At 73.1% G+C, this 223149-nt stretch carries 209 protein-coding genes, 1 tRNA gene, 1 pseudogene and 4 riboswitches (2 of these 215 cut by a window edge); of the genes and pseudogenes, 81 read left to right on the top strand and 130 right to left on the bottom strand.

Translation table 11 applies throughout. The annotated features are described in order from the left end of the window. On the bottom strand, window positions 1-89 hold the 5' end (the start) of the coding sequence (locus tag ACP7CD_RS12405; RefSeq protein ID WP_017831921.1) for a recombinase family protein. The gene continues 544 nt to the left of window position 1, outside the view; 89 of the gene's 633 nt are visible here — the first part of the coding sequence; its start codon is at window positions 87-89; its stop codon lies beyond the left edge, outside the window. A gap of 611 nt (window positions 90-700) precedes the next feature. Between ACP7CD_RS12405 and ACP7CD_RS12400 the strand changes: the two genes are divergently transcribed. Then, on the top strand, window positions 701-964 hold the full coding sequence (locus tag ACP7CD_RS12400; protein ID WP_017831920.1) for a hypothetical protein: 264 nt from the start codon (window positions 701-703) through the stop codon (window positions 962-964). Window positions 965-1544: 580 nt separating this feature from the next. Further along, entirely contained in the window at window positions 1545-2759 is a 1215-nt protein-coding gene (locus ACP7CD_RS12395) for an NAD(P)/FAD-dependent oxidoreductase (protein ID WP_095650728.1), read from the top strand. 379 nt (window positions 2760-3138) lie between these two features. Here ACP7CD_RS12395 and ACP7CD_RS12390 read toward each other — a convergent pair whose 3' ends face one another. The 7 genes from ACP7CD_RS12390 to ACP7CD_RS12360 all read right to left on the bottom strand — a co-directional run bounded on the left by ACP7CD_RS12390 (window position 3139) and on the right by ACP7CD_RS12360 (window position 11275). Further along, entirely contained in the window at window positions 3139-4509 is a 1371-nt protein-coding gene (locus tag ACP7CD_RS12390) for an LLM class flavin-dependent oxidoreductase (protein ID WP_426120295.1), read from the bottom strand. After that, window positions 4506-5921: an MFS transporter gene (locus tag ACP7CD_RS12385; protein ID WP_109222938.1), complete on the bottom strand. Its 1416-nt coding sequence runs from the start codon at window positions 5919-5921 to the stop codon at window positions 4506-4508. Before ACP7CD_RS12385 ends, ACP7CD_RS12390 begins: the two co-directional genes overlap by 4 nt. A 3-nt stretch (window positions 5922-5924) precedes the next feature. Next, window positions 5925-7298 (bottom strand): acyl-CoA dehydrogenase family protein, encoded by a 1374-nt coding sequence (locus ACP7CD_RS12380; protein ID WP_336650177.1) that lies wholly within the window; start codon window positions 7296-7298, stop codon window positions 5925-5927. 113 nt (window positions 7299-7411) lie between these two features. After that, window positions 7412-7506: riboswitch (SAM riboswitch) on the bottom strand. Window positions 7507-7637: 131 nt separating this feature from the next. Then, window positions 7638-8813, bottom strand: a complete 1176-nt coding sequence (gene moeB / locus ACP7CD_RS12375) for a molybdopterin-synthase adenylyltransferase MoeB (protein WP_426120294.1) — start codon at window positions 8811-8813, stop codon at window positions 7638-7640. Continuing rightward, the gene (locus ACP7CD_RS12370; protein ID WP_109222940.1) at window positions 8810-9682 is read right to left on the bottom strand and encodes a thiazole synthase; all 873 of its coding nucleotides are present in this window, start codon (window positions 9680-9682) and stop codon (window positions 8810-8812) included. The genes moeB and ACP7CD_RS12370 overlap by 4 nt, the downstream gene beginning before the upstream one ends. A 1-nt stretch (window position 9683) precedes the next feature. Next, window positions 9684-9923, bottom strand: a complete 240-nt coding sequence (gene thiS / locus ACP7CD_RS12365) for a sulfur carrier protein ThiS (protein WP_035929497.1) — start codon at window positions 9921-9923, stop codon at window positions 9684-9686. Continuing rightward, window positions 9920-11275, bottom strand: coding sequence for an FAD-dependent oxidoreductase (locus tag ACP7CD_RS12360; RefSeq protein WP_176337182.1), 1356 nt, complete (start codon window positions 11273-11275; stop codon window positions 9920-9922). The genes thiS and ACP7CD_RS12360 overlap by 4 nt, the downstream gene beginning before the upstream one ends. Beyond that, a riboswitch (TPP riboswitch) is annotated at window positions 11271-11374 on the bottom strand. (Overlaps the previous gene by 5 nt.) A 15-nt stretch (window positions 11375-11389) precedes the next feature. Between ACP7CD_RS12360 and thiE the strand changes: the two genes are divergently transcribed. From thiE to ACP7CD_RS12325, 7 genes are all read left to right on the top strand, one after another. Beyond that, on the top strand, window positions 11390-12109 hold the full coding sequence (thiE, locus tag ACP7CD_RS12355) for a thiamine phosphate synthase (RefSeq protein ID WP_419720437.1): 720 nt from the start codon (window positions 11390-11392) through the stop codon (window positions 12107-12109). Between the two features lie 98 nt (window positions 12110-12207). Continuing rightward, window positions 12208-13257: a hypothetical protein gene (locus tag ACP7CD_RS12350; RefSeq protein WP_426120293.1), complete on the top strand. Its 1050-nt coding sequence runs from the start codon at window positions 12208-12210 to the stop codon at window positions 13255-13257. A gap of 99 nt (window positions 13258-13356) precedes the next feature. Then, complete coding sequence (locus ACP7CD_RS12345; protein WP_426120292.1) at window positions 13357-14265, top strand: VOC family protein; 909 nt, start codon at window positions 13357-13359, stop codon at window positions 14263-14265. Between the two features lie 174 nt (window positions 14266-14439). Further along, window positions 14440-14769 (top strand): DUF3140 domain-containing protein, encoded by a 330-nt coding sequence (locus ACP7CD_RS12340; protein WP_035929510.1) that lies wholly within the window; start codon window positions 14440-14442, stop codon window positions 14767-14769. Between the two features lie 84 nt (window positions 14770-14853). Continuing rightward, window positions 14854-15480: a TetR family transcriptional regulator gene (locus tag ACP7CD_RS12335; RefSeq protein ID WP_426120291.1), complete on the top strand. Its 627-nt coding sequence runs from the start codon at window positions 14854-14856 to the stop codon at window positions 15478-15480. Then, the gene (locus ACP7CD_RS12330) at window positions 15477-17153 is read left to right on the top strand and encodes an MDR family MFS transporter (protein ID WP_426120290.1); all 1677 of its coding nucleotides are present in this window, start codon (window positions 15477-15479) and stop codon (window positions 17151-17153) included. Before ACP7CD_RS12335 ends, ACP7CD_RS12330 begins: the two co-directional genes overlap by 4 nt. Before the next feature lie 84 nt (window positions 17154-17237). Continuing rightward, on the top strand, window positions 17238-17441 hold the full coding sequence (locus tag ACP7CD_RS12325; protein ID WP_126346822.1) for a DUF2945 domain-containing protein: 204 nt from the start codon (window positions 17238-17240) through the stop codon (window positions 17439-17441). A 64-nt stretch (window positions 17442-17505) separates the two neighbouring features. On the opposite strand, the gene ACP7CD_RS12320 is transcribed toward ACP7CD_RS12325, so the two are convergent. Then, complete coding sequence (locus ACP7CD_RS12320; RefSeq protein ID WP_426120289.1) at window positions 17506-17853, bottom strand: hypothetical protein; 348 nt, start codon at window positions 17851-17853, stop codon at window positions 17506-17508. Window positions 17854-18203: 350 nt separating this feature from the next. Here ACP7CD_RS12320 and ACP7CD_RS12315 point away from each other — a divergent pair, with 350 nt between their 5' ends. Next, window positions 18204-18395 carry a hypothetical protein gene (locus tag ACP7CD_RS12315; RefSeq protein WP_229588601.1) on the top strand — a complete coding sequence of 64 codons (192 nt, stop codon included), beginning with the start codon at window positions 18204-18206 and terminating at the stop codon, window positions 18393-18395. Between the two features lie 15 nt (window positions 18396-18410). Here ACP7CD_RS12315 and ppgK read toward each other — a convergent pair whose 3' ends face one another. Further along, window positions 18411-19271, bottom strand: coding sequence for a polyphosphate--glucose phosphotransferase (gene ppgK / locus ACP7CD_RS12310; RefSeq protein WP_426120288.1), 861 nt, complete (start codon window positions 19269-19271; stop codon window positions 18411-18413). 230 nt (window positions 19272-19501) lie between these two features. On the opposite strand from ppgK, the gene ACP7CD_RS12305 reads away from it, so the two are divergent. Continuing rightward, window positions 19502-20881: an MFS transporter gene (locus ACP7CD_RS12305; RefSeq protein ID WP_144836592.1), complete on the top strand. Its 1380-nt coding sequence runs from the start codon at window positions 19502-19504 to the stop codon at window positions 20879-20881. Between the two features lie 53 nt (window positions 20882-20934). Here ACP7CD_RS12305 and ACP7CD_RS12300 read toward each other — a convergent pair whose 3' ends face one another. Then, a complete protein-coding gene (locus tag ACP7CD_RS12300; protein WP_426120287.1) occupies window positions 20935-21585 on the bottom strand; it encodes a helix-turn-helix domain-containing protein in 651 nt (216 codons plus the stop codon). Window positions 21586-21632: 47 nt separating this feature from the next. Between ACP7CD_RS12300 and ACP7CD_RS12295 the strand changes: the two genes are divergently transcribed. Further along, window positions 21633-22490 (top strand): methyltransferase domain-containing protein, encoded by an 858-nt coding sequence (locus tag ACP7CD_RS12295; protein ID WP_426120286.1) that lies wholly within the window; start codon window positions 21633-21635, stop codon window positions 22488-22490. Between the two features lie 26 nt (window positions 22491-22516). Then, the gene (locus ACP7CD_RS12290) at window positions 22517-23488 is read left to right on the top strand and encodes an NAD(P)/FAD-dependent oxidoreductase (RefSeq protein WP_426120285.1); all 972 of its coding nucleotides are present in this window, start codon (window positions 22517-22519) and stop codon (window positions 23486-23488) included. Between the two features lie 13 nt (window positions 23489-23501). Here the strand turns inward: ACP7CD_RS12290 and ACP7CD_RS12285 are convergent, their stop codons facing one another. Further along, entirely contained in the window at window positions 23502-24008 is a 507-nt protein-coding gene (locus tag ACP7CD_RS12285; protein ID WP_095650738.1) for an Lrp/AsnC family transcriptional regulator, read from the bottom strand. Between the two features lie 115 nt (window positions 24009-24123). On the opposite strand from ACP7CD_RS12285, the gene ald reads away from it, so the two are divergent. Further along, window positions 24124-25245: an alanine dehydrogenase gene (ald, locus tag ACP7CD_RS12280; RefSeq protein WP_095650705.1), complete on the top strand. Its 1122-nt coding sequence runs from the start codon at window positions 24124-24126 to the stop codon at window positions 25243-25245. Window positions 25246-25331: 86 nt separating this feature from the next. Continuing rightward, window positions 25332-26432 (top strand): alanine racemase, encoded by a 1101-nt coding sequence (locus ACP7CD_RS12275; RefSeq protein ID WP_426120284.1) that lies wholly within the window; start codon window positions 25332-25334, stop codon window positions 26430-26432. Between the two features lie 71 nt (window positions 26433-26503). Here ACP7CD_RS12275 and ACP7CD_RS12270 read toward each other — a convergent pair whose 3' ends face one another. Both ACP7CD_RS12270 and ACP7CD_RS12265 read right to left on the bottom strand, forming a co-directional pair. Next, the gene (locus tag ACP7CD_RS12270; protein WP_426120283.1) at window positions 26504-28051 is read right to left on the bottom strand and encodes a PTS ascorbate transporter subunit IIC; all 1548 of its coding nucleotides are present in this window, start codon (window positions 28049-28051) and stop codon (window positions 26504-26506) included. 14 nt (window positions 28052-28065) lie between these two features. Continuing rightward, on the bottom strand, window positions 28066-28905 hold the full coding sequence (locus ACP7CD_RS12265; protein ID WP_426120282.1) for a PTS sugar transporter subunit IIA: 840 nt from the start codon (window positions 28903-28905) through the stop codon (window positions 28066-28068). Between the two features lie 176 nt (window positions 28906-29081). Here ACP7CD_RS12265 and ACP7CD_RS12260 point away from each other — a divergent pair, with 176 nt between their 5' ends. After that, window positions 29082-30296, top strand: a complete 1215-nt coding sequence (locus ACP7CD_RS12260) for an MFS transporter (RefSeq protein ID WP_426120281.1) — start codon at window positions 29082-29084, stop codon at window positions 30294-30296. Between the two features lie 80 nt (window positions 30297-30376). On the opposite strand, the gene ACP7CD_RS12255 is transcribed toward ACP7CD_RS12260, so the two are convergent. The 4 genes from ACP7CD_RS12255 to ACP7CD_RS12240 form a co-directional block, all read right to left on the bottom strand. Then, the gene (locus ACP7CD_RS12255; RefSeq protein WP_017831890.1) at window positions 30377-30916 is read right to left on the bottom strand and encodes a hypothetical protein; all 540 of its coding nucleotides are present in this window, start codon (window positions 30914-30916) and stop codon (window positions 30377-30379) included. Between the two features lie 112 nt (window positions 30917-31028). Then, entirely contained in the window at window positions 31029-32063 is a 1035-nt protein-coding gene (locus ACP7CD_RS12250) for a CNNM domain-containing protein (RefSeq protein ID WP_426120280.1), read from the bottom strand. Continuing rightward, complete coding sequence (locus ACP7CD_RS12245) at window positions 32060-33478, bottom strand: hemolysin family protein (protein WP_426120278.1); 1419 nt, start codon at window positions 33476-33478, stop codon at window positions 32060-32062. The genes ACP7CD_RS12250 and ACP7CD_RS12245 overlap by 4 nt, the downstream gene beginning before the upstream one ends. 265 nt (window positions 33479-33743) lie before the next feature. Next, entirely contained in the window at window positions 33744-34118 is a 375-nt protein-coding gene (locus ACP7CD_RS12240) for a hypothetical protein (protein WP_426120277.1), read from the bottom strand. A gap of 218 nt (window positions 34119-34336) precedes the next feature. Here ACP7CD_RS12240 and ACP7CD_RS12235 point away from each other — a divergent pair. Both ACP7CD_RS12235 and ACP7CD_RS12230 read left to right on the top strand, forming a co-directional pair. After that, a pseudogene (locus tag ACP7CD_RS12235) lies at window positions 34337-35740 on the top strand (hemolysin family protein). Next, complete coding sequence (locus tag ACP7CD_RS12230; RefSeq protein ID WP_426120276.1) at window positions 35737-36783, top strand: hemolysin family protein; 1047 nt, start codon at window positions 35737-35739, stop codon at window positions 36781-36783. The pseudogene ACP7CD_RS12235 and the gene ACP7CD_RS12230 overlap by 4 nt, the downstream one beginning before the upstream one ends. A gap of 82 nt (window positions 36784-36865) precedes the next feature. On the opposite strand, the gene ACP7CD_RS12225 is transcribed toward ACP7CD_RS12230, so the two are convergent. The 10 genes from ACP7CD_RS12225 to ACP7CD_RS12180 form a co-directional block, all read right to left on the bottom strand. Further along, complete coding sequence (locus ACP7CD_RS12225; RefSeq protein WP_136341024.1) at window positions 36866-37945, bottom strand: sensor histidine kinase; 1080 nt, start codon at window positions 37943-37945, stop codon at window positions 36866-36868. A 53-nt stretch (window positions 37946-37998) separates the two neighbouring features. Further along, window positions 37999-38712 carry a response regulator transcription factor gene (locus ACP7CD_RS12220; protein WP_035924143.1) on the bottom strand — a complete coding sequence of 238 codons (714 nt, stop codon included), beginning with the start codon at window positions 38710-38712 and terminating at the stop codon, window positions 37999-38001. 222 nt (window positions 38713-38934) lie between these two features. Next, window positions 38935-39945 carry a metal ABC transporter substrate-binding protein gene (locus ACP7CD_RS12215; RefSeq protein ID WP_426120275.1) on the bottom strand — a complete coding sequence of 337 codons (1011 nt, stop codon included), beginning with the start codon at window positions 39943-39945 and terminating at the stop codon, window positions 38935-38937. Window positions 39946-40004: 59 nt separating this feature from the next. Next, a complete protein-coding gene (locus ACP7CD_RS12210) occupies window positions 40005-40400 on the bottom strand; it encodes a Fur family transcriptional regulator (RefSeq protein ID WP_017831881.1) in 396 nt (131 codons plus the stop codon). Then, window positions 40397-41308 carry a metal ABC transporter permease gene (locus ACP7CD_RS12205; RefSeq protein ID WP_035924571.1) on the bottom strand — a complete coding sequence of 304 codons (912 nt, stop codon included), beginning with the start codon at window positions 41306-41308 and terminating at the stop codon, window positions 40397-40399. Before ACP7CD_RS12205 ends, ACP7CD_RS12210 begins: the two co-directional genes overlap by 4 nt. A 2-nt stretch (window positions 41309-41310) precedes the next feature. After that, a complete protein-coding gene (locus ACP7CD_RS12200; RefSeq protein ID WP_052132750.1) occupies window positions 41311-42132 on the bottom strand; it encodes a metal ABC transporter ATP-binding protein in 822 nt (273 codons plus the stop codon). A 74-nt stretch (window positions 42133-42206) separates the two neighbouring features. Further along, complete coding sequence (locus tag ACP7CD_RS12195; protein ID WP_426120274.1) at window positions 42207-44057, bottom strand: ABC transporter permease subunit; 1851 nt, start codon at window positions 44055-44057, stop codon at window positions 42207-42209. 20 nt (window positions 44058-44077) lie between these two features. Next, window positions 44078-45628: an ABC transporter substrate-binding protein gene (locus ACP7CD_RS12190; RefSeq protein WP_426120273.1), complete on the bottom strand. Its 1551-nt coding sequence runs from the start codon at window positions 45626-45628 to the stop codon at window positions 44078-44080. A 61-nt stretch (window positions 45629-45689) separates the two neighbouring features. Further along, complete coding sequence (locus ACP7CD_RS12185) at window positions 45690-46463, bottom strand: ABC transporter ATP-binding protein (RefSeq protein ID WP_368826577.1); 774 nt, start codon at window positions 46461-46463, stop codon at window positions 45690-45692. Continuing rightward, on the bottom strand, window positions 46460-47275 hold the full coding sequence (locus tag ACP7CD_RS12180; RefSeq protein WP_368826578.1) for an ATP-binding cassette domain-containing protein: 816 nt from the start codon (window positions 47273-47275) through the stop codon (window positions 46460-46462). Before ACP7CD_RS12180 ends, ACP7CD_RS12185 begins: the two co-directional genes overlap by 4 nt. 133 nt (window positions 47276-47408) lie before the next feature. On the opposite strand from ACP7CD_RS12180, the gene ACP7CD_RS12175 reads away from it, so the two are divergent. Beyond that, entirely contained in the window at window positions 47409-47738 is a 330-nt protein-coding gene (locus tag ACP7CD_RS12175; RefSeq protein WP_426120272.1) for a hypothetical protein, read from the top strand. 356 nt (window positions 47739-48094) lie between these two features. After that, complete coding sequence (locus ACP7CD_RS12170) at window positions 48095-48502, top strand: four-helix bundle copper-binding protein (protein ID WP_426120271.1); 408 nt, start codon at window positions 48095-48097, stop codon at window positions 48500-48502. A gap of 78 nt (window positions 48503-48580) precedes the next feature. On the opposite strand, the gene ACP7CD_RS12165 is transcribed toward ACP7CD_RS12170, so the two are convergent. From ACP7CD_RS12165 to ACP7CD_RS12140, 6 genes are all read right to left on the bottom strand, one after another. Continuing rightward, window positions 48581-50083 (bottom strand): multicopper oxidase family protein, encoded by a 1503-nt coding sequence (locus ACP7CD_RS12165; RefSeq protein WP_426120270.1) that lies wholly within the window; start codon window positions 50081-50083, stop codon window positions 48581-48583. Beyond that, window positions 50080-50352 (bottom strand): SHOCT domain-containing protein, encoded by a 273-nt coding sequence (locus ACP7CD_RS12160; protein ID WP_017831871.1) that lies wholly within the window; start codon window positions 50350-50352, stop codon window positions 50080-50082. Before ACP7CD_RS12160 ends, ACP7CD_RS12165 begins: the two co-directional genes overlap by 4 nt. A 76-nt stretch (window positions 50353-50428) precedes the next feature. Then, window positions 50429-51100 (bottom strand): DUF305 domain-containing protein, encoded by a 672-nt coding sequence (locus ACP7CD_RS12155; RefSeq protein ID WP_109222971.1) that lies wholly within the window; start codon window positions 51098-51100, stop codon window positions 50429-50431. A 53-nt stretch (window positions 51101-51153) separates the two neighbouring features. After that, window positions 51154-53367, bottom strand: a complete 2214-nt coding sequence (locus ACP7CD_RS12150; protein WP_426120269.1) for a copper-translocating P-type ATPase — start codon at window positions 53365-53367, stop codon at window positions 51154-51156. Between the two features lie 98 nt (window positions 53368-53465). Continuing rightward, complete coding sequence (locus ACP7CD_RS12145; RefSeq protein WP_426120268.1) at window positions 53466-54611, bottom strand: sensor histidine kinase; 1146 nt, start codon at window positions 54609-54611, stop codon at window positions 53466-53468. Next, the gene (locus ACP7CD_RS12140; protein WP_017831867.1) at window positions 54608-55309 is read right to left on the bottom strand and encodes a response regulator transcription factor; all 702 of its coding nucleotides are present in this window, start codon (window positions 55307-55309) and stop codon (window positions 54608-54610) included. Before ACP7CD_RS12140 ends, ACP7CD_RS12145 begins: the two co-directional genes overlap by 4 nt. 198 nt (window positions 55310-55507) lie before the next feature. On the opposite strand from ACP7CD_RS12140, the gene ACP7CD_RS12135 reads away from it, so the two are divergent. Continuing rightward, entirely contained in the window at window positions 55508-56920 is a 1413-nt protein-coding gene (locus tag ACP7CD_RS12135; protein WP_323634171.1) for a phenylacetate--CoA ligase family protein, read from the top strand. 91 nt (window positions 56921-57011) lie between these two features. Here the strand turns inward: ACP7CD_RS12135 and ACP7CD_RS12130 are convergent, their stop codons facing one another. Next, window positions 57012-58193 (bottom strand): MFS transporter, encoded by a 1182-nt coding sequence (locus ACP7CD_RS12130; protein ID WP_035924158.1) that lies wholly within the window; start codon window positions 58191-58193, stop codon window positions 57012-57014. A 90-nt stretch (window positions 58194-58283) separates the two neighbouring features. Between ACP7CD_RS12130 and ACP7CD_RS12125 the strand changes: the two genes are divergently transcribed. After that, complete coding sequence (locus tag ACP7CD_RS12125) at window positions 58284-58865, top strand: TetR/AcrR family transcriptional regulator (RefSeq protein WP_426120267.1); 582 nt, start codon at window positions 58284-58286, stop codon at window positions 58863-58865. Between the two features lie 78 nt (window positions 58866-58943). Here the strand turns inward: ACP7CD_RS12125 and ACP7CD_RS12120 are convergent, their stop codons facing one another. The 4 genes from ACP7CD_RS12120 to ACP7CD_RS12105 all read right to left on the bottom strand — a co-directional run bounded on the left by ACP7CD_RS12120 (window position 58944) and on the right by ACP7CD_RS12105 (window position 61966). Continuing rightward, window positions 58944-59582: a YczE/YyaS/YitT family protein gene (locus ACP7CD_RS12120; protein WP_422386539.1), complete on the bottom strand. Its 639-nt coding sequence runs from the start codon at window positions 59580-59582 to the stop codon at window positions 58944-58946. Window positions 59583-59697: 115 nt separating this feature from the next. Continuing rightward, window positions 59698-60603, bottom strand: a complete 906-nt coding sequence (locus ACP7CD_RS12115) for an SDR family NAD(P)-dependent oxidoreductase (protein WP_426120266.1) — start codon at window positions 60601-60603, stop codon at window positions 59698-59700. Between the two features lie 50 nt (window positions 60604-60653). Continuing rightward, window positions 60654-61370 (bottom strand): HNH endonuclease family protein, encoded by a 717-nt coding sequence (locus tag ACP7CD_RS12110; protein ID WP_017831861.1) that lies wholly within the window; start codon window positions 61368-61370, stop codon window positions 60654-60656. 140 nt (window positions 61371-61510) lie between these two features. Beyond that, window positions 61511-61966 (bottom strand): Lrp/AsnC family transcriptional regulator, encoded by a 456-nt coding sequence (locus tag ACP7CD_RS12105; RefSeq protein ID WP_031282182.1) that lies wholly within the window; start codon window positions 61964-61966, stop codon window positions 61511-61513. 123 nt (window positions 61967-62089) lie between these two features. Between ACP7CD_RS12105 and ACP7CD_RS12100 the strand changes: the two genes are divergently transcribed. From ACP7CD_RS12100 to ACP7CD_RS12080, 5 genes are all read left to right on the top strand, one after another. Next, window positions 62090-63520 (top strand): DUF6421 family protein, encoded by a 1431-nt coding sequence (locus ACP7CD_RS12100; RefSeq protein WP_426120265.1) that lies wholly within the window; start codon window positions 62090-62092, stop codon window positions 63518-63520. Window positions 63521-63523: 3 nt separating this feature from the next. Continuing rightward, complete coding sequence (locus ACP7CD_RS12095; protein WP_426120264.1) at window positions 63524-64195, top strand: SDR family NAD(P)-dependent oxidoreductase; 672 nt, start codon at window positions 63524-63526, stop codon at window positions 64193-64195. 8 nt (window positions 64196-64203) lie between these two features. Then, the gene (locus tag ACP7CD_RS12090) at window positions 64204-65277 is read left to right on the top strand and encodes a threonine aldolase family protein (protein ID WP_426120263.1); all 1074 of its coding nucleotides are present in this window, start codon (window positions 64204-64206) and stop codon (window positions 65275-65277) included. Window positions 65278-65560: 283 nt separating this feature from the next. Continuing rightward, on the top strand, window positions 65561-66898 hold the full coding sequence (locus ACP7CD_RS12085) for an NAD-dependent succinate-semialdehyde dehydrogenase (RefSeq protein ID WP_426120305.1): 1338 nt from the start codon (window positions 65561-65563) through the stop codon (window positions 66896-66898). A gap of 75 nt (window positions 66899-66973) precedes the next feature. Beyond that, entirely contained in the window at window positions 66974-68476 is a 1503-nt protein-coding gene (locus ACP7CD_RS12080) for an amino acid permease (protein ID WP_426120262.1), read from the top strand. Window positions 68477-68539: 63 nt separating this feature from the next. Here ACP7CD_RS12080 and ACP7CD_RS12075 read toward each other — a convergent pair whose 3' ends face one another. From ACP7CD_RS12075 to ACP7CD_RS12060, 4 genes are all read right to left on the bottom strand, one after another. Further along, window positions 68540-69076 carry a ferritin gene (locus ACP7CD_RS12075; RefSeq protein ID WP_035924162.1) on the bottom strand — a complete coding sequence of 179 codons (537 nt, stop codon included), beginning with the start codon at window positions 69074-69076 and terminating at the stop codon, window positions 68540-68542. A gap of 192 nt (window positions 69077-69268) precedes the next feature. Further along, the gene (locus tag ACP7CD_RS12070) at window positions 69269-70111 is read right to left on the bottom strand and encodes a sucrase ferredoxin (protein ID WP_426120304.1); all 843 of its coding nucleotides are present in this window, start codon (window positions 70109-70111) and stop codon (window positions 69269-69271) included. A gap of 67 nt (window positions 70112-70178) precedes the next feature. Further along, entirely contained in the window at window positions 70179-71384 is a 1206-nt protein-coding gene (locus ACP7CD_RS12065; RefSeq protein WP_426120261.1) for a cupin domain-containing protein, read from the bottom strand. Between the two features lie 2 nt (window positions 71385-71386). Next, window positions 71387-71785, bottom strand: coding sequence for a BatC protein (locus ACP7CD_RS12060; protein WP_426120260.1), 399 nt, complete (start codon window positions 71783-71785; stop codon window positions 71387-71389). A 252-nt stretch (window positions 71786-72037) separates the two neighbouring features. Between ACP7CD_RS12060 and ACP7CD_RS12055 the strand changes: the two genes are divergently transcribed. Further along, window positions 72038-72751 (top strand): sulfite exporter TauE/SafE family protein, encoded by a 714-nt coding sequence (locus ACP7CD_RS12055; protein WP_426120259.1) that lies wholly within the window; start codon window positions 72038-72040, stop codon window positions 72749-72751. A 31-nt stretch (window positions 72752-72782) separates the two neighbouring features. Here the strand turns inward: ACP7CD_RS12055 and ACP7CD_RS12050 are convergent, their stop codons facing one another. From ACP7CD_RS12050 to ACP7CD_RS12035, 4 genes are all read right to left on the bottom strand, one after another. Further along, on the bottom strand, window positions 72783-73685 hold the full coding sequence (locus tag ACP7CD_RS12050; protein WP_426120258.1) for an AraC family transcriptional regulator: 903 nt from the start codon (window positions 73683-73685) through the stop codon (window positions 72783-72785). A gap of 2 nt (window positions 73686-73687) precedes the next feature. Next, complete coding sequence (locus tag ACP7CD_RS12045; RefSeq protein ID WP_426120257.1) at window positions 73688-74803, bottom strand: NAD(P)-dependent alcohol dehydrogenase; 1116 nt, start codon at window positions 74801-74803, stop codon at window positions 73688-73690. 14 nt (window positions 74804-74817) lie between these two features. Next, entirely contained in the window at window positions 74818-76098 is a 1281-nt protein-coding gene (locus ACP7CD_RS12040) for an MFS transporter (RefSeq protein WP_426120255.1), read from the bottom strand. A 656-nt stretch (window positions 76099-76754) separates the two neighbouring features. Further along, complete coding sequence (locus tag ACP7CD_RS12035; RefSeq protein ID WP_150110237.1) at window positions 76755-77069, bottom strand: hypothetical protein; 315 nt, start codon at window positions 77067-77069, stop codon at window positions 76755-76757. Here ACP7CD_RS12035 and ACP7CD_RS12030 point away from each other — a divergent pair. Next, window positions 77054-77127, top strand: a tRNA-Ala gene (locus tag ACP7CD_RS12030). The genes ACP7CD_RS12035 and ACP7CD_RS12030 overlap by 16 nt on opposite strands. A gap of 23 nt (window positions 77128-77150) precedes the next feature. Beyond that, entirely contained in the window at window positions 77151-79586 is a 2436-nt protein-coding gene (locus tag ACP7CD_RS12025; RefSeq protein WP_426120254.1) for a DUF3427 domain-containing protein, read from the top strand. 18 nt (window positions 79587-79604) lie between these two features. Here ACP7CD_RS12025 and ACP7CD_RS12020 read toward each other — a convergent pair whose 3' ends face one another. Further along, window positions 79605-80711, bottom strand: a complete 1107-nt coding sequence (locus ACP7CD_RS12020) for a zinc-binding dehydrogenase (protein WP_186374936.1) — start codon at window positions 80709-80711, stop codon at window positions 79605-79607. A gap of 305 nt (window positions 80712-81016) precedes the next feature. Between ACP7CD_RS12020 and ACP7CD_RS12015 the strand changes: the two genes are divergently transcribed. Further along, window positions 81017-82573, top strand: a complete 1557-nt coding sequence (locus ACP7CD_RS12015) for an LTA synthase family protein (protein ID WP_426120253.1) — start codon at window positions 81017-81019, stop codon at window positions 82571-82573. Window positions 82574-82696: 123 nt separating this feature from the next. After that, window positions 82697-82996: a hypothetical protein gene (locus ACP7CD_RS12010; RefSeq protein WP_109244500.1), complete on the top strand. Its 300-nt coding sequence runs from the start codon at window positions 82697-82699 to the stop codon at window positions 82994-82996. Between the two features lie 112 nt (window positions 82997-83108). On the opposite strand, the gene ACP7CD_RS12005 is transcribed toward ACP7CD_RS12010, so the two are convergent. From ACP7CD_RS12005 to ACP7CD_RS11975, 7 genes are all read right to left on the bottom strand, one after another. Beyond that, the gene (locus ACP7CD_RS12005; protein WP_426120252.1) at window positions 83109-85334 is read right to left on the bottom strand and encodes an ABC transporter permease; all 2226 of its coding nucleotides are present in this window, start codon (window positions 85332-85334) and stop codon (window positions 83109-83111) included. Further along, entirely contained in the window at window positions 85331-86083 is a 753-nt protein-coding gene (locus tag ACP7CD_RS12000) for an ABC transporter ATP-binding protein (RefSeq protein ID WP_109244498.1), read from the bottom strand. The genes ACP7CD_RS12005 and ACP7CD_RS12000 overlap by 4 nt, the downstream gene beginning before the upstream one ends. Continuing rightward, entirely contained in the window at window positions 86080-86607 is a 528-nt protein-coding gene (locus ACP7CD_RS11995; protein ID WP_109244497.1) for a PadR family transcriptional regulator, read from the bottom strand. The genes ACP7CD_RS12000 and ACP7CD_RS11995 overlap by 4 nt, the downstream gene beginning before the upstream one ends. A gap of 106 nt (window positions 86608-86713) precedes the next feature. Then, the gene (locus ACP7CD_RS11990; RefSeq protein ID WP_426120251.1) at window positions 86714-87715 is read right to left on the bottom strand and encodes a CPBP family intramembrane glutamic endopeptidase; all 1002 of its coding nucleotides are present in this window, start codon (window positions 87713-87715) and stop codon (window positions 86714-86716) included. A 61-nt stretch (window positions 87716-87776) separates the two neighbouring features. Continuing rightward, window positions 87777-88853 carry an aldo/keto reductase gene (locus tag ACP7CD_RS11985; protein WP_426120250.1) on the bottom strand — a complete coding sequence of 359 codons (1077 nt, stop codon included), beginning with the start codon at window positions 88851-88853 and terminating at the stop codon, window positions 87777-87779. Window positions 88854-88968: 115 nt separating this feature from the next. Beyond that, window positions 88969-89829 carry a class II fructose-bisphosphate aldolase gene (locus tag ACP7CD_RS11980; protein WP_426120249.1) on the bottom strand — a complete coding sequence of 287 codons (861 nt, stop codon included), beginning with the start codon at window positions 89827-89829 and terminating at the stop codon, window positions 88969-88971. Window positions 89830-89855: 26 nt separating this feature from the next. After that, window positions 89856-90575 carry a FadR/GntR family transcriptional regulator gene (locus ACP7CD_RS11975; protein ID WP_426120248.1) on the bottom strand — a complete coding sequence of 240 codons (720 nt, stop codon included), beginning with the start codon at window positions 90573-90575 and terminating at the stop codon, window positions 89856-89858. Between the two features lie 258 nt (window positions 90576-90833). Between ACP7CD_RS11975 and ACP7CD_RS11970 the strand changes: the two genes are divergently transcribed. Together ACP7CD_RS11970 and ACP7CD_RS11965 are read left to right on the top strand one after the other, a co-directional pair. Further along, window positions 90834-92222 carry a four-carbon acid sugar kinase family protein gene (locus ACP7CD_RS11970; protein WP_426120247.1) on the top strand — a complete coding sequence of 463 codons (1389 nt, stop codon included), beginning with the start codon at window positions 90834-90836 and terminating at the stop codon, window positions 92220-92222. Continuing rightward, window positions 92219-93100 carry an NAD(P)-dependent oxidoreductase gene (locus tag ACP7CD_RS11965; protein WP_426120246.1) on the top strand — a complete coding sequence of 294 codons (882 nt, stop codon included), beginning with the start codon at window positions 92219-92221 and terminating at the stop codon, window positions 93098-93100. Before ACP7CD_RS11970 ends, ACP7CD_RS11965 begins: the two co-directional genes overlap by 4 nt. Window positions 93101-93117: 17 nt before the next feature. Here ACP7CD_RS11965 and ACP7CD_RS11960 read toward each other — a convergent pair whose 3' ends face one another. Continuing rightward, on the bottom strand, window positions 93118-94047 hold the full coding sequence (locus ACP7CD_RS11960; protein WP_272026350.1) for a LysR family transcriptional regulator: 930 nt from the start codon (window positions 94045-94047) through the stop codon (window positions 93118-93120). Between the two features lie 177 nt (window positions 94048-94224). On the opposite strand from ACP7CD_RS11960, the gene ACP7CD_RS11955 reads away from it, so the two are divergent. From ACP7CD_RS11955 to ACP7CD_RS11945, 3 genes are all read left to right on the top strand, one after another. Next, window positions 94225-95622: an MFS transporter gene (locus ACP7CD_RS11955; RefSeq protein WP_017831831.1), complete on the top strand. Its 1398-nt coding sequence runs from the start codon at window positions 94225-94227 to the stop codon at window positions 95620-95622. 121 nt (window positions 95623-95743) lie between these two features. After that, window positions 95744-96664 carry a 3-hydroxyisobutyrate dehydrogenase gene (gene mmsB / locus ACP7CD_RS11950; protein ID WP_272026352.1) on the top strand — a complete coding sequence of 307 codons (921 nt, stop codon included), beginning with the start codon at window positions 95744-95746 and terminating at the stop codon, window positions 96662-96664. A 35-nt stretch (window positions 96665-96699) separates the two neighbouring features. After that, window positions 96700-98259, top strand: a complete 1560-nt coding sequence (locus ACP7CD_RS11945; RefSeq protein ID WP_241975644.1) for a CoA-acylating methylmalonate-semialdehyde dehydrogenase — start codon at window positions 96700-96702, stop codon at window positions 98257-98259. Window positions 98260-98379: 120 nt separating this feature from the next. Here ACP7CD_RS11945 and ACP7CD_RS11940 read toward each other — a convergent pair whose 3' ends face one another. Then, entirely contained in the window at window positions 98380-98931 is a 552-nt protein-coding gene (locus ACP7CD_RS11940; RefSeq protein WP_336650136.1) for a MarR family winged helix-turn-helix transcriptional regulator, read from the bottom strand. A gap of 148 nt (window positions 98932-99079) precedes the next feature. Between ACP7CD_RS11940 and ACP7CD_RS11935 the strand changes: the two genes are divergently transcribed. Continuing rightward, on the top strand, window positions 99080-99778 hold the full coding sequence (locus tag ACP7CD_RS11935) for a hypothetical protein (RefSeq protein ID WP_336650135.1): 699 nt from the start codon (window positions 99080-99082) through the stop codon (window positions 99776-99778). A gap of 75 nt (window positions 99779-99853) precedes the next feature. Continuing rightward, the gene (locus ACP7CD_RS11930; protein ID WP_017831825.1) at window positions 99854-100048 is read left to right on the top strand and encodes a hypothetical protein; all 195 of its coding nucleotides are present in this window, start codon (window positions 99854-99856) and stop codon (window positions 100046-100048) included. On the opposite strand, the gene ACP7CD_RS11925 is transcribed toward ACP7CD_RS11930, so the two are convergent. From ACP7CD_RS11925 to ACP7CD_RS11915, 3 genes are all read right to left on the bottom strand, one after another. Beyond that, a complete protein-coding gene (locus ACP7CD_RS11925) occupies window positions 100027-100485 on the bottom strand; it encodes a DoxX family protein (RefSeq protein WP_017831824.1) in 459 nt (152 codons plus the stop codon). The two genes, ACP7CD_RS11930 and ACP7CD_RS11925, sit on opposite strands and share 22 nt — an antisense overlap. A 43-nt stretch (window positions 100486-100528) precedes the next feature. Next, window positions 100529-101899, bottom strand: coding sequence for an acetamidase/formamidase family protein (locus ACP7CD_RS11920; RefSeq protein ID WP_109243584.1), 1371 nt, complete (start codon window positions 101897-101899; stop codon window positions 100529-100531). 331 nt (window positions 101900-102230) lie between these two features. Then, window positions 102231-103094: a hypothetical protein gene (locus ACP7CD_RS11915; RefSeq protein WP_109243583.1), complete on the bottom strand. Its 864-nt coding sequence runs from the start codon at window positions 103092-103094 to the stop codon at window positions 102231-102233. Window positions 103095-103299: 205 nt separating this feature from the next. On the opposite strand from ACP7CD_RS11915, the gene ACP7CD_RS11910 reads away from it, so the two are divergent. Beyond that, the gene (locus ACP7CD_RS11910) at window positions 103300-104229 is read left to right on the top strand and encodes a LysR family transcriptional regulator (RefSeq protein WP_176337142.1); all 930 of its coding nucleotides are present in this window, start codon (window positions 103300-103302) and stop codon (window positions 104227-104229) included. A gap of 28 nt (window positions 104230-104257) precedes the next feature. On the opposite strand, the gene ACP7CD_RS11905 is transcribed toward ACP7CD_RS11910, so the two are convergent. The 9 genes from ACP7CD_RS11905 to ACP7CD_RS11865 form a co-directional block, all read right to left on the bottom strand. Continuing rightward, entirely contained in the window at window positions 104258-105493 is a 1236-nt protein-coding gene (locus ACP7CD_RS11905) for an acyl-CoA dehydrogenase family protein (protein ID WP_197722648.1), read from the bottom strand. Then, window positions 105490-106947 carry an MFS transporter gene (locus ACP7CD_RS11900; RefSeq protein WP_426120245.1) on the bottom strand — a complete coding sequence of 486 codons (1458 nt, stop codon included), beginning with the start codon at window positions 106945-106947 and terminating at the stop codon, window positions 105490-105492. Before ACP7CD_RS11900 ends, ACP7CD_RS11905 begins: the two co-directional genes overlap by 4 nt. Then, on the bottom strand, window positions 106944-107384 hold the full coding sequence (locus tag ACP7CD_RS11895) for an acyl-CoA thioesterase (protein WP_426120244.1): 441 nt from the start codon (window positions 107382-107384) through the stop codon (window positions 106944-106946). The genes ACP7CD_RS11900 and ACP7CD_RS11895 overlap by 4 nt, the downstream gene beginning before the upstream one ends. Continuing rightward, window positions 107381-108595, bottom strand: coding sequence for a CaiB/BaiF CoA transferase family protein (locus tag ACP7CD_RS11890; protein ID WP_272026359.1), 1215 nt, complete (start codon window positions 108593-108595; stop codon window positions 107381-107383). The genes ACP7CD_RS11895 and ACP7CD_RS11890 overlap by 4 nt, the downstream gene beginning before the upstream one ends. Window positions 108596-108629: 34 nt before the next feature. After that, on the bottom strand, window positions 108630-109511 hold the full coding sequence (locus tag ACP7CD_RS11885; protein WP_272026360.1) for a 3-hydroxyacyl-CoA dehydrogenase family protein: 882 nt from the start codon (window positions 109509-109511) through the stop codon (window positions 108630-108632). Window positions 109512-109579: 68 nt separating this feature from the next. Continuing rightward, window positions 109580-110476 (bottom strand): enoyl-CoA hydratase/isomerase family protein, encoded by an 897-nt coding sequence (locus ACP7CD_RS11880; protein ID WP_284563061.1) that lies wholly within the window; start codon window positions 110474-110476, stop codon window positions 109580-109582. 15 nt (window positions 110477-110491) lie between these two features. Next, window positions 110492-112504 (bottom strand): TRAP transporter permease, encoded by a 2013-nt coding sequence (locus ACP7CD_RS11875; RefSeq protein WP_426120243.1) that lies wholly within the window; start codon window positions 112502-112504, stop codon window positions 110492-110494. Beyond that, a complete protein-coding gene (locus ACP7CD_RS11870; RefSeq protein ID WP_031282157.1) occupies window positions 112494-113651 on the bottom strand; it encodes a TAXI family TRAP transporter solute-binding subunit in 1158 nt (385 codons plus the stop codon). The genes ACP7CD_RS11875 and ACP7CD_RS11870 overlap by 11 nt, the downstream gene beginning before the upstream one ends. 29 nt (window positions 113652-113680) lie before the next feature. After that, a complete protein-coding gene (locus ACP7CD_RS11865) occupies window positions 113681-114484 on the bottom strand; it encodes an enoyl-CoA hydratase/isomerase family protein (protein ID WP_095650652.1) in 804 nt (267 codons plus the stop codon). Window positions 114485-114673: 189 nt separating this feature from the next. Between ACP7CD_RS11865 and ACP7CD_RS11860 the strand changes: the two genes are divergently transcribed. Beyond that, window positions 114674-115852: an acyl-CoA dehydrogenase family protein gene (locus ACP7CD_RS11860; RefSeq protein ID WP_017831811.1), complete on the top strand. Its 1179-nt coding sequence runs from the start codon at window positions 114674-114676 to the stop codon at window positions 115850-115852. Window positions 115853-116007: 155 nt separating this feature from the next. Beyond that, a complete protein-coding gene (locus tag ACP7CD_RS11855; protein WP_336650131.1) occupies window positions 116008-117225 on the top strand; it encodes an MFS transporter in 1218 nt (405 codons plus the stop codon). Between the two features lie 177 nt (window positions 117226-117402). Here ACP7CD_RS11855 and ACP7CD_RS11850 read toward each other — a convergent pair whose 3' ends face one another. Further along, on the bottom strand, window positions 117403-118755 hold the full coding sequence (locus tag ACP7CD_RS11850) for a heparan-alpha-glucosaminide N-acetyltransferase domain-containing protein (protein ID WP_290467715.1): 1353 nt from the start codon (window positions 118753-118755) through the stop codon (window positions 117403-117405). Window positions 118756-118937: 182 nt separating this feature from the next. Beyond that, a complete protein-coding gene (locus tag ACP7CD_RS11845; protein WP_251356248.1) occupies window positions 118938-119363 on the bottom strand; it encodes a hypothetical protein in 426 nt (141 codons plus the stop codon). 204 nt (window positions 119364-119567) lie between these two features. On the opposite strand from ACP7CD_RS11845, the gene ACP7CD_RS11840 reads away from it, so the two are divergent. Together ACP7CD_RS11840 and ACP7CD_RS11835 are read left to right on the top strand one after the other, a co-directional pair. Beyond that, window positions 119568-120317 (top strand): response regulator transcription factor, encoded by a 750-nt coding sequence (locus tag ACP7CD_RS11840; RefSeq protein WP_126346771.1) that lies wholly within the window; start codon window positions 119568-119570, stop codon window positions 120315-120317. Further along, a complete protein-coding gene (locus ACP7CD_RS11835; protein WP_109243575.1) occupies window positions 120317-121858 on the top strand; it encodes a sensor histidine kinase in 1542 nt (513 codons plus the stop codon). Before ACP7CD_RS11840 ends, ACP7CD_RS11835 begins: the two co-directional genes overlap by 1 nt. A gap of 18 nt (window positions 121859-121876) precedes the next feature. Here the strand turns inward: ACP7CD_RS11835 and mptB are convergent, their stop codons facing one another. Then, complete coding sequence (gene mptB / locus ACP7CD_RS11830) at window positions 121877-123463, bottom strand: polyprenol phosphomannose-dependent alpha 1,6 mannosyltransferase MptB (protein WP_284563055.1); 1587 nt, start codon at window positions 123461-123463, stop codon at window positions 121877-121879. A gap of 250 nt (window positions 123464-123713) precedes the next feature. Here mptB and ACP7CD_RS11825 point away from each other — a divergent pair, with 250 nt between their 5' ends. Continuing rightward, window positions 123714-125054 (top strand): glycosyltransferase 87 family protein, encoded by a 1341-nt coding sequence (locus ACP7CD_RS11825; protein ID WP_095649967.1) that lies wholly within the window; start codon window positions 123714-123716, stop codon window positions 125052-125054. 64 nt (window positions 125055-125118) lie between these two features. Then, window positions 125119-126342, top strand: a complete 1224-nt coding sequence (locus tag ACP7CD_RS11820; RefSeq protein ID WP_172604901.1) for a glycosyltransferase 87 family protein — start codon at window positions 125119-125121, stop codon at window positions 126340-126342. Between the two features lie 34 nt (window positions 126343-126376). Here the strand turns inward: ACP7CD_RS11820 and ACP7CD_RS11815 are convergent, their stop codons facing one another. The 3 genes from ACP7CD_RS11815 to ACP7CD_RS11805 all read right to left on the bottom strand — a co-directional run bounded on the left by ACP7CD_RS11815 (window position 126377) and on the right by ACP7CD_RS11805 (window position 129403). Then, window positions 126377-127621, bottom strand: coding sequence for a heparan-alpha-glucosaminide N-acetyltransferase domain-containing protein (locus tag ACP7CD_RS11815; RefSeq protein WP_109269036.1), 1245 nt, complete (start codon window positions 127619-127621; stop codon window positions 126377-126379). Between the two features lie 153 nt (window positions 127622-127774). Beyond that, on the bottom strand, window positions 127775-129040 hold the full coding sequence (locus ACP7CD_RS11810; RefSeq protein WP_109269037.1) for an MFS transporter: 1266 nt from the start codon (window positions 129038-129040) through the stop codon (window positions 127775-127777). 3 nt (window positions 129041-129043) lie between these two features. Further along, window positions 129044-129403: a universal stress protein gene (locus ACP7CD_RS11805; RefSeq protein WP_017831800.1), complete on the bottom strand. Its 360-nt coding sequence runs from the start codon at window positions 129401-129403 to the stop codon at window positions 129044-129046. 308 nt (window positions 129404-129711) lie between these two features. Between ACP7CD_RS11805 and ACP7CD_RS11800 the strand changes: the two genes are divergently transcribed. Genes ACP7CD_RS11800 through ACP7CD_RS11790 form a run of 3 tightly spaced genes read left to right on the top strand, consistent with a single transcriptional unit; the run spans window position 129712 to window position 132750 of the window. Beyond that, window positions 129712-130668 carry a tripartite tricarboxylate transporter substrate binding protein gene (locus ACP7CD_RS11800; RefSeq protein ID WP_109269038.1) on the top strand — a complete coding sequence of 319 codons (957 nt, stop codon included), beginning with the start codon at window positions 129712-129714 and terminating at the stop codon, window positions 130666-130668. Next, the gene (locus ACP7CD_RS11795; RefSeq protein WP_207307538.1) at window positions 130668-131243 is read left to right on the top strand and encodes a tripartite tricarboxylate transporter TctB family protein; all 576 of its coding nucleotides are present in this window, start codon (window positions 130668-130670) and stop codon (window positions 131241-131243) included. The genes ACP7CD_RS11800 and ACP7CD_RS11795 overlap by 1 nt, the downstream gene beginning before the upstream one ends. A gap of 1 nt (window position 131244) precedes the next feature. Beyond that, on the top strand, window positions 131245-132750 hold the full coding sequence (locus ACP7CD_RS11790) for a tripartite tricarboxylate transporter permease (protein ID WP_109243571.1): 1506 nt from the start codon (window positions 131245-131247) through the stop codon (window positions 132748-132750). A gap of 165 nt (window positions 132751-132915) precedes the next feature. Here ACP7CD_RS11790 and ACP7CD_RS11785 read toward each other — a convergent pair whose 3' ends face one another. From ACP7CD_RS11785 to ACP7CD_RS11775, 3 genes are read right to left on the bottom strand one after another with little or no spacing between them, the layout of a single operon-like run. Next, window positions 132916-133698, bottom strand: coding sequence for an SDR family oxidoreductase (locus tag ACP7CD_RS11785; RefSeq protein ID WP_272026371.1), 783 nt, complete (start codon window positions 133696-133698; stop codon window positions 132916-132918). Next, the gene (locus ACP7CD_RS11780) at window positions 133695-134777 is read right to left on the bottom strand and encodes a Gfo/Idh/MocA family protein (RefSeq protein WP_272026372.1); all 1083 of its coding nucleotides are present in this window, start codon (window positions 134775-134777) and stop codon (window positions 133695-133697) included. Before ACP7CD_RS11780 ends, ACP7CD_RS11785 begins: the two co-directional genes overlap by 4 nt. Then, a complete protein-coding gene (locus tag ACP7CD_RS11775) occupies window positions 134774-136081 on the bottom strand; it encodes a phytanoyl-CoA dioxygenase family protein (RefSeq protein WP_284563049.1) in 1308 nt (435 codons plus the stop codon). The genes ACP7CD_RS11780 and ACP7CD_RS11775 overlap by 4 nt, the downstream gene beginning before the upstream one ends. A 136-nt stretch (window positions 136082-136217) precedes the next feature. Between ACP7CD_RS11775 and ACP7CD_RS11770 the strand changes: the two genes are divergently transcribed. The 3 genes from ACP7CD_RS11770 (at window position 136218) to ACP7CD_RS11760 (ending at window position 138554) form a co-directional block, all read left to right on the top strand. Beyond that, window positions 136218-137243, top strand: a complete 1026-nt coding sequence (locus tag ACP7CD_RS11770; protein WP_284563048.1) for a LacI family DNA-binding transcriptional regulator — start codon at window positions 136218-136220, stop codon at window positions 137241-137243. Between the two features lie 88 nt (window positions 137244-137331). Then, entirely contained in the window at window positions 137332-137928 is a 597-nt protein-coding gene (locus ACP7CD_RS11765; RefSeq protein WP_284563047.1) for an RNA polymerase sigma factor, read from the top strand. Continuing rightward, on the top strand, window positions 137925-138554 hold the full coding sequence (locus ACP7CD_RS11760) for a methylated-DNA--[protein]-cysteine S-methyltransferase (protein ID WP_426120242.1): 630 nt from the start codon (window positions 137925-137927) through the stop codon (window positions 138552-138554). The genes ACP7CD_RS11765 and ACP7CD_RS11760 overlap by 4 nt, the downstream gene beginning before the upstream one ends. 46 nt (window positions 138555-138600) lie before the next feature. On the opposite strand, the gene ACP7CD_RS11755 is transcribed toward ACP7CD_RS11760, so the two are convergent. Next, complete coding sequence (locus ACP7CD_RS11755) at window positions 138601-140061, bottom strand: amidase (RefSeq protein WP_284563045.1); 1461 nt, start codon at window positions 140059-140061, stop codon at window positions 138601-138603. 134 nt (window positions 140062-140195) lie between these two features. Between ACP7CD_RS11755 and ACP7CD_RS11750 the strand changes: the two genes are divergently transcribed. Beyond that, window positions 140196-141980 (top strand): N-acetylglutaminylglutamine amidotransferase, encoded by a 1785-nt coding sequence (locus tag ACP7CD_RS11750; protein WP_284563044.1) that lies wholly within the window; start codon window positions 140196-140198, stop codon window positions 141978-141980. Between the two features lie 84 nt (window positions 141981-142064). Here ACP7CD_RS11750 and ACP7CD_RS11745 read toward each other — a convergent pair whose 3' ends face one another. Together ACP7CD_RS11745 and ACP7CD_RS11740 are read right to left on the bottom strand one after the other, a co-directional pair. Further along, the gene (locus tag ACP7CD_RS11745) at window positions 142065-144623 is read right to left on the bottom strand and encodes an MMPL family transporter (protein WP_426120241.1); all 2559 of its coding nucleotides are present in this window, start codon (window positions 144621-144623) and stop codon (window positions 142065-142067) included. 91 nt (window positions 144624-144714) lie between these two features. Then, window positions 144715-145389 (bottom strand): TetR/AcrR family transcriptional regulator, encoded by a 675-nt coding sequence (locus ACP7CD_RS11740; protein WP_426120240.1) that lies wholly within the window; start codon window positions 145387-145389, stop codon window positions 144715-144717. A 243-nt stretch (window positions 145390-145632) separates the two neighbouring features. On the opposite strand from ACP7CD_RS11740, the gene ACP7CD_RS11735 reads away from it, so the two are divergent. From ACP7CD_RS11735 to ACP7CD_RS11725, 3 genes are all read left to right on the top strand, one after another. Then, on the top strand, window positions 145633-146046 hold the full coding sequence (locus ACP7CD_RS11735) for a hypothetical protein (RefSeq protein WP_426120239.1): 414 nt from the start codon (window positions 145633-145635) through the stop codon (window positions 146044-146046). A 113-nt stretch (window positions 146047-146159) separates the two neighbouring features. Next, window positions 146160-146903 (top strand): hypothetical protein, encoded by a 744-nt coding sequence (locus ACP7CD_RS11730; RefSeq protein ID WP_426120238.1) that lies wholly within the window; start codon window positions 146160-146162, stop codon window positions 146901-146903. Between the two features lie 71 nt (window positions 146904-146974). Further along, entirely contained in the window at window positions 146975-148150 is a 1176-nt protein-coding gene (locus tag ACP7CD_RS11725) for a zinc-dependent alcohol dehydrogenase (RefSeq protein ID WP_272026379.1), read from the top strand. Between the two features lie 90 nt (window positions 148151-148240). Here ACP7CD_RS11725 and ACP7CD_RS11720 read toward each other — a convergent pair whose 3' ends face one another. After that, window positions 148241-149524: a saccharopine dehydrogenase NADP-binding domain-containing protein gene (locus ACP7CD_RS11720; protein ID WP_272026380.1), complete on the bottom strand. Its 1284-nt coding sequence runs from the start codon at window positions 149522-149524 to the stop codon at window positions 148241-148243. 205 nt (window positions 149525-149729) lie between these two features. On the opposite strand from ACP7CD_RS11720, the gene ACP7CD_RS11715 reads away from it, so the two are divergent. Beyond that, a complete protein-coding gene (locus tag ACP7CD_RS11715) occupies window positions 149730-150653 on the top strand; it encodes a tryptophan-rich sensory protein (protein WP_426120237.1) in 924 nt (307 codons plus the stop codon). A 37-nt stretch (window positions 150654-150690) separates the two neighbouring features. Here ACP7CD_RS11715 and ACP7CD_RS11710 read toward each other — a convergent pair whose 3' ends face one another. After that, complete coding sequence (locus tag ACP7CD_RS11710) at window positions 150691-151584, bottom strand: fructosamine kinase family protein (RefSeq protein WP_035924234.1); 894 nt, start codon at window positions 151582-151584, stop codon at window positions 150691-150693. A 102-nt stretch (window positions 151585-151686) separates the two neighbouring features. Continuing rightward, a complete protein-coding gene (locus ACP7CD_RS11705; protein WP_017831780.1) occupies window positions 151687-153642 on the bottom strand; it encodes a glycoside hydrolase family 15 protein in 1956 nt (651 codons plus the stop codon). 93 nt (window positions 153643-153735) lie between these two features. Here ACP7CD_RS11705 and ACP7CD_RS11700 point away from each other — a divergent pair, with 93 nt between their 5' ends. Continuing rightward, the gene (locus ACP7CD_RS11700; RefSeq protein WP_017831779.1) at window positions 153736-155091 is read left to right on the top strand and encodes a glucose-6-phosphate dehydrogenase; all 1356 of its coding nucleotides are present in this window, start codon (window positions 153736-153738) and stop codon (window positions 155089-155091) included. Window positions 155092-155167: 76 nt separating this feature from the next. On the opposite strand, the gene ACP7CD_RS11695 is transcribed toward ACP7CD_RS11700, so the two are convergent. Next, the gene (locus tag ACP7CD_RS11695; protein ID WP_017831778.1) at window positions 155168-156076 is read right to left on the bottom strand and encodes a PIG-L deacetylase family protein; all 909 of its coding nucleotides are present in this window, start codon (window positions 156074-156076) and stop codon (window positions 155168-155170) included. A 327-nt stretch (window positions 156077-156403) separates the two neighbouring features. Here ACP7CD_RS11695 and ACP7CD_RS11690 point away from each other — a divergent pair, with 327 nt between their 5' ends. Beyond that, window positions 156404-156625, top strand: coding sequence for a hypothetical protein (locus ACP7CD_RS11690; protein WP_017831777.1), 222 nt, complete (start codon window positions 156404-156406; stop codon window positions 156623-156625). Between the two features lie 84 nt (window positions 156626-156709). Here the strand turns inward: ACP7CD_RS11690 and ACP7CD_RS11685 are convergent, their stop codons facing one another. Further along, complete coding sequence (locus ACP7CD_RS11685) at window positions 156710-158209, bottom strand: FAD-dependent oxidoreductase (protein ID WP_095649985.1); 1500 nt, start codon at window positions 158207-158209, stop codon at window positions 156710-156712. Between the two features lie 170 nt (window positions 158210-158379). Between ACP7CD_RS11685 and ACP7CD_RS11680 the strand changes: the two genes are divergently transcribed. Next, on the top strand, window positions 158380-159429 hold the full coding sequence (locus ACP7CD_RS11680) for a spore photoproduct lyase family protein (protein ID WP_017831775.1): 1050 nt from the start codon (window positions 158380-158382) through the stop codon (window positions 159427-159429). Window positions 159430-159444: 15 nt separating this feature from the next. Here the strand turns inward: ACP7CD_RS11680 and ACP7CD_RS11675 are convergent, their stop codons facing one another. The 6 genes from ACP7CD_RS11675 to ACP7CD_RS11650 form a co-directional block, all read right to left on the bottom strand. Next, window positions 159445-159795 (bottom strand): hypothetical protein, encoded by a 351-nt coding sequence (locus tag ACP7CD_RS11675; RefSeq protein ID WP_017831774.1) that lies wholly within the window; start codon window positions 159793-159795, stop codon window positions 159445-159447. A 33-nt stretch (window positions 159796-159828) separates the two neighbouring features. Then, window positions 159829-160344, bottom strand: a complete 516-nt coding sequence (locus ACP7CD_RS11670; protein ID WP_109221616.1) for a methylated-DNA--[protein]-cysteine S-methyltransferase — start codon at window positions 160342-160344, stop codon at window positions 159829-159831. 9 nt (window positions 160345-160353) lie between these two features. Further along, window positions 160354-161082, bottom strand: coding sequence for a hypothetical protein (locus ACP7CD_RS11665; RefSeq protein ID WP_244915825.1), 729 nt, complete (start codon window positions 161080-161082; stop codon window positions 160354-160356). 33 nt (window positions 161083-161115) lie between these two features. Beyond that, window positions 161116-161367, bottom strand: coding sequence for a DUF3253 domain-containing protein (locus tag ACP7CD_RS11660; RefSeq protein WP_115163255.1), 252 nt, complete (start codon window positions 161365-161367; stop codon window positions 161116-161118). A gap of 61 nt (window positions 161368-161428) precedes the next feature. Further along, window positions 161429-163150, bottom strand: coding sequence for an HNH endonuclease signature motif containing protein (locus tag ACP7CD_RS11655; RefSeq protein WP_115163256.1), 1722 nt, complete (start codon window positions 163148-163150; stop codon window positions 161429-161431). 105 nt (window positions 163151-163255) lie between these two features. After that, window positions 163256-164356: an alkene reductase gene (locus tag ACP7CD_RS11650; RefSeq protein ID WP_115163257.1), complete on the bottom strand. Its 1101-nt coding sequence runs from the start codon at window positions 164354-164356 to the stop codon at window positions 163256-163258. 170 nt (window positions 164357-164526) lie between these two features. On the opposite strand from ACP7CD_RS11650, the gene ACP7CD_RS11645 reads away from it, so the two are divergent. Then, entirely contained in the window at window positions 164527-164889 is a 363-nt protein-coding gene (locus ACP7CD_RS11645) for a rhodanese-like domain-containing protein (RefSeq protein WP_115163258.1), read from the top strand. Window positions 164890-164914: 25 nt separating this feature from the next. On the opposite strand, the gene ACP7CD_RS11640 is transcribed toward ACP7CD_RS11645, so the two are convergent. Next, window positions 164915-165835: a helix-turn-helix domain-containing protein gene (locus ACP7CD_RS11640; protein WP_426120236.1), complete on the bottom strand. Its 921-nt coding sequence runs from the start codon at window positions 165833-165835 to the stop codon at window positions 164915-164917. A gap of 73 nt (window positions 165836-165908) precedes the next feature. Here ACP7CD_RS11640 and ACP7CD_RS11635 point away from each other — a divergent pair, with 73 nt between their 5' ends. Continuing rightward, on the top strand, window positions 165909-166433 hold the full coding sequence (locus tag ACP7CD_RS11635; protein WP_272026387.1) for a VOC family protein: 525 nt from the start codon (window positions 165909-165911) through the stop codon (window positions 166431-166433). A gap of 13 nt (window positions 166434-166446) precedes the next feature. Here ACP7CD_RS11635 and ACP7CD_RS11630 read toward each other — a convergent pair whose 3' ends face one another. From ACP7CD_RS11630 to ACP7CD_RS11600, 7 genes are all read right to left on the bottom strand, one after another. Next, window positions 166447-166887 (bottom strand): VOC family protein, encoded by a 441-nt coding sequence (locus ACP7CD_RS11630; RefSeq protein WP_272026388.1) that lies wholly within the window; start codon window positions 166885-166887, stop codon window positions 166447-166449. 363 nt (window positions 166888-167250) lie between these two features. Next, complete coding sequence (locus ACP7CD_RS11625; RefSeq protein ID WP_336650113.1) at window positions 167251-168960, bottom strand: aryl-sulfate sulfotransferase; 1710 nt, start codon at window positions 168958-168960, stop codon at window positions 167251-167253. Window positions 168961-169162: 202 nt separating this feature from the next. Continuing rightward, the gene (locus tag ACP7CD_RS11620; RefSeq protein ID WP_141246761.1) at window positions 169163-169495 is read right to left on the bottom strand and encodes a protealysin inhibitor emfourin; all 333 of its coding nucleotides are present in this window, start codon (window positions 169493-169495) and stop codon (window positions 169163-169165) included. 76 nt (window positions 169496-169571) lie between these two features. After that, a complete protein-coding gene (locus tag ACP7CD_RS11615) occupies window positions 169572-170942 on the bottom strand; it encodes a M4 family metallopeptidase (protein ID WP_284563028.1) in 1371 nt (456 codons plus the stop codon). Next, entirely contained in the window at window positions 170939-171382 is a 444-nt protein-coding gene (locus tag ACP7CD_RS11610; RefSeq protein WP_284563027.1) for a hypothetical protein, read from the bottom strand. The genes ACP7CD_RS11615 and ACP7CD_RS11610 overlap by 4 nt, the downstream gene beginning before the upstream one ends. Before the next feature lie 129 nt (window positions 171383-171511). Continuing rightward, on the bottom strand, window positions 171512-172402 hold the full coding sequence (locus ACP7CD_RS11605; RefSeq protein ID WP_284563026.1) for a PKD domain-containing protein: 891 nt from the start codon (window positions 172400-172402) through the stop codon (window positions 171512-171514). A gap of 176 nt (window positions 172403-172578) precedes the next feature. Further along, entirely contained in the window at window positions 172579-173226 is a 648-nt protein-coding gene (locus tag ACP7CD_RS11600) for a DUF6318 family protein (protein ID WP_426120235.1), read from the bottom strand. Between the two features lie 224 nt (window positions 173227-173450). Here ACP7CD_RS11600 and ACP7CD_RS11595 point away from each other — a divergent pair, with 224 nt between their 5' ends. Genes ACP7CD_RS11595 through ACP7CD_RS11575 form a run of 5 tightly spaced genes read left to right on the top strand, consistent with a single transcriptional unit; the run spans window position 173451 to window position 179335 of the window. Beyond that, window positions 173451-174155 carry an NUDIX hydrolase gene (locus ACP7CD_RS11595; protein WP_109221608.1) on the top strand — a complete coding sequence of 235 codons (705 nt, stop codon included), beginning with the start codon at window positions 173451-173453 and terminating at the stop codon, window positions 174153-174155. Beyond that, complete coding sequence (gene nadA / locus ACP7CD_RS11590) at window positions 174152-175447, top strand: quinolinate synthase NadA (RefSeq protein ID WP_426120234.1); 1296 nt, start codon at window positions 174152-174154, stop codon at window positions 175445-175447. The genes ACP7CD_RS11595 and nadA overlap by 4 nt, the downstream gene beginning before the upstream one ends. Then, on the top strand, window positions 175444-177246 hold the full coding sequence (locus ACP7CD_RS11585) for an L-aspartate oxidase (protein ID WP_284563023.1): 1803 nt from the start codon (window positions 175444-175446) through the stop codon (window positions 177244-177246). Before nadA ends, ACP7CD_RS11585 begins: the two co-directional genes overlap by 4 nt. Beyond that, the gene (gene nadC, locus ACP7CD_RS11580) at window positions 177240-178163 is read left to right on the top strand and encodes a carboxylating nicotinate-nucleotide diphosphorylase (RefSeq protein ID WP_035924268.1); all 924 of its coding nucleotides are present in this window, start codon (window positions 177240-177242) and stop codon (window positions 178161-178163) included. The genes ACP7CD_RS11585 and nadC overlap by 7 nt, the downstream gene beginning before the upstream one ends. Before the next feature lie 2 nt (window positions 178164-178165). Then, entirely contained in the window at window positions 178166-179335 is a 1170-nt protein-coding gene (locus tag ACP7CD_RS11575) for a cysteine desulfurase family protein (protein WP_426120303.1), read from the top strand. A gap of 6 nt (window positions 179336-179341) precedes the next feature. Here ACP7CD_RS11575 and ACP7CD_RS11570 read toward each other — a convergent pair whose 3' ends face one another. The 3 genes from ACP7CD_RS11570 to menE all read right to left on the bottom strand — a co-directional run bounded on the left by ACP7CD_RS11570 (window position 179342) and on the right by menE (window position 182266). Next, window positions 179342-179887 carry a hypothetical protein gene (locus ACP7CD_RS11570; RefSeq protein WP_017831755.1) on the bottom strand — a complete coding sequence of 182 codons (546 nt, stop codon included), beginning with the start codon at window positions 179885-179887 and terminating at the stop codon, window positions 179342-179344. A gap of 159 nt (window positions 179888-180046) precedes the next feature. Then, the gene (locus ACP7CD_RS11565) at window positions 180047-180613 is read right to left on the bottom strand and encodes a hypothetical protein (protein WP_126346754.1); all 567 of its coding nucleotides are present in this window, start codon (window positions 180611-180613) and stop codon (window positions 180047-180049) included. A gap of 120 nt (window positions 180614-180733) precedes the next feature. After that, the gene (gene menE, locus ACP7CD_RS11560) at window positions 180734-182266 is read right to left on the bottom strand and encodes an o-succinylbenzoate--CoA ligase (RefSeq protein WP_109221605.1); all 1533 of its coding nucleotides are present in this window, start codon (window positions 182264-182266) and stop codon (window positions 180734-180736) included. A gap of 307 nt (window positions 182267-182573) precedes the next feature. Here menE and ACP7CD_RS11555 point away from each other — a divergent pair, with 307 nt between their 5' ends. Then, entirely contained in the window at window positions 182574-183911 is a 1338-nt protein-coding gene (locus ACP7CD_RS11555) for an MFS transporter (RefSeq protein ID WP_035924272.1), read from the top strand. Window positions 183912-184033: 122 nt separating this feature from the next. On the opposite strand, the gene ACP7CD_RS11550 is transcribed toward ACP7CD_RS11555, so the two are convergent. Further along, window positions 184034-184492 carry a MarR family winged helix-turn-helix transcriptional regulator gene (locus ACP7CD_RS11550; protein WP_017831751.1) on the bottom strand — a complete coding sequence of 153 codons (459 nt, stop codon included), beginning with the start codon at window positions 184490-184492 and terminating at the stop codon, window positions 184034-184036. Window positions 184493-184689: 197 nt separating this feature from the next. On the opposite strand from ACP7CD_RS11550, the gene ACP7CD_RS11545 reads away from it, so the two are divergent. The 4 genes from ACP7CD_RS11545 to ACP7CD_RS11530 all read left to right on the top strand — a co-directional run bounded on the left by ACP7CD_RS11545 (window position 184690) and on the right by ACP7CD_RS11530 (window position 188295). Next, window positions 184690-185661: an SDR family NAD(P)-dependent oxidoreductase gene (locus tag ACP7CD_RS11545; protein ID WP_426120233.1), complete on the top strand. Its 972-nt coding sequence runs from the start codon at window positions 184690-184692 to the stop codon at window positions 185659-185661. Window positions 185662-185672: 11 nt separating this feature from the next. Beyond that, the gene (locus tag ACP7CD_RS11540; RefSeq protein ID WP_144835622.1) at window positions 185673-186566 is read left to right on the top strand and encodes an amidohydrolase family protein; all 894 of its coding nucleotides are present in this window, start codon (window positions 185673-185675) and stop codon (window positions 186564-186566) included. After that, the gene (locus ACP7CD_RS11535; protein WP_426120232.1) at window positions 186563-187753 is read left to right on the top strand and encodes an acyl-CoA dehydrogenase family protein; all 1191 of its coding nucleotides are present in this window, start codon (window positions 186563-186565) and stop codon (window positions 187751-187753) included. The genes ACP7CD_RS11540 and ACP7CD_RS11535 overlap by 4 nt, the downstream gene beginning before the upstream one ends. Before the next feature lie 65 nt (window positions 187754-187818). After that, on the top strand, window positions 187819-188295 hold the full coding sequence (locus ACP7CD_RS11530; protein WP_095650003.1) for a MaoC family dehydratase: 477 nt from the start codon (window positions 187819-187821) through the stop codon (window positions 188293-188295). An 89-nt stretch (window positions 188296-188384) separates the two neighbouring features. On the opposite strand, the gene ACP7CD_RS11525 is transcribed toward ACP7CD_RS11530, so the two are convergent. The 11 genes from ACP7CD_RS11525 to ACP7CD_RS11475 all read right to left on the bottom strand — a co-directional run bounded on the left by ACP7CD_RS11525 (window position 188385) and on the right by ACP7CD_RS11475 (window position 199369). Continuing rightward, a complete protein-coding gene (locus ACP7CD_RS11525) occupies window positions 188385-189566 on the bottom strand; it encodes an NAD(P)-dependent malic enzyme (protein WP_426120231.1) in 1182 nt (393 codons plus the stop codon). A gap of 206 nt (window positions 189567-189772) precedes the next feature. Continuing rightward, the gene (locus ACP7CD_RS11520; protein ID WP_017831745.1) at window positions 189773-190393 is read right to left on the bottom strand and encodes a superoxide dismutase; all 621 of its coding nucleotides are present in this window, start codon (window positions 190391-190393) and stop codon (window positions 189773-189775) included. 117 nt (window positions 190394-190510) lie between these two features. Further along, the gene (locus ACP7CD_RS11515) at window positions 190511-191041 is read right to left on the bottom strand and encodes an SRPBCC family protein (protein WP_126349582.1); all 531 of its coding nucleotides are present in this window, start codon (window positions 191039-191041) and stop codon (window positions 190511-190513) included. 457 nt (window positions 191042-191498) lie between these two features. Continuing rightward, a complete protein-coding gene (locus ACP7CD_RS11510; RefSeq protein WP_426120230.1) occupies window positions 191499-192875 on the bottom strand; it encodes an MFS transporter in 1377 nt (458 codons plus the stop codon). Next, complete coding sequence (locus ACP7CD_RS11505; protein ID WP_126349584.1) at window positions 192872-193258, bottom strand: DMT family transporter; 387 nt, start codon at window positions 193256-193258, stop codon at window positions 192872-192874. Before ACP7CD_RS11505 ends, ACP7CD_RS11510 begins: the two co-directional genes overlap by 4 nt. Further along, on the bottom strand, window positions 193248-193565 hold the full coding sequence (locus ACP7CD_RS11500) for a DMT family transporter (protein WP_095650008.1): 318 nt from the start codon (window positions 193563-193565) through the stop codon (window positions 193248-193250). The genes ACP7CD_RS11505 and ACP7CD_RS11500 overlap by 11 nt, the downstream gene beginning before the upstream one ends. A gap of 3 nt (window positions 193566-193568) precedes the next feature. After that, window positions 193569-195524, bottom strand: coding sequence for an amylosucrase (locus ACP7CD_RS11495; protein ID WP_426120229.1), 1956 nt, complete (start codon window positions 195522-195524; stop codon window positions 193569-193571). A 386-nt stretch (window positions 195525-195910) separates the two neighbouring features. Next, window positions 195911-196846, bottom strand: coding sequence for an ABC transporter substrate-binding protein (locus ACP7CD_RS11490; protein ID WP_035924285.1), 936 nt, complete (start codon window positions 196844-196846; stop codon window positions 195911-195913). Between the two features lie 74 nt (window positions 196847-196920). Next, window positions 196921-197592 (bottom strand): ABC transporter permease, encoded by a 672-nt coding sequence (locus tag ACP7CD_RS11485; RefSeq protein ID WP_095650011.1) that lies wholly within the window; start codon window positions 197590-197592, stop codon window positions 196921-196923. After that, complete coding sequence (locus ACP7CD_RS11480; protein ID WP_017831737.1) at window positions 197589-198263, bottom strand: ABC transporter permease; 675 nt, start codon at window positions 198261-198263, stop codon at window positions 197589-197591. The genes ACP7CD_RS11485 and ACP7CD_RS11480 overlap by 4 nt, the downstream gene beginning before the upstream one ends. Further along, entirely contained in the window at window positions 198260-199369 is a 1110-nt protein-coding gene (locus ACP7CD_RS11475) for an ABC transporter ATP-binding protein (protein WP_017831736.1), read from the bottom strand. Before ACP7CD_RS11475 ends, ACP7CD_RS11480 begins: the two co-directional genes overlap by 4 nt. Window positions 199370-199488: 119 nt before the next feature. Here ACP7CD_RS11475 and ACP7CD_RS11470 point away from each other — a divergent pair, with 119 nt between their 5' ends. The 7 genes from ACP7CD_RS11470 (at window position 199489) to ACP7CD_RS11440 (ending at window position 207873) form a co-directional block, all read left to right on the top strand. Further along, window positions 199489-200016 (top strand): 2'-5' RNA ligase family protein, encoded by a 528-nt coding sequence (locus ACP7CD_RS11470; protein ID WP_017831735.1) that lies wholly within the window; start codon window positions 199489-199491, stop codon window positions 200014-200016. 49 nt (window positions 200017-200065) lie between these two features. Further along, window positions 200066-200302, top strand: coding sequence for a DUF6953 family protein (locus ACP7CD_RS11465; protein WP_017831734.1), 237 nt, complete (start codon window positions 200066-200068; stop codon window positions 200300-200302). A 108-nt stretch (window positions 200303-200410) separates the two neighbouring features. Continuing rightward, a riboswitch (glycine riboswitch) is annotated at window positions 200411-200513 on the top strand. Continuing rightward, window positions 200514-200614: riboswitch (glycine riboswitch) on the top strand. Window positions 200615-200664: 50 nt separating this feature from the next. Then, window positions 200665-203535 (top strand): aminomethyl-transferring glycine dehydrogenase, encoded by a 2871-nt coding sequence (gcvP, locus tag ACP7CD_RS11460; RefSeq protein ID WP_017831733.1) that lies wholly within the window; start codon window positions 200665-200667, stop codon window positions 203533-203535. 31 nt (window positions 203536-203566) lie between these two features. Then, window positions 203567-204688: a glycine cleavage system aminomethyltransferase GcvT gene (gcvT, locus tag ACP7CD_RS11455; RefSeq protein ID WP_109221596.1), complete on the top strand. Its 1122-nt coding sequence runs from the start codon at window positions 203567-203569 to the stop codon at window positions 204686-204688. Window positions 204689-204755: 67 nt separating this feature from the next. Further along, complete coding sequence (gene gcvH, locus ACP7CD_RS11450; protein ID WP_272026398.1) at window positions 204756-205133, top strand: glycine cleavage system protein GcvH; 378 nt, start codon at window positions 204756-204758, stop codon at window positions 205131-205133. Window positions 205134-205256: 123 nt separating this feature from the next. Beyond that, window positions 205257-206687 (top strand): L-serine ammonia-lyase, encoded by a 1431-nt coding sequence (locus ACP7CD_RS11445; protein ID WP_272026399.1) that lies wholly within the window; start codon window positions 205257-205259, stop codon window positions 206685-206687. Between the two features lie 91 nt (window positions 206688-206778). Continuing rightward, window positions 206779-207873 carry an SDR family oxidoreductase gene (locus tag ACP7CD_RS11440; protein WP_426120228.1) on the top strand — a complete coding sequence of 365 codons (1095 nt, stop codon included), beginning with the start codon at window positions 206779-206781 and terminating at the stop codon, window positions 207871-207873. A gap of 25 nt (window positions 207874-207898) precedes the next feature. Here the strand turns inward: ACP7CD_RS11440 and ACP7CD_RS11435 are convergent, their stop codons facing one another. Genes ACP7CD_RS11435 through ACP7CD_RS11425 form a run of 3 tightly spaced genes read right to left on the bottom strand, consistent with a single transcriptional unit; the run spans window position 207899 to window position 210708 of the window. Further along, a complete protein-coding gene (locus ACP7CD_RS11435) occupies window positions 207899-209125 on the bottom strand; it encodes an amidohydrolase (protein WP_017831728.1) in 1227 nt (408 codons plus the stop codon). A 28-nt stretch (window positions 209126-209153) separates the two neighbouring features. Beyond that, complete coding sequence (locus tag ACP7CD_RS11430; RefSeq protein ID WP_426120227.1) at window positions 209154-209906, bottom strand: hypothetical protein; 753 nt, start codon at window positions 209904-209906, stop codon at window positions 209154-209156. A 46-nt stretch (window positions 209907-209952) separates the two neighbouring features. Next, a complete protein-coding gene (locus tag ACP7CD_RS11425) occupies window positions 209953-210708 on the bottom strand; it encodes a DUF5058 family protein (protein ID WP_017831726.1) in 756 nt (251 codons plus the stop codon). 162 nt (window positions 210709-210870) lie between these two features. Between ACP7CD_RS11425 and ACP7CD_RS11420 the strand changes: the two genes are divergently transcribed. Then, complete coding sequence (locus tag ACP7CD_RS11420) at window positions 210871-211878, top strand: AsnC family protein (RefSeq protein ID WP_126346753.1); 1008 nt, start codon at window positions 210871-210873, stop codon at window positions 211876-211878. 60 nt (window positions 211879-211938) lie between these two features. Here ACP7CD_RS11420 and ACP7CD_RS11415 read toward each other — a convergent pair whose 3' ends face one another. The 4 genes from ACP7CD_RS11415 to ACP7CD_RS11400 all read right to left on the bottom strand — a co-directional run bounded on the left by ACP7CD_RS11415 (window position 211939) and on the right by ACP7CD_RS11400 (window position 215643). After that, the gene (locus ACP7CD_RS11415; protein ID WP_126346752.1) at window positions 211939-212508 is read right to left on the bottom strand and encodes a DUF421 domain-containing protein; all 570 of its coding nucleotides are present in this window, start codon (window positions 212506-212508) and stop codon (window positions 211939-211941) included. A gap of 3 nt (window positions 212509-212511) precedes the next feature. Further along, on the bottom strand, window positions 212512-214359 hold the full coding sequence (locus ACP7CD_RS11410; RefSeq protein WP_051063693.1) for an ABC transporter ATP-binding protein: 1848 nt from the start codon (window positions 214357-214359) through the stop codon (window positions 212512-212514). Between the two features lie 242 nt (window positions 214360-214601). Beyond that, window positions 214602-215093 (bottom strand): DoxX family protein, encoded by a 492-nt coding sequence (locus ACP7CD_RS11405; RefSeq protein ID WP_081615660.1) that lies wholly within the window; start codon window positions 215091-215093, stop codon window positions 214602-214604. Window positions 215094-215154: 61 nt separating this feature from the next. Further along, a complete protein-coding gene (locus ACP7CD_RS11400) occupies window positions 215155-215643 on the bottom strand; it encodes a MarR family winged helix-turn-helix transcriptional regulator (RefSeq protein WP_017831721.1) in 489 nt (162 codons plus the stop codon). Window positions 215644-215716: 73 nt separating this feature from the next. Between ACP7CD_RS11400 and ACP7CD_RS11395 the strand changes: the two genes are divergently transcribed. Beyond that, window positions 215717-216409 (top strand): hypothetical protein, encoded by a 693-nt coding sequence (locus ACP7CD_RS11395; protein WP_017831720.1) that lies wholly within the window; start codon window positions 215717-215719, stop codon window positions 216407-216409. A gap of 10 nt (window positions 216410-216419) precedes the next feature. Here ACP7CD_RS11395 and ACP7CD_RS11390 read toward each other — a convergent pair whose 3' ends face one another. The 8 genes from ACP7CD_RS11390 to ACP7CD_RS11355 form a co-directional block, all read right to left on the bottom strand. Next, window positions 216420-217097 carry an MOSC domain-containing protein gene (locus ACP7CD_RS11390; protein ID WP_176337108.1) on the bottom strand — a complete coding sequence of 226 codons (678 nt, stop codon included), beginning with the start codon at window positions 217095-217097 and terminating at the stop codon, window positions 216420-216422. Beyond that, a complete protein-coding gene (gene mnhG / locus ACP7CD_RS11385) occupies window positions 217094-217489 on the bottom strand; it encodes a monovalent cation/H(+) antiporter subunit G (RefSeq protein ID WP_237740394.1) in 396 nt (131 codons plus the stop codon). Before mnhG ends, ACP7CD_RS11390 begins: the two co-directional genes overlap by 4 nt. Before the next feature lie 2 nt (window positions 217490-217491). Beyond that, on the bottom strand, window positions 217492-217749 hold the full coding sequence (locus tag ACP7CD_RS11380; RefSeq protein WP_017831717.1) for a monovalent cation/H+ antiporter complex subunit F: 258 nt from the start codon (window positions 217747-217749) through the stop codon (window positions 217492-217494). Next, the gene (locus ACP7CD_RS11375; RefSeq protein ID WP_017831716.1) at window positions 217746-218165 is read right to left on the bottom strand and encodes a Na+/H+ antiporter subunit E; all 420 of its coding nucleotides are present in this window, start codon (window positions 218163-218165) and stop codon (window positions 217746-217748) included. Before ACP7CD_RS11375 ends, ACP7CD_RS11380 begins: the two co-directional genes overlap by 4 nt. Further along, window positions 218162-219667 (bottom strand): monovalent cation/H+ antiporter subunit D family protein, encoded by a 1506-nt coding sequence (locus tag ACP7CD_RS11370; protein ID WP_017831715.1) that lies wholly within the window; start codon window positions 219665-219667, stop codon window positions 218162-218164. Before ACP7CD_RS11370 ends, ACP7CD_RS11375 begins: the two co-directional genes overlap by 4 nt. Continuing rightward, on the bottom strand, window positions 219664-220110 hold the full coding sequence (locus ACP7CD_RS11365) for a sodium:proton antiporter (protein WP_109243540.1): 447 nt from the start codon (window positions 220108-220110) through the stop codon (window positions 219664-219666). Before ACP7CD_RS11365 ends, ACP7CD_RS11370 begins: the two co-directional genes overlap by 4 nt. Further along, on the bottom strand, window positions 220110-223037 hold the full coding sequence (locus tag ACP7CD_RS11360; protein WP_426120226.1) for a DUF4040 family protein: 2928 nt from the start codon (window positions 223035-223037) through the stop codon (window positions 220110-220112). The genes ACP7CD_RS11365 and ACP7CD_RS11360 overlap by 1 nt, the downstream gene beginning before the upstream one ends. Before the next feature lie 91 nt (window positions 223038-223128). Further along, window positions 223129-223149: the 3' portion of a hypothetical protein gene (locus tag ACP7CD_RS11355; protein ID WP_154676753.1), read on the bottom strand. 132 nt of this gene lie beyond the right edge of the window; only the last 21 of its 153 coding nucleotides appear in the window; its start codon lies off the right edge, out of view; it ends in the stop codon at window positions 223129-223131.

The following is a 223149-nucleotide window of genomic DNA, read 5'->3' as shown; positions in this document are numbered from 1 at the left end:
TCCGCCGCGATCCCCACCTGTCGGAGGGCATCGATCTGCCGATCGAGGTCTTGTTTGGCCGTCGAGACCCGCGCATAACCCAAATCCATGACGACAGCGTACCGAAGGTCGGATCCGTACAGCTGAAACGGGACTGTACTTTTGACCCAACTTATGGAACAGGAATCGCCGATGCCAACCTCGATCTGACGCTCTTGCGACCAACCGTCCCACTACCAAGGAAGTGGGACGGTCGCCCGCGGCCGGTCAACCCGTTGATTACCTCGAGCTCGGCCGGTCCGACGACTCCGATCGAGAGGCAAGACCTCGATGCCGCCGTATAGCTCTGTCACAACACCACCACTTGTCGCCGCGGCTCACACCCGAATGGACGGTTTGGGCCGGTCGGCGAGTTTGTAGCAAAATCCTTCGTCTCAGTAGCACAGGTCGACCGCACTATCCACGTGATAACTGGCCCGAGAGTGCGGTCGGCTCCTGAAAGCGACACTCGGCGGCGTCGAGCGGCACCACTGACCGAGAATCGCTCATAAGAGACTGATGAATCGGCAGGTGTCGACGCGTCATCCGCGTCCTGCCCCGGACCCGGCTCGGTCGCCCCTTCCGGGGCGACCGAGCGGGGCGTAGCGTGGCACGTAGTCACCAGCGCCCTCCCACCATTGGGTCGGGCGCGCCCGTCAATCCAGTCCTCGGGGAGACCACTATGGCACTGCTCCTGATCCGGCACCGCGTGGCCGACTACGACGCCTGGCGAAAGGTCTACGACTCCGTCTCGGACGTACCGGCATTCAGCAACATCACAGGCGAGTCAGTGCACCGCATGGTCGATGATCCGGACAACGTGCTCGTGCTCCACTACTTCGATTCAGTCGACGAGGCCCGCGCCTTCACGGCACTGCCGGAACTGCAGGAGGCGATGCAACGCGCAGGCGTCCAGGGTGAGCCGCACTTCGAGTACTACGAATAGGACTCCCGAGGCGAGCTCAACCGCAGTACAGGTTCAACAGTCGCCAGCCCTGGGAAGCCGGCCACGCTGCTCGGTGAAGCCGGGCGTCTCCGGTGGCCGGTGGCCGTGCACGGCGAGGGACCGCACAGCCTTCAGGGAGGGTGCTTTCAGTTGAAGGGGCACGCTGAGACCGCTGCGTGGCGGTGCGGTGAGTTCTTCGGCCACCCCAACCGGAATGACGAACCCGCGGGGCACCGTCCGGAGCAGCTCAGTGACGATGAGACGGCCCGAGTGCTGCCCAACTTTGTCAGTGAGCGATGGTCCGAGAATCTATGCGCAGAATGCCTCCCCACCGGACAGGGTGCGCCGCCATTCATATTCGGCAGAAGGACGCCGCTTCATCCGGACGCTTGGCGGAACAGGCACCGACCTCGCTCCGGCGATCAGCCGCCCTGACCGGCAAGTTCCTCGACATCGACATCCAGGGAACCTCTCAATCCTCGGATGCCCACCGCCCGGGCGTGGGCGCCGCGGCTCGTGGTCGAATGGTCGGGCGGCCCCGATCGGGGCCGTGGAGCCATCCTCGTCCCACGGAGTCACGATGACCACTGCACCCTCGGATCACGCCGCTGACGTCCTCGTGATCGGCGGCGGCAATGCCGGGATCTCCCTGGCCGCACGACTGCGCCGCAAGGGCATCACGGACATCGTGATCGCAGAGCCGAAGTCCACGCACCACTACCGGCCGCTGCTCTCCTACGTGGGCGCCGGACTGAAGACCGTGCCCCAGATGTCCCGCGCCCAGCACCGCGTCATGCCTCGCGGCGTGCGATGGATCCAGGACCGTGTCCAGGCACTGGATCCGGCGGCACGGACGGCCACGCTGTCCTCCGGCGAGCACATCGGCTACCGGGACGTCGTGATCTGCGCGGGCTCCACCCCGGACTGGGACCGTGTCCCCGGCAGTGCCGAGGCGATGGCCGGCCCGCACGCCTCGACCAACTACACCGTGGAGCTGGCCCCCAGGACCTGGGAGCCGATCCGCGGGCTGCGCCGCGGCCGGGCGCTGTTCACGATCCCGGACGGCCCGGCGCCCACGCCGCAGATCGGGCAGAAGATCCTCTACCTGGCCTGCGACTACTGGCAGCGCCAGGGTGTTCTGCAGGACATCGAGGTGACCCTGCTGACGCCCACCGCCACCGTGTTCGGCCAGCCGGACGTGGACCGGGTGCTGATGCCCTGGGTCCGGCGCTACGGCATCACGGTCCTGACGAGCGCCCACGTGCAGTCGATCGAGGCCGGCTCCCGCCGACTGCGGGCCACGGTCGACGGGACGCCGCGGGATCTGTCCTACGACCTGCTGCACCACAGCCCCGCCCACCGGGCCCCGGCCTGGATCGCCGACGCGGGACTGGGCGTCGCGCCGGGCCCGGGCGCCGCTTGGGCCGGCTACGCGGACGTGGATGCGCAGACCCTGCGCCACCGCCGTGTGCCCACCGTGTGGGCCTGCGGGGACGCTGCCGCGCTGGGGACCGCCTCGTCCGGCGGGGCACTGCGCCACCAGACGAAGATCCTCACCGAGAACCTCCTGGCCGCCCGTGACGGCCGGGATCCCACGGCCTCCTACGACGGGTACACCGTGACCCCCGTGACGGTGCAGCGGGGCCGGGCCGTGTTAGCCGAGTTCGACCGGGACAACGAACTGGCGCCCAGCATCCCCGGCGTGCCGCTGCTGGCCCCGAAACGCGCCTCCTGGTTCTTCGACCTCGAGGTCCTCCCCCGGCACTACTGGAACGTGATCCTCCGGGGCTTCTAGTGGACCATGTGTGCACACATCCGTGGCGCCTCGTTCCCCGCTCCGATGGCACCTGATGGCCCGCGCCTCCAGTCGTCGCAGCATGAGCCGGGAGAAATGAGGGTCGGACGTCGGGAGGCGCCCCGAGGAACAAGATTCATGCATCTGCACAGGATTGTGCACCGCGATATTACCGTCTGGTACTTTTCGGGTAGCACCGGCCCCCACGCCGGTGCAGTGACCCCCATGATCCGTTCCCCGGCGGTCGGGGGTCGCCTTCTGCGCCTCGGCGCGGCGAAGCGCCCCTGCCCTCTCCCGGGCAGGGGCGCTTCGTGCCGGGGACTCGGGACGGCGGCCGACCACCGGATCCGTCGAGCGGGGTGCCCCGACGGCCCGGCGGTCACCGGCGGTAGGAGGCCCCGCGGTGGTCGTCGGCCAGCCTCGGCCCGGCGCCGGCCAGCGCCTCGCGCAGCGTTCTGCCGGCGGGGAGGGCCCCGGGCTCCGGCAGCAGGCCGCGGCGCCGCAGCTCCGGCGAAACCATCGTGGTGAACCGCTCCAGGTCCGCCGGCCGCACGGCCGCCGAGATGTTGAAGCCGTCCACGCCGGCCTCCTCGCGCCAGCGCTCGAGCTCGTCCGCCACGGTGCCGGGCGCCCCGGCGATGACGGGCCCGCGGCCGCCGATGGCCACGAACTCGGCCAGGTCCCGCACCGTCCAGGTCCGGTCCGGGGACAGCGACGTGAACGCCGCGAGCGCGGACTGGTTGGCGTCGGTGGCCACGTACTCGAGCGGCGCGTCGGGGTCCGCCCCGGCCAGATCGACGCCGGTCCAGCCGCCGAACAGGGACAGCGCTCCCTCGATGTCCACGTGCCGGCGGTATCCGTCGAGCCTGGCGTGGGCCTCGTCGTCGGTCTCGGCGACCACCACGGTGGCCATGGCGAAGGTCTTCACGGCGTCCTCGGCCCGTCCCTGCGCGGCCAGTTCGGCCCGGACGCCGTCGGTCCACCGGCGCACGAGCTGCGGGGTGTTGCCGATGAAGAAGATGGCCTCGGCGTGGTCCACGGCGAACTGCTGTCCGCGCTTCGAGGCGCCGGCCTGGAACAGGAACGGGGTGCCCTGGGGTCCGGGGTGGGTCAGCGCCTGGCCGGGCACGGAGAACCAGGTGCCCTCGTGGCCGATGGGGTGCACGAGCTCCGGGTCCACGAAGACCCCGGTGCCGGCGTCCGCCTTCACCGCCCCCGGCTCGAAGGAGCCCTCGAGGAGCTTGTACATGACCTCCATGTACTCGTCGGCGCGGTCGTAGCGCTCGTCGTGCGGGATCTGCCGGTCCATGCCCAGGTTGCGGGCGGCGGAGTCCTGGTAGGAGGTCACCACGTTCCACGCCACCCGCCCGCGGGTGAAGTGGTCGAGGGTCGCGAAGGTGCGGGCCAGCAGGTAGGGGGCCTCGTAGGTCACCGAGGCGGTCACCCCGAAGCCGAGCCGCTCGGTGGCCGCGGCCATCGCCGGCACCGCGACGAGCGGGTCGAGCACCGGGTACTGCACTCCCCCGCGGGCCGTGGCCTCTGCCCCGCCGCCGTACACGTCGTAGACGCCGGGGACGTCCGCCAGGAACAGCGCGGTGAAGCCGCCCTCCTCGAGGGTGCGGGCCAGCGACGTCCAGTACTCGAGCGTGTCGAAGCCGGCGACCCCGGCCTCCGGGTGGCGCCACAGTCCCGGTGACTGGTGCACGGGCACCATCATGTCGAAGGCGTTCAGCAGCAGGGGGCGGCTCATACGGTGGTCCTCTCGGGGGTGGTCCGGGTGGCGCTCGCGGCGGCGGGGGTCGCGAGGGCCGGGGCGGCCGCGGTCCGGCCGGCGTGCAGATCGGTGAGTTCGGTGCCGCGCTGGTCCCGGGCGGGATCCTTCGCGGCCAGGGCGGCGACGACGGAGAGCACGGCCAGCACGGAGAGGTAGCCGGCGATCAGCCACGGGGTGTCCCCGCCGGCGGCGAAGAGCAGGGCGGCGATCATCGGCATCAGCCCGCCGCCCAGGACGGTGCCGACCTGGTAGCCGAAGCTCACGCCCGAGTACCGCACGTGCACGGGGAACTGTTCGGCGAACCAGGCCGCCTGCGGTCCGTAGATCGCGTCGTGGACGAGGTTGATGCCGAGGATCACCACGAGCGGCAGCAGGGCGAGCGGGCCGACCTCGAGGAAGGCGAACAGCACCCAGCCGAAGACGCCGATCGCCGCGTAGGCGGTCACCGAGACGACCTTGCGGCCCACCCGGTCGGAGAGCCAGGCCCAGAACGGGGTGGAGAACAGGCCGATGGCCGAGGCGATCATCACCGCGGTCACGCCCGCGGCGCTGTCCCCGCGCACGTCCCGCAGGTAGGTCAGCATGTAGACCGTCACCAGGTAGTAGACGGCGTTCTGGGCCAGGCGCAGGCCGATCGTCACCAGCACCGGGCGGCGGTGGTGGACCAGCAGCTCCCGCAGGGGGGCCTTGGCCACGTTCCCCGAGGCCCGGTGCTCCAGGAACTCCGGGGCGTCGGCCACGCCGAGGCGGATCCACAGGCCCACCGCCACGAGCAGGGCCGAGAGCAGGAAGGGGATGCGCCAGCCGTAGGCGGCGAACTGCTCCTCGCTCATGACGTTCTGCACGATGAAGAACGCGCCGGTGGCCAGCAGCATGCCGGCGGAGGAGCCGATCTGGGTGAAGGACCCGAAGAACCCGCGGTGCCGGGCCGGTGAGTGCTCCACGCTCAGCAGCGCGGAGCCGCCCCACTCGGCACCCGCGGACAGGCCCTGGAGGATGCGCAGGACCACGAGCCCGACGACGGCCCACCAGCCGATCACCTCGTAGGTGGGCAGCAGGCCGATCAGGGTGGAGGCCACGCCCATGAGCAGCAGGGAGGCCACCAGCAGGGCCTTGCGGCCGATCCGGTCCCCCAGGTGCCCGGCGATGATCCCGCCCAGGGGCCGGGCGATCACCCCGACCGCGAGCGTGGCGAAGGACGCCACGATACCGCCGAGCTCGGTGGCCATGGGGAAGAACTGGACGTTGAAGACGAGTGCGGCGGCGGTGCCGTAGAGGTAGAAGTCGTACCACTCGATGGTGGTCCCGGCGAAGGCCGAGGCCAGGACGCGCTTCTTGCCGTGGACGATGCTGCTGCGGCCCGGGGCGGCCGTGGTCGTGGTGCTCATGCGTCAGGCTCCTGGGGTTCGGTCGGCGTCGGTCGTGGCATCGGTCGTGGCATCGGTCGCGGCGTCGGTCGTGGCGTCGGTCGTGGCGCCGGTCCTCGCGTCGCCGATGGCGTTCAGGCCCTCCGGCAGGGTGCCGTTGATGAGGTAGTCGCCGAGGGCTCGGGCGCGGAAGGCGATCGGGTTGTGGGTGGCCACGGTCTGGGCGTTGCGCCAGTGCCGGTCCAGGCCCTTGGCCGTGGACGTGGCGGAGGCGCCCACGGTGAGGAACAGGTCCTGGGCCGCGCCGAGCGCCAGCTCCGGCACGGTGACCTGGGCGTGCTCCACGGCGATCTCGGACTCGTGCAGCGCCGCCGGGAGGGCCCCGGTGAAGTCCGGCCGGTCGGCGCCGGCCGCTGCGGCGGCGGCGATCCCGGCGTCCAGGGCGCGGGCGGCGTGCAGGACGGTGGCCTCGGCGGCGAAGGCCTTGGCGGAGATCCGCCCGGTGGCCTCCTGGATCAGCGGGTCGTCGCGGAACGGCAGGCCGAGCCCGGTGTTGAAGGTCCGCCGGCGTCCGGCGATGGTCTCCACCGCGTCCCGCCGGGCCGCCCGGGCGATGCCGGCCAGCACGGCCAGCAGCACGAGCTGGAAGAAGGCGGCCTCGTGGACGGCCTCCGCGCTGCCGGCGGTGCGGTCCAGCACGGCGTCCTCCGGGACGCGCACCCGCTCGAAGACCGCGGTGCCGGTGCCGGTGAGCTTCTGCCCGAAGCCGTCCCAGTCGTCCTCGAGCGTCACGCCCTCGGCGTCCGTGGCGACGACGGCGAAGCGCCGCCCGTCGCGGCCGTCCAGGGCGGCCGAGACGCGGGTGTAGTCGCAGAAGACGGAGCCGGTGGCGTAGAACTTCCGGCCGGTGAGCTCCCAGCCCTCGGCGGTCCGGCTCAGCACGGTGTTCAGGGTGCCCAGCGCGTTGCCGCCCTTCTCCGTGGAGGCGTTGCCGACGGTGGCTCCGGCCAGCACCCGCGGGTACCAGACCTCCTGGAGCTCCCGGGGCAGGAAGCGCAGGGACTCCACGAAGCCGTGGTGGGAGCGGTAGAGGTGGGCGATGTTGGAGTCGGCCTCGGCCAGGTCGACCAGCAGCCGGGTGAAGTCCTCGAGGCTGACCCCGGGGCCGCCGTGGGCCGCCGGGACGCGCAGGGCACCGAACCCGGCCCGGTCCAGCCGGCCGACCTCCGCGTAGGGCAGCGCGCGCCGGAGGTCCCGGTCCAGGGCGCCGGCGGCGATCTCCGCGAACAGCGGCCGGAAGTGCTCCCGCAGCCCGGCGTAGTCCCCGGGCAGGCCGGCGGCGAGGTCCGTGCCGGCGCGGGGATGGGCGGTGGTCTCCTCGACCGTGCTCGGGGTCATGCGGGGGTCCTCTCGGTCGCACCGAGGATTGCCGGTCGGCCGGTCGCGCCGGGGGCGGGCCCGGTGGCGGCAGCGCCGGAGGCTGACGTCACGGACCGACTGCAGATCCGGGATCTCCATCGGTTCTGGCATTAGCACCCTGACCCCGGTGGAGGGCGGGTTGCTGCGGCGTCGTCGAGCCAGATCTCTCAGCCGCTCTGAATGGGGCGCTTGCCATGGCATCAGACCGCCCGGTCCGGGACCAACCGGATGACGGGCGCACGTCATGGAATGTCACGACGGCGTCACAGAAGGTCACGTCCTCCGCGGTGGTGTAGCGGTGTGCCGCAGGAGACCGGATCAGTAGACCGGCTGGTCCGGGTCCACCTGTGCCGCCCAGGCGAGCACCCCGCCCTCGAGGTGGCGGACCCGCTCCTCCCGCCCGGCGTAGAAGGAGCGCAGCGCGGCGAGCGCGGTCGCGGAGCGGGCCCCGGCCTTGCAGTGCAGCACGAGGTCCGTGCCACGGGCCTCCGGGGGCAGGGCGTCCGCGCCGCGGTCGAGGATCTCCTGCAGCGGGACGGGCACGGCGCCGTCGATGGCCACGAGCTCCCGCTCCCAGTCCTCGCGCACGTCCACCAGGGCGAAGGACGCCTCCCCGCGCTCCCGGCGCTCGAGCAGCCGGGCCAGCTCGGCCGACCCGACGGTCTCGGAGGCGTCCGCGCCGGGCAGCGCGCAGACCGCGGCGGGCTGGGCCACCGCGGTGACCGGGGCGGCGTCGGGATCCGGGGTGAGCCGCATCTCGCGCCAGGTCATCGCGAGCGCGTCGTGCAGCAGCACCCGCCCGAGCAGGGGCTCCCCGGTGCCGGTGACGAGCTTGACGGCCTCGGTGACCATGACCGCGCCGACGGTGGCGGGGAGCATGCCGAAGACCCCGCCCTCGGCGCAGCTGGGCACCTCGCCGTCCGGCGGGGCCTCGGGGTAGAGGTCCCGGTAGGTGGGCCCGTGCCCGGCCCAGAAGACGCTGACCTGCCCCTCGAAGCGCAGGATGGAGCCCCACACGCAAGGCGTGCCGGTCAGGGCGGCGGCGTCGCTGACCACGTAGCGGGTCGCGAAGTTGTCCGCGCCGTCCAGGACCAGGTCGTACCCGCCGAGGATGTCCACGGCGTTGTCCGCGTCCAGCCGGACGGGGTGGGTGCGGACCTCCACCAGCGGGTTGAGCGCGGTGACGGCCTCGGCGGCGGAGACGGACTTGGGACGGCCGACGTCGGCGGTCGTGTGCACCACCTGGCGCTGCAGGTTGGAGACCGCCACCACGTCGTCGTCGACGATCCCGAGGGTCCCGATCCCCGCCGCGGCGAGGTACTGCAGGGCCGGGGACCCGAGCCCCCCGGCGCCGACGACGAGCACGCGGGCGTTCCGCAGCCGCCGCTGGCCGCGGGTCCCGATCCCGGGCAGGGTCAGGTGCCGGGCGTAGCGCTCGAGCTCCTCGCGGGTCAGTTCGGGGCCGGGCTCCACGAGCGGGGGCAGCGGGCTCACGGCCGCTCCCCCACGGGCGCCCAGTCCCCGCGCGGCACGTCCGCCGGGCCGGCTGAGGGGCCGGCGGACGGCCCGGCACCGGCGGCGTCCGTGTCGATCCGCCCGGCCATCGGCGAGGACGCGTGGGCGTGGCGGCGGGCCGGGATGCGCCCGGCACCGGCGGCGAGCCGGCCGGCGAGCACGGCGTGGCGCATGGCGGTGGCCATCGCCACCGGGTCCTGGGCGCGGGTGACGGCGCTGGCCAGCAGCACGGCGTCGCAGCCCAGCTCCATGGCCAGGGCGGCCTCGGAGGCGGTGCCGATCCCGGCGTCGAGCACCACGGGCACGGACGCCCGGGAGGCGATGAGCTCGATGTTGTGCGGGTTGAGGATGCCCAGCCCGGTGCCGATGGGGGCGCCCAGGGGCATCACCGCGGCCGCGCCCAGATCCTCGAGGCGGCGTGCGACGGCCGGGTCGTCGGAGGTGTAGGCGAAGACCTTGAAGCCGCGGGCCACGAGCTGCTCGGTGGCGTCGAGGAGCTCCACCACGTCGGGCAGCAGCGTGTCCTCGTCCGCGATGACCTCGAGCTTGACCCAGTCGGTCTCGAGGGCCTCCCGGCCGAGCTCGGCGGTCAGCAGCGCGTCCCGGGCGGTGTAGCACCCGGCGGTGTTGGGCAGGATCCGGATGTCGTTGCGCTCGAGCAGCGCGAAGAGGGAGTCGCCCTGGCCGGGGGCGTAGCGGCGCAGGGCCACGGTGGTCAGCTCGGTGCCGGAGGCCAGCAGCGCCTGTTCCAGGGTGTGCAGCGAGCTCAGGCCGCCGGTGCCCATGATCAGCCGGGAGCTCAGCTCGATGCCGTCGAGCACGAGGGGGTCGGGGTGCGGGGCGGTCACGTCAGCCTCCCTGGACGGCGGTGATGATCTCGATGGACTGGCCCTCCGCCACGGGGGTCCGCCGCCAGCGGCTGCGGGGCACGACCGCGGCGTCCACGGCCACGGCCACGCCGAGGCGCCCGCCGTCCAGCGGGGCGCCGTCGGGGCCCAGGGGGCGGCCGACGGTCTCGGCGACGAGGTCGACGACGGTCGCCTCCGCCGCCACTTGGCGCGGGCGGCCGTTGAGGGTGATGGCGGTCATCGGGTGCTCCTGCTCCGGGGCCCGGGCCCGGCGGCGGCCGGCGCGGGATCCCCTGGACGGGCCTCGACGGGGCGGTCGAAGCGGTGCGGGTCGGTGGTGGCGAGGTGCTCGGCGTCGGCGGCCGGATCGGCTCCGGTCCCGCCGGCCACCAGCTGCGCGGCGAGCCGGGCGGCCAGCGGGGCGAGCAGGACGCCGTGGCGGAAGTAGCCGGTGGAGACCACGAGCCCCGGCACCGGCGAGCCGTCCGGGTCGCGGACCCGGCCGAGGTAGGGGATGTCGTCCGGGGTGCCGGGCCGGGCGCGGGCCAGCACCTCGACCAGCTCGAGGTCGGCGATGCCGGGCACGAGCGCCTGGGCGTCGCGCAGCAGCCGGAACACGCCGCCGGCGCTGGGACCGGTCAGGTCGTCCTCGCGGGAGGTCGCCCCGATCACCACGGTCCCGTCGGCGCGGGGCACCAGGTAGACGGGCACCCCGTGCACCAGACCGCGGACGGTGCGCCCGAGCAGCTCCGGCGCCCCGGCGGGGACCCGGGCGCGCAGGATGTCCCCGTGCACCGGCCGCAGCGGCGGGTGCCAGTCCTCCGGCAGCCCGTCGAGCTCGCCGAGCCCGGCGCCGGGAGCGAGGACCGTCCAGGTCGCGGAGACCATCCCGCCGCCGGCCAGGCGGACGCCGGTCGCCGCTCCCTCGGCGTTGCGGCGCAGCCCCGTGGCGAGGTCGTGGACGAGGCGGGCCGGTCCGCCGTCGCGCGCGGCCGGGAGCCCGGCGGGCTCCGGGAGGTCGGGGAGCTCCGGGGCGACGAGGGCCGCGAGCAGCCCGGCCACGAGGCGGCGCGGGTCCACCTGGTGGTCGTCGGGGATCCGGAACGCGGCGGACAGCCGCGGGCTCAGGGCCGGCTCGAGGGTGCGGGCGGCGCGCAGGGTCAGCGCCTCCACCGTCATGCCGTGGCGGCCCTGCAGCGCGCGGAGGTCCGTCAGGGCCTGCCGGTCGGCGGCGTCCACGCCGCACACGAGGGTCTCGGTGGCCCGGTGGCCCACCGTCCCGCCGGCGGCCTGCTCGAGGGCGGCCACGAACGCCGGGTACTCGGCGGCCGAGGCGGTCATGAGGGGGTACAGGGGCTCCTGCTGGTACTGGACCTCGCTCACCGGGGCGAGCATCCCGGCCGCGGCGCGGCTGGCGCCGGAGCCCGGCTCGGGGTCCACCACGACCACCGAGCGGCCGCGGCGGCGCAGCTCCCAGGCGGTGGCCAGGCCGATCACCCCGGCGCCGACGACGGCGACGTCGGCGCGGACGTGCTCGGGCCGGTCGACCAGCGGGTGGGGCGCGGTCGTGGGGGCGGGGTGCGCGGCAGTCACAGGGAACGTCCTTTCCTCCGGCGGCATGACCCGCATCAGGTGTGGCGGTCGGCGCTGGACGCCCTCTCAGCCCCCGGTGGGGCTCCCGCAGAACCGCTGACCTATCATCAGCGTGTGACCCAGCCTACCCGTGATGCCTCCGCCCCCGCCGAGTCCTCCCTGCGAGAGACCCGGACGGCCAGACTCCTCGCCGCCCGGCTGTACGTGTGCACGGACGCCCGCCGGGACCGGGGCGACCTCGAGGACTTCCTGCACGCCGTCTGTGCCGGCGGCGCTGACGTCGTCCAGTTGCGGGACAAGAGCATCGACGCGGACGAGGAGATCGCCGCGCTGGAGCTGCTGGGCCGGGTGGCCGCCGAGTACGACACCCTGTTCGCGGTCAACGACCGCGCCGACATCGCCGCGCTCGTGGGCGCCGACGTCTTCCACGTGGGCCAGCACGACCTCAGCCCCGCCCAGGCCCGGCGGCTCCTGGGCCCCGACGTGCTGATCGGGCGCTCCACCCACGACCTCGGACAGGCCACGGCGGCGCTGGAGGATTCGGACGTCGACTACTTCTGCACCGGCCCCGTCTGGGCCACGCCCACCAAGCCGGGGCGCCCGGCCACCGGGCTGGAGTTCGTCCGCGCGGTCGCCGAGCTGACGGAGGCCCGGCTGGACGCGGACCCGGAGGTCCTGCCCGTGCCGTGGTTCGCCATCGGCGGCATCGACGAGACGCGGCTCCCGCAGGTGCTGGAGGCCGGGGCGCGCGGCGTCGTCGTCGTCCGCGCCGTCACCGAGGCCCCCGATCCCCGCACCGCCGCCGGGCAGCTGCGCGGTCTGCTCCCCGCCTGAGCCCGGGGCGGCCCCCCGCCCGCCTCACCGTCGGCTCCCCGCCGCCGTCCAGCACGTTCTGAGAGCATGGACGCAGGACGACGACGGAGAGGTGGCCCATGGACCCCGAGCTCGACCCCCAGGTGCGGCACGCGGTGGAGCGCCCCGCGGAGACCGCCCGCGGCCCGGAGGACGCGCAGCTGCGCGTCCGGCTGGCCGGTGAGCCCGCCCGCCGCGCCCTCGGCACGCACTGGGAGCAGGGCCTCCCGGAGGACGCCGCCCCGAGCGACGACCGGCTCGCCGCCGCCGTGCTGCTCGCCACCCTCTTCGGCGACACCTTCTGGCTGGAGCGCGCCGCCCGGCTGCCCAGCGACGTGCCGGGGTGCCCGTCCGCGCCGCCGAGCGGGCTGCTGGAGCTGACCCGGGTGCCGGGCGCCCGGGCGGCCCTGACTGCCGTGCTCGAGCGCCCGCTGCTGACCGGGCTCCTGGAGTGGGGCACCAACCCCCTGCCGGAGCAGCCCCCGCTGGCCGTGGCGCGGGCCGCCCGGGACCTGGGCATCCCCGACGACGGGCGCGTCTACAAGGTGGTGCGCCGCCGCGCCGAGCGCTTCCTGGCCAGGGAGCACGACGGGTCCGAGCCGCTCGAGCAGTTCGTGACCCTGCTGAACGAGGCGGAGCGGGGCCACCGCGAGGACGGGCCCGTGCTCTCGGGCGAGACCCTGCCGCCGGCGGCTCCACCGGCGCCGGGTCCGACCGCGGGGTCCTCCTCCGCGGTCGGCCCGGCCGCGGACGGTGACGTCCGCCCTGCCACGCCCCCGCCCGGCGCCCCTCCGGCGGGCTCGCCCGAGAACCCCCAGTGGGGGGTGAGCCCCGCGAGCCCGGCCCCGCCGCCGCCAGGGCCGCTTCCGGGCCAGTACCCCGGACCCGGGGCACCCGGCCCGGGCGGTCCGGGATACGGCACCCCCGGGTACGGCCCCGGGGACCAGCAGCCCGGAGCACCGGGCGCCGGCGCCCATGGCGCCTCCGGGCCGGTGTTCGGGCCCGGCCCCGGCGGGTGGCCGCCGCGCCCGGCCGAACCCGTGGAGGACGACTCCGACAACCTCAAGGCGTGGGGGTTCGTCTTCCTGGGCATCCTGGCGGTGATCGCCGCTCTGATCTTCATCCTCTGAGCCCACCGCACCACCATTTACTTGCACAGGAAAGCTTCTGGGGCTATTCTTGGGGACATATCAACCAGTGCGCCGCCCCTGCCGACGGAGAACCCCGCGATGCCGATCTTTCCCCAGAACCCCGCTCCCCAGAGCCTGACGAAGCGCCCCGCCGAGGACCTGCTGTCCGCGGACACCCGGATGGGCGCGGTGGAGCTGCTGGTCTCCGACCTGGACACGATGGTCGCCTACTACTCGGACGCCGTCACCCTCGACGTGCTCACCCACGCCGGGGACACCGCGGTCCTGGGCCGGGACGGCCGGACGGTCGTGCGGCTGCGCCAGGTCAAGGAGCTCCCGCCGGCCCGCCGCGGGCAGGCCGGCCTGTTCCACACCGCGGTGGTCTTCGACGACGAGCCGGCCCTGGCCGCGGCGCTCGCGTCCGTGGCGACTGTGGCGCCCCGCTCCTTCACCGGCAGCGCCGACCACCTCTACAGCCAGGCCTTCTACTTCGACGACCCCGAGGGCAACGGGGTGGAGCTCTACACGGACCGTCCCCGCGAGACGTGGCGGCGGGAGCCCACCGGCCTGCTGACGCTGGCCTCCAACCCACTGGACCCGAACGGGTTCCTGCAGGAGCACCTGGCCGAGCAGGGCGGGCGGCCCCCGGCGCCGCCGGCCACCCTGGGACATGTGCACCTGCAGGTGGGTGACATCCCGCTGGGCCGGCAGTTCTACGTGGACGTCCTGGGCTTCGAGGTGATGAGCGACATCGGCTCCGCCCTGTTCATCGCCGCCGGCGGCTACCACCACCACATCGCGCTCAACACCTGGCAGAGCGCCGGGGCCGGCCCGCGTGCGGCGTCGCTGGGGCTCGGCCAGGTCAACATCGACCTGCCGGACGCCGACGACGTCGCGGCTCTGGCGTCCCGGCTCGCGGACCACCGGATCCCCACCCGGCACGACGGCGCCGTGCTGCGCTTCGAGGACCCCTGGAACACCCTGATCCAGGTGGGCGTCGCGGCGTAGCCCCGGCCCGGTGCGGCGTCCGCACCCGCCCGCCGGCGGCACCGCGCTCGACACCGGCGACTGCTCGCCGGCACCCCGGTCCGCCGGTAGGTTGGGCCTCGTGCCCGGGGTGCCCGGGCACCGAGGGCGCGCGGCGACACGGCGGCCGCCCGGTCCGAGAGCGAGGAGCAGGGCATGGGCGAGCAGGACGACACCACCGGCAAGGACTTCGACGAGGCCGTCAACATGACCGCAAAGCAGCTGTCGACGTGGCTGGACACCGACGAGTCCACCTCGGTGGGCCAGGGCGACGGCGGGGAGTCGGTGGGCCACCGCTCCGGGCGGCGGATCGTGGAGATCCTGCAGAAGCCGAAGGGCGAGCGCACCGAGGCCGACCACGAGCACATGCGCAAGGTGGTCGGCTACGTCCACCGCCACCTGGCCCAGCGCCCCGACGGGGACGTGCGCGAGACCCGGTGGCGCTACTCCCTGATGAACTGGGGCCACGACCCGCTGAAGGACTGAGCCGGAGGGCCCGCCCGGCGCCGCCGGGCGGGCCGGGCAGATATTGCAGTTGTGCAAAACTTGCAGAAGTGCAAAAATTTGGGCATGAATGCCGACCTCCCTCCCACCCTGCGCGCCCGCAAGAAGGCCGAGACCTGGTCCGCGATCCACGAGGCGGCCGCCGCCCTCGCGGTGCAGCACGGGGTCGAGGGCACCACGGTGGAGGCCGTGGCCGCGGCGGCCGGCGTCTCCCCGCGGACCTTCTTCAACTACTTCCCCGCCAAGGAGGACGCGGTCCTGGGCATGCGGGCCCCTTCGCTGGACCCGGAGCTGCTGGATGGCTTCGCCCTCGAGCACGACCTGCTGGGTCAGGTCTCGCGCCTGCTGCTGGCCGTCTCCCGCAGCGCCTACGCGGGACGGGACGCCGAGCGGCGCCGGAGGCTGCTGCTGGACCACCCGAGCCTGGGCCGCCGCCGGCACGAGCTGATGCTCGAGGCCGAGGCCCTGGTGCGCCACACCCTCGCGGAGCTGCTGGCCCGGGACCCCGCGTGGTCGGCCGGGATCGGGGAGCACCGCGTGGACGAGGTCGCCCGGATGCTGGTCCTGCTCGGCGGCGTCCCGCTGCGCTTCGCCATCACCGCCGAGAGCTACTCCCCGGCGCACGGCCTGCCGACCGAGGACCACGAGTCGGCGCTCTCCCTCCTCCACCGTCTCCAGGAGAAGCTCGCATGACCCGCGCTCCCGCCCACCGCGCCGAACCGGGCTCCGGCTCCCGGCACCTCGCGCTGCTCTTCGTCGGCCTGATGCTCTCCATGCTGCTGGCCGCGCTGAACCAGACCGTCCTCAGCACGGCGCTGCCCACGATCGTGGGCGAGCTCAACGGGGTCGACGAGATGCTGTGGGTGATCACGGCCTACATCCTGGCCTCGACGATCATGATGCCCGTGTACGGCAAGCTCGGGGACCTGATGGGTCGCAAGCCCCTGCTCCTGGGCGCGATCCTGGTGTTCATGGCCGGCTCCGTGGTCGGCGCGCTCGCCGGCACCATCGAGGTCCTCATCACGGCCCGCGCGATCCAGGGCCTCGGCGGCGGCGGGCTGATCATCCTCTCCCAGGCCGCGATCGCCGACGTGGTCCCGGCCCGGGAGCGCGGCAAGTACATGGGCGTCATGGGCGGGGTGTTCGCGGTGTCCTCGGTGGCCGGCCCGCTGCTCGGCGGCTTCTTCACCGAGGGCCCCGGCTGGCGCTGGGTCTTCTGGATCAACATCCCGCTCGGGCTGCTCGCACTGGCCGGGGCCGTCCTGTTCCTCAAGCTGCCCCGGCACAGCGGCCGGCCGCGCCTGGACATCGGCGGCATGGTGCTGCTGGCCGTGGCCACGACCTGCCTGGTCCTGTTCGCCACCTGGGGCGGCGGCAAGTACGCCTGGACCGACCCCGTGATCCTCGGGCTGATCGCCGGGACGCTCGTGGCCGCCGCGGCGTTCGTGGCCGTGGAGCGGCGCACCGCCGAGCCCATCATCCCGATGCACCTGTTCCGCGAGCGCAACTTCGTCCTCACCACCCTCGCCGGTCTGCTCACCGGCGTGGCGATGTTCGGGGCCCTCGGCTACCTGCCCACCTACCTGCAGATGGTCTTCGGCGTCGACGCCACCCGGTCCGGGCTGCTGATGGTGCCGATGATGGGCACGATGCTCGTCACCTCGGTGCTCGCCGGTCAGGCCGTGAGCCGGACCGGGCGCTACAAGTGGCTGCCGGTGGCCGGCAGCGTGATCGTGGCCGCCGCCATGGGGCTGCTCGCCACCCTGACCTCCGAGCAGGGGGTGTGGCACGTGTGCCTCTACATCGCGGTCCTCGGCCTGGGTCTGGGCCTGTCCATGCAGGTGCTCGTGCTGATCGTGCAGAACACCTTCCCCCTGCGCCAGGTCGGCACGGCCACCGCGGCGAACAACTTCTTCCGCCAGATCGGCGCCACCCTCGGCTCGGGAGTGGTCGGCAGCGTCTTCGCGAGCCGGCTGGCCGAGCTGATGGCCGAGCGCGTCCCGGCGGCCGCGCTCGAGGGCGGCGCCGGCGGGGCCAACTCGCTCACCCCCGCCGTGGTCGCGTCCCTGCCGCAGGCGCTGCAGGACCCGATCGTGACCTCCTACAACGACGCCCTGACGCCCATCTACCTGTGGATCATGCCCCTGGGCCTGCTGGCGGCCGCCGTGCTGTGCTTCGTCGCCGAGGAGCCGCTGGCCACCACGATCGAGCAGGACGTCGAGCCGGAGGCCCTCGCCGAGGGCCGCTTCGTGGTCACCGCCGACGAGCCCGCCGCGCCGCGCGTCGACGACGAGGAGGAGCGGGTTGCCGGCGACGACGCGCGGGACGCCCGCGGCGCGCTGGCCGGGGCGCGGAGCGCTCCGTAGGCTGGGCACCGTGCACGGCAGGCACCCTGGCCGGCGGCGCCCCCGGGGGCGCACACGCACCGGGGACGAGCAGAGGAGCAGCGGATGGGCCTGAGCAAGGGCACCAGGGTCACGTGGAACACTCCGCAGGGCAGGACCGAGGGGAAGATCGTCGAGAAGAAGACCGAGGACTTCGAGCTCGACGGACGCACGTACCGCGCGAGCACGGACGATCCGCACTACATCGTGGAGTCCGACAGCTCCGGGGCCCGCGCGACCCACAAGGCGGACGCCCTCACCGAGGCCTAGCCGGAGACCTGCCCCGCCGCGGGCCCGAGGACGGGCGCGGCGGCAGTCGGGCGGGACGCGACGTTCAGCCGCGGACGCCGGGAGTGCCCCAGACGAACGGGCCGAAGGACGGCCCGGCCGGTTCGAGGTACTCGACGTCGGACGCCGGGACCAGGGCGCCCGGGCTGTACCCGTCAGCCTCGCAGCGCACCAGGACGACCATGCCCAGCTCGACCGGGTCGTAGGGCGCGCACAGCACCATCTCGCCCGCCCGCAGGTTCAGCCCCGCGCGGTCGGTGCGCATCCGGTAGCGCGCCACGTGGGAGACGGTGATGGACGAGATCGGGTCGACCACCGGACCCACGCCGATGCCGGGGAGGACGTCGAGGGATCCCGTGTCGTCGGGAACAGGGGTCAGTTCGGAAAGGCTCATGGCGGGGATCTCCAGTCGTGCGAGCGCATCGGGAGCTGCAGAAGGTCCCGGTGCCGGGCGGGTGTGCTCGACCACGCTGTCCCTTCCCATGATAGAGAGCCACGTCACACAGGGGAAGAGTCCTTCGCATCGGTCCACGGCCCGCCGGCCGCGGTGCACGAACTTGCAGACTCCGGCGCCCCGGGCGTCGCCGGGCGTCACAGAGTCACAGTTCCCGAGCGCGTGACCCCCTTCTGACCTGGGCGGACAGACGGCACAGCCGAGTGTGACGCACGGAACGCCCCGATGTCTGCGGCGCGGCCCCGCCGCGCGCCTACATTCACTGACATGAGCTACGAGGGGTCGATGCCGTGATCACGATCAACATGAACAACGCCGCGCTCTGCCGGCTGGAGCAGCAGGACCGGGGGCGGCCCGGCGCGCTGCCGGAACGGCGGTCCACCGCCGCGGGCACCGGCCCGCTGGACGCCCGGAAAACCGCACGGGAGACCACCCGGCGGCCCGATGAGGCTCCCCCGATGCCGGAGCACACCAGGGGCTGATGCCCCCGATCCGGCTCAGCGGCTGCCGACGAGGCCGGACGCCCGCACGGCTCCGAGGTGGGCCTGGCGGCCGGCGCCGACGATGCCGGCGGCGTTGCGCAGCTGCGCGGGGGCCACGCGGGCGCGCAGCCGCAGGTGCGGCAGGAACTCCTGGTGCCGTTCGCTGATGCCTCCGCCGAGGACGATGAGATCCGGGGAGATCAGGCGCTCGAGGTGGGACAGGTAGCGCTGGAGCCGGTCCGTGTAGGTCGGCCAGTCCAGGGCCTCCTCCATCCGGGCGGAGGCGCCGGCCCAGCCGTCCACGTCCCGGCCGTCCAGCCACACGTGGCCGAACTCGCTGTTGGGGATCAGCTCCCCGTCCAGGAACAGCGCCGAGCCGATCCCGGTGCCCAGCGTGATCACCAGCACCGTCCCGGTCGCGCCCCGGGCGGCGCCGAAGCGCACCTCGGCCAGCCCGGCGGCGTCGGCGTCGTTGAGCACCGCGACCTCACGCCCCAGTCCGGCGGCGAGCAGCTCCCGGGCGTCCGTGCCGATCCAGGAGTCGTCGAGGTGGGCGGCGGAGCGGGCGATGCCGTGGTCGATGATCGCCGGGACGCCCACGCCGACCCCGGCCAGGGGCCCGCCCGGCCCGGGCGCGCGCTCCAGCTTCTCCAGGACCCCGCGCAGGACGGCCACCACCGCGGCCGGGGTGGCCGGCGCGGGCGTGGGCACCCGGCCCACCGGGCCCACGATGGTGCCGCGGACCGGGTCCACCACCGCGTACTTGATGGTCGTTCCGCCGATGTCCACCCCGAGGCAGCGGGCGTCGTCGTCGCCCCCGGCGGAGACGGGCGGGACGGTCGGGGGCGTCCGGACGGACGGCAGGGCACAGGTCATCTCACGGTCCTGGATCGAGGCGGGGACGGCGCGCCCTCGAGCGGGCGGCGCCTGTTCGACTGTACAACCGGGCGGGGACGGCAATTATTCGCACCGGCCCCGCCACCCGTCCGGCGCCACCGTCCCGCCCCGGGCGTTCCCTAGAATCGAGGGGTCCCGGTCACCCCGGCGAGCGCCCGCGCCCCGCCCGGCGCCCCGGCGTCCCGCCGCCTTTCGAAGGACTTCCCCGCATGACCAGTCCCACCACCGCCGCGTGGCCCGTCCCGCCGAGGACCACCAACCGGGTGCTGCTCGCCTGCTGGCTCGCGATCCTGGCCGAGGGGTACGACGTCGGCGTGCTCGGCGCCGTGCTGCCCGCCCTCGCGGAGCACCGGGAGTGGGACCTCACCCCGCTGGAGCTCGGCGGCCTCGGCTCCTACGCCCTCGTCGGCATGCTCATCGGGGCCATGGTCATCGGCACGCTCTCGGACCGGATCGGCCGGCGGAGGATGCTGCTGGTCTCGATGGCCATCTTCACCACCATGCAGCTGGGCGCCGCGCTGGCCCCCACTCCGGAGGTCTTCGGGCTCTTCCGGCTGCTCGGCGGCCTGGGCATGGGCGGGATCATCCCGGTGGCCGCGGCCCTGACCATCGAGTACTCGGCGCCGCGGCGCCGGTCCTTCAACTACGGCGTGATGTACTCCGGCTACTCCCTCGGCATCCTGGCCGCCGCGCTCGTGGCGATCGTCCTGCTGCCCACGCTGGGCTGGCGCTGGGTGGTCGGCGTCGGGTTCCTGCCCGTGGTCCTGCTGCCGCTGGTGGCCAGGCTGCTGCCCGAGTCCCTCGAGTACCTCATGGGCAAGGGCCGCCGCGAGGAGGCCGCCCGCCTGGCGGAGCGGCTGCACGTGGCCCCGTTCGTCGAGGGCGACTGGACGCCGGTGCGCTCCGAGGAGGCGAAGGCGCGGTCCGTGGGCTGGAAGCAGTCCCTGGCGGCGATGTTCTCCGGCGGCTACCTGACCGCCACGGTGTTCTTCTGGGTCTCCCTGTTCTGCGGCATGGTCCTGGTCTACGGCCTCAACACGTGGCTGCCCTCGATCATGCGCTCGGCCGGCTACGAGCTCGGCCCGGCCCTGACGTTCCTGGTGGTCTTCAGCCTCGCCTCCGCCGCCGGCGGCATCGCCCTGGGCCGCGCCGCGGACGCCTACGGCAAGAAGCTGATCCTGGTGGTCTTCTACCTGCTGGGCGGGGCGGGGATCCTGCTGCTGATGTTCCCCAACAGCATCGTGGTCAACTACGTGTTCGTGGCCCTGGCCGGCATCGGCTCGATCTCCACCTCGCTGGTGCTCACCGGCTGGGTGGCCGAGTACTACCCCGCCCACTCCCGGGCCACCGCCACCGGCTGGGCCCTGTCCTTCGCCCGGATCGGCGCGATCTCGGGCCCGCTCATCGGCGGCTGGATCGGCTCGATGGCCCTGCCGTTCCAGTGGAACTTCATCGTCTTCGCCGCCGTGGCCCTGGTCGCCGCGGGGTCCGTGGCGCTGATCCCGCAGTTCCCGGGCCCGGCCGGTCCGGCCGCGCGGCGCGGGCGGTCGGGGCGCGCCGAGACGGCGCCGGCGGCACCGGGCGCCTGAGCCGAGCGGCCCGCCGGCCGGGCGCCCCGGCCCGGCCCCGGCCCGGCCGCACCTCACCCGGCCGGGTCGAGTCCGCCCTGGCCGGGCGCCGGGCGATCGGCCGGCGCCGGCGCCCGCCGCTCGCCGGCAGGCTCGTCCGCGTGCAGGTGGGCGCGCTCGCCGTCGTGGTCGAGCACGGTGAGGATCTCCACCGGCCCGCCCTGCGCCACGATGGCGTGCGGGACCATCGTGGAGAACTGCGCCGCCTGACCGGCCTCGACCACCACGACCCGCTCGCCCAGGTGCAGACGGGCGGTCCCGGAGAGCACGGTGAACCAGTCCCGGCCCGGGTGCACCGCCAGCCGGTCCGGTGCGGGAGGCGGACCCGGCAGGATGCGCATCTTGGCCACGGTCATCCCGTGCAGGGCCCGCTCGGAGGACAGCAACCACATGGTCAGCCCCGGCGTGCTGCTGGGCTGCGGGCGGATCACCACGTCCTCGTCCTCGGGGGACTCGACGAGCTGGTCGAGCGAGGTGTCGAGCGCCCGGGCGATGGGCACCAGCTGGTCGAGAGCGATCCTGCGGTGCCCGGTCTCGAGCCGGCTCAGCGTGGACGGGCTGAGGTGGCACCGGGCCGCGAGCGCGTCCAGGGACCAGCCGCGCGCCAGCCGGAGACCGCGGATACGGCGGCGAATCACGGCGTCCAGGTCGAGTTCTTGCGTCATGGGCAAGAGTGTATGCCTCAAAGGCATTTTGCGCCTACCGTGGAGGCATGACACCGCACGACTCCCCGCACCCGACGGCGGGGCACCACACCCACCTCGCACAGCACGACGACGACGGACTGGCCGAGCTGCTCGAGCTGGACGCCGAGATCCTGGGCCCGCTGCTGGAGGAGGTCCTCGACTGGGTCGCCCAGCAGGTCCGCAGCGCGCCGGGCACGGTCGCGGACATCGGCGCGGGCACCGGGCCCGGCAGCCGGCTCCTGGCCCGCCGCTTCCCGTCGGCGCAGATCGTCGCGATCGACCGGTCGGCACCGAGGCTCGAGCGGCTCCGCGCCGCGGCCGGCGCACCGGGCCCGTCCGACCGGATCCGCACGGTGCAGGCCGATCTGGACACCGCCTGGCCCGAGGTCGGGGCGGTCGACCTCGCCTGGGCGGCCTCCTCGCTGCACGAGCTCGCCGCGCCGGACCGGCTGCTGCGCGAGCTCCATGCCGGGATGCGCCCCGGCGGTCTCCTGGCGGTCGTGGAGATGGACGCGCTGCCGCGGTTCCTGCCCGAGGACATCGGGATCGGCCGCCCGGGCCTGGAGCGCCGCTGCCACGAGGTCCTCTCCCGGGCCCACTGGAACGCCGTGCCCGACTGGGGACCCCGTCTGGAGAAGGCCGGCTTCCGGCCGGCGGGTCGGCGCCGGTTCGGCGTCGAGGCGCTGCCGGCCCCGCCCGGCACGGGGCGCTGGGCGGACCTCTGGCTGCGCCGCGCCCTCCCGGTCCTCGCCGGCCGGTTGGCCGCCGACGACCTGCTCGCCCTCGAGCACCTGCTCACCGAGGACTCCCCCGGCGCGGCCCTGCACCGGGAGGACCTGGTGCTGCGCGCCGGACGCATCGTCTGGGCGGCGCACCGGGCATGAACCACCAGCACGAGAGGACACGGACCATGAACAGCATTTCCGCGTACGACGTCGTCGTCGTCGGAGGCGGCGCGGCCGGCCTGAGCGCCGCCGTCGCCCTGGCGCGCTCCCTGCGCTCGGTGGTCGTGGTGGACGCGGGCGAACCCCGCAACGCCCCGGCCGGCGGCGCGCACAACCTCCTCGGCCGGGAGGGGATCCCGCCGCTCGAGCTGCTGGCCGCCGGCCGGCGGGAGGCGGAGCAGTACGGGGCGGAGATCGTCCGGGACCGCGCCGTCACCGCCCGGGCCGAGGAGGAGGGGTTCACGGTCGGTCTCGCCGGCGGCGGCGTGCTGCGCGCGCGGCGGCTGCTGCTCGCCTCCGGGCTGGTCGACGAGCTGCCCGACGTGCCCGGGGTGGCCGAGCTGTGGGGGCGGAGCGTGCTGCACTGCCCCTACTGCCACGGCTGGGAGGTCCGCGGCCGGCGCATCGGCGTGCTCGGCGCGGGACCCATGAGCATCCACCAGACGCTGCTGTTCCGGCAGCTCAGCGAGGACATCACCTTCTTCCCGCACCGGATGCCCGACCCCGGCGCCGAGGCCTGGGAGCAGCTCTCCGCCCTCGGGGTCCGGGTGGTCGAGGGGCCCGTGCAGCGGCTGCGCACCGACGGGGACGCGCTGCGCGCCGTGGTCCTCGACGACGGGCAGGAGGTCCCGGTGGACGCCCTGGTCGTGGCGCCCCGGTTCGCGGCCCGGGCCGAGCTGTACGAGCAGCTCGGCGGCACCCTGACCGACCACCCGGCCGGGGCGCTCATCGCCACGGGCCCGATGGGCGCCACCGGGATCCCCGGGGTGTGGGCGGCCGGCAACGCCGGCGACCTCTCGGCCATGGTCTCCTCCGCGGCGGGCGCGGGGGTCGGCGCGGCCGCGGCGATCAACGCGGACCTCGTCGCCGAGGAGGCGGCCGCCGCCGTGCGGGCCCGCGCGCAGGGCGCCGCGTCCGGGACGCCCCGGCGCGCCTGAGGGACGGGCCGGGTCAGATCTCCACGGACCCCTGGACGTGCTCGAACACCAGGCTGGTCTGCGTGGCCGCCACCGCCTGGTTGGAGGACAGGTGCTCGAGGACGAACTGGCGGATGTGGTCGGTGTCCCGCGCCGTGACGTGGATCAGGAAGTCGTCCGAGCCCGCCAGGAAGAAGAACTGGGACACCTCCGGCACCGACTTCAGCCCCTCACCGAACGCGGACATCAGGTGCCGGGCGCCGGGCCGCAGGCGCACGCTGATGAGAGCCTCGATGGTGCTCCCGAGCGCCCGGGGGTCCACCTCGACCGTGAACCGGCGGATCACGCCCGAGCGCTGCAGACCCTTCATCCGGGCCAGACAGGTGGACGGCGCCACCCCGAGGGCCTCGCTGAGCGCCTGGTTGGTCGCCCGGGAGTTCTCCCGCAGCAGCGCGAGCAGCCGCCGGTCGAGATCGTCCAGCTCGGGGGCCGGGCGCAGATCCTGCGACGGGCGCCGCGTGTCGTGGCTCACATTGTCCATCATTCCGCCACTTCTCGGTCGATTGCCGAAGGATCGGCGAAAAAGCCCACGGACACGGCCGCAAACCGTAGCTTGATTCCACCCAGTCTACGTTTCCTGCGGAAGAAGGACCCCGATGATCGTCTCCGTCCCCCGTGAAGTGAAGAACAACGAGCACCGCGTGGCCATCACCGCCTCCGGGGTCCACGAACTGGTCGCCCACGGCCACCGCGTTCTCGTGGAGGCCGGCGCCGGCACCGGCTCGGGCATCCCCGACGAGGACTACACCGCCGCCGGGGCCGAGCTCGTGGCCGACGCCGACGAGCTGTGGGCCCGCGCCGACCTGGTGCTGAAGGTCAAGGAGCCCGTGGCCTCCGAGTACCACCGGTTCCGGCGGGGCCTGGTGCTGTTCACCTACCTGCACCTGGCCGCCGAGCCCGAGCTCACCGCGGCGCTGCTGGAGTCCGGGGTGACCGCCATCGCCTACGAGACCGTCCAGACCGCCGACCGGCGGCTGCCCCTGCTGGCCCCCATGAGCGAGGTCGCCGGCCGGCTGTCCGTCCAGGCCGGGGCCGCCGCCCTGACCGCCCCCGCCGGGGGCAAGGGCGTGCTGTTGGGCGGGGTGCCGGGGGTGCGCCCGGCCAAGGTCACCGTGATCGGCGCCGGGGTGGCCGGCACCAACGCCGCGGCGATGGCTGTCGGCCTGGGCGCGGAGGTCACCGTCCTGGACGTGAACGTGGACCGCCTGCGCGAGCTCGACGACCGGTACGCCGGCCGGTTGCGCACGGTCGCCTCGAACAGGTTCGAGATCGAGCGCTCGGTGACCGAGGCGGACCTCGTCGTGGGCTCCGTGCTGATCCCCGGCGCCAAGGCCCCGAAGCTGGTCACCAACGAGATGGTCGCCCGGATGAAGCCGGGCAGCGTCCTGGTGGACATCGCCGTGGACCAGGGCGGGTGCTTCGAGGACAGCCGCCCCACCACCCACCAGGACCCGGTCTTCACGGTGCACGACACCGTCTTCTACTGCGTGGCGAACATGCCCGGCGCGGTGCCGAACACCTCGACCTACGCGCTGACCAACGTCACGCTGCGCTACGCCGTGGCCCTGGCCGACCAGGGTGTCACCGCGGCGCTGGCGGCCGACCCCGCCCTGGCCGCCGGGCTCAACACGATGGCCGGGCACGTGACGCACCGCTCGGTCGGCGAGGCCCACGGCCTAGAGGTCGTCGACCGGTCGGAGCTGCTGCCCGCCGCCTGAGCCGCACGCCCGCGCCGGGAGCGTGGGCCCGCAGGTCCTAGCATGGGCAGAGCGCAGCAGATCAGCATCCCGGCACGAGGAGCCCCATGCACCGCATCCCCGACGAGGTCGACACCCCGGACGTCCTGATCGACCGGGACGTGCTCGAGCGCAACATCGCGCGGATGGCCGCGGCCGTGCGCGAGCGGGGCCTGCTGCTGCGCCCGCACGCCAAGACGCACAAGGTCCCGGAGATCGCGGCGCTGCAGCTCGCCGCCGGCGCGGCCGGGCTGACCGTGGCCACGCTCGGGGAGGCCGAGGTCTTCGCCGCGCACGGGGCCGAGGACCTCTTCGTCGCGTACCCGCTGTGGGTCGGTCCGCGCCAGGCGGAGCGCCTGCGCCGGCTGAGCGCCGCGGCCCGGATCAGCGTGGGGGTGGACTCCGCCGAGGCCGCCGCCGTCATGGGCGGGCAGCTGGGGGACGCGGCGGGAGACGTCGCCGTGGTCGTGGAGATCGACAGCGGCCACCACCGCAGCGGGGTCCGCCCGGAGGCCGCCGCGGACGTCGCCCGGGCCGCGGCCCGGGCCGGGCTGCGGGTCGAGGGCGTCTTCACCTTCCCGGGCCACAGCTACGCCCCGGGCATGCCGGTCGAGGCGGCCGCGCAGGAGCAGCAGGCCCTGGACCGGGCGGCCGGGCAGCTGGCGGCCGCGGGCTTCGAGGTGCTGCGCCGCAGCGGCGGATCCACGCCCAGTGCGCTGCTGACCGACAGCGCCGCGGCCACGGAGGTGCGGCCGGGGGTCTACGTCTTCGGCGACGCCCAGCAGCTGGAGCTCGGCCGGTGCGCTGTCGAGGACATCGCCCTCACCGTGGCCGCGACCGTGGTCAGCCGGCACGAGGGCGGGCACGGGGTGCCGCGGCGGACCGTCCTGGACGCCGGCAGCAAGGTCCTCGGCAGCGACCGGCCCGCCTGGGCCACCGGCTGCGGGCGGCTGATGGACCACCCGGACGCCCGGATCACGGCGCTGTCCGAGCACCACGCCACCGTCGTCTGGCCCGAGGACGCCCCGCTGCCCGCCCTCGGCGAGCGCCTGCGCGTCATCCCCAACCACGTGTGCCTGACCATGAACCTCGTCGACGACGTGGCCGTGGTGCGCGACGGCGCCCTGCTGGAGCGCTGGACCGTGGCCGCGCGGGGCCGCAACTCCTGACCCCGTGGCGCGCCGGGCGGTCCGGGCACGGGCGGACCGGCGCGGGGCAGCGGCGGAGCCGGCCCGGCGGCTCAGCGCGGGGGCGGCGGCGGAGCGGGCGCGCCCTTGGGCGGCGCGATCTTGGGGAACGAGCGGGCGGCACCTGGGGCCGCCGCGTCCTCGGTCTCCGGGGCGCCCGCGGTCCCGGGCCAGGCGCGGCCGGCGGCCGGGTCCCAGCGGGTGTCGACCACCTTGCGCTGCACCGCGATCGCCAGCGCCAGCACGCCGAGCCCGACCAGGGAGATGACCACGATGCCGCCGATGGACCCGATCTTGGCGGCGGAGCCCACGGCGATCCCGAACCAGCCGAAGTCGGCGTCGCCGAAGGTGGTGTTCTCCTCACCGAAGGCGCCGAGGACGGAGAGCAGGAACGCGGGCAGGAACGTGATGATCAGGCCGTTGACGAAGCCGCCGGCGAGGGCTCCGCGGCGCCCTCCGGTCGCGTTGCCGTAGACGCCGGCCGCGCCGCCGGTGAAGAAGTGGGGCACCAGCCCCGGCAGGATCAGGGCGAGGCCGATGGCGGGGTTGAGCCAAACGGAGAGGATGAGCAGCCCGATCAGGCCGCCCACGAAGCTGGAGATGAAGCCGAGCAGCACGGCGTTCTGCGCGTACGGGAAGACGATGGGGGCGTCGAGGGCCGGGATGGCGCCGGGGACGACTTTGGCGGCGATGCCCTGGAAGGCCGGGACGAGCTCGCCCAGGATGGTGCGCACGCCGAAGAGGATGACCGCCACGGCCACGCCGAACTGCAGGCCCTGGGTGATCGACATCATGATGTAGTTGCCCACCCCGGTGGCGCCGCCCTCGAACGCGGTGAAGGCCTCCTCGGTCCCGGCCCGGGCGAGGAAGAGCACGGCGAGGACCACGTACATCAGGGCCATGGACAGGGCAGTGGCCACCATGGAGTCGCGGAGGAAGCGCAGCCCCTCCGGCAGCTTCGTGTCCTCGGTGGACCGGCTCCGCTTCCCCACGACCTGCCCCACGGCGCCGGCGGCGATGTAGCCGGCGGTGCCGAAGTGCCCGATGGCCACGCTGTCGTCGCCGGTGATCCTGCGGGTCCACGGGTGGGCGAGCGCCGGGAGGGAGACCATGAGGATGCCGAGGAGCGCGGCGCCGAGCAGCACGGTCACCCAGCTGCCGTACCCGGCGGTGGCGAGGATGATGGTCAGCATCGTGGCCATGAACAGGACGTGGTGGCCGGTGAGGAAGACGTAGCGCAGCGGGGTGAAGCGGGCGAGCAGCAGGCTCACGGCGAAGCCGAGGATCATCAGCCACGCGACCTGGGCCCCGTACTCGGCCTGGGCGATCCCGGCGATGGCCTCGTTGGTGGGGATCACGCCCTGGGCGCCGGTGGCGCCCAGGATCATGGCCCCCAGGGGTTCCAGGGAGGCGACGACGAGGGTGGCGCCGGCGCCGATCAGCAGGAAGCCGAGGGTCGCCTTGATGGCGCCGCCGATGATCTGGCCGGTGCTCTTGCGCAGGGCGGCCAGGCCCACGGCGGTGATGATGCCGATGAGGAACGCCGGGACGGCGAGGATCTCGCTGACCAGGAACTCGGGGATGCTGACGAGCCAGTTCACGGGAACACCTGCTTCTAGACGTCGTAGAGCTCGCGCAGGGTGGCGTCGAGCTCGGTGGTGCTGGTGAAGTTCTCGATCACCTTCACGGGGACGCCGACGTCCCCGAGGGTGCGGGCGATCTCCCCGGAGGTGAGGATCAGGTCGGCCTCCTTGGCCTTGCCGCGGGCCGAGATGGTGTCGGTCGCCTCGACCGTGAGGTACTTGCCCCACCCCCAGTGGTCGAGCACCTGCTCCAGGGTGTTCTTGAGGAACAGGCTGGTGCCGAGCCCGTTGCCGCAGACGGTGAGGATCTTGTTGCGGCTGTCCGCGGCCGCCTCCGCCGCTCTGGTCGCCGCCGGTTCCGCCGCCGGTTCCGCGGCCGGCGCCTCGTCCGTCGTCGACGGTCGCCGGGACGGCGCCTCCTCCGTCAGCACGGCGAGCACCTCCTCCGGGGTCCTCGCCTCGTCCAGGGCGGTCCGGGTCCTCGGCGAGCCCAGCAGCGTGGCCAGCGTCCGCATGGCCTGGAGGTGCTCCTTCTGGTCCTTCGCGGAGAGGGCGACGACGAGGGTCACGGGGTCGTTCGCCGCGTGCCCGAACTCCACCGGCCGGGCCAGCCGGACCCAGGACATCGCGGTGCGGTGGACCGCCTCCGAGGGCCGGGCGTGGGCGAAGGCGAAGCCCGGCGCCACCACGATGTACGGGCCGTTCTCCTCGACGCTGGTGATCATGGCCTGCGTGTACTCGCTGCTGATGGCGCCCTGGCGCTCGAGCAGCTCACCGGCGAGCGCGATGGCGGCCCGCCAGTCCTCCGCCGGTTCGTCCAGGCAGATCGATCCGAGGTCCAGCAGCCGGCTGAGGTGAGACATACCTGACATGGTATCCCATTCCCGTCCATTTATGTGATCCACATCACATTCATTTTGGCCGATGCATGCGGGAACAGGGGAACCCGTCCCGAGGCCGGGGCCGGATCTGGCAGGCTGACAGGAGCACCTGCCCCGCCGGCAGGAGATCACTGCACCAGATCACCGCACTGTCGGGGAGGACCGAGATGAGCCAGCGCTCCGTGCCCGCGCACGCCCTGCCGTGGGTCGTCGTCGGCATCGTGCTCGTCGCCCTGAGCCTGCGCGGGCCGATCATCGCCCCGACCCCCGTGATCACCCAGCTCCAGTCCGACCTCGGGCTCTCGGCGGCGACCGCGGGCCTGCTCACGGGGCTGCCGGTGCTGCTGTTCGCCCTGGCCACCCCGCTGGCCTCGAAGCTCATCGGACGCTTCGGCCCGGAGGCCGCGGTCCTGGTGTGCCTGAGCGGCGTGCTGGCCGGGACCGTGGTCCGTTCGGCCGGTCCCGCCCCGGTGGTCCTGGCCGGCACCGTGGTCATCGGTGCTGCGATCGCCGTCGGCAACATCGTGGTCCCGGTGATCATCCGCCGCGACGTCCCCTGGCGCCGGATCCCCACGGTCACCGCCGCCTACACCGCCGCCCTCAATCTCGGGTCGATGATCACCGCCCTGGGCACCGCCCCGCTCGCCGCGCTGGTCGGCTGGCGCTGGGCGCTGGCCTCCTGGGGCGTGCTGACGCTGGCGGCCCTGGTGTTCTGGCTGGTCGTGGCGCGCCGCCGGGCCGGCACGCCGCGCACCACCCCCGCCCCGGCCGAACCCGACACGGCCACCGGGGCGCTGCGGCAGGCCCGGGGCACCACGCAGATCCGGCGCATCGGCTGGTGGCTGACGCTGGCCTTCTGCGGGCAGGCCATCGCCTACTACTCCGTCACCGCCTGGCTGCCCACCCTGCTGGCCGACACCCGCGGGCTGAGCCTGGCGGCCTCCGGGGCCGGGGCCTCCCTGTTCCAGGTCGCCGCCATCGCCGGGGCCCTAGGGGTGCCCCTCCTGGCCGCCCGCGCCCCGGCGTGGGCGCCGGTGGCCGTCATCGGGGCGCTGTGGATCACTCTTCCCGTCGGGCTGCTGATCGCCCCCGAGTACTACCTGGTGTGGTCCGCCGTCGGCGGCGTCGCCCAGGGCGGGGGGTTCACCACGATCTTCTCGATCGTCGCGCGCATCGTCCGGACCGACGCCGAGGCCGCGGCGACCTCCGCCCGCATCCAGGGCAGCGGCTACCTCGCCGCGACGGCCGGCCCGCCGCTGATCGGGGCCCTCAACGCCGGCACCGGGGGGTGGACCGTCCCGCTGCTGGTCGTCCTCGCCGCCACCGTGGTGTTCCTGGTCGGAGGGCTTCTGGCCGTCGCGGAGACCCGCCGCCTCCGCTAGGGGCGACCTCCCCGGAGCCCGGCACGCGGGGTCCGAGGGCGCCTCCGAGGAGGCCGGTAGAGGGCCGGTCGAGGGGAGAGTCAGTCGAGCTCCACCACGGTGACCGGCAGGGGCAGGGACTCGGCGGTGAAGGTGGTCTGTTCGGAGAAGGGGACCCCCGCCTCGTCCCGGCCGAAGCACAGGGCGAGCACCTCCCCCGGCTCGGTGCCGGCCATGAGGGTCCAGTGCTGGCCGACCGCGTCCACGGCGTGGGCCTGGTGGTCGAGGTCCGCCTCGCCCTCGACGTCGGCGAAGCGGGCCCGGTAGGCCTCCAGCTCCTCGGGGGTCTGGAGCACCCCGGCGGAGACGACCGCCTCCTCGTCGCCGGTGACGGCCGGGGCCACCGGATAGGCGATGCGGAACGGCGGCTCGAGGACCTCCAGCAGCTCCCGGGCGGGCGTGGCGTCGTCGCCGCGCAGCCACAGCCGGCCCGTGCCGTCGACGAAGCCCGTGTACTCCTCGTCGTTGGGGTAGAAGCAGAGGAACCCCGAGCCCGGGATGCGCGCGGCCAGCCCGGTGAGGTCCGCGGCGTGCTCCACGGTCAGGAAGCGGGTGAGGGGCTCCAGCAGCAGGGGTTCCACGGGTGATGTCTCCTAGCGGGGCGGCGGGGCGGTGGGACGACGACGGGGCGGTCGCGCCCGGACGCTCTACGCTACGCCGCCGCCGCCCGGTCGTGGGACGGTCCCGTCCTCCTCACCGGCCCGTGGGCCTGTCGGCGGCGAGTTCCCGGGGCAGGACCCGCCGCAGGACGTCGGAGAGGGTGATCACTCCCACGAAGCGGCCCTCGTGCACGACAGCCGCGAACTGCTCCCCGGCCGCGCGGATCCGGGCCAGGGCCTCGTAGACCGGGGTGTCGGCGTCGAGCACGAACGCGGGGCGGGCAAGGTCCCGGACGGGCCGGTCCGGGGGCTCGAGCAGCGTGTCGCGCACGTGGACCACTCCGGGCGTGCCGGCGCCGGGGTCCTCCACGAGGATCCGCAGGTGCCCCGAGCGGGCGGCGGCCGCCTGCACGTCGGCCGCGGTGGCCCGGACCGGCACGGTGGTCGGCGTCGCGCCCGGTGCGACCAGCGCTTCGACGGTGAGCTGCTCGAGCTCGAGCACGCCGGAGAGCTGGGTGCGGAAGGACGGGTCGAGCGCGCCCACGGAGGCCGAGTGCTCGACGAGGTGCCGGATCGTGTCGACGTCCTGGCCGCCGACGGCCGCCCGGTCCACCGGGGTGACGCCGCTGGCCGCGACCAGCCGGTTGGCGATCGCGTTGACCCACACCAGCAGCGGCCGCACGACCCAGATGAAGCCGCGCGAGGGCACGCCGATGAGCTTGGCCGAGGTCTCCGGGTACGCGATCGCCCACGACTTGGGCGCCATCTCCCCCACCACGAGGTGGAGGAACGTCACGAACAGCAGGGAGAGACCGAAGGCGGCGCCGTCGGCCAGCCCCTCGGGCGCGCCCCAGGAAACGAACACGGGGCTGAGCCACGCGTCGACCGCCGGCTTGGTGACGGCGCCGAGGGCGAACGTGCACGCGGTGATGCCCAGCTGGGCACCGGCGAGCATGATGGTCAGCTCGTTGATGCCGCGCAGCGCGGCGCGGGCGGAGCGGTTGGTCGCCGCCTCGGCCTCGAGCCGGTGGCGGCGGGCGCCCAGCAGGGCGAACTCGACGATGACGAAGAACGCGCTGAGCACGATGAGCAGCACGGTCACGGCGGTGACGATCAGCGGATCGCTCATCGGTCCTCCTCCTTCTCGGCGCCGGTCCGGGCGGCGGTGTCCGCCACGTCGTCGGCACCCTCGGCGGTGGTCTCGACGAGCCGCACGAGCAGCTCGCTGGGCACGTGCCGGGAGAGCTCCAGCACCTCGACGTCGAGCACCCGGTGGACCGGCTCGTCCCGGACGAGGTCGCGAGGGTCGTCGGGCAGCTCGACCCGCACCACCTCCCCGGAGACCGGGAGCTCACCGCGCTGGGCGATGAGCAGGCCCGAGATGGTCTCGTAGTCGCCCTCCGGCAGCTCGTGGCCGACCGCGCGCTCGACCTCGTCGACGTGGATGTCGCCGGTCATCCGCCAGGTGTCCCCGTGCTCGGGCGTGATGGTGGCGGGCGGCTCGTCGTCGTGCTCGTCGGTGATCTCCCCGACCAGCTCCTCGGCCAGGTCCTCCACGGTCAGGATGCCGGCGAAGCCGCCGTACTCGTCGATGACGCAGGCGAGCTCGTTGCGCGACTCCGTCAGCTGCGCCAGTGCGTCCGGCAGCGACATGAGCGTGGGCAGCACCAGCGGGGGCGCCATCATGGTCGAGACCGCGGCGTCATCGGGCACGCCCCCGCGCAGCAGATCGGCCAGCTGGACGACGCCGAGGGGCTCCTCGGTCGCGGAGATCACCGGGTAGCGGGTGTGCTCCTGCGCCATGAGGACGCGCAGCTCGCCCACGGTGGTGTCCGGGGAGACCGTGCCGACCTGCGACCGCGGGATCATGGCGTGCTCCACGTCCTGGTCGGGGAAGTCGATGATGCGGTCGATGAGCACCGAGAGCTCCTCGGGCAGGTCTCCGCTCTCGCGGGAGTCGGCGACGATGCGCTCGAGGTCCTCCACGGTCGCGGTCGTGTCGACGTCGTGCACCGGCTCGATCCGGAACAGTCGGAGCAGCGCGTTGGCGGCGTGGTCGAACACGGTGATCAGCCACCCGAAGAGGCCGAGGTAGATCGTGGTGGAGCGGGCCAGCCCGCGGGCGAGCGGTTCGGCGTTGGCGATCGCCAGGTTCTTCGGGTACAGCTCCCCGAAGATCATCTGCACCACGGCGGCCACGACCAGCGCGCCCACCGTCCCCACCGAGATGCTCAGCGCGGCCGGCACCCCGGCGGCGCCGAGCAGCACGCCCACGGACTCCCCCACCATGGGCTCGGCCACGTAGCCGATGAGCAGACCGGTGACGGTGATGCCCAGCTGGGCGCCGGAGAGCATGAAGGAGGTGCGGCGGGTGACCTTCAGGGCGCGCTGGGCGGCCTTGTCGCCGGCCTCGGCGCGCGCGCCGAGCTTGACGCGGTCGACCGACATGTAGGCGAACTCCTGGGCCACGAAGTACCCGTTGGCGGCGATGATCGCCAGGATCACGACGATGCCGAGGAGCAGGGTGAGAATCGCACCGATCATCGGGAGCTCACCCCTGGATCGGGGGAGCCGGGCCGGAGCCTGCGGCGGGGGTCAGTCGTTGCGGGAGAAGGACAACTGTCGCCCGGGTCGTCGGACGACCCGGGTCTCGCAGGCAAGGGGCCCATCGGGCTGGTTCACGCTCTCCATGATCGGGGGTCTGGAACGTCCCACAGTCTATTTGCCGTCGGACGCCCCTACGTGACGACGCCCCACATTCCGGGCTGACGCACAGGTTCGACGGTGCACGGGGGGATCGGGCCGGGGCCTACTGGAACAGCGGCATCAGCAGTCCCAGGAGCACCAGGCCCGCCCCGCAGACCGCCAGCACCCAGACCGGGCGGTGCGGGGTGCTCAGTCTCCACTGCTCGGGGTGCCGGGAGTGGAACCAGACGACCACCTCGGCCCCGTGAGCAGGGACGGGCACCGGCGGGTGGTGCCAGGGCTCCTCGTGGATCTCGTAGCGCGTGGTGTGCCAGCGCAGGCAGTGCGCCCCGTCCCGGAGGATGTGGATCGCCTCGGTCCGGTGCCACCGGACGTGCAGGCAGCGGATGATCACGGCCGCCGCAACCAGGGCCAGACCGGCGTTGGTCGCGGCGGCGCCGAGCACCTCGAGCAGGGCCGCTCCACTGAGTCCGGTCACGGCCCGAGCCTACTGGCGGGCTGCGCCGGTTCTCATCCGCCTTTCATCTTTCCCAGCCTTCTCCCGGCTGGGATTGCTAGATTTCCTCGTTCCTGCGGCCTGATGCTGGGCCGCCCTGTGCACGAGTAAGATACGGAGATCATGAGCGCCCACTGCGACGCGCCCTGTGACAGACCCCGGCCTTCGGGCCGTGCAGATGTGACGAGGTGGTGGGGCTGATGGAAGTACTGTCGATCCTCCTCGGGGTGGCCCTGATCGCCGCCTGCGGGGCCTTCGTGGCCGCCGAGTTCTCGCTGATCACCGTCAACCGCAACGACGTCGAGGCCGCCGCGGCCACGGGTGACCGCCGTTCGGGCGGGGTGCTGCGGGCGATGAAGACCCTGTCCACGCAGCTCTCCGGAGCGCAGCTGGGCATCACCGTGACGAACCTGGGCATCGGCTTCCTGGCCGAGCCGGCCATCGCCGCCCTGATCGTGGGCGCGCTCACCGACGCCGGGCTGTCCCCGGTGGCGGCCCGCTCCACCTCCGTCGTGCTGGCGCTGGTGCTGGCGACCGGCCTGACCATGATCTTCGGGGAGCTGGTGCCCAAGAACCTGGCCATCTCCAAGCCGCTGGCCACCGCGCGTGCGGTGAGCGGGTTCCAGCGCGGTTTCACCAGAGCCCTGGCCTGGCCGATCCGGCTGTTCAACGGCAACGCCAACCGCATCGTGCGCGCCCTCGGGGTGGAGCCGCAGGAGGAGCTGGCTTCGACCCGCTCCCCCGAGGAGCTCGCCGGGCTGGTACGCCACTCCGCCGTGCGGGGGGCGCTGGCCGCGGCCACCGCCGAGCTGGTCGAGCGCTCCTTCGCCTTCGGCGACCGCCGCGCCCACGACGTGATGACCCCCCGGGGTCAGATGACCACCCTGGCCCCGGACGCGTCCGTGCACGAGCTGCTGGCCGCGGCCAAGGCCTCGGGGCACTCGCGCTTCCCCGTCCTCGACGCGGACGAGGGCGCGGTCCTGGGCCAGGTGCACGTGCGCCACGGCCTGGCCGTGCCCTACCGCGAGCGGAACGCCGTTACCGTGGGAACGGTCATGGACGAGGTGACCTTCGTCCCGGACACGGTGGAGCTGGACGAGCTGATGGACACCCTGCGCGCCGGGGGCCTGCAGATGGCGGTGCTGATCGACGAGTTCGGCGACACCGCCGGGCTGGTCACCCTGGAGGACCTGGTCGAGGAGCTCGTCGGAGAGGTGCGCGACGAGCACGACCCCGAGCCTGCGCCGGTCACGGTGGAGCCGGACGGGTCCTGAGACCTCTCCGCGGCGCTGCGCCCGGACGAGGCCGCCGAGCACCTCGGCGCGGCGGTCCCCGAGCACGAGGACTACGAGACGCTCGCCGGGCTCGTGACCCTGCACCTGGGCCGGCTGGCCGAGGTCGGGGACCGGGTCACGGTGGCGGCCGCCCCCGCGCCCGGTGCACCGGAGGCCACGATCACCTTCGAGGTCACCGCGCTGGACGTCCACCGCATCACCGCGGTGCACGCCCGCGTCCACCGCCCCGGTGACGGGACGGCACCCGAGGACGGCGCGGAGGACCGCGCCGTGGAAGTGCCCGCCCACCAGAAGGAGTCCGCCCGATGAGCGAGATCACCGGCCTGATCCTGACCGTGGTGCTCCTGGGCGCCAAAGCGTTCTTCGTCGGCGCGGAGTTCGCCCTGATCTCCGCCCGCCGCACCATCATCGAGCCCAGGGCGCTGTCCGGGTCCTGGGCCGCGAGGGTGACCCTGGGGGCCATGGAGAACGTCTCGCTGATGATGGCCGGCGCGCAGCTGGGCATCACCATCTGCTCCCTGGCCCTGGGCTACATCAGCGAACCGGCCATCGCCCACCTGCTGGAGGTGCCCTTCGCCGCGATCGGCGTCCCGGAGGCCTTCGTGCACCCGATCGCCTTCGCGATCGCGCTGTCGCTGGTGACCTACCTGCACGTGGTGTTCGGGGAGATGGTGCCCAAGAACATCGCCCTGGCCGGCCCGGAGCGCATGGCCGTGGTCCTGGCCCCCGTCCTGGTGGGCATCGTCACCGCCCTGCGCCCGCTGCTGTGGCTGCTCAACGGCGTCGCCAACGTGATCCTGCGGCTGCTGAAGGTGGAGCCCAAGGACGAGGTCACCTCGGTGTTCACCCGTGACGAGGTCGCGGCCCTGGTCGAGGAGTCCCGCCACGGCGGTCTGCTGGAGGCCAACGACGAGCGGCTGCTGCTGGGGGCCCTGACCTTCGAGCAGCGCAGCGTGACCGGGATCGTGATCCCGCTGGACGGGGTCACCACCCTGCCCGCCGGGGTCACCCCCGCCCAGGCCGAGACGGTGGCCGCCGGAGGGTTCTCCCGGTTCCCCATCTTCGACGTCTTCGGGGAACTCGCCGGGTACGTGCACATCAAGGACCTGATCGAGATCGACGAGGCCGCCCGGGACACCCCGATCGACCCGTCCCTGATCCGCGCGCTGCCCACGATCGACCGGGACATGCCCCTGCGCCGGGCCCTGGCCCTGATGCAGAACTCCGGGGCCCACCTCGGCCTCGTGCTCGACGAGCGCGGCAGGACCGAGGGCATCGTCACCCTGGAGGACATGCTGGAGGAGCTCGTCGGGCAGATCCGCGACGACAGCCGCACGCTCAGGACCGTCTGAGGCTGCGGACGGAGGCACCAGCCCCACGCGCGGTCCCCGAGAGGCCGGCGGCGGACCCGGAGGTCGCCGGCGTCCGGCGGGCTCAGCCGGCGGGGCGACGGCGGGGCAGGTGGATCCGGAAGCTGGCGCCGCGGCCGGGACCGTCACTGGTGGCCTCCAGCGTTCCGCCCTGGGCCTCGACCAGGGCCCTGCTGATCGCCAGGCCCAGCCCCGAGCCTCCGCGGTGGGCCTCCCGGCCGGTGTTCGCGCGGTAGAAGCGCTCGAAGACGTGCGGGAGGCTCTCCGCGCTGATGCCCTCCCCGGTGTCGGTGACGGTGTAGGTGACCGCCTCGGCGGTGTGGTCGGTGCGCAGGGCGATGGCGCCCCCGGCCGGGGTGTGGCGCAGGGCGTTCTCCAGCAGGTTGCTCAGCACCTGGCCCATCCGCTCCGGGTCCAGCGGCACCGGGGCGGTCTCCGGGCCGGTGCTCAGCGCGGTGATGGACACGCCCTTGCCGGCGGCGTCGGGCTCGATGGCCGCGACCGCCTGGCCCGCCAGGTGCTGAGGGTCCTGGAGCGTGAGCTGCGGCCGGGTCATGCCCTCTTCGGCAGCCGTGAGCTGGCGGATGTCGTGGGCCAGGCGCTCCAGGCGGGTGATCTGGGCGTTGAGGATCCCGGTGGTGTGCTCGTCCAGGGCGACCACCCCGTCCTCGACGCCTTCCAGATGGCCCTTGAGGCTGGCCAGCGGGGTGCGCATCTCGTGGGCCAGGTCGGCGAGCATCTGGCGCCGCGTGGTGTCCACCGCACTGAGCTTGGCGGCCATTCCGTTGAAGGAGCCGGCCAGGGCGTCGAACTCCGGCCCCAGCGCGGCGGAGGTCACGCGCACGTCGTAGTTGCCCGCGGCCACCTCTTCGGCCGCGGTGCTGAAGGACGCCAGGGACCGCCCGATGATGCGGTAGAGGTAGAAGCTGAGCAGCCCGGCGATGCAGAGGGCAGTGAGCCCGCCGATGGCCAGGGCCATCAGACTCACCGAGCGGAAGGCGTCCTCCAGATGATCCAGTCCGTCGGCCTCGTCGTAGTGACCGGCGTCGATGAGCTCTTCGTGGAACATGTCCGGCCCGACCAGGACCGCGGTGATCATCACGATCACCAGCCCGCTGAGCAGCACCGAGGTCTGTGCCAGCATCAACCGCACGGTCAGCGATCTCCATGACCGGGTCCGGGACGGGGCACTGGTGCTCACCGTCCGGCCCCCATCCGGTAACCGACGCCGCGGATGGTCTGAATGAACTTCGGGCCGGCGGCCTCGTCGCCGAGCTTCTTGCGGATCCGCCCGATGTGCACGTCCACCAGGTGTGCGTCACCGGTCCAGGCGGCGTCCCAGACCATCTCCACCAGCTGCCGGCGCGAGAGCACCACCTGCGGGTGGGCCGCCAGGGCGGCCAGCAGGTCGAACTCGATCCGGGTCAGCGCCACCGGCTCCCCGCCCACGCGGACCTCCCGGGCGGCCTCGTCCACCACCAGGTCCCCGACCACGAGCTCCCGGTCCGGCCGCGCCGGGGCGGGTGCGGGGCCGGTGCGGGCCCGGCGCAGCATGGCCTGGACCCGGGCCACGAGCTCGCGCGGGCTGAACGGCTTGGTCACGTAGTCGTCGGCTCCCACCGACAGGCCCACGATCTTGTCGATCTCGTCGTCGCGGGCGGTGAGCATCAGCACGTGGCAGTCGGAGAAGGTCCGCACCTGACGGCATACCTCGACCCCGTCGATTCCCGGCAGCCCCAGATCCAGCACGAGGACCTGTGGCGCGAAGTCCCGCACCGCGGCCACCGCGTCGGTGCCGTCGTGCCGTACTGCGACGTCGAGTCCGGCCTTGCGCAGATAGCCCGCGACCAGCTGCGCGAGGTCGGCCTCGTCGTCGACCACCAGCACACGACCCGCGGGAGGTGAGGACATCGTGGCTCCTTCGTCGGCGGCGCCCGCTCAGGAGCGGGCGGGGCCCGGGTCCACCGCGTCATGGTGCGGAGAGGCTGCGCCCACGGTGGTCCCCGTCGTCCTGTTCACGGTTCCCATTCTCCCCCACCGCGCCCGTGCGCGGTGGGGGACCGCCGGATCCGTCTCGGGACGGTCCGTCACCTCGCGGGCGTCCCCGGGCCCCGTGAAGGCGGCTGTGCAGCCCTAGGCACAGTCCAGCGCGGTGCGCAGCGCCTCGAGGTTGTTGCGCATGACCTGCTGGTAGTCGGCGCTCTCGTCGGACTGGTTCTCCACCGGGTCCAGGACCGCCGTCTCGATCCCGTGCTCGGCCGCCAGGGTCTCGGCGACCTTCGGGTTGACCAGGGACTCCGAGAACACCGTGGTGACGCCCTCGGCCTCGACCACCTTGCCGATCTCGGCCAGCCGGGCCGGGGAGGGCTCGGTGTCGGGGTCGAGCCCGGCGATGGCCACCTGCTCGAGGTCGTACTTGTCCGCCAGGTATCCGTAGGCGTCGTGGGACACCACGATGGTGTCCCGCTCACAGGTGGCCAGCCCCGCGGCGAACTCCTCGTCCAGGGCGGCCAGCTCCGTGGCCAGCTCCTCGGCGTTGGACTCGTAGGTCTCGGCGTTGTCCGGGTCGACCTCGGCCAGCTCGTGGGCGACCTCCGTGGCCACCGCGGCGAGCCGGTCGGGCTCCAGCCAGAAGTGCGGGTCCTCCCCGCCGTGGTCGTGCCCGTGGTCGTCCTCGGCGTGCGGCTCCTCGGCGGAGGCCTCGTCGCCGTGGGCCTCCTCGGTGTGGGACTCCTCCGCGGCCCCGTGCTCCTCGGCGGAGTGGGCCTCCTCGCCCTCCACCCCGGCGTGCACCGCGTCGAGGGCGTGCTCGGGGGCGGCCTGGGCCACGGCGTCGTCGACCGCCGGCTGGAAACCGGAGAGGTACACCACGGCGTCCGCGGTGCGCAGTCCGTCGACGGCGGCCGGGGACAGCTCCAGGTCGTGCGGCTCGGCCCCGGCGGGGGTCAACGAGTCCACCTGCACGAGGTCCCCGCCGACGCGCTCGGTGACGTACTGCAGCGGGTAGAAGGAGGCCTGCACGCTCAGGGTCCCGCTCGATCCCCCGCCGGCGGCCGACGGGTCGCCCGAGCCGGAGGCGCAGGAGGACAGGGCGAGAGCGGCGGTCAGGGACAGCGGGACGGCGAGGGCACGCGACAGGGTCATGAGAACAATTCTCAGTCAATCTGAGAATCATTGTCAAAACGGCCGCGATGGGCCGACCCTCAGACGTCGTGCCGGCACGCCTCGCAGGTCCCGTGGAGCTCGATGGCGTGGGAGACCTCGGTGAACCCGTGCCGGCGGGCGGTCTGGGCGGCCCACCGCTCGACGGCGGTCTCGGCCACCTCCACGGTGCGGCCGCAGCGGCGGCACACCAGGTGGTGGTGGTGCTCGGTGCGCCGGCACCGGCGGTACCGGGTCTCCCCGCCGGGGGCGGCGAGGGCGTCGACCTCCCCGGCCTCGGCCAGGGCGCCGAGGTTGCGGTAGACGGTGGCGAGGGAGACGGACTCCCCCTGCTCCCCCAGCAGGGCGTGGAGCTGCTGGGCGGAGCGGAACTCCGGGGTCCGTTCGAGCAGCTCGGCCAGGGCGGAGCGCTGCCGGGTGGTCCGGGACACGGTCACGCCCCTCGCAGCTGGAGGTCGTCCTCGACGTCGTGGAGGCGATCCGGCGCGCCGTGGCGCCGGGCGCGCCCCAGGAGGGGGCGGAGGAGCAGCGCCAGCACGTAGCAGGCGATGGCCAGCACCACGATCGTGGCCCCGGGGGACAGCGGGTGGAAGTAGGTGATGGACAGGCCGGTGACGCAGACCCCGACCCCGACGGCCATGGCCGTCCCCATGGTCCCGGCGAAGGAGCGGGTGACCAGCTGGGCCACGGCCACCGGGACGATCATCACGGCGGAGACCAGGAGGACGCCGACCACGCGCATCGACACGGAGACGGTCAGGGCGGCCATGACGGCCACCATGATGTTCAGCGCCCGCACCGGCAGACCGGTGGCGAGGGCGAACTCCTCGTCGTGGCACAGGGAGAACAGCGCCGGGCGCAGTCCGAGCCCGAGGCCGAGGACCACCGCGGCCAGCCCGGCGGTGAGCCAGACGTCCAGGGGGGTGACGGTGGCGATGGACCCGAAGAGGTAGCCGGTGAGGTTCGCCGACGTGCCGCCGGCCAGCCCGATCAGCAGCACGCCGCCGGCGATGCCGCCGTAGAACAGCAGGGCCAGCGCCACGTCGCCACTGGTGCGCCCCTTGGTGCGCATCACCTCGATGAGCACCGCGCCGATGACCGCGGCGACCACCGCCCCAGGCACGGCGAGGGCGTCGTGCGGGGTGAGTCCGGCCGCCGAGCCGGCCAGCCAGCCCATGGCCACCCCGGTCAGCGCGACGTGGCCGATGCCGTCGCCGAGCAGCGCCAGGCGCCGCTGGACCAGGTAGGTGCCGATCACCGGCGCGGAGACGCCCACGAGGGCGGCGATCAGCAGGCCGCGCTGCATCAGCGGACTGGCCAGCATGGCGGCGAGGGTCTCGATCATGGTCACTGGGGCTTTCCGTGGAGATCAGGGGCGGTCGGGACGGCGGAGTGCTCGTCCCCGTGGGGGTGCAGGTGCTCGTGATCGGGGGCGTCGTGCCCGGGGGCCGGCAGCGGAGGGCTGCCGTCGTGGACGATGCGCCCGTGGCGCAGCACCACGGCGCGGTCCAGCAGCGGGGCCAGCTCGCCCAGCTCGTGGAGCACCACCAGGAGCGTGGTGCCGTCGGCCTGCAGCTGCGCCAGGATGCGGGCCATGGCCTCCTTGGAGACCTGGTCCACCCCGGACAGGGGCTCGTCCAGCAGCAGCAGCCGGGGCCGCCGCACCAGTGCCCGGGCGATCAGCACCCGCTGCTGCTGGCCGCCGGAGAAGATCGCCACACTCTCGCGCGCCCGGTCGGCCAGTCCCACCTGCTCCAGGGCGTCGAGGCACGCGCGCCGGGCCCCGGGGCCGGGGCGGAGGCGCCGGTGTCCCGTCAGTCCCGAGGCCACGACCTCGAGCGCGGTGGCCGGCACCCCGGCGCCGACGCCGACGCGCTGGGGGACGTAGCCGATGCGCGACCACGGCACGGCCCGGCGCGCGCCGGTGACGTCGGCGCCGAACAGCCGGGCCTCGCCGGAGTCGACGGGCACGATCCCGAGCAGGGACTTGATGAGGGTCGACTTCCCGGAGCCGTTGCCGCCCATCAGGGCCACGGCCTCGCCCTCGGCCACAGCGAGGTCGACCCCGCGCAGCACCGGAGTGGCGCCGAGGACCACGGTGAGGTCCTCCGTGCGGATCGCCGAGCGGTCCGCGGGGGCCGGTGCCTCCGGCGTGGATCGAAGTTTCATGAGAGCCATTCTCAAGAAAATGAGAACGATGGTCAATTCGGCACCGGTTCCGCGGCGGACCGGTGCCGCCGGGATCAGCGCCGCGCCGGCTGCACGGCGGACCGCACGGCGTCCTCCACGCGGCGCGGAACGGACCGCGCGGCAGGAGACGCCGTGGCGGCAGGTCCCGTCTCGGCAGGCCCCCGCCCAGGACGGGCCGTCCGCCTCGCGACGTCGGCGCTGGAGAGTGAGACTGCCAGGACGGAGGCGAGCACCAGGGCACCCGCGGGCCCGAGCACGGTCCAGGGGGCGCGCTCGACGTAGCCGATGCCCTCGGCCAGCAGCAGCCCCCACTCCGGGGCCGGCGGCTGCTGCCCCAGGCCCAGGAAGCCGAGGCCGGCAATGGCCAGGGCGGTGCCGGGCAGGCGCAGGACCGCGTGCCGGGTCACCTCCGGCAGCAGGGTGGGCAGGACGGTCCCGGCCAGGATGCGGGTCCGGCCCACCCCGAGCAGGGGCAGCACCCGGACGTAGGGCCGGGCCGAGATCTCGGCCACGAGGGCGGCGGTGTGGGCGGCCAGCGGTGCCCAGCTCACCAGGGTGACGGCCAGGGCGGCTCCAGCCGCGGAGGGGCCGGCCACCGCCACGACGAGGATGCCGGCGATGATCGGCGGTGCCGCGTTGGTGACCTCGACCGGCCCGGTGGACCACGTCCCGGTCATCCCGACGGCCAGACCGATGACCAGGCAGGCGGCGACCACGACCAGGGCCAGGCCCAGGGTGTCCAGGGCGCCGTGGCCCACGCGCGCCAGCACGTCGCGGCCGGACGCGTCGGCCCCCAGCGGGAGCGCCCAGGAGGGCGCTTCGAGCCGCCCGTGGGCGGAGGCGTAGGGGTCCCGGAGCAGTCCGGCGACGACGAGCCACAGCAGCAGGGCCCCCGAGACGACCGGCACCGTCCACCACGCCCGGCGCCGCCCCGGGGGCGGCCCGGGGACGGGCAGGTCCCCGGAGCGGGCGGCCGGCCCCAGCAGCGCCCGGCGGGCCAGGGCGGCCAGGGCACCGCACAGCGCGGCGAGCACGAGCAGGAGCAGGAGCAGGATCCCCGCCTGCAGGGCGGGGATGTCCTGGGCCGCCGCGGCCCCGAGCAGGGTCCGGCCCAGGCCGGGGATCGCGAAGACCTCCTCGACCGGCACCGCCCCGCCGGTGAGCCCGACGACGACGAGAGCGATCTGCCCGATCACCCCGGGCAGGGCCCGGTGCAGCGCCGCGAGCGCGATCCGCGGCCGGGAGTGCCCGGCCACGGCCCAGGTGTGCACCCAGCGCTCGGTGAAGGCGCCGGCCAGGGCGGTCGAGAGCAGCCGGCCGATCAGCCCGCCCCCGGGCAGGCCGAGCGCCAGGGCCGGGAGCACCACGTGCTCGGGCCCCTGCCATCCGTAGGGCGGGAGCCAGCCCGCCCAGACGGCCACGACGATCAGCAGCACCGCCGCCAGCAGGAACTCCGGCAGCGCGGTCAGCGCGGCGGCCGCCGCCCCGGCCCCGCGGACGGGGCGCCCGGCGAGCCCGCTGCGGACGGTGGGCACACAGGTCACGGCGGCCACGAGCAGGGCGACGAGCAGGGCCGCGCCCATCAGCGTCAGGGACACCCCCATGGACTCCAGGACGCCGGGCAGGACCGGGCGCCCGCTGATCCAGGAGGTGCCGAGGTCCCCGGTGAGGACGCCGGACGCCCAGTCGGCGAAGACGGCCACCGGGCCGCCGTCCAGGCCCAGCTCGGTCCGGATCTGGGCCAGCACCTCCGGGGTGGCCGGCCGGTCCGCGTAGCGGGCGCGCAGCACCGTGTACTCCGGGCTGCTGCCCGAGAGCCACGGCAGGGCCCCGATCAGCAGGACGACGGCGGCGAAGGCCGCGGCGCGGGAGATCAGGGCCGCAGCCCCTCCCCGTCCCCTCACTCGGCCCGTCACTCGGCCCGTCACTCGGAGACGGCGGTCTCGGCCGTGATCAGCTCGCGCTCGCGCGGATCGCGGACCGCGCCCTCCACGCCGTCCTGCTCACCCTGGATGACGCGCTCGTGGAGCATCGGGATCGCCGCGTCCTCGGCCAGGATCGCCGCTTCGGCGGCCATGATCGCCTCCTGGCGCTCCTCGCCGGGAGCGGCCTGCTCCGCGGCGGTCAGGGCGTCGTCGACGGCCCCGGAGCAGAACCGGGAGAGGTTGAACGAGCCCTCGCAGCCGAAGTCGCTGACCATGTAGGCCACCGGGTCCCCCGAGTCGAGCACCGTGGCGCGGGAGAGGATGAAGGCGTCGAAGTCGCCGTCCAGGGCGTCGGCCTCGATGTACTGGTACTCGCGCACCTCGAGCTCCACCTCGAAGCCGGCGGTCTCGAGCTGCTGCTGGAGCTGGACGGCGACCTCGGGCAGCTCGGCCCGGTCGGTGAAGGTGCCGATGGTGATCTTCCGCCCGGCCGGGTCCCCGGCCTCGGCGCGGTCGGCCAGCGCCTCGCGGTAGGCGTCGGTGTCCCGGCCCTCCGCGGCGTAGGGGATCGCCGGGCCCAGCAGTCCCGCGGCCGCGTCGGCCCGGCCCTCGTAGACCCCGTCCACGATGCGCCGCGGGTCCAGGGCCTCCCGGGCGGCGGCGCGCAGGGCGGGGTCGGCGAACGGTCCGTCCTCGGTGTTGAGGTAGAGCGTGTTGGTGCGCGGCATCGGCACCTCCTCGAGGAGGTCCTCCTCGACCTGGGCGGCCTGGCCCACGGGCACGGCCTCGACGACGTCGGCCTCGCCGGTGCGCAGCGCGGCGGCCCGGGCAGTGCCGTCGGGCACGAAGGACACGTCGATGCCGGCCGCGACCGCGGCGCCAGCCCAGTGGTCGTCGTAGCGCTCCAGGGTGGCCCCGGAGGTGCCGTCCACGGCGGTGAGCTCGAACGGACCCGTGCCGTGGCCCACCGGGGTCACGGCGGCGCCCTCGTAGGCGGCCGGGGCCAGGATCGACAGCTGCGGGCTGGACAGCCGCTGCGGGACCAGCGGGTCGGTCTCGGCGGTGGTGACCCGCACGGTGTCGCCCTCGGCGTCCACGCTCATCTCCACCCCGTCCAGGATGCGCGGGGCCGGCTCCGCCTCCACCGCGTGGGCGAGTGAGGCGGCGGCGTTCTCCGCGGTGAGCGCGGTGCCGTCGTGGAAGGTGACGCCGTCCCGGATCGTGAAGGACCAGGTGGTGTCGTCGAGCTGCTCCCACTCGGTGGCCAGCATCGGCTGGGCGTCCCCGGCCTCGTCCAGCCGGACCAGGGTCTCGGCGGTGGACCAGCGGGAGAGCTTGAAGGCGTCGTCGCTCAGCGGGGACAGCCCCGAGCGCGGCGGCTGCAGCATGGCGAGCTCGATCCGGGCGCCGGTCGAGCCGCCGGCTCCCCCGGCGGAGGAGGTGCCGGAGCCCTCGGAGAAGCAGCCGGTGAGCAGCAGCAGGCTGACCGCGGCGAGGCCGAGCCCGGTGCGGCGCCGGGCGGGACGGGGAGCAGAGGGGCGAGGTGGCATCAGGAGGCCCTTTCGGTGGGGGTGAGCGGTGGTGGGTGACAGGGATGGTGCGGCCGACGGCTCAGGGGGCCAGGTGCGGAACCGCATCCACCAGCTCCTGCGTGGTCGGGTGGCGCGGCGTCTCGAGCAGCCGGTCGACGGGGCCCCCCTCCACCACCTGGCCGTGGTCGAGCACCAGCGCCCGGCGGCAGAGGAAGCGGACCGCAGTGAGGTCGTGGGAGACGAACAGCAGCCCCAGTCCCTCTTGGACGTGCTGCTCCCGGAGCAGGTCCAGCACCTGGTGGCGCAGCGGCAGGTCGAGGCCGCTGACCGCCTCGTCGGCCAGGAGGATCCGCGGCCGGGTCACCAGGGCCCGGGCGATCGCCACGCGCTGGGCCTGACCGCCGGAGAGCTCGTGGGCGCGCCGGCCCAGGTGCTCGGCGCCGAGGCCGACCCGCTCCAGGGCGTCCCGGACCAGGCGGGCGTGGTCGCCCGCGATGCGGAAGCGGCGCAGCGGTTCCCGCAGCTGGCGTTCGACGCTGCGCCGCGGGTCCAGGCTGGACGCGGGGTCCTGCGGGACGTACTGCACGGCCTGCCTGGCCCGCCGGATCTGCTGCCGGCCGGTCAGGGGGACGCCGTCGAAGCGGATCTCGCCCCGGTCCGGGCGCTCGACGCCCAGCAGCAGGGACAGCAGCGTGGACTTGCCCGATCCGGAGGGGCCGACCAGGCCCAGCGACTCCCCCTCGCGCACCGCGAGGTCGACATCGCGCACCGCGGCCACGGCGCCGGAGCGCGTGCCGTAGCTCCTGGTGAGCCCGAGACCGTGCAGTGCGGCGGGTTCCGCCGCCCGGCTCACGAGGCCACGCCCAGCGGGGCGGCAGCCGGCGGAGCCGCGGCGGACCGGAGACCGGTGCGGGCGGCCTCGACCAGGGCCGCCGTGAAGGGCGCCTGCGGCGATCCGACCACCTGCCGGATCGGACCGGACTCGACCACCCGTCCCCGGTCCAGGACCACGACGTCGTCGCACAGGTCGGCGGCGACCGCCAGGTCGTGGGTGACGAACAGCAGCCCGCCGCGGCCTGCGCCGGTGCACCGGCGCAGGGCCTCGACCACGTGGCGCTGGCTGATCATGTCCAGCGCCGTGGTCGGCTCGTCGGCCACCAGCAGGTCCGGGGCGGCGGCCATGGCGAGCGCCAGGCACACCCGCTGCCGCTGCCCGCCCGACAGCTGGGAGGGGTGGGCCCGCAGGATCCGCGCCGGGTCCTCGAAGCCGACCTCGTGGAGCAGGTCCGCCACGACCCGGCCGGCGGCCGCCGCACCGAGCCGGCGCCGGCGGGCCACGGCGGGCAGCAGCTGCCGGTCCAGGCGCACCACGGGGTTCAGCGCGGCCTGGGAGTCCTGGAAGACCGCGGCCATTCCCGGACGCCGCCCGGGAGCCTGCCGCCACGGCAGCTCACGGCCGGCGACCCGCAGGGAGCCCTGCACGCCGAAGCGGTGCCCGAGCAGACCCAGCAGGGCCAGCACCGTCAGGGACTTCCCCGATCCCGAGGCGCCGAGCAGGGCCACCCGCCGGCCGGGCGGCACCTGGAAACCCACACCCTGCAACAGCGGCCGTCCGGCCAGGGCCACGTCGAGCCCCCGCACGTCCACTCCGGTCGCACCGCGCATGCTTCCCCCTTGCCAAAACCGGCCTCAACAAGTTTTCATGGTAATGAGTTTCATTCTCAGCAACAAAACCGGCGGCACGGCGTTCAGGAGTCGCCGGTCCGCCACCTCGTTCGCCGACCCAGGAGGGCATCCCATGACCCGCAAGAGCGCCCCGCGCAGGACCAGCACCGACGCCAGCGGTCCCCTGGTCGCGGTCTGCCAGGGTCACCGGTGCGCCGGCCTGCGCCGGATGACCGGGACCGCCGAGCAGGCGGAGGACCTCCAGGAGGTGGTCAGGGGCACGGCCGGGGCCGTCCTGATCTCGTCCCCGTGCCTGGGGCGGTGCGAGATGGCCGCGCTGGTCGCCGTCGCACGGCGGGACGGGCTCAGCGGGCACGTGGGTCCCACCGTGTGGCTGAGCGGGCTCGAGGACGTGCAGCGGGCGGAGGCGCTGAACCGCTGGGTCACCTCCGGCGGTCCGTAGCGGATCCACCAGCCCGAGCACGGCGCGCCGCCGTCCTTGCGGGACGCCGTGCTCGGCTTCGGCCCGCCGCCCACGGTGTCCCGCCGCACCCGCTGAGCCGTCAGCGCAGCGGAGGCGGGACGCTCGGCTCGGCGAGGTCGGAGCGCGCGCCGGAGACCGGGAGACGGCCCCGGCGTGACCGGCAGCGGCGGCCGGCGCCGACCGGTTCGTCCGCCCCCTCCGTGGCCGGGGGTTTCTTCACGGAATCTTCAACGCCCAGGACTTCACGACGCCGGATCGGCAGTTTACTGTCGGTTGCACGGCGGTCCGGTTCCGGCCAGTCCGCACCACGGCAGGACGGACGAAGGAGCGAGACCATGACCCACGTGACCTCGATGCTCGAGACCTACCCGAAGGACCTGGGGAACATCGACCGGCAGAAGCTGGCCGAGTGCATCGCGGCGTGCTTCGAGTGCGCCCAGACCTGCACCGCCTGCGCCGACGCCTGTCTGGCCGAGGACATGGTCGCGGAGCTGACCGAGTGCATCCGCAAGAACCTGGACTGCGCGGACGTCTGCGCCGCCACCGGCAGGGCGCTCTCCCGTCAGACCGGCAACAACGCCGAGGTCGGCCGGGCCCTGCTCGAGGCGTGCCGCACCGCGTGCAAGGCCTGCGGGGACGAGTGCGAGCAGCACGCCGAGATGCACGAGCACTGCAAGGTCTGCGCCGAGGCCTGCCGCCGCTGCGAGCAGGCCTGCGCCGACCTCCTCGCCTCGCTGGGCTGAGCCCGGCGGAGCGCCGGTCCGGGCGCGGCGCGGATCCGCGCACCGGGCTTCCCCGCTCTCGCCGAGCCTCAGCGGACCTCAGCGGGCCTCGAGGGTGCCCATCATGCCGAGGTCCTCGTGGTCGAGGATGTGGCAGTGGTAGACGGTGCGGCCGGCGAAGTCGTCGAAGGCCACCCGGACCGTCACCTCCCCGAAGGCCGGGACGTTGACCACGTCCTGCCACCGCGGTCCGGAGACCTCGCGGCCCGCCTCGGCCACGACCTGCATGGGCCACACGTGCAGGTGCACCGGGTGGTCCATGGGGCTGGAGTTGGTGAGGGTCCACTCCTCCACGGTGCCCACCCGGACCCGCTGGTCGGTGCGCCCGGCGTCGAACTCCCGGCCGTCGATCGTGAAGGACATCATCTGCCCGGGGCCGCGCATGCCGCCCATCATCCCGCCCATGCCCATGCCCATCCCCATCCCCATGGCGAAGTCCAGGGTGCGCCGGGCCTCGACCGGCTCCTCGCGCAGGTCCCGCGGCGCCGGCCCCGCGGGCACGGGCCCGGCCGGCTCGACCGGGTCCCCGGCGACCTCCAGGGTGAGCAGCTCGACCGGACCGCCGGAGCCGGGACGCTCCCCGCCCGGGCCCGTCATGCCGTTCATCATCCCGTCCATGCTGCCGCGGTCCACCGGGGTGGCCACCAGGGTGGAGGTGCCCGCCCTGGTGGCCACCAGCAGCTCCACCCGGTTGCCCGGCGCCAGCGTCACGTCGGTGACCTCGAGCGCCTCGGGCAGCCGGCCGACGTCACGGCCGGAGAGCCGCAGGTCTTGCCCCTCCAGGCTCAGGCGCAGGAACCGGGCCGGGCAGGCGTTGACGACCCGCCACAGCTCCCGCTCCCCCGGTGCCGCGCTGGCCCCGGGACGGACCTGGCCGTTGACCAGCACGCTCTGCCCCTCCCGGCCCATCATCCGCTCGGGCGGGGAGACCTCGGCGAGGTTGCCGGAGGCGTCCAGGGTGAGGTCGGAGATCACCAGCACCCGCTCCCGGGCCACCGGGACGGGGTCGGGGTCCTCGACCACGATGGCCCCGTAGAGCCCGGCGGCGAGCTGGTCGGCCACGTGCCCGTGGTGGTGCGGGTGGTACCAGTAGGTGCCTGGCGGGTGGTCGTCCGGAAGGGCAAACTCGTAGTCGAAGGAGTCTCCGGGGGCGATGCTCACGAAGGGGTTGTCCCCGTTGCCCGCCGGGGAGACGTGCAGGCCGTGCACGTGCAGGTTCGTCGGGTCGTCCAGGCCGTTGGTCATCGCCACCCGGAGCGTGTCCCCGGGGCGGACCCGCAGGGTGGGCCCGGGCAGGGAGCCGTTGAACGCCTGCACGTGCGCGGTCCGCGCCCCGATCCGCACCCGGGCGGGGGCGGCCGCCAGGGCCAGGTCCAGGGCCCCGTCCCGGCTGGACAGCACCTCGGGCTGCAGCAGCTCCCGGCCGCCGCCGATGGCCTCACCCCCGCCGCCGGTCCACCACAGCCCGGCCCCGCCCACGGCCGCGGCGCCGGCGCCGGCCGCGCCCAGGGCCAGCAGCTGCCGGCGGGTCAGCGGGCTCACCGGTCGCCCTCCTCCAGGGTCCGCAGCCGCTCCCGGAACTCCTCGGTGCTGATCTCCCCGCGCGCGTAGCGCTCCTCGAGGATTTCCCGGGACCGGCGCGGGCCGGCACCCGTCGGCGGCGCGGAACCGCCCTGCCGGGTCCCGCCGCCCGAGTTCCCGGTGAGCAGCTTCACGAGCACGACGACCAGTACGACCGTGCCCACGACGAGCAGGAGCCAGAAGATCCACATCCAGCCCATGCCCCCTCCCATGCCGTCGCCCCACATCATCGCGGTCCTCCTTCGATCGGTCGGTCGGCTTTTGCCGGCGGCCGCCCGTGGGCGACGACGCCGGTCACCGGGGCGGTCAGGAACCGTCCGGCAGCTCCTGGAGCATCTGCTCCATCTCGGCGATCTCCGCCTCCTGGTCTGCGACCACCTGGCGGGCGAGCTCGACGGCCTGCGGGTTCTGCCCCTGCTCGATCTGCTCCTGGGCCATCTCGACCGCGCCCTCGTGGTGGACGGTCATCTGCTCCAGGTACAGCTGGGCGGCCCCGGTGCCCTGGGCGTCCTCGAGGGCGGACATGTCCTCCTCGCTCATCATCCCGCTCATGCCCGCCCCGGAGCCGTGGTCCATGCCGTCCATGTCCTCGGCGTCGGCCAGGGGCTCGGCCTCCCAGGCGGTGAGCATGTCGTTCATGCGCTCGATCTCCGGGCCCTGGGCGTCGATGACTCTCTGGGCGAACTCGGCGACCTCGGCCGGGACGTCGTCCTTGGCCAGCAACATCTCGCTCATCTCCACGGCCTGCTCGTGGTGCGGGAGCATCATCTGGGCGAACATCACGTCCGCGTCGTTGTGCTCGGCGGCGATCGGCTCGCCGGAGGCCGCACCGGTGCTGGTGGCCGCAGAGGCGGAGGCCGCGGGGGCAGCGGTCTCCGCGTCCGTGCCGGCGCCCTCCTGGGCGCCGCTGGTGCCGCAGCCGGCCAGGGCGAGGGCCGAGGCCAGGGCGAGGGTGGTGAGGGTGGTGGAACGCTTCACGGTGGGTGTCCTTCTCTTCGGTTCGGGGGTCGGGGGTCGGGGGTCGGGGTGGTTCAGCGGGCGGGGACGGTGCCGGCCTGCTCGGGGGCCCGGCGGTCCTCGGTGCCGACGGAGGCCAGATGGGCCGGGGCGAGGTCGAGGCGGCGCAGCAGCTGGGCGTTGAGCGCCACCACGATGGTGGACGCCGACATCAGCACCGCGCCCACGGCCGGGGACAGCACGATCCCGATCGGGGCGAGCACCCCGGCGGCCAGTGGCACGGCGACGACGTTGTAGCCGGCGGCCCAGACCAGGTTCTGGATCATCTTCCGGTAGCTGGCCCGCGACAGCTCGATCATCGACAGCACGGACCGGGGGTCGTTGCCGGCCAGGACCACCCCGGCCGACTCCATGGCCACGTCGGTGCCGGCGCCGATGGCGATGCCGACCTCGGCCCGGGCCAGGGCGGGGGCGTCGTTGACGCCGTCGCCGACCATCGCCACGGTCATCCCCCGGGACTGGAGCTCGACGACCTTGGTGTCCTTGTCCTGCGGGAGGACCTCCGCGAAGACCTCGTCGATGCCCAGCTCGGCGCCCACGGCCTCGGCGACCTGGCGGGCGTCGCCGGTGATCATCGCCACGCGCACCCCCCTGTCCTGCAGGGCGGCCACGGCGGCGCGGGACTCGGGACGGACCTTGTCCTCCAGCGCCAGGGCGCCGATGACCGCTCCGTCCCGGAGGACGTGGAGCACCCCGGCGCCGCGCGCCACCCACTCACGGGTGGTGCCGGCGATCGTCGCCGGCGTGGACAGGCCGAGCTCGCGCAGCATGTTGGGTCCGCCGACCGTGATCTCGGCGCCGTCGACCGTGGCGCGGACGCCGCGGCCGGTGGCCGATCGGAGGTCGGTGCCGCGCAGGCCCAGCCGCTGCGCCTCGGGGTCCTGGGCGGCCGCGGTGACGATGGCGCGGGCCACGGGGTGCTCGCTGTCGGCCTCGGCCGCCGCCGCGAGGGCCAGGAGCTCGCCCTTCGAGGTGCCGGGGACCGGGGCGGCGCCGGTGACCGCGTGGGCGCCCTCGGTGAGGGTGCCGGTCTTGTCGAAGAGCACCACGTCGATGGTGCGCATCCGCTCCAGGGCCAGCCTGTCCTTGATCAGCACCCCGGCCTTCGCCGCGCGCTCGGTGGAGATCGCGATGACCAGCGGGATCGCCAGGCCCAGGGCGTGCGGGCAGGCGATGACCAGCACGGTCACGGTGCGGATCACCGCGTCGTCCGGGCTGCCCAGCAGCGTCCAGGCGACGGCGGTGAGGATGCCGGCGGCCAGGGCGAACCAGAACAGCAGCGCGGCGGCACGGTCGGCCAGGGCCTGGGCCCGGGAGGAGGACTCCTGGGCGGCCGCGACCATCCGCTGGATCCCGGCCAGGGCGGTGTCGGCGCCGACGGCCTCCACCCGCACGCGCACGGTGGTGTCGGTGGCCACGGTCCCGGCGACCACCGTGTCGCCGGGTGCCCGGCTGACGGCCTTGGACTCACCGGTGATCATGGACTCGTCGAACTCGGCCGTCCCCGCGACGATCTCCCCGTCGGCCGGGACCCGGGCCCCGGGGCGGATCAGCACGACGTCGCCCACGGCCAGCTCGGCGACGGGCACGGTGACGGTGTCACCGTCGACGACCTTCTCGGCCTCGTCGGGCAGCAGCGCGGCCAGGGCGTCCAGGGCGGAGGACGCCGCCCCGAGGGCGCGCATCTCCATCCAGTGGCCCAGCAGCATGATGACCACCAGCAGGGCCAGCTCCCACCAGAAGTCGAGGTCGAACCCGCCGATCCCCAGGGTGGTGACCCAGGAGGCGACGAAGGCGACGGTGATGGCCATGGCGATCAGCAGCATCATCCCCGGCTGCCGGCTCTTCAGCTCGGTGAGTCCGCCCTTCAAGAACGGCGCCCCGCCGTAGACGAAGATGACGGTGCCCAGCACGGGAGGGACCCAGGTGGAGCCCGGGAACCCGGGGACGGAGTAGCCCAGCAGGTGCCCGACCATCGGGCTGAAGACCACCACGGGGACCGCCAGCACGAGACTGAGCCAGAACTTGTTCCGGAACATCGCCGTGGAGTGCCCGGCGTGCTCGCCGTGGGTGTGGACCTGGTGGTCCTCGTCCACCGCCGAGTGGGCGTGCTCGTGCGGCATGGCCTGTCCGTGGGTGCCGGCATCGGCGTGCTGCTCGTGGCCGTGGGCGTCCGCGGGCTGCTCCGGGGCGGCGGAGCGGCCGTGGTCCTGGTGCGGGGAGCTCATGATCTTCCTCCTGCGAGAACTGGTGTCCGCTCGGTGGGGACCGAGGTGGTCCTGCTCCTCCTAGGTATATACCCCTAGGGGGTATAAGGCAAGGGGGGTCATCGGCTGATCCCGGCCGGCGCCGGCCCCGCCCGCTGACGGGAGGGCAGCTCCACGGTGAAGGCCGTCCCGGCGCCGGGCCCGGGGGACGTGACGGTCAGCGTCCCGCCGTGGGCCTCGACCAGGGCCCGGGAGATGGTCAGGCCGATCCCGGAGCCGCCGTGGTCGCGGTCCCGGGCGCTGTCCCCGCGCCAGAAGCGCTCGAACACCCGGGGCAGGTGCTCGGCGGCGATGCCGTCGCCGGTGTCGGCGACGGTGACGGCCACCTGCCCCGAACCCCGCCGGGCGACGCCGAGGGCGACCTGCCCGCCGGGCGGCGTGTGGCGCAGGGCGTTGGTGAGCAGGTTGCCCAGCACCTGCCCCATCCGCTGCCGGTCCACGTCCACCACCCCGGCGTCGTCGTCGACGTCCAGGACGAGCCGCACGCCCTTGGCGGCGTACGCCTCCCGGTGGGCCTCCGCGGCGGAACGGACCAGGTCGCCGGCCGGCTGCGAGGCGCGGTCCAGGTCGATCCGGCCCTCCTCGGCCCGGGAGACGTCGTGGATGTCCTCGACCAGCCGGGTGAGGCGTCCGAGCTGGTCGGTCACGAGCTCGCCGGTGGCCTCGTCCCACTGCGCCACCTCGTCCTGCAGCGCCTCGCAGTAGACCGTGAGGACCGAGATCGGGGTGCGCATCTCGTGGGCCAGGTCCGAGAGCATCCGCCGCCGGAGCTCCTCGGTGCGCTCCAGCCGCTCGGCCATGGCGTTGAACGAGGCCGCCACCGCGTCCACCTCGACGCCGGCGCCGAGGGCCGGGACCCGGGTGTCGTGGCGGCCGTGGGACACGCCCCGGGCCGCCTCGGTGAGCGCGGCGAGGGGCCGCCGGAGGCGGCGGGTGAACAGCCAGGTCACCGCCGCGGCGCAGATCACGGCGGTGCCCAGGGCCACGCCCAGGACGATGAGACCGGCGTCCCGGTAGGCCCGCTCCACGTGGAGCAGCTCGGGGGAGTTCTCGGCGTGCCCGGCCATGATCAGGTGCTCGTGGAAGATCGGGGGCCCGGCCAGGGAGGCGACCGTCACGGCGGCGAGGATGCCGGCGGCCACCACGAGGGCCTGGGCCAGGAAGAACCGGGAGGCCAGGCCGCGGGGGCGCCGTCGCCGGGTCATCGCGCCACCATCCGGTAGCCGACCCCGCGCACGGTGTCGACGAAGGCGGCCTGGTCCTCCCCGAGCTTCCGGCGCAGGTGCCCGATGTGCACGTCCACGATCCGTTCGTCGCCCACCCAGGAGGGCCCCCACACGGTGTCGATGAGCCGGCGGCGGGTCAGCGCCTCGTGCGGCCGGGCCGTCAGGGCGGCCAGCAGCTCGAACTCGGTGCGGGTCAGCGCCACCGCCTCCCCGCCCACCCGCGCCTCGTGGGCCGCGAGGTCGACGGTCAGCTCGCCGAACTCCCGGGCGGGCTCGACCGGGGCCAGCGTGGTGCGGGGCCGGCGCAGCACCGCGGCCACCCGGGCGACGAGCTCGCGGACGCTGAAGGGCTTCGTGATGTAGTCGTCGGCCCCGGCCGCCAGCCCGGCCAGCTTGTCCTCCTCGTCCCCGCGGGCGGTGAGCATCAGCACGTAGCACTCAGAGAAGCCCCGGATCCTGCGGCACACCTCGATGCCGTCCAGCCCCGGCAGCCCCAGATCCAGCACCACCACGTCCGGGCTCCGGTCGCGGGCGGCGTCCACGGCGTCGGGGCCGGTGTGGACGGTGGCGACCTCGTAGCCGCCGCGGGCCAGGTAGGTGGCGACCATCTGCGCCAGCGGCTTCTCGTCATCCACCACCAGCACCCGCCCGGCCGCCGCGTCAGTGCCAGGATTCATGACTTCAGTGTCCTCCCCCGCCGCGGCGCGGCGGCACCCGGGGGCGGTCAGCGCGGGAATCTTCGCCAAACCTTCACGGACCACGCCGCGGGCCGGGGCGCCTTGGCCGACTGCCGTCCGTCCGGAGAACCGGTGACCGATTCCGTCACCTGCCCGGCGGCCCTGTCTCCCCCGGCGCCGGATTCCTAGAGTCGTGCCATGGGGACACGACGGAGCGCGGCGGCTGGCGCCCGGGGGGCCAGCGCGACCTGGGTGTGGTGGGACGCCCGCCGGGCCCACCGCAAGGGTCCGGAGGCGCTCCGCCGGCGGCAGCGGGAGCGGCTGGCCGAGCTCGTGGCCTTCGCGCGGGAGCACTCCGCCTACTACCGGCGGCTCTACCAGGGCCTGCCGGGGCGGGTCGAGGACGTCACCTCCCTGCCGGTGACGGACAAACGGCAGCTGATGGCCCACTTCGACGAGGTCGCCACGGACCCGGCTGTGACCCTGACGGCGGTCCAGGAGTTCGTGGCGGACCCGGCCAGGATCGGTGAGCGGTTCGCCGGGAGGTACCTGGTGGCCACCACCGCCGGCACCACCGGCACCCGGGGTCTCTTCGTGCTCGACGACCGGTACCGGGCGGTGACCTCGGGGATGATGGCCCGGCTGTCCGCGGGCTGGCTGTCCGGGCGGGACCTGGTGCGGCTCACGGTGCGCGGGGGCCGGTTCGCCGCGGTCGTGGCCACCGGCGGGCACTTCCTGGCCGTGGCCACCAGCACCCGGGAGATGCGGGAGCGACCGCGGCGCCACCGCCGGCTCAGGATCCTCTCGATCCACCGGCCGCTGCCCGAGCTGGTGGCCGAGCTCAACGCCTTCGGCCCGCTCATGCTCGGCGCCTACGCCAGTGTGCTGCGCCTGCTGGCCTCCGAGCAGGAGGCCGGGCGGCTGCGCCTGCGCCCGGTGCTGGTGCTCAGCACCGCCGAGGGTCTGCCGCCGGACGAGCGCACCCGGATCGAGCGGGCCTTCGGGGCGCCCGTGCGGGAGGTCTACGGGTGCACCGAGATCGGCTACGCGGCCTCGAGCTGCGCCCGGGGCTGGCTGCACCTGGTCGAGGACTGGGTCGTTCTCGAACCCGTCGACGCCGAGCACCGTCCCGTCCCGCCCGGGACCGTCTCGCACACGGTGCTGATGACGAACCTGGCCAACCGGGTCCAGCCGATCATCCGCTACGACGTCGGCGACCGGGTCCTGATGAAGCCGGAACCGTGCGGCTGCGGGAACCCGGCCCCGGCCCTGCGCGTGCAGGGCCGGGCCTCGGACGTCCTCGCCTTCCCCGACGACGACGGGCGGGGCCTGGTCGCGGTGCCCCCGCTCGCGCTGGGGACCGTCATCGACCGCGTCCCGGGCGTGGAGCTGTTCCAGGTCGTGCAGACCGCCCCTGCCGGCCTGCGGGTGCGGCTGCTCCCGGCGGCCGGCGAGGACCCCGAGCAGGTGTGGGCCGCCGCGCTGAGCGCCGTCACCGATCTGCTCGGCGACCTGGGCCTGGGGCACGTCGCCGTCGACCGGGCCCCGGAGGCACCGCAGCAGAGCACCGGCGGCAAGTACCGCACCGTCGTCCCGCTCCCCGCACCATGACGGGTCCGCCGGATGGTCGCCTGGCGGGCCTCGCCGGACGGACGGGGATCGAGCTGCCCGGTGCTCGTCCTCGTGGCCCGCGTGCGCCTGATCAGGCCCGCGGGCTGCCGGCCCCCTCGGGGTGCGGGGCCGGCGTGGTGCGGGAGGACCGCGCCCCGGACCGGCCGCTCAGGGCGGGCAGCACCGCGAGGATCCCGAGCGCACCGGCCACGGCGAAGGCCAGGACCGGGGCGGCGGGATCGAACAGGACGCCCAGGAGGACCGAGCCGGCCGCCTGACCGACGGCGAGGGCGATGAACAGCACGGCGGTGCCCTCGGACACGCGATCGGGAATCACCCGCGCGGCCCAGACGATGAGGACGCCGGACAGGGCGGTGTAGCCGGCCCCGAACACGGCCGCGGAGACGAACGCGGCGAGAGGCGCCCCCGGCGCCGCGCCCAGGACGACGGTCGCGCCGGCCATGGCCACCGCGGTCGAGACCCACGCCGTCCGCAGGCTCCAGACCTGGACGATCTTCCCGGCGGCGGCGCCCAGCACGCCGAACGCCCCCAGGACCATCCAGGCCGCAATGGAATAGGACTCCTCGCCCGTGCCGGACTCGGCCATGGCCGTGCGCCCGAAGGTCCAGATCGCAGCACTCGAGGCGCCGGCGAGCGCCGCCGCGGCGATGGGCAGGGCCAGCGACACCAGGTCACGGACCCGCACCCGTGCAGGCCCCTCCGCGGTCGGAGACCGGTGCGCGGACTGGTCCGCCCGGAGGGTGGCCACGGTGGCCGCTGCCACCAGGACGGCGATGGCCGCCCATCCCAGGCGCCACTGGTCGATCGTGAGGAGCATGAGGAGGCCTGCGACGACGATGCCCGCTCCGGTGCCGGCGTTGACGACCGTCTGGGCGCTCTCCTGGCGCTCCGGAGCGAGGTTGCGCTCGATGAGCGTGACCAGGCCCGGGGTGGCGAACCCGGCGCCGGCACCGGCGAGCACCACACTCACCGCGAGGACGACCGCGGTGGGCGAGGCCGCCACGCCTGCCGTGCCCAGCGTGGCCGTCGCCCCCGCGCACACCACGACCAGGCGCGGGCGGGCGGCCAGGCGCGAGGCGAGCACCGCGGCGAGGCAGAAGGAGAGGAAGCTCCCGGCCTGGATGAGCCCGGAGACGGCCGAGCCCATCTGGAAGGTCTCGGTGAACCGGGGCAGGAAGAGGCCGTAGCCGAAGCGCGCCAGCCCGTAGGTCGCCGCGATCAGTGCCATCCCGCTGATCACCAGAGCTCGCATGGAACTCCCTCTCGCACGTCGCTTACCAGAACGATCGTAACGCTACACCAAAACGCTCGTTCTGGAACGAGGGATCGATACAGTGGTGGGGTGACCACCGTCCCGCGACTCCCCGCGCGCACCCGGCTGCTGCAGGCGGCCGACCGCGTGCTGTTCGACCGCGGCATCCGGGCCACGCCCGTCGACGAGCTGCTGCGCGAGGCGGAGGTGTCGGCAGCCACCCTGTACACGCACTTCGGCAGCAAGGACGCCCTGGTGGCCGAGGCGCTGCGGGTCCGGCTGGCGGACTGGCGGTCGGTCTGGGACCAGCACGTGGTCGCGGCCGCCGACGACACGGCGCGGCTGCTCGCGGTGTTCGACGCCCTGGCCTCCTACCGGCGGGACCAGCCCCACCCGGCGCGCTGGTGCGCCTTCCTGGCCGCGGCCACCGAGCTTCCCGAGGCCGCGGACGAGATCGGCGCCGTCCTGGCCGCGGACACCGCCCTCCTCACCGAGCGACTCCTGCACCTCTCCCGGCCCCTCGCCGGGGGACGCGCCCAGGACCTGGCCGACGAGGTCCTCCTGGCCTACGGCGGGACCCTGGCCGCCTTCCTCCGCGGCACCCCGCGCTCACCGATCGAGGTCGGCCGCCGCCTGGCCTCCGCCGCGGTCCGAGCCCACCGCCGCGACTGAACCCCCAGCGGCGGGCGGCTCCGGGCCCCGATCCCAGTGAGGCCACCTCGGTGCGGGCGTGCAGATCGGGGCCTGGCGTCAGCGGTGGAGACGGACGCTCAGCCTGGGCAGCAGGACCTGGACCAGCGGCCCGATGGCCAGGGCGTAGAGCACCGTGCCCAGCCCCACGGTGCCGCCGAGCACCCACCCGGCGAGCACCACGACCACCTCGATCGAGGTGCGGACCACGCGCACCGATCCCCCGGTGCGCCGGACCAGGCCGGTCATCAGCCCGTCCCGCGGGCCGGCGCCCAGGTGCACCCCGATGTAGGCGGCGGTCGCCACGGCGTTGAGGAGCACGCCGGCGAGCACGAGCAGCACCCGCAGCGGCAAGGACTCGACCGGAGGCAGCACCGCCAGGGTCGCGTCGAGCACCAGCCCGACCACCACGGCGTTGCTGAGGGTGCCCAGCCCGGGCCGCTCGCGCAGCGGGATCCAGAGGAGGAGCAGCAGCACGCTGACCACGATGACCACCGTGCCCATGCTCAGCCCGAACTGCCGGGACAGCCCCTGGTGCAGCACGTCCCACGGGATGACACCGAGCTCCGCCCGCACGAGCATCCCCATGGTGATGCCGTAGAGCACCAGCCCGGCGAAGAGCTGCACGAGCCGCCGGGGCAGCCGGCGCGACCCCGGCCCGTCGATCGAGCGGGCGAGGGCGCGCGGACTCCAGTTCATGCGGATCATCTTCGCACCGGCGGGGCCCTCCCTGCGCACGAGCCGGAATCGCCGGCGAGGCCGCCGCCCGCCCGGCACGTCGTCGGCCCTCCGCGCGGCCGAGGACCGGCCGGCTTCAGATCCGCCGGGTGCTGGTGATGCCGCCGTCCACGTGGATCTCGGCGCCGTGGAGGTAGGCGGCGTCGTCGGAGACGATCCAGGCGACGGCGACGGCGGCGGCGATCTCCTCCGGGGTCCCGGGACGCCCGGCGGGAGTGGCGGCCGTGATCCGGGCGATCACGTCGTCGGCCGGGGCGTTGACCGGGGACCGCGTCGCTCCGGGAGAGACGGTGTTGACCCGCACACCGTGCGACCCGAACTCCGCCGCCCAACTGCGCGCGAGCTGGATCTGCGCCGCCTTCGTCGCCGAGTACAGCCCCACGACAGGGCTGCCGACGTGGGCCATCCACGAGCCGATGACGACGATTGCCCCGCTGCCGTTCTCGACCATCCCCGGCGCCAGGGCGGCCGTGAGCACGTGCGGGGCACGCACGTTGACGGCGAGCGCGGCCTCGAGATCCGCGTCGGTGAGGGAGAGGGTGTCCACGGCGGGGCACACGGCGGCGTTGTGGACCAGCGTGTCGACGTGACCGCCCAGGGTCTGCGCGGCCGCGCGGGCGAAGGCCCGGAGGTCGTCCGCGGGGGCGGTGAGCTCGGAGGCGATGAGGTCCGCCCGCCCTCCGCGGTCGCGGATCCCGGCCACCACGCCGTCCCCGCGGGCGCGGTCACGGCCCGTGACGCCGACGTACCACCCTCGAGCCGCCAGTGTCCGTGCGGTGGCGGCACCGATGCCGCTGGTGGAGCCGGTGACCAGAGCGGTGCGGGTTCGTCCCAGTGGTGTCATGACCCCATGCTCGCCGGGGCGAGCCCGGATGGCCACAGCCGGCTCGAGCAGGACGGGCAGCACGCCGTTCCCGACGACGTCGTCGTGGCGCTGCGGCGCCCGCTGCACCCGGGCAGGATCGAAGCAACCCCTCTGCACGACCCGGCCGCTCCTCCGCGCCGCGCCCGCCCGGGATCCGTCCGCCCGGCTCAGGCCTTCCTGACGGTGAGGGTGACGTTGGGGCAGGAGGCGGCGATCCGGGTCAGGGCGGCCTTCTCCGTGCTGTCGACCTTGAGACCCCAGCGGATCTTCACCGCCACCCACTCCCCGACGTAGCCGCAGCGGTTCCGCGGCGGCATCCAGGCCTCGGGGCCCCGGGCCTGCTTGGCCGAGTTCAGCGCGGAGGTCTGGGCGCTGAGCGTGCGGTGGTCGCCGAGGTCGTTGTAGAACGCCACGCGCTTGGCCTTCGTCCAGTACCGCGCCCCGGAGCCCCAGGCCTCGTGGACGGGCACCGTGTGGTCGATCTGCACCGTGGTGGCCGAGGTGTGCACCCTCCCGTCCCAGGTGGTGATCCAGCGCCCGCCCTTGACGGTGCAACGCTTGCTGGTGGTGAAGCTGATGCTCGCCCTGGACTCGTTCTGCAGCACCTCGGCGCGGGTGTTCTGGCAGTCGCGGTTGGCGTCGTTCCAGTCGCCGAACTGCCTGGCCCGGTCATAGCCGACGTTGTTCTCCCCGGCCACGGGCAGGGACTTCACTGCGGTGCGCAACGAGGCGCTGTAGGTCGTCGCCGCCTCGACGGGCATAGCACCACCGACGAGGACCAGACCGGCCACGACCACCGATGCCGCGGCAGTCCGGAGCGGGCCGCCGACAGTGGGCGAGCCGTCGCCGGAAGGGCGGGCACGGAAGAGCATGCTGAGGAACATCGGGGGCCTCCAGGAAGGGGGATGAGGCGCCGGCGCGGGCGTCACTCCATCCTGGCATCGCTATTGCAAATACATGCAACGTGTTGTGGTCACACTTTTGGGGACGACTCCCGGGACAGGGGGGACCTCTGAGAGCTGCGTCAGGCCTCGACAGGGGAGAGCATCGGCCGGTGCTCGTAGAAGGTTTGCAGCACCACGGTGGTGCGGGTGTTCACGGAGGCCACGTGGCGCACCTCGTTGACGAGGGCCTCGAGCGCCTTCGGCGAAGCCACCCGGACGAACAGCATGTAGGCGGAGTCCCCGGCCACCGAGTGGCAGGCCTCGATCGCCGTGATCGACTGCAGGAGCTCGGGGGCGTTGTCGGGCTGGCGGGGATCGAGGGGCGTGATCTCGATGAAGGCCGCGAGCGGCTTGCCGATGGCCTCGGGGTCGAGGATCGCTTGGTACCCGGCGATCACCCCGCTGCTCTCGAGCTTGCGCAGGCGCGCCTGCACGGCCGAGACCGAGAGGCCGACCCGCTCGGACAACTGGGCGAGGGTGGCGCGCGGGTCGTGGGACACCTCGGTTGCCAGTCGCACATCCATGGGGTCGTCCATGGGCCGAACGCTACCAGCTGATCCCGCCGAGAGGGTTGACAGCCTCACGACCACATGTGAATGTTCCTGTATGTGATCATCATCACCGGAAAATTTCCGCTGATCTACGACAGGAGGGTTTCAATGTCCACGTCTCTGCAGGCGGTGCAGGCCATCATCGGCGAACCTGAGGTCGTGGAGGATGCCCGCACCGTGGAGTCGAGCCCGGCCTGGCTCCGGCTCCGGTCGGCGGCCACCGCCCTGCAGGCCCTGCAGGTCAAGGACGGGTCGATCCCCGAGCTCGCCGACCACCCGACGGCGCGCGAGCACGTCGAGGTGATCATGGCGTCGATCGCCGAGCTCGCCCCGCTCTTCCCGCACGACGCGGCGTACCTGGCGGCCCTGCCCCGCGACTTCGCACGCTGGGCGGACGGCGGCTTCGGGGAGCCGGACTTCCTCGACTCGCTCGTCGAGTTCCAGCCGCAGCAGCACCGCGTGGACGGCATCCGGCACCTCGTCGTGTTCCCCATGCACACCCAGAACGGCTCGGCGAACCGGCATGTCGAGGCCCTGATCGTCGAGGCGATCTGGCCGGAGTTCATCGCCGAGCTCGAGGCCGGGCACTACGGCAACAAGCTGTTCGTGTCCCTGCGGCTGATCGACTTCACCCCGGGCTACGACTCGAACTCCGCGGTCCTCTTCCCCGAGACGGTCGCCGTGCGGGAGATTCCGACGTTCACCTGGGGCGCCATCTTCCAGGACCGTGAGGCGGCACGCTACCGCCGCGTGGTCACCGCGGCCGCCGGCATCACGAAGCTGGACCTGCCCGAGGACGCCGCGGCCCTGCTCGCCGATCAGGATCTCGCCGAGAAGACCTTCGTGATGTGGGACATCATCCACGACCGCACGCACATGCGCGGCGACCTGCCGTTCGACCCGTTCATGATCAAGCAGCGGATGCCGTTCTTCCTGTACTCCCTGGAGGAGCTGCGCTGCGACCTGACGGCGTTCCGGGAGTCGGTGACGATCGAGCGTGCGCTCACGGCGCGGCGAGCGGCCGGCGAGGAGCTCACCGAGATCGAGGAGCAGACCCGCCGGCACGGGAAGCTCGTGCAGTACGCGGTGATCTTCGACCGGATCTTCCGTTTCGCGATCACCGGTTCGCGGGTGCGCAACTACGACGGGCTGGGCGGGCAGCTGCTGTTCGCCTGGCTCCACCGGAAGCACGTCCTGCAGTGGCGTGACGTCGAGCTCAGCTTCGACTGGGACCGGGTCGCGGACGCGGTCGTCGAGCTCGGCGAGGCCATCGACCAGCTGTACTGGGAGTCGATCGACCGGCCGAAGACGGTGCACTGGATGAAGGCGTACGAGCTCATCGCCTCCGTGGTCCCTCCGAACCCCGCATCGGTGTGGGCGGAGGGGCTCCCCCGCGAGGTGCTGGCCGGGCCGCCGCGAGGCTACACGGACCTGGTGCTGGACGACGAGTTCCCGCTGTCGATGTTCTTCGAGGCGCTCGACAAGAAGATGAAGGGCGTCATCGCGTCGACGGCCGGCATCCGCGCCACGGACGCCTGAGCGATGACCGACCTGACCGGGCGCACCGTCCTGATCGCCGGCGCCACCAGTGCGTCCGGTCTGGCGGCGGCGCGGACCCTGACCTCGGCCGGGGCCCGCGTCGTCGCCACGGGGCGCCACGCGGAGAAGCTCGTCCCCCTCGCAGCACTGGGGGCGCACACGGAGACGGTGGACCTCGCCGACGAGCGCGCCGTGCTCGACCTCGCCCGCCGGCTGCACGACCGCGGCTGGTCGATCGACGGGCTCCTCCACCTCGTCGGAGGATGGCGCGGCGGCGGTGGGCTCGCCGGGCAGACGGAGGAGGACTATCGCGTGCTGGAGACCTCCTTCTCCGCGCTGCGCCACCTGAGCCGCGCCTTCGACGACGACCTCCGGGCCTCGCCGGCGGGCCGGCTGGCGATCGTGTCCTCGACCGCGGTGAACCGTCCGCTGGCGGGCGGCGCCAACTACGCCGCGGTGAAGGCCGCGAGCGAGGCGTGGACCCGGGCTGTGGCGCAGGGATATGCGAAGGGCGCCCGCGAGGCCGGCGAGCCGCTGCGCGTCGCCGCCGTGATCTTCCGGGTGAAGGCCCTGGCCGGTCTGGAGGACCGGCTCGCGAACGCCTACGCCGGGCTCTGGGACGCCGAGGCCCCGGAACTGAACGACTCGACCATCGAACTCCAGGAGAAAGGATGAGGCACCACATGAAGAGGTCCCACGACGCCGAACTGAGGGGTTTCGCCTCGGACAACTACTCCGGGGTCCACCCGGAGGTGCTGGACGCCCTGGTCGAGGCCAACGGCGGTCACCAGATCGCCTACGGCGAGGACGAGTACACGGCACGGCTGCAGGACGTGATCGTGCAGCACTTCGGCGAGGGCGCCTCGGTGTGGCCGATGTTCAACGGCACCGGCGCCAACGTCGTCGGACTCCAGTCGATGCTCCCGCGCTGGGGCGCGGTGATCTGCGCGGACACCGCGCACATCCACGTCGACGAGGGCGGCGCGCCCGAGAAGTCCGCCGGCATCAAGCTCCTTCCCGTCCCCACAGGAGACGGGAAGCTCACGCCCGAGCTGATCGCCGCGGAGGCCTGGGGCTGGGGGGACGAGCACCGCGCCCAGCCGCTCGTCGTCTACCTCACCCAGTCCACCGAGCTCGGCACCCTGTACACACCGGACGAGATCCGGGCTGTCGCGGACTACGCGCACGCCCACGGCATGTCCGTCTACCTGGACGGGGCCCGGCTCGCGAACGCGGCGGCCGCCCTGGGACTGCCCCTGCGCGCCTTCACCACCGACGTCGGCGTCGACGTGCTCGCCCTCGGCGGCACCAAGAACGGGGCCCTCGGCGCCGAGGCGCTGGTGGTCCTGAACGAGGCCGCGTCCCAGGGCCTGGTCTACCTGCGGAAGAACCAGATGCAGCTGGCCTCGAAGATGCGGTTCGTCTCGGCCCAGCTGCTCGCGCTCCTGGAGGGCGACCTGTACCTGCGCAACGCGGGCCGCGCGAACGCGATGGCCCGGCGGCTCCGCGACGGCATCGAGGCGGGCATCGCCGACGGGTCGATGCCCGGCGTCGCCTTCACGCAGGAGACCCAGGTGAATGCCGTCTTCGCCACCCTGCCCGCCGGCCTCGCGGACCGCCTGCGCCGGCGGTTCCGGTTCTACGACTGGGACGCCGCGACGGGCGAGGTCCGCTGGGTGTGCAGCTTCGACACCACGCCGGAGGACGTCGACGCCTTCCTGGCCGCCCTCCGCTCGGAGCTCGTCCCGGTCGGCTGACCCCGGCGGGCGCCCGCCCGCTCCTCGACACCGTGCCCGCGGGGGCAGGTTCCTGCCCCCGTCGGCCGAGCACACCCTCCTGCACCCGGCGAGCCCGCGCGCCCGCAGCCCGCGCTCTGCCCTGCCCTGCTCTGCTCTGCTCTGCAGCAGGAGCCTCCCACCCGTGCCCGCGCCCACCCCTGCCCGAAGGAGATCCACCGTGACTGCCACCTCCACCCTGCGCGCCCGCGCCGGCACCGACCGGCCCGCCTACCGCAGCATCGACCCCGCCACCGGTCAGCTCATGACCGAGGTCCCCGTCGCCACCGACACCGAGGTCGAGGAGGCGCTCACCGCTGCCGGGACCGCCTTCCGCGACTGGCGCTCCCGTCCGATCGCCGAGCGGGCCGCCGTGGCCGCCCGGGTCGGCGAGCTGTTCGCCGAGCGCGCCGACGAGCTGGCCGTCATCGCCACCCAGGAGATGGGCAAGCCGGTCTCCGAGGCCCGGGAGGAGGCGCAGTTCTGCGCCGAGATCTTCGGCTACTTCGCCGCCCAGGGCCCGGCCCTGGCCGCCGACCAGGCCCTGCCCACCCCGCACGGGACCGGACGGGCCGTGCTCCAGCGGCGCCCGGTCGGGGTGCTGCTGGGGATCATGCCGTGGAACTACCCCTACTACCAGGTGGCCCGCTTCGCCGCCCCCAACCTGGTGCTGGGCAACACGATCCTGCTCAAGCACGCCGAGTCCTGCCCACGGGCGGCCCTGGCCCTCCAGCAGCTCATGGACGACGCCGGGGTGCCCGCCGGGGTGTACACGAACCTCTTCGCCTCCCATGCCCAGATCGAGGACGTCATCGCCGACCCGCGGGTCCAGGGGGTGTCCCTGACCGGGTCCGAACGCGCCGGGGCGGCCGTGGCCGCGATCGCCGGGCGGAACCTGAAGAAGGTCGTCCTCGAGCTCGGCGGCTCCGACCCCTACGTGGTGCTGGACACCGACGACGTGCGCGAGTCCGCCCGCGCGGCCTTCGCCACCCGGATGGGCAACACGGGCCAGGCGTGCAACTCCAACAAGCGGATGATCGTCATGGCGGACCTCTACGACGAGTTCGTGGCCGAGCTCACCCGCCTGGCCGCCGCGCTGGTGCCCGGCGATCCGTCCGTGGAGGCCGACGGCACCTACGCCCCGATGGCCTCCCGCGCCGCCGCCGAGACCCTGGCCGCCCAGATCCGCGAGGCCGTGGAGGCCGGGGCCACACTGCACACCGGCGGGGCCCTCGCCGAGGGTCCCGGGGCGTATCTGGCCCCTGCCGTGCTCACCGGCGTCACCCCGGGAATGGCCGCCCACCACCAGGAGCTCTTCGGCCCCGTGGCCGTGGTCTACAGCGTGCACGACGACGACGAAGCGCTCGCCCTGGCCAACGACACCCCCTACGGGCTCGGCGGGGCGGTCTTCAGCACCGACCCCGAGCGGGCCCGGCGGCTCGCCGAGCAGCTCGAGTGCGGCATGGCCAATGTCAACGCCGCCGAGGCCGAGGGCGCCGGCATGCCCTTCGGCGGGGTCAAACGCTCCGGCTACGGCCGGGAGCTGGGCCCGCTGGGCATGGACGAGTTCGTCAACAAGCGCCTGCTCTACATCAACGACTGACCCGGGCCGGGGCGGTCGGACACCGCCCCGGCCTCCCCCGGCGTGCAGACCCGCCACCTCCGAGGAAAGGTTCCCGTGGACACCATCGCACCGCCCCAGACGACCGCCCCGACCGGACGGGGAGCACCGGCTCCCGCCGAGGCGCACGCACGGCTGCGCCGCAGCCTCAAACCCCGCCACCTGACCATGATCGCGATGGGCGGCGCCATCGGCACCGGCCTGTTCGTGGCCTCGGGCAACACCATCGCCACCGCCGGTCCCGGTGGGGCCCTGCTGGCCTACGTGGCCATCGGGTTCATGGTCTTCCTGCTCATGCAGTCCCTGGGCGAGATGGCCACCTACCTGCCCGTCTCCGGCGCCTTCGAGGAGTACTCGACCCGCTTCGTCAGTCCCTCCTTCGGCTTCGCCATCGGCTGGAACTACTGGTACAACTGGGCGATCACCGTGGCCGCCGAGCTCGTGGCCGCCGCGCTGATCATGCGCTACTGGCTCCCCGACGTGCCCTCGTGGATCTGGTCGGCCCTGTTCCTCGCGATCCTCTTCGGCCTCAACGCCCTGTCCACCCGCGCCTACGGCGAGAGCGAGTTCTGGTTCTCCCTCATCAAGGTGGTCACCATCGTGGTCTTCCTCGTCCTGGGCGTGCTCATGATCGTGGGGATCATCGGCGGCACCTCCCCCGGGTTCGACAACTGGACCACCGGGGACGCCCCCTTCGTCGGCGGCGGGGCCGGGATCCTGGCGATCTTCATGGTGGCCGGCTTCTCCTTCCAGGGCACCGAGCTCGTCGGCGTCGCCGCCGGCGAGGCCGAGAACCCGGAGAAGAACGTGCCCAGGGCCATCCGCACTGTCTTCGTGCGGATCCTGCTGTTCTACGTCGGGGCCATCGCCATCGTGGGCTTCCTCATCCCCTACACCAGCCCCTTCCTGCTGGGCAGCGGGGTCGAGGACATCTCCATCTCCCCGTTCACCCTGGTGTTCGAGAACGCCGGGGTGCTCGCGGCGGCCTCGGTGATGAACGCGGTGATCCTCACCGCGATCCTCTCCGCCGGCAACTCCGGGCTCTACGCCTCCACCCGCATGCTCTGGGCGCTGGCCGACAGCGGCAAGGCCCCCAGGTTCCTCGCGAAGGTCAACCGCCGCGGCGTGCCCATGAACGCCCTGCTCGCCACGACCGCCGTGGGAGCCGCCTGCTTCCTCACCACCCTGATCGGCGACGGCGCCGCGTACGTGTGGCTGGTCAGCGCCTCGGGGCTGGCCGGGTTCATCGTGTGGATGGGCATCGCCTGGAGCCACTACCGCTTCCGCAAGGCGTACACCGCCCAGGGCAAGGACCTCGCGGACCTGCCCTACCGGGCGCGGTTCTTCCCGCTGGGCCCCATGGTCGCCCTGGCCCTGTGCGCGGTGGTGATCCTCGGGCAGAACTACCAGGCCTTCGTGGGGGACATCGACCTGCTCGCCGCCCTGTCGGCCTACATCGGCCTGCCGCTGTTCCTGGCCCTGTGGCTGGGCCACCGCCTGGTGACGGGTTCCAGGATGGTCCGCTACGAGGACGCCGACCTCACCCGGGCCACCGACTGACCGCACCGCTCCAGGGTCCTCGTCACCCGCCGCCCGGGGCGGGTGACGGGGACTGCTGCCGGGTCAGGCGGCTCCGCCGGCGGCCGCCGGGGCCCCGGAGTCGTGGCCGTGCCCGCCGTCGCCCACGTGCTCCCGGGCCACGAAGTTCTCCAGGTCGAAGAGGTTCTCGGCCCGGCGGGCCACGTTCACCAGGGTGGTCATCGAGGCGACCTCCTCGACCTGCTCCTTCAGGAACCAGAGCATGAACTGCTCCCCCAGCGCGTCCCCCTCGGCCCGGGCGGCGGCGAACAGCGCCTTGATCTGCTCGGTGACCTCCTGCTCCTGGGACAGCGCCAGGGCCAGGGGTTCACGGACGTCGGTGAAGTCGTTGCGCACCTCCCCCACCCCGGGAATGGTCAGCGGCAGGTCCCGGTCCAGGATGTACTGGACGATCATCATGGCGTGGTTGCGCTCCTCCAGCGACTGCCGGTAGAAGTGCCGGGCCAGCTGCGGGAGGTCCTGGCTGTCGAACCAGACCGCCACGGCGATGTACTGGTGGGAGGCGGCGAACTCGTGGCCCACCTGGCGGGTGAGCAGCTCGTCGAAGGTCTCGGGGGCCATCAGGATCTCCTGACATCAGTGGGTCCCCAGGGCGGACGACGCCCCGGCCGCTCCACCGGTGCGAGCCCGGGGCGGGGCCGGCAGGAATCGTCGCTCGGGTCTGGAGTTCGAGCGTAGCGCGGTGGGACGGCCGGGTGTAGGCCGGTCACCGGAAACTTCCCCCCGACACGATGCTCCGGGTCGTCCCGTCCTTCAGACGACGCGCACCGCGGTGAGCTCGTAGACCCTGGCCGTGCTCGTGGCCGGTCCGTGGCAGGTCAGCTGATGCGGCGGGGCGGTGTGGGACCGCAGTTCGACGTCGACGAGGCCCGGCCGGGGCGGGCGGCCGGTGAGACGGATCCGCCAGCGGTCGCCGTCGCGAGCCGACTCGGTGACCGTCCAGTCGTGGCGGCCGGCCGGGCCGAAGCGTTCGAGCGCGGCCGCGACAGCGGCCTGCTGCGGTGGGAAGAGATCGGTGTACCCGCGCAGGTGCTCCGCGTGCACCCGGCCGGCGAGGTGCTCCTCGACCGTGGTGACGGAGGACTCCGCGTCGAGCCCTCCGTAGTAGACGCCGTCGGGGACGACGACGACATTGGCGGCGAACCGGTCACCGCCGACATGCGAGCACTCCCAGACCGAATCCGGCCAGCGCTCGCTCAGGGCACGTCCCACGGGCCGTCCGCGCACCGCGCAGCAGGGATCGTGCTGACCGTGGGCGCAGACCAGGAGGACCGGTGGGTGGCCGGTCTCACCCGGCACGCCGAGGGCCGTGGCGATTCCCGCGAGGTCCTCGTCGCGGCTCCACGTGCCCCAGTGCTGACGGCCGTCGCCGGAGTCGTCGTGGCGCAGCACGGCCCACCGGCTGGGGCTTTCCTCGTGCCGGCGGCGGCCGTGGCGCCTGATCAGGAGGATGCGAGCCCGCGCTGCCTGCGCGGCGGAGAACACGAGGGCCTTGGTCTCCGGCTCGAGCTCGAGACCGTCGAACCCGTTGACCGGCCATCCGCCGCGGTGCTCGATGAGGACCCAGACGAGCCCGCGCGGCGCGGTGCCCGCCATCGGGTCGCCGCGCCCCCGGGCTCCGTCGGCGCACCAGAAGCGGCACGAGGCATTCACGGCGGCGGGGTCACTGGTCACAGGGAACAAGAACCCCCGCCCGCAGCAGTCGTTCGGCGAGCTCGATCCCGAGCTCGCCGGCGGTGTGGACCTCGCCGTCGAGCAGGCACGAGACGGACGGCAGATCGGTCTCCGGGAAGTCGAGCCACCCCACACGTGTGCTCAGCCGCGGGCCCTCCAGCCGTGCCTCCAGGGCACCGCGCAGCCGCACGGGGGACCCGGGGCCCAGGTCCTGGACGGCCGAGAGCTGGGCCAGCGGCCCCAGCGGGGCCGGGCGCCCCTGCCCTCGCCGGGTGCGCTGGAACCGCGGTATGGGATCGGCCGCGGCCAGTGCGGCGACCAGGCGCTCCCGGACGGTGTCGAGCTCCCCGCCCGGTCCGTCGACGCCCAGGGGCAGGGACCCGCGCATCTGCGGGTCCTCGGCCAGCAGCGCCAGCGCCTCCTGGACGAGCTGCTCGGCCAGGCCGTGGCGGGTCCAGGTGTGGATCCCGAGCGTGAGGTGGATGGAGACCGCCCCCTGCGCCTGGGCCGCGTGCAGCCAGCCGCGCGGCAGGTAGAGGGCGTCGCCGGGTTCGAGCACCACGTCGAGATGGGCCTCGCCCTGCGCGGCCTCGGCCACGGCGGAGCGGCGGTCGGTCCAGGGCTGGTCCCGCAGCGGGTCCGGGTGCACCGGCTCGTGCAGGACCCAGCGCTTGGTTCCCTCGATCTGCAGGACGAAGACGTCGTGGACGTCGTAGTGGTCGTCGAACCCGCGGTTCTGCGGCGGGGTGATGTAGGCGTTGGCCTGCACCGGGTGCCCGAGCTCGCCGCTGAGGGCCGCGCTGAAGTCGGCGACCGGCTCCCAGGTGCGGTGCAGGGCCTGCAGCACCAGCGTGGCGCCGTCGGCGAACTTCCGCCACAGCGCGGTGTCGTCGAGCTGATCCGCAATGGTGGCGCCGACGCCGGCGGGCGAGGTGAAGGTGGAGTCGGGGAACGTCGACCCGTCCTTGGCGACGCGCAGGAAGGGCGTGCGCAGCCCGCGGCGCGAGATCAGCTCGTCGACGGCATCGGCGGAGAACAGGTCGGCGAAGCCGCCCGCCCGGCGTGTGAGCAGCGGCGCCCGGCCCCAGACGTCACGGGCGAACCGCTCCCGGCCGATGTCGATCAGGCGGGTCTCCAGGACCCCGGCGCCGCCAGAGGCGCCGGGGTCCTGCCCGTCAGCACGGACGGCGTCCACGCTCAGAGGCCTCGTGCTCCGGCTCCTCCGTCGGCGCCGCCATCGGCGCCGCCGTCAGCGCCACCGTCGTGCACCCCCGGAGTGCCGGCCGCTCCACCGTCAGCGGGGCCCTCGGCGCCGCCGTCCGCGCCGCCGTCGTGGACACCCGGAGTGCCGGCGGCTCCGCCGTCGGCCGGGCCCTCGGCCCCGTTGTCAGCACCGCCGTCGGCACCGCCGTCCGCGCCACCGTCGTGCACGCCCGGGGTGCCGGCGGCTCCGCCGTCGGCCGGGCCCTCGGCGCCGTTGTCAGCACCGCCGTCGGCGCCGCCATCGGCACCGCCGTCCTGAAGGCCCGGGGCACCGAAGGCTCCGCCGTCGGCGGGACCTTCCGTCTGGTTCGGATCCTGCTGTGCATCAGTCATGTTGACCTCCCAGTTTCGAGTGACCGGGCCGTCGCCGGCACCGGGTCACCAGGACAGGCGGTGCGTGAGCAGCACCGCCCACGTCGAGGCTATCGGGGCGGGGCAGGTGAGGGAACAGCCGGCCCTCAGGTGATCCGGACGAGCCGAGGGAGCCGCGGGACGCGGACCGTCGTCGCCGGGGGCACGATCTCGGGGCGGCTTCCGGAGGTGGAACAATTCACCCATCCCCTGCCCGCGACCGGGAGGTGCTGCATGACCGGCCTGGAGCTCGCCGTCGTCGCGCTCGTGGTGAGCATCGCGTCCTGTCTGCAGGGCGCGATCGGCTTCGGCGTGGCCCTGCTCTCCGCTCCCGTGATCGCCCTGTTCGACCCCACCTTGCTGCCCGGTTCCCTCATCCTGGTGGTCACCGGGCTCACCGCGCTCGGCGTGCTGCGGGACCGCGCCGCCGTGGACGTCAAGGACGCGGGCTGGGCCGTGGCGGGGCAGGTTCCCGGCACCGTGGCGGGAGCGCTGCTGGTGGCCGTCCTGTCCGCCCGGACGCTGGCCCTCGTCCTGGCGAGCACCGTGCTGCTGGCCGTGCTGCTCAGCGTGTGCGGTTGGCGGCCGCGGCCCCGACCCGCGGCCGTCGTCGTCGCGGGGGCGGCCTCCGGGCTCCTGGGGACGGCCACGTCCATCGGCGGTCCGCCCATGGCGCTCGTGTGGCACGGGTCCTCGCGGGCCCGGATGCGCGGCACCATGAGCGCCTGCTTCCTGGTCGGCGCCGTGATGGCCCTCGTGGCGCTGACCGTGGTGGGGTCGATCGACCGCCGGACCGTGCTCTTCGCGGCGGCTCTCCTGCCGGCCATGGTCCTGGGCTTCGCGGTGTCCGGAGCGGTCAACGCGCGGATCAATCGGCGCATCGTCCGCCGGGTGGGCCTCGGCGCCTCCGCGCTGGGCGCCGTGCTGGTCCTGCTGCAGGCGCTCTGAAGCACGTCCTGCTGAGCCCCTCCGGCCGGCCTCAGAGCTGGTCGATCCGCCGGTACCGGGACGGCGTGGTGCCGGTGGTGGCCCGGAAGTGCCGGTTGAAGTTGGAGAGGTTGGTGAAGCCCACCCGGTAGCAGATGTCCGAGACGGGCAGGTCGGTGCCGCGCAGCAGCCGGCAGGCCTCGGTGAGCCGCATCCGGGTGACCGTGCGATTGAAGCCCACGCCGGTGGCCTTGGCGAACAGCCGGGAGAACGCGTCCCGGCTCAGGCCCACGGCCTCGGCCACCTCGGGCACGAGCATCCGGCCGTCCAGGTGCTCGGTGATGTAGCCCAGCGCCCGGTTGAAGACCTCGGCCTCGGACACGTCCAGGCGGTAGGTGCCGCCGCGGCTGTCCAGGTAGCGGCGCTCGCTCTCCGGGGACTCGGCGAGGACAGCCAGCAGCTCGGCCACGGCGGCCAGCCGCCGGAGACCGAACGTGCCGTTCACCGCCTCCATCGCCGCCGCGCCCTTGACGGCGGTGCGGCCGGTGAACTCGATGCCCCGGGCCGCGGCCTCCAGCAGAGGGCGCAGGGCCTCGAGCTCGGGGAGCGTCCCGGCGGCGGCGAAGAACCGCTCCTGGTCGAACTGGAGCACGGCGTCCCGGTTGCGGACCACGGCGCTGTCGTCGCGGTGGGAGATCCAGTTGTGCGGCAGGAAGGAGCCCATGAGGCTGAGGTGGCCGGGGCCGAAGGGCCCGGCCCAGTCGCCGGCCATCACCGTCCCGGAGGACTCCCGGATCAGGTGCACCTCCACCTCGGGGTGGTAGTGCCAGCGGGCCAGCGGGTGGGGCCAGTCGTGCTCGTGCCACCGCACGGAGCTCGACGGGTCCGGGATCACCAGCTCCCGGACCGGGGAGGTGGCGTCCTCCGGCGTCGTGCTCCGTGCGGCGGCAGCCACGGTCAGGCTCCGGCCACGCGGATCTGGATCTTCGTGTCGGTGGGCCGGCCCTCGGCGCCGCGCTCGAACGCGGCCACGGCGTCCTCGAACGGATAGGTGGCGCTGATCAGGGCGCCCAGGTCCACGGCCGGGGACGCGGCGAGCTCGATGGCCCGCTGGTACGAGTTCGCGTAGCGGAACACCGTCTCGATCCGCAGCTCCCGGGCCTGGGCGGCGGCGACGTCCAGCGGCACGGGGTCCACGGGGATGCCGACCAGGACCACGGTCCCGCCGGGCGCGGGGAGCTCCCACAGGTTGCCGAAGACGTGCGGGCTGCCGCTGGCCTCGAAGACCACGTCCGCGCCCCAGCCGTCGGTGGCCTCCCGCACCGCCTCGCCGAGGCCCTGGCGGGAGACGTCCACGGGGTGGATGGTGGGATAGGCCTCGATCTTGGCGAACTTCTCCGGCGCCACGTCCGAGATGTACACCCGGGACGCCCCGCTCGCGGCGGCCGCGATGGCGGTGAGCACCCCGATGGTGCCGGCGCCCACCACCACCGCGACGTCGCCCGGCGCCAGACCGGCCTTGGTCACCGCGTGCACCGCCACGGCGAAGGGCTCGATCAGGGCGCCCTCCTCCAGCGAGAGCTGCTCGGGGAGCTTGTAGGTGAAGTCGGCGGGGTGGATGATCTCGGGCTGCAGGCAGCCGTCCACCGGGGGCGTGGCCCAGAACTGCACGTCCGGGTCCACGTTGTACATGCCCAGACGCGCGGCCCGGGAGCGCGGGTTGGGGATGCCCGGCTCCATGCAGACCCGGTCCCCCACAGCCAGGTGGCCCACGCCCTCCCCCACCTCCAGCACCGTGCCGGAGGCCTCGTGGCCGAGGACCATGGGGTTCTCGACGACGTAGGGGCCGATCCGCCCGTGCGTGAAGTAGTGGACGTCGCTGCCGCAGATGCCCACGGTGTGCACGCCGATGCGCACCTCACCGGGGCCCACCGGGCGCAGCCCCGGGACGGGCCGGACCTGGATCTCGTGCTGGCGTTCGAGGACGACGGCGTCCATGGTGCTCTCCTGGGTGCTCGGGGGCTTCGCGGCGGTGGTCGTGGGGTTCGGGGTGGTGAGCGTGGTGGGGTTCATGATCTCAGGTCCTTTCAGGCGGCCATGGCGAGGCGGTCGCGGCGCGGGAGCATCCGGCCGTCCTCGGTGGTGAGGCCGGGCTGGGGCGGGTGGATGAAGAAGGTGGTGAGGGTGCCGAGGAGCATCAGGGCGGCGAAGACCCAGCACACCCCGATCGGGCCGAGGACGGGCAGCAGCAGGGTGGCGATGCCGGGGCCGAGGAACGTGGTCAGCCCGGAGGCGAGGTTGTGGGCGGAGATCGCCGCGCCGCGGTGCTCGGGGGCCAGGGCCGGGAAGATGGCGCCCATCGGGACGAACGCGGTGACGGACAGGGCGAAGAGCACGGCGGCCCCGACCATGGCTGGGAAGCTCGGGCCGAACCACACCGGGACGTAGGCGAAGGCGAGGACCGCGAGGGCCATGCCGCCGAAGCCGAACCAGCGCATCTGCCGCATCCAGCCGTAGCGGTCGCCGAGCCGGCCCCACACGATGTTGGCGCCGATGGTGATGGTGTTCATGATCGCCCACAGCATCATCCACTCGGGCAGGGTGAACCAGGCCATGCCGCCGATCTCGCCGGTGGTCAGATACAGCGGCATCATCATCGGGAACGCGTAGAGCGTGAGGTTGCACAGCACCCGGATGACCACGGAGAGGGCGATCTGCCGGTTCTCCACCAGGATGGTCACCCCGCGCAGCAGCTCGCGGGTGCGCTCGGCGCCGTGCAGCTTCTGGGAGAGGTCGGTCTCCGGCGGAGCGCCGGGGACCAGGAAGGCGCACATCAGGGTGCCGGCCGCGACGAAGGGCAAGGACATCCACAGGGTGGCGTACTCGCCGATGACGGGGACCAGAAGACTGGGCACGTAGGCACCCATCACCCCGATGCCCAGCGAGAAGGACGCCCAGAACCACCCCATGGCCGAGGCCAGGCGGCTGGGGTGCACCGACTGCGCGATGAGCACCACGAAGGAGTACATGAACAGCGGGTAGGCGACCCCGCGCAGGGCATAGATCAGGATCGTGCCGACCACGCTCTCCAGCCCCACGGTGAGGAACAGGACGTGCAGCACCATCCAGAGAACGCCGCCGAGGACCATCAGGCGCTTGGCGCCGACGACCTCGGCGAGCACCCCGGTGGTCCACGCCGAGATGGCGACCACCAGGCCGTAGACGGTGAAGACGAGGCCGGCCTGGGTGGGCGTGAAGCCGTTCTCGACGAGGAAGCGGGACAGGAACGTGAGCTCAAAACCATCACCGGTCATGAAGATGGCGAGGGCGAGATAGCCGAAGAGCAGGCGGCGGGGCATGCCGAACATGCGGGTACTCCTTCGTGGACACCAAGCGGGAGGCACCTGGCGAGCAGAAGAGCGGGCAGCCGGTGCGCGATGTCCTCAACGCTACGGAGGTGTGACGCGGGCCACTAGTCGATTAATCCGGCGTACGCTGATACTTCTGTGCACATGTGGGCGCCGTTCCGTAGGACTCAAACGCCCTGCCCTGCCCTGCCCTGCCAAAGCTCCAAGCCACGCAACCTGGCAGGTCGACGCAACTTTCGGCGCGACGCGTCACGTCTACAGATGCGACGCTCATCGTTCCGTGATGTCGGCGACCTTAGGCTGCCACTATGGGTCAATCGCAAAATGCCAACGTCGACCGTCTTTCCCCCGGCTTATATGAGCTCCTGGAAGACTCCGTGTTGGCGATGGAACTTACGGAGTTGCCGGAAGGCAGTGCCGCTCTCGATACTGTGGACCCAGCTGACACCCCTCACGTTCTCGCGCGGTATCTCAACGACCACATCCTGTTCCACTTAGAGGCCGTACCCGCTGCTAACCGTGTGGACGAAGCCAATCGCATCTTGGCAGCCGTTAACGATGGAATGCGGAATCCGGCGTGCATCAGCGAAGGTCCGCGACAGCTCGTGGCGATTGCGCCGAGGGTTGGCGCTGCAGCACGAAAGCCAGCAACGCCACTATCTGACGCTGCTCTGCTCACCAATACACCGCATGAGCCGCAGGTCGGACGCGAGATCGCCAAGGAGCTCGAAAGCGCCGATCGTGTGGATCTTCTCATTGCTTTCGTCAAGTGGTCCGGTCTGCATGTCATGGACAAAGAGCTCCAGTCGTTGAAGGACCGCGGCATTCCGTTCCGCGTCCTGACCACCGTCTACATGGGTGCCAGCGATGCCAAGGCAATCAACGCGCTGGCGCGTAAGTACGGCGCGGAAGTTCGAGTCAGCTACGAAACCCGCAATACGCGCCTGCACGCCAAGGCGTGGATGTTCCACCGCAAGACCGGCTTTAGCACGGCCTATGTCGGCAGTTCGAATCTGTCGCACGCCGCCATGCTGGACGGGCTCGAGTGGAACGTGCGCCTGTCCTCCGTCGCGACGCCGGCGCTCCTCCAGAAGTTCGAGGCGACCTTCGAGAGCTACTGGGCGTCGGAGAGCTTTGAGTCCTACAACCCGGATGATGACGGCGAGCGCCTGGCGAGGGCGCTCGCCGAAGGAGGCGGACGGGTGTCTTCGGAGGTCTCCATTGCGCACCTAGATGTCCAGCCCTATCCCTACCAAGCTCAAATGCTCCAGGAGCTGGAGGCGGAGCGTGTTATTCACGACCGCCACCGGAATCTCGTGGTCGCCGCGACGGGCACTGGAAAAACCATCCTCGCGGCTTTGGACTATCGCAGGCTGCAGGCCGGTACCCCTGGTGAGCTATCACTGCTTTTTGTGGCCCACCGCCGAGAAATTCTCGAGCAAGCACGCCAGACCTATGCCACAGTTCTGCGTGACGGCGCCTTCGGTGAGCTCATGGTCGACGGCTATCAGCCAGTCAGAGGCAAACACGTTTTTGCGTCGATTCAATCTCTTAACGCCAAGAGCCTGGACCGCTTCGCCCCTGAGTCGTTTGACGTGGTAGTCATCGACGAGTTCCACCATGCCGATGCTCCGACCTACCGCACGATCATTGAGCACTTCCAGCCTCAGGAACTCCTCGGACTCACCGCCACTCCGGAGCGCGGCGACGGCGTCAACGTCGCAGAGAAGTTCTTTGGAGGCCGCATTGCGAGCGAACTGCGCCTGTGGGATGCCCTCGATCAGCAGTTGCTGACGCCGTTCCATTATTTCGGCGTCTCAGATGGCGTCGACCTGTCTTCACTTCAGTTCCGGCGGGGTCGGTACGAGGACAAAGAACTGGATGCCGTCTACACGGGCAATGACGCACGCACGGCCAAGGTGTTGCAGGCTCTCAACGACAAGGTGCTCGATCCGCATCGCATGAAAGCCATTGGCTTCTGCGTCTCCGTCAAACATGCGGAATATATGGCACGGAAGTTCACGGCGGCCGGGCTGCCGTCCGCGGCACTGTCCGGGGAGAGTTCCAGCGACGAGCGGCGGACTGCCCTCAAGTCGCTGCAGCTCGGAGAACTGCGTGCCGTCTTTGCCGTCGATCTGTTCAACGAAGGCCTTGATATTCCGCAGGTCGACACCATTCTCATGCTCCGGCCGACGCAGTCCTCCACGCTGTTTCTGCAACAACTGGGACGCGGCCTGCGGCTAGCTCCCGATAAACCCGTACTAACCGTTCTGGATTTCATCGGATTCCAGCACCGAGAGTTCCGGTTCGACCTGAAATACCGTGCCGTGACGGGATCGAGCCGGACGCGCCTGGCCAAGGACCTGGAGGAGGGTTTTTCCTTCCTCCCCTCCGGAACGCAGGTCGTCTTCGATACTGTCGCCCAATCCGTGGTGCTCGACAACGTGAAGCGTCAACTGCGCCTGACGACCCGGCAAGTGGTCGACGAGATTAGGGATTTGGCGGCGCAGCAGCCGTCGCCCGAGTCGTACACCCTGCGTCAGTACCTGACAGATTCCCTCTCAGAGGCATCAGACATCTACCGACGGAACAAGTTTGACGGTCGGCCGACGACCTGGAACACCTTGCGTCGTGCCGGTGGACTGGTCCCCGATGTTCTGTGGCCCGCCGAGGATCAGGAGACGGAGGTCCTCGTTTTGCTACAGCGCGCCAAGGCGTTTTTGAACGTGGATGACCCCGCCCGGCTACGGTGCTACGAGGATTTGCTTCGCCCGGATGCCCCGCCGGTGTCGTCTCTGCCGCTCAGAGAGCAGCGAATAGCGCGCATGCTCTACTACTCCTTCTGGCCACAGGGTCGGAAGAGCGGCGGTCCGGGCGAATTAGAGAGCGGCCTCCAGCTGCTCCGGTCGCACGCCATCCTGCGGAACGAGCTGACGCAGCTCATCGACGTCACCGCCGACGGCGCACGCAACCTGCCGCGTTCACTGGGACAGGACTACGCCGACATTCCCCTGCAGACACATGCGCACTACACCCGGGAGGAACTTCTGGCCGGTCTGGGCATGGGAGAAGAAGGGCAGCGCACTCCCGGCACAGTGCGCGAAGGCGTGTCCTGGATTCCGTCATCACGCTGCGAGGCGCTTCTCGTCACGCTCCATAAGTCGGAGAAGGACTTTTCGCCCAACACCATGTACAAGGACTACGCCGTCTCCGAGACGCTCTTCCACTGGGAGTCGCAGAACCAGACGACTCCGGAATCCGCAGCGGGACAGCGTTATCAACACCACACCGTACAGAACAGCCACATCATGCTGTTTGTCCGTGAGTCCCCGACTCAGGAGGCCGGCACCTCGCCGTACGTCTTTTTGGGACCTGTCGATTATGTGTCGCACGAAGGGTCCAAACCCATGTCGATTATTTGGAAATTGCGCCGTCCGATGCCGTCCCCCGTGTTCTCGGCCGCGAGCACGGTAGCGCCTCTCAGTTAGAGCCGCGGACGGCGGGGCTTAGAACTCGATCACCTGTCGCACCGCCCGGCCCGCATCCAGCTCGTCCATCGCCTCGTTGATCTGGTCCAGCGTGATGTGGGAGGTGATCAGCTTCTCCAGCGGCAGCGCGCCGTCGCGCCACATCTGCTCGTACTTGGGGATGTCCACCGCCGGCACGGCGGAGCCGAGGTAGCTGCCGATGATCTGGCGGGCCTCGGCGGTGATCTTCAGCGGCTCGATCTGGGACATCGCCCCCGGCGCGGGCAGGCCCACGGTGACGGTCACCCCGCCCACGGCGGTGGCGTTGAAGGCGGTCTCGAACGCCCGGGGGTGCCCGGCGGCCTCGATCACCACGCGCGGCTTGTCCTCGAGCACCACGAGCTCGTCCGGAGTGAGCGCCTCGTCCGCGCCGAACTCCTTGGCGAGCTCCAGCTTCTCGGCCAGCGCGTCCACGGCGATCACCCGGCGGCAGCCCACGGCCTTGGCGACCAGCACTGCGGCGAGCCCCACGCCGCCGAGGCCGACCACGGCCACGACGTCGTCGGGGGTGGCCTGCGCCGCGTTGATGACGGCCCCTCCCCCGGTGAGCACCGCGCAGCCCATCACGGCCGCGATCGCGGCCGGAACGTCCTCGCCCACGGGCACCACGGAGCGCCGGTCCACCACGGCATGGGTGGCGAAACCGGAGACCCCCAGGTGGTGGTAGACGTTCCCGCGGGTCTCGGAGCGCAGGTGCATCGAGCCCTCGATGAGGGTGCCGGAGGCGTTGGCCTTCGAGCCGACCGTGCACGGCAGCAGCCCCTCGGTCTTGCACGCGGCGCACTCGCCGCAGCGCGGCAGGAACGCCATCACCACGTGCTGGCCCACGGCCAGGTCGGTGACCTCGGCGCCCACGTGCTCCACGACGCCGGCCGCCTCGTGCCCCAGCAGCATCGGCAGGGGCCGTGGCCGGTTGCCGTTGACCACGGAGAGGTCGGAGTGGCACACCCCGGCGGCCGTGATCCGCACCCGCAGCTCGGTGGGCCCGGGCTCGCCGAGTTCGAGCTCCTCGACGCGCAGCGGCTGCGACTCGGCGTACGGGGCGGAGGCCTCCATGGTCTCCAGGACGGCTCCACGAATCTTCACGACGACCTCCGGAATCGGTGCACGGGTGTGACGCCGTTCACGGTACCTCCTGCTCCGCCGGATCTCCCCTCCGCGAAGGTGGTGCGACGCCCCGGTCACGCGCCGGGTGGCCGTCGGAATTCACCAGGTGCTCGGCCCCGTGTCGAGGGCCGTGCGGTGCATGCGGAGGTGAACTGTTCCGCATTCCCGGGTGAATCGCTGTTGAACAGGTTACGAATCGGTACTAGGGTTCTATGCACCCGAGAACGGTTTGATGTCAAGGGCGTTCGGCGACCACGCGCGCACCTGGAACGCGAGGTGGTGCCATGTCCGATCGAAATCTTCACGTGATCCGCCGGGTCGGCGCTGTCCTCGGGCACTTCCTGGTCTACGTCCTCATCTGGGCGGGGCTCGCGCTGCTCATCGCCGCCGCCGGCATCCGGTACTACTGGGGCGAGATCTCCGTGGGCCAGATGCTCCTGAACCTCGTCTCCGTGGAGATGGACGGCGGGGGCGGAGCCATCGTCTGGATGGGCATCCTGGGGATCGGCGTGGTGCCCCTGCTCCTCACCGCCGGGATCGCCCTGTGGCAGCACGTCCGGCGCCGCCGGCGCCGCCAGCACGGCCACGACCCGCGCCCTCGCCGCACCCGGTGGATCATGCGCACCCTCACCACCGCCCTGGTGGGCACGCTGGTGATCGGCGGCACCACGGCCTTCGCCACCACGGTGGGCGTGCGGGACTACATCAGGGCGGGGAACTCCGAGTACGACCTCGGCGACTACTACACGGCGCCGGCCGTCACCGGGGATCAGGACCGGCGCAACCTGGTGCTGATCTACCTCGAGTCCGGCGAGCAGACCCTCGCCAACGACGAGCACTTCGAGAAGGACGCCTTCGCCCCGCTCAAGGAGGTCACCGCGGCCTCTGACGGCTGGCAGAGCGTGGCGGACCTCCAGCAGTACCGGGGCGGGGGCTGGACCATGGCCGGTCTCACCGCCACGCAGTGCGGCATCCCGCTGAAGGGCATGGGCTCCGCCGCGGACAGCGGCGCCCTCAACGAGCTCGGCGGGGACGTGGAGACCTACCTGGGCGGCACCACCTGCCTGGGCGACGTCCTGGACGAGCACGGATACCGCAGCGTCTTCCTGGGCGGCGCCAACGCCTCCTTCGCCGCGAAGGACACCTTCCTGAGCAGCCACGGCTACGACGAGGTCAAGGACCTCTCCGACTGGCGCGCCGCCGGTGACCCGGAGGAGAGCTTCCGCGGCGACTGGGGCCTGAGCGACGGACGCCTCATGGCCCACGCCGCGGACGAGATCGACGAGCTGCACGCCGAGGCGGAGGAGACCGGCCGGCCGTTCAACCTCTCCGTGCTGACGCTGGACACCCACGAGCCGGTGCACATCTACGACTACTGCACCGTGGACACGCAGAACGAGGTCACCTCCGCGTTCTTCTGCTCCATGACCCAGGTGGCCGGCTTCGTCCAGCACATGGAGGAGCAGGGCTACCTCGAGGACACCGCCGTGGTGATCATGGGCGACCACCTCAAGCACATGAGCGCCGGCGACGCCTTCCACGAGCAGCTGGACCACCACGACAACCGCACCATCTTCAACCGGATCTGGGTCCCGGGCGCGGACGGGAGCAGCACGCCGCGCCCCGGCGTGGACCAGCTGAGCATGTACCCCACGCTCCTGGAGGCCGCCGGCCTGACCCTGCAGGACCGGGCGGCCGGGCTGGGCGTGTCCGCGTTCGCCCCGACGGTCCCGGAGGGCTCGGCACAGGCCATGCAGCCGGAGCTCTACGCCGAGCTGCTGGACTCGCGCTCCGCGCCGTTCTACGCGGAGGCCTGGGCCGGCGAGACCGGCGCCGAGTAGCGCTGCCCGGCCCCCTGCCCGGCGGCGGAGATCCGTTCCGTCATCTGCCCGCGGCCCTGGGTGGACCGCCCGCCCCGGCCTAGACTGGTGGCCCGGGGAGGGGTCGCATTCCAAGGAGCGTGCATGATGGCCTTCATCCAGCTGATCGAATACACCACCTCGAAGCCGGAGGAGGTGGCCGAGGTCGTCGCGGAGTGGGAGCGGGCCTCGCAGGGCAACCGCACGGCCCGCCGCGTCCTGCTGACGCAGGACCGCAAGGACCCGAGCCGCTACTACGAGATCGTCTCCTTCGACTCCTACGAGTCCGCCATGGAGAACTCCGAGCTCCCGCAGACCCAGGAGTACGCAGGGAAGATGCGCGAGCTCATGGACGGGGAGCCGACGTTCCGCGACCTCGACGTCGTGGAGGACCGCGAGCTCTAGTCCTCAGGGTCACGACCGGTGGGTCTCACCCACCGGTCGCGCCCGCCCCTCGCCCGGCGGAGCGGCCCGTCCCCTCGCCCGGCCGCCCCGCGGCCGCAAGGACCCGTGGTCTCTACTCGAAGCGGGTGGTGGTGATGGCGGTGTTCGTGCGGAGCATCCCGCAGGCGGCGGCGATCGCCACCAGCGCGAGCAGGAGGCTCGCGCCGAGGGCGGCGAGATAGGCCGGACCGGGCCAGCTGACGGTGCGGCTGTCGTCGAGACCGGTGACGAGCAGCCACGCCACGCAGAACCCCAGCCCGGCCGAGAGCAGCAGCACCGCGGCCAGGGGCACGGCGGCCTCGCGCACCACCACACCGCGCAGGGCGGACAGCGGCATGCCGATGAGGCGCATCAGCCCCAGCACCCGCCGGCGGTCGATGACGGCCGCGGCGGTGGCCACGGCCAGGGAGATCCCGGCGATGACCACCACCACGAACGCCGCGGCGTAGGCCAGCACGGACAGACTCCGGACCAGCTCCGCGCCGCCGGTGGCGGCGGCGTCGGCCCGGGAGACCGCCGCGGTGGTGCTGAGCCCCGACGCGGTGAGCACCGTCCGGGCCCGGTCGAGGGCCCCGGGGCTCCCGTCGGTGTCCACCACCAGAAGCGCCGGCACCAGCCCCTGCAGGTCCGTCACGGGGGCGGCGGTCAGCGGAAGGGGCTCCTCGGTGTGGGTCTCGAAGAAGGCGGCGTCCACGGCGACCACCGGGGCGGCCGAAACGTCCTCGAACCCCAGGACGGTGGCGTCGGCAGCGGTGAGCAGGATCTCGGCGCTGCCGCCGGGGTCCGCCGCGGGACGGGTCCAGCCCACCACGGTGTCCCGGACCCCGTCGAGGCCTTCGGCCCTCCCGGCGAGCCCGGTCACGTCCGCGAGCGCCCGGTCCGGCTCCAGCCAGGTGTGCACGCTCGCGGACGGGAGCATCCCGGGGCCGGCCGAGGGCGTCTCGTCCGGGCCCACGCTGCTGGAGGCGCCGGCGAAGACGGAGACCATGAACACCCCGACCACGAGTCCCGAGACAGAGCGGAAGGTGGCCCGGGGCGTGAGCCGGATGCGCCCGGCGGCGATCACGGCGGCCGCGCCGGAGGCGCGGGCCAGCCCGATCCGGGCGGCCAGCAGCGTCAGCCAGGGTCCGACGACGACGATGCCCACCGCGGTGAGACCGAACCCTCCGATCAGCAGCACCTCGAGCGCGCCGGGGTCGAGGCGCCCGGTGTCCGCGAGCAGGACGCCGGTGCCCATCGCCGCGAGCCCGGCCGCCAGGGGCACCGTCCGCCGTGCGGTGGGCGCCGGTTCGGCCTGGGCGCGGGCGGCACCCAGGGGGCCGATCCCGGCGCGGAGGGTGCGCAGGCCCGCCACGGCGGCGGAGGCGAGGACGACCACGGCGACCACCGCCGCGGTCGTGGCCGGCCCGACGGCCAGGTCGGCCGGGTGGAGTCTCGTGCCGTCGACGGGCAGCTGGGCGGCCAGGGGGCGTGCCGCGGCGGCGGCCACGACCCCCAGCACGGACCCGAGGAGACTGGTGGCGGCGATCTCGACCGCCGCGATGCCGGCCACCGTGCGCGGGCTCGCCCCGATGAGGCGCAGGGTCGCGAAGCGCTCCGCGCGCTGGGCCGCGCCCAGGCGCGTGCTGATGCTGATCAGCAGCAGCACGGGGAAGATCACGGCGATGCCGCCCACCACCATCAGGGTGCGGTAGTTGCCGGTGTTGTCCGCGAAGGAGTTGACCGAGAAGTCGGGGACGATCGCGGCGGCCGGCCGCTGCCGCAGCTCGGCCTCCTCGGCCCCCGTGACCGCCACCAGGGAGTCCGGTCCGGCCAGGGCCGTGTCCTCGATCGCGCCGGCGAGGGTCCCGAAGCGGTCCCCGAGCTGATCGGCCGGGGTGGACTCGATCAGGTCCTGCAGGGCCGGGGAGGCGTAGTACGTCCCCGGCTCCGGGGGCGCGCCGATCCCGGGGATCCGCACGGCGGAGTCCTCGGTGACGGCGACGTCGCGGCGCTGGACGAGCTGGTCCCGGAACACCTCGTCGGCGCGGTCCACCAGGGCCGTGTCCGCGGTGAGCGGCACCGGCCGGGCCTCCTCGGTCGCGGCGGAGCCCTCGGCACCGGCGACGGCGACCACCGCGGGCACGCGGTCCGCGTCCAGCCACAGGGCGCGCGCATCGCGCTGGATCATGCCCTGGCCCGCTCCCCACACCAGCAGCAGCAGGCACACCCCCACCGCCACCCCGCCCACGATCCCGGCCAGCCGGCCCAGCGAGGACCGGCTGCCCACCAGCGCGAGCCGCAGCACCGCCGGGTTCACGCCGCGACCCACTGGTCGGCGCCGATCATGCCGTCGCGCACGATGACCTCCCGGTCGGCGTAGGCCGCCGTGCGGGGGTCGTGGGTGATCATCACCACGGTGGTGCCGGCCTCCCGGACCAGCTCGAGCATCAGCTCCAGGACGGTCTCTGAGGCCAGGGAGTCCAGGGACCCGGTCGGCTCGTCGGCGAACAGCAGCGCCGGTTCGCCGACCATCGCCCGGGCGATGGCCACCCGCTGGGCCTGGCCGCCGGAGAGCTCCCCGGGCAGCCTGTCCTCCTGCCCGGACAGTCCCAGCCGTCCCAGCAGCTCGGCGGCCGAGCGCAGCGCCGCCCGGCGCCCGGTGCCGGCCAGCAGCAGCGGGACGGTGACGTTGTCCACCGCGCTCAGCTCGGGCAGCAGCTGCCCGTACTGGAAGACGAAGCCGAACTCGCGCAGCCGCAGGGCCGAGCGCGCCGCCTCGCCCAGCTCGCTGAGCACCACCGCCGGCTCGTGCCGGGCGGCGGGCCGGTCGGCGGATCGGTCGGCGGATCGGTCGAGGGGCCGGGCGTAGCTGACCGTGCCGCGGTCCGGGACCATGACCCCGGCCATGCAGTGCAGCAGGGTGGACTTGCCGGAGCCGGAGGGGCCCATCACGGCCAGCACCTCGCCGGGGAGCACCTCGAGGTCGACGCCGCGCAGCGCGGGGGTGGCGCCGAAGTCCTTGTGCACTCCGCGCACCGACAGCAGGGGAACAGGGGTGGGGGTCATGCGTTCGTCAGCTCCTTCTTGAGGTGGGTGAGGCGGGCGCCGGTCAGCTCGATCCAGCGCAGGTCGGCCTCGATGTGGAAGAGCCCGTGGTCGCACATCAGGACCTGCAGGAGGTCGCCCTCGCGCTTGAGCCGGGTCAGCTCCCGCATCCGGGCCATGTGCTCGGCGCGCTGGACGTCCAGCAGCCGCTGGGCGTCGTCGTCGACCAGCAGGGCGATCACGGTCTTGGCGAACAGCTCGCTCTGCAGGGTCGGGGACGGCACATCAGGGGTGTGCAGCCACTGCTCCACGCGCTGCTGCCCGGCCGGGGTGATCTCGTACTTCTTCCGGTCCGGGCCCGCCCCGGGCTCCTCGCCCAGCGCCCGGATCAGCTCGTCCCGGATCATCCGGGCCAGGGTCGAGTACACCTGCCCGAAGGCCAGCGGCTTCTGCGAGCCGAAGTAGCGGTCGTAGGCGTGCTTGAGGTCGTACCCGTAGCTGGGCTCCCGCCGCAGCAGCCCCAGGAGGGTCAGCGCATTGTTCATGCCCCCATCTATACACCCAGTGCATAGTGGAACGCGACAGGGTCCTGTGGCCGGTGCACGTCGTGTCGGCCGCGGGGTCCCATCAAGGTGCGGCCGCGGCGCGGCCTCAGGCGGTCGCCGGCGGCACGGCCCGGCGCTGCAGCCCCCGCCTCCGGCCGAGCAGGATCAGCACGGCCGCGACGGCGGCGATGACGAGCATCGGCGCCAGCATGAACGGGCCGCCCACGCCGGCGGAGCGGTCGACCGCCTCGCCCATCTGCCCCGTGAGCGTGGACACGAGGAACAGCACCACGTTGTTCGCCGCGTGCACGAGCGAGGCCGCCTCGAGCCCGCCCGTGAAGTGGGTCAGCAGCGACATCGCGACCCCGAAGACGAAGTAGTACGCGATGAGCCACCCGTCCGTGGCGAAGTGCGCGATCGAGAAGGCCGCCGCGCTCACGAGGGTGCCGAGCAGGAGGGACGGGACCGCCCCGGAGACCCACGAGCCCGCCGCGCGCTGGATCACCCCGCGGAACATGTACTCCTCGGCCGCCGCCTGCAGGGGCGTGGTCAGCAGGACGATCGCGAGGAAGGCCCACGCGGTCGCGTCCAGGGCCAGCGGCCCCGGGGCCTCGAGGAGCGCCACCACCGCCGCGTAGCCCACGAACAGGGGGACGACGACGACGGCCGCCCGCCCCAGCCAGCCCCACCGGAAGCGACCCTCCACCGCGTGCAGCGTGCCGACCGGCTGCCGGTGCAGGTACCGGTGCAGGACCACCGCGACGGCGGCCGAGGCGATCAGCGCCAGGTTGGTGGCCAGCAGCAGCACCGGGGTCATCCCGATCTGTCCGCTCGCGAGCTCCTCCGTGCTCATGGTGCCCCGCAGGAGCTCGATCGCCACGGCGCCGAAGGACACCACGACCGAGATCAGCAGGATCGCCGCGCTCACGGCCAGGATGCTGACCAGGCCCTTCCACCAGCGGTTGCGGGGCGTGCGGTAGAACTCCGAGTGGGTGAGCGGCGTCGTCGTCGGACCGCCGGACCGCGGAACCGGAGGCCCGCCGCCCGGGCGGGCGGACGGGGCACCGGTCTGCCAGGGCGCCGGCCGGGGCGGAGGGTGCGAGGTCATGTCCACAGGGTAGTTCTCGGGCCGTCCAGGGGAATCCACCCCGAGGTGGAGGCCGGTGGGATCAGGCCTGGTCCCCCCCGAAGACGTGGCCCCGCTGCTCGGCGTAGAACTCCGCCTCCGCGGGCTCGGGCCGGTCCTGGCCGTTGAGCAGCCGGTGCCAGAGCGGGTAGTAGGCGGGCAGCTGCGACGCCGTGGTGATGCGGTCCCGGGCCTCCTGCGGCAGCATCAGCTCGGCGGCGTCGAGGTCCTCCGTGAGGTGCTCGAACCTCCGCGCGGCGATCACGGTGCCGTCGATGCCCGGGCGGCCCAGGATCCAGGAGATCACCACCTGGGGGATCGTCCAGCCGAGCTCCCCGGCGATCACGTCGAAGAGCTCGATCAGGTCGTAGGCGCGGTCCCGGTCCACCACGTGGGGCTCCGGCCAGCCGGTGCCCTGACGGGTGTCAGCCGGGGTCTCGGCGCCGCGGCGGACCCTGCCGTTGAGCAGCCCCTCGCCCAGCGGGCTCCAGCCGAAGGTCGCGATCCCGAGGTCCCGGGCGGCCGGGACGATCTCGTACTCGATCTCCCGGGCCTCGGGCGTGTAGTACGCCTGGTGCGCGATCGGGCCCTGCAGCCCCGCCGCCCGGGCCTCGTAGACCGTCTTGGCCAGCTGCCACCCGTTGTAGTTGGACACGCCCCAGTACCGGATCTTCCCGGCCCGGATCAGCTCGTCGGCGGTGGCGATGGTCTCGGTGATCGGGGTCTGGCCGTCCCACTGGTGGATGTAGAGCAGGTCGAGGTGGTCGGTCCGCAGCCGCTCGAGGCTGTCCTCGACCGCGCGGGTGAGGTGGAGGCGGCTGGCGCCGCCGTCGTTCGGGCCGTCCCCGGTGGGGGTCCGCGCCTTGGAGGTGAGGACGACGTCGTCCCGCCGGCTCCCCAGGATCTCGCCCAGGACGCGCTCCGAGTCCCCGGCGGAGTACAGGTTGGCGGTGTCGATGAAGTTCACGCCGCGGTCCAGGGCCTCGTCGACCTGGCGGCGGGCCTCGTCCGGGCCGAGGCCCGCGATCTTCTCGAACCCTCCGCCGGAGCCGAAGGGGATGGTGCCCAGGGCCAGCCGGGAGACGTAGAGGCCGGAACTGCCGAGTCGGGTGTACTCCATGGGGAACTCCTCTGGTCGTGATCGGTGCTGGTGGTGCCTGCCGGTGCTCCGGAGGCGGCCGGCGGACCGGGCCCCGGGGCACGGGGCACGGTAGGCGACAACGACGGACCGGTGCTCAGGAATTCCTGGAGCGGGCCTCGGCGGTGGTGAGCGCGTGGGCCAGCGCGGTGAACTCGCGCACCGCCCCGGTCCAGTCGCCCAGCAGCGCCCAGAGGTCCAGGCCCTCGTGCTGGCGCTCCTCGAGCCGGTCCGCCAGGGCTGCGAGGACCGCCGAGCGCAGCTCGGTGTTGATGTTGATCTTGCCGATGCCCGCCAGGGGCGCGCGGACCAGCATGGTCTCGGGGATCCCGGAGGCGCCGTGCAGCACGAGGGGGGTGCGGTCGGCGGCCTCGCAGATCTGCTCGAGGCGGCTCCAGTGCAGGCGCGGGGTGCCCTGGTAGTGCCCGTGCACGTTGCCCACGTTCACGGCCAGCAGGTCCGCCCCGGACGCGGCCAGGAAGGAGGGGACCGCATCGGGATCGGTCATGCCGCCGGCCGCGGAGGTCCGGGCCGTGTCCTCGTCGCCGGGGAGGCCGCCGAGCTCCGCCTCGACCACCACGCCGGGGCCCGCCAGCTCGCGGGCGCGGGCGACGAACGCGGCGTTCTCGGCGTGGGGCAGGGCGGAGCCGTCGGCCAGGACGGCGTCGGCACCGGCCGCCACGGCCTGCTCGACGAGCCCCAGGTCGACGGCGTGGTCCAGCTGCACGCACACGGGGGTGGCGGCGTCGTCGGCCAGGTGGCGCAGGGCGGTGACGAGGCGCCGGCCGCCGGTCCCGGCGGCCGCCTTCGGCGGGACCAGGAGGATCACGGGGCGGTCCGCGCGCTCGCTGGCGGCCACCACGGCCTGGGCCGTGGTGAAGTCGTAGGTGCTCAGCGCCGGCACGGCGGTGCGGGCGTCGAGGGCGGAGGTGACGACGTCGAGCAGGTTGGCGCGCACGGGCACAGTCCTTCGTCAGGTGTCGTTCAGCGGTCGGCCGGGGAGAGGTCCCCGAGCACGTAGGTCTTCAGGTCGGCGAGCGTCTGCTGCATGTGCTCGTCCATGGCCTTCCGGGCCCGCACGGGGTCGGCGGAGTCCAGGGCGGCGACGATCCTGCGGTGCTCGGCGATGGCGTGGGCCTGGATCTCGGGCACCCGGGAGGTCTGGGCCCGCCGCTCCTCCAGCACCCGGTGCAGCGGTGCGAACAGGACGGCGATGAACACGTTGCCGGAGGCCTGCAGGATGCGCTCGTGGAAGCGCAGGTCGGCACGCACGAAGGCCGCCACGTCCTGGGCGCGGTGGGCGTCCTCCATGGCGTCGGCGTCCCGGGCCAGCCCGGCCAGCTCGGCGGCGGACAGCCGTCCGGCCGCCAGCTCGCAGGCGCCGGCCTCCAGGAAGCGGCGCAGCTCGATCAGCTGCACGGCGGCCGCCGCGTCGTCCTGCCCCTCGGAGACCGCCCGGATGACCGCGTCCAGGGACGCCCACTGGGCCACGGGGTTCACGAAGGTCCCGCGGCCGCGCTCCACGCGGAGGATGTGCTGGGCACCCAGGGTCCTGACCGCCTCCCGCACCGTCATGCGGCTGACCTGGTGCTCCGCGCTGAGGTCGATCTCGCCGGGCACCACCGAGCCCGGGGGGAGGTCCCCGGCGACGATCCGGTCGAGGAGGGCGTCGGCGACCTGGTCGACCAGGGACGGGCGGGCCATGGTGCTCCTCTGCGGTGAGGTGGACGGCGGAGGGCAGCTCCTGCGTGCTCCGCCCGTGACAGGGGATCCTATCAATCACGAAATGTCAGATGTCCGAGCTGTCGAGGGACGACTCCCCCGGCCGCGCGCGGCATTCCTGCCGTTGACCACGTGTCCCACGACACATAGCATGTCTGACATCTTACAGGTGGAGTGTCGGTTTGGAACCGACCGGGACCTGAGGACCGTCCTGACCGCTCTCCGAGAGGAAGTCCCCGCATGACCGCTCCCCGGACCCTGCTCGTGCTCGACGACGACCCGACCGGCTCCCAGTGCGTCCACGACGTCGACGTCGTCCTGGAGCTCGACCCCGCCCCTGTCCTCGACGTCGTCCGGCACCCCGGACGCACCTGCTTCGTGCTCACCAACAGCCGGGCCCGGCCCGAGGCCGAGGCCGTGGCGATCAACACCGAGCTCGTCTCCGCGGTGCTGGAGGCCCTCGCCGCCGAGCACCTGCCGCTGCCCCACCTCGTCTCCCGCAGCGACTCCACGCTGCGCGGGCACGTCATCGCCGAGCCCACGGCCCTCGCCGACGTCCTCGCCCGGCACGGGGTGGCCGTCGACGGGTTCCTCCTCGCCCCGGCCATGCTCGAGGCCGGCCGCTACACCGAGGACGACGTCCACTACGCGGTCCTGCAGGGCCGCCCCATGCCCGTGGGGGAGACCGACTTCGCCGCGGACGCCACCTTCGGCTACTCCTCCTCCGACCTCAAGGACTTCCTCGTGGAGCGCTCCGGCGGGACGCTGGACCGGGACGCGATCCTCTCCATCGGCCTGACGGACATCCGCTCCGGGGGCGTGGACGCGGTCGCCGGCATCCTGCGCCGGGCCCGGGACCGGGCCTGGGTGGTCGTCAACGCCACGGAGTACGCGGACCTCGACACCGTGGCGCAGGCCCTGGCCGTCCTCGAGGCCGAGGGCCGCACGTTCGTCACCCGGTGCGGCCCGTCCTTCGTGCGGCCCCTGGCCGGGCTGACCGGCTCGCGCGAGCTCGGCCCGGAGGACATCGTGGTGGGCCCCGGGCGGCTGCCGCACGGACTCGTGGCGGTCGGCTCCCACGTGGGGCTCACCAACCGCCAGCTCGCCGAGCTGCGGACCCGCCGCGACCTCTTCGAGGTCGAGCTCCACGTGCCCACCCTGCTCGACGACGACGCCCGCCCCGGCTACGTGGCCGACGCCGTCGCGCGGATCACCGAGGCGCTGCGGACCAGCGACGCGGTCGTGTGGACCAGCCGCGAGCTCGTGCGCACGGACGACCCCGACGAGTCGCTGGCCATCGCCCGGTCGGTCTCCGACGCGCTCGTGGAGGTCGTGCACGGGGTGGCGCAGGCCCGCCCGGCGTGGGTCGTGGCCAAGGGCGGGATCACCTCCCACGAGGTGGCCCACCGCGGTCTCGGCATCCGCCGGGCCACCGTGGCCGGCCAGTTCTTCCCCGGCCAGATCTCCATGTTCCAGCCCACCGACGCCCCGGATACCACCCGGGGCGGGCCCTATGTGGTCTTCCCCGGCAACGTGGGCACCGAGAGTGCCCTCGCCGACGTCGTGGAGGTCCTCGACCGGGCCGCCGCACACACCCGCACCACTGATCCCCAGGAGAACCCGTCATGAGCACACCCCTGTCCGTCGGCTTCCTGGGGCTGGGCGCCATGGGCGCCCCCATGGCCCTCACCCTGGCCCGCGCCGGCTTCCCCGTCCGCGGCTTCGACGTCTCCCCCCGCGCCGGGGAGGTCGTGGGCGCCGCCCTGGAGCTGCTGGTCGACCCCCGGGAGGCGGCGGCCGGCGCGGACGTCGTCGTCGTCATGGTCGCGACCGGGGCGCAGCTGCACGACGTCCTGTTCGGCGAGCGCGGCATCGCCGACGCCCTGGACCCGGACACGGTCCTGCTCGTGATGGCGACCGTCGGCCCCCAGGCCGTGGAGTCCGCCGTGCAGGGCCTCGAGGGCCGCGGCATCCGGCGGGTCGTCGACGCCCCGGTGTCCGGCGGCACGGCGCGCGCCGCCACCGGGGACCTGCTCGTGATGGTCGGCGGCGCGGCCCAGGACGTCGCCGCGGTCCGGCCGCTGCTGGACGCGATGGCCGCCAACGCCCCGCTCGTCGGCCCCCGGGTGGGCGACGGGCAGCGGTTCAAGGTGGTCAACCAGCTGCTGTGCGGGGTGCACATCGCCGTGGCGGGCGAGGCGCTGGCCCTGGCGGACTCCATGGGCCTGGACCCGGCGCAGTGCCTGGAGGTCCTCTCCACCGGGGCCGCCACGTCCTTCATGTTCGAGGACCGCGGGCCGCGGATGCTGCAGGGCGAGCAGGCCGAGGTCCGTTCCGCCCTGGACATCTTTGTCAAGGACATGGGCCTGGTCACCGACGCCGCCCGGGCGGTCGCCCAGCCGGTGCCGCTGGCCTCGGCGGCCGAGCAGCTCTACGTGCGCGGCCGCCGCGAGGGCCACGGCCGGCACGACGACTCCTCGGTCTTCGACATCCTCCGCTCCCGGTAGGGGCAGCCCGCACGCGGTCAGTCGCGGGAGCTCGCCGGGGACTGCGCCGCCGGGGCGGCGATGAGCTCGTCCTTCATGTCGGCCACGGCCGCGCGGATCGCGGTCATGACCGCCCGCACGGCGGGCCGGCGCAGCAGGTCGGCGCGGGAGACCACCCAGTACTCCACGGGGAACCACAGCTCCTGGGGGAAGAGCCGGACCAGGTCCCCGGCCCGCTCGGCGAGATAGCAGGGCAGCAGCCCGACCCCGGCGCCCGCCCGGGTGAGCTCCACGTGCACCACGGAGGACGTCGCGCCCACGCCCTGGCGCATCCGCGGGAACCGCCGGCGCGGGATGTCCAGCTCCGCGACGTCCTGCATGGAGTCCACGAAGTAGATGAGCGGGTGCTCCTGCACCTGGTCGGGCGTGCGGATGGCCGGGTGGGCGGCCAGGTAGTCCCGGGAGGCGTAGACGCCCAGGGAGTAGTCCGCCAGGTGGAAGGCCTCCTTGCGGGAGACCTCCGGGCGCCCGACGACCACCTCCAGGTCGATGCCCACCGGATTCGTCTGCGCCCGCCGTGCCGCGTTGATCATCTCCAGCCGCACCCCGGGGTGCTCCTCGATGAGCCGCCGCATGGCCGCGCCCATCACCACGCCGCCGAAGCCGTCCGGGGCCAGCGCCCGCACCACGCCGTTGACGGTGCTGCCGCGCCCGCCCGCGCCGAGCGGGAGGGAGCCCAGCGCCGCCTCGATCTCCTCGCCGGCGGCCACGAACTTCCGGCCCAGCTCGCTGGGCTCCCACATCTCCCCGGTGCGCACGAGCAGCCGGGCGCCCACGGTCTTCTCGAGCGCCGCCATCCGCCGCGACACGGTCGTGTGACTGAGCCCGAGGTCCGCGGCGGCGCCGGCGTAGGAGCCGTGGCGGACCACCGCGAGCAGCAGCAGGAGGTCGTCGGCACCGTGCGACAAGGGGCTTCTCCTCCCGGGGGCTGGACCGGCCCGGGGGAACGCACACGTCCGGGCGGCATGTGCATTTTTGCACAGGCGCCGCGAGCGCATGGTCATTGTGAAGCGCACCACATATCCGCACACTGTAGGCAAACATTGTGACCACCGTCACCGTTTCCCCAGCAGGAGGAGAACCACATGAGCACCGAGGACAGGGTCGCCGCGTCGGCGGACCCGAACGACTCCCCCGAGAACCGGGGCGGGCTGAAGAAGGTCGTGGCGGCCTCGATGGCCGGCACGGTCGTGGAGTGGTACGAGTTCTTCCTCTTCGCCACCGCGTCCACCCTGGTCTTCGGCCAGCTCTTCTTCGTGGACACCGGCAACCCGCTGGACGGCATCCTCAAGGCGTTCCTGATCTACGCGGTCGGCTTCATCGCCCGCCCGCTGGGCGGCATCGTCTTCGGCCACTTCGGCGACAAGTACGGGCGCAAGCACCTGCTGCAGATCTCGATCGTCATGGTCGGCGCCGCCACCTTCCTCATGGGCTGCCTGCCCGGCTTCGAGCAGGTCGGCTACTGGGCCCCCGCCATGCTGGTGGTCCTGCGCTTCGTGCAGGGCTTCGCGGTGGGCGGCGAGTGGGGCGGCGCGGTCCTGCTCGTGGCCGAGCACTCCCCCAACAAGGAGCGCGGCTTCTGGTCCAGCTGGCCGCAGGCCGCCGTGCCGCTGGGCAACCTGCTGGCCACCGTCGTGCTGCTCACCCTGTCCTTCACCCTCTCCGAGGAGGCCTTCCTCTCCTGGGGCTGGCGCGTGGGCTTCTGGCTCTCGATCGTCATCGTGGCCATCGGCTACTACATCCGCACCCACGTGACGGACGCCGCGATCTTCAAGGAGGCCCAGCAGGAGGTCCGCGAGGAGAAGTCCGCCGCCTACGGCGTGGGCGAGGTCTTCCGCCGCTACCCCCGCGGCGTCTTCGGCGCCATGGGCCTGCGCTTCGCCGAGAACATCCTCTACTACGTGGTGGTCACCTTCTCGATCACCTACCTGTCCACCCAGCGTGACGTGGACACCAGCCGGATCCTGCTCCTGCTGCTGATCGCCCACGTGATCCACGCGATCTGCGTGCCGCTCGTCGGCCGGGCCACCGACAGGGTGGGCCGCCGCCCGATGTACGCCGCGGGCGCCTTCCTCGGCATCTTCTGGGCGTTCATCGCCTTCCCGATGTTCAACACGGACAACAGCTTCATCATCCTGGCGGCCATCACCATCGGCCTGATGATCCACGCGCTCATGTACGCCGGGCAGCCGGCCATCATGGCCGAGATGTTCCCCACCCGGATGCGCTACTCGGGCGTCTCCCTGGGCTACCAGGTGACCTCGATCGTGGCCGGCTCGCTGGCCCCGATCATCGCCACCGCCCTGCTGCGCGAGTTCAACTCCTGGGTGCCGATCGCGATCTACATCGCCATCGCCTGCCTCATCACCCTCTTCGCGGTGTGGACGCTGCGCGAGACCAAGGGCATCTCCCTGCAGGACATCGACGCCGAGGACCGGCGCCGGCTCTCCGAGGAGAAGTCCGCCGAGGACCGGACCTCCTGATCCCCGACCTCCGCACCCACCCGCGCCCAGCGGCGGACCGGTCCCCCGGTCCGCCGCTGGGCGCGCTGTGCACGACCCCCAGCTCCCGACACCCTCGACACCTTGCAGAAGGGACTCCCCGATGACCACCATCACCTGGATCGGCCTCGGCCACATGGGCAACCCGATGTCCGCCAACCTCGCCAGGGCGGGCCACGACGTCCGCGGCCACGACGTCAGCGCCGACGCCATGGCGGCCGCCCGCGACCGCGGCGTGCAGACCTTCGACACGCTGGAGGAGGCCCTCCAGGGCGCCGACGTCGTGTTCACGATGCTGCCCAAGGGCGAGCACGCCCGCGCCGTCTACCTCGGCGACAGCGGCGTGATCGCGCTCGCCCCGAAGGACGCGCTGCTCATCGACAGCTCCACCATCGACGTGGAGACCGCGGAGGAGCTCCACCGGGCCGCCGAGGACGCCGGCTTCCGCTTCGTGGACGCGCCGGTCTCCGGCGGGATCAGCGGCGCGGCCGCGGCCACCCTGACCTTCATGGTCGGCGGGAAGCCCGACGTCGTGGAGCAGGCCCGGACGTTCATCGAGCCCATGGCCCGCAAGATCGTGGCCACGGGCCACGCCGGCACGGGCCAGGCCGCCAAGATCGTCAACAACATGATGCTGTTCATCTGCCTCGAGGCCTGCGCCGAGGGCTCCGTGCTCGCCGACCGGCTGGGCCTGGACCCGCAGGTGTTCTGGGACATCGCCTCGGTGTCCTCGGGCAACTCCTGGGCGCTGCAGACCTGGTACCCCGTGCCCGGCATCGTGGACTCCGCCGCGGCGAACAAGAACTTCGAGGCCACCTTCAGCGCCGCCCTCGCCGCCAAGGACGCCGGCCTGGCACTCATGGCGGGCGAGCAGACCGGCGTGGAGCTGCCCGCCGCCAAGCTCGTGGCCGAGAGGCTGCAGCAGCTCATCGACGAGGGGCTCGGGGACAAGGACTGCTCCCTCATCACCAAGTACGCCGCGCCGGACGGGAAGATCCCGGGCTGGGACCCGGACAAGGCCTGAACGGCGCCGAGACCACCACGACCGAGGAGGACACCATGCAGAACACCAAGCAGGACGCCGAGGCCCGCGCGCAGCAGGACGCCGAGCGGGGCGCCCAGGACCCCCGGACCACCGGCGCGGTCATCGAGCACTTCATCGACGGGAAGCGCCACGGCGGGCCCGGGCGCACCGCGGACGTCTACAACCCCGCGACCGGGCAGGTGGCCAAGCAGGTGCTGCTGGCCTCCGCCGAGGACGTCGCCACCGCGGTGGAGGCCGCCGAGCTCGCCCTGCCCGGATGGCGGGCCACCGGACTGTCGAAGCGCTCGGCGATCATGTTCAAGGTCGAGAACATCATCCGGGAGCGCACCCCGGAGCTGGCCGCCATCATCACCGCCGAGCACGGCAAGGTCCTCTCGGACGCGGCCGGCGAGGTCGCCCGCGGGCTGGAGAACGTGCAGTTCTGCGCGGGACTCATGCACCACATGAAGGGGGAGTTCCTCGAGCAGGCCGCCACCGGGGTGGACGTGCACCAGACCCGCCAGCCGGTGGGCGTGGTCGCCTGCATCACCCCGTTCAACTTCCCCGCCATGGTCCCGCTGTGGATGATCACCACCGCGATCGCCGCCGGGAACACCGTGATCCTCAAGCCCTCCGAGCGGGACCCCTCGGCGGCGGTGTGGATCGCCGAGGCCTTCGCCGAGGCCGGGCTGCCCCCGGGGGTGCTCAACGTGGTGCACGGGGACAAGGAGGCCGTGGACGAGCTGCTGACCAACCCGCTGGTCAAGGCCGTGTCCTTCGTGGGCTCCACCCCCATCGCCCGGTACATCTACGAGACCTCGGCGCAGCACGGCAAGCGCGTCCAGGCCCTGGGCGGGGCGAAGAACCACATGGTGGTCATGCCGGACGCCGACCTGGACGGGGCCGCCGACGCCGCGATCTCGGCCGCCTACGGCTCCGCCGGGGAGCGCTGCATGGCGGTCTCGGTGCTCGTCACCGTGGGGGACGTGGCCGACCCGCTGATCGAGCGGCTGAAGGAGCGGATCGCGAAGCTGACCATCGGGGACGGCACCGACCCGGCCTCCGAGATGGGCCCGCTCATCACGAGGGCGGCCCTGGACCGGGTCAACGGCTACGTGACCGGGGCGGAGGCCGAGGGTGCGACCGTCGTCGTCGACGGCACGCAGCAGGAGTTCGACGGCGAGGGGTTCTTCACCGGCGTCTCGCTGCTGGACCACGTGAGGCCCGGGATGAAGGCCTACGACGAGGAGATCTTCGGCCCGGTCCTGTCCGTGGTGCGGGTGGACACCTACGAGGAGGCCGTGCGGCTGATCAACACCAACCAGTTCGCCAACGGGGTGGCGGTGTTCACCCGCGACGGCAAGACGGCCCGGCAGTTCGAGTTCGAGATCGAGGTCGGCATGGTCGGGGTCAACGTCCCCATCCCGGTGCCGATCGGCGCGTTCTCGTTCGGCGGCTGGAAGAACTCCCTCTTCGGCGACACCCACATGTACGGGCCGGAGGCGTTCAACTTCTACACCCGCCGCAAGCTCGTGACCACGCGCTGGCCCGAGCCCTCGGAGTCCCAGATCAACCTGGGCTTCCCGACCCACTGACGGGTCCGCCGGGGTCCCGGCCATGACGACGCCGGTCCCCGCCCTCGGTTCGGAGGGCGGGGACCGGCGTGCGCGCCCCGGTCAGCTCTTGAGGCCGTCGCCGATGTTGCGGGCGCCGGCTCAGGCGGCCCCGGGTCCGGGGTGCCGGCAGTCCTCGACGTGCTCGTGGAGCTGCCGCTCGTCGACGGCCTCGACCGCCTCGGCCATCGCGTGCAGGAAGGCGGTCACGGTGGCGGCCTCCTCGGCGGACAGGTCCCGGGCGGCACGGAGCATCCGCTCGTGCATGGCGCCCAGGGTGGAGCGGACCTCGCAGTCGGCCTCCTGGGTGGCCACGATCACCAGCGCCCGCCGGTCCGTGGGGTGGGGGCGGCGGGCCACGTGGCCGCTGCGGGAGAGCCGGTCCAGCAGCGTGGTGGTGGAGGCCGAGGAGATGCCCAGCTTGCTCGCCAGGTCCCGGGGGCTCATGGGGGTCCCGGCGCGGTCGGCCTCCAGCAGGTAGCGCAGGGCCAGCACATCCTTCTCCCCCATGCCCATGGAGTCGCGGGTGCGCAGCCGCATGGCGGACTCGGCCGCCCGGTAGGCCCGCAGGGCCTCGAGCACCTGCACGGCCGGAGGACGGTCACCCTCGGCGGCGTACCAGTAGCCGGACGAGGTGCTGGGATGTGCGCTCATGCGTCCAGTGTAGGTGATCTACAAATCAGATGAACTGATAACTAGACAATCTAGTAATACTGCTGTTCGATGGGATCGTGTGGTCCTGTGAGGGAGCGCACGCCGTCGCAGAGGAACACCGCAGGGTACGTGAGGAAGAGGTCGGAAGATGAGCCAGCAGCTGCACCCCGGATCCACCGTCGAGACGACAGAGCACTCCCCCCTCCGGGCGGTCCGGAACGACCCCGGGGCGGTTCCCGCCGCCCCCGTGCACTGCGGCGAGCCCATGCCGGTGCGCACCCTCGACTTCGCCGGGGTGCAGGACCACGTCAACCACGCCGTGGCCCAGGCGGCGATCGACGGCCGGCGGGTGCACGCCTGCGCCTGCGGCTTCCTGCAGGAGACGCCGGTCCCCGGAGGCACGGTGCCCTCGATCGTCCCCGACGGCGAGGCGATGCTGTTCCGCCCGTTCTTCACCCGGCGCGTCCTCGCCGCGGCCGGACGGGTCGAGAACGCCGAGTGGTCCTTCGACCAGGCCCTGGCGGACGCCGGGCCTCTTGCCGCCCCGGACGCCCAGGACACCCAGGAGCAGGCCCGGCGCCTGTGCGCCTACGAGGCCGGCCTCGAGGTCGAGCGCTGGCGGCTGGACCAGGCCCTCGAGTCCCTGCGCGACGAGCTCCGCCTGGCCGTGCGCCACGGCGTGCCGATCACCCTCCTGGCCCGCGAGGCGGCCCTCGACGAGGCGGACGTGGTGGACCTGCTGCACCTGGGCGACATCCCCGCGACGTCCCCCGCGCACTCCTCCGCGAACTCTCCGGCGACCTCTCCCGCGGACGGGACCGGCCGCGCGCTCGCCGAGGCCTGCTGAGCCCCCCGGGCCGCGCGTGCCGGGCCGCTACGCTGGAAGGGCCCCGCAACGCCGCCGCGCCCCGGAAGGACGCCCGTGAAGTCGATCGTCGCGACCCTGCTCGTCCTGGCCCTGGTGCTGACCTCGGCCGGGGCGCTGCTGACCACCGTGGACGCCCAGGAGTGGCTGCCCGTCGTGGTGCTCGCGGCCCTCGCCTACCTCGGGACGTTCACCCTGTACCGGCGCGTGCGGGACCGCTGGGCCGAGCGCTACGCCGACCGCCGAGACTGATCCCGGCGCGAGCGGCGCCACGACCGCCACGCCCCGGTGGACCACAGGGCCCACAGCACGAGCAGCGGCTGGAACAGCAGCCGCACGGCCCGGGCGCGGTCGGTGTCCAGACCGAAGGCGTCCGTGCGCGTGAGGTACTGCGAGACGTTGCCCGGGAACACGGCCACGAAGAACGCCGCGGCGAGCCACCCGAGCAGCACCCGCCGCCGGGGCAGGACCACCAGCGCCGCGCCGAGGACGATCTCCACCACCCCGGAGCCCAGCACCACGGCGTCGTCGGGCACGGGCAGCCACTCGGGAACCTGGGCCGTGAACTCCTGGCGGGCCACCGTGAGGTGGCTGATCCCGGCGCCGAGCAGGACGAGCCCGAGGAGCACCCGGGCGATCGTGCGCGGCAGGGAGGCGGCCGGTGCTGCCGGCCGGGCGGACGAGGTCATGCCCGCAGACTAGAGGTCATGCCCGCAGATCGACAGCGCGGGCTCAGGAGCGGTCGAAGTCCGCCTTGCGGATCAGCCCGTGCACCCCCACGGTGCGGTCCACCACCTGGGAGATGGCGAAGTCCGCGGCGGCCGAGAGGTAGGCGTAGGCCACGGCGCGCTCCATGCCCTTGTCCTGCTCGAGGAAGTCGAGGGCGTTGAGCACGGCCCGGCGCATCGCCACGTCGAGATCGGAGTTCTGCTCCCCGCCGGCCGCGCCGTCCGGGTCGGAGAGCCCGATCGGGATCCAGTGCTCGTCCGTCTCCGCGAACGGATAGGAGTGGGCCACGGAGGGCGCGTCCCCCTCCCCGGCCTTGCAGACCGTGAGCCGGAACGTGCCGCGCAGCGAGCCCTCCATCGCGGTGAGCGCCACCTCGCCGTCGCCCATGGCCATGTGCGGGTCCCCCACGTAGAACAGGGCGCCGTCCGTCTGCACGGGCAGGTAGAAGGTGGAGCCCACGCCGAGGTGGCGGATGTCGATGTTGCCGCCGCCCAGCGTCGGCGGGATCGAGTTGAGCAGGTCGTCGGTGGGCCCGGAGCCCTGCTGGTATGCGACGCCCATCATGCCCATGAACGGGCGCAGCGGGAACCGCACGGCCCCGCCGGCCATGACGCCCTGACCGTGCTCCACCGGGGTGAACGTGGAGACGTTGCCGTACTCCTGCGGGTTGCCCGTGGACCGGCCGTCCGTGCCCACCGCCGGCAGCACGTCCTCGACGAGGATGTCGGCCACCGGCCCGCCGCGGGCGGGGCCCGGCAGCGCGCCCTTGCCGTGGCGGCTCGAGACCACCCCGTACGGCACGCGCAGGTCGGCGTGCAGGGTCTCGATCTTCAGGACGTCCCCGGGCCGCGCCTCCTCGACGAACACCGGGCCGGTCACCACGTGCGGGCCGTCCCGGTCGAAGTCCCGCTCGGTGCGGTCGTAGTCACGGGCGATCTCCACCGCGTCGTCCAGGACCCGGGCGCGGGAGACCCCCTGCGCGCCGAAGAACTCCACCGGGTCCCGACCCTGGTCCTCGAGGATCCCCTCGTGGGAGACGGCGTCGATGGTGACCGTGCGCCCCGAGCGCATGCGCAGCGAGGGCTCGGCATCCACGGACGGGACGTAGCCCCACAGCACGCTGTCCACGTCCGAGGGCAGGTAGTGGTCCCCGGGGATCCTGCCCTTCCCGGGCTGCAGGACGGAGCCCCGGAAGCCGGGGCGGCCGCCCTTCGGGTGCTGGGCGCCCATCGGGACGGCCGCGGAGGCCGCGCCGGCCCCGGTGCCGGTGACCGCGCCGGCGGCGGCCACGGCGGTGGCCGCCCGGAAGAAGGTGCGCCGCCCCAGACCCCGCTGGAGTTCGTCGGCGGCGCGGCGGGCGAAGTGCTCACTCATGGGTGTCTCCTGCGGTCAGGGGCGGCTTTCTCGAACGCCTACGACCATAGGGAGAGCGTGTTTCCGGTTCGGGGTCCCCGTGTTTCCGGGCCGTGACGGCGAGCGCCGAGGGCGGGAGCGGGGGTTGGACAGGTCACCGGGCGCCCCGGCCGTGGTGCTACCGGCGGCGACAGCCCGACCTCGTTGTCGGGACCGCGCACGGACGCCCGCGTGACCTGCGTCACCCACAGTAGGGGTCACCGGGGGGTCCGGCATGTCCCATGCGAAATATGACGGTTACGAATGCACATCGATCGGGGCGGGTCGGCGGAACCCGTGGCGAGGTGCTGATTCAGCGGAAGTCGGCCTTGCGGATCCGGCCGTGGGCGCCCGCGGAGCTGTCCTCCAGCCGGGTGACGGCGAACTCCGCGGCGCTGGAGAGATAGGCGTGGGCGATGGGCCGGTCCATGCCGCGGTCCCGGGCCAGGAAGTCCACCCCGGCCCGCACGGCCTGCTGCATGGCCGCGGTCAGGCAGAACGTCTGCTCGTCGGCGTCCTCCGTCCCGGAGCGCCCGACGACGATCCAGTGCTCGTCGGTCTCGGCGAACGGCTGCCGGTGCGCCACGGCGGGCACGTCCTGGGCGCCGGTCCGGCACACGGTCACCCGGAAGGTGCCGCGCAGGGGCTGCCCGGCCGCGCCGAGGGCCCGGTGGAGCTCCCGGGGGCAGAAGGCGGTCCCGTCCGCACGGACCGGCAGGTAGGCGGTGCACCCGGTTCCGAGCGGAGCGCCGGACGCGCCGGGGTCCGCGACCCGGAGCACCTCGACCTTGAGCGCGTCTCCGGAGCGGGCCGCCGGCAGGAGCACCGGGCCCGTGACCACGTGCGGGCCGAGCCCGTCGAGGGCGGGGACGTCGTGGGCGGGGACGTCGTGCCCCTCCTCCGCCGGGGGTGCCGCGGGGGTCTCGGCCGCCGGGCGTCCGTCCTGCGCGGGACCCCCCGGCTGCGGGCGCTGGAAGCCTGGGACGCCCAGGCCGGACGAGGGGTGGGCGGCCCGCGCGGCCGCGGCGCGGGCCCGGGCGGCGTCCTCGGGGTCCGGCTCGGCGCGGAGGGGCTCGGGGCGGGCGGGGGCGGCAGCGGTGCCGCCGACCACCCGGAGGACCGGCCGCCGGGCGTGCGGCACCACGGGCGCGGGTCCTGGTCCGGCGTGCTCGGTCATGGGCTGCTCCTTGGGGGCGGGGCGAGCGGTTCAGCTCCGACGGTAGGAAGTGCGTGTTACTGCATCGGGCACGTCGTGTTTCCGGAGCATGACGATCCTCATAACGAGACGAAGCATGCCACGGACGGGCGGGCAAGCCCCACAAATGACAATTGCGACGCCGGCACTCCCGTGCTGCCCCTCGCGCACGACCTAGTCTGGCCGGATGGAAGTCCACAAGGCCCAGGCGTTCCTCGCCGTCGCGGAGGAGCTGCACTTCGGCCGCGCGGCAAAGCGCCTGCACATGGCGCAGCCGCCCCTCAGCCGCCTGATCCGGCAGCTGGAGTCCGAGCTGGGCGCCACCCTGTTCGAGCGCAACACCCGCCACGTGACCCTGACGCCGCAGGGCGAGGCCCTGCTCGAGCCGGCCCGGGAGCTGGTGATGCTCGCGCAGCGCATGAAGGACGTGGTCCGGAAGTCCCAGGCGGGCGAGACCGGGCGGGTGCGGCTCGGCTTCGCCGGGGCCTCGGTGAACCAGGCGGTGGGCGAGCTGGCGCGCCAGGTCCGGCGCCGTCGCCCCGGGATCAGCCTGGAGCTCTACAGCTCGCAGTTCTCCTACCTGGGCCTGGAGAAGGTCCTGGACGACTCCCTCGACATCGTGATCGGCCGGTGGGACTTCCTGCCCGCGGAGATCAGCTCCCGGCTGGTCGCGCTCGAGGAGCTGCTCATCGCCCTCCCGGAGAGCCACCCGCTGGCCGTCCGCGAGACGGTCGACGTCGAGGACCTCGCCGGGGAGGCGTGGATCGTGCTGCCCGGCGGGGCGGGGGCCACGCTGCCCAACCGGCTCAACACCCTGGCGATGAACGCGGGGTTCGTCCCGCGCATCGTCCAGGTGGCCCCGGACTCCTGGACGCTCGTGGTCCTCGTGGGCGCCGGGATGGGCATCTCCCTCATCCTCTCCAGCGTCCGGGACAACGTGCCGTCCCGGGGCGTGGTCTACAAGCCGCTGACGCAGGAGCAGAAGCCGGTCGAGGTCCGCCTCCTGTGGCGCCGCGGGGACGCCAACCCGGCGCTGCAGTCCGTCATCGAGATCTCCGAGACGGTGTTCCCCGCGCCCGGGGGCCCGCTGCCCGCCCCGGCGACCGGCACTCCGTGACCCCCGCCCCCTCGCCGAAGGGGGGTGCTCAGCTGAAGGCCGAGATGCCGGTGATGTCCCGGCCCACGAGCAGCGCCTGGATGGAGTCGGTGCCCTCGTAGGTGGAGACGACCTCCATGTCCGTCATGTGCCGGACGACGTGGTTCTCGAGCAGCAGCCCGTTGCCGGCCAGGAGGTCCCGGGCCTCGTTGCAGATCCACTTGCCCTTCTGCGCCGTGGCCATCTTCACCATCGAGGCCTGCGCGTTGGACAGCTGACCGCGGTCGGCGAGCTCGGCCATGCGGTCGCAGAGCAGCTGCATGGTGGTGAGCTCGCTGAGCATGTTGGCCAGCCGCGACTGGACCAGCTGGTAGCCGCCGATGGCCCGGCCGAACTGCTGCCGTGTCGCGGCGTAGTCGGCGGCGATCTCGAAGGCCGCCATGCCGTGGCCGACCGCCTCCCACGCGGCGCCGCCGCGGGTGGCCTGCAGCACCCGGGAGACGTCCTTGAAGGACCGGCAGTTCTCGAGGCGATTGCCCGCCGGGACCCGCAGGCCCTCGAGCACGATGTCGGCCTGCTGGATCGCGCGCTTGCCGACCTTGCCGGTGATCACCTCGGGCCGGTACCCGGCCGGGTGGTTGCCCTCGGCGTCCTTCTCCACGACGAACGCGTTGACCTTCCCGTCCTCGGTGTTGCGCGCGAACAGGACGACGACGTCGGCCGCGTCCCCGTTGCCGATCCACCGCTTGTGCCCGTCGATCACCCACTCCTCGCCCTCGCGGCGGGCGGAGGTCTCCAGGGCCACCGAGTCCGAGCCGTGCTCCGGCTCCGTCAGCGCGAACGCGCCGGTCTTCTCCAGCCGCGCCATCGCCGGCAGCCAGCGCTGCTTCTGCTCCTCGGACCCCAACATGTTCAGCGCCCCCATGCACAGGTTGCCGTGCACGCCCAGGAACGTGTTGATGCTGCCGTCGGCCCTCGCCATCTCCCGGGCCACCATGCCCGCGGCCTTGCGGGACATCCCCGGGCAGCCGTAGCCCTGGATCGTGGTGCCGATGATGCCCAGCTCCGCCAGCCCGGGCACCAGCTCCCAGGGGAACTCGGCGCGCTCCCAGTAGTCGTTGATCACGGGCAGCACGCGCTGCTGGGCGAACTCGCGGACCCGGTCCCGGATCGCGATCTCCTCGGGCGTCAGGTCGTCGTCCAGCCGGAAGTAGTCGGAGGTCGCGGCGCCCGCGCGGACGGCGGCCGGGGCCTCGGTCGAGGGGGCGCTGGAGATGGTGGTCATGGTCGGTCCTTTCGTCGGCGGGTCCCAGGACCCGCGGTGGTCGGAGTGGTCGGTGCCGCCGGGCGTTCCCGGCGGGTGGCCCGCAGGATCGCGAGCAGTCCCAGCGCGGTCAGGGCGACCGCGGGGAAGACGAGGAGCGAGGCGCCGGTGGCCCACGCCAGGGAGACCCCGGAGTAGCCCACGGCCATCGCGAGGAAGCGGACCATGTTGTGGATGCCGATCGCGGTCCCGGAGCCCCCGGCGGGCGAGAGCAGGAGCTCCGTGGCCGCCGCGCTCTGGGCGAAGGCGATGCCGGTCCCGGCGAGCACGAGCCCCAGGACCACCAGGGACACGATCACCCAGCGGGCCACGCCCAGACCGGACGAGACCATGGCCAGCGTGACCACCGGGGCGGCGACCACGAGGATCAGGACGCCACGGCCGAGCTGGACGCCGCTGCCGTGCCGGCGGCCCACCCGCGCCGCGACGGGTCCCGCCGCCGTCATGGCGAGCGCCAGGGTGAAGACCACGGCGCCGATCCGGGCCGGGCCCAGGTCCAGGTCCGAGGCGAGGAACAGGGGCACGGCCACGATGGCCACCGCCATGGACCCCATCGCCAGCCCCGCTCCGGCCGCGGCCGTGAGGTAGGCGGGGTCCCGCAGCAGGGCCGGGTCCAGCAGGGGCCGCGGGGACGTCGCCCCGGACGCGGCCCGCCGGGCCCGGCGCCGGCAGAGGTGGGCGAACAGCCACCAGCCGAGCACCGCGCAGACCGCGCTCGCCGCCGCCCAGGACCAGGGGCCGGACTGCCCGGCCAGCACCACGGCCGCGGCCGTCGAGCCGCCGCCGAGGACGAGCCAGACCATCGCGGCCACGTGCATCGGCGGGCGCCGCCGCCCGATCCGGGGCATGAACGCCACCAGGAGGACCATCAGCACGAGCACCAGCCCGGCGTGCACCACGAAGACCCAGCGCCAGCTCAGCGCCTCGGTGAGGACGCCGCCGAAGGGCGGGCCCACGGCCTGGCCCACGCCGATGGCGGAGGCCCAGGCGCCCATGGTCTGCGCGGTCCGCTCCGGCCAGGTGGTGACCAGGGCCGCCTGCACGCAGGGCGGGATCGCGCTGCACGCCGCGCCCTGCACCATCCGGGCGAGCACGAGCGACTCCATGCCGGTCGCCGCGGCCGCCGTGAGCTCCGCGAGGACCATGACGCCCAGCGCCGAGATCAGGAAGGTCTTGACCCCGAGCCGGTCGCCGAGCCAGCCGGCGAGCGGGACGGCGGTGGCCATGGCCACCGTGAAGGCGCTCACGGCCAGCACCGACTGCTGGGCCGTCATGCCGAGGTCCGTCTGGATGACGTACAGCGGCGCGTTGATCACGTTCGAGGACATCGTGCCCATCGCCGTGGTGGCCAGCAGCGCCGGATAGGCGATCCGCCGCGCCCGCAGGGCGGGCCGGCCCCTCCGGAACACGGTCATGCACGCACGGTCACGGAGTCCGGCTCCGGCTCCGGGACGACGACGCCCTCCAGGGCGGCCCGCACCGGTGCCGGCAGCGGGGTGGAGCGGCCCGTGGCCGGGTCCTTCTGCACGAGCACCGTCCGGGCGCGGACCGCGACCTGCCCGTGCTGGACCAGCTCGTAGGCCACCGTGTAGGACGACCGGCCGAGGCGGCAGACCCAGACGCGGGCCGTGAGCTCGGGGCCGTGGTCGATGGAGCGCAGGTAGTCGAGCGTCAGGGAGACCACCACGCGCGGCCGGGCGGGGTCCGGGACGCCGTCCTCCCCCAGCCAGGAGGCGACCGCCGAGAGCCGCGCCTCCTCGATCAGGGTGACCACGCGGGCGTTGTTGACGTGCCGGTTCAGGTCCTGGTCGGACCAGCGCACGGGCAGCACGGTGGTGTGCACGGCGGTCACGACGCCTGCCGGACCGCGGGCTCGCCGCGCTCGAGCCACGCCAGGACGCGGTCCCGGTCGGCGTCGAGCAGCGGCGGGGCCTGCGTGTAGTCGACCGGGGTGCGGCTGAAGTCGACCGGGTGGCGGACCGTGGGGACCTCCCGGCCCCCCGTCCCGGCCAGCACCACCGGGTCCAGGCCGAGGTCCTCCGCGAACCGGACGCCCTCGTCCACCCCCAGGATCGGGGCACAGGGCACCTTGACCGCCTTGAGCAGCTCGAACCAGTCCTCGGCGTCCCGGGCGGCGAGCCGCTCGATCATCAGCCGGCGCAGCTCCACCCGGTTGGCGTTGCGCGCGGACACCGTGGCGAACCGCTCGTCCTCGGCGAGCTCGGGCGCGCCGAGGCACCGGCACAGCCGCGCGAACTGCCCGTTGTTGCCCACCGCGATGACCATGTCCTTGTCCCGGGTGGGGAAGGGCTCGTAGGGGTAGAGGCTCGGGTGCTCGTTGCCCATCCGGGTGGGGACGCTGCCGCCGGCCACGTAGGCGGCGGACTGGTTGACCAGCCCGGACAGCGCCGAGGTCAGCAGGTTCAGCTCCACGTGCTGGCCCGTCCCGGAGGACTGCCGCTCGTGGAACGCGCCCAGGATGCCGGTGGAGGCGTGCAGGCCCGTGATGACGTCGAAGAGGGCCACGCCGGCCCGGTACGGCTCGCCGTGCTGGCTGCCGGTGAGGCTCATCATCCCGGAGAGGGCCTGGGCCAGGAGGTCGTAGCCGGGCAGGTCGGCGCCGCCGGCGGTGCCGAAGCCGGTGATCGAGGCGTAGACGAGGTCCGGGCGCCAGGCGCTGACGCTCTCGTAGTCGAGGCCGTAGCGCACCAGGCCGCCGGGCTTGAAGTTCTCCACCAGGATGTCCGCCCGGGCGATGATCCGCTCCACGACCGCGAGCTGCTCGGGGTCCGAGAAGTCCAGGGCGATGGAGTGCTTGTTGCGGTTGACCGAGAGGAAGAACGTGCTCTCGCCGTCCCGGTGGGGCGGGACCCACGCGCGGGCGTCGTCCCCGGCGGTGCTCTCGATCTTGATGACGGTCGCGCCCATGTCCGCCAGCAGCATGGTGCAGTAGGGGCCGGCGAGCACGCGGCTGAGATCAGCCACCACCACCCCGGCGAGCGGGCCCGTGCCGGGGCGGCCGAAGATCTCCTGCAGGTCGTGGGCGTCCTCGAACTGGCTCATGTTCTCTCTTTTCGTCGTCGCGTCTCGTCCGGGCTCAGCCGGCGTACTCGTACCAGCCGCGGCCGGTCTTGCGGCCGTACCGGCCCTGCTCGTAGAGCTTCTCCACGGAGGGGTGCGGGAGGTCGTCGGGGTCCCCGCTCTGCTCGTGCTGGGCCAGCCGGATCAGGTAGGCCACGTCGATGCCGACCAGGTCCATGAGCTCGAACGGCCCCATGGGATGGCCCAGGGCCGTCCGCGCGGCCACGTCGATGTCCTCGAAGCTCGCCACGCCGTCGGCCTCGAGGCGCAGCGCCTCGTCTCGCAGGGCCCCGAGGAGGCGGTTGGCCACGAAGCCGGGGACCTCGTGGTGGAGCCGGACGGGCTGCTTGCCGAGCCGGCGGGCGAGCTCCGTGGTGGTCTCCGCGGTGGCGTCGGAGGTCTGCGGGTTGCGCACCACCTCGACGCAGGCCATGACCAGCGCCGGGTTGAAGAAGTGCATGTTGCACACCCGGTCCGGGCGGCCGGTCGCGTCCGTGAGCAGGGACGAGGGGATGGTCGAGGAGTTGGTCGCGAGGATCGCGTGCTCGGGGGCGGCCTCGTCCAGGTCCGCGAACAGCTGCCGCTTGATGTCGAGGCGCTCCACGGCGGCCTCGAGCACGAAGTCGGTGGTGCGGGCCGCCTCGAGGGAGTCGGTCGTGTACGCCATCCGGGCGAGGGCGGCGTCGACCTCCGCCCGGCTCCGGCTGCCCTTCTCGGCGAGCCGGCCGAGGCGGCGGCGCACCTCGCCCCGGGACCGCTCGAGGGCGGCGGGGTCGAGGTCGCTGGTGGTGACGGTGTAGCCGGCGAGGGCGAAGACCGCCCCGATCTGGGTGCCCATGGCACCGGATCCCACGACCAGGACGTCTCGGACGGCGTCGATGCTCGGCTGGGGGTTCATGTCTGCTCCTCGGAGGTTGTGGTGGGGCCCGTCGGCGGGGCCGCGGAGTTCGGGGCTGGGGCCGGTGGTCAGTCGTCGTCGCGGAAGCGGGCTGGGCGCTTCTCCAGGAAGGCGCTCGCGCCCTCGGCCTTCTCGTCGGAGGCGTAGAGCAGGGACTGGGCCAGCCGCTCGAGCAGCAGCCCGGTGCGCTGGTCCGTCTCGGCGCCGTTGCGCACCACGAGCTTGGCCAGCCGCACCGCCAGGGGGCCCTTGGCGAGGATCGAGTCCGCGGTGGCGAGCGCCGCGTCCATCAGCTCGTCCGCCGGGACCACGCTGGTCACCAGGCCGATGCGCAGGGCCTCCTCCGCGTCGATGATCCGGCCGGTGAGGATCATCTCCTGGGCCCGGCCGAGCCCGACGAGCCGGGACAGCCGCTGGGTGCCGCCGGCGCCGGGCAGGATGCCGAGGTTGGTCTCGGGCAGTCCGAACCGGGCGCCGGCGGCCGCCACGCGGATGTCGCAGGACATCGCCAGCTCGTTGCCCCCGCCCAGCGCGAAGCCGTTGACCGCGGCGATCGTGGGCAGCTCGAGGTCCTGGATCCGGTCCCAGAGGCGCTGCATCCGGGCCCGCAGGCCGTCCCGCAGCGTGTAGCCGACCAGCTGGGAGATGTCCGCCCCGGCCACGAAGGCCTTCTCCCCCGCGCCGGTGAAGACGACGGCGCCGGCGTCCTCGTGCCGCTCCAGCGCGTCGAGCGCCGCCTCGATCCCGTCCAGCACCCCGACGTTCAGGGCGTTGCGCACCTCGGGGCGGTTCACGGTGACGACGGCGACCCTGCCCCGCAGCTCGGCCGTGACGGTGCCGGTCCCGGTGTCGAGGCGGGTGCCCGCGCCGGTGTCGGCCGGAGGGGCGGTGGTGGTGCCGGCCGGAGCGCCGGTGGTGCTGCCGCTCGTGGCGGCGGTGGTGGTGTCCGTGGTGGTGTCGGTCATGGCGGGTCCTTCCGGTCAGACGGTGGCGGTGGCGGGCGCGGGGGCCGGGGCGGGAGCGGCGTCGTCGTCGTCCGTGGGTCCGGTCCGCACGGTGAGGAAGGTCAGCAGCACGCTCCCGGCCACGAGGACCAGGCCGGCGACGGCGCTGAGCGGCGTGGGCAGGAACAGCAGGAACCCGCCGACCGCGGCCGCGACCCGGAACAGGGCGGGCATCCGGCGGTCGAAGCCGACCGTCCAGCCCTCGATGGCCGAGGCCAGGGCGTAGACCCCCACGATGCTCAGGGCGAAGGCCAGCAGGATCCGGCCGGGCGAGTCCTGGGCGACCAGCGCGGGGTTGAGAGCGAAGCCGAACGGGACGATGTACTTCACCGCGCCGAGCTTCATGGCCGCCACGCTGGTGGCCATGGCGGGGGCCTTGGCCAGGCCCGCCGCGGCGAAGGCGGCCAGGCCCACCGGCGGGGTGATGTAGGAGACGGACGCCCAGTAGATGACGAACAGGTGCGCCGCGAGCGGGTTGACCCCGAGGTCGATGACCGCCGGGACCATGACGATCGCCAGGAACACGTAGGCCGCGGAGATCGTCATGCCCATGCCGAGGATGAAGCAGGTGACGGCGCCGGCGATGAGGATGAGGACCACGTTGTCACCGACCAGCGAGACCAGCTCGCGGGCCAGGGACAGGCTCACGCCCGTGGCGGTGAGGCCGCCGACGATCAGGCCCACGCCGGCGATGATGCCGATGATGTTGCCCAGCGTCCGGCCGGACTCCACGAGGAAGTCGGCGAACTCCCGCAGCCCGAACTTCTGGCCCGGGCGCAGCACGGCCACGACCAGCAGCACCAGGATCACCCAGTACGGCACCTGGGTCTCGGAGTTCGTGAGGAACAGCAGCCCGGTCAGCAGGGCCAGGGCCAGGACGTAGGGCCAGCCCCGGACGAGCGTGGCGAGGGCGCGGGGCAGCTGGGCCACGGGCACGCCCTGGAGCCCCTTGCGGGCGGCGTAGCCGTCCACCTGCAGGTAGATGCCGAGGAAGTAGAGGACCGCGGGGATGGTCGCGGCCACCAGGATCTCCGTGTAGGGCACGCCCACGAAGGAGACCATGAGGAACGCCGCGGTGCCCATGATCGGCGGGGTGATGGACCCGCCGGAGGACGCCGTGGCCTCGATGCCGCCCGCGTAGGTGGGGCTGAACCCGGAGCGCTTCATGGCCGGGATGGTCATGGGCCCGGTGGTCAGGACGTTGGAGACGGCGCTGCCGCTCATCATGCCCATCGCGGCGCTGCTGGCCACGGACACCTTCGCCGCGCCGCCGCGGTACCGGCCGAAGATCGACATGGAGAGGTTGTGGAAGAAGTCCGCGCCGCCGGTGTGCTGCAGGGCCACCCCGAAGACCAGGAAGCCGATCAGGATGGTCGCCGCGGTCTGGATGGGCAGGCCCAGCACGCCCTCGGCGCCCATGATGTGCACCTGCGCCAGGGTCGGCAGGTCGTAGGTGACGCCCTGCAGGACGCCGATCGGCAGGTTCTCGGCGACCAGCGGGTACAGGGAGAAGAGCAGCGCGATGACCGTCACCGTCAGCCCGCCGGTGCGGCGCAGGGCCTCGAGCACCACGAGCCACAGCACGAACGCGGCGACCGTGGCGGTGGTGGGCGCCATGTACTCCCAGCCGAAGTCCTTGATCCGCGTCCCGTTGACCGCGAAGTAGCCGCACACGGCCGCCGCGACGACCATGAGCAGGACGTCGAACCACTGGACCCGGCGCTCGCGGACCGGGGCGGTGCTGCCGCCGGATCCGTGCTCCTGCTGGGCCTCCACCTGCTGCGCGAGCGGGATCTTGCGCAGGGGGTTGACGATGAACACGACCGGCAGGAACACCGCCAGGATGAGGTACAGGTAGGAGTTGGTCAGCAGGGACAGCCCGCCCACGTTCCAGAAGAAGACCTGGTTCATGGCCAGCAGCACGCCCAGGACGGTCAGCGCGATCACCACCGTCCGCCAGAACGGTGTCACCCGGGTCTCAGTTCGCATCGTCGGTCTCCTCGCCGTCCAGCTCGTCGGTCTTCCAGTCCGTCCAGTTCTGCTCGAGCTCCTCCGCGGAGGAGGAGGACTCGACGACGCCGGGCCAGGCCTCGCGCATCCGCTCGCCGCGCTCGATCAGCTCGTCGTTCTTCCGCTCCAGCTCCTCGGTCCACACGCCGCGCTCCTCGAAGTAGCGGACGGTGCCCTCGTGGAAGGGGACCACCAGCGGCTCCTTGAGCACGGCGTCGAAGGCGAACTGCTTCGTGTCCGGGGTGGTGCCCTCGTAGTGCTCGTAGTTCTCGACCATCGACTTCACGAGGTGGTAGACCTCGTCCGCGTCGCGGGAACCCATCGTGGTCAGCGGGATCGTGTACTCGAGGACGCGGGCGCTCTCGCCCTCGTCCATCCCGGCGGCGTTCGTGACCTCGCCGACCGACACCATGGGCATGAGCTCCTCCCAGGTCTCGTAGCGGGCCGGGTCCGGGTCGTCGAAGCCCAGCCACTTGACGTCCGTGGAGGACGCGAGCTCGTCGATGTTGGAGCCGACCACGTTCTGGTACAGGGCGTCGATCTGGCCCGCCTCGAGACCGGCGATCTGCTCGCCGTAGGAGATGGGGACCTTCTGGACGTCCTCCCCGGTCAGGCCGCCGTAGTTGAGGAAGCCCTCCATCTTGTTGTTGATGGACGTGTTGGCGGTCAGCTCGGGGAACCGCTTGCCCTCGAGGTCCGCGAAGGAGTCGATGCCGCTGTCCTCGCGCACCAGCAGGCCGTAGTTGCCCAGCGGCGCCCACACCATGCGGATGTCCTGGGGGCCCCACTCCTCGCTGGCGTACTCGTAGTCGCCCTCGAAGGCGTAGTAGTACTCGTCCCCGGCCCGCGAGTAGTCCACGGTGCCGTTCACGAGGGGCGCCAGCCGGCCGATGCCGGTGTCGGCCGTCATCAGCCGCACCTGCACCCCCTCCTCGTTGGTGAGGGTGTTCGCGATGGCGGCGAGATCGTTGTAGGTGCCGGTGCCCACGTTGTAGGTGGACCACACCAGCTGCTGCGGCAGGCCGTTGGGGCCCACCGGCTCGTCCCCCTCGGCGCTCGCGCAGCCGGTCAGACCCAGCACCGCGACGGCGCCCAGAGCGGCGAGCCGTGACTTCGTTGTCCTCATGATGACCTTTCGACGTGCGGTGGGGGCGCTCAGCGCCCGGAGAAGGAGGGGACCCGCTTCTCGAAGAACGACTGCTTGCCCTCCAGGAAGTCGGCGGTGCCGAAGAGCGCGGGCTGGTGGTCCCGCTCGAAGTCCAGGGCCTCGCCGAGAGAGCCGGAGGCCTCGCGGATCCCCCGCTTCACGGCGGCGACGGCGAGCGGGGCCCGGCCGGCGAGCTCCGCGGCGCGGGCGACCGCGGCGCCGAGCACGTCCGGGTCCGGCAGCACGTGGTCGGCCAGCCCCGCGTCCAGGGCGGTGGCGGCGTCCACCGGGGCGGCCTCCAGCAGGATCCGCCGGGCGCGGGCCGCACCCGTGCGCTGGACCAGGGAGTGCACCAGCCCGCCGTCCGGGGCCAGGCCCAGGCGGGTGAACGGGAACAGGAACCGGGCGCTCTCGCCGGCCACCACCACGTCGCAGCAGCACACCAGGCCGACGGCCACGCCGGCGGCGGGCCCGGTCACCGCGGCCACGACCGGCTTCTCCAGCTGCGCGAGCTCCTGCACGAGCCCGGCCACCTCGGCCATCCGGGCGGCGGACTCGACCGGACCGGCGGGCGGCATGGAGGCGAGGTCGCCGCCGCCGCTGAAGCAGCCTCCCGCGCCGGTGAGCACCAGGGCGCCGATCCCGGGGTCCGCGGCGAGCTCCGCCAGGGCGGCCCGCAGCCGGGTGCGCAGCTCGGGGCCGAGCACGTTGCGGCGTCGTTCGTCGTCGAGCGTCAGCACGGCCACGGCACCGGTGCGCTCGATGCGCACCCGGGGCGGGACGTCGACGGCACGGGGGGACGATCGGGTCACAGGAGTCCTCCGAGGGGTGGATGGATGTCGTGCAGATCACATTCCCACGACCCACTGTGAAACTTCAAATACCTAATGTGCAGTTCAGTGATACCTAAAGCTCAAATATGTGGCGAACGGTGTTGCCCAGGTCACGCATGCGTCATCCTCGTCAGAGGCATCCGCGCACCCCGATCCCCAGGAGGACCCATGAACGCCGCCGCGACCGACCTGCTCGACGTCGAAGCAGACCTCAGCGCCGAGGAGCTCGAGACCCGGGACACCGTCCGCGAGTTCGTGGACCGGCGGATCCGGCCGAACATCGCCGGGTGGTTCGCCGACGCCGTCTTCCCGCAGGAGATCGTCCCGGAGATGGCGCAGCTCGGACTGCTCGGCATGCACATCCAGGGCTACGGGTGCGCCGGGAAGTCCGCGGTGCAGTACGGCATCGCGATGCAGGAGCTCGAGGCCGGGGACTCCGGCCTGCGCACGTTCGTCTCCGTGCAGGGCTCGCTGGCGATGTCCGCGATCGCCAAGCACGGCTCCGAGGAGCAGAAGCAGCGCTGGCTGCCCGGCATGGCCGCCGGCGAGATCATCGGGTGCTTCGGCCTCACCGAGCCCACCGCCGGCTCGGACCCCTCGACCATGGCGACCACCGCGGTGCGCGAGGGCGGCGAGTGGGTCCTCAACGGCGCCAAGCGCTGGATCGGGCTCGCCTCGATCGCCCACGTGGCCGTGATCTGGGCCAAGGCCGTCGACGAGAGCGGGCAGGAGCGCGTCCGCGGCTTCCTCGTGCCCACGGACACCCCCGGGTTCACCGCCACGCCGATCGAGCCGAAGCTGTCCATGCGCGCCTCCATCCAGTGCGACATCGCCCTCGAGGACGTCCGGCTGCCCGCCGACGCGATCCTGCCCGACAATCCCGGTCTGCGAGGACCGTTCTCGTGCCTCAACGAGGCCCGCTACGGGATCGTCTGGGGCGCCCTGGGCGCGGCCCGCGACAGCTTCGACGCCGCACTGGCCTACTCGCAGCAGCGCATCCAGTTCGACAAGCCGCTCGCCGCCTACCAGCTCTCGCAGGCGAAGCTGGTGAACATGGCCCTGGAGATCCAGAAGGGGCAGCTGCTGGCGCTGCGCATCGGGCGGCTCAAGGACGAGGGCCGCCTGGAGAACCACATGATCTCGGTGGGCAAGCTCAACAACTGCCGGATCGCGATCGAGGTGTGCCGGGAGGCGCGCACGATGCTCGGCGGCAACGGGGTCACCCTCGAGCACTCGCCGCTGCGCCACGCCAACAATCTGGAGTCCGTGCGCACCTACGAGGGCACCGACGAGGTGCACACCCTCATCCTGGGCCAGCAGCTGACCGGGCACTCCGCCTTCCGCTGAGCACGCGCCTGCCGGGCGGGCTGATGAAGATCACACCGGGAGGCATGGGAGACCGGGGCGAACGCGCGTAGCATCGAAAGCTGTCCCTCCCCTTTCCTTCGGGCTCGACGACGTGCTCGTTCCCCGTCCCTGCGCCCTTCCCGGAAGGACCCGCCGTGTCCGCACCCCGCACCGCCCTGCTCCAGGTGGTCAACGCCCCCGGTCCCGCCGGCACCCGCCTCGCCATCTTCGCCCTGGCGATGGGCGGCTTCGGGGTCGGCACCACCGAGTTCGCCTCGATGGGCCTGCTGCCGTTCATCGCCGAGGACTTCGGCGCCTCGATCCCCGCCGTCGGCCAGTCCATCTCCCTCTACGCCCTGGGCGTGGTGGTCGGGGCGCCGCTCATCACGTCCCTCGCCGCCCGGGTGGAGCGCAAGACCCTGCTGCTGACGCTGATGCTCACGTTCGTGGTGGGCAACGGGCTCTCCGCCGCCGCGCCCTCCCTCGAGTGGCTCTACGTGGCCCGGTTCCTCGCCGGCCTGCCCCACGGCGCCTACTTCGGGGTCGCCGCGGTGGTGGCCTCCTCCCTGGTGGCCCGCGAACGGCGCGGCACGGCCGTGGCCCGGGTGATGCTGGGGCTCACCATCGCGAACATCGTGGGCGTGCCCTTCGCCGCGGCCCTGGGCGGGGCCCTCGGCTGGCGCTCCGCCTATCTCCTGGTGGTGCTCCTGGGCGCCCTGACCATCGCCGCCCTGGCCCTGTGGGTGCCGCGCACCCGCAACGAGGGCATGGCCTCGGCCGCCCAGGAGATCCGCGCCCTGGCCCGGCCCCAGGTGGCCCTGACGCTGCTCGCCGGGGCGATCGGCTTCGGCGGCATGTTCGCGGTCTACACCTACATCTCCCCGACCCTCACCGAGCTCACCGGCCTCGACATCGGCACCGTGCCGTGGGTGCTGGCCGTGTTCGGCGTGGGCATGACCGTGGGCTCGCTGCTGGCCGGTCCGCTCATCGACCGCTCGATCGAGCGCACCGCCCTCGGCGCCGGCGCGGTGTCCGGTGTGGCCCTGGCGTTCTTCGCGCTGTTCGTCCACGTCCCCGTGGCTGCCGTCCTGGGCGCGCTGTGGATCGGCATCATGGGCTCGATCTTCACGACCTCGCTCCAGGTGCGCCTGCTGCGCGAGGCCAAGGACGCCCCGTCCCTGACCGCCGCGATGAACCACGCGGCGTTCAACCTGGCCAACGCCGTGGGCGCGTTCCTCGGCGGCGTGGTCATCTCCGCCGGCTGGGGCTACCGCTCCCCCGCCTGGGTGGGCGTCGGCCTGGCCGCGGCCGGACTGCTCATCCTGGGCTACGCCGCACTGCGGCGCCGCAGCGCCCCAGCCGGGACCCGGTAGCACCCGCCCGCCGGGCGGAGCGCTGGGCTCGGTCCGCACGGGCGCTGCTCGAGCCGCGTCGCCCAGCCCGGCGCTGCCCGGGCCGCACTGCCCTACCCGCGCGCTCCGCCCGGGTGCTGCTCGGGCCGCACTGCCCAGCCCGGCGCCGCCCGGCCGTGCGCCGCCCGGCCCGCGCGCTCAGCCCGGGCGCTGCTCGCGGGCGAGCACGCGCCGGCGGGTGGCGCGCACCAGGGCGGCCACCAGCCGCTCGAGGGGGCCCTGCCCCATGGCCTGGCGCCAGAGGAGGGCGAAGGCCATCGCCACGGCCACGTGGATCCAGAACCACAGCGGCTGGTCGTAGTGCAGCTCGGCGGCCAGCGCGAGCAGGTGCGCCGAGTACACGGTGAGGGTCATCGCGCCCATCGCGCTCAGCGGCAGCAGCCAGGAGGCCCAGCGGCGGGCCAGCAGGAGGAACACGCCCAGGGCGGCCACCGCGGAGCCGAGGCCCAGCAGCAGGGCCGGCGGGGTGTTCGTGTACGGGCCGCCGACCGTCAGCCACCACCACGTGGTCGTCGGCAGCGTCGGGTCGGGGCCGAACACGATGACCTCGGTGACGAGCTCCTCGTCGACGCCGGGGGTGCGGGTCACGAGCTGGTCGAGGCCGCCGGCCCGGTCGACGAGCACCCAGGAGGCCAGCGAGGCCCCGGCGGCCAGCAGTGCCCCGCCCAGCACCAGTCCGGTCTGGACCCGGATCCCGGCGAGGTCGAGCCGGCCGATGGCCAGGCCGGTCAGCAGGTAGGCCAGGTACGGCAGGGCGGGGAAGGTCCCGGTCAGCAGCAGCCGGGCCGCGGTGGCCCCGGGGTCCCCGACGAGATCGAGGTAGTCCGGGTTGTAGCGCTCCACGACCGGCAGGACGTCCCGCAGCAGGTGCACCAGCGCGGGACCGGCCAGGGCGAAGACCCCCGCCCAGACGAACAGGGCGCGGGCGGGCAGGCGCAGGAACGGGATCGCCAGCAGGAAGAAGGCCCCGTAGTAGACGAGGATGTTGACGGCCGGGACCTCGTCGATCGTGCTCCCGGGGAGCACGTGGTTGATCGCCAGCCCCAGGCCCGCGATCAGCAGCGCGCGGACGGCCACCCCCGCCCGGTCGGCGGTCATCGCCCGGCCGGTGTGCGGTGTCCGGCCACCGGTGCTGAAGGCCAGGCCCACGCCCGCCAGAAGGGCGAACAGCGCCGCGGAGCGGCCGGCGAAGACGGTCCACTGCGCGGTGGGCTCGAAGGTCTCCGGGTCCCACGAGGGCAGGATGTGGATCGCGATCATCCCGATCAGGGCCAGGCCGCGGGCGGCGTCCACCCCGACGAGGCGGCGCTTGGCGGGTGCGGCGGCCGGGCTCGCGGTGGAACTCGCGGTCGAGCTCGTGGCCGAGCCCGTGGCCGGGTCGGCCGTCGCGCGGCCGGTCGAGGCCTCGTCCGCGAGCGGAGTGCTCGCCGGCCGCGCGGGGACCGGCGCCCACGGCACGGTCCTCGGCGGGCGGCCCCGGGAATCGGTCATGACAGCGGCCCCCTCAGCGCGGCAGGACGGCGGACCCCCTGCCCGCCGGACCGGTCGGAGGACCGGTGCACACCCCACCTTTGCTGGCGCACATGTGGTGGGCTTTTCGGAATGCTGTGCTTCCGCTGTGACGCGGCACACGCGCCCGCCGGCGGGCGACCGGTCGCAGGACCGCCCGAGGCCTACACGGCCTCGGGGCGCCTCGACGAACGGAGGCCGCCGAGGACGGCGCGCACCCGCCGCGGCGCCGCAGCGGCGGCGGCGGGAGCGGTGACCGGGGCCGTGGCCGACGACGACGGCACCACGACGGGGCGCTGGGCCGCCGTGTGCCGGTAGGCCATGGCCTGCAGCTCCACCACGGGGTACTCGAGGCTGCGCCGGGCGGACTCGGCGGGGCGGGTGGTGGCGAAGGCGGTGGCCGCGTCCTGCAGGGACCGCGCGGCGATGAACGGGGCGGCCGCTTCGACGTGGGGCCGCACCGCGTGGCGGTAGACGGCGCGGTCGGACTCGGCGCAGTCCTCCCACCGGGGTGCTCCGGGGTGGGCGGCCCGCTCGTACTGGGCGCGGGCGGCGGCCTCGACGGCGTCGGTGATGGTGATGGTGCGCATGTCCGCTCCTGGGTGTCCGGTGGGTGGCTGGCTCGAGTGGTTCCACTGTCCGCCCGGAGTCTGTGCCGGAGCTGTGCCGACCGCCCTGGCCTGTCTGAGAATTCCGGCGGCACGGCACAGGCTGCGCACAGCTTCCACAGGACGTGCGCCTAATCTGGTGCGCAACAGTGGCAGTGTCACGTCCGCCCGGCACCGGGAGCTCCCATGTCCTACTCCTCCAGCTTCTCCGTCCTCACCGAGGTCCTGCCTCGCCTGACCCACCCTGACGGCTCGCCGATCCGGGTGCTGGTGGTGGACGACGAGCCGGCGCTGGCCGATCTCGTGGCCATGGGCACGGGCATGTGCGGGTGGGACGCCCGGATCTCCCACGAGGGGTTCGACGCCGTCGCCCAGGCGCGGGACTTCGCCCCCGACGTGCTGGTCCTGGACCGGATGCTGCCCGGCCTGGACGGGCTGGAGGTCCTGGCCCGGATCCGCCAGTCCTACCCCGAGGTGCCGGTGCTGTTCCTCACGGCCAAGGACACGGTCCAGGACCGGATCGAGGGGCTCGCCTCCGGCGGGGACGACTACGTGACCAAGCCGTTCTCGATCGAGGAGGTGCTCATCCGGCTGCACCGGCTCGTGCAGCGCTCCGGGGTCGCCGCCCAGGACAGCGCCACCCTGGTGGTCGGGGACCTGGTGCTCAACATCGACAGCCGCGAGGTCACCCGCGCCGGGGAGCCGGTCGAGCTGACCACCACGCAGTTCGAGCTGCTGCGCTACCTGATGGAGAACCCGCGCCGTGTCCTGTCCAAGGCCCAGATCCTGGACAACGTGTGGCACTACGACTTCTCGGGCCAGGCCAACATCGTGGAGCTCTACATCTCCTACCTCCGCAAGCGGATCGACGCGGGCCGCTCCCCCATGATCCACACCGTGCGCGGCGCCGGGTACGTCATCAAGCCCGCGTCCTGATGCCGCACGGCCCGCTCCCCCCGCGCCGCCTGCGCCTGGCCACCCGGCTCATCGCCGGCGTGCTCGTCCTCCTGGCGGTGGTCCTCCTCGTGCTGGGCGCCACGATCGTGGAGCTCACCCGCCAGGACCTCGTCGAGCGGCTCGACGGGTCGCTGCGCCAGGCCACCGGGCGGGCGCTGACCTTCACCCGGGGGGACCCCGCCCCGGAGCGGGACCCCCTCGACGCCCCCGGCCAGCCGGTGGGCGTCCTGGTGGCCGTGCTGCGGGAGGACGAGGTGGTCACGGCGTCCTACCGCACCGAGTCCGGGGAGCCCGCGCCGCTGCCCGAGGAGGACGTCACCGCCCTGCGGGAAGCGGGCGCCTTCGCGGCCGAGAGCCCGGACGAGCGCGGCTTCGGGGACCCTCGGCGCTCCACGGGCACGGAGCAGGGGCGGCTCTCCGACGTGGACCTGTCCGTGGGCGAGTACCGGGTCGAGTCGGTCGCCCGGGACGGGCGCAGCGGCAGCCAGGTGCTGGTGACCGGGCTGCCCACCGCGTCGGTCGACGACACCGTGGCGGAGCTCGTCACCACCATGACCGCGGGCAGCCTGCTCGCGCTGGTGACCACGGCGGTGGCCGGGACCGTCGTCGTGCGCCGTGCCCTGCGGCCGCTGGAACAGGTCTCGGCGGCGGCGTCCCGCGTCGCCCGCCTGCCGCTGGCCTCGGGCGAGGTCTCCCTGGCCGACCAGCACGTGCCCGCCGGGCTGGCTCGTCCCGGGACAGAGGTCGGGGAGGTGGGCCGCGCCCTGAACTCCCTGCTCGAGAACGTGGACTCGGCCCTGGCCGCGCGCCAGCACTCCGAGACCCGGCTGCGCGAGTTCGTGGCGGACGCCTCCCACGAGCTGCGCACCCCCCTGGCGGCCGTGCGCGGCTACACGGACATGCTGCAGCTCACCGAGCCGCTGACCGGCACCGGCCGCGCCTCGCTGGCCCGGGTGGAGCAGCAGACGCTGCGGATGACCGCCCTGGTCGAGGACCTGCTGCTGCTCGCCCGCCTGGACGAGGGCCGCCCCCCGGAGCTGCGGGACGCCGACCTCGGCGAGCTCGTGCTCGAGGCCCTCACCGACGCCTCGGCCGCGGGCCCCGACCACGACTGGGCCCTGGACGTGCCGGCGGAGCCGGTGCCCGTGCGGGCGGACGTCGCCCAGCTCCACCAGGTGCTGGCCAACCTGCTCTCCAACGCCCGCAAGCACACCCCGCCCGGCACCGCGGTGACCGCCGCCGTGCGGGCCACCCGGGACGGCTGGGCGGAGGCCTCCGTGCTCGACGCCGGCCCGGGCATCCCGCGGGAGTTCCAGGCCAGGCTCTTCGAGCGCTTCAGCCGCCTGGACACCTCCCGGCAGACCCGGGAGGGCAGCACCGGCCTGGGCCTGTCCATCGTCCGCTCGGTGGTGCAGGCGCACGGCGGCACGGTGGACGTGGAGTCCCGCCCGGGCCGCACGCTCTTCACCGTCCGGCTCCCGCTGGGCACCGGCGCAGCGGTGCCCGCCGCGCCCCGGTGACCGACGGCCGCGGGCGCCTCAGCTCCGACGACGACGGCGTCGTCGGCGGCCGAGCCAGCCCGCCGGGCCGCCGTGGACGAGCAGGTGCCGGGTGTGGGGATCCAGGAGCATCAGGTAGGCGGTGAACACCAGGGCGGTGACGAACGCGATCGTCGAGGCGTCCACCGTCAGCTCGATGAAGGGCCACACGGAGAGCTGGTCCTGGGCGCCGAAGATCACGAAGAAGGTGATCACGATGTACAGGGAGCGGATCTGCCAGTTGTCCCTGATCCCGGTCGCGGCGAGGAAGGGGAGGAACCACAGGATGTACCAGGGCTGGATGATCGGGGAGAGCAGCACCACGGCGGCGAACGCCAGGCCGAGCCTGCGGACCACCCGGTGGTCGTCGCCGCGGAACATCAGGAGCAGGACCAGGCCGATGGCGGCGTACTGCAGGACGTCGCGCAGCACGGAGGCCATGGCCGCGCCCGGCAGGCCCACCGCGTTCGCGAGGTCGCGGACCTGCTGGCCCAGGAAGCCGGAGGGCGAGTACCCGGTGTACCCCGGGGTGGGGTCGACCAGCGCCCAGACCCACCCGGTGCCCAGCTGGTAGGGGAGCCCGCTCAGCAGCAGCACCCCGAAGCTGATCGCCGCCGTGGCCGCCCACAGGGCGAACTTCCGCCGCCAGGACGCTCTCGGCCCCGCCCACAGGAGGCCGATGAACGGCAGCAGGAGGATGGTGATCGGCTTGATCCCGATCGAGGCGGTCACCAGGAGGACCCCGGTCACCGGGCGGCCCGTGGCCGCGAAGTACGTTCCCGCCACGGCCAGTCCGAGCATCAGCGCGTCGTTGTGCGCGCTGGCCACGAAGCTGATGAGGAACAGCGGGTTGGCCACCGCGATCCACAGCGCACGGGCCGGGTCGACCCCGTGCAGCCGCGCGAGCCGGGGCACGTACACGACGCAGAGGAGGACACCCGCGCAGGCCAGGATCCGGAAGAGCAGGACGGAGAGATCCGGCTGCGCGCCCGTGAGGGCCACGACCGCGCGCGCCAGCCACAGGAAGTACGGCCCGTAGGGCGTCCGGGCCTCGGCCCAGGTCGGGTCCGTGCCCAGCATGAACCAGTTCTCCAGGGCGGAGATGCCGGTCGTGTACGGGTTCTGCCCGGCCAGCATCAGACGGCCCTGGCCGACGTAGGCGTACACGTCCCGGGAGAAGATGGGCACGGCGAAGAACAGCGGCAGCGACCAGGCGCACACGGCCAGCACCACGGAGCGCTGGGCGCCCGCCGGCCCGTCCTGGAGCCGCTGCCCGAGCCGGAGCCAGGAGCGCACCAGCAGCATGGCGCCGACGGTCAGCAGCACGGTGCAGGCGTAGACGCCCCATCCCTCGACCCGCAGCGCGATGACGAGGGGGTGGCGGACCATGGGCGAGCCGTTGGCGATCCACCCGGTGCCGACCGAGCCGACGAGCATCATCAGGGAGCCGACGAACCCCTGCAGGACGGCGACGTGCGCTCGCGGGTCCGGGTGGGCGCCGGGCGTGTCCTGGCGGAAGGGGACGGTGCTGACGGCCCGGCCCCCGCGGCTCCGCGGCCCCTCCGGATGCGAACCCCCTGCCGTCATGACGTGCGCTGATCCCCTATGTGTGTCGCTGCCGGGCGGACAGGTGTGCTGAGCGCTCTCCAGGAGCGTGTTCCAGCCATGATGCCACCTCATCGCCCCGGCGTCCCGGGACGCCGCCGCGCCCTCCGGCCCGGGGTCGCTGCGCACGGATCATGACGCCCGGTTCCGGTCGGTCCGCGCCCGGCCACGTAGCATGGTGGGGCAGCGCCCTGTGGTCCTGCGGCCCCACCCCCTTGACGAGGATTGACCCATGTCCACGGACACGACCTTCAGCATGCTCACCCGGTTCCGGAACCGCCTCGCGACCCCGCGGTGGCACGCCTGGTCGAGATCCCCGCGCGGACTGCTCGCCGGCTTCGTCCTGGTGCACCTCGTGTTCCTGGGATTCGCCCTGTCCCTGTCCCTGTCCGGCGCCGCCTTCAGCGACACCTACATCTACCGCGCGTGGGCCGAGGCCGGCTTCGACGAGCAGAACCTGAACGGGGAGCCCACCCCCTGGGTCTATCCGGTGCTGGCGCTGGTGCCCGTCGCGCTGGCCGGCGCGGCCGGCCCGGGGCCGTTCTTCTTCCTGTGGGTCCTGATGATCACCGTGCTCAACGGCTGGGCCGTGGGGAAGCTGACGGACTGGGGACGCGCCCGGCACGCCGTCCCCGCCGCGTGGTGGTGGCTGGGCTTCGTCTTCCTCATGGGGTGGCTGGGCTTCGCCCGCGTCGATGGGCTCACGGCCCCCCTGGTGCTCGTCGCCCTGGTCTACGGCGTGGCGCACCCGGTGGCCGCCTCGGTCCTGCTCAGTGTCGCCACCTGGATGAAGGTCTGGCCGGCGGCGGTCGTGCTCGCCCTCGTCACCGTGGTGCGCCGGCGGGTGGCGGTCGTCGTCGCGGGCCTGCTGGTCAGCGCGGCCGCGGCCGGGGTCGCCGCCGCCATGGGTGCGCTGCCGAGGCTCTTCGACTTCCTCACCCAGCAGGGGGACCGGGGCATGCAGCTGGAGGCCACGTTCACCACCCCGTGGCTGTGGTCGTCCGTGCTGGGTGTGGGCGGGTCCCGGATGTACATGAACACGGAGATCAACTCCATGCAGGTCGACGGCCCCGGCACGGCCACGATGGCCGTGCTCATGCAGCCGCTGCTGCTGGTGGCCGCCGCCGCGGTGACCCTCCTGATCGCCCGGGGCCTGCGCAACGGCGAGCGGTCCGGCGAGACCGACCGGACCGAGCTGCTGCTGGCGGGGTCGCTGACCATGGTCACCGCCTTCATCGTGTTCAACAAGGTCGGCTCCCCGCAGTTCATGGTGTGGCTGGCGCCGGCCGTGGCCGTGGGGCTGACCCACCACTGGAAGGCGTGGCGGGTGCCGGCGGTCATGCTGATCGCCATCGCCGTGGCCACGTTCCTCGTCTACCCGATGTTCTACTACGAGCTGAGTCACAACGACCCGTGGATGGCCCTCGTGCTGACCCTGCGCAACGCCCTGCTGGTGGTGCTCCTGTGGTGGTCGGTGCGCCGCCTGTACCAGCTGGGCTCCCGGCGCCCCGCCAGCGCGCCCGCTACGGCACCCGCCCCCGCCGCGCCGGCGCCCGCCGCGAAGGAGGCCTGAGATCTCCGCCCCCTTCTTCGACCGGCTGACCCGCGTCCGCGACGCCGTCCTGCCCGCCCGCGCCGTGGCCTGGTTCGCCCGCCCGGCCGGCGTGTGGTGGGGCTTCGCCGTCGTCCACCTGTACTTCCTGGGCTGGATGATGTCCTTCGTCATCCACGGCGATGCCTTCAGCGACACCGAGCAGTACCGCCAGTGGGCCATGGCCGGGTACGACCCGGCCGATGCCGGGGACGGGATCAGCCCGTGGGTGTACCCGGTGCTGGCGCAGATCCCGATCCACCTGGCGGGGATCGCCGGCCACGGCCCCTACCTGCTGGTCTGGACGCTGATCGTCACCGTGCTCAACGCCGTCGCCCTGGTCTGCCTCACGCGGGGCCGGCGGGCCCGGCAGGGCATCGCCCCGGCCTGGTGGTGGCTGTTCTTCACCGTGTTCCTGGGCTACCTGAGCTTCGCCCGGGTGGAGGGCATCGCGGCCCCGATCGTGCTGATCGGACTCCTGTACGCGTCCGAGCGGCCCGTGCTCGGCTCCGTGCTCCTGAGCGTCGCCACGTGGATCAAGGTGTGGCCGGCCGCCGTCCTGCTCGCCCTGTTCATCGCCTGCCGGCAGCGCGTCCAGGTGGTGGCCGCCGGGGTGGGGGTCACCGCCGTGGTGGTGCTGGGCACGTACCTGACGGGCGGCCTGCCGCACATCGCGGACTTCCTGGTCAACCAGGGAGAGCGCGGCATGCAGCTGGAGGCCACCTTCTCCACCCCGTGGGTGTGGGCGAGCGTCTTCGACGTGGCCGGATCGCGGATGGCCGACAACGTGGCCATCAACTCCACCGAGGTCTACGGGCCCGGCACCGAGATCGTCGCGTTCCTGATGCAGCCGCTGCTCGTGCTCGCCGTCCTCGCAGGAGCCGTCCTGCTGGTCCGTGCGCTGAAGCGCGGGGCCGAGCGGGAGGAGCTCTTCTACGAGGGGGCGCTGATGATGACCGCGGTCTTCATCGTGTTCAACAAGGTGGGGTCCCCGCAGTTCATGATCTGGCTCGCCCCCGTCGTCGTGGCCGGGCTGGTGCACGACTGGCAGCGGTGGCGGACGCCGGCGGCGCTGCTGATGGGCATCGCGGTCACCACGTTCGTGATCTATCCGCTGTTCTACACCCCGCTCATCCACGCGCACCCGGCGATGGCGGCCGTGCTGACCACCCGCAACGTGCTGCTCGTCGTCCTGCTGTGCTGGTCCGTGCAGCGCGTGGCCCGGCTGCAGCAGGTCCCCGCCCGCCCCGCGGAGCTGGCCACCACCTGAGCCCGCGGCCCGTCTCCGCGGCCGGACGACGACGTCACCGGCCCGCCGCCGCGCGGGGACCGGCGCCCAGGGCCAGACCGCGGGCGGCGCCGGCGGCCCGGGCCAGGAGCCGCTCCAGCGGGCCCCGGCCGAAGGCGCGCTGCCAGGCCGCCGCGAACAGCGCCGCGACCGCCACGTGGATGAGGAACCACAGGAGCGGAACCTCGTAGTGGAGCATGGCGGCCAGGGCCAGCAGGTGCGCCGAGTAGAGCGTCAGGGTCATCGACCCCATCGCGCTCAGCGGCAGCAGCCAGCCACCGGCCCGCCGGGCCACGAGGAGGAGAAGACCCAGCACGGCGGCGCCGGAGCCGAGGTCCTGGAGGATCGCCACCGGGGTGTTGGTGTGCGGGCCGGGGATCAGCAGCCACCACCAGGAGGTGTCGGGCAGGACCGGGTCCGGCCCCCAGACGATGATCTCGTCGATCAGGTCCTCGCTCAGCCACGGGGTGGAGCTCATGAGCTGGTCGTAGCCCCCGGCCTGGAGGACCAGCACCCAGTACACCAGCCACGCCCCCACGGCCAGGGCGAGCCCCGCCACCAGCAGCCGGCCCTGGACGCGCACGGCCCGCAGGTTCAGCCGGCCGATGGCCATCCCGGCGAGCAGGTAGGCCAGGTACGGGACCGCGGGATAGGTGCCGGTGAACAGCACCTGGGCCAGGACGGTCCCCGGCTCGGCGAGCACGTCGGCGAAGGTCGGGTTGTACACCTCCAGCGCGGGCAGCGCTCCCCGGAGCGCCTGCATCAGCACCGGCCCCACCACTGCGGCCGCGGCGGCGAGACCGAACAGCGTCCGCGCCGGCAGGTGCAGGAAGGGGATCGCCAGCAGGAAGAACATGCCGTAGTAGACGAGGATGTCGTAGGCGGGCGGGTCCGCCGGCATGACCTGGTTGATCAGCAGCCCCAGCCCGGTGATCAGCACGGCCCGGACGAGCAGCCCCACGCGGTCCGCGGTCATCGTCCGGCCCCGGTGCGGGGTGCGCCCGCCGGAGGAGAAGGCCAGGCCCACCCCGGCCAGGAGCGCGAAGAGGGCCGCGGCGCGGCCCGCGAACAGCTCCCACTGCAGCGTGGGCCCGTAGGTCTCGGGGTTCCAGGCGGGCAGGATGTGGATCGACATCATCCCGACCAGGGCGAGGCCCCGGGCGGCGTCGACCCCCACGAGCCGGCGCCTGCGGACCAGCGGCAGGACCGGGTCCTCATCTGCTGACCGTGCACCGGGTGCAGGGTGGTGGACGTTGACCATGGCGGCGGGTTCCTTCTGTCGGACGTGCCGACGAGCTCCCGCCCGCCGGCCCGGACCTCTCGGTCCTTCTCGTCCTCCAGCTGACCAGCCGGGATTGTGCCGCCGTTGTGGCGTCCCTGTGCCGGGGCTGTCGAAGTGGTCCCCCGGTCCCGGCTACCGCCGCACGGTCTTCTCCAGCCCGCTGACCAGCAGCACCGCGCACGTGGACCAGATCGCCCCGGCCGGGCCGAGCGGCGCGGCCACCAGGCCGGCCAGCAGGGGCATGGCGACCTGCCCCGCCCGGTTCCCGACCAGCCGCACGGCGAGCGCCGAGCCCCGCCACGAGGTGGGCACGGCGGTGGAGACCAGGGTCATGGTGATCGGCTGGCCCAGGCCCAGGCAGAAGCCGCCCACGAACAGGAGCACCGCGGCGAGCCACGGCACCGTGATGACGGCCGGCGGGACGGCCAGGGTGATGCCGGCGCCGTAGAGGCTGACCAGCAGCAGCGCCCGGCGGGACATCCGGTGCGCGAGCCACGGCAGCAGGACGCGCGAGACGATCGAGGCGCCGCCGCGCACGGCCAGCAGGACGCCGATCCACGCCGGGGAGACCCCGGCCCGCTCCCCCACCAGCGGCAGGAAGGCCGTGAGGATGTCGAGCATCGCGAGCAGGGCCAGGGACGCCAGCATGTGGGACGGGATGCCGGGGACCTCGAGGATCCGCAGCATCGACGCCCGCGGCGCCGTGCCCGGGACCACCTCGAGCTCACCGGTGGCGGGAGCCGCCTGCGCCGCGGCAGCGGCGTCGTCGTTCCGGGCGGGCGCCCCGGCGGCCCCGGACGCCGGCCGGCGCAGGAGCATGACGGGCACCACGAGGACCGAGAGCCCGGCCCCGATCCACAGGGACAGGGTGATGTCGGCGACCCGCTCGGGCGAGGCGACGTCGCTGCCCGTGCCCAGGAGCACTCCGACCAGCAGCGGGCCCACCAGCTGCCCGGCGGAGAAGGCGGCGGTGAACCAGCCGAAGCCCTTGTCCAGCTGGTCCGGCGGGGAGAAGCGGGCGACCGCCGACTGCCCGGCGATGGTGAACACCAGGTGCCCCATGCCCAGCAGGGCGCTCGCCACGGCGACGAGCGCCACGCTGGGCGCCAGGGCCAGCGCCCCCGCGCCGAAGGCCAGGACCAGGGCGCCGACGACCACCATGGTCCGCAGGTCCCGCACCCGGTCGGTCATCCGGCCCAGCCACATGGCCGTGACGAGCGGGACCACGGCGTAGGCGGCCGTGACCAGGCCGACCGTCACGGAGTCGGCGTCCAGGGACAGCAGCTTGTAGGTGGTGACCGGGCGCACCAGGTTCAGGGCGGTCTGCGTGAGCAGGGCCCCGGCCACGAGGAACCACAGCCATGCTCCGGACCGGGCCCCCGGAGCGGTCGAGGCCATGCCTCAGGAGCGCCGGGGCTTGACCGCGATCACCGGGGCGTTGGCCTCGAGGAGCACCTGCTGGGCGGCGCTGCCGAGCAGCAGCTTGCCCACGGGGCTGCGGTGCTTCACGCCGATCACCACGGCGGAGGCGTTCACCTGCTCCGCGGCGTCGAGGAGCTCGCCCACGGCGTCCCGGTTGCGGGTGTCGGGGGTGCGGAAGGTGACGGGCACGCCGTTCAGCTCGCTCCCCTCGGGGTCGAGCTGGGCGCCCTCGAGGTTGAAGACCAGCAGGTCCTCCTGGCGGCGTCCGGCCTCCTCGACCGCGGCCGCGAGCGCGGCCTCGCCCTCGGGGGTGCTGGTTCGGGCAACGACGACGGTCATGGGAGCCTCCGCGGTGGGGTGGGGAAATCGGGTGGTGGGAAAGGGGCGTACAAAACGAGGTCCACCCTACGGCCGAACGTGTGAGGGACGTCTCTTCCGGCGTGAGCAGAATGCGCAGAACCAGCACAACGATCAGTACGCACGAAAGATGGATCAACGGCCGACGCGTGACCCGGGTCACTTATCGTCGTCGGGAGAGGCTCGGACCGAGCCATGCACCCGCACCCTCCGACCCAGGAAAGTGGATCCCCGTGAGTTCACCACCAGATCAGGCCCAGCAGGGCACGCGACGCCGGCACCCGGTCGCCATGACGGTCTACGGCGTCGTCACCGCCGCCGTGATCGGCCTGGCCGCCTTCTTCTCGTTCCAGTCCGCCACGGCCGGCTCGGACATCCGGGCCAACATGACCCTGATCGCCCCGGCCGGTGCCGGCGGCGGCTGGGACACGTTCATGCGGGAACAGCAGCAGGCCATGCGGGTCAACAGCCTGGTCAACAACACCCAGGTGGTGAACATCCCCGGTGCGGCCGGCACCATCGGGCTCGGCCAGCTCTCCACCATGGAGGGCCAGGCCAACACCCTGATGGTCACGGGTGCGGGGCTGGTCGCCGGTGTCGCGCAGCTGGACTCGGCCGTCACGCACGACGACGTGCGCCCGATCGCCCGGGTGGTCGAGGAGTACGACGTCGTCGTGGTCCCCGCCGACTCCCCCTACGAGACGATCGACGAGCTCGTCGAGGACTGGCGGGCGAACCCCGCCGAGGTCGCCTGGACCGGCGGCGGCACCTTCGACCAGCTCGTCATGACCGAGCTCGCCCTCGAGACCGGCATCGACCCGTCCGAGACCACCTACATCCCGAAGTCCGGCGGCGGCGAGGCCACCCAGGCCCTGATCACGGGCACCGCGGACGCGGCCACCTCCGGGTACATGGACGTGGCCGACCAGATCGAGGCCGGGCGCCTGAAGGCCCTGGGCATGGCCGCCCCGGAGCGGCTCGAGGGCGTCGACATCCCGACCCTCACCGAGCAGGGCTACGCCGTGGACCTGGCCAACTGGCGGGCCATCCTGGCCCCGCCCGGGATCACCGACGAGGAGTTCGCCGAGCTGCGGACCCTGGTCGAGGAGTCCATCGCCACCCCGGAGTGGCAGGAAGCCATCGAGCGCAACAAGTGGACCGAGGTGTACCTCGCGGGCGACGAGTTCGACGAGTTCATGGCCTCGGAGCAGGAGCGCATCGCCATGCTGGTAGAGGAGATCTCCTGATGAGCACCCCCACGTCCTCGCACACCGGCGCCGCCGGAGAGCACCTGACCGACGTCCGGCCCCCGGAGGCGCAGCGGCCGGACACCGAGAGCTCCTGGTGGAGCGGGCGCAGCGGCCTCGTGGTGCCCGCGGTGATGGCCGCCTTCAGCACCTACCTGCTGATCGGCGCCCTGACCATGGACATCCCGGAGGGCACCGACTTCCCCGGCCCCACGTTCTACCCGCTGATCCTCACCGTGGCCGGCTACGTCCTGGCCGCCCTGCTCACCCTGCACTACCTGCGCACCCCCGAGCACCCCGAGGAGCTCTCGGCGCGCACCTGGCGGAGCCACTCGGACTGGTCCGCGGTGCTCTGGTCCGCGGGCGGGTTCCTGGCGTTCGCGCTGACCCTCGAGGTGCTGGGCTGGATCCTGGCCGCCGCCCTGCTGTTCTGGGCCGTGGCCCGGGGCTTCGGCAGCCGCCGGCCCCTGTTCGACATCTCGCTCGCCCTGCTCGTGAGCAGCGCGATCTACCTGGCATTCACCGTCGGCCTGGGGCTCACCCTCCCGTCCGGCATCCTGGGAGGCGGTTTCTGACATGGACGCACTCAATCTGTTGATGGACGGGTTCGCCGGCGCGCTGACCCCCATGAACCTGCTGTGGGTGGTGGTGGGCTGTCTGCTCGGCACCGCCGTGGGCGTGCTGCCGGGCCTGGGCTCCTCCATGGCCGTGGCCCTCCTGCTCCCCATGACCTTCGCCCTGGACCCCACCGCGGCGTTCATCCTGTTCGCCGGCGTGTACTTCGGCGGCCTGTTCGGCGACTCGACGATGGCCATCCTGATGAACACCCCGGGACAGGGCTCCGCGATCGCCTCGACCTTCGAGGGCCACAAGATGGCCAAGGACGGCAGGGCCCCGCAGGCCCTGGCCACCGCGGCCATCGGCGCGTTCATCGGCGGCATGGTCGCCTCCGTGGTCGTGGTCTTCCTGGCGCCCAAGCTCGCCGACTTCTCCGCGAACTTCGGCCCAGCCGAGTACTTCGCCCTGGCCCTGTTCGCCTTCGTGGCCACGTCCTCGGTGGTCTCCGACTCCGCGGTCAAGGGCCTGGCCTCCCTGGTCCTCGGCCTGGGCATCGCCACCGTGGGCATCGACGCGATCTCCGGTTCGGAGCGCTTCACCTACGGCTCCGCCAACCTGTTCGACGGCATCTCGCTGGTCACCGTCTCGGTGGCGATCCTGGCCCTGGGCGAGGTCTTCCACGTGGCCTCCCGGATCCGCCGCGACCCGGCCGCCCACCAGATGAAGGTCACCGGGCGCCCCTTCCTCTCCCGCGCCGAGCTCAAGGAGGCCGCCCCGGCGTGGGCGCGCGGCACCGCGATCGGCCTGCCCTTCGGGGTCATCCCGGTCGGTGGCGCCGAGGTGCCGACGTTCATGTCCTACGACCTCGAGCGCCGGCTCGACCGCCGCCGCCCGAACCCGGTGTTCGGCAAGGGCGCGATCCGCGGCCTGGCCGCCCCCGAGGCCGCCGGCAACGCCACCACCGGCACCGCGATGGGTGCGCTGCTGGCCCTGGGACTGCCGGTCTCGGCGACCGCGGCGATCATGCTCGCGGCCTTCCAGCAGTACGGCCTGCAGCCGGGCCCGCTGCTGTTCGACCGGGCCCCCGAGCTCGTGTGGGCGCTGCTGGCCAGCTTCTTCATCGCGATGGTCGTGCTGCTGGTCATCAACCTGCCCTTCGCCCAGCTGTGGGCGAAGCTCCTGCTGATCCCCAGCCAGTACCTCTACGCCGGGATCACGGTCTTCTGCGGCCTGGGCATCTACGCGACCTCCGGGGCGATCTTCGACCTGCTGCTGCTGCTCGGGCTGGGCGTGCTGGGCTTCATCATGCGCCGCCACGGCGTGCCGGTGGCCCCGCTGCTGATCGGCATGGTGCTGGGCCCGCTGGCCGAGACCAACCTGCGCGACGGCCTGCTGTCCTCCAACGGCGACTACTCGATCTTCGTCACCGGGCCCATCCCGCTGGTGCTCTACGGCCTGCTGTTCATCGTGCTGGCGCTGACCGTCCGGTCCAAGATCGTCAACCGCGCCCGCCAGGACGTGTAGTCCCCCGCCCTGCCCGCACGCCGGACCCCGGCGTGCGGGTGCCCCCGATGCCCGCCCCTCACCACGCCTCCGTGTGGTCAGGGGCGGGCATCGTGGTCACCGGGCCGTACGGCGCGGATCGGCTCGGCCGGTGCGGAGAGCACCCGTGACGCCGCACCGTGGTGCTCAGTCGTAGCCGCCCACCACGGTCTGATCCCAGTCGATCACCGACCCGGTGACCACACCGCTGCGCGGGGAAAGCAGGTAGACGAGGAACTCCGCGATCTCGTCCGGGTCCCCGAGCCGGCCCATGGGCAGCCCCGCAGCGGCCCGCTCCTGCCAGTCGTCCCCGGCGCCGTGGGCTTCGCGCTGGATCCAGTCCTCGCCCTCGGTGGCCGTCCAGCCGATGTTCACGCCGTTGATCCGGATCCGGTCCCACCGGTGGGCGTGGGCGGCGTTGCGGGTGAGTCCGGCCAGCCCTGCCTTCGCCGCGACGTACGGCGCCAGGTAGGGCTGGCCGCCGTGGGCGGAGAGACTGATGACATTGACGATCGCGCCGGGGGCACCACGGCTCCGGAAGTGCCGGATCGCCTCGGACATGATGAGGAACGGCGCCCGCAGGTTGACCGCCACGTGCTGGTCGGAGAGCTCCGCGGTGGTGTCCAGCATGGTCCCGCGCGTGGTGAGCCCGGCCGCGTTGACCACGGCGTCGAGCCTGCCGAACCGCTCCACCGTGCGCGGCACCACGGACGCGGCCTGCCCGGTGTCTGCCAGGTCCGCGCCCACGAACTCGGCGTCCGCGCCCAGGTCCCTCAGCCGCGCCACGGTGTGGCGCCCGGCGTCCGCGTCCCGGCCGGTGACCGCGATCCCGGCGGCTCCCTCGAGGGCCGCCCGGCGGGCGGCGGCGGCACCCAGACCGCGTGTTCCTCCCGTCACGAGCGCCACGGCGTTCTCGAGCTGTCCGCTCATGCCTGTCGTCCCTCCCGGCTCGTTTTCGCGGCCGTCGGTTCCGCCCCGATCCTCGTCCTGATCTCCGCCACCTCGACCCGCCGCCCCTCCGCCGCCGACCGCGTCGCGGCCTCGGCGAGCACGCTCGCGGCCAGCCCGTCCTCCAGGCCCGGGGAGCCGGTCTCCTCCCCGCGGACGGCCCGGACGAACCGGTGCAGCTCCGCGGCATAGGCGTCCCGGTAGCGCTCCAGGAAGAACGGCTCGCAGGGGTCCGCCCGGCCGCAGCCCGCCGGCCCTGACGCTTGCACCGTCGTCGGCAGCGGGTTGCCCACGGTGAGCGTCCCGAGCGGCCCGGAGACCTCCAGCCGCTGGTCGTAGCCGTAGGAGCAGTGCCGCGAGTTCGTGATGACCACCTGCTCCCCGCGGGCGCCCTCGAGGACGGCCACGGCGGTATCGGCGTCGCCCAGCTCGGCGATCTCCCGGCTGAACACCGTGGAGCCGGAGGCCGTCACGCGCACGATATCGGGCACGAAGAACCGCGCCATGTCGAGGTCGTGGATCATCATGTCGCGGAAGATCCCGCCGGACCCGGCGAGGTAGCCCGCCGGAGGCGGGGCCGGGTCCCTGCTGGTGATCCCCAGCTGCTCCACCGGGCCGATCTCCCCGGCCCGCACGCGGGTCCAGCAGGCCGCGAAGTGGGGGTCGAAGCGTCGGTTGAACCCGATCATCGCCGGAGGCCTGTCGGCCGGCGGGTGCTCCCGCAGAAGGTCCGCCGCGCGGCGCACGTCCAGGTCGAGGGGCTTCTCGCACAGCACCGGGATTCCCAGGCGCAGGGCCGCGTCGACGAGTTCGGTGTGGGTGGGGGTCGGGGAGCAGACCACGCACGCGTCGATCTCCCCGGATGCCAGTGCCTCGAGCGCATCCGTGCCGTGCGCGGCGCCGTACCGGCCGGCCACCGCGGCGGCTGCGGCCTCCACGACGTCGACGACCCGCGTGAGGACCGTGTCCGGATGGACGGCGAGAGCGGCGGCGTGGACCTGGCCGATGCGTCCGGCGCCGACGAGGAGCACGGCCAGGGGCCGGGTGCCGGCCGTGCTCATTGCCGCACGCCGGAGCGCCGTCGCGCCATGGCGCGCAGGCCGTCCCCGACCTCGGCCGGCTCCGTGCCGGCCTCGAGGTGGTGCAGCACGAACTCGGCCTGGGTCCGGGGGGCGAGCCCGCCGACCGGCTGGTCGAGGTCGAGGTCCGCGGGGAACGCGTAGCCCTCGGCCGAGGCGGCGACGACGTTGCGCAGCCAGCGCTCCGGCGCGCCCTCGGCACGCCGCCGGAGCAGCACGGGGTACAGGGCCGTGGACATCGCCGTGCGGTCCACGGTCTCCATGGCGCGCCCGAAGCCGGAGGAGATCTGGAGCAGGTTGGCCATCCGGCGGATGTTGCGGGACCGGTTGTGCCCGGCACCGTGGAAGAGCGCGGGATTGAAGAACACGGCGTCGCCGGTGGACAGCGGCAGCTGCACGTGGTGCCGGTCGAAGTACTCGACGAACTCCTCCTGGTGGACGGCGAGGTAGCCGGGAGCGTACTTCTGCGAGTGCGGGAGGAACATGGTCGGTCCGGACTCCACCGGCATGTCCCCGTGGGCGACCGCGCCCTGCAGGGTCAGCGCCGGGGAGAGCAGGTGCACGTGCGCGGGGTACCGGGCGGCCTGCTCTGCGGACATGAAGCCCAGGTGGTAGTCCCGGTGCGCCGTCTGGGCGGCCCCGCCCGGATTGACCACGTTGATCTGGGAGGTCACCTGGTAGCCGGCGCCCAGCCACGCCTCGGAGACCAGGGCGATGAGATCGTTCGCGTAGTAGTCGGCGAAGGCCTCTGGGTCGGCCAGCGCGAACTTGTCGGCCGCGCCCCACACCCGGTCGTTGGCGCCGGGAGCGGCGAAGTGGTCCCCGGCGGCGGTCCCGGCCTCCTTCTGGGCCCGGATCAGCCCCTCGAACGCGGCGGTCGCCCGGTCCACGACGGCACCGTCCGGGAAGGCGCCCTGCAGCACCACCACGCCGGGCCCGCGCTCCAGGGCGTGCGCAAGCTCGGCCTGGACCTCCCGCCGCCGCGCGGGGTCCTGGACCACAGCCTGCAGCCCGGGCCCGTACAGCAGCACGTTCTGCTCGACGGCGGTGGCGTGGGGATACTCGGCGGGATCGGTGACGACCTCCACGTCCTCGCGGAAGTCCTCGAGCCGGCAGTCGGCGGGGGTGAACCAGCGGGCCGCGCGGCGGGCGGTGGCGGGGTCCAGGGTCATGGCAGTTCCTCTCTCCGGCAGCCCTCGGCGCAGGGCCTCGTGCAGGGCCTCGTGCAGGGCCTCGTGCAGGGCCTCGTGCAGGGCCAGCCTTCCGCTTGCCGCGGTGCCGGGCAATGCCCATTTCCCTCAGGAATCCCTCAGTCCTGTACTCCGCGAGCCCGGCAGGGATAGGCTCCGGAACGGCCCGGCTCGGGACTGCTCCGGGCCGGTCGGTTCCCGAATGCTCCCGCACGAGGTCAGGAGACCCGAAGTGCCCCACCGCTACCCGATCCGGGAGATCGCCCGCCAGGCGGGGGTCAGCGACGCCACGGTCGACCGCGTGCTGCACGGCCGAGCCGGTGTGCGGGCAGGAACCGCCGGGCTCGTGCACCAGGCGATCCGGGACCTGGACGCCCAGCGCACGCAGCTGGAGCTGACAGGGCGGCGGTTCATGGTCGACGTCGTCGTCGACGCCCCCACGCGGTTCACCGCAGCCGTCCGGCAGGGACTCGAAGCAGCCCTGCCCGGTCTGCGCCCGGCCGTCTTCCGGGCACGGTTCTCCTTCCAGGAGCGGTGGGACCCCGACGGCTGCGCGGAAGTGCTGCGGCGCATCGCCGACCGAGGCACCCAGGGCGTGATCCTCAAGGCCCCGGACGTACCCGTGGTCAGCACCGCGGTGGCCGAGCTCGAGGCGGCCGGCATCCCGGTGGTCACGCTGGTGACCGATCTGCCGGACAGCCCCCGCCGGGCCTACGTGGGCTTCGACAACCGAGCGGCCGGGGCGACCGCGGCCTACCTGGTGGAGCAGTGGATGCGCGACCGCCCCGGTTCCGTGGCCGTGGTCGTGAGCAACGACTGGTTCCACGGCGAGGAGCAGCGGGGCAACGGCTTCCGGAGCACCCTGCGCGCGCTGGACCCGGGGCGGGCGGTGCTGGACCTGCCCGGCGGCGACGGCCTCGACCGCACCACCCGGGACTTGTTCCGCAGGGCCCTGACCGAGCACCCGGAGCTCGACGCCGTCTACTCCGTGGGCGGCGGCAACCGCGGGATCATGGCCGCCTTCGACGACGCCGGGCGCGCCCCGCGGGTCGTCGTCGGCCACGACCTGGCTCCGGAGAACGTGGAGCTGCTGCGGGCCGGGCGGATCCACGCCGTGCTGCACCACGACCTCGAGCAGGACCTGCAGCGGTGCTGCAGGATCGTCATGGAGGCCCACGGCGCGATCCCTCCGGAGGAACGCCGCCACCACTCGATGATCGACGTCATCACGCCGTACAACGTGCCCGCGGGCCTGTGATCGGCCGCCGGACGGTGCCGGTCCCCGCAGCGGAGTGGCCGTCCGGCGCCGATCTCACGTTCCGTCCGGTGCGGACGTCTACGAGGTGATGGACACGAAAGAGCCTTTCGAGACGCAGGTGACCCGGCACGGCCCCGTGGTGTGGCGGGTCTGCCGGGCAGTGCTGAGCACGTCCGCGGACGCCGAGGACGCGTGGTCGGAGACGTTCCTGGCCGCGCTGCGGGCGTACCCGGACCTGCCGGCCACGGCGAACGTGCAGGCGTGGCTGGTGACGATCGCCCACCGCAAGGCGGTCGACGTCGTCCGGGCCCGGTCCCGGGCGGCGGTGCCCGTGGCCTCGCTCCCGGAGCCACCGGCCCACCGGGACGCGCCGCACGAGCACGACTCCCCGCTGTGGGCGGCGGTGGCCGCCCTGCCGCCCAAGCAGCGGCACGCCGTGGCCTACCGCTATCTGGGCGGACTGCCCTACCGGCAGATCGCCGAGCTGCTCGGCGGCACCCCGGAGGCCGCCCGCCGGGCCGCCTCGGACGGCGTGGCCGCCCTCCGCAAGGCCCTCATCACGACCGCCCCCGCGAACGGCACGGGAACCCGCACCGGGAACCGCGCCGAGGCTCTCCCGGGGAACCGCGCCGGGAACCGCACGGGGCACCGCACCCAGCTCGACCGGACAGGAGAGGACCGATGACCACGAACACCCTCGGCTCGACCCCGCGCTCCCCCCTGCGGAGCCTCCGCGCCGACCCTGTGCCGGAGACCGTGCTGCGCGGTCTGCACCGGCGCCTGGAGGAGGGGGCCGCCCGGGCGGGACTGCTCGACGTCGCGTACACGACCGTCGGCACCCCGGTGGGCGTGTTGCTGCTGGCCGCCACGGAGGAGGGGCTGGTGCGGGTGGCCTACGCGCGGGAGGACCACGAGGCGGTCCTGCAGGACCTGGCCCGCCGGATCAGCCCGCGGGTGCTGCACGCCCCGGTCCGCCTGGCACCGGCCGTCCGGCAGCTCGAGGAGTACTTCGCCGGGACGCGCACCGGCTTCGACCTCCCGCTGGACCGGTCGCTCTCGCACGGGTTCCGGCGCCTCGTCCAGGAGCACCTGCCCGAGATCGGCTACGGCCGCACGGAGAGCTACGGCGCGGTCGCCCGGTCGGTCGGGCGCCCGCAGGCCGTGCGGGCGGTGGGCACGGCCTGCGCCACGAACCCCCTGCCGGTGGTCGTCCCGTGCCACCGCGTGCTGCGCGGCGACGGCGGCCTGGGCGGGTATGTCGGCGGCCTGGAGGCCAAGGCGGCGCTACTCGAGCTGGAGGCGGCGGCCTGAGCAGGATCGGCCGCCCCGGTACGACGTGCCGGCTCCGCGCCGCACCTCAGAGGCGCGGCGCGGCGTCCGCGTGCCGGGTGGCGTGGTCGTAGGCGCGGGCGGTCCGGAGCAGCTCGACGTCGCGCCCGTGCGCGGCGACGAGCTGCAGCCCCACGGGCAGCCCGCCGGGGCTGAAGCCGCCCGGCACCGAGACGGCCGGGCACCCGGTGGCCGAGATCAGGCTCGCCGAGCGCATCCACTCGACATATGTCTGCATCGGCATACCCGCGACCGTGCGGGGCCAGCGCTCCGCCGACGGGAACGGCAGCACCTGGGAGGTGGGGGTCAGCAGCACGTCCCAGCGGCCGAAGAACGCGCGCACCGCCTCGTGCAGGCGCGTGCGCGCCAGGGCCGCGTCCATGAGCTGCTCGGCGGTCAGCGCCAGGCCCTTCTCCACGTTCCACACGATCTCCGGCTTCACGAGCTCCCGGTGCTCCGCGACCACCTCGCGCAGATTCACGGCCATGTCGAAGGCCCGGGTCACGTCGAACACCTCGTCGGCGTCGCGCAGGTCCGGGACGGCCTCCTCGACCACGGCACCGAGCTCCTCGAACACCCGCGCCTGGGCGACCAGCACCTCGACGATCTCCGGCTCCACCGGGACGCCGAGGCCGAAGTCCGCGCTCAGCCCGATCCGCACGCCGGCCAGGGGGCGGGCCCCCGGGTCGAGCGGGTCCTCCGCCGCGAGCGCCCGGAACCCGGTCCGCGGTGCCGGGCAGTCCAGGGGGATCCGCGGGTCGGGGCCGGCCAGCACGGACATGGCCAGGGCGAGGTCGTCCACGCTGCGGGCCAGCGGACCGGAGCGGCCCAGCCACGCCCAGGCGTTGCCGGCCGGGGCCGAGGGCACGACCCCGGCGGAGGGCCGGAAGCCGGCGATGCCGCAGAACGCGGCCGGGTTGCGCAGGGACCCGCCCATGTCGGAGCCGTCGCCCAGGGGCTGGATCCGGGACGCGATCGCCGCGGCCGCCCCGCCGCTGGACCCGCCCGCGCTGCGGTCGAGCGCCCAGGGGTTGTGCGTGGTCCCGAAGACCTCGTTGAAGCTGTGGGAGCCCGCGGCGAACTCGGGCACGTTGTTCTTCCCGGTGCTGATCACCCCGGCCGCCGTGAACCGGGCGACGATCAGGTCGTCGTGCTCCGGGACGTGCTCGGCGAACACCGGGGAGCCGGACGTGGTGCGGATCCCGGCGGTGGCGTGGGTGTCCTTGTGCGTCATCGGCACCCCGTGCAGGGGCGGCAGCTCGGCGGCGGGTGTGGCGGCGGTGAGCTCGTCGGCGCGGGCGGCGGCCGCGTACGCCTGCTCGCGGACCTGCGTGACCACGGCGTTCACGGCGGGGTTCACGGCGTCGATCCGGGCGAAGTGGGCGTCGAGCACCTCCCGCGCGGAGACCGTGCGGGCCCGGACGGCCGCGGCGAGCTCCCGCGCGGAGAGCCGGCAGGGGTCGGTGGGGTCGGTGGGGTCGGTGGTCATACAGGCACCGTACGCCGGGCTCCGGTCCCCGGAAGGGCGCCCGGCGGCGTGCCCCCGTAGCATTGGAGGATGCTCTCCCTCCACGGACCTTCTCTTCCGATCCCGTCCCGGCCCCGGAGCGGAGGTGAGCGCTGATGTGCGGCATCGCCGGTGAGGTCCGGTTCGACGGCGCCGGCGCGGACCCGGGCACGATCCACCGCATGACGTGCGCCCAGGCCGGCCGCGGCCCGGACGGGCAGGGCGCCTGGGCCCAGGGGCCGGTGGCCATGGGCCACTGCCGGCTGAAGATCGTCGACCTGAGCCCCTCGGGCGGGCAGCCGATGGTCGACTCCCGGCTGGGTCTGTCGATCGTGTTCAACGGGATGATCTACAACTACCGGCAGCTGCGCGAGGAGCTGCGCGGGATGGGCTACGAGTTCTTCTCCACCTCGGACACCGAGGTCGCCCTGAAGGCCTACCACCGCTGGGGCCGGGAGTGCGTCTACCACTTCCACGGCATGTTCGCCTTCGCCATCACCGAGCACACGAGCGGGCGCACCGTCCTGGCGCGGGACCGACTGGGCATCAAGCCGCTCTACGTCGACCACACGGGGGCGCGCCTGCGGTTCGCGTCCACGGTGCAGGCGCTGCTGGCGGCCGGGGACGTCGACACCTCGATCGACCGCACGGCCCTGTCCTACTACCTCACCTTCCACTCGGTGGTCCCGGCCCCGCGCACGATCCTCAAGGGCGTGCGGAAGATGCCGCCGGCGACCGTGCGCACGGTCGAGCCCGACGGCTCGGCCTCGGACCACGAGTACTGGAACCCCCAGTTCACCCGCGACGAGGACCGCTCGGGCTGGTCCGAGCAGGACTGGCAGGACGGGCTCGTCGAGAAGCTGCGCACCGCGGTGAAGCGGCGCATGGTGGCGGACGTCCCCGTGGGCGTGCTGCTCTCCGGCGGCATCGACTCGAGCCTCGTCGTCGCCCTGCTCGCGGAGAGCGGGCAGGAGGACCTGCAGACGTTCAGCATCGGCTTCGAGTCCCGGGGCGAGGAGTCCGGGGACGAGTTCGAGTTCTCGTCCCTCGTGGCCCGCCGCTTCGGCACCGACCACCACCAGATCGCGATCGACGACGCCCGCCTGGTCCCGGCGATCGACCGGACCGTCGCCGCGATGAGCGAGCCCATGATCAGCCACGACTGCGTGGCCTTCTACCTGCTCAGCGAGGAGGTCTCGAAGCACGTCAAGGTGGTGCAGTCGGGGCAGGGCGCCGACGAGGTGCTCGGCGGCTACCACTGGTACCCGCCGCTGGCCGACGTCGCGCGCGACGACGCCCGGAAGACCTACTCCCAGTCGTTCTTCGACCGGCCGTGGTCCCGGCTCGCGAAGGTGCTCTCCCCCGAGTGGATGGCGACCCACGACGCGCCGACCGCGTTCATCGAGCGCCACTTCGGCCGCCCCGGCGCGGAGACGGCCGTGGACGCCGCCCTGCGCACCGACTCCACGGTGATGCTCGTGGACGACCCCGTGAAGCGCGTGGACAACATGACCATGTCCTGGGGCCTCGAGGCGCGGGTGCCGTTCCTCGACCACGAGCTCGTGGAGTTCGCCGGGCGCATCCCCCCGGAGCTCAAGCTCGCCGAGGGCGGCAAGGGCGTGCTCAAGCGCGCGGCGCGCGGCATCGTCCCGGACGAGGTGATCGACCGGAAGAAGGGCTACTTCCCGGTCCCGGCGATCCGCACCCTCGAGGGCGGGACCCTGGACCGGGTCGAGGCCGCCCTGACCGACCCGGCGGCGGTGCGGCGCGGGCTCTACAACTCGGAGGTCGTGGAGACCCTGCTGGCCGACCCGAACCAGCACCACACGCCGCTGCGCTCGAACGTGCTGTGGCAGCTGGGCCTGCTGGAGATGTGGCTGCAGGAGAACGGCATCTCCTGACGGCACGGGACCGGACCGACGACGGCGCGCCCCGTCACCCGCTGCGGGTGACGGGGCGCGCCGTCCTCGCCGGGGACCTCCGCGTCAGTCGCGCCGGCCGGCGCCGACGAGCTCGCGCTCGGCGTCCGGGCCCGGCGCCGCGTCGCCCCAGCCGCTCGGGCCGGCCGCGGCGGCCGGGCCCTCGGGGTGGGGGGTGCGGTCGCGGCGCAGGGAGTCGCCCTCCACGTCCACGTTCGGCAGGATCCGGTCGAGCCAGCGGGGCAGCCACCAGGCCCGGTCGCCGAGCAGGTGCATGACCGCGGGGATCAGCGTCATGCGCACCACGAAGGCGTCGACGAGCACGCCGAAGGCGAGCCCGAAGCCCAGGGGCCGGATCATCGCCATGTGGGAGAACATGAAGCCGGCGAACACCGAGATCATGATGATCGCCGCGGCGGTGACCACGGCCCGGCCGGCCTGGAGCCCCTCCTGCACGGCGGCCCGCGCCGAGCGGCCGTGCACGAACGCCTCCCGCATCCCGGAGACGAGGAACAGCTGGTAGTCCATGGCCAGGCCGAACAGCACGCCCACGAGGATGGTGGGCAGGAAGCTCAGGACCGGGCCCGGCGCGTGCACGCCGAGCAGACCGCCCAGCCAGCCCCACTGGTAGATCGCCACCACCGCGCCGAACGCGGCGAAGAGGGAGAGCATGAACCCGGCGGTCGCCACGACCGGCACGAGGATCGAGCGGAAGACGAGCACCAGCAGCACCAGGGACAGCCCGATCACCACGGTGAGGTACAGCGGCAGCGCGTCGGCCAGCAGCTGGGAGACGTCGATGTTGCCGCCGGTCTGGCCGGTGACGCCGATGCTCACCCCGAGTTCGTCCTCCAGGGCGGGGGACAGGGCGCGCAGGTCGTTGACGAGCCGCTCGGTGGACTCGGCGGCCGGGCCGTCCACGGGCACGACCTGGAACGCGGCGGTCCGGCGGTCCTCCGACAGCCCCGCCGGGACCACCGAGACGACGTCGTCCTCCGTCATGAGCTCCTCGCCCACGGCGAGCTGCAGATCGGCGGCCCCGGACTCGTCCGTGCCCTCCGGCAGGTCGGCGACCACGAGCAGCGGGCCGTTGGCGCCGGCGCCGAACTTCTCGTCGAGGACCTGGTAGGTGCGGTACTGGGTGGAGTCCTCGGGCTCGGAGGAGGCGTCCGGCAGGCCCAGGCGCATCGAGGCCGCGGGGAGCGCGACGACGACGAGCGCGAGCACACCGGCCACGAGGGTCAGCACCGGGTGGCGGGTGGCCACCCCGGGGCGGGGCTCCCCGAGGTGGGCGGGCCGGCGGGCCGCGCGGGTCCGGGCGCGGGCGGAGAGCAGCCGCTCCCCCACCAGGGACAGCAGCGCCGGGGTGAGGGTCACGGCGACCAGCACGGCCACGGCCACGCAGACCGCCGCCGCAGTGCCCATGACGCCCAGGAACGGGATGCCGGTGACGTTGAGCGCGGCCAGGGCGATGATCACGGTCAGCCCGGCGAAGACCACCGCGTTGCCGGAGGTCCCGGTGGCCAGGCCGATGGACTCGTGCAGCTCCGTGCCGGCCAGCAGCTGCTGGCGGTGCCGGTTGAGGATGAACAGCGAGTAGTCGATGCCCACGGCCAGTCCGAGCATGACGCCCAGCATCGGGGTCACCGACATCATGTCCAGCACCCCGGAGAAGGACAGCACGCCGAGGGCGCCGACGGACACGCCGGTGAGTGCCATCAGGATGGGCAGGCCGGCGGCCACGAGGGTGCCGAGCATGACGAGCAGCACGATCCCGGCGATGACCACGCCGATCACCTCGGCGGGGCCGACGAGCTGGGAGATGTCCTGGGCGATCTCCAGGGAGTAGTCGACCTGCACGCCCTCGATCTCCGTGCCGTCCACGGCGGCCTGGAGGGACTCCTTCTCCTCGGCGGTGACCGCCTGCTGCTCGGCGGTGAAGGTCACCACGGCCATCGCGGTGGTGCCGTCCGCGGAGACCGTGCGGGTCTCCTCGGCCAGGGCCATCATCCGCTCGCCGCGGTCGAGCTCGGGCAGGCCGTCCGCGAGCTGCTCCCGGTTGCGCTCGAGCTCCGCGCGGCCGTCGTCGAGGGCCTCCTGGCGGTCGTCGAGCTCGTCGAGGACCTGGTCGGGGGCGTCGGCCCGCTCGGCCTGCTCCCGGGCGGCGTCGAGCTTCTCCTGGTTCTCGTCGAGCGTGTCCTCGGCGGCGTCGAGCTGCGCGCGGCCGTCGGCGGCCTGTTCGCGCCCGTCCGCGAGCTGCTGCTCCTGCGCCTCGCGCTCGTCCTGGGCGGCGAACGGGTCCAGGACGCCGTCGACGCCCGGGGACTCCTCCGCCTCGGTGAGCGCCTTCCCGATCTGCTCGCGCTGGTCCGCGGTGAACGGGTCGCCGTCCTCGGTCTGGAACACGATCCGGCCGGTGCCGTGGCCGGCGTCGGGCAGCTCGCTCTGCAGGCGGTCGGCCAGCCGCTGGGTCTCGGTGCCGGGAACGGTGATCGCGTTGGTCAGCTGCCCGCCGAAGGCGGCGAAGGCGCCGCCGGCGAGGAGCAGGACCACCGCCCAGGCAGCGACCACGGCCCAGGCGCGGCGGGCGGCGAAGCGCCCGAGTCGGTACAGCAGATGTGCCATGTCTCTTCTCTGTCGGTCGTGTTCCGTGGGTCGTGCTCTGCGGGTCGTGCTCTGCGGGTCGTGCTCTGGGGGTCGTGCTCTGTCGGTCGGGTCAGTCCGCGAAGCCGTGGCGCAGGCGCTCCACGGCGGTGCGCAGCAGCCGGCGCCAGGTCTCGCGGCTGTCCGGGGTGTCCACCGCGCCGGTCTCCTCGGCCCACCGCTCGAAGGACACGGCCAGGGCGTGGAGCAGCAGGCTCGCGAGCAGGTCCACGGTGAAGGAGGGCGCGCCGGGGACCCGGTCGGTGATCTCGGCGGCCAGCCGGGCGGTGAGGGTCTGGAACACCTCGTGCGCCCACATCGCGGTGATGGGGCTGTCCCCGCTCGCGCCCATCAGGTGGGCGATGTGGCACATGGCGGGGACGAGCTCGGTCCGCTCGATGACGTCGGCCAGCTGCTCGAGCACGGCGCCGGGGCTGGGGTTCGCGGGCGGCGGGGTGGCCTCCACGACGCGCGCGAAGTTGTCGACGAACACGCCGAGCAGCTCGCTGAAGCGCGCGTAGACGGCGTCGTCCGCGGAGGCGAAGTGGTTGAAGATGGTGCGCCGCGAGACCCCGGCCCGATCGGCGAGGTCGTTGACGGTGAAGCGCCCCAGGCCGCGCTCCGCGGCCAGGGCCGCGGCGGCGTCGATGATGGCGCGGCGGTTGTGGTACTTCACGGCCTCCCGCCGGTCCTCCGGGGGGTGGTGCCGGGCGGGCTCGGCGGGCAGGTTCGTCACGAGTGCTGACACTAGGTGCAACCATGCACTCCGTGCAACATTGCACTATGTGCAACGTGCCACACCGGACGCGGACCCCCCGGAACGCCGACCGCGGGAAATGGAGGGGGTCAAGGATCACGGCGGGGTCACGATCCGCGGCGAGAACCCTGCGGGAGGGCCCTCGGGGGTGGCCGCACAGTGATCCTCCCGCGTACGGTCGTCCCCGTCCTGCCGGAACGGCACCGAGCACAGCACGACGACGAGGAGACCACCATGCACCGCTTCCCCCGGACCGCAGCCTCCGCAGCGGCCGCGCTCCTCCTGGCCGGCACCGCCGCCGGCTGCGCCGAGGAGACCGAGCTGACCCGCGCCGACCAGTCGGGCGTGCCCACCGAGGAGCTCGTGGGCGAGGCCATGACGCTCACCGGCGAGGTGCAGGAGATCCTGGCCCACCAGGTGATCGCCATCGGCGCGGAGGACACGCTCGTGCTCGCAGACCAGCTGCCCGAGGGGCTGTCCGTGGGCGACGAGGTCGAGGCCACCGGCACGGTGGAGGAGCGGGACGTCTTCACGGTCGACGACTACGAGGCCCTGCAGACGGTCGCCGACGAGGAGACGGCGCAGCTCTACGTCGACCGCGGCGAGGAGCCCATCCTCGTCGACGCGACCGTGACGCGAACCGGCTGACCCTCCGCACCCTCCTGCTCGGACGGGCGAGGGCCCGCGCCCCGGGCAGGGTCCGCCGCGCCCGTGCCCTACCGTGGGCCCAGGAGCAGACCGGCGCGACCGAGAGGACAGCAGTGGCGAGGAACGACGGCACCCGGCACGAGCACCGGCGGCCGGTCGACGAGGCCGATCAGCTGGGCCTCGCGGAGGGGCTCGCGCGCCGGCTCGACCGGCCGATGGGCGTGCTGGGCGTCCTGTTCCTGTTCGTGGTGCTCGGGCAGCTGCTCGCCGAGGACCTGGGGCTCGTGGCCCTCCTCAACGTGGTCGGCTGGCTCTTCTGGGCCGTGTTCGTCGGCGAGTTCCTGCTCCGGGCCTACGTCGCCGGGTTCTCCGTGCGGTTCTGGAAGCGCAACTGGTGGCAGGTGCTGTTCCTGCTCCTGCCCTTCCTGCGCTTCGTCCGCGCGCTGCAGGCCGCCCGGCTGCTCCGGCTCACCCGGCTGACGCGGGCGGGGAGCGTGCTCTCGGCCGGGGTGCGCGGCTCCCGCTCCGCGGGGAGGCTGCTGTCCAGCAGGATCGGGTGGCTCGCGGCGGTCACCGGCGTCGTCGTGCTGGTCTCGAGCCAGCTGCTGTACGTCCTCGGCCACTACGCGGGATACGGACCGGCGCTGTCCGACGCGGCGATGTCCACCGTCACGGGCCGGGAGCTCGGGGCGCAGGGCGGCTTCCCCCGCGTGCTGGAGGTGGTGCTGGCGCTGTACTCGGTGGCCGTCTTCGCGACCCTGGCCGGTTCGGTGGGGGCGTACTTCCTCCGGGGCGAGACCGCTGCCGGGACCGCGGCGGACACCCCGCACTATGCGGGTCCGGACACCACCGAGTAGGCTGGGGCGGACCGAACAGATCAGCATGCTGTCCTTCCGCACCGGAGGGGCGGTTCTGAGAAGGAGGACCGATGAAGGCTCTGACATGGCAGGGAAAGCGCTCGGTGAGCGTCGAGGAGGTCCCGGATCCGCGGATCCAGGAGCCCACGGACGCGATCGTGCGGATCACCTCGAGCGGGATCTGCGGGTCCGACCTGCACCTGTACGAGGTGCTGGGCCCGTTCATGGACAAGGGCGACATCATCGGCCACGAGCCGATGGGCATCGTCGAGGAGGTCGGGCCGGCCGTCACCCACATCAAGGCCGGGGACCGCGTGGTCATCCCGTTCAACGTCTCCTGCGGGCACTGCTTCATGTGCAACCAGGGGCTGCAGTCGCAGTGCGAGACCACCCAGGTCCGGGAGTACAACAGCGGCGCGGCGTTCCTCGGCTACTCGCGGCTCTACGGCTCCGTGCCGGGCGGTCAGGCCGAGTACCTGCGGGTGCCGCACGCCGACTACGGGCCCATCAAGGTCCCCGACACCGGTGAGGACGAGCGCTACCTCTACCTGTCCGACGTGGTGCCCACCGCGTGGCAGGCCGTGAAGTACGCCGCTCCCCCGGAGGGCGGCTCCCTGGCCGTGCTCGGGCTGGGCCCGATCGGCCAGATGTCCGCCCGGATCGGCCGGCACCTGGGCTACCGGGTGCTCGCGGTGGACCCGGTCGCCGAGCGCCGGGCCATGGCCGAGCGCCACGGCATCGAGACGCTGGACTCCGCGGGCGACGTGGCGGAGCGGCTGAAGGACCTCACGGACGGCCGCGGCCCGGACTCCGTGGTGGACGCGGTCGGGATGGAGGCGCACGGCTCCCACGTGGCCGGAGTGGCCCACGCGGCGGTGGGACTGCTGCCGTCCCCGCTGGGCCGCAAGGCGATGGAGACCGTCGGGGTGGACAAGCTCGACGCGCTGTACACCGCCATCGACGCCGTCCGGCGCGGCGGCACGATCTCGATCAGCGGCGTGTACGGCGGCATGAAGGACCCCATGCCGATGCTCACGCTGTTCGACAAGCAGGTCCAGATGCGCATGGGCCAGTGCAACGTGAAGTTCTGGATCGACGAGCTCCTGCCGCTCGTGGACGACCCCTCGGACCCGCTGGGCGTCCTCGACCTGGCGACCCACCAGGTGCCGCTGTCGCAGGCGCCGGAGATGTACGAGAAGTTCCAGAAGAAGGAGGACGGCTGCATCAAGGTGGTGCTCAAGCCGTAGTCCCGCCCGCGGCGGTCGTGCCACCGGCCCCCGTCCCTCGCGAGGGACGGGGGCCGGTGCATGCCGTCCGCGGTGTCCGGTTCGCGGTGCTCAGCCGACCGTGATGCGCACCCGGGCCGGCAGCAGGGCGTCGAGGTCGCCGTCCAGGGCCAGGGCGGGCGTGCTCGAGCCGAGGGCGGCGGCGGGGACGCCGCGCACCGCCATGCGCAGGGCGAGCTCCGTGGTCAGCCACGGGGTGGTGCCGTAGCCGGGGTTGCCCTGCGCCTCCAGCACCGCGGGGAAGCTGCTGCCCTCGTGGGTGGTGAACACGCCGCGGGTGGTCCAGGACCAGCCGGTGAGCACGTCGCCGGCCGGGCCCGTCCCGACCTGGGGCAGGACCCCCGCCAGGACGTCGGCGAGCCGCGCGCGCACCGGGTGCGGCAGGCCGGCGGCGAGGCCGGCGAGCGCCTGGAAGACGGCCACCGCCGCGGCCGCGGCGCAGCGCCCGGCCCCGCGGAGCCCGCCCGCGCGGCCGACGTCCATGGCCTCGCGGAAGGCCAGGGGGTGCGCGGCGGCCCCCGGGACGGGGCTGAGGGCCTGGGTGCGGTGCACCACCGGGGGATTGATCGCCGCGAGCGGGCTCATGGCCGCGAGCACCCGGCCGCGGGCGGTCCGGGCGCGCAGCCGGAGCGGGCTGGAGGCGCGGACGGCGTCGGGGTCCGCGGCGGTCCCGCTGCCCGGCGCGGGGTCCGGGAGTCGGGCGGCGACGTCCCCGGTGCGGGCGGGGTCCGGGTCCCGCAGCACCTCGACGAGGCTCTGCACGGTCCCGCCCGAGACCGAGTCCGAGAACCCGGTCCCCGGCGGCGTGCGCACGGAGGTGACGAGGTCCGCGGAGCGCAGCGTCTCGCCCCGCGCGGCGGCGTGCCGGCGGGCGGCGTCGACGAGGACGTCGGCGGGCAGGGCCTCGAAGCCCGCGGTGTGCACGATCGCGATCCCGGCGGCCCGTGCGGCCTCGTGCAGGTCCCGGTCGGTGCGGTGGGCGAGCTGCGACTCGCCCGTCAGGTCCAGGTAGTGGGTGCCCTCCGCCACGCACGCGGCGAGCACCGGGGGCGCCAGCCGCGTGTAGGGCCCGGCGAGGTTCACCAGCACGTCGACCCGCCGGACGAACGCGCGCAGCGAGCCGGGCTCGGCGACGTCGGCGTGCAGGACCTCGGGGACGGGGAGGCCCCGGTCGGCGCACAGCGCTCGCACGCGCTCGGGGTCCCGGGCGCCGACGACGACGTCCACCCCCGCCTCGGGCGCCCGCGCCAGGAGATGGGCCAGCGCCACGCGCCCGGTGATGCCGGTGGCGCCGAGAAGGCCCACGACGGGCCGGGACGTCTGCTCGGGTTCCATCCGGCCACTCTAGGGGAACGGCCCGGGCGCCGGCCGGGAGCGGATGCCCCGGGCCCCGTCCCGCCCCTGGTGGCGGTCAGGTCCAGGGCCTACCGTGGCGGTCGAGGACCCGTGCACTCCGACCCGTGCACTCCGACCCCTGCATGCCACCCCGGGAGTCCCGACCCGCGACTCCCGAACCGCGCCACTCGAGAAAGGCCCCGCCGTGACCGCCTCCCCTGTCAGCACCGGCCGCACCGACCTCCGGCCGACCCGCGCGGACCGCGTCCGCCAGGTCCTGGTCACCGTCAGCGAGATCGCGTGCCTGCTGGGCACGCTCGTCGGCATCGGCGTCTTCGGCACCCGGGTCGAGGAGTCGTCCGGCGGCAGCCTCTCCGCGGACGCCACCCTGCTCGCCCCCGCCGGCACGGCGTTCTCGATCTGGTCGGTCATCTACCTGGGGCTGTTCGCCTACACCGTCTGGCAGTGGCTGCCCTCGCGGACGACGGACCCCCGGGCCCGCGCCACCGGCCGGCTCGCGGCGGCGTCCATGCTCCTCAACGCCGGCTGGCTGCTGGTCACCCAGCAGGGCTGGATCTGGGCCAGCGTCGGGGTCATCGTCGCCCTGGTCCTCGTCCTGGGCCTGCTGGTGGTGCGCCTGACCGAGGTCCCCGGCCGGCGCGGCCCGCTCGACCTGATCGTGGTCGACGGCACCTTCGGGCTGTACCTGGGCTGGGTGTCCGTCGCGACGGCGGCCAACGTGGCGGCCGCCCTCGTGTCCTCGGGCGTGTCGCAGGAGGGCCGGGGCGCCGAGTGGATCGGCGTCGTCGTCGTGCTCGTGCTCGCGGCGGTGGTCGCCGCCATCCAGCGGCGGGTCGGCGGGCGCTGGGCCGTGGCCGCCGCCTCCGTGTGGGGGCTGTCCTGGATCGCGGTCGGCCGGGCCACGGACGAGCCGCGGTCCGTGCTCCTGGCCTGGGGCGCGGCCGCGGCGGCGGTCCTGGTGGTGCTGGCCACGGCGTACCTCCGCCGCCGTGCCGGTGCCGGCACCGGCGCACAGGATGCCGACCAGCACGAGGCAGAGCGGCGCCGGGCCGAGCGGCGCCGGACCGGTCGGGCCGTGGACGACCGGGCGGTGGGCGAGCAGCGCTGAGGACCCTGCTCCCGCCGCCGCTTCCCGGCGCGGCCGGTCAGCCGCGCAGCTGCCGGAGCGCCCGCACGGCCGCGTCCCCGTAGCCGCCGCCGAACCGGACGGCGTGCACCAGCAGCGGCGGCAGCTGGTACCACGGCACCCGCTCCTGCCAGCCGGGCGCGAGCGGGTGCTCGGCGTCGTAGGCGGCCAGGCACTCCTCGCCGAAGCCGCCGAACAGCAGCATCATCGCGATGTCGACCTCGCGGTGGCCCCAGTGCGCCGACGGGTCGATCAGCCAGTTCCGGCCCCGGACGTCCACGAGCCGGTTCCCGGCCCACAGGTCGCCGTGCACCAGGGTGGGGGGCTCCGGCGGCCCCGCGAGCTCCTCGGCCCGCGGGGCGAGCTCCTCGAGCAGGTCCGCGGCGTGCGGGGCGATCCGGCCGGCCCCGAGCGCGTCCCGCAGGAGCGGGCGGATCCGCCGGTCGAGCAGGAACGCCGCCCAGTCCTGGGTCGGGGACAGGTCCACCGCGAAGGACCCGATCCGCCCGGGCAGCTCCGGGTCGAGCCCGCCGAAGGCCTTCCCCCGCACCCGGTGCAGCGCCGCGAGCCCGCGCCCGCACTCCACCTCGGTCCCGGACGGGCGCCGGCCCGGGGCCTCGTCGATCCACTCGAGGACGATGCCGTCGTCCGTCCACCGCACGACCTCCGGCACCCCGAGGAACTCCGGCACGTGCTCCCGCAGGGCGTGCAGTCCCGCGACCTCCGCCGCCATCATCCCGGCGGGCGGGTCCGCCATGGTCTTCGCGAACAGGGGCCCCCGCGCCGTCTCCAGGCGGAAGGCCGCCGCGGTGTCGCCGCCGCCCAGCGGGGTGGCCCGTTCCACCCCGAGGCCGTCGAGGAGCTCGTCGGTGAGGTCGTGCGGCAGATCGGCCGCCCGGTCGAAGGTGCTCATGCTGTCCGTCCTGGTCGATGCGTCCTGCTCCGTGCCCGTGCTCCGCGGGGAGACCCTGCCGGCGTCATGCCGGCGTCCGGCCGGTGCCTCGCCGCGTCCCGCCTACGTCTGGAGCCGATCCGTGAGGTCCACGCCGGCCCGTGCCCGCACCACGGCGTCGACGGCGCGGATGAACCCGAGGTGGCTGAACGCCTGGGGGAAGTTCCCGGCGAGCCGCCCGCTGACGGGGTCGAACTCCTCGGCGTAGAGGCCGAGGTCGTTGGCGTAGCCCGCGAGCTGCTCCAGGAGCTCACCGGCGTCCTCCACCCGGCCGCTGCGCGCGTACTGCTCCACGAGCCAGAACGTGCAGATGAGGAAGGGGTACTCGTCGCCCTCCAGACCGTCCAGGCCGGAGGCGGTCCGGTAGCGGTGCACCAGCCCGTGCGCCCCCCGCAGGTCCCGCTCGATCCGGGCCACGGTGCCGAGCATCCGCGGGTCGTCGTAGGCCACGAAGCCCGTGTGCGGCAGCTGCAGCAGCGAGGCGTCCACCTCGGTGTTGTCGTAGGTCTGCGTGAACGTGTTCAGCTCCGTGTCGAAGCCGTGCTCCAGGATCTCGGCGCACAGCCGGTCCCGCAGCTCACGCCACCGCTCCACCGGCCCGGAGAACCCGTGCTCCTCGACGGCGCGCACGCCCTGGTCGAAGGCCGCCCACATCATGGCGCGCCCGTGCACGAAGAACGCGGCGGACCCGCGCATCTCCCAGATCCCGTGGCCGGCCCGGTCGAAGTTGCGCTCGCAGAAGCGCAGCAGGTTCTTCTGCAGCCCCCAGGACCACCGGTCCTCCTCCACGCCGGCGTCCCGGAGGGCGGCGAGCGCGAGCATGACCTCCCCGACGACGTCCGACTGGAACTGGCCCACGGCGCCGTTGCCGATCCGCACCGGAGCCGAGCCCTCGTACCCGCCGAGGTGGCCCAGCTCGCTCTCGGGCAGCCGGCGCTCCCCCGCCAGGCCGTACATGATCTGGACCTGGTCGGGATCCCCGGCCACGGCCCGCAGCAGCCAGTTGCGCCAGAGCAGCGCGCCGTCGGTGAAGTCGTGGGCGACGAGCACCTCGATGGTCAGTGCCGCGTCCCGGAGCCACGTGTAGCGGTAGTCCCAGTTGCGGCTGCCCCCGAACTCCTCGGGCAGGGAGGTGGTGGGGGCCGCGACGATCCCGCCGGTCCCGCGGTGGGTGAGGGCCCGCAGCACGAGCAGCGAGCGCAGGACGGCCTGCTCGTGGCGCTTGTGGGTTCCCACGTGGGAGGACCACTCGGTCCAGAAGGACACCGCGCGGTCGAGGGCGTCGGCGGGGTCCACGGGGGTGGGCAGCCCGTGGTGGGACTCGTGCCAGGTCAGCACCCAGTCGAGGGACTCCCCGGCCGAGAGCCCGAAGCGCCCGCCGAGCCGGTCGGCCACGGCGCCCTCGTCCTCGTCGAGGTCCCCGGGCTGCTCCGGGGCGGCGGCTGGGGCCGCGTCCGGGGCGGCGTCCTCGAGCGGCTCGACGCGGGGGAAGTCCTCGGGGTGCAGCATCGGCCCGGTCAGGAGCAGGGCGTCGGGGCCGGCGATGGAGAGCTGCCCGCAGGTGCCGTTGCCGTCGATGTCGACCCGCCGCGTCCAGGGCACGGCGCGCCCGTAGTCGAAGCGGATCCTCAGGTCGTGCTCCACCTCGACCGTCCCCGAGACGCACTCGACCCGCCGCACGAGGTCGGCGTGGTCGGGGTGGTCGTCGCCGGCGGCCGCCGGGGGCAGGAAGTCGGTCACCACGACGGTCCCGGTGGGGGTGCGCCACGTCGTCTCCAGCACGAAGGTGCGGGGCAGGTAGCGGCGCGACGTGACCACGCCGTCGACGGCGGAGAGCTTCCAGCGTCCGTCCTCGGGCGTGCCCAGCAGGGCCGCGAAGACCGACGGGGAGTCGAAGCGGGGGAAGCACAGCCAGTCGACGCTGCCGTCCCGGGACACGAGCGGCCCCGTGTGCAGGTCGGACAGGAGCGCGTAGTCCTCCAGAGGGGTGGACCGGGGCCGGTTCGCGTCGTCGTTCATCCGCCCATTCAACCAGCCGCGGCCGGGCGTCCGGTCGGCGCAGGCCAGGGGCACGCGAGGCGTCCGCCTGGGACCCCGGGGTACCGTGCTGGCATGACAAGCATCAGGACCCTGATCATCTTCGGCGCCACCGGCGACCTCACGTCCCGCCTGCTCCTGCCGGGCCTGGGCACGCTCCTGAGCTCGGCCCCGGAGCTGCGCATCGACGTGGTCGGCTCCTCGCGGGAACCCGCGGAGGACTGGGCACAGGTCGTGGCCGAGGCCTTCGACTCCGTCGGCGCGAGCGGGCCCGCCGCCGCGCACACCCGGGAGACCGCCCGCTACGTGGCGGGCGACGTCACCGACGCCGGGGACCTCGAGCGGCTGCTCGACGACGTCGAGGGCCCCGTCTGCCTGTACTTCGCCCTGCCTCCCGCGGTGACCGCGCAGGCGTGCGAGGTCATGGCCGGGCTGGACCTGCCGGAGGACCTGGTGCTGGCCCTCGAGAAGCCGATCGGCTCCGACACGCGGACCGCGCGGGAGCTGAACCGGCTCGTGGGCCGGCTCGTCCCCGAGGAGCGGACCTTCCGGGTGGACCACTTCCTGGGCATGCCGGCGGTGCTCAACTTCGTGGGGCTGCGCTTCGCCAACCGGCTGCTGGAGCCGCTCATGAGCCGGGAGCACGTGGAGTCCGTGGAGATCGTCTTCGACGAGACCCTGGGCCTGGAGGGCCGCGCGGGCTTCTACGAGGCCACGGGGGCGCTGCGGGACATGATCCAGTCCCACCTGCTGCAGGTCATGGCCCTCGTCATGATGGAACCGCCCTCCTCCTTCGACCAGGTGGAGATCCCCACGCTGACCAGCCACGTGCTGCGGGCCACGAAGCTCTGGCAGGGCGACGCGGCGGGCGCCGCGACCCGGGGCCGCTACACCGCCGGCAGCGTGGACGGCCGTGAGCTGCCCGACTATGCGGCCGAGGACGGCGTGGACCCGGAGCGCGGGACGGAGACGTTCGCGCAGGTGGTCCTCGAGGTCGACACGTGGCGCTGGAACGGCGTGCCCGTCACCCTGCGCTCGGGCAAGGCGATCGGCAACCCCCGTCAGGAGATCGCCATCACGTTCCGCCGCCCGCCGCACGACTACGAGCAGCTGCCCCGCTCCGGGGACGTCGCGCCGGACGTCCTGCGCATGGGCCTCGAGGAGGAGCAGCTGACCCTGGAGCTGAACGTGGGCGGGCCCTTCGACTCCCGGGGCATGACCCGGGTGACGCTCTCGTCCGGGATGGCCAGGCCAGGCCTGACGGCCTACGGCAGCGTGCTGCGGGGCGTCCTCGAGGGCGACCACACCTTCGGCGTCCGCGGGGACGCGGCGGAGCAGGGGTGGCGCATCGTCGACGAGGTGCTGGCCGCCTTCGAGGACGGCCGGGTCCCGCTGCTCGAGTACCCGGCCGGCAGCTCCGGCCCCGTCTGAGTGGCGGCGCCGGCCGGACCGTGGCCGGGGCGTCCGCGGGAACGCCCCGGCCGCCCGGCCCCTGGCACCCCGGGGACTAGAGGTCGCCGATCGCGGAGCCGAGCAGGCGGACCGGCTCGAAGGCCTCCGCGTTGGTGTTCTTGGCCTGCGCCCCGCGGAAGGCGGCCATCCCGCGCACCCGCCCGGGGGTCATGTAGGGCTTGCCGGCCTGGTCCCGGTGGGAGAGCACGGCCTCGACCTTGACGTCGACGTAGCCGTCGATGTCCACGAACACGGACGGGTCGAAGTCGCGGGTCACCGACGGGGACTCGAAGCACAGGATCGAGTGGTGGGCCCGGGCGGCGCGCAAGGTGGCCTGGTGCACCGCGTAGTGGTCCTGGTGCTGGTCGTGGGCCGAGTGGGTGAAGATCACGTCCGGCTCGAACTCCCGGATCGCGGCCTCGATGGCCCGGACCATGTCGTTGGTGACCGTCTCCAGCTTCGTGTCCGGGAACTCGTGCACCCGCAGACCCGTCAGCCCCAGGAACGAGGCGCCGCGCTGGGCCTCGGCCGGGCGCAGCCCGGCGTTGCCGCCGACCTCCCCGGAGCTCATCACCAGGCCGCGGACCTCGTGGCCGGTGTCGACCAGCTTGGCCAGGGTCGCCCCGCAGGCGAGCTCGAGGTCGTCCGGGTGCGCCCCCACAGCCAGCACCTTCCGGCGCTCGACCACGGTGGTGGCGGGGATCCGCCGCTCGGCGATGACGAAGCCGAAGACCCCGGTGGCGACCAGGGTGGCCACCGCGATCGCGTCGCAGACCAGGGTCACGGGCATGATCGTGGCGCACCACAGGTTGAGCACCAGCAGCACCGCGTACACGGCGACGATGGCCTGGCGCAACGACCTGGCCCCGGCGATGAACCGCTTGTGCCGCGTGTAGGCGGCGTTCGACAGGACGTAGACGAGGACGACGGTGCTCAGCAGAGCACCCACGACGGATGGCAGCATTTTTCCCCCCAGGAATGATCGGCCCGGCCCGGAAGCTCCTTCGCTCCGGGTCGATGACGCCACCGGCCCCCCGACCGGTTCGACGTCCACCCCGCCGCGGTGGTCACCACCGGGTCGGGTATGGATCAGTTTGCATGAGGAAACAGTTTTTTGCATCCGTTAATGGCCGTTCGGACGACCCCACATCCGCCCACATCGGCCGGCGACGCACCTGGCCAACTTTATAGTCAGCCTGCTTTCGTATTGCTCCGTTTCGTGTGAGACTGGGCGGACACCGCTCGAGGAGTTCACCGTTCACGGTGACCACCACAGGAAAGAGGTACGTCCATGATCAGCACGATCCAGAACCTTGGTGTCCGCAGCGAGCACGCCTACGCGGCGGGCTTCGCCTCCATCGGCCTGTCCGTCCTCTCCTGGGCGGCCAGCCTCGGCAAGAGCAAGTCCAAGCCCCAGGCCGACCGCTGGGGCCTGTTCGTGGGCGAGTGGACGCCGACCTTCTTCGCGATCGGCGTCGCGCTGAAGCTCGAGGAGACCTCCTCCAAGAAGTAGGTCCCCGGGACAGCGCGTCCCCGGACGCCGCGGCGGCCCCCACCCCTCTGCGGGTGGGGGCCGCCGCCGTGTCCGGGACCGGGCTCAGCGCCCGGCCCGAGGCAGGTCCTTCACGGCAGGGCCCTCGAGCAGGGAGCCGTCGGCGGCGAAGCGGGAGCCGTGCAGGGGGCAGTCCCACGAGCGCTCGGCGTCGTTCCAGCGCAGCACGCCGCCGAGGTGCGTGCAGACGCCGGAGACCTTGCAGGTGGTGCCGTCGACGGTGGACACGCCCACGGGGCGGCCGTGCTCGCGTCCGACGACACCCTGCCCCTCCGCGGGCGTCCCGGCCGGCAGCTCCTTGAGCTCGGCCCTGAGCCAGTCCTTGGGCGCGTTGAGGCCCACCCCCGCGTTGACGCGCAGGGCGGTGAGGATGTCCGACGGCGAGGTCATGCGCCGGCCCAGCGTCTCGGCCCACGGCACGCTGCCGCCGAGGATCTCGGCGTTCAGCGCGATCGCGGCGGCGACGGCGTTGCTCATCCCCCACTTGTTGTAGCCGGTGGCGAGATAGATGTTGCCGCCGCCGCGGGGCAGGGTGCCGATGAAGGGGATGAGGTTGACCGACTCGTAGTCCTGGGCCGCCCACACGTGCGTGCGCTCGGCCCCCGGGAACCAGCGCTGCGTCCAGGACTCGAGGTCGTCCACGGCCGCCTGCGGGGAGGCGGACCGTCCCACCACGTGGTCGTTGCCGCCCACCAGGAGCAGCTCCTCCCCGCCGACCGGCACGGTGCGCAGCGTGCGGGTGGGGCTGTCCGCGGTGATGTACATGCCCTCCGGGACGGACCCCGGCGCCCCGGGGACCCGGTAGGTCAGGGCGTAGGAGCGGTTCGGGGAGAGCTTCGCGAAGTACCCGCCGCGGTCCAGGACCGGGGTGCCCGTGGCGAGCACGAGCCGGTCGGCCCGCACCGGGCCGTGCGAGGTCTGCACCGAGAGGGGTGAGCGGACACCGGCCCCGGTGATCCGGACCCCCTCCACGAGCGTGCCGCCGTGCTCCTTCAGCTCGGCGACGAGGGCGCCGAGCACCTCCATCGGGTGGAACTGGACCTGGTCCGGCATCGTGATGGCCCCGGAGACCTTGTAGGGGAGGCCGGTGTCCCGGGTCCAGTTCATGTGCAGCCCGGCGATGCGGGCGGCCTCGAGCTCCTTGCGCAGCGCGGAGGCGCCCTTCGAGGTCGTGGCGTAGGTGTAGGCGTCGCGGCGCTGGAACGGGACCCCGCGCTCCTCGAGGAACCGGACCAGCCAGTCCATCCCCTCGCGGTTCCCGTCCGCGTAGGCACGCAGCACCTCGTCCGACTGGTGCCGGTGGATCTGGGAGAGCGTGGTGCCCTGCAGCAGGGACAGCTTCGCCGTGGTGTTGCCCGTGGTGACGGCCCCGACGGAACGCGCCTCGAGCACGGCGACCCGCTGGCCCGCACGCGCCAGCAGCACCGCGGTGGTCAGCCCGGTCAGCCCGGCACCTGCGACCACCGTGTCGTAGTGCGCGCCGGGGACGAACCGGTCCGTCGCGGTGGACGGCACCTCGTACGTGTCGAGCCATACGGATCTCATGGAGGAACTCCCTCGTGGTCGCTGCTGCCGGAGTGGTCGTTGCGGTCGCACTTTGGTGCCATCCTGTCGGCCATCAGGTGTGAAGTCCACTGTCCATTCCCGGGGAGGACTCCGCGAGCCCGCTGTCGGTGGCGGTTCCTAGACTCGTCCGCATGCCCCCGGAACCGTCCATGGTCGACATCACCCGCATCTACTACGAACCGGCCGCCGCCGAGCTGCCCCGGGGGCGGCAGGTCCTCGAACGGTGGCCGGACGCCACCCTGGTGGAGGTCCCGAGCCACTGGCAGATCCCGGAGCTGCACGGGGACGAGACCAACGCGCGGCGGTGGGTGCGGATCAAGCGCGAGGCCCTGGTGCTGGGGGTCAAGAAGTCGCTGGCGGCGCGGCCCAACGGCCGGTCGGCGGACTTCATCGCGCCGTCCACGGCCAACGGGTGCGCCATGGCGTGCGCCTACTGCTACGTCCCGCGCCGGAAGGGCTACAGCAACCCGGTGACGGTCTTCGCCAACATCGAGCAGATCACCGGCTACCTGGACCGGCACATCGGCCGGCAGGGCACCAAGCCGGAGCCCAACCAGTGCGACCCGGACGCGTGGGTCTACGACCTCGGGGAGAACAGCGACTGCTCGGTGGACGCCCTGCTCAGCGACAACGTGCAGGACCTCGTGGACCTGTTCCGCCGCCACCCCACGGCCAAGGCGTCCTTCGCCACGAAGTACGTCAACCGGGAGCTGCTGGACTGGGACCCGCAGGGACGGACCCGGGTGCGGTTCTCGCTGATGCCGGCGCACCTGGCCAAGCTCACGGACATCCGGACCACGCCGGTGCCGGAGCGGATCGCCGCCATCGACGACTTCGTGGCGGCCGGCTACGAGGTGCACGTGAACTTCTCGCCGGTGATCGTCACGGACACGTGGCTGGAGGACTGGGCCGAGCTCTTCGAGCAGCTCGACGACGGTCTCAGCGCGGCGGCCAAGGACCAGCTGGCCTCGGAGGTCATCTTCCTGACCCACAACGCCCAGCTCCACGAGGTCAACACGCAGTGGCACCCCAAGGCCGAGGAGGTGCTGTGGCGCCCGGATCTCCAGGAGACCAAGCGCTCCCAGAACGGGGCCCTCAACGTGCGGTACCGGTTCCGGGACAAGCAGCGGTACCTGGAGCAGTTCCTGGACCTGCTCCACGAGAAGCTGCCGTACTGCGACGTCCGCTACGCGTTCTGAGCCGGAGCCCGCGGGTCACGCCACCCGGGGGTCGTAGCCGTCCGACGGCCGGGAGACGGTGGTCAGCAGGAACACCGAGTCCTCCAGCGCCTCCACCGAGTGGCGGGAGTCGGTGAGGGACAGCAGCTCCCCTGCCGTGAGCTCCTCGGCGAGCTGGCCGCGCTTGAGCACCCGGACCCGGCCGCGCAGCAGCTGGAGGGTGGCGGCGGGCGGGGAGACGTGCTCGGCGAGCTCCTTGCCGGCGCACAGCGCCATCATCGTCTGCCGCAGCACGCCGTCGTGGACCACGAGCTCCGCGCTGCGCCCGGCGCCGGAGGCACGCGCCTTGGTGAGATTGGCGGTGGCGAGGTCGTCGAGGCGGGTCATGGGTCCTCCTGGTGGCGCGTCAGCGGTGCGGGTTCAGAGCAGCGCGCCCTCGAGGCGCAGCAGGTACTCCTTGCGTTCCATGCCGCCGGCGTAGCCGGTGAGCCGCCCGTTGGCGCCGATGATCCGGTGGCACGGGACCAGCAGGCTGACGGGGTTGCGGCCGTTGGCCGCCCCGACCGCCTGGGCCGCCCGGGGTGCCCCGACGGCGCGGGCCACCTGCCCGTAGGTGCCGGTCGTGCCGTACGGGATCTGCGCGAGGGCGTTCCACACGCGCACCTGGAACGGCGTCCCGTGGAGGACGACGTCGGCGTCGAACTCCTGCAGCCGTCCCGCGAAGTACTCGCCCAGCTGCTCACGGACGTGCGGGAGGAGGCTGTCGTCGCGCGCCCCGAAGGAGGTGGGGACCGGTCCCTGGCGTGCGCCCTCGACGGAGAGCGCCACGAGCGCCCCCGCCTCCTCGACGAGAGCCAGCGGGCCGATGGGCGACTCCACCACGGCGTGACGCCGGACGGTCGCGGTGGTGGGCGCCGGGCTCAGTCTCAGTGCCATGGGCCGATTCTACGCCCGGCCCAGCGGCCTCCGCGGGGCGCGGGCCAGGGTGTAGGACGGTTCCCGCAGCCGGTAGGTCCACCCGTAGTTCTCGGCGCCCGTGGGGACGTTGAGCAGGGGGTCGAACCGTTCGTCGTCCCCGAACGGCGCGCCGGGACCGAGCTCGACCGTCCCGAAGCGCTGCCACGGCCCGAGCGGTGTGGCCCAGTGCAGACCGAGAACCCAGGGCTCGGCGGCGACCGACGCCCGGAAGAGGTCGGGGCGGGCCGGCAGGCGCTCCGTGCGCGGCTCGGGGTGGGCGGCGACCAGCACCGGACCGCCGAGACCCCGGTAGGGCATGAAGGAGGCGAACGCGCTGTCCGGCACGTGCCGGTGGAAGGTCGGGACGAAGCGGGAGAACCGCCCCCCGCCGGCGGTCGCGAGGAGGATGTCGGCCCGGCCGTCGCTGCGGCCCTCCATCTGCCCGGAGGGCGGGACGGGGCAGCGCAGGGCGAGGCCCAGGATGTCCGGCCACCCCTGCGGGAAGCCGATCGAGCGGGAGAAACGGGCCCGCACGGGATCCTCCCCGGCGTCGTCGATCCAGTGGATGCCACTGGTGCCGCCGCCCGTGCGGATCAGGACGCCCTCGAGCCCGACGCCCTCCGAGTGGATGGGCCGCTGGGGCCGGAACTGCTTGAGCAGGACGAACGGCGCCCGGGCCGCGGACCCGAGGAGGGCGCTGATGGGTGGGGACGTCATGACCCCCACGCTACCCGGGGGCGCGCGCCCGGCTCAGCGGAGTCGGACGCGGATCGGCCCGCGGGCCGTCCGGCCGTCGACCACGCGGCCCTGCTGGGTGATGTCCACGAGCCCGTCGTCGGCCATCCGGTACGCCTCCTGACGCACGTCCTCCATCAGGTCCCGCCAGCCCTCGGCGGCCAGAGCGCGGGCGGCCTCGGAAGGACACACGGTCTTCCCGGCCCCGCGGCGGCGGACCAGGTCGAGCAGCACCGAGCGCACCTCGCTGGGCGACGGGGTGGTCACGGGCAGCTCCTCCGTCTCACCGGGGTCCAGGGTCCAGGGGCCGGGCCCCGCCTCCAGGATGTCAGAACGGCGGTGGGTCGTCGGCCGGACCAGGCCGAGAAGCGGAGCGCGGGGCACCGTGCGGCGCGGGGACTGCGAGGAAGTACGGTGCGCGCTCCGGGACCGGATGGTGGTGCTCCTGCGGATAGGTCCGATGGATCTGCCCTGCAGGCGAGGTCCACTCCAGCACCCCGTGGTCGTGCAGCAGGCTCTCGTCCCCGGAGTCCTTGGGGGCAGGCCCTGCCGGCCAGAGCCGCGGGTGGCCGGACTCCAGGCACCCTGGCTCCAGCAGCTCGGGGACGAGGCGCTCGGGGGCCACGTGCTCCACCCGCCACCGGCCGAGCGGACCGTCCCGGTGCTTGAGCAGGTGGTGGTGCCGGCACAGGTGTGCGAGGTTGTCCGCCGAGGTCCGACCGCCGTCCGCCCAGGCGACGGTGTGGTCGAGGTCGCACCGCGACGCCCGGCGTCGACAGCCCGGGAAGCGGCACGTGCCGTCCCTGGCTCGCAGCCGGTGCTTGAGATCGGCGGGCACGGCATAGGTGCTGCGGTCCCGGTCCAGGACGGTCCCCGTGACGGGATGGGTGAGGATCCGTGACCAGGAGGGCGCGCGCGCCGCGATCCGCTCCGCCAGACCGACCGGGATGGGCCCGTAGCCCTCCAGCTCCGCACAGCGGGGAGTGCGCGGCAGGCCCTCGATGGAACCGGGGGGCAGCGTCCCGGCGTTCTCGAGGAGCGCGAGAGCGGGCACGGTGACCGTCACGTGCCCGCGGATGCCGCGAAGACGGTCGGGCAGGTCAGCGGGCTCGCCGTCGAGCAGGAGGTCCGCCAGCACGTCGGCGCGCAGCTGGAGCACCGTGCGGCGCTCCGGAGCCCCGACGGCGGGATCCGACGGTCCGCCGTCCGGGGCGCCCGCGGCGGACGACGCGGGCGATGCCGTGGCCAGGACCTGCGAGGGGAGGACCTCGGGCGGGACCGCGGTGACCGCCCGGTCGACCAGCGTGTCGAGGCGGTCCTGGATGGCGTGCGCGGTGGCCGCGTCCAGGAGGGCGCACAGCTGTGCCATGCCGTCCTCCCGGGGTTCGACCCACACGCGCCGGTCCCGCAGCGCCAGCCGGTGGCGCTGCTCCTCGGTCTCCCGCAGCAGACCTGCGCGGCGTCGGCGGGCGAGGGCGCGCAGCTGGGCCACGGTGCTGCCGGGGGCCCGGAGGAGCAGCTCGTCGACGATCCGCTGGACGGCCTGGACCGGCGCCCGCCGCTCCGGCGGGAGACCGGCGGCGTCCCACACCAGCTCGCGCCACAGCTCGACGAGCACTCCCGCCTGCCGGAAGCCCACCTGGCCCTGCTCGAGCGCCTCGAGGACCTCGGGCAGGGACTCCGCGAGCAGCACGGCGTCCTCGACACGGCGCAGCGCGGTGCCCGCGGGGAGCCGGAGGGCCGGACCGACCTCATCGGCCACGTCCCGCACCGTCTGCTCAGCGGGCTCGAGGGAGTGCGGGCCCAGCCGGTCCGCCTCGGGGCGCATCCAGAGCGCCTCCACCATCCAGCGCTGCTCCCGGGCCTCCTCCTGCAGCTGCCAGAGCCGGTGGAGCAGCCGGTACTGGCGCCCCGCGGCCCGGGCCTCCGCGCGGGACTCCTCGACCAGCGCCCGCACGCCGGCGGAGAACTCCTCGCCGATCTCGGCCAGGTCCGTCTCCTCCCGGAGGGCGTCCTCCAGGCTTCGCGGCGGAACGGCGGTGGCGGCCATGGTTCATGGTCCCAACCGGTTCCGACACGCTAAGACGTGATCCGGACCACCGTCGAGGGTCCCCGCGTCCCGCCCGGCAGGGCCGGGCGGGACGCGGGGAGTGGCTCAGGCCTGCGCGAACGGGTAGTCCGTGTAGCCCTCGGCGCTCTGCGTGTAGAAGGTCCGCGGGTCCGGCACGTTCTCCGGCAGACCCTCCGCCCAGCGCCGCGCCAGGTCCGGGTTCGCGATCGCCGGGCGCCCGACGACGACGCCGTCCGCCACGCCCTCCTCGATCAGCTGCACGCTCTCCTCACGGGTGGTCGGCACGTCGCTGAAGCCGCTGTTGGCCAGGAAGGCGCCGCCGAAGCGGGTGCGCAACCCCTGGACGAACTCCCCCGCCGGCTCCTTGTGCAGCACGGAGAGGTAGGCGAGGCCGAGGTCCTCGATGCCGTCGACGAGAGCGGCGTACGTGGCCCGGACGTCCTCGTGGTCCGTCTCCCAGGCGTCCTGGATGTTGTGCTCGGGCGAGATCCGCAGACCGACACGCTCCGCACCGACGGCCTCGGCCACGGCCCGGACCAGCTCGACCACGAAGCGGGCGCGGTTCTCGGGGGAGCCGCCGTACTCGTCGGTGCGCTGGTTGGCGCCCGGCGCGAGGAACTCGTGCAGCAGGTAGCCGTTCGCGCCGTGGATCTCCACACCGTCCAGGCCCGCCTCGATCGCGTTGCGCGAGGCCCGGACGAAGGACTCCACCACGCCCGGCAGCTCCTCGGCGGTCAGCGCGTGCGGCACGGGGTAGTCGGCCTTGCCCTGGTAGGTGTGCGTCTTCCCCTCGATCGCGAGAGCACTCGGGGCCACCGGCTGGGAGCCGCCGTTGATGTCCGGGTGCGTGACGCGCCCGGCGTGCATGACCTGCATGAACAGGCGACCGTCGGCGGCGTGCACGCTCTCGGCCACCCGGCGCCAGCCCTCGACCTGCTCGGGCGTCTCGATGCCGGGCTGGTAGGCGAAGCCCTGCCCCACCACATCGGGGTACGTTCCCTCGGTGACGATGAGGCCCATCGAGGCGCGCTGGGTGTAGTGCTCCACGTTGAGCTCGCCGGGAACACCGTCCCGGCCGGAGCGCATCCGGGTGAGCGGCGCCATGACCAGGCGGTTCGGCAGCTCGAGGGAGCCGAGGGTGACGGGGGTGGACAGGGTGGAGTGCGGCACGGGGAGGCCTTTCATCAGGGAACTGGTTCTTTCCGTGTCAACGGGAGATCCCCCGGAGTTATTTGCGCTCCGGCTGTCTCGTTCCTCACAGCTGGTGGGGGCTATACCCCCTGGGGTATAGTAGGCCCACGTGTCCCGCCCGGTGCGGCACGAACCTCTCGATCATCGCGAAGGAGAACTGAGCCATGGGCCTTCTCGGCCGACTCTTCGGCAGCACCTACGAGACCGTGGACGTGGCACGCGCCCGGGAGCTCCTGGACGGCGGGGCCGTGCTCGTCGACGTCCGCACCGCCCAGGAGTACCGCGCGGGTCACGCCCCGGCCGCCCGGCACATCCCCCTGGACGCCATCGGCACCCGGCAGCGCGAGCTGTCCAAGGACCGGCCGGTCGTGACGGTCTGCCGATCCGGCGCCCGCTCGGCGAACGCCGCCCGCCGGCTGGCCACGGCCGGCTACGAGGTGGCCAGCCTCCGCGGCGGCATGACGGCCTGGCAGCGCGCCGGCGAGCGCGTGGTGGCGAAGAACGGCCGGCCCGGCACGGTCGCCTGACCCACGCCCCGGGTCCCGGGATTCCTCATCCGCCCTCCCGGCCGGACCGGGCGCGCCCGTAGCCGCGCGGAGTGGCGCCCAGCACCGACCGGAACTCCCGGGTGAGGTGGGACTGGTCCGCGAAGCCCAGCTCCGCGGCGAGCGCCCCGAGGTCCGCGGCCGGGTCCGCGCGCATCCGCTCGGCCGCCTCCTGGAGCCGACGACGACGGAGCAGCAGCTGGGGCGGCATCCCCACGAACCGGGCCGCGAGCCGTTGCAGCGAGCGCTCGGAGACGTGCAGCTGCCGGGCCAGGCCCGCCGGGCTCCGCGCGACGGTCCCCGCCTCGAGGAGGTCGACCATGCGATTGGCCAGGGCACCGTCCCGCGCCGCGGACGGGGGCACCGCCGCCGCCAGCGCCCGGACGTGGTCCGCGAGCAGGGCCGCCGCCCGCAGATGCCGGCCGGCCGGATCGGCACCCGCCACAGCCCCCGCGGCGGCAGAGCGCAGCCCGGGCGCGCTGACGGACTCCGTTCCGCCGGGCGGATCCGCCGGACGTGCCCACCGCCCGGCCGGATCGGCCCCCGCCATGGCCTCCGCGACGGCGGAGCGCAGCCCGGGCGCACTGACGGGCACGGACCCGTCGAGCAGGTCCGCCGGGTGCTCCGTGAACAGCAGGACCCCCGCCGGGCGCAGCAGCGCGCCGACCGCCCAGCCCCGGCCCGTGAGCACCCGGGTGGACGCACGGCTCGTGGGCCCGTGCAGCGCCACCCCGTCCGGTTCGACCACCACGTTGCTCGCCGGATAGCCCAGCACCAGCTGCTCGGCCCGCTCCCCCGCCGGCAGGTCCCACTCGGGGATCCACAGCTGCCGGACGAGGTGGGCGACGTCGTCGGGCGCGGGCAGGCGCACGACCGTGGCGTGCGGTCCCGGGGTGAGGTGGCCCCGCGTGGTGGGCGGCTCGCTCATGGCACGAGCGTAACCACCCGGAGGTGGCGGGAATCTTCAAGACCGCCCGGCACCGGCTGCCTAGGCTCGGAGCATGAGCACAGAGCAGAACCTCCGTGGGGTCACCGGAGCGCACACCACCGACGGGACGCCCCGGGGGTTCACGTCCCTGACCCCGTTCATCGCGGTGGTCGACGCGGCCGCGGCGCTCGACTTCTACACCCGTACCTTCGGGGCCGCCCTCGTCGACCGCACCGACATGCCCGGGCCGGACGGGGCTCCCGTCGTCGTGCACGCGACCATCGATCTCGGCGACGGACGGCTCCAGCTGGGCGAGGTGAACCCCGACTTCCACCTCGTGGCGCCGCCCGCGGGCGACGACGCCTGCTATTCGCTGGGCCTCTACGTCCCGGACGTCGACGACGTGGTGGCGCGCGCCGTCGCCGCCGGCGCCACCGTGCGCGAACCCGTCAGCACGTTCGTCTCGGGCGACCGCTACGGCAGCCTCCGCGACCCGTTCGGCGTCCGCTGGTCGATCATGACCCGGGTCGAGGACCTCTCCGAGGAGCAGAGCAGCGCACGGGTCGCCGAGTGGGCGGAGTCCATGGGGCAGGGGTGAGGCGCCGCGCGGCTCAGGCGTCCTCGGGGCCGCAGGCCGGGGCGAGGAGCTCCAGGGCGATGTCGTCCGGGTCGCGGAACTCCAGGATGTGGCCCACCCCGATGTCCTTGATCCCCTCGTGGGCGATCCCCAGGTCGTCCAGGACGACGACGGCGTCCCGGAGGTCGGCCTGCGACGCCACGGTGAAGCACAGGTGGTCCAGGCCCACCCGGTCCTCGTCGTGCCGGTCCCCGTCCGGCGCCACCGGCCGGAGGCCCAGGAGTCCACCGCCGAACCGGTAGATCACGCCTCCGAAGAGGAAGGACAGCTGGTCCTTCGTCTCCTGGTCGGCGTCCGCCGGGGGAGCCTCGAAGGCGACCGGGAAGCCGAAGACGGCGTCGTAGAAGGCGCGGGAGCGGTCGATGTCGGTGACCGTGAGCCGGACGTGGGCGTAGTCGGTGGCGCTGATGGGCACGGTGTTCTCCGGTGTCGTCGGGTGGGGCTTCGAGCGGGACGTCCTGCACTGCGCACCGGGAGGCTGGGCCTGCTTCCGGTACCAGGATTCGCACTCTACGGGGCCCCGACCCTGCGGGCGAGGGTCCGGGCCCCGCGCGCGAACTCCTCGGACGCGCACGGGGTCCGGCCTCCGGGACGGGTCCCGGTCGCGGCTCTCCAACCCTCGACCGGGACCGTCAGCTTCTCCCTGTGTCCCGGGGATTCCCCCTCGCACCACTCAGCCAACCACCTCCTGCTGAACCCGAGCTGAAGCAGGTTTCCTGGGCGGTGGCCCCGGTGGCCCGGTGGTGCCGCCCGTGTCCGCCGGCGCGAGTGCGCCGGCTCAGGGCGCGGCGAACCAGAAGTCGTCGAACCCGTACTTCAGCACCCGGTAGGCGAAGTCGTCCTCGGTCGGCCCCTCGAGGGCGTAGTCGAAGCGGGCGATGACCTGGCGCTGGGCGTCGTGCTCGGCGAACGTCAGGGCCTGGCCGCTGTTGACCACGAGCGGACCGCCGAGGTCCTGCACGTTGCTGACGATCGCGGAGTAGGGCACGGCGACGGTCTCGACCTCGGTGTAGGTCCCCGCGTTCTCGTCGACGAGGTACTTCCGGTACTCCGAGCGGAGTGAGGGGTCCGCCGTGGCCACCGGGGAGGTCCCCGCGGGCACGGGACCGGTGTAGTCCGGACGGCTGCCCATGCTCCAGAACGAGTTGTCGAACATCGTGAGGTAGTACTGGCCGTCCGCCAGCGCCGCGTCGTCGTGGCGCACCACCGAGTGCTGTCCGCCGGTGTCGGGGAAGTCCCCCGCCTTCTCGAGGAGCAGGTCCTCGGCCTCGGTGCCGGCCCAGACCTCCCGCTGACCGATGATGTAGTCGACCGCGGGGTTCCCGTGGACGTCGTCGACCTTCAGGATCGCGGAGTTCTCGCGCGCGCTGACGATCACGGAGTCGCCGTCCGGGGACCAGTCGACCGAGTTCAGGTGCAGCCAGTCGTCCACCGTGTTCGGGCCGTAGGGCTGGGTGCGGGACTTGTAGCCGGCGAGCAGTTCCGTGAAGTCGACCGTCTTCTCGTAGGTGCCGGTCTCGAGGTCCAGGGACACCAGGACGTCCTCCACGCTGCCCTTGGCGGTCTCCGTCGCGAGGGTCACGACCTTGCCGTCGTCGGTGACGTCGAAGTCGTGGTGCATCTCGAAGCCCGCCAGGACGTGGGTGGCCACGACCCGGCCGAGGCCGTCGATCCGGGCGACCTCGTTCCTGCCGACGGTGGTCACCATGGTGTCGCCGTAGAACTCCAGCCGGTCCGTGCGGTAGCCGTCGAGGTCGAACTCGGCGCGCAGCACCCCCGCGTTGTCGTAGAGCAGGGTGTAGTCGAGGTGGCGCTTCAGGCCCATGACGGCGAACAGGCCCTCGGTGAGCTCCTCGGCGTTGCCCTCCACGGTGCGGTCGAGGGTCGTGCGGTCGCCCGAGGCGCTCGGTGGAGCGGTCATGGTGAACGAGAACTCCGTGGGTCCGCCGTCGTCGGGCTGCCAGGTGGTGGTCACGGTGTTCTCGGCGCCCGGGACCACCCCGATGAGCTGCCCCTCGAACGACGCGGCGCTCGGGTCGTGGTCCTTGGCGACGCGCGTGAAGTCCTCGGTGCCGGGAGAGCTGACGGTGTACGTCAGGGTGCCGCTGCCCTCGGTCTCGAACTGGGCGTGCACGCCGGTGGTGTTGGTGCCGAAGGGGTTGAGGACCAGCAGAGGGGCCTCGGGAGAAGAGCCCAGGGACTTCAGGTCGTCCAGCGCGGCGTCGACCACCTCCTGCACGTCCGGGGCGAAGCTGTCGCGCTCCTCGGGAGCTCCGTTGCGGGTGACCGAGACGGTGTAGACGTTCGTGTCCGCCTCCGGGTAGGTCTCGGCCGTGGCCGCCACCTGCTCGGCGGCAGGCACCACGGGAGGAGCACCGGGCTGCTGCAGCACCCGCGGAGGCCCGACCGCGAGGGCCGGGCTCCCCGACACGACCAGAGCGGCCGCCATGAGCAGGGTGACGGAACGAGCGCGCGATCGGTGGGACATCGGGGACTCCTGGCGGTGGGCGCGGCGGTGACGTCCGGCCGAGTGTAGCCACGCAAGAGCCCTCTGATAAGGGCCGATGTCTTTGCGGGGGCTAACGCCGCACCCCAGGAGCATCTTCAGTGGCGGGAATGACCCCGGATGACCTCCGGGTGGTCCGGCGATCCGGGCCGTGCCGTCCTGCGGGTGCCGCTGCGGGTCCGCCTCACTGATCCCCGCCGGGCTCGCACCGGTCGGCGCAGTCGCGCAGCCGCGCCACGAGCTCCTGCGCCGCCGGGTCCTGGTCGAACTCGCTCACCACGAGGCGCCGGACGCCGGAACTCTCCTGGACCTCGATCACGTAGGACTGCTGGTCGGCCGCTCCCTGGCGGGTCGTCGGGGCGGTCGATCCCAGCCGGTGCGCCAGGACGGTCTCGAAGAGGTCGAGGAGCGCGTCCTGCTGCGCCCGGGGCAGGGACTCGGTCTCGAAGCTCCGCTCCACGGCCAGCCCGGGGAAGTACGCGAGGCCTCCCTCGAGGCGGTAGCTGACTCTCGCCATGGACGGCACCGTCCCTCCGTCGTACGCGGACGGCCCGGACCGGGCCCGTGCGGGGACCGGCGGGGCCGGTGAGGAATCAGTTCCCGACTATACCCGCGGCGCCCTTCCGGGTCAGGCGCCAGCACCCGTCCGCTCCGTCGAACGTGGTCATGGCACCCGTGGCGACGTCGCCCACCAGCGTGCCGGCGTACCGGGCCGCACCGGCGTCGAAGGACAGGAGCAGGGTGCCGTCCTGCTGGTGCCACTGGCCGGACAGCTCTCCGGTGAACGAGCCGTTGTCGTGGAAGCTCAGATGCACCCGCGCGGAGGAGTCCGTGCAGCCCCAGCTGTACTGGAGCACCCACTCGTCCGCGAGGGCGCCCACGGGCCGGGCCGTCTCGGGCGCGACCCCCACCTGCTGCCAGGCGTCCGCCACCACGGCCTGCTCCGCGGGTCCGAACAGGGCGGCAGCGTGCTCGATCGTGAGGCCCGCGAAGTCCTTGAACTGCGCGACCCACCGCAGGCGCCGCAGCTCGGGGTCGCGCATCGCGGCGTACCAGATCCGGCCGGCCCTGTCCCAGCTGTGGCCGCCCAGTCCGGTCGCCGCGAGGCAGAACGCCCGGTTCGGGATGCCGGAGTTGATGTGCACCCCGCCGTTGTCGTCCAGGGTGTGCACGAAGCGGGACATGTGGTCCGGCTGCGGGTCCTTGCCGAGCACGTCGTCGTCGAACGCGGTGCCGGGTGCCTTCATCGAGCGGAGGCCCACCCCGTTGACGGCGCTCGTGAACAGGCCTGCACCGATGATCCAGTCGGCGTCCGCAGCCGTCTGGCGGGGAACGGCCACGTACTGCTTGACCATGGCCCCGATGACGTCGGAGAAGTGCTCGTTGAGCGCCCCGGACTGGTACATGTACAGCAGGTCGGACTCGTGCGTGGTGATGCCGTGCGCGAGCTCGTGCCCGATGACGTCCACGGCGGCGGTGAAGCGGTTGAAGTACTGGCCGTCGCCGTCCCCGAAGATCATCTGCCGGCCGTCCCACGCCGCGTTGTTGTACTTCTCCTGGTAGTGCACCGTGCCGAGCAGGGGCATGCCGGCGTCGTCGAGGGAGTTGCGCCCGAAGACCTCCTGCAGGAGGTCGAACGTGGAGCCCAGGCCGTCGTACGCCTCGTCCACGGCGGGGTCCCCGCTGGCGGGGGCTCCCTCCGAGCGCACGAGCGTCCCCGGGAGCTCCGCGGTGTTGCCGGCCGAGTGGACCTTCCGCTCCCTGTGGGCGGTCGCCTGCGCCGCGACGGACCGCGCAGTGAGGTCCGCGATCAGCCGTTCCGCCCGGACCGTGGTGTCCACGGCCAGCGCCGCCAGGGCGTTCCTGCGGGTCTGCTCATCCCCGTGCACCGCCATCTGCTCGTGCACGTACGGCGGGATCACCCCGCAGAACGCTCCGTGCCGGTGTCCGTGGTCCGTGGTCATCGCTTTCCCGCCCCTTCGCATCGGATCCTGTTGCCCGCGGCGTCCAGCTCACCGGGCGCCGTCCCCGGGCCGTCCGGCGCACCGGGTGCTGTCCCCGCGGAGTCCAGCCTCCGCCCGGCCACGTCCGCCGGCTGCCCGGCGCTGCTGTCCGCGGATCCCGGCCCACCGGCGGATCCCTGCCTGGCCAGGTACCAGCAGCCGCCCGGCGAGCCGTCGAAGGAGGACATCGCCCCTGCTCCCGCCGTGCCGGTGATCGTGCCGCCGTACTGCGCGGGGCCATCGGCGAAGCGGAGCAGCAGGGTGCCGTCCTGCTGCCGCCAGGCGCCGGAGAACCCGCCGCCCGAGAAGGTGCCGTCCGGCTCGAACACGAGGCCCACCCTGCCGTAGTCGTCGGTGCAGCCCCAGCTGAAGTGGAGCACCCACGGACCGGAGATCGTCACTGTTCCGCCCCTTTCCTCGCCCGGCGCACGAGCACCGGCGGGACCGCTGACCGGGTGCTCCGGGAACCGGAGAACCATGTGCAACGATCATCCCACCAGGATCCGACGGCGTACCGGCCGGCGCGGAAATCAGCAGCCGGTGCCCTGCGGGTTCTCGAGGCAGTCGTCCGCGTAGTTGCGCACCGTGGAGCGCCAGACGCTGATCGGCACCGGCGCGCTCGCGACGTCGTTGAGCCCCGCCACGGGCAGCCATGGTCCACCCGCCACGGAGTACTCGCCGGAGAACCAGGTGGTGAGCGAGACGGCGTAGTCACCCGTCTCCGTGTAGACGTGACTGGTGTCGGTCTCCACGTCCCACGCCCCCTCCGCGAGCGGGGCGCCGCTGAGCTCGGTCGGCCCGAGCGCGGTCCCGTCGCCGTAGTCCCATGCGTACTGGACCGGCATGGCGCGCACCTCGACCGGGAAACCACCCAGCTCGGTGCTGAACTGCTGGGGCCGGGCCTCCGCCCAGACGTTGGTGTGCATGCCCCGCAGCGTGTCGGGCGCGGGCTGGACGGCACTGGCCGCGGGCGCGACGGCGAGCGTCCTGAAGTCCTGCAGGGTGAAGGTCGGCAGCTCCACGACCTCCTCGCCGCCCTCCGCCTCGGCGACCGCCACGCACATCGGCTCGCCCCACGGCGTGCTGGGCCCCTCCGCCTGCCGGACGACGACGTTCATGTAGACGCCCTCCCCACCGTCGGCCGTGGTGCAGTCCCGCTCGGCCAGGCAGTCCTCGAGGATGTCGCCGGTCCGGTTGGTGCACGGGTTCTGCAGGCCGAACGTCTGCTGCTTCGACTGCGCGATGGTGTCCGGGTTGAACGGCCGGTCGATGCCCTGGTCGCTCAGGTACTGGCGGAGCGCCTTCTGAAAAGCGGGGTCCTCGTCCGGGTCGTAGTCGACCGGGGTTGCAGGCCCGGGCTTAACGACCTCAAAGTTTTCTGTATTCTTTTGATCACTCTCACGGCGTGCATCAATCGACAAATGCACTTCGTTACCTTCCGCGAAGGAATCAAAATTGTATGATCCGCTTTTCTGGATGTCGTTTTTCTTGAAGAGTGTCTGACCGGATCCCTCGTCGCCTTTTTCCGTCGCCTGACCCCCTATTGCGGGCAGGACGATCAGCGAGGCCGAGAGTATGGAGACGAATCGGAATGCATTCACTCTTGCTCACCCGCAATTGGAGCAAGAGTGATGTAGATCCAACCTTCCTCTGAAAAATCCATATAAAGCACGGATTTATCCCCCGGCTCTCCTGGCGCCTCAATCTCAATTTCGGCATCGCTTACCAGCTGCCCCGAATCTCGCTTGTAAACGACCATAGGCTTGTATACACCATCTGCGGCCCGAAGAAGTTCCGACTGATTGATGCGAATCGACTCTCGGCCGCCGATTGCCCACTTTCCCTCTCTATAGACGGCTTCCAAATCATCTAGTTCAGCTAGGCATACTTCACATGCATCACTAGTGATGTTCCGTGCATATGAGGTGTCGCCGGTCTGGTACGCGTACCACATGGCGTCGGACCAGTAGTCGAGGAAGGCCTGCGCCCCGTCCCGGGACTCCTCCTTCGCCAGGTCCGGCATGACGGGCTTCGGCACGTTCTGCGCGGGCCCGTCGAGCGAGGCCGGCACGTAGTCGGCGGGAGTGGCGTCCGGACCAGGCTCCGATGAGCTCGCCGCAGCCGATGAGGCAGTGCTGGAAGGGGACGCCGCGGCGCCGTCGTCGTCGGGACCGCATCCCGTGAGGAGCAGTGCCGCCAGGACGACACCCCCGACCACCGTGCCGACTGGGCTGGACCGCACCATGAAGTTCCCCGCTTCGCTCTGCCACGGCCGGACGGGCCGGCTGGATGGATCAGATGGTAAGCGCCCGCCACTGTGCGGCAGCAACCCCTGTGGACACGCTGAAACCCGCGTTTTCATGGGGCCTGGTCAGCGGCACCATGGTCACGACTTCGTTAATGTCACTCCGACTCGAACAATGTTATAGTCGCTGCAACCAGAAGGCACTGGACGTGAGGGAGGTGACGATGACCGCGCAGAACGTGGAACTGGCGGTGTCGACCGTCATCTTCGCCGCCCGCGACACCGGCCCCGACGGCGGCAAGGAACTCTGGCTGCCCCTCGTCCGCCGCATCCGCGACCCCTTCCGGGGGATGTGGGCCCTGCCCGGCGGACCGCTCCAGCCGCACGAGGACCTCGAGGCCTCCGCCGCCCGGTCCCTGCAGCTCACCACCGGTCTGCAGCCCGGCTACCTCGAGCAGCTCTACGCCTTCGGCGGCCTGACCCGCTCGGCGAACGCCGAGGAGCGCGTCGTCTCGATCGTCTACTGGGCCTCGATCCGCACCGACCAGACCTCCGACCTGCACGCCGACCTCAACGTCACGTGGATGCGCACCTCCGAGCTGCCGCCGCTGGCGTTCGACCACAGCGACATCGTGGACTACGCCCTCTACCGGCTGCGCAACAAGATCACCTACAGCCGCGTGGCCCACTCCTTCCTCGGCGAGACCTTTACCCTCGCCGCCCTGCGTGAGGTGCACGAGGCGATCCTCGGCACCCCCCTGGACCCGGCCAACTTCCGGCGCCAGGTGCTCGCGTCCGGCGCCGTCCTCGACACCGGCACCCGCCTGGAGGGCACGCGTCATCGCCCGCCCCGGCTCTACCGCTACAACCACGACCTCGACCTCGCCGACCGCACCCCGGCCGGCCGCAGCACCCAGGAGCAGACATGACCTCCGTCGCCACCCGCATCGACCTGCTGACCGGGAAGCCGGCCGGCCTGCCGGGAACCGCCCCGGCCCCGAGCACCTGCAGCACCGACCTCTCCGCGAACCCCTGGGACTTCGCACCCGCCGTCTCCGCCGGCTACGGCCCCGGGGCCTCCGAGGACGACGTGGTGCCCGCCGGCGCCCCCGCCCAGCCCGTGATCCCCGAGGAGTACCAGCACGCCTCCGCCGAGGAGCTCGACCGGCGGATCACCGCCGCCAAGCAGACCCTCGGCGAGCGCGTGGTGGTGCTCGGGCACTTCTACCAGCGGGACGAGATCGTCAAGCACGCCGACTTCCTCGGCGACTCGTTCCAGCTGGCCCGCGCCGCCAGGAGCAGGCCGGAGGCCGAGGCGATCGTGTTCTGCGGCGTGCACTTCATGGCCGAGACCGCCGACATCCTCTCCGGCGAGCACCAGTCCGTGATCCTGCCCAACCTCGCCGCCGGCTGCTCCATGGCGGACATGGCCGACGAGGACTCCGTCGAGGAGGCCTGGGAGCAGCTCATGGACGTCCTCGGGGAGACCGACGACGACGGCCGGCAGACCGTGGTCCCCGTGACGTACATGAACTCCTCCGCGGCGCTCAAGGCGTTCTGCGGCCGGCACGGCGGCATCGTGTGCACCTCCTCCAACGCCGCGACCGTCCTGGAGTGGGCCTTCGAGCGCGGTCGGCGGGTGCTGTTCTTCCCGGACCAGCACCTGGGCCGCAACACCGCCAAGGCCATGGGGATCCCGCTCGAGCGGATGCCGATGTGGAACCCCCACAAGGACCTCGGCGGGAACACCGCGCAGGACCTGCAGGATGCCGAGGTGATCCTCTGGCATGGCTTCTGCTCCGTGCACCGCCGCTTCACCGTGGCCCAGATCGACAAGGCCCGCGCCGAGCACCCCGGCGTGCGGGTGATCGTGCACCCCGAGTGCCCCATGCCCGTGGTCGACGCCGCCGACGAGAACGGCTCCACCGACTACATCCGCAAGGCGATCGACGCCGCCGAGCCCGGCAGCACCTTCGCGATCGGCACCGAGATCAACATGGTCAACCGGCTCGCCGACCAGCACCCCGAGCACACGATCTTCTGCCTGGACCCGGTGATCTGCCCGTGCTCCACGATGTACCGGATCCACCCCGGCTACCTCGCGTGGGTGCTCGAGGAGCTCGTGGCCGGGTGCGTGGTCAACCGGATCTCCGTGGACGCCGCGACCGCCCGGGACGCCGAGGTGGCGCTCGAGCGGATGCTGGCGGCGCTGCCGCGGTGAGCACGAACCCGGCACCGCGCGTGCTCGTGGTGGGCAGCGGCATCGCCGGCCTCACCGCGGCCCTGGGCGCCGCGGGCCACGGTCTCGACGTGACGCTGCTGAGCAAGGACGCCCTCGACGAGACCGGCACGGCCCGCGCGCAGGGCGGGATCGCGGCCATGACGGCCGCGCTCCCGGCCGGCCAGCCCCGCGACTCCGAGGAGCTGCACGTCCAGGACACCCTCGCCGCGGGGGCGGGGACGTGCGACGACGACGCCGTGCGCGTCCTCGTGCGCGACTCGGCGGCCGCGATCGACGAGCTCGTGGCGCGCGGTGTGGCCCTCGACCGCGCGGCCGGACCGGACTCCCCCTGGCTCGAGGGTCTCGAGGGCGCCCACTCCGTGCCCCGGATCCTGCACGCCGGCGGCGACGCGACCGGCCGCGAGATCCAGCGCGCCCTCCTCGCCGCCGCGCTGGCGGCCGAGACCGCCGGGCGCCTGACGGTCCTGCGGCACACCATGCTGGTCGACCTCGTGCTCGGCCCAGGCGGCCGCGCGGCCGGGGCCCTCGTCCTGGCGGGTCCCGGGGACCGGCTGCACGAGCTGCCTGCGGACGCCGTGGTGCTCGCGACCGGCGGCGCCGGACAGCTCTACCCCCACACCACCAATCCGGCCGTGGCCACCGGTGACGGCATCGCCGCGGCCCTGCGGGCGGGCGCCGCCGTGGCGGACCTGGAGTTCGTGCAGTTCCACCCGACCGCCCTCGCCGCTCCGGGCTGCTTCTTGGTCTCCGAGGCCGTCCGCGGGGAGGGCGCGGTGCTGCGGGACAGCACGGGCCGGCGCTACCTCGAGGACGTGCACCCGCGCGCGGAGCTCGCCCCCCGCGACGTGGTGGCCCGCGAGAACGTCCGCCGGTCCCTGGCCCAGGGCGGCCGGCCGGTCCTGCTCGACTGCACCGCGCTGAGGCCGTCCGGCCCGCACGGGGGCGGCACGACCGCCGAGTTCCTCGCCCGGCGCTTCCCCACGATCGACGCCGCCCTGCGGGCCCACGGCCTCGACTGGTCCCGCGAGCCGGTCCCGGTCACCCCGGCGGCCCACTACCTGATGGGCGGCGTGGCCACCGACGGCCTCGGCCGCACCACCGTCCCGGGGCTCTACGCCGTGGGCGAGTGCGCGGCCACGGGCGTGCACGGCGCCAACCGGCTGGCCTCCAACTCGCTGCTGGAGGGCGCCGTCTTCGGGGCCCGCGTGGCCGACGCACTGCAGGCGGACTCGCTGCGCACGGACGCGCCGGGAACCGGCCGAGCGGCCGACGACGCCCCGGCGCGCCTCGTCCTGCCCGACCGCGCCGAGATCCTGCCGGCGGCCGGTCGTTCCAGGATCGCGGCCGCCCGGTCCCGGAGCACTGCCCCGGTCGACGAAGAGGCTGTGCCGGTCGACAGGGACGCCGTGCCGTTCGACCGCGGGCAGTTCCAGGACGCCATGTGGGCGGCCGCCGGTGTCCTGCGCGACCGTTCCCGGCTCGAGACGCTGGCCCGGCGGCTGGCCGGCTTCCGCCCGTCCGCCGGTCTCTCCCGCCGTGCAGTGGAGGACCGGAACCTGCTGACCGTGGGACGCGCCGTGACCGCCGCTGCCCTGCACCGCACCGAGTCCCGGGGCGCCCACTTCCGGGAGGACTTCCCGGCACCCGATCCCGCCCGCGCGCGACGCACGTTCTGGCGCCTGGACTCCGCCCCGGATGAGGCCACTGTCCCGGCCCTGATCGGGACACATACTTCCATCGACATGTTCGACCTACCGGAGAGGATCCCCGCATGCTGACCCGAGCCGCCATCACCGAGGTCGTGGAGCGGGGGCTCGCCGAGGACGCGCCCTGGGGCGACATCACCTCCGAGCACCTCATCCCCGCCGGCACCACCGCCCGGGCCGAGCTCGTGGCGCGCGAGGCCGGCGTCTTCTCCGGCGGGCAGGTCTTCGCCGCGACGTTCGCCGCCGCGGACCCCGCGGTGGCCGTCGAGCTGGTCTCCGCCGAGGGCGACCGCTTCGAGGCCGGGGACACCCTGGCCGTGGTGACCGGTCCCGCCCGGGCCGTGCTGACCGGCGAGCGCGTGGCCCTGAACCTGACCCAGCGGATGTGCGGGATCGCCACCCTGACCGCCCGCTACGTCGCCGCCGTCGAGGAGACGGTCGCCCGCGTGGAGCAGGCCGCGAACCTCCCGTCCGGCACGATCACCCGCACCCGAGTGGCCGACACCCGCAAGACCACCCCCGGGCTGCGGGCGCTCGAGAAGCACGCCGTGCTCAGCGGGGGCGGGCACAACCACCGGCACTCCCTCTCGGACGCCGTGATGGCCAAGGACAACCACCTGGCCCTGCTCACGGCCGACGGCACCGACCTGACCGGCGCCCTGCGGCAGCTGCGCCGTCGTCTCCCCCACACGGTGCACCTCGAGGTGGAGGTGGACCGGCTCGACCAGATCGAGGCGGTCCTGGCCGGCGGCGCGGACACGATCCTGCTCGACAACTTCTCGCTGGACGACCTCGTGAGCGGCGTGGCGATCATCGACGGCCGGGCGACCGTCGAGGCCTCCGGCGGCGTGAGCCTGGAGACCGTCGGGGACATCGCGGCCACCGGGGTGGACGTCATCTCGGTGGGCGCGCTCACCCACTCCGCCCGCAACCTGGACCTGGGCCTCGACATCGGGCTCGGCAGCGGCCACGGCACCGGGACGGGATGACGGTGCTGTACCTCGACTCGGCCGCCACCACCCCCGTCCGGCGGGAGGTCCTGGAGGCCATGTGGCCCTATCTCACGCAGGAGTTCGGCAACGCCTCGAGCTACCACGAGGCGGGCCGGCGGGCGCTGGCCGGGCTGGACCGGGCCCGCGGGACGGTCGCGCAGGTGCTGAACTGCCGGCCCGCCGAGGTCGTGTTCACGTCCGGCGGGACCGAGGCCGACAACCTGGCCGTCAAGGGCATCGCCCTGGGCCGCCGGGACCGGGACCCCGCGCGCACGCACGTGGTGACGAGCGCCGTCGAGCACCACGCCGTGCTCGACTCCGCCCGGGACCTGGCCCGCTGGGACGGCTTCGACGTCACAGAGCTGGGCGTGTCCGCCGAGGGGTTCGTGGACCCCGCCGCCCTGGAGAGGGCTGTTCGTCCGGGCACCGCAGTGGTATCCGTGATGCATGCGAACAACGAGACGGGTACGGTCCAGGCGATCGCCGACCTGGCTGCGGTGGCTCGGGCGCGGGACGTCCCGTTCCATACGGATGCGGTCCAGACGGCCGGGTCGCTGGAACTGGACGTACAGGCGCTCGACGTGGCGGCGCTGAGCCTCGCCGGGCACAAGATCGGGGGGCCCAAGGGCGTGGGGGTGCTGTTCCTGCGCCGCGGGACCCCCCTGCGCCCGCTGCTGAGCGGCGGCGGGCACGAGCGCGGCCGGCGCTCCGGGACCTCGAACGTGGCCGGCGCCGTCGGCCTCGCCACGGCCCTGCGGCTGTCCGCCGAGGAGCGGGCGGCGAAGTCGGTGCGCCTGGCCGAGCTGCGGAACCGGCTGATCACCGGGATCCTGTCCGCGGTCCCGTCGGCCGTGCTGACCGGTCCGGACCCCCGGGAGCGGCCGGCGGCGCGGCTGCCCGGCAACGCCTCGTTCTGCTTCCCCGGCGTCAACGGCGAGACGGTCCTGGTGGATCTGGAGGCCCGCGGGCTGCTCGTCTCCTCGGGCTCGGCCTGCGCGGCCGGGGACACCGAGCCCTCCCACGTGCTGACCGCCATGGGCTTCCCCGCCGAGGTCGCCACCACCGCGGTCCGGTTCACGCTGTCCGCCGAGGTCACCCCGGAACAGGTGGACGGGATCGTGGCGGCGGCCCGGGACGTCGTCGAGCGGCTGGTCGCGGCGCGCGGCTGAACGCGCTCAGCCGACCGGGACCGGGAGCGCGACCGGCACCGGGTGCTGCACCCCGGCGTGCACGACAGCCAGGACCGGCTCGCCCTTCTGCTCTGCGCTCCGCGAGCTCTCCGACACCAGGACCCAGGAGGGGTCCGGGCAGGAGTGGGGCGCGGGGCCCTCGGGAACCGCGCTCGAGGCGCCCCGGCCGTCGAAGCCCTCCAGCCGGAAGCCGACGACCGTCCGCCACCACAGGGTGCTCGGCGTGCTCGCGATCCCCCGGGTCTCGGTGATCACCAGGTCCGTCCGCCGCGTCAGGACCTCGGCGGTCCCCGGCTTCACGCACTCCCACGAGATCTCGGTCACCGACTCGGTCTCCGCCACGAACTCGAGCGAGGCCGCGTTGGCCTGCAGCGTCTCGTCGTCCCAGCCGAGCGCGGCCCGGGCGTCGGCGGCGGTCACGAAGCCGGTGCCGTCCTCGTGGAGCTGCGTGGCCGCCCAGGCCGGCGCCGCCAGCCCGATCGACACCCCCGCCGCCGCGAGAGCCGCCAGTACCACGATGACCTTGTGCATGTGCTTCCCCAATCCCCTGTCCCCCGACACCGGGGACGCGCTCCCGGATCGTTTTTCCGAACGCTAATGCAGGCACGGGGGGCCGATCCAGCGGCGTGACCCATCTGTGACCCCCTGTCCGACCTGCGGCGACACATGCGGTGCCGCGCAGCGCGCCCCTCAGGCCGCTTCCTCCCGCTCGGTGGGCACCGGGTGCGCCACCCCGTCGTGGACGACCTCCAGGGCAGGCCCCTCGTGCGCCTGCGCCCGTTCGGTGGACCGGGGCACCCGGGACCACGCCCCGTCCTGGTCCCCGCCCCCGTTCCCCGGGCAGGCGTCGAGGTCGGGGCCCTCGACCACGGAGACGGACACGGCGTCCTCGGCGAAGCCCTGCAGCTCGAAGCCCGTGACGGCACCCGTCACCGAGCTCCGCTGCACGGTGGCGACCAGGTCCGCCCGGGCGGTCGTCGTCGTCCGCCGCTCCTGCACGGCCACGGCGCCGGTGAGTTCCTGGACGCACTCCCACGACGCGGTGGCCACGGTGACCGTCTCCGCGACGAGGTCCAGCTCCGCGGCGGAGGTCTGCAGCCGGTCGTTGGTCCAGCCCACGGCCCGCAGGACGTCCTCCCGGCCGACGGAGCCCGTGCCGTCCGGGCGCAGCGTCACGGCCGCCGCGGCCGGCACGGTCAGCGCGACGGACGCCGCCGTCACGGCCGCCACCACGCAGGTCAGCAGTCTCTTTCCCACTCGATCTCCCCCAGTCCCCCCTGTCCCCCGACAGGAGTCCGGCCATCGGGCCGTGCTGGGGAGGCTAATGAAAAGTCGTGGACGCGTCCAGCCCGGACGGCGCGCGACCGGTCCCGCGCCTCAGCCGGCGGCCTGCTCGCGCAGGACGTTCTTGCGGATCTTGCCGGACGCGGTGCGGGGCATCTCGTCCACGAGGCTCAGCGTCTTGGGGACCTTGTAGCGGGCCAGCCGGCCGGCCAGGTGCTCCTGGATCGTCCCCGCGGTGAGCTCCCGCCCCTCCCGGGGGACGACGACGGCGTGCGGCACCTCGCCCCACTTCTCGTCGGGCACGCCGATGACCGCCACAGCGGCCACCTCCGGCAGCTCGAGGATGGCCGCCTCGACCTCCGCCGGGTAGATGTTCTCCCCGCCGGAGATGATCATGTCCTTGATCCGGTCCGCGACGAACAGGTAGCCGTCCTCGTCCAGGTAGCCCAGGTCCCCGGAGTGGAACCACTCCCCCTCGAAGGACCCCGCCGCGTCGGGGCGGTTCCAGTACTCCCGGATGACGTTGGGCCCCGAGAGCAGGATCTCCCCCGCCTCGCCGGGAGCCGCGGGCTCCCCCGCCGCGTCCACGATCCGCACGTCGGAGAAGAAGTGCGGCAGCCCGGAGGAGCCCGCCTTCTCGCGGGACTTCGCGGCGGGGAGGTTGGTGGCGCCCGGGGAGGTCTCCGTCATGCCGTAGCTGGCGGTGAAGGCCAGTCCCCGGTTCTCGTAGGCGTCCAGGACCCGCATGGGCACCGCGGAGCCGCCGCAGGTGAGCTTGCGCAGGGAGGAGAGGTCCGTGGTGTCCCAGTCCGGGTGCTCGCACAGCATCTGGTAGGTGGTCGGCACCCCGGAGAGCCAGGTGACGCGGTGGCGCTCGATGAGCTCCAGCACCCGGCCGGGCACGAACTTGGACTCGAGCACCAGCGTGGCGCCCTTCAGCAGCGTCGGCAGCACCCCCATCCCGAGCGAGGCCACGTGGAACATCGGGGAGATCATGAGCGCGACGTCGTCGGCCGCCACGTCGTAGTCGACCAGGACGTTGAAGCAGTTCCAGGTGAAGTTCCCGTGGGTCAGACAGGCGCCCTTGGGCCGGCCGGTGGTCCCGGAGGTGTAGAGGATCACGGCGAGGTCGTCCAGGCCCACCGGGACGTCCTCCGTCCAGGGCTCGGCCGCCGCGATCACCGCCCCGAGGGCGGGGACCTCGTCCGCGCCCTCCCCGGCCGCGTCCTCCTCGGCCACGACCCAGCGGACCACGTCCGGCAGGTCCCGGGCGGCCGGTGCGGCCAGGCCCGTCAGGGCGGCGTCGTGGATCAGCACCGAGACGTCCGCGTCCTCGAGCTGGTAGCGGATCTCGGGGACGGCCAGGCGCGTGTTGAGGGGAACGAGGACCGCGCCGAGCGCTCCCGCGGCGAACATCGCCTCCAGGAAGGCCGGGCTGTTCTCCCCGAGGAACGCCACCCGGTCCCCGGGGCCCACGCCCCGGCCGGACAGGGCCGTCGCGAGGCGCCGGGACCGGTCGTGCAGCTCCCGGTACGTCAGCGTGCGCTCGCCGTGGATCACGGCCGTCCTGGGCCCGGACTTCTCGAGCCTCCGGACGAGCCAGGATCCCAGTCCCTGATTGCGCATGCGATCGCCTCCTCAAACAGTCGTCAAAGCCAATAGTTGAAAAGTTCCACTATTAGCCTCCAGCGTAGAGAGAGCTGGATCACATTGTCCAGGCCCCCGGGCGAACCCGACCCCGCGCGACTTTCCCACTTATGTCATCTTCTCAATGGTTGACATCTTCAATTGATTGCTGTTCCAATGGTCGCACTGTGAGTCGGCCCACACCACCGCCCGGACGCACCCGAGGACCGGGGCCGGCCCGTCCGCCGCACCGGAGCCCCGTCCCGGCGGCACACCCACTCTCTCCGCCCCAGAGCAAGGAATCGCCATGTCAGCAGCACCCGGCACCCTGGCGTCCCTGGACGCCCGCGCCAGGAACAAAGAGGCGCGCAAGGTCATCTTCTCCAGCTACCTCGGCTCCACCATCGAGTTCTACGACTTCCTGCTCTACGCCTCGGCCTCCGCCCTGGTCTTCCCCTACGTGTTCTTCACCGACCTCGACCCGCTGGCCGGCACGATCGCCGCGTACGGCACCTTCGCCGCCGGCTACCTGGCCCGCCCGCTGGGCGGGGCGGTCTTCGGCCACTTCGGCGACCGCCTGGGCCGCAAGAAGATGCTCATCATCTCGATGCTGATCATGGGCATCGCCTCGACGCTCATCGGCCTCATCCCCAGCGCCGCCGTCATCGGCTCCTGGGGGGCGGTCATCCTGATCCTCCTGCGGGTGTGCCAGGGCATCGCCGTGGGCGGCGAGTGGGGCGGGGCCGCACTGATGGCCCTGGAGCACTCCGCGAAGGGCAGGCGGGGGTTCGCCGCGTCCTTCACCAACGCCGGCGCCCCGACCGGTGCCGCGCTGGGCACCTTCGTCCTGGGCCTGTTCGCCGCCATGCCGGAGGAGCAGTTCCTCTCGTGGGGCTGGCGCGTCCCGTTCCTGCTGTCCGTCCTGCTGCTGGCCGTGGGCGTCTTCGTGCGCTCCCAGGTGTCCGAGAGCCCGATCTTCCAGGCCGCGCTGGCCAAGGAGGCCGCGGAGGGCCCCACCGCCAAGCGCAAGGTGCCCATCGTCGAGGTGCTGCGCCGCCCCCGCGCCCTGGTCTACACGATGCTGGCGGGGGCCTCCGGGTTCGCCCTCCAGGTCTTCCTGGCCACCTTCGCGGTCGCCTACGCGGTCGAGCGCGGCGCCGACCGGCAGCCGGTCCTCTACGCCTTCGCCCTCGCGTCCGTGCTCAGCGTGTTCTTCGTGGTCGGCATGGGCCGCCTGTCCGACCAGCTGGGCCGGCGCCCCGTCATGGTCGTGGGGCTGGTGCTGTTCATCGCCCTCATCCTCCCCATGTTCTCCTGGCTGGCCACCGGCAACGTGCTGCTGATCTTCGTGACCTTCACCATCGGGCTGGCCTGCCACGCCGCGATCTACGGACCGCTGGCGGCCTTCATCTCGGAGCAGTTCGGCACGTCGTCCCGCTACACCGGCGCGTCACTGGGCTACCAGTTCGCCACCCTGATCGGGGCGGGCTTCACCCCCACGATCCTCGCCTCGATCTACGCCTCCTCCGGGCAGGCCATCGCCCCCGTGGTCTGGTACCTGGCCGGGATGGCGGTGGTCAGCGCGGTGTTCATCCTGCTCACCCGTGAGTCCAAGGACTTCGACCTGGAGACCCACGAGCACTGACGCCGCCCGCTGCGGAGCACCTGCGGCACCGAGCCCCCGCCTCGTCACCGCCCTCCCCGTTCGACCGGGGAGAGGGGGCGGGGCGGGGGCTCGGCGTCGTCGAGGGCCGGGGGAGCGGTCCGTCAGAAGGCCACCTTCTTCAGCAGCCGGGACAGCTCCTCCCGCTCCGCCGGGGAGAGCGGGGAGAGCGACTCCGCGGTGGAGTTCTCCACCAGGACCCTGGCCCGGGCGTACAGCTCCCGGCCGGCGGCGGTGGGGGCGATGATCTTCGAGCGGCGGTCCCGCGGGTCGGTCCGGCGCTCCACCGCGCCGCGCCGCTCGAGGTCGTCGAGGATGGCCACGATCTGACTGGGGTCCAGCACCAGGAACTGGCTGAGCTCGCGCTGCGTCAGCTGCTCCTCGCCGCAGGCCAGCGCCAGGACCGAGTAGTGGCGCACCTTCAGCTCCAGCTCCGCCAGCCTCCGATTGGCCGCCGAGGAGCCCGTCGAGGCGGCGCGGGCCATCAGGAAGACCGGCTCCGCCGTCAGCTCCGCCTCGAGGAGGCGCTCGAGACCGGCGGACGGGTCGGTGGGCGTGGTCATAGCGTCTCTCCTGGGGCCGGGGACCCCAGTCTACGGAATCCGTGCCCCCAGCATAGATGGAGGTTCTTAACCATTGACATTCTCAACGAATAGCGGTGGAATGGGGACGAACCCGCAGCAGTGACGGGCGTCACCCCGTCCGCCGATCCACGAGCGCCGATCCGTCAGCGCCGATCCGTCAGCGAAGGAGCCACCCCATGGCACAGGACAGCACCGCATCCCCGAGCACCACCCCTCTCGCCGGCAAGGTCGCCGTCGTCACCGGCTCCGGCCAGGGTCTGGGCCTGGCCTACGCCCAGGAGCTCGCCCGCCAGGGCGCGGCCGTGGTCATCAACGACGTCGACCAGGCCATCGCCGAGAACGCCGTCGCCTCCATCACCGAGACCGGCGGGCGGGCCGTCGCCGTCGTCGCCCCCGTGGGCTCCACCGAAACCGCCACCGCCCTGGTGCAGGGTGCGGTGGAGGCCTTCGGCCGCCTCGACGTCCTCGTCACCAACGCCGGGGTGCTGCGCGACAAGTCCCTGCTGAAGATGACCGACGAGGACTTCGACCTCGTCATCCAGGTGCACCTGCGCGGCACCTTCACCTGCGCCCGCGAGGCCTACCGGTACTTCAAGGAGAACGGGGTGCCCGGGCGGATCATCACCATCGGCTCCCCCACCGGCCAGTACGGCAACTTCGGCCAGACCAACTACGCGGCGGCGAAGGCCGGGATCGTGGGCATGGTCCGCACCTGGGCCCTGGAGATGAAGAAGGCCGGCGTCACCGCCAACGCCGTCATCCCCGTGGCCGCCACCGCCATGACCGAGACCATCCCCTTCTTCCGCTCCGCCGTCGAGGCCGACCGCCGCGGCGAGCCGATGCCGGACTTCTTCCGCAAGGACCTCGGCTTCGGCAACGCCGCCGACGTCGCCGGGCTGATCGCCTGGCTCGCCTCCGACGACGCCGCGCAGGTCACCGGCCAGGCCATCGGCGCCGGCGGCGACCGCCTCCAGGTCTTCAGCCACCCCCGCCCCGTGGCCACCGAGTACCGCAACGGCGGCTGGACCTTCGAGGCGCTGCGCGAGCAGCTCCCCGCGATCCTCGAGGGCAGCCTGCAGCCGGTCGGCGAGACCCTGCCCCCACTGCCGGAGGAACTGAAGCCCGAGTCCGCGACCCAGCAGTCCTAGGAGGAGCCGGCATGCGCTACGAGTACGGTCTCGACCTCGCGTCGCTGAACGCGATCGACATGCACGTGCACATCGAGTGCTCCGACCACGGACACCCGTCCCTGCCCGCGGCCCTGACCGAGGCCTCGGCCAAGTACTTCAAGGCCGAGGACCGGTCCCCGTCCCTGGACACCATCGCCGAGCGCTACCGCGAGTGGCGGATGGCCGCCGTCGTCTTCACCGTCGACGCGACCACCGCCCTGGGCCACGAGCCGAACTCCATCGAGGAGATCGCCGAGGGCGCGGCCCGCAACAACGACGTGCTGATCCCCTTCGGCTCCGTGGACCCGCTCCAGGGCTCCGCCGCGGTGGAGCGGGCGAAGATGCTCGTCGAGGAGCACGGCGTCAAGGGCTTCAAGTTCCACCCCTCCCTGCAGGGCTTCGACCCCTCGGACGAGCGGTTCTACCCGCTCTACGCGGCGATCCAGGACCTGCGCGTGCCCGCCCTGTTCCACACCGGGCAGAACGGCATGGGCGCCGGGCTGCCCGGCGGGGGCGGGATCAAGCTGGGCTACTCCAACCCGCTGCTGCTGGACGCGGTGGCCGCGGACTTCCCCGAGCTCCAGGTCATCATGGCCCACCCCTCGGTGCCCTGGCAGGAGGAGGCCAACTCCATCGCCACCCACAAGGCCAACGTGTGGATCGACCTCTCCGGCTGGTCGCCCAAGTACTTCCCCGAGTCGCTGGTGAAGGCCTCCAACCGGATGCTCCAGGACAAGGTCCTCTTCGGCACCGACTACCCGCTGATCACCCCGCAGAAGTGGCTCGGGGCCTTCGAGCAGCAGTCCTTCACGGACGAGGTCCGCCCCAAGATCCTCAAGGACAACGCCGTGCGCCTGCTCGGCCTCGACGGGGCACGGGCATGAGCACGGACGCCGGGCGCCTCTACCCCGACTGCGACCCGTACGGGATCGCGGAGAGACTGACCGAGGCCGAGAAGGCCCCCCTGCGCAGGCTGCGCCGGGTGCTCGAGGACGAGGTGCGGCCGCTGCTGGCCGAGTACTGGGAGGCCGGGGAGTTCCCCTACCAGATCGCCCCCTCCCTGCACGCCCTCGACCTCATGACCCCGCCCGAGCTCACGGCCGACGGCGGGCAGCCCCGGTCCCTGTACCACGGGTTCCGGATCTTCGAGCTGGCCCGCACCGACGCCTCGGTCGCCACGTTCTACACCGCCCAGGCCGGGCTGTTCCGCACGGCCTGCCGCGTGGGCGGCACGCCGGAGCAGTTCGCCGCGTGGGACCCGAAGATCACGTCCTTCGAGATGACCGGGGTGTTCTGCCTGACCGAGCCCGAGCACGGCTCCGACATCGCCGGCGGGCTGGCCACCACGGCCCGGCGCGAGGGCAACGAGTGGGTGCTGACGGGCACCAAGCGCTGGATCGGCGGCGCCTTCACCGCCGACCTCCTCGCCGTCTTCGCCCGCGACGAGGCCGACGGGCCGGTCAAGGGCTTCCTCGTGGACCGGCAGGCCCCGGGCGTGCGGCTGGAGAAGATCCACGGCAAGACGTCCCTGCGGATGATGCAGAACGCCGACATCCACCTCGACGGGGCCCGGGTGCCGGAGGCACAACGGCTGGGGAACGTGAACTCGTTCAAGGACGTCGCCGCGATGCTGCGCGCCATGCGCTCCGACGTCGCCTGGATCGCCACCGGCATCCAGGCCGGCGCCTACGAGGCCGCGCTGCGCTACGTGCGGGAGCGCGAGCAGTTCGGCCGCCCGATCGGCGGCTTCCAGCTCGTCCAGGAGAAGCTGGCCCGGATGCTCGGCAACGTCACCGCGTCCCTGACCATGGTCGCCGGCCTCGCCGAGCGGCAGGAGGGCGGCGTCTACCGGGACGAGGACTCCGCCCTGGCGAAGATGTGGATCAGCCTGCACATGCGCGAGACCGTGGCGCTGGCCCGCGAACTGGTCGGCGGCAACGGCATCACCCTGGCCCACGACGTCGCCCGCTTCCACGCCGACGCCGAGGCCGTCTACTCCTACGAGGGCACCCACGAGATCAACGCGCTCGTGGTCGGCCGGTCGATCACCGGCCGGAGCGCGTTCGTCTGAGCCGCCCGCCCGACACCCCCCGATCCACCACCGACGCCACAGACGCCACCACGTAAGGACACGCCATGACCGAAGCACAGACCCAGCCCCAGACCGTCGTCGCCTTCGACGAGGTGAAGAACCTCGTCGGCAAGAGCCTCGGGCACTCCGCCTGGCGGGAGATCACCCAGGACCAGGTGAACACGTTCGCCGACGCCACCGACGACCACCAGTGGATCCACACCGATCCCGAGCGCGCCGCCGAAGGGCCCTTCGGCGCCCCGATCGCCCACGGCTTCCTGACCCTGTCCCTGCTCATCCCGATGTGGTCCGAGCTCTTCGACGTCACCGGCGTGAAGACCAAGGTCAACTACGGCCTCGACAAGGTCCGCTTCACCTCTCCCGTCAAGGTCGGCTCGCGGATCCGCATGACCGTGACCATCACCGACGTCCAGGAGGTCAAGGGCAACGGCCTGCACCTGGTGGCCGACGGCACGATCGAGATCGAGGGCGAGGAGCGGCCCGCCGTGGTCGCGACCTTCCTCAACCGCTTCTACGCCTGAACGCGCTGCCTCCTGACCCGCGACGGCCCGGGTGACCACGTTCTTCCGTGGTCGCCCGGGCCGCCGCGGGTCAGCGGGTGCGGAGCGGGTCAGACGGTCGCCTCGGCCCGCGCGCAGGCCGCCACGGCCTCCGCCACGGCCGGGGCGACCCGGGGATCCAGGGCGGAGGGCACGATGTGGTCCGCGGTCAGACCGTCGGCGGCGGCGATCGCCGCGATCGCCCGGGCGGCCTCGAGCTTCATGACCGGGGTGATCCGGGCCGCCCCGGCGTCCAGGGCGCCGCGGAAGATGCCCGGGAAGGCCAGCACGTTGTTGATCTGGTTCGGGAAGTCCGACCGGCCGGTGGCGACCACGGAGGCGTACTTCGCGGCGACCTCGGGCATGATCTCCGGGTCCGGGTTGGCCAGGGCGAACACGATCGCGTCCTCGGCGAGTTCGGTGAGGTACTCCTCGGGGACCGTCCCGCCCGACACACCCACGAACACGTCGGCGCCCTCGAGGGCGTCCTTGGGCCCGCCGATCAGCCCGCGCGGATTGGTGCGCGCCGCGTAGCCGGCCTTGATCGCGTTGAGGTCGTCGCGCTCCCTCGAGACGATGCCCCGGGAGTCCATCAGCACCACGTCATCGATGCCCTGGGCCAGCAGGATCTCGGTGATCGCGATGCCGGCCGCCCCGGCGCCGGCGATCACGACCTTCAAGCCCGCCAGGTCCTTGCCCACCAGGGTCGCGGCGTTGAGCAGGGCGGCCAGGACGACGACGGCGGTGCCGTGCTGGTCGTCGTGCATCACCGGGATGTCCAGCTCCTCGATCAGACGCTTCTCGATCTCGAAGCAGCGCGGGGCGGAGATGTCCTCGAGGTTCACCGCGCCGAAGGACGGGCGCAGCAGCTTGACGGTGGCCACGATCTCGTCGACGTCCTGGGTGTCGAGCACGATCGGGATCGAGTCCAGGTCCGCGAAGGTCTTGAACAGGGCGGCCTTGCCCTCCATCACCGGCAGGGACGCGGCCGGGCCGATGTCACCCAGGCCCAGCACGGCGGAGCCGTCGGAGATCACCGCCACGAGCCGGCCCGCCCAGGTGTGCGTGGCCGCCATGTCGGGATCCGCGGCCACCGCCCGGCTCACCTCGGCGACCCCGGGGGTGTAGGCGATGGACAGGTCCCGGCGGGTGGCCAGGGGGGACTTCGAGACCACGGAGAGCTTGCCGCCCTCGTGGGAGCGGAAGATCTCCTCGTGCGTGATGGGGCCGGGCTGCTGGTTCTCGTCGCTCATGCGGGGTCCTCGTGCTCTCGTCGTTGAGTGCGAACAGGGTCCCCGCCATTGTGCCCCACCGCCGGGACCCCTCCCCCGCCCGTGTGACGCTCCGGGACCTCCGCGGTGCTTCCGCCCCGGGCGGCACAGAGCCCCCGGACCGCGTGGTCCGGGGGCTCTGCTCGCGGGGTCGGGCGCGCGCGGCGCCCGACGGTGCGGACCGGGGATCAGATGATGGACCGGCCCCCGGTGCGCGCCTTCTCGAAGCGCTCCTGGACGTCCGCCCAGTTCACGATGTTCCAGAAGGCCTTGACGTAGTCCGCCTTGACGTTCTGGTAGTCGAGGTAGAACGCGTGCTCCCACATGTCCAGCTGGAGCAGCGGGATCGTGGCGACGGGCACGCCGTTCTGCTGGTCGTACATCTGCTCGATGACCAGGTTGCCGCCGACGGGCTCAAGGGCGAGGATCGCCCAGCCGGAGCCCTGGATCGTGGTGGCCGCGGCGGTGAAGTGGTCGCGGAAGGCGTCGAAGGACCCGAAGTGGTCCTCGATCGCCGCGGCGAGCTCACCGGTCGGCTTGTCGCCGCCCTCGGGGGAGAGGTTCTGCCAGAACACCGAGTGGTTCACGTGGCCACCGAGGTTGAACTGCAGGTCCTTGGACAGCTTGGCCGCGGCGGCGCCGTCACCGTTCGCGCGGGCCTCCGCCATCTTCTCCAGGGCGGTGTTGGCACCGGCCACGTAGGTGGCGTGGTGCTTGTCGTGGTGCAGCTCCATGATCTTCGCGGAGATGTGGGGCTCGAGCGCCGCGTAGTCGTAGGGGAGATCGGGAAGGGTGTACTTCTCGGCCATAGGAGAGTCCTTTCGAGTGCTGTCGTGTGGTTCCACCCTCGTCCCGCGCGCGAGCAGGGGTCAAGGAGGTTCCGCCACCAGCGTACGGCGCGCCCCCGGGCAGCCTCCGCCGGGGGCTCAGAAGAAGTCGGGCGGGCTCTCGAGCGGGCAGCGGGGCGGGTGGGGGGTCAGCTGGGACGGGACCGTGAACTCGTAGTCCCCCGTCTCGATCATCCGCCCGAGCGTCTCGAGGGCGTTCCGGGCGCTCCGGCGGGCGGCCGGTTCGAGCAGGCGCCACAGCCAGGCCTTGGACTCCGTGAACCGCCCGTCCACGGCCTTCTCGATCCGGGTGCCCCCCTCCACCGGTTCCCAGGTGATGGTCACCAGCAGATCCACCACGCCCTTGGTGGTGCGCATCCCCAGGCGCCGGCCCGGGACGTGGTCGGAGACGATGTTCACGAAGGAGAAGCGGAGGGGGCCCACGCGGACCGTGGACTCGATCGACGTGCCGAGCTGCAGCACGGCCGTGCTGACCTGGTAGTTCCGCTCCGGGATGGGGTTCCAGCGGCGCAGGCAGCCGGGGTCGAGCAGGAAGCGCTCCACCAGGGCCGGGTCGGCCCCGACCACGGCCGTGTCCACCAGCCGGAACGTCGTGGCGCCCTTCAGCATCGTGTCCTCCGGTCCCCGGTCGGATCCGCGCCCCGGGCAGGCACGCGCAGCGCACGGACGGGAGCAATTCGCATGTGCACACAACTACTCTAGTGATCGGCCCTCGCGGGGCCCGCCCGTCCGGGTGCACAGGGGGTGGAGAAAGTTGTCCACAGGTGTGGAGGAACGCGTGCACAGAGCGAGCACCGGTGCACCCAATCCCCGGCCGGCGGCGCCGTTGCAGGTCAGCGCGGGGTGGGCGGGACAGGGAGTCCCGTAATTCCACCGGTGGAAGTTATCCACGCTGTGGACAACACCTGTGGAGAAGCTGTTGAGAAGACCGTGCCAGGACGTCACGGAGCGTCGCACAGAGGCCGGCCGGTCCCCCTGAACGGGGGACAGCACCGGTCGGCGGGCGGGCGGGGACCCCGCCGAACGGGAGGCGGCAGCGGCCGGGAGCACTCCGGACGGCGGCGTCCTAGCGGTGTGCACGGGAGCGCACGAGGACGGCGAGCGCCGCGCAGGCCAGGTAGCAGACGAGCACCACGCCCCAGCCCACCGCGAAGGACCCCGTGAGCTGGAGCAGTCCGCCGAGGGCGAGCGGACCGGCGCAGAACCCCGCGTACAGGCCCATGGTCACCACGCCGGTGGACGCCCCCACCCGGTCGGCGGGCACGGCGCGCATCGCCGCGGACATCACCACCACGCTCACCGCGAGTGCCGCGCCCCCGTGCAGGACGGCCGCCGGCCACACCGCCCACGCGAGGCCGGGGTGCAGCGGCGCCAGGATCAGCAGCACGGCGCTCGCGGCCGCCCCCAGGGCCATGCCGGCCAGCAGCACGAAGCCGTCCGTGCCCGGCCGGTCCATCACGCGCGCCCACAGCACCCGGGAGGCGATGCCCACGAGCGCGGAGACGGACACGGTGGCCCCGGCGGCGACGACGTCGAGGCCCAGCTCCCGGTGGGCGTAGAGCGGCAGGTAGACGTTGGCGGCCTGCGCCCCCAGCCCGGTCAGTGCCGCGGCCGCGGCGTACGCCTTGACGGCACCGGGCATCGGCGGCCGTGCGGCGGCGCCCGCCGTCCGGGGCCGGCTCGTCGGTTCCGGCCGCCGGGTCCGGCGACCGGTCCACGACCGGAGGGCCGCCCAGGACCGGGACGGCAGCGTCGCCGGCGACGGAGACCCCGTCCCGGACCGGGACGCCGTCCGCGGCCCGGACGCTGTCCGCGGCCGTGATGCCGCCCCGGACGGAAACGTCGTCCGGGACGGGCGTGCCGCCGGGGTGCCGGGGTGGTTGTCCGGGACCGTCCACCAGCCGTGCACGAGCAGGAGCAGCACCGCGCCCACAGCCACCAGGACCGCGGTGCGCCAGCCGAGCAGCAGGCCGAGCGCGGGGAAGGTCAGGCCCGCCACGAGCTGCGAGGCCTGCACGCCGGCCTGCTTGATCCCGAGCCAGCCGGCGCGCCGCCCGGCGGGCACGTGCAGCCGGATGAGCCGGTTGGTCGCGGGGTTGGCCATGACCTGCCCGAGCCCCGAGAGCACCATGGCCGCGAGCAGGACCGCGTAGCCCGGCGCGGCGGCGGTCAGGAGCATCGCGAGCGCGGCGCCGCCGAACATCACGACCAGCAGGGTGCGGGCGGCCAGCCGGTCCGCCCAGCGGCCCGTGCGCACCGCGGTGACGGCCGCGACGAAGAAGGTGGTGGTGGCGAGCAGCCCGAACTGCGCCTCCGTGAGCTCCAGGTCCGCGATCACCAGGGGGCTCATCGCCGAGAGGCTGTGGGTCAGCAGCGGGCCCACGGCCATCGTGGCGGTGAGCACCAGCATGAGGTGCGCGCCCGGCCTGCGGTCCCGGGTCACCGGTCCTTCCCCGGGGTCGGCCGGTCGGCGGCGTGCAGGCCCACGACGCACGCCACGATCCCCGCCAGGAAGAGGGCCTTCGCCCACGAGATCTGCTCCTGCCCCGTGCCGGCCGCCCACGCGACCGTGAGCACGGCGCCGATGCCCGTCCACACGGCGTAGGCGGTGCCCATCGGCACCACCCGGGCGGCGCGTGCCAGGGTGAGCATGCTCAGCACCAGGGTCACGGCGAAGAGCAGACCGGGGCCCGGCCGCGAGAAGCCCTCGGACGCGCCCAGGGCGGTGGCCCAGACCGCCTCCAGGATCCCGCTGAGCACCAGCAGCGCCCAGGCACGGGCGCGCCGGTCCCGCTCGGCCCGCGCCGCGCCGGCCTCAGCCGACAACCTTGAGCCCGATCACACAGCCGACGAGTCCGAGCACCAGCAGGATCCTGAGGGGCGTGGCGGACTCGCGGCCCGTCAGCATGGACCAGGCCACGGTCAGGGCCGCGCCGATGCCCACCCAGACGGCGTACGCCGTGCCCGTGGGGAGGGTGGCCATGGCGTAGGACAGTCCGGCCAGGCTCACGGCGGCCGTCACCGCGAACACCACGGCCGGCACGGGACGGCGGAGACCGTCCGAGGCCGCGAGCGCGGACGCCCACACCGCCTCGAGGACGCCCGAGAGCACCAGCACCGTCCACGCACCCACGGGTCAGCGCTTCGGGAGCACGCGGATCCAGAGGAACCCGTGGGCGTCGAGCAGCAGACCGTGGCGCAGGTCGAGCTCGGTGTTGCCGTGCAGCTCGACGGCCTGGGGCAGGAACCCCGAGAGGGTCTCCCCCGTGACGAACTGGGACCAGTCGGAGAAGTTCGCCAGGCACAGCACCACCGTGTTGCCGCCCGGGCGCTGGTAGCCCAGCACGTGGGGGTTGCGCGCGTCGAACGGGAGGAGCGTGTTGCCGTCGAACTCCGGGGAGTTCCGGCGCAGCTCGACCATCCTCCGGATGCCCCCGAAGATCCGGCCCTGCACGGAGAACAACTCGTGACGGCGCTCGTAGTCCTGGACGGGCCGCGGCGGCCGGTGCACCCACCGGGCGTCGCCGGCGTGCGCGGGGTCCTCGTTCCAGGCGGGGTCGTTGAGCTGGCCGACCTCGTCACCCAGGTACAGCAGGGGGATGCCGCCGGTGCTCATCGCCACGGAGTGCGCGAGCAGGACCCGGTCCACCGCGGACGCCGGGTCCTCGGCGAGGCCCAGCAGGGACGCCGTGGTCCCGCACACGCGGCAGTCCCCCGTGCGGGGGTTCTCCTGGAACGGGACGCCGTCCGCGAAGCTGCCGGGGTGGCGCCCGGTGTAGAAGGCGTTGAGGAAGCGGCGGTGGTCGTGGCCGTGCACGCCCAGCCGGGCGGCGTCCTCGTCCGAGAACGTCCAGCCGATGTCGTCGTGGCCGCGCACGTAGTCCACCCACGCCGTGCCGGGCGGGAGGGCGTGGCGCTCCTCGAGGGCCTGCGCGAGCAGCTTCGGCTCCCGGGTGGCCATCGCCTCCCAGGTCAGGGCCATCTGGAGCGGGTTGTAGGACAGCTGGCACTGTCCGGGCTCGATGTACCGGGCGACCTCGTCCGGGTGGACGATCGCCTCGGACTTGAACAGCACGGCCGGCGCGGCGATCCGGCACAGCGCGTTGTACGCGCGCAGCAGCACGTGGGCCTGGGGCAGCGACTCGCAGGCGGTGCCCAGCTGCTTCCAGATGAACGCGACGGCGTCCATGCGCAGCACCTCGACGCCCTGGGCGGCCAGGAACAGCAGCTCCGCGGCCATCGCCCGGAAGACGGCGGGATTGGTGTAGTTGAGGTCCCACTGGAAGGAGTAGAAGGTGCTCCACACCCACCGGGGGTCCTCCTCGCCGGCGCCGATCCGCGTGAAGGAGCCGGGGTGGTCGTCCGGGAAGATCTCCCGCGTGGTGCGCTCGAACTGCTCCGGGACCGTGCGGTCCGGGAAGATCCAGTAGTAGTCCTCGTACTCCCGCTCCCCCGCGGCGGCCCGGCGCGCCCACTCGTGCTCGTTGGAGGTGTGGTTGAAGACGAAGTCGAGGACCAGGCTGATCCCGTTCCGGCGCAGCTCGCGGCTCAGCTCGGCGAGCTCCTCCATGGTCCCCAGCCTCGGCTCCACGCGGCGGTACGAGGACACCGCGTAGCCGCCGTCCGAGTTGCCCTCCGGCGCCTCGAACAGGGGCATGAGGTGGAGGTAGGTCAGGCCCAGTTCCCGGAAGTAGGGGATCTGCTCCCGGATGCCCCGCAGGTTCCCCGCGTACCGGTCCACGTAGCAGACCCCGCCGAGCATCTGCCGCGCGCCGAACCACGCGGGGTCCTGCTCGCGCCGGGCGTCCAGGTCCTTGAGGTCGTCGGGGCGCTCGGCCCAGGAGCGCGCCAGCTGCAGCCCGAGCTCGCTGAGCTGTTCGAGGAAGTCCTCGCGGTGGCCGTAGATCTCGGCGAAGAGCAGCGTCAGCCGGGGGAAGTGCTCGTCGAACCTGCGGTCGAAGTCCGTCCACCCCGTGCCCGGCAGGTCCGCCGGGCGGCCCTCCTGCACCCGCTGGCGGACGCACGCGGTGATCACGCGCGCCTGGTTCTCCGGCGACAGGCCCGGGATACCGGGCGTACTGGTGTTCGGCACACTGCTCCTTCGGTCGTCCGCCCCGGGGCGGGCAGTCTCCGAACTCGAGATCCTCCTTGACGACGAGCCCTCGGATGGTCGAGGACCAGCTGCCACCGGTGGGTGGGAGCGGTCCGCCCCTCAGCATACTGATGCGCTCCCAGCTTTTCAGCGGATGACCCGGGGCTTCCTCCACATGCCTGTGCACAGAGTTGTCCACAGGTGTGGACGAGTCCTGGGGACACTGTGGGGAAAGGCCCGCCGGCTCCCTCCGGGAGCGCCCCGGCGGGCGCGGAGGACCCCTGGAGACGACGCCGTGCGTGTGGAGAACCCTGTGCAGGGCGGACGCCGCGCCCCGGGATCGCGGACCCCGGGACGCGGCGCCCGTGCCGGTGCCGTGCGCGGGCTCAGTACCCGTTGGCGGACAGCCACTCCTGCGCGGCGTCGGCCGGGCTGACCTGGTCCTCGCCGCTGACCTGGCGGTTCAGGTCGATGAGGGCCTCCGTGGTGAGCTTGCCGGAGAGCTCGTTCAGCGCGTCCACCGCCTCCTGGGGCAGCCGGTCCGCCGCGGCCAGCGGCAGGACCTGCTGGGCGATGAAGTTGTTCTCCGGGTCCTCCAGCACCACGAGGTCGTTGTCGGCGATCGCCGGGGTGGTCGTGAAGATGTCGGCGACGTCCACGTCCCCGTCGAGGAGGGCCTGGACGGTGAGCGGGCCGCCGCCGTCGTTGATCGGCTCGAAGGACTCCGGCACGCAGCCGTACTTCTGCTCCAGGCCGTCGAGGCCGTAGGCGCGCTCGGCGAACTCGGGCGGACCCGCGATCACGAGCTCCCCGCACACCTCCGCCAGGTCCGCGATGCTCGTGAGCCCGTACTGCTCCGCGGTCCCGGAGGTGACCACCATGGCGTCCTTGTTCTCCGCCTCGGAGGCCTCGAGCACGGTCAGGCCCTCGGGCAGCGCGTCGGGCAGGGCCGCCATGATCTCGTCGGCCGAGCTCGCCGTGGCCTCGGGGTCCGCGAAGAGCAGCAGGTTGCCGGAGTAGTCCGGGACCACGTCCACGGACCCGTCCTGCACGGCCCCCACGTAGGCCTCGCGGGCACCGATGCCCAGGGACGTCTCCGTCTCGACCCCGGCGGACTTCAGCGCCCCGGCGTAGAGCTCGGCCACGATCTGGCTCTCCGGGAAGTCGGCGGAGCCCACGGTCACGGTCTCCGAGGACGTGGTCGCGGACCCGTCCTCCTCGGCGAGGGGGTCGCCGCCGCCGCAGGCGGTCAGGCCCAGCAGCAGGGCGGCGCCCAGGGCGGGCGCGGCGGCGCGGCGGCGGAGCGCGGGAGCGGTGGTCATGGTGGTTCTCCTGTCGGTCGGTGGCACGGAGGACGGTGGGGCTCGGGAGGACGGGGGTCAGGGGCAGCGGTGGGTCAGGGAGCGGCGAGGCGCAGCCCCGGCGAGGTGGACAGCCGCTGGGCCAGGGCCAGGACGGCGTCCACGACGAGCGCGAGGACCGCCACGAGCACCACGGAGCCGAGCATCCGGTCGTAGTCGCGCACGGCGAGGCCGTCGATGAGGTAGCGGCCGAGGCCGCCGAGGTTGATGTAGGCGACCACGGTCACGGTCGCCACGACCTGCAGGGCGGCGTTGCGGACCCCGCCCAGGATCACGGGCAGGGCGTTGGGCACCTCCACGCGGGTCAGCACCTGGCTCCCGGTCATCCCCATCGCCGCCCCGGCGTCCTTGAGGGCCGGGGACACGTTCGCGACCCCCGCGTAGGCCCCCGACAGGATCGGGGGGATCGCGAGCAGGACGAGCGCGATGATCGGCGGCACCAGTCCGAGCCCGAGCAGCAGGGTGAAGAGGGTGAGCAGGCCCAGCGTGGGCAGGGCGCGCAGCGCCCCGGCCAGGCCGACGACGACGCCGGAGCCGCGCCCCGTGTGCCCCACCCACAGGCCCAGGGGGACTGCCACGGCCAGGGCCACGGCCATCGTCACGCCGCTGTACGTCAGGTGCTCCAGCAGCCGGGCGGGGATGCCGCCGGGCCCGGACCAGTTCTCGGGATCGGTCAGCCACTCCAGGGCGCCGCCGGCGAGGCTCACGCGACCGCTCCTCTGCGCACGCGCGGGACCGGGGCCGTGCCCGCCCGCTGCCAGCGCGTCAGGGCGCGGCCGGCCCCCCGCAGCACGAGGTCCATGAGCACCGCCAGGACCACGGTCAGGACGATGCCCACCGCGATCTCCTCGAGGATGGACCGGCGCAGCCCGTCGGTGAACAGGGTGCCGAGGGACTGCACGCCGATCACGGCGCCCACGCTGACCATGGAGATGTTGCTGACGGAGGCGACCCGCAGCCCGGCGACCAGCACGGGCACCGCGAGCGGCAGCTCGACCGCGAAGAAGCGCCGCAGCGGGCGGTAGCCCATCGCGGTGGAGGCCTGCAGGATGTCGCGGTCCACGGACTCGAAGGCGTCCACGGAGGAGCGCACCAGGATGGCCACGACGTAGACGGTCAGCGCCACGACCACGTTCACCACCGAGGTGATCTGCGTGCCGAGGAGCAGGGGCAGCACCACGAACAGGGTCAGGGAGGGGATGGTGTAGAGCAGGGAGGAGCCCGTGACGAGCACCGGGCGCAGCGTGCGGTTGCGGGCGGCGAGCCGCGCCACCGGGACGGCGACGAGGGCGCCGAGCAGCAGGGGCAGCACCGACTGGACGAGGTGCGTGCCCGTGAGCTCCAGGACGTAGGGCCAGTTCCGGCTCGTCCAGTTCATCGGGGCGTCCGCCCGCCGAGCCGCGCGTCCTCGATGGCCGCGATGATCTCCCCCGGCTGCATGATCCCGACCGCCCGGCCGTCGTCGTCGACGACCACGGCGAGGCCCGACGGCGAGGACAGGGCCGCGTCCAGGGCGCTGCGCAGGGAGCTGCCGGGCCGGTGCAGGGTGCCGCCGACCACGGGGTCGTCCTCCGCGCCGGGCCGCACCCAGCCGCGGGGGGCGCCGTCGTCGTCGACCCGCAGCGTCCACCCGTCGGGGACGGGCCCGTCCCCGGTGCCGGCCACGCCCTGGGTGCCGTCCGGGCGCACGGTGGCCACCGGGTGCACGGGGATGTCGTGGGCCGAGTCGAAGGTCAGGGAGCGGAAGCCGCGGTCCCGGCCCACGAAGTCCGCCACGAAGTCGTCGGCGGGCGCGCGCAGCAGCTCCTCCGGGGTGGCGTACTGCGCCAGCCGCCCGCCGGTGGCGAAGACGGCCACCCGGTTGCCGAGCAGGATCGCCTCGTCGATGTCGTGGGTGACGAACACGATGGTGCGGTGCAGCCGGCGCTGGAGGTCCAGCAGCTCGCGCTGCAGGTCCTGGCGCACCACGGGGTCCACGGCGGAGAACGGCTCGTCCATGAGCAGGACCGGCGGGTCGGCGGCGAGCGCCCGGGCCACGCCCACGCGCTGCTGCTGACCGCCCGAGAGCTGGGAGGGGTAGCGGGAGCCCAGGGCCTCGGCGAGCCCCACGGTGCTCAGCAGCTCGCGGGCCCGCTCCCGCGCCTGCTTCCTCGGCACGCCGTTGAGCCGCGGGACGGTCGCGATGTTGTCCACCACGGTCCGGTGCGGCAGGAGGCCCGACTGCTGCATGACGTAGCCCATGGAGCGGCGCAGCTCGTGGGCGGGCACGGACGTGACGTCACGGCCCTCGACCGTGACGGAGCCGGAGGTGGGCTCCACCATGCGGTTGATCATCCGCAGGGAGGTGGTCTTGCCGCAGCCGGAGGGTCCCACGAACACGGTGAGGGACCCGCGGGGGATCTCGAGGTCGAGGGCCTCGACGGCCGTGGTCCCGTCCGGGTACGTCTTGCCGGCGCCCTCGAAACGGATCGCGATGTCGGTCATGGAGATCCTCCCGTTGCCGTCCGGCCAGTATAGGCAAGCACGGCGGACGCCCCGCTAGACTCGCGTCCACCGGAGCCGGATCCCGCGGGACCGCCGGCCGACGCGCGAGGAGGTGGACGGTGCACAGCCTGGAGCTGCTGCTCGGCGAGGACGCCGAGGCGGCCGTGCGCGCGGACTGGGACCGGCTGGCCGAGGCGGGACTGCCCAGCTCCGGCCGGCACCGCTCCGAGTCCAACCGCCCCCACATCACCCTGGTGGCCGCCCCGTCCCTGGCCCCGGAGACCGTGCCGGGGGTCGACGAGCGGGTCGCCGCGGCCGCCGGGTTCGTGGACCTGCCGCTGACCAGCGCGGGCGTGCTGCTGTTCGGTCCGGGCCGGGGCGGCTACGTGGTGGTCCGCCAGGTCGTGACCACCCCTGAGCTGCTCGAGCTGCACCGGCGGGTCTGCGACGCCGTGGGCTCGGTCCCGGGGCAGGCGCGCACCTCCTTCCCCGGGGCCTGGACGCCGCACATCACCCTGGCGCGCCGGATGCGCCCGGAGCAGGTGGCCGCCGCGCTCGACGTCCTGGCCCCGCACCCCGAGCCGCTTCGCGCCGTGGCGCTGCGCCGCTGGGACGCGGACGCCCGCACCGTGGTGCAGTTGGCCTGAGGTCCGGCCCCGTGCCGGCGACGGGTGCGGAGCCGCGTAGGCTCGGATCATGACGAGCGCACAGGACATCGCCACCTGGATGATCGACCGCATCCGGACCGAGGGACGACTGTCCCAGGACCAGGCCGTCCAGGACATCCCCGGGACCTTCGGCCCCGAGTGGGTCCGGACCCTGGAGAACGGGCACACCGGGATCAGCAAGGAGGTCCTCGCGGAGTTCCGCAAGGCCCACGGCGGCACGGTGCAGTGGGACCGCGACCGCCGCTTCTGGTCCCTCAAGAGCTGAGCCGCCGGGCCGATCCGCCGGGCGGCTCCCCCGGCACGGCCGGGGTTTTCCGCGTGACGGTGGACACCTCTTTCCGGCTCCGGCTATCCTAGGAGCAGAAGACGCCCATGAGCTGTGGTGGGAGAGTCCCGCCGGTGCACTCGGACCGGCGGGCGCCGTAGGAGCAATTCCTCCCCAGGAAACTCTCAGGCCCCCGTACCACCACGGATCGGCAACTCTGGAAAGCAGCCCGGCGCGCGTCGCCGGACTCACCGACGGTGCAAGCGGCTCCACGGCCGCGGAATCTCTCAGGTCCCAGACAGAGCGGGGAGGAACTCGAACCGATCCACGCCGCCCTGGCGTGCAGCACCCGGGAGTTCCTCATGACGATCCAGCTCGCCACCACGTCCCCGACCACCGTCTTCGCCGACCGGCACATCGGTGCCGGCTCCGACGCCGTCCGGACCATGCTCGCCCGCGTGGGCCGCACCAGCCTCGACGACCTGGCGGACGCCGCCGTGCCCGCCGACATCCGGCAGAACACCCCTCTGGACCTGCCCGCGGCGCTCAGCGAGCAGGAGGTGCTCGAGCAGCTGCGCGCCTTCGCGGACCGCAACACCACGGCCGTGCAGATGATCGGGCAGGGCTACTACGACACCCACACGCCCCCGGTGATCCTGCGCAACGTGCTGGAGTCCCCGGGCTGGTACACCGCCTACACCCCCTACCAGCCCGAGATCTCCCAGGGCCGCCTCGAGGCGCTGCTGAACTTCCAGACCATGGTCTCCGACCTCACGGGGCTGCCGGTGGCCAACGCCTCGCTGCTGGACGAGGCCACGGCGGTGGTCGAGGCCGTGCTCCTGATGCGCCGGGCCAACAAGGCCCGCGGCAACGGCGCGATCGTGGTCGACGCCGACATCCTGCCGCAGACCCTGGCCGTGGTGCTGGCCCGCGCCGAGGCGCTGGGCTTCGCCGTGCAGGTCGCCGATCTGACGGCGGGCCTGCCCGAGGGCGAGATCACCGGCGTGGTCCTGCAGCAGCCCGGGGTCTCCGGGCGGGTCGTCGACCACGCCGCGGTGATCGCCGAGGCCAAGGAGCGCGGGGCGATGGTCACGGTCGCGGCCGACCTGCTGGCCCTGACCCTGATCACCCCGCCCGGCGAGCAGGGCGCGGACATCGCGGTGGGCTCCTCCCAGCGCTTCGGGGTCCCCCTGTTCTTCGGCGGCCCGCACGCCGCCTACATGGCGGTGCGCTCCGGCCTGGAGCGCAACCTGCCCGGCCGCCTGGTGGGCGTCTCCAAGGACGCCACGGGACGGGCCGCCTACCGCCTGGCGCTGCAGACGCGCGAGCAGCACATCCGCCGGGAGAAGGCCACCTCCAACATCTGCACCGCCCAGGCGCTGCTGGCCGTCGTGGCCGGCATGTACGCCGTCTACCACGGCCCGGAGGGGCTGAAGGCCATCGCCCGGCGCGTGCACGGCCTCGCCCGCACCCTGGCCACCGTGCTGCAGGGCGCCGGCCACGAGCTCGTCGCGGAGCAGTTCTTCGACACCCTCACCGTGCGGGTCCCCGGCCGGGCGGAGCAGGTGGTCCGCGCGGCCGAGGGCCGCGGCGTGAACCTGCGGCTCGTCGACGCCGACCACGTGGGGATCTCCTGCGACGAGGCGACCACGGAGCAGCACCTCGTGCTCGTCGCCGAGGCCTTCGGCGTGGCGGACGCCGCCGCGGCGGTCGCCGCCGGGCCGCGCGGCCCGGAGCTGGACGCCGGGCTGCGGCGCACCACGGAGTTCCTCACCCACCCGGTGTTCTCCACCCACCGCTCCGAGACGCAGATGCTGCGCTACCTGCGGCGCCTGGAGAACCGGGACCTGGCCCTGGACCGGACGATGATCCCGCTGGGCTCCTGCACCATGAAGCTCAACGCCACCGCCGAGATGGCGGCCATGAGCTGGCCCGAGTTCGCCTCGATCCACCCGCTGGCCCCGGCCCACCAGACCACCGGCTGGCGCGAGCTGATCGCCGACCTGGAGGGCCGCCTGGAGGAGATCACCGGCTACGCGGCCGTGTCCCTCCAGCCCAACGCCGGTTCCCAGGGCGAGCTGGCGGGCCTGCTGGCCATCCGCGGCTACCACCGGTCCCGCGGCGAGGAGCAGCGCACCGTGTGCCTCATCCCCGCCTCGGCCCACGGCACCAACGCCGCCTCCGCGGTCCTGGCCGGCATGAAGGTCGTCGTGGTGAAGACGGCCACCGACGGCACGATCGACCACGCCGACCTCGAGGCGAAGATCGAGGCCCACCGCGACCAGCTGGCCGCCATCATGATCACGTACCCCTCCACCCACGGGGTCTACGACGCCGACGTGCGCCAGGTCTGCGACGCCGTCCACGCCGCCGGCGGGCAGGTGTACCTCGACGGGGCCAACCTCAACGCCCTGGTCGGGCTGGCCCAGCCGGGGAAGTTCGGCGGGGACGTCTCCCACCTGAACCTGCACAAGACCTTCTGCATCCCGCACGGCGGCGGCGGGCCCGGCGTGGGCCCCGTGGCGGTGGCCGCGCACCTGGCCCCCTTCCTGCCCGGCGACGCCACCCGCGCCGAGGCGGACGGGGAGTCCGGCGCGCCGATCTCCGCCACGATGTTCGGCTCGGCCGGCGTGCTGCCGATCTCCTGGGCCTACATCGCGATGATGGGCGGCGACGGCCTCACCCGGGCCACGCAGACCGCGCTCCTGACGGCGAACTACGTCGCCGCCGCGCTCGACGAGCACTACCCGGTGCTCTACACCGGCAACAACGGGCTGGTCGCCCACGAGTGCATCCTGGACCTGCGACCGCTCACGGCCCGCACCAAGGTGACCGCCGAGGACGTGGCCAAGCGGCTGATCGACTTCGGGTTCCACGCCCCGACCCTCTCCTTCCCGGTGGCCGGGACGCTGATGGTCGAGCCGACCGAGTCCGAGGACCTCGCCGAGATCGACCGGTTCATCACCGCGATGACCACCATCCGCGAGGAGATCGAGCAGGTCGCCCGCGGTGAGCTCAGCGCCGAGGACAGCCCCCTGCGCCACGCCCCGCACACCGCCGAGGTCGTGGCCGCGAGCGACTGGGACCGCCGCTATCCCCGCGAGCAGGGCGCCTTCCCCGTCCCGGAGCTGCGCCAGGACAAGTACTTCCCGCCGGTGGGCCGCATCGACGGCGCCGCCGGGGACCGCAACCTGATCTGCTCCTGCCCGGCCCCCGAGGCCTTCGAGAACTGATCCGGCACCGCACCGCCACGAAAGGCACGACATGAGCGTCAGCACCACCTCCCGCCACACCGCCCTGCACGACGAGCACGCCGCGCTGGGGGCGTCCTTCACCGACTTCGGCGGCTGGGACATGCCCCTGAAGTACGGCTCAGAGCTGGCCGAGCACCGCGCCGTGCGCACCGCCGCCGGTCTGTTCGACCTCTCCCACATGGGGGAGATCCGGGTGACCGGCCCGGACGCGGCGGCCTTCCTGAACACGGCCCTGGTGGGCAACCTCGCCGCCATCGCCGTGGGCCGGGCCAAGTACTCCCTCATCTGCACCCCCGAGGGCGGGATCATCGACGACCTGATCAGCTATCGGCTGGCCGAGCAGGAGTACCTGGTGGTGCCCAACGCCGGCAACGCGCCGACCGTGCTCGCCGCCCTCCAGGAGCGGGCCGCCGGCTTCGACGTCACCGTGGCCGACGAGTCCGCCGACACCTCGCTGGTCGCCGTCCAGGGCCCCGCCGCGCAGGCGATCCTGCAGGAGCTCGTCCCCGCCGAGCAGCAGGAGCTGGTCGCCGAGCTGAAGTACTACTCGGCCGCGCCGGTCACCGTCGCCGGGACCGACGTGCTGCTCGCCCGCACCGGCTACACCGGGGAGGACGGGTTCGAGCTCTACGTGCCCGACGCCCAGGCGGTGTCCCTGTGGCGGAAGCTCCTGGAGGCCGGGCAGGGCCACGGGCTCGTCCCCTGCGGCCTCGCCTGCCGCGACTCCCTGCGCCTGGAGGCCGGGATGCCGCTCTACGGCCAGGAGCTCACCCTGGACCTCACCCCCTACGAGGCCGGTCTCGGCCCGGTCGTCTCCTTCAAGAAGGAGGAGGACTTCGTGGGCCGCACGGCCCTGGAGGCCCGCAGGGGCGCCGGGACGGACCGCAAGCTGGTCGGTCTGCGGGGCGAGGGCCGGCGCGCGGCCCGCGGCCACTACCCGATCAGCGTGGACGGCGAGGTCGTCGGCGAGGTCACCTCGGGGGCGCTCAGCCCGACCCTGGGCTACCCCATCGCCATGGCCTACGTCGACAACGCGCACGCCGAGCCCGGCACCGAGGTGCAGGTCGACCTGCGCGGCAAGCCGGTCCCGTTCGAGGTCGTGTCCCTGCCGTTCTACCAGCGCGGGCAGTGACCCGGCCGGCTCCGGCAGCCCCTTCCACCACCAGTCGTCCTCCCCTCCTGCTGAAAGGTTCTCGATCATGAGCAACATCCCGTCCCACCTGCGCTACTCCGCCGAGCACGAGTGGGTGGACGAGTCCTCCCCCGTGAAGGTCGGCCTGTCCGCGGTCGCCGTCGACGCCCTCGGCGACGTCGTCTACCTCGACCTGCCCGAGGCCGGTTCCACCGTGACCGCCGGCGAGGTCTGCGGCGAGGTGGAGTCCACCAAGTCCGTCTCCGAGCTCTTCGCCCCGGTCTCCGGCACGGTGGTGGACGTCAACGCGGCCGTCGTCGACGAGCCCGGGCTGGTGAACTCCGACCCGTACGGGGACGGCTGGCTGTTCACCGTCGAGGTCACCGACGAGGGCGAGCTGCTCACCGCGGAGCAGTACGAGCAGGCCCAGGAAGAACAGGGCTGAGCACCGGCCGCGCCCGGGTACCGTCGAGGACCGTGGTGCGGGCTGGGTCCCGGCCCGCACCACGACCGTTCCACCCACCACCGCCCCGCACCGGGGCACCACCTCCTTTGGAGCATCACCCTCATGGCCATCAGCGTCTTCGAACTGTTCACCGTGGGCATCGGCCCCTCGAGCTCCCACACCGTCGGCCCCATGCGCGCCGCACGGCGCTTCGCCGAGACCCTGACCGGGAGCGGGCTGCTGGAGCGCACCGCGGACCTGCGCGTGGACGTCTACGGGTCGCTGGCCGCGACCGGCCGGGGCCACGGCACCTTCACCGCGATCCTGCTCGGCCTGGAGGGCTACGACCCCGAGACCGTGCTGCCCGCCGAGGTGGACGAGCGGCTCGCCGACCTCGCCGAGACCGGGACGCTGCGGCTGTGCGCGGCCCTCGGGCAGCGCAAGGACCTCCCCTACCGGGTCGAGGACATGGTGCAGCACCCGCTGACCGTCCTGGAGCGGCACACCAACGGCATGCGCTTCCAGGCCCTGGACGCCTCCGGCGCCGTGCTGGCCGACGAGACCTGGTTCTCCGTGGGCGGCGGCTTCATCGTCCGCGAGGGCCAGGAGGGCGCCGCCGCGGCCGAGCTGGACGCCGCCAGCGCCCAGGTGCCCCACCCCTTCCGCACCGCCGCACAGCTGCTGGCCCACTGCGAGCGCACCGGCCTGCCGATCAGCGGGGTGATGCTGGCCAACGAGCGGACCTGGCGCGACGAGGACGAGATCCGGCAGCAGCTGCTGCACATCTGGACCGTGATGGAGGAGTGCAAGGACTCCAGCCTCCGGCGCACCGGCCCGCTGCCGGGCGGGCTGAACGTGGCCCGCCGCGCCCCCGAGTGGCACCGGCGCCTGCGCACCGAGGACCCGGACCGGGACCCGGGCTTCTGGCCGGAGTGGGTGAACCTCGTGGCCCTGGCGGTCAACGAGGAGAACGCCTCCGGCGGACGCGTGGTCACCGCCCCCACCAACGGGGCGGCCGGCATCATCCCGGCGGTGCTGTTCTACGCCACCCACTACTCCCCCGCCGCCCGCGCCGCCGCCGCGGAGGGCCCCGAGGCGCTCGCGGCCGCCCGGCGGGACATCGTGGTCCGCTTCCTGCTCACGGCCGGGGCGGTCGGGGTGCTCTACAAGGAGCAGGCCTCGATCTCCGGGGCCGAGGTGGGGTGCCAGGGCGAGGTCGGCTCCGCCTCCTCGATGGCCGCCGCCGGCCTCGCCGAGGTCCTGGACGGGACCCCGGCCCAGGTGGAGAACGCCGCGGAGATCGCCATGGAGCACAACCTCGGGCTGACCTGCGACCCCATCGGCGGACTGGTGCAGATCCCCTGCATCGAGCGCAACGCGATCGCCGCGGCCAAGGCGATCAACGCCGCCAAGATGGCGATGTGGGGCGACGGCACCCACCGGGTCAGCCTCGACGAGGTCATCGTGACCATGCGCGAGACCGGCAGAGACATGAGCCACAAGTACAAGGAGACCGCCCTGGGCGGACTCGCCGTGAACGTCGTGGAGTGCTGACCGTGAGACGCTGAACCCGTCGGCCCGGACGGTCCTGTCCGTGCGGACCGGCGAGCAGCGTTGGCACCCACCGAGGAGACGAGACCGCACCGTGACAGCCCCCGCCCAGGACACCCGTTCCCCGCAGCGTCCCACCGCCCTGGTGGTGGGGGCCAGCGGCATCGCCGGTTCGGCGATCGTCGAGCAGCTGACCCGCACCGAGGACTGGGACGTGCTCGCCCTCTCCCGCAACCCCGTCCCCGGCAGCTCGGCCCGGCACCTCGGCGCCGACCTCCGCTCCCCGAAGAGCCTGGCCGCGGCCCTGGCCGGGGAGCGGCCCACGCACGTGTTCTTCACCGCCTGGTCCCGCCAGAACACCGAGAAGGAGAACATCGAGGTCAACGCCGGGATGGTCCGCAACCTCCTGGCCGCCCTGGCCCACGCCCCGGTGGAGCACGTGGCGCTGATGACCGGGCTCAAGCACTACCTGGGCCCCTTCGAGGCCTACGGCATGGGGGACATGCCCGACACCCCCTTTCTCGAGGAGGAGCCGCGCCTGCCGGTGGAGAACTTCTACTACGCCCAGGAGGACGAGCTCTGGGCGGCCGCCGGCCGCCAGGGCTTCCGCTGGTCCGTGCACCGGGCGCACACGGTCATCGGCCACGCGGTGGGCAACGCCATGAACATGGGGCTGACCCTGGCCGCGCAGGCGGCGATCTGCCGGGAGACGGGCCGCCCGTTCGTGTTCCCCGGCTCCGAGGTCCAGTGGAACAGCCTGACCGACATGACCGACGGGTCCCTGCTGGCCGAGCACATGGTCTGGGCCGCCACCGAGGAGGCCGCCGGCAACGAGGCCTACAACGTGGTCAACGGCGACGTCTTCCGCTGGCGCCGGATGTGGCCGGCGCTGGCCGCCTGGTTCGGGCTCGAGTGGGAGGGCTACCAGGACGCACCGCGGCCGCTGGAGCAGCAGATGCGCGGCGCCGAGGACGTCTGGGCCCGGATCGTCGCCGAGCACGGGCTCGCGGAGCCCGACCTCGCCCGCGTGGCCTCCTGGTGGCACACCGACGCCGACCTCGGCCGGCCCATCGAGGTGGTCGCCGACATGAGCAAGAGCCGGCTGGCCGGGTTCACCGGCTACCGCCGCACCCAGGACTGCTTCACCGGCCTCTTCGACCGCTACCGGACCGAGCACATCATCCCCTGACCCCCAGACAGGGACCCGGGAGGGGTCAGCCGCCCACGCGGGAGAGGATCGCGGTGAGGGCGGTCCGCACCCCGGTGGAGAGCGTCGGCTCGATCGCCGGGGCGAAGAACGGCGAGTGGTTCACCGGCACGGGTCCCTCCCCCTCGAGGACGGCTCCGTCGTGGCCGCCGAACATCCAGAACACCGAGGGCACCCCGATCGCCGCGCCGAGGGCCCCGAAGTCCTCCGAGCCCATCATCGGTTCGACCTCCACCACGTTGTCCTCCCCCAGCACCTCGCGGAAGCGCTCGACGAGAGCAGCGGTGGCCGCCGGGTCGTTGTAGTTGCGGGGGAAGGTCGAGAGCTCCTCGATGGTGGGCTCCGGGGCCCCCGAGGCCGCCGCCTCCGCGGCGATGATGCGCCGCAGCGCGCCCAGGACGTGGTCCCGGACGGCGGGGTCGAAGGTGCGCACGTTGAGCGTGAACTCGGCCGAGGCCGGGATGATGTTCTCCTTGAGCCCGCCGTGGAAGGTCGCCACGGTGACCACCGCGGCCCGGCGCGCGTCGATCTCGCGGGAGACGATGGTCTGGATCCGGGTGATCATGTGCGCCCCGAGCACGATCGGGTCGGTGGCGTCCTGCGGCTGGGACGCGTGGGCCCCCTTGCCGTGGACGGTGACCCGCCAGGAGTCGGCCATCGCCATGACGTCCCCCGCAGCCCAGCTGACCGTGCCGGCCCGGGAGGGCATCACGTGCTGGCCGAGGACGACCTCCGGCAGCGGCGCCCGCTCCCACAGCCCGTCCTCGAGCATCGCCCGGGCGCCGGCGGCGGTCTCCTCCCCGGGCTGGAAGATCAGCACCACGGTCCCGGCCCAGGCCTCCCGCGCGCCGGCCAGCAGCTCGGCGGCCGTCAGCAGGGCGGTCATGTGCGTGTCGTGGCCGCACCCGTGCATCACGGGGACCTCGGTGCCGTCCTCCAGCCGCCCGGTGGCGGTGCTGGCGTAGTCCAGACCGGTGTCCTCGGCCAGGGGCAGGCCGTCGGTGTCGGCGCGGAAGGCCACCGTGGGCCCGTCCCCGTTGCGCAGCACCCCGACCACCCCGGTGCCGCCGCAGCGGAAGTTCTCGATGCCCAGGGCGGTGAGCCGCTGCTCGAGCAGGGCCGCGGTGGCGTGCTCCTGCATGGACAGCTCCGGGTGGGCGTGCAGCTCGCGGTACAGCAGGTGCATCCGCCGGCGCAGGTCGTCGGTCAGCTGGAGGTCCGTGGTGGTGCTCATGGTGCGGGGTCCTTTCGGGAGAACGGTGCTAGCCGATGCGGAGGTCGTCGGAGGAGGCCTCCGGCTGGGGCGCGACGGGATCGGCCTCGGCCGACCTGTCGCGCAGGAACCATGCCAGCACAGCGGTGGCGATCACCGCGATGGCGGTGCCGAAGAACGCCAGGGTGGGCACGGTCGGCACCAGCAGGAACACGACGGCCGCGGCGACGACGCCGGCGATCACCGTCATCCGCAGGTTGCGGGTCGAGACGACGGCCTGCACGAGCACCGCGCCCAGCACCGAGGGCAGGATGTAGGTCTGGACCACGGCGACGACGTCGGCGGGCACGACGCTCACCAGCCAGGAGCCCAGGAGACCGACCATGACGAGCAGCGAGACCAGGTGCACCATGGCCGCTCCGCTGATGGCCATCACCGCCGCCAGCTCCCCGCGGCGGGTGCCGGGCTTCGCGCCGATGGCGGACTGGGCGATCAGCGCCGAGGGCAGCAACTTGTTGGAGATGTTGCCGATCATGAAGGCCTGGTACATCGAGGCCTGGCCCAGGATCGGGTAGTAGGTCAGCGGCTCCACGATCCAGAGCACCCCGAAGGTGCCGGCGATGGCCAGCAGGGCGGTCCAGATCCGGGCCTGGTCCACGTCCAGGCCGGAGAAGAGCACGAGGTAGGCGGGGCCGGCCAGGGCGAAGAGCAGCCCGGCGATCATCGTCAGCCGGCCCCAGCGGGCGGTGGTCGCGTCGAACTGCTCCAGGGCGGGGACGGCGGCGGGGTTCACGGTGGTCATGGCAGAAGTCCTTCGGTGGGTCTGACGCACGGGCTCGGGGACGGTCTCAGGCGGTCGGGAAGACACCGGCGCCGACGGTGGCGTAGGTGACGACCAGCGCGGTCAGGATGGCGATGCCCAGCGCCCACTCGCGGATCCACTGCGCCCGGAGGGCCTTGGCGATGCCCAGGCACACCGCCATCACGGCCGCGGAGGCGAGGAAGGCCACCACGTGGTTGCCCGACTTCGGCAGCTCCCCGAGCCCGAGGGCGAAGAACGCCCCGAGCAGGGCCGCCCCGGGGACCACGGTCATCACGGCGGGGTTGACCTTGCGCAGGCTGACGTCGCCGCGCTTGAGCAGCGGGGTGAGGACCAGCGTGGCGAGCATCCACATCGCCCCGCCCAGGCTCATCGCCATGAACGCCACGGCGAAGACGCCCTGCGTGTACGTCGGGCCGCCCAGGTCGGCCCCCATGGTTCCCGCGGCGATGCTGGCCGCACCGGTCTCGAAGGACACCGACCCGATCAGCCCGATCCGCACCAGCACGGCGGGAGCGCCGAAGACGGTCAGCAGCGCGACGGCCACCAGGGCCACGGCCAGGGACGGCCCGATCGCCGAGACCGCCCCGGCGCGGAAGGAGGTCCTCAGCTCCGCCGGGCTCACCCCGGCGGCGGGGGCCGCCACACGGGCGGCCCGGACGTAGATGACGGTCTGCACGACGATGACGGCGAAGACGCCGAGGGCGCAGATCCACAGCACGGGCAGGTTGGCCACGGACAGGATGTCGGTGGAGGCGCCGTCGACAGCGGTGCGCAGGTTCATGGGAACTCCCGGAGGTGGTCGGATCGGCGGGGAAGGAGAGGCGGGGCCACGAGGAGTCCGTCGCCGGCGGATCTCTGCTCCGAGCGTGACGTGACGCCGATCACTCTCATTGGAGATCTTCGATAAACTGCACCGAATGCACTCTCGACCGAAGGAATGAGCATGGAGCTGCCCCCGGAGGACCTCGAGCTCGTGCACGCCCTGCAGATCGCGCCGCGGGCGTCCTGGACCCAGCTGGGGGCCGCGCTCGGCCGCCACCCCACCACGCTGGCCGCCCGCTGGGACCGGCTCCGGGCCGACGGCCGCAGCTGGGTCACCGCCCACCTGGGCACCTCCGGCACGCAGGGCTGCGCCACCTTCATCGGCCTCGAGTGCCGCCCGGGCCGCCGGGCGGAGGTGCTGGAGCGGCTGTGCGCCGTCCCGGAGATCGGCACCGTGGAGGAGTCCGCGCGCGCCTGGGACGTCCGGCTCACCGTCCTCACCCGCAGCTGGGAGCAGATGACCCGGGACGTGCTGCCGCTGGTGCGCGCCGATCCGGCGATCCTGCGGGCCCAGCTCACGGTGGCCACCCGGCTCCACGCCATCGGCAGCAACTGGCGCCTGGACGTGCTGTCCCCGGAGCAGCAGCGCCGCGTGAGCGCACTGCGCTCGGAGGCGCACCGCCCGCACGGCGCCGTCCCCGCCCACCTCGAGGAGATGACGGCCGTGCTCCAGGCCGACGGGCGGGCCACCGCCGCGCAGATCGCCGCCGCGACCGGGACCCACCCGACGACGGCGGCCCGGCACCTGCGCCAGGCGCTCGAGACCGGCCTCGTGGCTCTCCGCTGCGAACTGGCCCAGCAGCACTCCGGCTACCCGGTGCCCTGCCAGTGGTACGTCCGGGTGCCGCCGGCGCAGCTCGAGGCGGCCGTGCGCTGCCTGCGCTCCCACCGGACGCTGCGCCTGTGCGCCTCGACCACGGGCGACACCAACCTCACCTTCCTGCTCTGGCTGCGCACCCCCGGGGACATCTTCGACGTGGAGGCGGAGCTGCAGGCCGCCGCGCCGGGGGTCCAGGTGGTCGAGTCCGACGTGGGGGTGCGGACCCACAAGCGCATGGGCTGGATGCTGCGCGACGACTCGACCGCGACCGGCGAGGTGGTGACCGAACTCGGTCCGGCCGCCCCGTGACGCCGTGCGCCGCCCCGGCCCCGCCGCGGTGCGATGCAGAGGACGGGACGCGGGCGGTCCTCAGCCCCGGCCCGGCTCCCGCAGCAGGTCCGCCGGGACCAGGTGGGCGTCCCGGACGCCCTCGAGCAGCCGGGGGTCGACCGGCGTGCCGCGCCGGAGGACGCTGATCGTGCCGGCGGCCTCGAAGACCACGCACGCGACCTCGTCGGGGCTGCGCACCCCGGCGCCCCGCAGCGCACCGAAGAGCTCGGACTCCACCACGTGGACCCGGCGGAGGTTGGCCTCCAGGACCCGCTCGCCGGCCATCAGCAGCACCGCCCGGTTGTTCATCAGCGCCGACACGCGGATCCCCGCGCGGAGCCGGCCGAAGCCCGCCTCGAGCGCGAACAGCGTGCCGAGCCCCAGCACGCCCGCGGCGAGCGTGGGCGTGTCCCCCAGGACCGCGCGCCCGGCCACGGCACCGAGCATGACCACTATGACCGCGTCGAAGGTCGACAGCCGGGACAGCACGCGCTGCCCCAGGACCCGCACCATGAGCAGGAACGCCAGATAGATCCCCACGGCCGAGGCCACCACCGCCAGCGCCCCCGGGGCGTCCACGCCGAGGCGCGCCACGGCGTCGTCGAGCACCGGTCAGACCTCCTGGTCCGCGAACTGGGTCTCGTAGAGCTCCGCGTAGCGCCCGCTCACGGCGAGGAGCTCGGCGTGCCGGCCCCGCTCCACGATCCGGCCGTCCTCGACCACCAGGATCTGGTCGGCGGAGCGGATGGTCGAGAGCCGGTGGGCGATGACCAGGGCGGTGCGCCCTTCCATCGCCTCGCCCAGTGCCGCCTGGACGTAGGCCTCGTTGGTGGAGTCCAGCGCCGAGGTGGCCTCGTCGAGGATCACCACGCGCGGGGCCGCGAGCAGCAGGCGGGCGATGGTCAGCCGCTGCCGCTCGCCGCCGGAGAGCCGGTAGCCGCGCTCGCCCACCACGGTGTCCAGCCCGTCCGGGAGGGAGCGGATCACGTGCTCCATGCGGGCCCGGGCCAGCGCGTCCCACAGCTGCTCGTCCGTGGCCTCCGGCTTCACCAGGGCGAGGTTGTCCCGGATCGACTCGTGGAACAGGTGCCCGTCCTGGGTGACCATCCCGATGGTCTCCCGCAGCGAGGCGAAGGTGGCGTCCCGCACGTCCGTGCCCCCGATCCGGACCGCTCCCGAGGTGACGTCGTAGAGCCGGGCCACGAGCTGGGCGATCGTCGACTTGCCCGCGCCGGAGGACCCCACGAGGGCCACCGTCTGCCCCGGCAGGACGGTGAAGCCCACGCCGTGCAGCACCTCCTCGCCGCCCCTGGTGTCGAGCACCGCGACGTCCTCGAGCGAGGCGAGCGAGACCTCCTCGGCGGAGGGGTAGGCGAACCGGACGTCGTCGAACTCCACCGACGCGGGCCCGGCGGGCAGCGACCGGGCCCCGGGCCGCTCCTGGATCAGGGGGACGAGGTCGAGGATCTCGAAGACCCGCTCGAAGCTCACCACGGCGCTCATGACGTCCATCCGGGCGTTCGCGAGCATGGTCAGCGGGGTGTACAGCCGGGTGAGGAGCAGGGCGAGGGTCACGACCGCGCCGGCGTCCAGGTTGCCGAGGATCGCCTGCGCGCCGCCGAGCCCGTAGACGAGCGCCAGGGCGAGCGCCGAGACCAGCGTCAGGGCCGTGACGAACACGGTCTGCAGCATCGCCACCCGCACGCCGATGTCCCGGACGCGGCCGGCACGACGGGCGAACTCGGCGGCCTCGGCGTCGGGCCGGCCGAAGAGCTTGACCAGGGTGGCGCCGCCCGCGGAGAACCGTTCGGTCATCTGCGTGGACATGGACGCGTTGTGCTGGGCCGCCTCCCGCTGAAGGTTCGCCAGGCGCCCGCCCATGGCCCGGGCCGGGACCAGGAAGATCGGCAGCAGCAGCACGGACAGCGCGGTGACCTGCCACGAGATCGAGACCATGACGACGACGGTCAGGATCAGGGAGACGATGTTGCTCACCACGCCGGAGAGCGTGTTGGAGAACGCCCGCTGGGCGCCGATGACGTCGTTGTTGAGCCGGGAGACCAGGGCCCCGGTGCGCGTGCGGGTGAAGAAGGCGATCGGCATCCGCTGCACGTGGTCGTAGACGGCGGTGCGCAGGTCCAGGATGAGCCCCTCGCCGATCAGGGAGGAGAGCCACCGGTTGAGGATGCTCAGCCCCGCGTCCACGACCGCCACGGCGGCGATGGCCACCGCGAGCCAGACCACCACGGAGACCGCGTCCCCGGCGTTGATCGCACGGACCACGTCGCCGGCCAGGATCGGGGTGACCACGCCGAGCAGCGCCGTGAGCACCGAGATCACCAGGAACACCGTGAGCCTGGTCTTGTGCGGGCGTGCGAAGACGACGATGCGCCGGAGCGTGCCCCGGTCGATCTTCCGGTCCTTGACGTCCTGGCCCTGGACGGTGCGCCACAGCACCATGTACGGCGAGTTCTGCATGCTCATGCGGCCAACCCCGATCTGCGGGGATCGCCCGCGCTGCACCAGACGCGGCACCGTGGTGGTCGTGCGCGCCGCGCCGCCACCGATTTTACGCGGCCGCGCCGACACGTCCGCGCCCGCCCGCCGCAGCCCGCCGGAGGAGCCCCGCACGCCGGACGACGACGGGCCCCCGCGCCGCAGGATGCTGCGGGCGGGGGCGGGTCGCTCCGGCGCGGGAGGGGTCAGGCCCGGGCGGACCCGCGGCGCCGCGCCGCGACCAGGTGGTCCAGCGACCAGCGGCCGGCACCGGCCAGGACGAAGAGGACGGACGCGGCGGCGAGGAGCAGGACGAGCTCGACCCCGCCGTCGGCGGCGAAGAAGCCCGCGGGAAGGTGCACCAGCACGAGGGCGCCCAGCATGGTCAGGGCGAGCAGGGCGGCGACCACGCGGGTGCCGAGACCCAGGAGGAGCATCAGCCCGCCCACGAGCTCGAGGACGGCCGCGACGGGCGCGGCGAGCTCGGCCGCCGGGACGCCCATCTGGGCGAAGGAGGCCTGGGTGCCGGCGACGGTCCACTCGGTGACCTTCTGCCAGCCGTGCAGGAGGAACGTGGTGCCGAGGACGACGCGCAGGACGGTCAGGCCGAGGGTCGCGGCCGAAGAGTCGGCGGTGGGGACGGTGGGGGCGGAGGAACGGGCGGAGGACGTGCGCTGCGGCACCTGTGTTGTGGACATGTCACCACAGTAGGGGGCAGATACTTTCCGTGTCAAGCTTCTTGGTGAAGGGGGCCCGGTGTCACGGCTGGTCCGAGGCCAGTCCCCGGGCCGTGGGGCCGGCCGCGGCGTCGTCGACCATGCGGCCGATCAGCGCGAGCTGCTGGACCTGCACCGGCGTCAGCCGGTCGATCACCGTCCGCCGGACGTGCTCCACGTGGCCCGGGGCCACCTGCTGGACCCGCTCCAGGCCGCGGTCGGTGATCTCCGCGAGCACCACCCGCTTGTCCTGCTCCCCACCGGCGCGCACCACCAGGCCGTCCCGCTCGAGACGCGCGACGATCCGGGACAACCGGGACTGGGAGGTGTTGGTGGCCGCCGCGAGGTCCGACATGCGCCGGCGCCGGTCGGGGGCCTCCGAGAGCATCGCGAGCACCAGGTACTCGGCCAGGCTGAGGTCCGCCTCCGCCTGCAGCTGGGACTCGATGCTGCCGGGCAGCGTGAACATGATGGAGACGAGCGCCAGCCAGGCCTCGCGCTCCTCGGGGGACAGCCATCGGGTCTCGGTCATGGCCCGATTCTACGAGCCGGTCCTTGACGCCTCATGGGAACGCGTCCGCCGAGCGCGCCCCATAATGGAACCCATGGACTCCCTCGGCACCTGGCCCCGGCCCGTACCCGCGGACGACCGCGACTTCGACGTCCAGGTCATGCGGCGGCTGCGCACCGCCCCCGGCGAGGACGGGGCGCCCGACCGCCCCTCCCTGGGCGAGCGCCTGGGCACGTCGCTGCTGCTGGTGGTCCCGGTGCTGACCGCGCTCGCCGTGGTCCTGCTGTGGCAGCAGTGGTCCCGGTCCGGCTCGGTGCTCTACCTCGCCCTCGTCGCCGTGGTGCTGGTGGCCACGGCCCTGTGGTGGACGGCCCGGCTCAAGCGCGCCTTCAGCACCGCGCAGGGCCGGCTGGGCGCCCGCCTGGCGAACGTCGTGGAGCACGGCGTGGGCGTCGTCCGGGAGGTCGCCCTCGAGCCGGTCGCCGAGGACGCGTCCGCCGCCGGGCGCACGGGCGGGAGCACGGGCGGGAGCACGGCGGCGGACGCGGCGACGGACGGCGGCCGGGTCCGTGCCCGGTTGGAGCTGTCCGTGACCCCGGTGCGGGGGGACCGCTTCAGCACCTCCGTGGAGGCCCTGTACGACGCCGACGCCGCGCTCCTCCTGGAGACCGGCTCGCACGGGCCCGTCCGCTTCCTGCGCGACGACCCGGAGGGCACCACCGTGATCGACACCCGGCTCTCCGAGGAGCAGGTCGCGCAGGTCTACCGGGGCGCAGCCCTCAACTGAGGGCGGCGGCTCACTCGTCGCGCCGGCCGGCCGCCCGCTGCTCCTTCTCGACCCGCAGCCGGAGCTGGTCGCACAGGTCCTCGCCCGCCCGGAGCAGCTCCGGCATCCGGTGCCGCTCCGTGGTCTGGGCGCGGAAGGCGTCCGCCACGCCCACCCCGTGCCCGGCGCGGCGGGTGAGCTCGACCGGCAGACCGGCCCGCAGCGTGCCCGGCTCCAGGACCTTGAGGTAGGCCCCGGAGCGGCCCCGCTCCGTGAAGCGGCGCAGCCAGCCGCGCACCTCCATGCTCGCGCGGAACGTGCCGCAGGGGATGCGGGCGTCCGTGACCTGCAGCAGCACCCCGCCGATGCGCCAGACGTCGCCCAGCCGCGCGTCGTCGACGTCGACGCCCGAGAGCGTGAGGTTCTCCCCGAAGGAGCCGTCGGGGATCTCCCGCCCCAGCTCCTGCGCCCAGAAGTCCAGCTCCTCGCGCGCGAACGCGTACACCGCCTGGTCCGTGCCGCCGTGGTACTTGCCGTCCCCGATGAAGTCCCCGGCCAGGCCAGAGCCGACACCACCCCTGCGGGGGCCCGGGTCGCGGACCTCCACCGGTCCGTCCACGGGGCGCTTGCGGATGCCGGTGGCGCGGTTCGGCCGGGCGGGGTTGACCCCGGACCGTCCCACGTTGACGCTGTGCACGCGTCCGGTCACGGCCGGACGTCCTCGCCGGGGCGGCCGGCCTCGTCCTCGGTGCGCTCCTCCAGCTCGTTGTGGTGGGTCGGGGAGTAGACCGCGGAGCCGATGAGGTACCCGGAGCGGGCCAGCGCCATGCTGCCCACGGCCGAGGTCACCAGTTGCAGGACCACCGCGACGATCAGCTTCACCGCGTTCTCCACGCCGGGCAGGAAGAAGAACGCCCCGGTGAGGACGAACGAGACGCCGAGGCCCGTGGCCGTGGCGACCGCCGAGGACCGGGTGTAGAGGTCGGGGAACCGGGTGATCCCCACCGTGGCGCTGAGGAAGATCAGCGAGCCCAGGACGATGAACGCCTGTCCCACCACGCTCATCCACAGGGTGTCGTGCATGATCGGGTCGAAGTCCACGGTCACCGCCTTCCCTTGGTCAGTGCGCGTGCCAGGGACAGGGTCGCCAGGAAGCCCACGAGAGTCGCGATGAGGACCAGGTCGAAGACCGGAGGGCTCATCGCCAGCACGCCGAACAGGGCGATGAGCCCCACCACGGAGGAGAACAGCAGGTCCGCGGCGATGGCCCGGTTGGCGTCGTTGGGGCCGCGGAACATCCGCACCCCCGCGACGAGGACGGAGGCGGCGAGCACCAGCACGCCGAAGAGGATGCCGATCATCGGGGTCCCCCTCCCGGTCGGATGCCGTTCAGCATGTGGGTCTCCATCTCTCGCAGGCCCGACCGGGCGTCCTGCGGTCCGTCCGAGTACATGGCGTGCACGAAGATGTCGTAGCCCTCCGTGCCCGGAGCCCCGTCGTCCCCCGTGCCCACGTCGACCGCGGGACCGTCCGCGCCGCCACGGGTCCGGGCCACGGTGGCCAGGGTCAGGGTCCCAGGGGTCAGGGTGATGAGCACGCTGAGCAGGACCGTCTCGAACTCGCTGCGGCACCGGGTCCGGTAGCGGACCACGATGGGCGAGGACCCCTGACCCGGGGTGAGCACGTCGCGGGTCACCGCGGCGTTGGAGAGGACCAGCTCCCAGGCGTACCAGAGCAGGAAGCCGATCAGGCGCAGCGGCCAGGTCAACCACTTCACGAGTTCACCACCGCCTCCACGAACGCGCTCGTGTCCACGAGCCCGTCCGCCGCCGTGGCGGCGACGCCCAGCAGCAGCTCACCGCCCACACCGAGGACGAGGGTGACGACCGCCAGGACGAGGGCCGGTGCGATGAGGCCCACCGGGATGCGGCGCTCCTTCGTGCCGTCCGCGGCGACGACCTCGCTCGACGAGTCCTCCGGATTCCCCAGGAACATCTTCCCCCAGATCTTGAGCAGGTACAGGAGCGTGAACAGGCTGACGCCGACCGCCACGAGGGCCACCACGACCTGCTGCTCCTCGAACGCGGCCAGGATCAGCGCCAGCTTGGCCACGAACCCCGAGAACGGCGGGATGCCGGTCAGGGACATGGCGGCGGCGAAGAACACCACGGCGGTGAGCGGCTCCCGCCGCAGCAGTCCCGTGACCTCGCCCAGCGGCTGCCGCCCGTAGGCGATCTCCACCGCGCCGGTGGACAGGAACAGGGACACCTTCACCACCGTGTGGTGCAGCAGGAAGAAGATGCCCGCGGTGAGTCCGGCGGCCCCGAACAGGGCGACGCCCAGCAGGATGTAGCCGATCTGGCTCACGGTGGAGTAGGCGAGGATCGCCCGCGCGTCCCGCTCCCCCACGGCGCCGAGCACACCGACCACCATCGAGACGGTGAAGACCACCAGCCCGATCCACAGGTACTGCTCCGCGCCGTCGAAGATCACGGCGTAGATCCGGTAGATCGCGTAGACCGCGATCTTCGTGTGCAGACCCGAGAACAGGGCGGTGACGGTGGGCGACATGAAGGGATAGGTGCGCGCCAGCCACCCGTGCACGGGGACCACCGCCGCTTTCACGGCCAGGGCGGTGAGAGCAACGGCGACCGACACGGCCACGGCGGTGGACTCCGCGGCCCGGCCCGCCAGCTCGGCGAGGTTCACGGTGCCGGCCGTGCCGTAGACGAGCCCCACCCCCGCGAGGAAGATCGTGGAGGCCAGCAGGTTGACGCTCACGTAGATCCGCGAGGACGTGACCTGCATCAGCCGTCCCCGGCCGCGGTGGGCCAGGATGATCAGCGCGTAGGACGGCACGAGCATGACCTCGATGAACACGAACAGGTTGAACAGGTCCGCCGTGAGCAGGGCTCCGTTGAAGCCGGCCGTGAGCACGAGCACCAGGGGGCCGAAGTAGCGCTTCTCCGCCTGCCCCGAGACCACCCCGAACCAGGAGCTGACCAGGGTCACGAAGCCGGTCGCGGTGAGCATGAGGGCGGTGAACAGATCGGCCGCGAAGGGGATGGCGATGCCGGCGGGCCAGCCGCTGATCCGGTGGGCCAGCACGGTGCCGCCGTCCAGGAGGGTGGCCACGAGCCACACGGCCCACACCACGTCCGCCCCGAGGACGGCGAGCAGCCCCGCCTTGCCGATCCGCCCGGAGCCGCCGGCGAGCACCAGCAGACCGGCGGCCAGCAGCGGGACGATGACGAAGAACGGGATCAGGTCCGCGCTCATGCGCGACCACCCCGCCCCGGGCGCCGCTCGGGGCGGGTGCCCACCGGATCCGGGTCCGCGGGGGCGGCGCCGTGCGTCCCGGTGCTGTCTGCGGGGTCGTCCATCAGGTCAGGGGTCTCCATCTCCCGGCCGGTGAGCTCGAGATCGGTGTCGTCGTCCTCGTCGCCGGTCACGGCGAGCACGAGCATGTACATGGTGATGGCGAACGCGATGACGATCGCCGTCAGCACGAAGGCCTGCGGCAGGGCGTCCGCCGTGGTCGCCGGGTCCGGGGAGGAACCGAGGGGCTCACCGCGGCGGTCGATGCCGCCGGTGGACATGATCAGCAGGTTCACCCCGTGGCTGAGGAGGGCGAAGCCGATGATCAGGCGGACCATGCCGCGCCGCAGCATCATGAAGACGCCGCCTCCGATGAGCACCCCCACGGTCAGTGCGAGTGCCATCAGGAATCGTCTCCTCGGGGTCGGTCGGGGTGCTCGGCGGACGCCCCGGAAGGCCGTCCGGAACTCCGGTCGAGAACCCGGATGCTGCTGAGGTCCATGGGCGCCGTGCTGGGGTGGTGCGGCTCGTCCGTGGTGGGGGTCGGGCGGGGGGCGGGACCGTCCACCGCGGTGGAGCCCACCCGCCGCAGGGGCGGTGGTTCCTTCTCCTCCACGCCGAGACGGCTGACCGCGGCCAGGATCACGCCGACCACCGCGAGGTACACGCCGACGTCGAAGAACAGCGCCGTGGTGATCGCGACCCCGAACACGTCGAAGTGCAGGGCGCGCAGGAACGAGCCCTCGGCCAGGCCCAGGAGGCCCACGACCACCGCCACGGCGACCCCGGCGCCGATGAGCTTCACGTAGGGCACACCGAGCCGGCTGACCCGGTCGTCCTGCGCCGAGAGATAGACCAGGGAGATGCCCGCGGCACCGATGAGGGCGGCGATGAAGCCGCCGCCGGGCTGGTAGTGCCCGCGGAGCAGGAAGAAGAGGGACAGGACCACGATGACCGGCCCGAGCAGGCGCTCGGTGACCCGCAGGACCATGGTGTTGTCCCGGGCGTCGCTGATCGGCGACCCGGGCGGCTCCGTGATGGGGCTGTGCAGCTTGGGCAGCAGCCCCCGCGACTCCAGGGCCACGACGATCGCGATGCCGGCCACGCCCAGGACGGTGAGCTCACCGAGGGTGTCCAGGGCGCGGAAGTCCACGAGGATCGTGTTCACCACGTTCGACCCGCCGGTCTCCGTCTTGGCCTCCGCGAGGAAGTACTGGCCCGCGTCGGAGAGCCCGCGCCGGCCGGTGAGCGCCCACGTGGCCACGGCGGCGGAGGTGCCCGCGAGGACCGCGACGACGGCCGCCGTGGTCGACCGCCGCTTCCCGGTCCGGTGGAAGGTGGAGGGCAGTCGGTTGAGCAGCAGGACGATCACCACCACGGTGAGGATCTCGACCAGCAGCTGGGTCAGCGCCACGTCCGCGGCGCCGAGCTCGTAGAACCACAGCGCGACCGCGAAGCCCACCACGCCGATGATCGTCACGAGGGCGATCCGGCTGCGCACGCCCAGGGCCAGGAGCACCCCGACCAGGACCACGCCGAGCAGGACCCAGTCCAGGGGGCGCGTCACGTCCCCGTGCAGCGGCGGGACGTCGACCGTGAACACGCCGACGACCGTCAGCGCCACCAGCACGACCACGGGCGGGACCAGGTGCCGGTAGGGGGCGTCGGCGCGGGTGAGGCCGCCGATCCACGCGCCCAGGGAAACGGAGCCGCCGCGCAGCGCCTCGACCGTGCCCACCCCGGTGATGGGCGACAGCTCCCGGTCCAGGAGCCGGTCCACGCTCCTCCGGGCGAGCACCAGGATCGTGCCCAGGGTGAAGACCGCCAAGGACATGTACAGCTCGGGGGCGAGGCCGTGCCACAGCCCCAGGTGGGGCTCGGCGTCGGGCCCGGCCACGGCGGCGGAGGCGGCACCGAGCAGCGGCTCGGCCAGCACGCCCCCCAGTCCCAGCACCAGACCGGCCACGGAGACCAGGGCCACGGGCGCCAGGAAGGCCGCGGAGGCCTCCTTCGGCGGGTCCTGGGCGGGGCGGCCGGGGAAGATCGTGATGATCATCCGTGCCGAGTAGGCGAAGGTGAAGGACGCGGCCAGGACCGCCACGGCGCCCACGAGCCACACCGCCGCGGTGGGCGCCGGGCTCTCCGCCATGGCCTTGAACATGGCCTCCTTGGAGACGAACCCGAACAGCGGGACGACCCCGGCCATGGAGACCGCCGCCAGCGTCATCACGACGGCCGTGACGGGCATCGTCCGCGCCAGCCCGGAGAGCTTGCGGATGTCTCGGCTGCCGGCCTGGTGGTCGACGACCCCCAGGGACATGAACAGCGCCGACTTGAACAGCGCGTGGGCCGCCACGTGCACCACGGCCCCCACCACCGCGTAGGAGGTGCCGATGCCGATGGTCGCCGTCAGGAAGCCCAGCTGGCTCACGGTGGAGTAGGCGAGCAGCTCCTTGAGGTCGTTGCGCTGCAGCGCGAACACCGCCCCCATCAGGGCGGTGAACAGGCCCACGGAGATCAGCAGGACGTTCCACACCGGCACCTCGCTGAGGGCCGTGGAGAAGCGCAGCATGAGGTAGATGCCGGCCTTCACCATGGCCGCCGCGTGCAGGTAGGCGCTCACGGGGGTGATCGCGACCATGGCGTCGGGCAGCCAGGCGTGGAAGGGGAACTGCGCGGACTTGGTGAAGGCCGCGAGGGCGATCAGCACCGCGACGAACGCGGCGAACCCGGGGGACGTGGACCACACGTCGTCGACGAGGATGTCGCTGAGGCGCGTGGTGCCGGTGGCCACCCACATCGCGACCACCGCGGCGAGCAGGCACAGCCCGCCGGCCATGGTCACCAGGAAGGTCCGGATCGCCGGGTCCTTGGCGTGCGGGCCGGAGCGGGCGATGAGCAGGAAGGAGCACAGCGTGGTGAACTCCCACATCACGAACAGCAGGACCACGTCGTCGGCCAGGACCAGCCCGAGCATCGCCGCGGCGAAGAACGTCATCAGGGTGTAGAAGGCGCTGTGCGAGCCCTTGGCGAGGTAGCGGGCCGAGTAGCCGATGACCACCGCGCCGATGACCAGCACGATGAGGCCGAAGAACAGCCCGAGCCCGTCGAGCCGCAGGTGGAAGGTCACGCCCAGGGTCGGCATCCACGGGATCTGCTGGGAGACCGCGTCGGCGTCCCCCCGGCCGTTCCACACCGCGACCAGCGCACCGGCGAGCACGAGGAGGCCCGCGGCGAGCGGCCAGCCGGCGTCACGGCCCGCCCGGCGGCCCAGGACGGCCGCCGCAGGGCACAGCAGGGTGGTGAGAGCAAGAATGATCAGGAGGGACACGCCTGGCAACCGTCCGGTCGGTGGGATGGGAACGAGGTGGACTCGGCCGTCGACTGACCGGCCGCGCCGGCCGGTGTCCCGGCCGGAGTGCTCAGGCGTCCCGGGGGCATCC

The sequence above is a fragment of the Kocuria sp. LHG3120 genome (assembly GCF_049897445.1).
Classification (GTDB): domain Bacteria; phylum Actinomycetota; class Actinomycetes; order Actinomycetales; family Micrococcaceae; genus Kocuria; species Kocuria rosea.
Note: the sequence above shows the minus strand (reverse complement) of the source record. Positions and strands in the feature narration are given on the sequence as shown.

What these genes read in the sequence shown, in the direction of transcription:
- ACP7CD_RS12400 (WP_017831920.1), top strand. Translation starts at nt 701, where the DNA reads ATGGCACTGCTCCTGATCCGGCACCGCGTGGCCGACTACGACGCCTGG.
- ACP7CD_RS12395 (WP_095650728.1), top strand. Translation starts at nt 1,545, where the DNA reads ATGACCACTGCACCCTCGGATCACGCCGCTGACGTCCTCGTGATCGGC.
- ACP7CD_RS12390 (WP_426120295.1), bottom strand. Translation starts at nt 4,509, where the DNA reads ATGAGCCGCCCCCTGCTGCTGAACGCCTTCGACATGATGGTGCCCGTG.
- ACP7CD_RS12385 (WP_109222938.1), bottom strand. Translation starts at nt 5,921, where the DNA reads ATGAGCACCACGACCACGGCCGCCCCGGGCCGCAGCAGCATCGTCCAC.
- ACP7CD_RS12380 (WP_336650177.1), bottom strand. Translation starts at nt 7,298, where the DNA reads ATGACCCCGAGCACGGTCGAGGAGACCACCGCCCATCCCCGCGCCGGC.
- thiS (WP_035929497.1), bottom strand. Translation starts at nt 9,923, where the DNA reads ATGACCGCCATCACCCTCAACGGCCGCCCGCGCCAAGTGGCGGCGGAG.
- ACP7CD_RS12350 (WP_426120293.1), top strand. Translation starts at nt 12,208, where the DNA reads ATGGACCCCGAGCTCGACCCCCAGGTGCGGCACGCGGTGGAGCGCCCC.
- ACP7CD_RS12345 (WP_426120292.1), top strand. Translation starts at nt 13,357, where the DNA reads ATGCCGATCTTTCCCCAGAACCCCGCTCCCCAGAGCCTGACGAAGCGC.
- ACP7CD_RS12340 (WP_035929510.1), top strand. Translation starts at nt 14,440, where the DNA reads ATGGGCGAGCAGGACGACACCACCGGCAAGGACTTCGACGAGGCCGTC.
- ACP7CD_RS12335 (WP_426120291.1), top strand. Translation starts at nt 14,854, where the DNA reads ATGAATGCCGACCTCCCTCCCACCCTGCGCGCCCGCAAGAAGGCCGAG.
- ACP7CD_RS12330 (WP_426120290.1), top strand. Translation starts at nt 15,477, where the DNA reads ATGACCCGCGCTCCCGCCCACCGCGCCGAACCGGGCTCCGGCTCCCGG.
- ACP7CD_RS12325 (WP_126346822.1), top strand. Translation starts at nt 17,238, where the DNA reads ATGGGCCTGAGCAAGGGCACCAGGGTCACGTGGAACACTCCGCAGGGC.
- ACP7CD_RS12320 (WP_426120289.1), bottom strand. Translation starts at nt 17,853, where the DNA reads ATGAGCCTTTCCGAACTGACCCCTGTTCCCGACGACACGGGATCCCTC.
- ppgK (WP_426120288.1), bottom strand. Translation starts at nt 19,271, where the DNA reads ATGACCTGTGCCCTGCCGTCCGTCCGGACGCCCCCGACCGTCCCGCCC.
- ACP7CD_RS12305 (WP_144836592.1), top strand. Translation starts at nt 19,502, where the DNA reads ATGACCAGTCCCACCACCGCCGCGTGGCCCGTCCCGCCGAGGACCACC.
- ACP7CD_RS12300 (WP_426120287.1), bottom strand. Translation starts at nt 21,585, where the DNA reads ATGACGCAAGAACTCGACCTGGACGCCGTGATTCGCCGCCGTATCCGC.
- ACP7CD_RS12295 (WP_426120286.1), top strand. Translation starts at nt 21,633, where the DNA reads ATGACACCGCACGACTCCCCGCACCCGACGGCGGGGCACCACACCCAC.
- ACP7CD_RS12290 (WP_426120285.1), top strand. Translation starts at nt 22,517, where the DNA reads ATGAACAGCATTTCCGCGTACGACGTCGTCGTCGTCGGAGGCGGCGCG.
- ACP7CD_RS12285 (WP_095650738.1), bottom strand. Translation starts at nt 24,008, where the DNA reads ATGGACAATGTGAGCCACGACACGCGGCGCCCGTCGCAGGATCTGCGC.
- ald (WP_095650705.1), top strand. Translation starts at nt 24,124, where the DNA reads ATGATCGTCTCCGTCCCCCGTGAAGTGAAGAACAACGAGCACCGCGTG.
- ACP7CD_RS12275 (WP_426120284.1), top strand. Translation starts at nt 25,332, where the DNA reads ATGCACCGCATCCCCGACGAGGTCGACACCCCGGACGTCCTGATCGAC.
- ACP7CD_RS12265 (WP_426120282.1), bottom strand. Translation starts at nt 28,905, where the DNA reads ATGTCAGGTATGTCTCACCTCAGCCGGCTGCTGGACCTCGGATCGATC.
- ACP7CD_RS12260 (WP_426120281.1), top strand. Translation starts at nt 29,082, where the DNA reads ATGAGCCAGCGCTCCGTGCCCGCGCACGCCCTGCCGTGGGTCGTCGTC.
- ACP7CD_RS12250 (WP_426120280.1), bottom strand. Translation starts at nt 32,063, where the DNA reads ATGAGCGATCCGCTGATCGTCACCGCCGTGACCGTGCTGCTCATCGTG.
- ACP7CD_RS12245 (WP_426120278.1), bottom strand. Translation starts at nt 33,478, where the DNA reads ATGATCGGTGCGATTCTCACCCTGCTCCTCGGCATCGTCGTGATCCTG.
- ACP7CD_RS12230 (WP_426120276.1), top strand. Translation starts at nt 35,737, where the DNA reads ATGAGCGAGATCACCGGCCTGATCCTGACCGTGGTGCTCCTGGGCGCC.
- ACP7CD_RS12225 (WP_136341024.1), bottom strand. Translation starts at nt 37,945, where the DNA reads ATGCTGGCACAGACCTCGGTGCTGCTCAGCGGGCTGGTGATCGTGATG.
- ACP7CD_RS12220 (WP_035924143.1), bottom strand. Translation starts at nt 38,712, where the DNA reads ATGTCCTCACCTCCCGCGGGTCGTGTGCTGGTGGTCGACGACGAGGCC.
- ACP7CD_RS12215 (WP_426120275.1), bottom strand. Translation starts at nt 39,945, where the DNA reads ATGACCCTGTCGCGTGCCCTCGCCGTCCCGCTGTCCCTGACCGCCGCT.
- ACP7CD_RS12205 (WP_035924571.1), bottom strand. Translation starts at nt 41,308, where the DNA reads ATGATCGAGACCCTCGCCGCCATGCTGGCCAGTCCGCTGATGCAGCGC.
- ACP7CD_RS12200 (WP_052132750.1), bottom strand. Translation starts at nt 42,132, where the DNA reads ATGAAACTTCGATCCACGCCGGAGGCACCGGCCCCCGCGGACCGCTCG.
- ACP7CD_RS12190 (WP_426120273.1), bottom strand. Translation starts at nt 45,628, where the DNA reads ATGCCACCTCGCCCCTCTGCTCCCCGTCCCGCCCGGCGCCGCACCGGG.
- ACP7CD_RS12180 (WP_368826578.1), bottom strand. Translation starts at nt 47,275, where the DNA reads ATGCGCGGTGCGACCGGAGTGGACGTGCGGGGGCTCGACGTGGCCCTG.
- ACP7CD_RS12175 (WP_426120272.1), top strand. Translation starts at nt 47,409, where the DNA reads ATGACCCGCAAGAGCGCCCCGCGCAGGACCAGCACCGACGCCAGCGGT.
- ACP7CD_RS12170 (WP_426120271.1), top strand. Translation starts at nt 48,095, where the DNA reads ATGACCCACGTGACCTCGATGCTCGAGACCTACCCGAAGGACCTGGGG.
- ACP7CD_RS12160 (WP_017831871.1), bottom strand. Translation starts at nt 50,352, where the DNA reads ATGATGTGGGGCGACGGCATGGGAGGGGGCATGGGCTGGATGTGGATC.
- ACP7CD_RS12150 (WP_426120269.1), bottom strand. Translation starts at nt 53,367, where the DNA reads ATGAGCTCCCCGCACCAGGACCACGGCCGCTCCGCCGCCCCGGAGCAG.
- ACP7CD_RS12145 (WP_426120268.1), bottom strand. Translation starts at nt 54,611, where the DNA reads ATGACCCGGCGACGGCGCCCCCGCGGCCTGGCCTCCCGGTTCTTCCTG.
- ACP7CD_RS12140 (WP_017831867.1), bottom strand. Translation starts at nt 55,309, where the DNA reads ATGAATCCTGGCACTGACGCGGCGGCCGGGCGGGTGCTGGTGGTGGAT.
- ACP7CD_RS12135 (WP_323634171.1), top strand. Translation starts at nt 55,508, where the DNA reads ATGGGGACACGACGGAGCGCGGCGGCTGGCGCCCGGGGGGCCAGCGCG.
- ACP7CD_RS12130 (WP_035924158.1), bottom strand. Translation starts at nt 58,193, where the DNA reads ATGCGAGCTCTGGTGATCAGCGGGATGGCACTGATCGCGGCGACCTAC.
- ACP7CD_RS12120 (WP_422386539.1), bottom strand. Translation starts at nt 59,582, where the DNA reads ATGAACTGGAGTCCGCGCGCCCTCGCCCGCTCGATCGACGGGCCGGGG.
- ACP7CD_RS12110 (WP_017831861.1), bottom strand. Translation starts at nt 61,370, where the DNA reads ATGTTCCTCAGCATGCTCTTCCGTGCCCGCCCTTCCGGCGACGGCTCG.
- ACP7CD_RS12105 (WP_031282182.1), bottom strand. Translation starts at nt 61,966, where the DNA reads ATGGACGACCCCATGGATGTGCGACTGGCAACCGAGGTGTCCCACGAC.
- ACP7CD_RS12100 (WP_426120265.1), top strand. Translation starts at nt 62,090, where the DNA reads ATGTCCACGTCTCTGCAGGCGGTGCAGGCCATCATCGGCGAACCTGAG.
- ACP7CD_RS12095 (WP_426120264.1), top strand. Translation starts at nt 63,524, where the DNA reads ATGACCGACCTGACCGGGCGCACCGTCCTGATCGCCGGCGCCACCAGT.
- ACP7CD_RS12090 (WP_426120263.1), top strand. Translation starts at nt 64,204, where the DNA reads ATGAAGAGGTCCCACGACGCCGAACTGAGGGGTTTCGCCTCGGACAAC.
- ACP7CD_RS12085 (WP_426120305.1), top strand. Translation starts at nt 65,561, where the DNA reads ATGACCGAGGTCCCCGTCGCCACCGACACCGAGGTCGAGGAGGCGCTC.
- ACP7CD_RS12075 (WP_035924162.1), bottom strand. Translation starts at nt 69,076, where the DNA reads ATGGCCCCCGAGACCTTCGACGAGCTGCTCACCCGCCAGGTGGGCCAC.
- ACP7CD_RS12070 (WP_426120304.1), bottom strand. Translation starts at nt 70,111, where the DNA reads ATGGCGGGCACCGCGCCGCGCGGGCTCGTCTGGGTCCTCATCGAGCAC.
- ACP7CD_RS12060 (WP_426120260.1), bottom strand. Translation starts at nt 71,785, where the DNA reads ATGACTGATGCACAGCAGGATCCGAACCAGACGGAAGGTCCCGCCGAC.
- ACP7CD_RS12055 (WP_426120259.1), top strand. Translation starts at nt 72,038, where the DNA reads ATGACCGGCCTGGAGCTCGCCGTCGTCGCGCTCGTGGTGAGCATCGCG.
- ACP7CD_RS12045 (WP_426120257.1), bottom strand. Translation starts at nt 74,803, where the DNA reads ATGAACCCCACCACGCTCACCACCCCGAACCCCACGACCACCGCCGCG.
- ACP7CD_RS12040 (WP_426120255.1), bottom strand. Translation starts at nt 76,098, where the DNA reads ATGTTCGGCATGCCCCGCCGCCTGCTCTTCGGCTATCTCGCCCTCGCC.
- ACP7CD_RS12015 (WP_426120253.1), top strand. Translation starts at nt 81,017, where the DNA reads ATGTCCGATCGAAATCTTCACGTGATCCGCCGGGTCGGCGCTGTCCTC.
- ACP7CD_RS12010 (WP_109244500.1), top strand. Translation starts at nt 82,697, where the DNA reads ATGATGGCCTTCATCCAGCTGATCGAATACACCACCTCGAAGCCGGAG.
- ACP7CD_RS12000 (WP_109244498.1), bottom strand. Translation starts at nt 86,083, where the DNA reads ATGACCCCCACCCCTGTTCCCCTGCTGTCGGTGCGCGGAGTGCACAAG.
- ACP7CD_RS11995 (WP_109244497.1), bottom strand. Translation starts at nt 86,607, where the DNA reads ATGAACAATGCGCTGACCCTCCTGGGGCTGCTGCGGCGGGAGCCCAGC.
- ACP7CD_RS11990 (WP_426120251.1), bottom strand. Translation starts at nt 87,715, where the DNA reads ATGACCTCGCACCCTCCGCCCCGGCCGGCGCCCTGGCAGACCGGTGCC.
- ACP7CD_RS11985 (WP_426120250.1), bottom strand. Translation starts at nt 88,853, where the DNA reads ATGGAGTACACCCGACTCGGCAGTTCCGGCCTCTACGTCTCCCGGCTG.
- ACP7CD_RS11975 (WP_426120248.1), bottom strand. Translation starts at nt 90,575, where the DNA reads ATGGCCCGCCCGTCCCTGGTCGACCAGGTCGCCGACGCCCTCCTCGAC.
- ACP7CD_RS11970 (WP_426120247.1), top strand. Translation starts at nt 90,834, where the DNA reads ATGACCGCTCCCCGGACCCTGCTCGTGCTCGACGACGACCCGACCGGC.
- ACP7CD_RS11965 (WP_426120246.1), top strand. Translation starts at nt 92,219, where the DNA reads ATGAGCACACCCCTGTCCGTCGGCTTCCTGGGGCTGGGCGCCATGGGC.
- ACP7CD_RS11955 (WP_017831831.1), top strand. Translation starts at nt 94,225, where the DNA reads ATGAGCACCGAGGACAGGGTCGCCGCGTCGGCGGACCCGAACGACTCC.
- mmsB (WP_272026352.1), top strand. Translation starts at nt 95,744, where the DNA reads ATGACCACCATCACCTGGATCGGCCTCGGCCACATGGGCAACCCGATG.
- ACP7CD_RS11945 (WP_241975644.1), top strand. Translation starts at nt 96,700, where the DNA reads ATGCAGAACACCAAGCAGGACGCCGAGGCCCGCGCGCAGCAGGACGCC.
- ACP7CD_RS11940 (WP_336650136.1), bottom strand. Translation starts at nt 98,931, where the DNA reads ATGAGCGCACATCCCAGCACCTCGTCCGGCTACTGGTACGCCGCCGAG.
- ACP7CD_RS11935 (WP_336650135.1), top strand. Translation starts at nt 99,080, where the DNA reads ATGAGCCAGCAGCTGCACCCCGGATCCACCGTCGAGACGACAGAGCAC.
- ACP7CD_RS11925 (WP_017831824.1), bottom strand. Translation starts at nt 100,485, where the DNA reads ATGACCTCGTCCGCCCGGCCGGCAGCACCGGCCGCCTCCCTGCCGCGC.
- ACP7CD_RS11920 (WP_109243584.1), bottom strand. Translation starts at nt 101,899, where the DNA reads ATGAGTGAGCACTTCGCCCGCCGCGCCGCCGACGAACTCCAGCGGGGT.
- ACP7CD_RS11915 (WP_109243583.1), bottom strand. Translation starts at nt 103,094, where the DNA reads ATGACCGAGCACGCCGGACCAGGACCCGCGCCCGTGGTGCCGCACGCC.
- ACP7CD_RS11910 (WP_176337142.1), top strand. Translation starts at nt 103,300, where the DNA reads ATGGAAGTCCACAAGGCCCAGGCGTTCCTCGCCGTCGCGGAGGAGCTG.
- ACP7CD_RS11905 (WP_197722648.1), bottom strand. Translation starts at nt 105,493, where the DNA reads ATGACCACCATCTCCAGCGCCCCCTCGACCGAGGCCCCGGCCGCCGTC.
- ACP7CD_RS11900 (WP_426120245.1), bottom strand. Translation starts at nt 106,947, where the DNA reads ATGACCGTGTTCCGGAGGGGCCGGCCCGCCCTGCGGGCGCGGCGGATC.
- ACP7CD_RS11890 (WP_272026359.1), bottom strand. Translation starts at nt 108,595, where the DNA reads ATGAGCCAGTTCGAGGACGCCCACGACCTGCAGGAGATCTTCGGCCGC.
- ACP7CD_RS11885 (WP_272026360.1), bottom strand. Translation starts at nt 109,511, where the DNA reads ATGAACCCCCAGCCGAGCATCGACGCCGTCCGAGACGTCCTGGTCGTG.
- ACP7CD_RS11880 (WP_284563061.1), bottom strand. Translation starts at nt 110,476, where the DNA reads ATGACCGACACCACCACGGACACCACCACCGCCGCCACGAGCGGCAGC.
- ACP7CD_RS11875 (WP_426120243.1), bottom strand. Translation starts at nt 112,504, where the DNA reads ATGCGAACTGAGACCCGGGTGACACCGTTCTGGCGGACGGTGGTGATC.
- ACP7CD_RS11870 (WP_031282157.1), bottom strand. Translation starts at nt 113,651, where the DNA reads ATGAGGACAACGAAGTCACGGCTCGCCGCTCTGGGCGCCGTCGCGGTG.
- ACP7CD_RS11860 (WP_017831811.1), top strand. Translation starts at nt 114,674, where the DNA reads ATGAACGCCGCCGCGACCGACCTGCTCGACGTCGAAGCAGACCTCAGC.
- ACP7CD_RS11850 (WP_290467715.1), bottom strand. Translation starts at nt 118,755, where the DNA reads ATGACCGATTCCCGGGGCCGCCCGCCGAGGACCGTGCCGTGGGCGCCG.
- ACP7CD_RS11845 (WP_251356248.1), bottom strand. Translation starts at nt 119,363, where the DNA reads ATGCGCACCATCACCATCACCGACGCCGTCGAGGCCGCCGCCCGCGCC.
- ACP7CD_RS11840 (WP_126346771.1), top strand. Translation starts at nt 119,568, where the DNA reads ATGTCCTACTCCTCCAGCTTCTCCGTCCTCACCGAGGTCCTGCCTCGC.
- ACP7CD_RS11835 (WP_109243575.1), top strand. Translation starts at nt 120,317, where the DNA reads ATGCCGCACGGCCCGCTCCCCCCGCGCCGCCTGCGCCTGGCCACCCGG.
- mptB (WP_284563055.1), bottom strand. Translation starts at nt 123,463, where the DNA reads ATGACGGCAGGGGGTTCGCATCCGGAGGGGCCGCGGAGCCGCGGGGGC.
- ACP7CD_RS11825 (WP_095649967.1), top strand. Translation starts at nt 123,714, where the DNA reads ATGTCCACGGACACGACCTTCAGCATGCTCACCCGGTTCCGGAACCGC.
- ACP7CD_RS11815 (WP_109269036.1), bottom strand. Translation starts at nt 127,621, where the DNA reads ATGGTCAACGTCCACCACCCTGCACCCGGTGCACGGTCAGCAGATGAG.
- ACP7CD_RS11810 (WP_109269037.1), bottom strand. Translation starts at nt 129,040, where the DNA reads ATGGCCTCGACCGCTCCGGGGGCCCGGTCCGGAGCATGGCTGTGGTTC.
- ACP7CD_RS11805 (WP_017831800.1), bottom strand. Translation starts at nt 129,403, where the DNA reads ATGACCGTCGTCGTTGCCCGAACCAGCACCCCCGAGGGCGAGGCCGCG.
- ACP7CD_RS11800 (WP_109269038.1), top strand. Translation starts at nt 129,712, where the DNA reads ATGACGGTCTACGGCGTCGTCACCGCCGCCGTGATCGGCCTGGCCGCC.
- ACP7CD_RS11795 (WP_207307538.1), top strand. Translation starts at nt 130,668, where the DNA reads ATGAGCACCCCCACGTCCTCGCACACCGGCGCCGCCGGAGAGCACCTG.
- ACP7CD_RS11790 (WP_109243571.1), top strand. Translation starts at nt 131,245, where the DNA reads ATGGACGCACTCAATCTGTTGATGGACGGGTTCGCCGGCGCGCTGACC.
- ACP7CD_RS11785 (WP_272026371.1), bottom strand. Translation starts at nt 133,698, where the DNA reads ATGAGCGGACAGCTCGAGAACGCCGTGGCGCTCGTGACGGGAGGAACA.
- ACP7CD_RS11780 (WP_272026372.1), bottom strand. Translation starts at nt 134,777, where the DNA reads ATGAGCACGGCCGGCACCCGGCCCCTGGCCGTGCTCCTCGTCGGCGCC.
- ACP7CD_RS11765 (WP_284563047.1), top strand. Translation starts at nt 137,332, where the DNA reads ATGGACACGAAAGAGCCTTTCGAGACGCAGGTGACCCGGCACGGCCCC.
- ACP7CD_RS11760 (WP_426120242.1), top strand. Translation starts at nt 137,925, where the DNA reads ATGACCACGAACACCCTCGGCTCGACCCCGCGCTCCCCCCTGCGGAGC.
- ACP7CD_RS11755 (WP_284563045.1), bottom strand. Translation starts at nt 140,061, where the DNA reads ATGACCACCGACCCCACCGACCCCACCGACCCCTGCCGGCTCTCCGCG.
- ACP7CD_RS11750 (WP_284563044.1), top strand. Translation starts at nt 140,196, where the DNA reads ATGTGCGGCATCGCCGGTGAGGTCCGGTTCGACGGCGCCGGCGCGGAC.
- ACP7CD_RS11745 (WP_426120241.1), bottom strand. Translation starts at nt 144,623, where the DNA reads ATGGCACATCTGCTGTACCGACTCGGGCGCTTCGCCGCCCGCCGCGCC.
- ACP7CD_RS11735 (WP_426120239.1), top strand. Translation starts at nt 145,633, where the DNA reads ATGCACCGCTTCCCCCGGACCGCAGCCTCCGCAGCGGCCGCGCTCCTC.
- ACP7CD_RS11725 (WP_272026379.1), top strand. Translation starts at nt 146,975, where the DNA reads ATGAAGGCTCTGACATGGCAGGGAAAGCGCTCGGTGAGCGTCGAGGAG.
- ACP7CD_RS11720 (WP_272026380.1), bottom strand. Translation starts at nt 149,524, where the DNA reads ATGGAACCCGAGCAGACGTCCCGGCCCGTCGTGGGCCTTCTCGGCGCC.
- ACP7CD_RS11710 (WP_035924234.1), bottom strand. Translation starts at nt 151,584, where the DNA reads ATGAGCACCTTCGACCGGGCGGCCGATCTGCCGCACGACCTCACCGAC.
- ACP7CD_RS11705 (WP_017831780.1), bottom strand. Translation starts at nt 153,642, where the DNA reads ATGAACGACGACGCGAACCGGCCCCGGTCCACCCCTCTGGAGGACTAC.
- ACP7CD_RS11700 (WP_017831779.1), top strand. Translation starts at nt 153,736, where the DNA reads ATGACAAGCATCAGGACCCTGATCATCTTCGGCGCCACCGGCGACCTC.
- ACP7CD_RS11695 (WP_017831778.1), bottom strand. Translation starts at nt 156,076, where the DNA reads ATGCTGCCATCCGTCGTGGGTGCTCTGCTGAGCACCGTCGTCCTCGTC.
- ACP7CD_RS11690 (WP_017831777.1), top strand. Translation starts at nt 156,404, where the DNA reads ATGATCAGCACGATCCAGAACCTTGGTGTCCGCAGCGAGCACGCCTAC.
- ACP7CD_RS11685 (WP_095649985.1), bottom strand. Translation starts at nt 158,209, where the DNA reads ATGAGATCCGTATGGCTCGACACGTACGAGGTGCCGTCCACCGCGACG.
- ACP7CD_RS11680 (WP_017831775.1), top strand. Translation starts at nt 158,380, where the DNA reads ATGGTCGACATCACCCGCATCTACTACGAACCGGCCGCCGCCGAGCTG.
- ACP7CD_RS11675 (WP_017831774.1), bottom strand. Translation starts at nt 159,795, where the DNA reads ATGACCCGCCTCGACGACCTCGCCACCGCCAATCTCACCAAGGCGCGT.
- ACP7CD_RS11670 (WP_109221616.1), bottom strand. Translation starts at nt 160,344, where the DNA reads ATGGCACTGAGACTGAGCCCGGCGCCCACCACCGCGACCGTCCGGCGT.
- ACP7CD_RS11665 (WP_244915825.1), bottom strand. Translation starts at nt 161,082, where the DNA reads ATGACGTCCCCACCCATCAGCGCCCTCCTCGGGTCCGCGGCCCGGGCG.
- ACP7CD_RS11655 (WP_115163256.1), bottom strand. Translation starts at nt 163,150, where the DNA reads ATGGCCGCCACCGCCGTTCCGCCGCGAAGCCTGGAGGACGCCCTCCGG.
- ACP7CD_RS11650 (WP_115163257.1), bottom strand. Translation starts at nt 164,356, where the DNA reads ATGAAAGGCCTCCCCGTGCCGCACTCCACCCTGTCCACCCCCGTCACC.
- ACP7CD_RS11645 (WP_115163258.1), top strand. Translation starts at nt 164,527, where the DNA reads ATGGGCCTTCTCGGCCGACTCTTCGGCAGCACCTACGAGACCGTGGAC.
- ACP7CD_RS11640 (WP_426120236.1), bottom strand. Translation starts at nt 165,835, where the DNA reads ATGAGCGAGCCGCCCACCACGCGGGGCCACCTCACCCCGGGACCGCAC.
- ACP7CD_RS11635 (WP_272026387.1), top strand. Translation starts at nt 165,909, where the DNA reads ATGAGCACAGAGCAGAACCTCCGTGGGGTCACCGGAGCGCACACCACC.
- ACP7CD_RS11625 (WP_336650113.1), bottom strand. Translation starts at nt 168,960, where the DNA reads ATGTCCCACCGATCGCGCGCTCGTTCCGTCACCCTGCTCATGGCGGCC.
- ACP7CD_RS11620 (WP_141246761.1), bottom strand. Translation starts at nt 169,495, where the DNA reads ATGGCGAGAGTCAGCTACCGCCTCGAGGGAGGCCTCGCGTACTTCCCC.
- ACP7CD_RS11615 (WP_284563028.1), bottom strand. Translation starts at nt 170,942, where the DNA reads ATGACCACGGACCACGGACACCGGCACGGAGCGTTCTGCGGGGTGATC.
- ACP7CD_RS11600 (WP_426120235.1), bottom strand. Translation starts at nt 173,226, where the DNA reads ATGGTGCGGTCCAGCCCAGTCGGCACGGTGGTCGGGGGTGTCGTCCTG.
- ACP7CD_RS11595 (WP_109221608.1), top strand. Translation starts at nt 173,451, where the DNA reads ATGACCGCGCAGAACGTGGAACTGGCGGTGTCGACCGTCATCTTCGCC.
- nadA (WP_426120234.1), top strand. Translation starts at nt 174,152, where the DNA reads ATGACCTCCGTCGCCACCCGCATCGACCTGCTGACCGGGAAGCCGGCC.
- nadC (WP_035924268.1), top strand. Translation starts at nt 177,240, where the DNA reads ATGCTGACCCGAGCCGCCATCACCGAGGTCGTGGAGCGGGGGCTCGCC.
- ACP7CD_RS11570 (WP_017831755.1), bottom strand. Translation starts at nt 179,887, where the DNA reads ATGCACAAGGTCATCGTGGTACTGGCGGCTCTCGCGGCGGCGGGGGTG.
- menE (WP_109221605.1), bottom strand. Translation starts at nt 182,266, where the DNA reads ATGCGCAATCAGGGACTGGGATCCTGGCTCGTCCGGAGGCTCGAGAAG.
- ACP7CD_RS11555 (WP_035924272.1), top strand. Translation starts at nt 182,574, where the DNA reads ATGTCAGCAGCACCCGGCACCCTGGCGTCCCTGGACGCCCGCGCCAGG.
- ACP7CD_RS11550 (WP_017831751.1), bottom strand. Translation starts at nt 184,492, where the DNA reads ATGACCACGCCCACCGACCCGTCCGCCGGTCTCGAGCGCCTCCTCGAG.
- ACP7CD_RS11545 (WP_426120233.1), top strand. Translation starts at nt 184,690, where the DNA reads ATGGCACAGGACAGCACCGCATCCCCGAGCACCACCCCTCTCGCCGGC.
- ACP7CD_RS11540 (WP_144835622.1), top strand. Translation starts at nt 185,673, where the DNA reads ATGCGCTACGAGTACGGTCTCGACCTCGCGTCGCTGAACGCGATCGAC.
- ACP7CD_RS11535 (WP_426120232.1), top strand. Translation starts at nt 186,563, where the DNA reads ATGAGCACGGACGCCGGGCGCCTCTACCCCGACTGCGACCCGTACGGG.
- ACP7CD_RS11530 (WP_095650003.1), top strand. Translation starts at nt 187,819, where the DNA reads ATGACCGAAGCACAGACCCAGCCCCAGACCGTCGTCGCCTTCGACGAG.
- ACP7CD_RS11525 (WP_426120231.1), bottom strand. Translation starts at nt 189,566, where the DNA reads ATGAGCGACGAGAACCAGCAGCCCGGCCCCATCACGCACGAGGAGATC.
- ACP7CD_RS11520 (WP_017831745.1), bottom strand. Translation starts at nt 190,393, where the DNA reads ATGGCCGAGAAGTACACCCTTCCCGATCTCCCCTACGACTACGCGGCG.
- ACP7CD_RS11515 (WP_126349582.1), bottom strand. Translation starts at nt 191,041, where the DNA reads ATGCTGAAGGGCGCCACGACGTTCCGGCTGGTGGACACGGCCGTGGTC.
- ACP7CD_RS11490 (WP_035924285.1), bottom strand. Translation starts at nt 196,846, where the DNA reads ATGACCACCGCTCCCGCGCTCCGCCGCCGCGCCGCCGCGCCCGCCCTG.
- ACP7CD_RS11480 (WP_017831737.1), bottom strand. Translation starts at nt 198,263, where the DNA reads ATGAACTGGACGAGCCGGAACTGGCCCTACGTCCTGGAGCTCACGGGC.
- ACP7CD_RS11475 (WP_017831736.1), bottom strand. Translation starts at nt 199,369, where the DNA reads ATGACCGACATCGCGATCCGTTTCGAGGGCGCCGGCAAGACGTACCCG.
- ACP7CD_RS11465 (WP_017831734.1), top strand. Translation starts at nt 200,066, where the DNA reads ATGACGAGCGCACAGGACATCGCCACCTGGATGATCGACCGCATCCGG.
- gcvP (WP_017831733.1), top strand. Translation starts at nt 200,665, where the DNA reads ATGACGATCCAGCTCGCCACCACGTCCCCGACCACCGTCTTCGCCGAC.
- gcvT (WP_109221596.1), top strand. Translation starts at nt 203,567, where the DNA reads ATGAGCGTCAGCACCACCTCCCGCCACACCGCCCTGCACGACGAGCAC.
- gcvH (WP_272026398.1), top strand. Translation starts at nt 204,756, where the DNA reads ATGAGCAACATCCCGTCCCACCTGCGCTACTCCGCCGAGCACGAGTGG.
- ACP7CD_RS11445 (WP_272026399.1), top strand. Translation starts at nt 205,257, where the DNA reads ATGGCCATCAGCGTCTTCGAACTGTTCACCGTGGGCATCGGCCCCTCG.
- ACP7CD_RS11435 (WP_017831728.1), bottom strand. Translation starts at nt 209,125, where the DNA reads ATGAGCACCACCACGGACCTCCAGCTGACCGACGACCTGCGCCGGCGG.
- ACP7CD_RS11430 (WP_426120227.1), bottom strand. Translation starts at nt 209,906, where the DNA reads ATGACCACCGTGAACCCCGCCGCCGTCCCCGCCCTGGAGCAGTTCGAC.
- ACP7CD_RS11425 (WP_017831726.1), bottom strand. Translation starts at nt 210,708, where the DNA reads ATGAACCTGCGCACCGCTGTCGACGGCGCCTCCACCGACATCCTGTCC.
- ACP7CD_RS11420 (WP_126346753.1), top strand. Translation starts at nt 210,871, where the DNA reads ATGGAGCTGCCCCCGGAGGACCTCGAGCTCGTGCACGCCCTGCAGATC.
- ACP7CD_RS11410 (WP_051063693.1), bottom strand. Translation starts at nt 214,359, where the DNA reads ATGGTGCTGTGGCGCACCGTCCAGGGCCAGGACGTCAAGGACCGGAAG.
- ACP7CD_RS11405 (WP_081615660.1), bottom strand. Translation starts at nt 215,093, where the DNA reads ATGTCCACAACACAGGTGCCGCAGCGCACGTCCTCCGCCCGTTCCTCC.
- ACP7CD_RS11400 (WP_017831721.1), bottom strand. Translation starts at nt 215,643, where the DNA reads ATGACCGAGACCCGATGGCTGTCCCCCGAGGAGCGCGAGGCCTGGCTG.
- ACP7CD_RS11395 (WP_017831720.1), top strand. Translation starts at nt 215,717, where the DNA reads ATGGACTCCCTCGGCACCTGGCCCCGGCCCGTACCCGCGGACGACCGC.
- ACP7CD_RS11380 (WP_017831717.1), bottom strand. Translation starts at nt 217,749, where the DNA reads ATGATCGGCATCCTCTTCGGCGTGCTGGTGCTCGCCGCCTCCGTCCTC.
- ACP7CD_RS11370 (WP_017831715.1), bottom strand. Translation starts at nt 219,667, where the DNA reads ATGAGCGCGGACCTGATCCCGTTCTTCGTCATCGTCCCGCTGCTGGCC.
- ACP7CD_RS11365 (WP_109243540.1), bottom strand. Translation starts at nt 220,110, where the DNA reads ATGGCACTCGCACTGACCGTGGGGGTGCTCATCGGAGGCGGCGTCTTC.